Annotated in this window: 133 protein-coding genes and 2 pseudogenes; 56 read left to right on the top strand and 79 right to left on the bottom strand. The window is 71.9% G+C overall.

What is annotated here, in order from left to right:
* Nucleotides 1-115 (top strand): annotated as a pseudogene (locus SRB5_RS37840) (M15 family metallopeptidase); the annotation flags it as partial.
* Nucleotides 116-1,262: 1,147 nt separating this feature from the next.
* On the opposite strand, the gene SRB5_RS18660 reads toward SRB5_RS37840, so the two are convergent.
* The 15 genes from SRB5_RS18660 to SRB5_RS18590 form a co-directional block, all read right to left on the bottom strand.
* Nucleotides 1,263-2,270, bottom strand: a complete 1,008-nt coding sequence (locus SRB5_RS18660) for an HTTM domain-containing protein (RefSeq protein ID WP_153453410.1) — start codon at nt 2,268-2,270, stop codon at nt 1,263-1,265.
* Entirely contained in the window at nt 2,267-2,854 is a 588-nt protein-coding gene (locus SRB5_RS18655) for a DUF5819 family protein (RefSeq protein ID WP_153453408.1), read from the bottom strand. Before SRB5_RS18655 ends, SRB5_RS18660 begins: the two co-directional genes overlap by 4 nt.
* Before the next feature lie 128 nt (nt 2,855-2,982).
* Nucleotides 2,983-4,755 (bottom strand): hypothetical protein, encoded by a 1,773-nt coding sequence (locus SRB5_RS18650; protein ID WP_153453406.1) that lies wholly within the window; start codon nt 4,753-4,755, stop codon nt 2,983-2,985.
* Between the two features lie 178 nt (nt 4,756-4,933).
* Nucleotides 4,934-5,977, bottom strand: coding sequence for an ABC transporter ATP-binding protein (locus SRB5_RS18645; RefSeq protein WP_153453404.1), 1,044 nt, complete (start codon nt 5,975-5,977; stop codon nt 4,934-4,936).
* Complete coding sequence (locus SRB5_RS18640; RefSeq protein WP_153453402.1) at nt 5,961-6,974, bottom strand: ABC transporter ATP-binding protein; 1,014 nt, start codon at nt 6,972-6,974, stop codon at nt 5,961-5,963. Before SRB5_RS18640 ends, SRB5_RS18645 begins: the two co-directional genes overlap by 17 nt.
* A gap of 5 nt (nt 6,975-6,979) precedes the next feature.
* Nucleotides 6,980-7,966 carry an ABC transporter permease gene (locus SRB5_RS18635; RefSeq protein WP_153453457.1) on the bottom strand — a complete coding sequence of 329 codons (987 nt, stop codon included), beginning with the start codon at nt 7,964-7,966 and terminating at the stop codon, nt 6,980-6,982.
* A 34-nt stretch (nt 7,967-8,000) separates the two neighbouring features.
* Nucleotides 8,001-8,924: an ABC transporter permease gene (locus tag SRB5_RS18630; protein ID WP_153453401.1), complete on the bottom strand. Its 924-nt coding sequence runs from the start codon at nt 8,922-8,924 to the stop codon at nt 8,001-8,003.
* Nucleotides 8,925-8,938: 14 nt separating this feature from the next.
* The gene (locus SRB5_RS18625) at nt 8,939-10,573 is read right to left on the bottom strand and encodes a peptide ABC transporter substrate-binding protein (RefSeq protein WP_153453399.1); all 1,635 of its coding nucleotides are present in this window, start codon (nt 10,571-10,573) and stop codon (nt 8,939-8,941) included.
* A gap of 218 nt (nt 10,574-10,791) precedes the next feature.
* Nucleotides 10,792-11,823: an ABC transporter ATP-binding protein gene (locus SRB5_RS18620; RefSeq protein ID WP_153453397.1), complete on the bottom strand. Its 1,032-nt coding sequence runs from the start codon at nt 11,821-11,823 to the stop codon at nt 10,792-10,794.
* Nucleotides 11,816-12,811, bottom strand: coding sequence for an ABC transporter ATP-binding protein (locus SRB5_RS18615; RefSeq protein WP_153453395.1), 996 nt, complete (start codon nt 12,809-12,811; stop codon nt 11,816-11,818). The genes SRB5_RS18620 and SRB5_RS18615 overlap by 8 nt, the downstream gene beginning before the upstream one ends.
* A 9-nt stretch (nt 12,812-12,820) precedes the next feature.
* Nucleotides 12,821-13,732 (bottom strand): ABC transporter permease, encoded by a 912-nt coding sequence (locus SRB5_RS18610; protein ID WP_153453394.1) that lies wholly within the window; start codon nt 13,730-13,732, stop codon nt 12,821-12,823.
* Nucleotides 13,725-14,648, bottom strand: a complete 924-nt coding sequence (locus SRB5_RS18605) for an ABC transporter permease (protein ID WP_153453392.1) — start codon at nt 14,646-14,648, stop codon at nt 13,725-13,727. Before SRB5_RS18605 ends, SRB5_RS18610 begins: the two co-directional genes overlap by 8 nt.
* Nucleotides 14,649-14,750: 102 nt before the next feature.
* Complete coding sequence (locus SRB5_RS18600) at nt 14,751-16,391, bottom strand: peptide ABC transporter substrate-binding protein (protein WP_153453390.1); 1,641 nt, start codon at nt 16,389-16,391, stop codon at nt 14,751-14,753.
* Nucleotides 16,392-16,825: 434 nt separating this feature from the next.
* Complete coding sequence (typA, locus tag SRB5_RS18595) at nt 16,826-18,739, bottom strand: translational GTPase TypA (RefSeq protein ID WP_153453388.1); 1,914 nt, start codon at nt 18,737-18,739, stop codon at nt 16,826-16,828.
* 215 nt (nt 18,740-18,954) lie between these two features.
* The gene (locus SRB5_RS18590; protein WP_407703938.1) at nt 18,955-21,330 is read right to left on the bottom strand and encodes an ABC transporter family substrate-binding protein; all 2,376 of its coding nucleotides are present in this window, start codon (nt 21,328-21,330) and stop codon (nt 18,955-18,957) included.
* A gap of 319 nt (nt 21,331-21,649) precedes the next feature.
* Between SRB5_RS18590 and SRB5_RS18585 the strand changes: the two genes are divergently transcribed.
* The 11 genes from SRB5_RS18585 to SRB5_RS18535 all read left to right on the top strand — a co-directional run bounded on the left by SRB5_RS18585 (nt 21,650) and on the right by SRB5_RS18535 (nt 32,728).
* Nucleotides 21,650-21,937, top strand: a complete 288-nt coding sequence (locus SRB5_RS18585; protein ID WP_153453386.1) for a hypothetical protein — start codon at nt 21,650-21,652, stop codon at nt 21,935-21,937.
* A 165-nt stretch (nt 21,938-22,102) separates the two neighbouring features.
* Complete coding sequence (locus SRB5_RS18580; protein ID WP_323378128.1) at nt 22,103-22,885, top strand: hypothetical protein; 783 nt, start codon at nt 22,103-22,105, stop codon at nt 22,883-22,885.
* Between the two features lie 37 nt (nt 22,886-22,922).
* The gene (locus tag SRB5_RS18575) at nt 22,923-24,863 is read left to right on the top strand and encodes a fumarate reductase/succinate dehydrogenase flavoprotein subunit (RefSeq protein WP_153453382.1); all 1,941 of its coding nucleotides are present in this window, start codon (nt 22,923-22,925) and stop codon (nt 24,861-24,863) included.
* A complete protein-coding gene (locus SRB5_RS18570) occupies nt 24,860-25,648 on the top strand; it encodes a succinate dehydrogenase/fumarate reductase iron-sulfur subunit (protein WP_323378127.1) in 789 nt (262 codons plus the stop codon). Before SRB5_RS18575 ends, SRB5_RS18570 begins: the two co-directional genes overlap by 4 nt.
* Nucleotides 25,649-25,847: 199 nt before the next feature.
* Nucleotides 25,848-26,600 carry a sigma-70 family RNA polymerase sigma factor family protein gene (locus tag SRB5_RS18565; RefSeq protein WP_153453381.1) on the top strand — a complete coding sequence of 251 codons (753 nt, stop codon included), beginning with the start codon at nt 25,848-25,850 and terminating at the stop codon, nt 26,598-26,600.
* Nucleotides 26,601-26,688: 88 nt separating this feature from the next.
* Entirely contained in the window at nt 26,689-26,985 is a 297-nt protein-coding gene (locus SRB5_RS18560) for a WhiB family transcriptional regulator (RefSeq protein WP_153453379.1), read from the top strand.
* Nucleotides 26,986-27,041: 56 nt separating this feature from the next.
* Nucleotides 27,042-28,640, top strand: coding sequence for a cytochrome bc1 complex cytochrome b subunit (qcrB, locus tag SRB5_RS18555; protein WP_153453377.1), 1,599 nt, complete (start codon nt 27,042-27,044; stop codon nt 28,638-28,640).
* A gap of 130 nt (nt 28,641-28,770) precedes the next feature.
* Nucleotides 28,771-29,718, top strand: coding sequence for an alpha/beta hydrolase (locus SRB5_RS18550; RefSeq protein ID WP_153453375.1), 948 nt, complete (start codon nt 28,771-28,773; stop codon nt 29,716-29,718).
* A gap of 67 nt (nt 29,719-29,785) precedes the next feature.
* Nucleotides 29,786-30,628 (top strand): alpha/beta fold hydrolase, encoded by an 843-nt coding sequence (locus SRB5_RS18545; RefSeq protein ID WP_153453373.1) that lies wholly within the window; start codon nt 29,786-29,788, stop codon nt 30,626-30,628.
* Between the two features lie 125 nt (nt 30,629-30,753).
* On the top strand, nt 30,754-32,421 hold the full coding sequence (locus SRB5_RS18540; RefSeq protein ID WP_323378126.1) for a sodium:solute symporter family protein: 1,668 nt from the start codon (nt 30,754-30,756) through the stop codon (nt 32,419-32,421).
* 31 nt (nt 32,422-32,452) lie between these two features.
* Complete coding sequence (locus SRB5_RS18535) at nt 32,453-32,728, top strand: hypothetical protein (RefSeq protein WP_153453371.1); 276 nt, start codon at nt 32,453-32,455, stop codon at nt 32,726-32,728.
* Between the two features lie 57 nt (nt 32,729-32,785).
* On the opposite strand, the gene SRB5_RS18530 is transcribed toward SRB5_RS18535, so the two are convergent.
* From SRB5_RS18530 to SRB5_RS18520, 3 genes are all read right to left on the bottom strand, one after another.
* On the bottom strand, nt 32,786-33,292 hold the full coding sequence (locus tag SRB5_RS18530) for a YceI family protein (RefSeq protein ID WP_153453369.1): 507 nt from the start codon (nt 33,290-33,292) through the stop codon (nt 32,786-32,788).
* Nucleotides 33,293-33,369: 77 nt separating this feature from the next.
* Nucleotides 33,370-34,119 carry an SDR family oxidoreductase gene (locus SRB5_RS18525; protein ID WP_153453367.1) on the bottom strand — a complete coding sequence of 250 codons (750 nt, stop codon included), beginning with the start codon at nt 34,117-34,119 and terminating at the stop codon, nt 33,370-33,372.
* A 147-nt stretch (nt 34,120-34,266) separates the two neighbouring features.
* On the bottom strand, nt 34,267-35,970 hold the full coding sequence (locus SRB5_RS18520) for an FAD-dependent oxidoreductase (RefSeq protein ID WP_153453451.1): 1,704 nt from the start codon (nt 35,968-35,970) through the stop codon (nt 34,267-34,269).
* 177 nt (nt 35,971-36,147) lie between these two features.
* Here SRB5_RS18520 and fdxA point away from each other — a divergent pair.
* Nucleotides 36,148-36,444 (top strand): annotated as a pseudogene (gene fdxA, locus SRB5_RS18515) (ferredoxin); the annotation flags it as partial.
* 112 nt (nt 36,445-36,556) lie between these two features.
* Here fdxA and SRB5_RS18510 read toward each other — a convergent pair.
* The 3 genes from SRB5_RS18510 to SRB5_RS18500 all read right to left on the bottom strand — a co-directional run bounded on the left by SRB5_RS18510 (nt 36,557) and on the right by SRB5_RS18500 (nt 40,976).
* Nucleotides 36,557-37,462 (bottom strand): RNA polymerase sigma-70 factor, encoded by a 906-nt coding sequence (locus SRB5_RS18510; protein WP_153453363.1) that lies wholly within the window; start codon nt 37,460-37,462, stop codon nt 36,557-36,559.
* Between the two features lie 64 nt (nt 37,463-37,526).
* Nucleotides 37,527-40,211: a pyruvate dehydrogenase (acetyl-transferring), homodimeric type gene (gene aceE / locus SRB5_RS18505; protein ID WP_153453361.1), complete on the bottom strand. Its 2,685-nt coding sequence runs from the start codon at nt 40,209-40,211 to the stop codon at nt 37,527-37,529.
* Between the two features lie 24 nt (nt 40,212-40,235).
* Nucleotides 40,236-40,976, bottom strand: coding sequence for an SDR family oxidoreductase (locus SRB5_RS18500; RefSeq protein WP_153453359.1), 741 nt, complete (start codon nt 40,974-40,976; stop codon nt 40,236-40,238).
* A gap of 199 nt (nt 40,977-41,175) precedes the next feature.
* Here SRB5_RS18500 and SRB5_RS18495 point away from each other — a divergent pair, with 199 nt between their 5' ends.
* From SRB5_RS18495 to SRB5_RS18475, 5 genes are all read left to right on the top strand, one after another.
* The gene (locus SRB5_RS18495) at nt 41,176-41,727 is read left to right on the top strand and encodes a hypothetical protein (RefSeq protein ID WP_153453357.1); all 552 of its coding nucleotides are present in this window, start codon (nt 41,176-41,178) and stop codon (nt 41,725-41,727) included.
* A gap of 52 nt (nt 41,728-41,779) precedes the next feature.
* Nucleotides 41,780-43,375 (top strand): D-alanyl-D-alanine carboxypeptidase/D-alanyl-D-alanine endopeptidase, encoded by a 1,596-nt coding sequence (dacB, locus tag SRB5_RS18490; RefSeq protein ID WP_194292954.1) that lies wholly within the window; start codon nt 41,780-41,782, stop codon nt 43,373-43,375.
* Nucleotides 43,345-44,295: an NmrA family NAD(P)-binding protein gene (locus SRB5_RS18485; protein ID WP_153453355.1), complete on the top strand. Its 951-nt coding sequence runs from the start codon at nt 43,345-43,347 to the stop codon at nt 44,293-44,295. The genes dacB and SRB5_RS18485 overlap by 31 nt, the downstream gene beginning before the upstream one ends.
* A gap of 98 nt (nt 44,296-44,393) precedes the next feature.
* A complete protein-coding gene (locus SRB5_RS18480; RefSeq protein ID WP_153453352.1) occupies nt 44,394-46,454 on the top strand; it encodes a TPM domain-containing protein in 2,061 nt (686 codons plus the stop codon).
* Nucleotides 46,455-46,490: 36 nt separating this feature from the next.
* On the top strand, nt 46,491-47,243 hold the full coding sequence (locus tag SRB5_RS18475; RefSeq protein ID WP_153453350.1) for a PspA/IM30 family protein: 753 nt from the start codon (nt 46,491-46,493) through the stop codon (nt 47,241-47,243).
* Nucleotides 47,244-47,463: 220 nt separating this feature from the next.
* On the opposite strand, the gene SRB5_RS18470 is transcribed toward SRB5_RS18475, so the two are convergent.
* From SRB5_RS18470 to mgtE, 5 genes are all read right to left on the bottom strand, one after another.
* Nucleotides 47,464-49,884 carry a SpoIIE family protein phosphatase gene (locus tag SRB5_RS18470; RefSeq protein ID WP_323378125.1) on the bottom strand — a complete coding sequence of 807 codons (2,421 nt, stop codon included), beginning with the start codon at nt 49,882-49,884 and terminating at the stop codon, nt 47,464-47,466.
* A 135-nt stretch (nt 49,885-50,019) separates the two neighbouring features.
* Nucleotides 50,020-50,433, bottom strand: a complete 414-nt coding sequence (locus SRB5_RS18465; RefSeq protein WP_323378129.1) for an ATP-binding protein — start codon at nt 50,431-50,433, stop codon at nt 50,020-50,022.
* Between the two features lie 182 nt (nt 50,434-50,615).
* Complete coding sequence (locus SRB5_RS18460) at nt 50,616-50,795, bottom strand: SPOR domain-containing protein (protein WP_153453348.1); 180 nt, start codon at nt 50,793-50,795, stop codon at nt 50,616-50,618.
* Between the two features lie 209 nt (nt 50,796-51,004).
* On the bottom strand, nt 51,005-51,757 hold the full coding sequence (locus SRB5_RS18455) for a GntR family transcriptional regulator (protein ID WP_323378124.1): 753 nt from the start codon (nt 51,755-51,757) through the stop codon (nt 51,005-51,007).
* A 123-nt stretch (nt 51,758-51,880) separates the two neighbouring features.
* Complete coding sequence (gene mgtE, locus SRB5_RS18450) at nt 51,881-53,215, bottom strand: magnesium transporter (RefSeq protein ID WP_153453344.1); 1,335 nt, start codon at nt 53,213-53,215, stop codon at nt 51,881-51,883.
* 186 nt (nt 53,216-53,401) lie between these two features.
* Here mgtE and SRB5_RS18445 point away from each other — a divergent pair, with 186 nt between their 5' ends.
* The 4 genes from SRB5_RS18445 (at nt 53,402) to SRB5_RS18430 (ending at nt 58,404) form a co-directional block, all read left to right on the top strand.
* Nucleotides 53,402-54,727 (top strand): glycoside hydrolase family 18 protein, encoded by a 1,326-nt coding sequence (locus SRB5_RS18445; RefSeq protein WP_153453342.1) that lies wholly within the window; start codon nt 53,402-53,404, stop codon nt 54,725-54,727.
* A gap of 109 nt (nt 54,728-54,836) precedes the next feature.
* Entirely contained in the window at nt 54,837-55,604 is a 768-nt protein-coding gene (locus SRB5_RS18440; protein ID WP_153453340.1) for a PIG-L deacetylase family protein, read from the top strand.
* Nucleotides 55,605-55,681: 77 nt separating this feature from the next.
* Nucleotides 55,682-56,443: a MerR family transcriptional regulator gene (locus tag SRB5_RS18435; RefSeq protein WP_323378123.1), complete on the top strand. Its 762-nt coding sequence runs from the start codon at nt 55,682-55,684 to the stop codon at nt 56,441-56,443.
* A gap of 149 nt (nt 56,444-56,592) precedes the next feature.
* Nucleotides 56,593-58,404 carry an alkyl/aryl-sulfatase gene (locus tag SRB5_RS18430; RefSeq protein WP_323378122.1) on the top strand — a complete coding sequence of 604 codons (1,812 nt, stop codon included), beginning with the start codon at nt 56,593-56,595 and terminating at the stop codon, nt 58,402-58,404.
* 98 nt (nt 58,405-58,502) lie between these two features.
* Here SRB5_RS18430 and SRB5_RS18425 read toward each other — a convergent pair whose 3' ends face one another.
* Complete coding sequence (locus SRB5_RS18425) at nt 58,503-59,534, bottom strand: terpene synthase family protein (protein ID WP_153453334.1); 1,032 nt, start codon at nt 59,532-59,534, stop codon at nt 58,503-58,505.
* A 404-nt stretch (nt 59,535-59,938) separates the two neighbouring features.
* Nucleotides 59,939-61,039 (bottom strand): Lrp/AsnC family transcriptional regulator, encoded by a 1,101-nt coding sequence (locus tag SRB5_RS18420; protein WP_194292953.1) that lies wholly within the window; start codon nt 61,037-61,039, stop codon nt 59,939-59,941.
* A 164-nt stretch (nt 61,040-61,203) separates the two neighbouring features.
* Here SRB5_RS18420 and SRB5_RS18415 point away from each other — a divergent pair, with 164 nt between their 5' ends.
* Complete coding sequence (locus tag SRB5_RS18415) at nt 61,204-63,114, top strand: ATP-binding protein (protein ID WP_153453330.1); 1,911 nt, start codon at nt 61,204-61,206, stop codon at nt 63,112-63,114.
* 49 nt (nt 63,115-63,163) lie between these two features.
* Here the strand turns inward: SRB5_RS18415 and SRB5_RS18410 are convergent, their stop codons facing one another.
* From SRB5_RS18410 to SRB5_RS18370, 9 genes are all read right to left on the bottom strand, one after another.
* The gene (locus SRB5_RS18410; protein WP_153453328.1) at nt 63,164-64,246 is read right to left on the bottom strand and encodes a lytic polysaccharide monooxygenase auxiliary activity family 9 protein; all 1,083 of its coding nucleotides are present in this window, start codon (nt 64,244-64,246) and stop codon (nt 63,164-63,166) included.
* Nucleotides 64,247-64,367: 121 nt separating this feature from the next.
* A complete protein-coding gene (locus tag SRB5_RS18405) occupies nt 64,368-66,524 on the bottom strand; it encodes a cellulase family glycosylhydrolase (protein ID WP_153453326.1) in 2,157 nt (718 codons plus the stop codon).
* Between the two features lie 175 nt (nt 66,525-66,699).
* On the bottom strand, nt 66,700-67,701 hold the full coding sequence (locus tag SRB5_RS18400) for an alpha/beta hydrolase (protein ID WP_153453324.1): 1,002 nt from the start codon (nt 67,699-67,701) through the stop codon (nt 66,700-66,702).
* A 77-nt stretch (nt 67,702-67,778) separates the two neighbouring features.
* Nucleotides 67,779-69,383, bottom strand: a complete 1,605-nt coding sequence (locus SRB5_RS18395) for a phosphodiester glycosidase family protein (protein WP_323378121.1) — start codon at nt 69,381-69,383, stop codon at nt 67,779-67,781.
* 147 nt (nt 69,384-69,530) lie between these two features.
* The gene (locus SRB5_RS18390) at nt 69,531-70,103 is read right to left on the bottom strand and encodes a dihydrofolate reductase family protein (RefSeq protein ID WP_153453320.1); all 573 of its coding nucleotides are present in this window, start codon (nt 70,101-70,103) and stop codon (nt 69,531-69,533) included.
* Nucleotides 70,104-70,184: 81 nt separating this feature from the next.
* Nucleotides 70,185-72,215: a S9 family peptidase gene (locus tag SRB5_RS18385; protein ID WP_153453318.1), complete on the bottom strand. Its 2,031-nt coding sequence runs from the start codon at nt 72,213-72,215 to the stop codon at nt 70,185-70,187.
* 68 nt (nt 72,216-72,283) lie between these two features.
* Nucleotides 72,284-72,739: a tellurite resistance TerB family protein gene (locus SRB5_RS18380; protein ID WP_153453317.1), complete on the bottom strand. Its 456-nt coding sequence runs from the start codon at nt 72,737-72,739 to the stop codon at nt 72,284-72,286.
* A gap of 134 nt (nt 72,740-72,873) precedes the next feature.
* Nucleotides 72,874-75,378 carry an ABC transporter permease gene (locus SRB5_RS18375; protein ID WP_153453314.1) on the bottom strand — a complete coding sequence of 835 codons (2,505 nt, stop codon included), beginning with the start codon at nt 75,376-75,378 and terminating at the stop codon, nt 72,874-72,876.
* A complete protein-coding gene (locus SRB5_RS18370; protein WP_194292952.1) occupies nt 75,378-76,145 on the bottom strand; it encodes an ABC transporter ATP-binding protein in 768 nt (255 codons plus the stop codon). The genes SRB5_RS18375 and SRB5_RS18370 overlap by 1 nt, the downstream gene beginning before the upstream one ends.
* Before the next feature lie 154 nt (nt 76,146-76,299).
* On the opposite strand from SRB5_RS18370, the gene SRB5_RS18365 reads away from it, so the two are divergent.
* Nucleotides 76,300-76,875: a M23 family metallopeptidase gene (locus tag SRB5_RS18365; protein ID WP_153453312.1), complete on the top strand. Its 576-nt coding sequence runs from the start codon at nt 76,300-76,302 to the stop codon at nt 76,873-76,875.
* Here SRB5_RS18365 and SRB5_RS18360 read toward each other — a convergent pair.
* Genes SRB5_RS18360 through SRB5_RS18350 form a run of 3 tightly spaced genes read right to left on the bottom strand, consistent with a single transcriptional unit; the run spans nt 76,823 to nt 79,569 of the window.
* The gene (locus tag SRB5_RS18360) at nt 76,823-77,608 is read right to left on the bottom strand and encodes an AfsR/SARP family transcriptional regulator (RefSeq protein WP_153453310.1); all 786 of its coding nucleotides are present in this window, start codon (nt 77,606-77,608) and stop codon (nt 76,823-76,825) included. The genes SRB5_RS18365 and SRB5_RS18360 overlap by 53 nt on opposite strands.
* Before the next feature lie 60 nt (nt 77,609-77,668).
* Nucleotides 77,669-78,319: a response regulator transcription factor gene (locus SRB5_RS18355; protein ID WP_323378120.1), complete on the bottom strand. Its 651-nt coding sequence runs from the start codon at nt 78,317-78,319 to the stop codon at nt 77,669-77,671.
* Nucleotides 78,307-79,569: a sensor histidine kinase gene (locus SRB5_RS18350; protein WP_407703937.1), complete on the bottom strand. Its 1,263-nt coding sequence runs from the start codon at nt 79,567-79,569 to the stop codon at nt 78,307-78,309. Before SRB5_RS18350 ends, SRB5_RS18355 begins: the two co-directional genes overlap by 13 nt.
* A gap of 130 nt (nt 79,570-79,699) precedes the next feature.
* Between SRB5_RS18350 and SRB5_RS18345 the strand changes: the two genes are divergently transcribed.
* Together SRB5_RS18345 and SRB5_RS18340 are read left to right on the top strand one after the other, a co-directional pair.
* A complete protein-coding gene (locus SRB5_RS18345) occupies nt 79,700-80,440 on the top strand; it encodes an ABC transporter ATP-binding protein (protein ID WP_153453308.1) in 741 nt (246 codons plus the stop codon).
* A gap of 2 nt (nt 80,441-80,442) precedes the next feature.
* Nucleotides 80,443-82,995 (top strand): FtsX-like permease family protein, encoded by a 2,553-nt coding sequence (locus tag SRB5_RS18340; protein ID WP_323378119.1) that lies wholly within the window; start codon nt 80,443-80,445, stop codon nt 82,993-82,995.
* 38 nt (nt 82,996-83,033) lie between these two features.
* Here the strand turns inward: SRB5_RS18340 and SRB5_RS18335 are convergent, their stop codons facing one another.
* Nucleotides 83,034-85,088: a DUF7507 domain-containing protein gene (locus SRB5_RS18335; RefSeq protein WP_153453306.1), complete on the bottom strand. Its 2,055-nt coding sequence runs from the start codon at nt 85,086-85,088 to the stop codon at nt 83,034-83,036.
* Nucleotides 85,089-85,275: 187 nt separating this feature from the next.
* Entirely contained in the window at nt 85,276-85,638 is a 363-nt protein-coding gene (locus tag SRB5_RS18330) for a hypothetical protein (protein ID WP_153453304.1), read from the bottom strand.
* Nucleotides 85,639-85,648: 10 nt separating this feature from the next.
* On the opposite strand from SRB5_RS18330, the gene SRB5_RS18325 reads away from it, so the two are divergent.
* Nucleotides 85,649-87,034, top strand: coding sequence for a hypothetical protein (locus tag SRB5_RS18325; protein ID WP_153453302.1), 1,386 nt, complete (start codon nt 85,649-85,651; stop codon nt 87,032-87,034).
* Here SRB5_RS18325 and SRB5_RS18320 read toward each other — a convergent pair.
* Entirely contained in the window at nt 87,031-89,331 is a 2,301-nt protein-coding gene (locus SRB5_RS18320) for a hypothetical protein (protein ID WP_153453300.1), read from the bottom strand. The genes SRB5_RS18325 and SRB5_RS18320 overlap by 4 nt on opposite strands.
* A 138-nt stretch (nt 89,332-89,469) precedes the next feature.
* Here SRB5_RS18320 and SRB5_RS37145 point away from each other — a divergent pair, with 138 nt between their 5' ends.
* From SRB5_RS37145 to SRB5_RS18290, 6 genes are read left to right on the top strand one after another with little or no spacing between them, the layout of a single operon-like run.
* The gene (locus SRB5_RS37145) at nt 89,470-89,802 is read left to right on the top strand and encodes an SH3-like domain-containing protein (RefSeq protein ID WP_153453298.1); all 333 of its coding nucleotides are present in this window, start codon (nt 89,470-89,472) and stop codon (nt 89,800-89,802) included.
* Nucleotides 89,799-90,113 carry an SH3-like domain-containing protein gene (locus tag SRB5_RS18310; protein ID WP_323378118.1) on the top strand — a complete coding sequence of 105 codons (315 nt, stop codon included), beginning with the start codon at nt 89,799-89,801 and terminating at the stop codon, nt 90,111-90,113. The genes SRB5_RS37145 and SRB5_RS18310 overlap by 4 nt, the downstream gene beginning before the upstream one ends.
* A complete protein-coding gene (gene nthA / locus SRB5_RS18305; protein ID WP_323378117.1) occupies nt 90,110-90,724 on the top strand; it encodes a nitrile hydratase subunit alpha in 615 nt (204 codons plus the stop codon). The genes SRB5_RS18310 and nthA overlap by 4 nt, the downstream gene beginning before the upstream one ends.
* Nucleotides 90,721-91,545, top strand: a complete 825-nt coding sequence (locus SRB5_RS18300) for an MIP/aquaporin family protein (protein WP_323378116.1) — start codon at nt 90,721-90,723, stop codon at nt 91,543-91,545. The genes nthA and SRB5_RS18300 overlap by 4 nt, the downstream gene beginning before the upstream one ends.
* 4 nt (nt 91,546-91,549) lie before the next feature.
* Nucleotides 91,550-91,948, top strand: a complete 399-nt coding sequence (locus SRB5_RS18295; RefSeq protein WP_153453294.1) for a hypothetical protein — start codon at nt 91,550-91,552, stop codon at nt 91,946-91,948.
* Nucleotides 91,935-92,972: a HoxN/HupN/NixA family nickel/cobalt transporter gene (locus tag SRB5_RS18290; protein ID WP_153453292.1), complete on the top strand. Its 1,038-nt coding sequence runs from the start codon at nt 91,935-91,937 to the stop codon at nt 92,970-92,972. The genes SRB5_RS18295 and SRB5_RS18290 overlap by 14 nt, the downstream gene beginning before the upstream one ends.
* Here the strand turns inward: SRB5_RS18290 and SRB5_RS18285 are convergent.
* Nucleotides 92,903-93,841: a helix-turn-helix domain-containing protein gene (locus SRB5_RS18285; RefSeq protein ID WP_153453290.1), complete on the bottom strand. Its 939-nt coding sequence runs from the start codon at nt 93,839-93,841 to the stop codon at nt 92,903-92,905. The genes SRB5_RS18290 and SRB5_RS18285 overlap by 70 nt on opposite strands.
* Before the next feature lie 139 nt (nt 93,842-93,980).
* Between SRB5_RS18285 and SRB5_RS18280 the strand changes: the two genes are divergently transcribed.
* The gene (locus tag SRB5_RS18280; RefSeq protein ID WP_153453288.1) at nt 93,981-94,325 is read left to right on the top strand and encodes a hypothetical protein; all 345 of its coding nucleotides are present in this window, start codon (nt 93,981-93,983) and stop codon (nt 94,323-94,325) included.
* Nucleotides 94,326-94,417: 92 nt separating this feature from the next.
* On the opposite strand, the gene SRB5_RS18275 is transcribed toward SRB5_RS18280, so the two are convergent.
* From SRB5_RS18275 to SRB5_RS18260, 4 genes are read right to left on the bottom strand one after another with little or no spacing between them, the layout of a single operon-like run.
* The gene (locus SRB5_RS18275; protein ID WP_153453286.1) at nt 94,418-94,921 is read right to left on the bottom strand and encodes a hypothetical protein; all 504 of its coding nucleotides are present in this window, start codon (nt 94,919-94,921) and stop codon (nt 94,418-94,420) included.
* Nucleotides 94,911-95,708, bottom strand: coding sequence for an HAD family hydrolase (locus SRB5_RS18270; RefSeq protein WP_323378115.1), 798 nt, complete (start codon nt 95,706-95,708; stop codon nt 94,911-94,913). Before SRB5_RS18270 ends, SRB5_RS18275 begins: the two co-directional genes overlap by 11 nt.
* 37 nt (nt 95,709-95,745) lie before the next feature.
* The gene (locus tag SRB5_RS18265) at nt 95,746-96,012 is read right to left on the bottom strand and encodes a DUF397 domain-containing protein (RefSeq protein ID WP_153453281.1); all 267 of its coding nucleotides are present in this window, start codon (nt 96,010-96,012) and stop codon (nt 95,746-95,748) included.
* On the bottom strand, nt 95,904-96,851 hold the full coding sequence (locus tag SRB5_RS18260; protein ID WP_153453279.1) for a helix-turn-helix domain-containing protein: 948 nt from the start codon (nt 96,849-96,851) through the stop codon (nt 95,904-95,906). Before SRB5_RS18260 ends, SRB5_RS18265 begins: the two co-directional genes overlap by 109 nt.
* A 156-nt stretch (nt 96,852-97,007) precedes the next feature.
* On the opposite strand from SRB5_RS18260, the gene SRB5_RS18255 reads away from it, so the two are divergent.
* Nucleotides 97,008-97,430: an ATP-binding protein gene (locus tag SRB5_RS18255; protein ID WP_323378114.1), complete on the top strand. Its 423-nt coding sequence runs from the start codon at nt 97,008-97,010 to the stop codon at nt 97,428-97,430.
* On the opposite strand, the gene SRB5_RS18250 is transcribed toward SRB5_RS18255, so the two are convergent.
* The 7 genes from SRB5_RS18250 to SRB5_RS18220 all read right to left on the bottom strand — a co-directional run bounded on the left by SRB5_RS18250 (nt 97,431) and on the right by SRB5_RS18220 (nt 119,294).
* Nucleotides 97,431-98,225 (bottom strand): hypothetical protein, encoded by a 795-nt coding sequence (locus tag SRB5_RS18250; protein WP_153453277.1) that lies wholly within the window; start codon nt 98,223-98,225, stop codon nt 97,431-97,433.
* Nucleotides 98,226-98,336: 111 nt separating this feature from the next.
* Entirely contained in the window at nt 98,337-98,768 is a 432-nt protein-coding gene (locus SRB5_RS18245) for a hypothetical protein (RefSeq protein WP_153453275.1), read from the bottom strand.
* 182 nt (nt 98,769-98,950) lie between these two features.
* On the bottom strand, nt 98,951-101,374 hold the full coding sequence (locus tag SRB5_RS18240; RefSeq protein WP_323378113.1) for a M4 family metallopeptidase: 2,424 nt from the start codon (nt 101,372-101,374) through the stop codon (nt 98,951-98,953).
* A 329-nt stretch (nt 101,375-101,703) separates the two neighbouring features.
* The gene (locus SRB5_RS18235; protein WP_153453271.1) at nt 101,704-104,193 is read right to left on the bottom strand and encodes an ATP-binding protein; all 2,490 of its coding nucleotides are present in this window, start codon (nt 104,191-104,193) and stop codon (nt 101,704-101,706) included.
* Nucleotides 104,194-104,414: 221 nt separating this feature from the next.
* Entirely contained in the window at nt 104,415-106,268 is a 1,854-nt protein-coding gene (locus tag SRB5_RS18230) for an ATP-binding protein (protein ID WP_153453269.1), read from the bottom strand.
* 167 nt (nt 106,269-106,435) lie between these two features.
* Nucleotides 106,436-108,943, bottom strand: a complete 2,508-nt coding sequence (locus SRB5_RS18225) for an ATP-binding protein (protein ID WP_153453267.1) — start codon at nt 108,941-108,943, stop codon at nt 106,436-106,438.
* Nucleotides 108,944-109,058: 115 nt separating this feature from the next.
* A complete protein-coding gene (locus SRB5_RS18220) occupies nt 109,059-119,294 on the bottom strand; it encodes a DUF7507 domain-containing protein (protein WP_153453265.1) in 10,236 nt (3,411 codons plus the stop codon).
* Nucleotides 119,295-119,723: 429 nt separating this feature from the next.
* Between SRB5_RS18220 and SRB5_RS37525 the strand changes: the two genes are divergently transcribed.
* Complete coding sequence (locus tag SRB5_RS37525) at nt 119,724-121,307, top strand: serine/threonine-protein kinase (RefSeq protein WP_153453263.1); 1,584 nt, start codon at nt 119,724-119,726, stop codon at nt 121,305-121,307.
* Between the two features lie 91 nt (nt 121,308-121,398).
* Here SRB5_RS37525 and SRB5_RS18210 read toward each other — a convergent pair whose 3' ends face one another.
* From SRB5_RS18210 to SRB5_RS37515, 4 genes are all read right to left on the bottom strand, one after another.
* Nucleotides 121,399-122,376: an MBL fold metallo-hydrolase gene (locus tag SRB5_RS18210; RefSeq protein ID WP_323378112.1), complete on the bottom strand. Its 978-nt coding sequence runs from the start codon at nt 122,374-122,376 to the stop codon at nt 121,399-121,401.
* A 326-nt stretch (nt 122,377-122,702) separates the two neighbouring features.
* The gene (locus SRB5_RS18205; protein WP_153453260.1) at nt 122,703-123,038 is read right to left on the bottom strand and encodes an XRE family transcriptional regulator; all 336 of its coding nucleotides are present in this window, start codon (nt 123,036-123,038) and stop codon (nt 122,703-122,705) included.
* Between the two features lie 44 nt (nt 123,039-123,082).
* On the bottom strand, nt 123,083-123,187 hold the full coding sequence (locus SRB5_RS37520; RefSeq protein WP_323378111.1) for a hypothetical protein: 105 nt from the start codon (nt 123,185-123,187) through the stop codon (nt 123,083-123,085).
* A gap of 38 nt (nt 123,188-123,225) precedes the next feature.
* Nucleotides 123,226-123,447 (bottom strand): type II toxin-antitoxin system RelE/ParE family toxin, encoded by a 222-nt coding sequence (locus tag SRB5_RS37515; protein ID WP_323378110.1) that lies wholly within the window; start codon nt 123,445-123,447, stop codon nt 123,226-123,228.
* Between the two features lie 478 nt (nt 123,448-123,925).
* Between SRB5_RS37515 and SRB5_RS18195 the strand changes: the two genes are divergently transcribed.
* Nucleotides 123,926-125,068 (top strand): Fic family protein, encoded by a 1,143-nt coding sequence (locus tag SRB5_RS18195; RefSeq protein ID WP_228390153.1) that lies wholly within the window; start codon nt 123,926-123,928, stop codon nt 125,066-125,068.
* Nucleotides 125,069-125,328: 260 nt separating this feature from the next.
* Here the strand turns inward: SRB5_RS18195 and SRB5_RS18190 are convergent, their stop codons facing one another.
* From SRB5_RS18190 to ychF, 5 genes are all read right to left on the bottom strand, one after another.
* Nucleotides 125,329-125,733, bottom strand: a complete 405-nt coding sequence (locus tag SRB5_RS18190) for a type II toxin-antitoxin system VapC family toxin (RefSeq protein WP_323378109.1) — start codon at nt 125,731-125,733, stop codon at nt 125,329-125,331.
* Nucleotides 125,730-126,005, bottom strand: a complete 276-nt coding sequence (locus tag SRB5_RS18185) for a type II toxin-antitoxin system Phd/YefM family antitoxin (protein WP_153453258.1) — start codon at nt 126,003-126,005, stop codon at nt 125,730-125,732. The genes SRB5_RS18190 and SRB5_RS18185 overlap by 4 nt, the downstream gene beginning before the upstream one ends.
* A 124-nt stretch (nt 126,006-126,129) precedes the next feature.
* Entirely contained in the window at nt 126,130-126,465 is a 336-nt protein-coding gene (locus tag SRB5_RS18180) for a helix-turn-helix domain-containing protein (protein ID WP_323378108.1), read from the bottom strand.
* Nucleotides 126,462-126,833, bottom strand: coding sequence for a type II toxin-antitoxin system RelE/ParE family toxin (locus SRB5_RS18175; RefSeq protein WP_407703936.1), 372 nt, complete (start codon nt 126,831-126,833; stop codon nt 126,462-126,464). The genes SRB5_RS18180 and SRB5_RS18175 overlap by 4 nt, the downstream gene beginning before the upstream one ends.
* Before the next feature lie 285 nt (nt 126,834-127,118).
* Entirely contained in the window at nt 127,119-128,207 is a 1,089-nt protein-coding gene (ychF, locus tag SRB5_RS18170; RefSeq protein WP_323378107.1) for a redox-regulated ATPase YchF, read from the bottom strand.
* A gap of 172 nt (nt 128,208-128,379) precedes the next feature.
* On the opposite strand from ychF, the gene SRB5_RS18165 reads away from it, so the two are divergent.
* On the top strand, nt 128,380-129,015 hold the full coding sequence (locus SRB5_RS18165; RefSeq protein ID WP_153453254.1) for a DUF6542 domain-containing protein: 636 nt from the start codon (nt 128,380-128,382) through the stop codon (nt 129,013-129,015).
* A gap of 3 nt (nt 129,016-129,018) precedes the next feature.
* Here the strand turns inward: SRB5_RS18165 and SRB5_RS18160 are convergent, their stop codons facing one another.
* Nucleotides 129,019-130,014, bottom strand: coding sequence for a 4-hydroxy-3-methylbut-2-enyl diphosphate reductase (locus SRB5_RS18160; protein ID WP_228390151.1), 996 nt, complete (start codon nt 130,012-130,014; stop codon nt 129,019-129,021).
* A gap of 129 nt (nt 130,015-130,143) precedes the next feature.
* Here SRB5_RS18160 and xseA point away from each other — a divergent pair, with 129 nt between their 5' ends.
* On the top strand, nt 130,144-131,355 hold the full coding sequence (gene xseA, locus SRB5_RS18155) for an exodeoxyribonuclease VII large subunit (protein WP_153453250.1): 1,212 nt from the start codon (nt 130,144-130,146) through the stop codon (nt 131,353-131,355).
* 4 nt (nt 131,356-131,359) lie between these two features.
* On the opposite strand, the gene SRB5_RS18150 is transcribed toward xseA, so the two are convergent.
* Nucleotides 131,360-131,581: an exodeoxyribonuclease VII small subunit gene (locus tag SRB5_RS18150; RefSeq protein ID WP_153453248.1), complete on the bottom strand. Its 222-nt coding sequence runs from the start codon at nt 131,579-131,581 to the stop codon at nt 131,360-131,362.
* A gap of 149 nt (nt 131,582-131,730) precedes the next feature.
* On the opposite strand from SRB5_RS18150, the gene SRB5_RS18145 reads away from it, so the two are divergent.
* Entirely contained in the window at nt 131,731-132,321 is a 591-nt protein-coding gene (locus SRB5_RS18145; RefSeq protein ID WP_153453246.1) for a malonic semialdehyde reductase, read from the top strand.
* 93 nt (nt 132,322-132,414) lie between these two features.
* Here the strand turns inward: SRB5_RS18145 and SRB5_RS18140 are convergent, their stop codons facing one another.
* Entirely contained in the window at nt 132,415-132,966 is a 552-nt protein-coding gene (locus tag SRB5_RS18140) for a DUF4245 domain-containing protein (RefSeq protein WP_323378105.1), read from the bottom strand.
* Nucleotides 132,967-133,147: 181 nt separating this feature from the next.
* Here SRB5_RS18140 and glpX point away from each other — a divergent pair, with 181 nt between their 5' ends.
* Complete coding sequence (gene glpX / locus SRB5_RS18135; protein WP_153453242.1) at nt 133,148-134,185, top strand: class II fructose-bisphosphatase; 1,038 nt, start codon at nt 133,148-133,150, stop codon at nt 134,183-134,185.
* A gap of 382 nt (nt 134,186-134,567) precedes the next feature.
* Here the strand turns inward: glpX and SRB5_RS18130 are convergent, their stop codons facing one another.
* From SRB5_RS18130 to SRB5_RS18115, 4 genes are all read right to left on the bottom strand, one after another.
* Complete coding sequence (locus SRB5_RS18130; RefSeq protein WP_153453427.1) at nt 134,568-134,924, bottom strand: WhiB family transcriptional regulator; 357 nt, start codon at nt 134,922-134,924, stop codon at nt 134,568-134,570.
* 191 nt (nt 134,925-135,115) lie between these two features.
* Entirely contained in the window at nt 135,116-136,102 is a 987-nt protein-coding gene (locus SRB5_RS18125; protein ID WP_153453240.1) for a CU044_5270 family protein, read from the bottom strand.
* Nucleotides 136,099-136,671, bottom strand: a complete 573-nt coding sequence (locus SRB5_RS18120) for an RNA polymerase sigma factor (RefSeq protein ID WP_153453238.1) — start codon at nt 136,669-136,671, stop codon at nt 136,099-136,101. The genes SRB5_RS18125 and SRB5_RS18120 overlap by 4 nt, the downstream gene beginning before the upstream one ends.
* Before the next feature lie 78 nt (nt 136,672-136,749).
* Nucleotides 136,750-137,412, bottom strand: a complete 663-nt coding sequence (locus SRB5_RS18115) for a DUF1707 SHOCT-like domain-containing protein (protein ID WP_153453425.1) — start codon at nt 137,410-137,412, stop codon at nt 136,750-136,752.
* Nucleotides 137,413-137,627: 215 nt separating this feature from the next.
* Here SRB5_RS18115 and SRB5_RS18110 point away from each other — a divergent pair, with 215 nt between their 5' ends.
* Entirely contained in the window at nt 137,628-139,292 is a 1,665-nt protein-coding gene (locus SRB5_RS18110) for a fumarate hydratase (RefSeq protein ID WP_153453236.1), read from the top strand.
* Between the two features lie 3 nt (nt 139,293-139,295).
* Here the strand turns inward: SRB5_RS18110 and SRB5_RS18105 are convergent, their stop codons facing one another.
* Nucleotides 139,296-140,231, bottom strand: coding sequence for a LysR substrate-binding domain-containing protein (locus SRB5_RS18105; RefSeq protein WP_194292955.1), 936 nt, complete (start codon nt 140,229-140,231; stop codon nt 139,296-139,298).
* A gap of 37 nt (nt 140,232-140,268) precedes the next feature.
* Between SRB5_RS18105 and SRB5_RS18100 the strand changes: the two genes are divergently transcribed.
* The 5 genes from SRB5_RS18100 to SRB5_RS18080 all read left to right on the top strand — a co-directional run bounded on the left by SRB5_RS18100 (nt 140,269) and on the right by SRB5_RS18080 (nt 146,466).
* Nucleotides 140,269-141,156, top strand: coding sequence for a serine hydrolase (locus tag SRB5_RS18100; RefSeq protein ID WP_153453232.1), 888 nt, complete (start codon nt 140,269-140,271; stop codon nt 141,154-141,156).
* An 83-nt stretch (nt 141,157-141,239) separates the two neighbouring features.
* Entirely contained in the window at nt 141,240-142,217 is a 978-nt protein-coding gene (locus SRB5_RS18095; protein ID WP_153453230.1) for an MBL fold metallo-hydrolase, read from the top strand.
* A gap of 91 nt (nt 142,218-142,308) precedes the next feature.
* The gene (locus SRB5_RS18090) at nt 142,309-143,712 is read left to right on the top strand and encodes a class II fumarate hydratase (RefSeq protein WP_323378100.1); all 1,404 of its coding nucleotides are present in this window, start codon (nt 142,309-142,311) and stop codon (nt 143,710-143,712) included.
* A 77-nt stretch (nt 143,713-143,789) separates the two neighbouring features.
* The gene (fomD, locus tag SRB5_RS18085) at nt 143,790-144,488 is read left to right on the top strand and encodes a cytidylyl-2-hydroxypropylphosphonate hydrolase (RefSeq protein ID WP_153453228.1); all 699 of its coding nucleotides are present in this window, start codon (nt 143,790-143,792) and stop codon (nt 144,486-144,488) included.
* 163 nt (nt 144,489-144,651) lie between these two features.
* Nucleotides 144,652-146,466 (top strand): SpoIIE family protein phosphatase, encoded by a 1,815-nt coding sequence (locus tag SRB5_RS18080; protein WP_153453421.1) that lies wholly within the window; start codon nt 144,652-144,654, stop codon nt 146,464-146,466.
* 61 nt (nt 146,467-146,527) lie between these two features.
* Here SRB5_RS18080 and SRB5_RS18075 read toward each other — a convergent pair whose 3' ends face one another.
* Both SRB5_RS18075 and SRB5_RS18070 read right to left on the bottom strand, forming a co-directional pair.
* Nucleotides 146,528-147,061 carry an alkyl hydroperoxide reductase gene (locus tag SRB5_RS18075; RefSeq protein WP_323378097.1) on the bottom strand — a complete coding sequence of 178 codons (534 nt, stop codon included), beginning with the start codon at nt 147,059-147,061 and terminating at the stop codon, nt 146,528-146,530.
* A gap of 5 nt (nt 147,062-147,066) precedes the next feature.
* Nucleotides 147,067-147,621, bottom strand: coding sequence for a peroxiredoxin (locus SRB5_RS18070; protein WP_153453226.1), 555 nt, complete (start codon nt 147,619-147,621; stop codon nt 147,067-147,069).
* Nucleotides 147,622-147,754: 133 nt separating this feature from the next.
* Here SRB5_RS18070 and SRB5_RS18065 point away from each other — a divergent pair, with 133 nt between their 5' ends.
* The 4 genes from SRB5_RS18065 to SRB5_RS18050 all read left to right on the top strand — a co-directional run bounded on the left by SRB5_RS18065 (nt 147,755) and on the right by SRB5_RS18050 (nt 152,177).
* Nucleotides 147,755-148,684, top strand: a complete 930-nt coding sequence (locus tag SRB5_RS18065) for a hydrogen peroxide-inducible genes activator (RefSeq protein WP_323378096.1) — start codon at nt 147,755-147,757, stop codon at nt 148,682-148,684.
* 78 nt (nt 148,685-148,762) lie between these two features.
* Nucleotides 148,763-149,287, top strand: coding sequence for a PadR family transcriptional regulator (locus SRB5_RS18060; protein WP_153453224.1), 525 nt, complete (start codon nt 148,763-148,765; stop codon nt 149,285-149,287).
* Nucleotides 149,284-149,958: an ABC transporter ATP-binding protein gene (locus tag SRB5_RS18055; protein WP_153453222.1), complete on the top strand. Its 675-nt coding sequence runs from the start codon at nt 149,284-149,286 to the stop codon at nt 149,956-149,958. Before SRB5_RS18060 ends, SRB5_RS18055 begins: the two co-directional genes overlap by 4 nt.
* Nucleotides 149,955-152,177 carry an FtsX-like permease family protein gene (locus SRB5_RS18050; RefSeq protein WP_153453220.1) on the top strand — a complete coding sequence of 741 codons (2,223 nt, stop codon included), beginning with the start codon at nt 149,955-149,957 and terminating at the stop codon, nt 152,175-152,177. Before SRB5_RS18055 ends, SRB5_RS18050 begins: the two co-directional genes overlap by 4 nt.
* A gap of 67 nt (nt 152,178-152,244) precedes the next feature.
* On the opposite strand, the gene SRB5_RS18045 is transcribed toward SRB5_RS18050, so the two are convergent.
* The 4 genes from SRB5_RS18045 to SRB5_RS18030 form a co-directional block, all read right to left on the bottom strand.
* Nucleotides 152,245-153,558 (bottom strand): AI-2E family transporter, encoded by a 1,314-nt coding sequence (locus tag SRB5_RS18045; protein ID WP_153453218.1) that lies wholly within the window; start codon nt 153,556-153,558, stop codon nt 152,245-152,247.
* A gap of 125 nt (nt 153,559-153,683) precedes the next feature.
* On the bottom strand, nt 153,684-154,379 hold the full coding sequence (locus SRB5_RS18040) for an aggregation-promoting factor C-terminal-like domain-containing protein (protein WP_323378094.1): 696 nt from the start codon (nt 154,377-154,379) through the stop codon (nt 153,684-153,686).
* 385 nt (nt 154,380-154,764) lie between these two features.
* Nucleotides 154,765-156,084 carry a PhoH family protein gene (locus SRB5_RS18035; protein WP_323378093.1) on the bottom strand — a complete coding sequence of 440 codons (1,320 nt, stop codon included), beginning with the start codon at nt 156,082-156,084 and terminating at the stop codon, nt 154,765-154,767.
* Nucleotides 156,085-156,425: 341 nt separating this feature from the next.
* Nucleotides 156,426-157,193, bottom strand: coding sequence for an isoprenyl transferase (locus SRB5_RS18030; protein WP_323378092.1), 768 nt, complete (start codon nt 157,191-157,193; stop codon nt 156,426-156,428).
* Nucleotides 157,194-157,313: 120 nt separating this feature from the next.
* Between SRB5_RS18030 and mgrA the strand changes: the two genes are divergently transcribed.
* Nucleotides 157,314-158,351, top strand: a complete 1,038-nt coding sequence (gene mgrA, locus SRB5_RS18025; protein ID WP_323378090.1) for an L-glyceraldehyde 3-phosphate reductase — start codon at nt 157,314-157,316, stop codon at nt 158,349-158,351.
* A 161-nt stretch (nt 158,352-158,512) separates the two neighbouring features.
* Here the strand turns inward: mgrA and SRB5_RS18020 are convergent, their stop codons facing one another.
* Nucleotides 158,513-159,184 carry an A24 family peptidase gene (locus SRB5_RS18020; RefSeq protein WP_323378089.1) on the bottom strand — a complete coding sequence of 224 codons (672 nt, stop codon included), beginning with the start codon at nt 159,182-159,184 and terminating at the stop codon, nt 158,513-158,515.
* Between the two features lie 27 nt (nt 159,185-159,211).
* Here SRB5_RS18020 and SRB5_RS18015 point away from each other — a divergent pair, with 27 nt between their 5' ends.
* The 4 genes from SRB5_RS18015 to SRB5_RS18000 all read left to right on the top strand — a co-directional run bounded on the left by SRB5_RS18015 (nt 159,212) and on the right by SRB5_RS18000 (nt 161,425).
* Nucleotides 159,212-159,565, top strand: coding sequence for a DUF192 domain-containing protein (locus SRB5_RS18015; protein WP_153453213.1), 354 nt, complete (start codon nt 159,212-159,214; stop codon nt 159,563-159,565).
* A 69-nt stretch (nt 159,566-159,634) separates the two neighbouring features.
* Nucleotides 159,635-160,222 (top strand): hypothetical protein, encoded by a 588-nt coding sequence (locus SRB5_RS18010; RefSeq protein ID WP_153453211.1) that lies wholly within the window; start codon nt 159,635-159,637, stop codon nt 160,220-160,222.
* 26 nt (nt 160,223-160,248) lie between these two features.
* Nucleotides 160,249-161,016: a bestrophin-like domain gene (locus SRB5_RS18005; protein WP_153453209.1), complete on the top strand. Its 768-nt coding sequence runs from the start codon at nt 160,249-160,251 to the stop codon at nt 161,014-161,016.
* A 154-nt stretch (nt 161,017-161,170) separates the two neighbouring features.
* Nucleotides 161,171-161,425 carry a hypothetical protein gene (locus SRB5_RS18000; RefSeq protein WP_323378088.1) on the top strand — a complete coding sequence of 85 codons (255 nt, stop codon included), beginning with the start codon at nt 161,171-161,173 and terminating at the stop codon, nt 161,423-161,425.
* Nucleotides 161,426-161,565 lie beyond the last annotated feature (140 nt).

Genomic DNA, 161,565 nt, shown 5'->3' with positions numbered 1-161,565 from the left:
GCTTGGTGCGGCGCTGGTGGGGGCGGGGCTGGTGAACTATCCGACGGAGTGGTGGCACTGGTCGTACGGCGACCGCTACTTCCCCGTCGGCGGCCCCCCGCCGATGACCGCGCCCCCCGGCGGCCCCGTCCCCTCCCTGTACGCGCGCGAGGCCGCCGCCACCCCCGGCTTCATGCCGCCGCCGGAGCCCGGAGCGCCGGGCGCGGCCGTCCCGCCGGACACGTTCCGCCCGGCGCCCCCCGCGCCCCCGGCCGGCCCGGACGCCGGTGACCAGGGCGGCGGTCGCCGCGGCCCCGACCGCAAGAAGCTCGCCGTCCTGGGCGGCGGCGCCGTCTTCGGGGTGCTGGCCGTCGCGTACGGCATCGGCCTGGTCCTCAACCACGCCGACGTCCCCAACGGCACCACGGTGCTGGGCGTCGACATCGGCGGCAGCTCCCGCGACGAGGCCGTGAGCACCCTGGACGACACCCTCCAGAAGCGGCTCACCGCCCCGCTGAAGATCCGCGTCGGCGACGAGCAGCTGGAGCTCAAGCCCGAGACGGCCGGCCTGGAGATGAACACCGCCGAGACCGTCCGCGCGGCCACCGGCAGCGACTACAACCCGGTCACCGTGATCGGCTCGCTCTTCGGCGGCTCCCGGGTGATCGACCCGGTGATGTCCGACGACAAGGACAAGCTCCGGGCCGCCCTGGAGGGCCTGCCGTCCGCGGGCGGCACCGCCTCCGACGGCATGATCAAGTTCGAGAACGGCAAGGCCGTCAAGGTCCCCGGCAAGGCCTCGCAGGCCGTCGACGTGGACAAGGCGATGACCCTGGTCCAGGACGCCTTCGACGAGCGCGCGGCGGGCGGCCCGAACAAGGTGATCGTGCTGCCGGTCACGAAGCACGAACCGAAGGTCAGCGAGGCGCAGTTCGACGCGGCGCTGAACGGCTACGCCAAGACGGCGATGTCCGGCTGGGTCTGGCTGCAGGCCGGCGGGCGCGAACTGCCCTTCAGCGAGAAGACGATCAGCACCTTCCTGACGATGCGGCCCGCCGAGGACGGCACGCTGCAGCCCGTGATCGACCCGAAGGCGCTGGCCGCGGCGTACGGCACCTTCTTCGACGGCGTGCTGATCGACGGCGGTTCGGGCAAGGTACCGATGACCGGGCAGCATGCCGCGGCGGCCATGTCGCAGGCGCTGAAGAAGCCCGTCGAGGGCTCGGCCAAGCGGATCGCCCAGGTGGAGGGCTCGCTGCCGGGCTGATCCACGGACGTCCATGTCAGCGGGGCCGGCCGGCCTCCGGCACGGACCGCGGCTCCGGTTCCCGGGGCCGCGGCGGTGCGGAGACGGCCGGCTTCGCCGTGTCCGGCCGCAATCGGCGCGCGAGGGCCCGCCACACCCGGTCCGGTACGAACACGGCGTCGCCGATGACCATCGCGGCGGAGAACAGCGGCAGCCCCATGAGCACCGCGATGCCCGCGTGGCTGGCCACCAGGGCGGCCAGGAACGGGTACTTGAGGTGCCTGCTGAAGACCGCGAACGGCAGCCCCAGCTGCGCGAAGACGGTCAGATACGCCAGCGCCAGCAGCAGGAACGGGTGGCTGATCACCCAGCCGGACAGCTCCGGCCACGGGCGGAAGGCGTTCAGCTGGAGCGCGTAGTGCAGCGCGGTGCCGTGCTGCCAGGCCGGGCCCTGCACCTTGAACATCCCCGCGCAGCCGTACGCGATCATCACCTGGCCGGCGACGACCAGCAGCGCGGTGTTGTGCAGCAGGGTGACCAGCCGGGTCCGCAGCCCGTCCGCCGGCTCCCGTGCGGCGACCCGCCGGGCGTCCAGGGACCAGACGCGCCCGCAGGCGGTGAACGCCAGATAGATCGCCAGCAGCCGGACCACGTGGTCGCCGGAGTCGTTGACGAACGTGTTGCGGAACTGGACCGCGCACAGCAGCACCACGAAGACGACCGACGTCGCCCGGGTGCGCCAGCCGAGGGTGAACGCGGCGCTCGCGGCGACGGCCCCGCCGTAGATCAGCCAGAAGGCCACGGCGCTGTCGGTGGCGGAGACGGTGTAGAAGGGCGTCCAGTCGTTGAGTTCGTTGAGCCGGTGCGCCATGTCCGGCGTCCAGTACGCGTCCGGCCCCCACATGCGCGGTGCGGCGGTGATGTCCCGCAGCAGGTAGGCCAGCGCGAGCAGGCCGGTGCCGATGCGCAGTACGGCGGCGCTGTAGAGGGAGTACGGGCGGTTCGTGGCGCGGTCGAGGGCGGCGGTCAGCCGGTCGGTGGTCATCGGACGGGCACCTTCCACCAGGGCAGCAGCAGCGCGGAGGCGGGGCGGGCGGGGCCCCGGCCCGCGGGCGGGGCGATCGGGAGGGTGGTGACGCGCAGTTGGAGGGCGTCGTACCCGGCGGGGCGGCCCAGTTCGGCGAGCCGGGCGACGGCGATGGTGCGCAGGTAGACGCGGAAGAGCTCGGCCCGTTCGGTGCGGGCGGGGGCGTTCAGGTCGCCCCGGTTGCGGTAGATCTTCCAGGCCCGGCGCAGCATGTTCTGGTTGACGCGGGCGGGGTACGGGTTGTGGCGCATCGCCTCGTTGTCGAAGGCCGACAGGTCGCTCCAGCCGGAGACACGGCCGGCCGAGCTCGTACGGGCGTCGATGCGGTAGTTCTCCTGGAACGGGTTCGGGGAGAAGAGCGCCCAGTGCTGTTCGAACCAGGGGTAGATGTAGCCGTCGATCTCCGTGCGGTACTCGTCGCTGACGGCGTTGGCGGGGGCGACGGCGAAGAACACGGCCGTCAGATGGAGGACGGCGGCGAGCGCCGCGCCGACGGCCGCGCAGGCCAGTGCGTAGCGCCGACCACGGCTGAGGGACTGCATGCGGCCAAGCTGGCACACGGGGCAACGACCCTGTGCGCACGGGAGCGTGCGCCCGCGCAGAACCATCCGTACGAGGGACAGGACGGGCCCCGCGGCCGGTGTGCCGCGGGGCCCGTCGTGGCGCCCCGTCAGTCGCCGCTGATGTCCGCGTTCCGGCGGATGCGTCGGGTGACCAGGACTCCGCCGCCGATCAGGGCGGCGAGGCTGGCCAGGGCGGCGGCGATGGCCGCGGGACCGGTGTCACCGGCACCGGTGTCGGGCATGTGACCGGGCTTGCCGGTGTGCTGCTCGGTCGTCATGTCGGTCGTGTGTTCCGTGGTGTGACCGGTCGTGTGTTCCGTGGTCTGGTCCGTCGTGTGCTCGGTGGTCTGGTCCGTCGTGTGTTCCGTCGTCGGCGAGGTCGTCGTCTCGATCGTCTGGCGGATCGTCGTGGCCTCCGTGACCGGGTTGGTCGAGGTCTCCGTGGTGCAGTCGGTGCTCGACATGGTCGACGACAGCACCGACGCCGCGGTGGTCGCCGTCGTCGACATCTCCGTACCGCACTCGGACGTCGACTCCGTCGTGGACAGCGTCGACGACTCCGTCGTCACCTGGGTGCTCGACTGGGTGGCGGACTGCGTGGTGCAGCCGGTGCTCGACATGGTCGACGACAGCACCGACGCCGCGGTGGTCGCCGTCGTCGACATCTCCGTACCGCACTCGATCGTCGACTCCGTCGTGGACAGCGTCGACGACTCCGTCGTCACGTCGGTGGCCGACTGGGTGGTGTCCTCGGTCGTACGGACCGTGGTGGCCTCGGTGACCGGGTTGGTCGTCGTCTCCGTCGTCATCTCCGTCGTGCCCTCGACCTCGCACTCGGCACCGGGGCCGTCGTCCGACTCCGAGGACACCGTGCCGGCGTCGGCGCCCGGGCCGTCGTCCGACTCGGCGTTGCCCGTGGGGCATCCCGTACCGGCGTCGGCGCCGGGGCCGTCGTCCGACTCGGAGAAGTCGGAGTCCCAGCTCACGCCGTCGTCGGACTCGGACTCGTCGGGGGCGTCGGGGAGGTCCTCGGGGTCCGGGTCCGGCTGGGCGGCGCCGACCCGCGGTACGGGCAGGAGCTCGGCCCGCGGCGGGCGCAGGGGGAACTCCTCGTAACGGGACTCGAGCAGTACGCCGGCGGGCAGCGCGGCGCTCGGGGCCCCGGCGGCGTAGGTCTCGGGCATGGCCTCCGGGGCGGCCTCGCGGACGGCTCCCGGAGCCCGGGGGGTGAGGGCCTCGCGGGCGGTGGACCCGGGTGCGGCGGCCGGGGTGTCGGGTGCCTGGGCAGCCGCCGGACGCTCGGGGGCGGCCTCAACGGGAGCCTGTGCGGGCCGCTCCGCGGGAGCCTGGGCCGGCGCCTGCTCCTGCGCGTCCGGCGTCTGGGGGGCGGCCTCGGGGGCCTGGGCCGCCACGGACGGGACCTCGGCCGCTGAGGCGTCGGCGGCGTCGGCGGCGGGCCGCTCGGGGACGGCGGCCCCGGCCTGCTCGCCGACGACCCCGGGCCGTGCCTCCTGCGCCTCCGGCAGCAGCGGCGGCCTCGGCTCGATGCGCGGCGCCTCGGGCTCGGCGGCGGGCGCCGGCGCGGCCTCGGCGGGGGCGGGTGCGGACGGGAGCCCCTCGACCCGGGGGGTCTCGACGCGCGGGGTCTCGATCACCGGGCGCTCCGGCACCGCGACCTCGGTGTCGGAATCGCTCCGGGAGCCGCTTCCGGCACCCTCACCGGGCAGACGGCCGTCGGACCCGTCGTCGTCCGCCTGGTCCTGTGCCTTGGTCATCGTGACGATCGCCGCGGCGGGGGCCGCGGTCGGTGTGTGGGCGGCGGCGATGCTGCCCACGACCGGCGTGGCGCCCAGCGCGGCCACGGCCAGTGCGCCGCACACACTGCGTGCGTGACGTCGTGAAATGCGCTTCATTCGCTGTTGACTTCCCTCTGTTCCACGGCGCACGGGGGCGCACGGACGGACGGGCTACGTGTTCATGACGTCAACAGCTACCACTCATACGACATAAAATACGCATAACACACCATGCGCTGGTTACGACATTCCCCCACGCGGCCTACGGCGCGGAGTGACCCGCCGCCGCCATGTCCTCCGCGAAGAAGCACGCCGACGGATGCTCCACCGGCCCGCCCGCCCCGACGAGGTGCTCCGGTACGGCCAGTTGGGGCACCTCCGCCGCACACCGCGCCTGCGCCTTCCAGCACCGGGTGCGGAAGCGGCACCCCGACGGCGGGTCCGCGGGCGAGGGCACGTCGCCGGAGAGGATGATCCGCGCCCGCCCCTCCCGCGCCTCGGGGTCGGGCACGGGGACGGCGGAGAGCAGCGCCTGGGTGTACGGATGGGTCGGGTGGTCGTAGATCTCGGTGTCCGTGCCGAGTTCGGCGAGCCGGCCGAGGTACATCACGGCGACACGGTCGGAGATATGGCGTACGACGGAGAGGTCGTGCGCGATGAAGGCGTACGACAGCCCGAACTCGTCCTGCAGCCGCTCCAGCAGGTTCACCACCTGCGCCTGCACGGACACGTCGAGCGCCGACACGGGCTCGTCGGCCACGATGATCTCGGGCCGCAGCGCCAGCCCCCGCGCGATGCCGATGCGCTGGCGCTGGCCGCCGGAGAACTGGTGCGGATAGCGGTTGATGTACTCCGGGTTGAGCCCCACGACGTCGAGCAGTTCCTGCACCTTCGCCCGCCGCGACCCTTTCGGCGCGACCTCGGGGTGGATGTCGTACGGCTCCCCGATGATGTCGCCGACGGTCATCCGCGGGTTGAGCGAGGTGTACGGGTCCTGGAACACCATCTGGATGTTCCGCCGTACGGCCCGCAGCGCGCGCCCTGACAGCTTCGAGATGTCGTCGCCCTTGTACAGGATCTGCCCGGAGGTGGGCTGTTCCAGGTTGACGAGCATCTTCGCGACGGTGGACTTCCCGCAGCCCGACTCCCCCACGATGCCGAGCGTCTCGCCTCTGTTCAGGTCGAACGACACCCCGTCGACGGCCTGGACGGCGCCGACGTGCTTGCGGAAGATGATCCCCTGGGTCAGCGGATAGTGCTTGACGAGGTCGCGTACCTGGAGGATGGCCTCAGACGGGTCGGTCATGGAGCTGTTCCTTCCAGAAGTGGCACGCGCTCCCCCGGGGCGGCTCGAGGGGCCTGCCCGCGTCGTCCGTCACGTCGTACACGGGCGGCCGGTCCGTGCGGCACACGCTCCGGGCGCGCGGGCAGCGCGGGTTGAAGGCGCAGCCGGGCGGGATAGCGAGGAGGTTGGGCGGCAGGCCCTTGATCGCGTAGAGCTCCTGGCCCTTGAGGTCCAGCCGCGGGATCGAGTCGAGCAGTCCGCGGGTGTACGGGTGGGCCGGCGCCCGGTAGATGTCGTGCACGGACGCCGCCTCGACGATGCGGCCCGCGTACATCACGGCGATCTTGTCGGCCACGTCCGCGACCACCCCGAGGTCGTGGGTGATGAGGATCAGCCCCATGTTCGTCTCGCGCTGCAGCTCGGCCAAGAGGTCCATCACCTGCGCCTGGACCGTGACGTCGAGCGCGGTCGTGGGCTCGTCCGCGATGATCAGGTCGGGGTCGAGCGCGAGCGCCATGGCGATCATGATGCGCTGGCGCATTCCGCCGGAGAACTGGTGCGGGTAGTCGTCGACCCGGGCCTTCGCCGCCGGGATGCGCACCCGCTCCATCAGCTCGACGGCCTTGGCCCTGGCGTCCTTCTTCGACGCGCCCCGGTGCACCCGGAACATCTCGCCCAGCTGATAGCCCACGCTCAGCACCGGGTTGAGCGAGGACAGCGCGTCCTGGAAGATCATCGCCATCTTGTCGCCGCGCGTCTTCCGCCGCTCCTCCGCGCCCATCTTCAGCAGGTCCTTGCCCTGGAAGACGATCTCCCCGCCGGTGACGAACCCGGGCGGCGAGTCGAGGATGCCCATCACGGCCTGGGCGGTCACGGACTTTCCCGAGCCGGACTCGCCGAGCACGGCGAGGGTCTCGCCCGCGTCGACGGAGTACGTGACCCCGTTGACGGCCTTCGCGATCCCGTCGCGGGTGCGGAACTCGACCTGGAGGTCGCGGACTTCCAGCAGTGCAGCCATCTCCGTCACCGCAGCTTCGGGTCGAGGGCGTCGCGGACCGCGTCGCCGAGCATGATGAACGCGAGCACCGTGACGCTCAGCCAGGCGGCCGGCCACAGCAGCATGTGCGGGGCGTTGCGGTACTGCGGCGCCGCCGTGGAGATGTCCTGGCCCCAGGAGATCGTGGGCGGCTTCAGGCCCACGCCCAGATACGACAGGGTCGCCTCCAGGGCGATGTACGTACCGAGGGCGATGGTCGCGACGACGATGATCGGCGCGACGGCGTTGGGCAGGACGTGCCGCAGCATGATCCGCGAGTTGGAGGCGCCGAGCGAACGGGCCGCCTGGACGTAGTCGTTCTGCTTGGCGGTGATCACCGAGCCACGGGCGATCCGCGCGATCTGCGGCCAGCCCAGCAGCACGATGAAGCCGATCACCGGCCAGATGGACCCGCTGGGGACGACCGACAGGAACACCAGCCCGCCGAGCAGGATCGGGATACCGAAGAAGATCTCCGTGATCCGCGACAGCACCCCGTCCCACCAGCCGCCGAAGTACCCGGCCAGCCCGCCCAGCACGGTCCCGAGCAGCGCGGCGCCGAGGGTGGCGAAGACCCCGACGGAGACGGAGGCCCGGGCCCCGTAGACGGTGCGGTTGTAGACGTCGCAGCCCTGGAGGTCGAACCCGAAGGGATGGCTGCCGGACGCCCCCTCCCGGGAGTGCGCCAGGTCGCAGTCGTACGGGCTGCCGCCGGCGACCACGCTCGGCCACAGGGAGACGAAGACCAGGAAGACGATGAGCAGCGCGGACACCAGGAAGATCGGGTTGCGCCGCAGATCGCGCCAGGCGTGCCCCCACAGGCTGCGCGCCTCGGTGGCGGAGGTGGCCGTGCCCGGGTCGCCGGGGTGGGTGTAGTCGGCGTTCTCCAGGGATTCCGCCTCCTCGGTGGCGACGTCGATGCCGACCTCGGTGGAGTTGGGCAGCTCGGGGCCGCCCGTGCCCGCGTTGGCCAGGGGGTCGACGTCGTCCGGACGCTCGGAGTGGGGGTCACGCAAGGCGGATCCTCGGGTCCAGGACCGCGTAGAGCAGGTCGACGAGCAGGTTGGCCAGCAGGAAGATGATCACGAGGATGGTCACGAAGCCGACGACGGTGGGGGCGTTCTGGCGCAGGATGCCCTGGTAGAGCTGGTAGCCGACGCCCTGGATGTTGAAGATCCGCTCGGTGACGATGGCGCCGCCCATCAGATTGCCGATGTCGATGCCGAGGAAGGTGACGACGGGGATCAGGCTGTTGCGCAGCAGATGGCGCACGGTGATCCGGCGCCCGGGCAGGCCCTTGGCGACGGCGGTGCGGATGTAGTCGGCGCGGGCGTTCTCGCTCACCGAGGTGCGGGTGAGGCGGGTGGTGTACGCGAGGGAGACCAGGGCGAGAACGATCGCGGGGAGGATCAGCTCGTCCAGCGGCGCGGCGGCGGAGACGGAGACGGGGGCGATGTTCCAGTTGACGCCGAAGAGGTACTGGAGCAGATAGCCCATGACGAACGTCGGGATGGAGATCACCACGAGGGTGGCCAGCAGCACGGAGGTGTCCAGCGCCCTTCCGCGGCGCAGTCCGGACAGCACGCCGAGGGTGATGCCGACGATCGCCTGGAAGAACACCGCGAGCAGGGCGAGCCGGATGGTGATGGGCCAGGCGCGGGCCATCAGGTCGACGACCGGTTCGCCGTTGAAGGCCGTGCCGAAGTCGCCGGTGAAGATCTTGCCCATGTAGATGAGGTATTGCTGCCACAGGGGCTTGTCGAGGTTGTACTCGTGCCGGATCGCGGCGGCGGTCGCCGGGTCGGGCCGCCGGTCGCCGAAGAACGCGGTGACGGGGTCGCCGAGGGCGTACACCATGAGGAAGATCAGGAACGTGGACCCGATGAAGACGGGGATCATCTGCAGGAGACGGCGGATTACGTAGCGACCCATGCGGGTGGACCTCCCTACCGCGTGACCGTGATCGCCTGATAGACGGGGACGCTGAACGGGTCGAGGGCGACGTCACGGACGCGTTCGGAGAAGCCCGCGGAGCCGTTCTGGTACCAGAGCGGGATCGCCGGGACGTCGCGGGCGAGGATCCGCTCGGCGTCCTTGAAGCCGGCGACCGCCGCCGCGGCGGACGGTGCCGCGTTGGCCTGGTCGATGAGCCGGTCGAACTCGGGGTTGCTGTGGCCGCCGTCGTTGGACGAGGCGTCCGTGTAGTACAGCTTCGACAGGAAGTTCTCGATGTTCGGGTAGTCCATCTGCCATCCCGCCCGGAACGGCCCGGTCATCTTCCGGTCGGTGACCTGTGTCCGGTAGTCGGCGAACGTCCCCACCGGGTTGACGACGCAGCTGTGCTCCCTGCCGAGCGCCTTGTCGACGCTGTGGCACACGGCGTCCATCCAGTCCCGGTGCGACCCGGTGTCGACGTTCGAGGTGAGGACGAGCTTCCCGCCGGGGAGCCCGCCGCCTTCCTCGATCAGCCGCCGCGCCTTCTTCGGGTCGTACGAACAGACCTCACCGCACACGGAGGCGTCGTAGCCGCCCTTGGCGCCCAGCACGGGCGAGGTCCAGTCCTTGGCGGGGATCCGCGTCCCGTTGAAGATCCGCTTCGTGATCGCGTCCCGGTCGATGGCCATGGAGATCCCCCGCCGCACCTTGGCGGCGCGGGCGCCGCGCCAGGCCCTGTCGTAGAACGGGAAGGACACCGTCTGGATGATCCCGGCCGGCCGGACCACGAACCGGTCCCCGAGGTCGGCGGCGGCGTTGGGCAGCTGGGCGGCCGGGATGTCGTCGGCGACGTCCAGATTCCCGGCGAGGAGATCGGCGTACGCGGTGTTGGGGTCGGTGTAGACGACCAGCTCCACACCGCCGTTACGGGCCTTGTCGGGCCCCCGGTACGCGGGGTCGGCGACCAGCTTCATCGCCTTGCCCCGCCGATACGACTCCACCTTGTACGGACCGTTCCCGACCGGCCGCCGCAGCCACGCGGCGTGGTCCTCGAAGAACAGCCGCGGCAGCGGGGCGAACGCCTGGTAGCCGAGGCCCTCCGCCCAGGTGGCGTACCGCTGGGTGAGCCGGACCTCGAAGGTGCGCGGGCCGGTGACCTTCAGCCCCGACATGGTCTTCGCCCTCGGGCGGGCGGTCTCGTCGGCGGGGTGGACGTCGGCGTAGCCCTCGACGTACTGGAAGAAGGGGGCGTTGACCTGCTTGTTCGTGATGTTCGCGGTGTAGTTCCAGGCGTCGGTGAAGGACCGCGCGGTGACCGGCGTGCCGTCGCTGAAGCGCAGGCCCTCGCGCAGCCTGATTCGCCAGACCCGGCTGTCCTCGGTCTCGATCGACTCGGCGAGGTCGTTGACGGACTCCGCGGTCTTCGGGTCGTAGCGGGTCAGCCCGCGGGTGATGAGGCCGAGGACCTTGCCGCCCTGCACCTCGTTGGTGTTCCCGGGCTCGATCGGCCGCTGCGGATCGCTCCACGAGGCTCGTACGACACCGTTCGGATCGGTGCCCCCGCGGGACTCCCCGCCGGCCACCCCGCAGCCGGCCAGCAGCGAACCGGCTCCCACGACACACACGACGCGCGTGACTCCCCGCATCGGGCTCCTCCACAGGTCGGTGACCGCATTCAGAGCCCCATATGACAGGAAATATGATCAACGCGCATCCGTACGGGCCCGCGGTGCGCCCACTCGTGGCGGCACAAACGCCCGGATGCAGGAGGAAGACCCCCGGACATGCCGAAGCCCCGGCTCCCGCAGAGGGGGGAGCCGGGGCGGGCCGCGGAGGCGGGCACGAAGGGACGACGGCGACAGCCTCAGGCTGCCGTGTGCACGACGTCCTTCTCCTCCGCGAAGTGGCAGGCCGACAGGTGCGCCGCGCCCTCGCCGGTGCCGGCGAAGCGCTTGGGGACGGCGAGCACCGGGGTCTCGGTGGCGCACCGCTCCACCGCCTTCCAGCACCGGGTCCGGAAGCGGCAGCCCGACGGCGGGTCGGCCGGGGACGGCACGTCGCCCTGGAGCAGGATCCGCTCGCGCCCCTCGCGTGCCTCGGGGTCGGGCACGGGAACGGCGGAGAGCAGCGCCTGGGTGTACGGGTGGGTCGGGTGGTCGTAGATCTCGGTGTCGGTGCCGAGCTCCGCCATCCGGCCGAGGTACATGACGCCGACGCGGTCGGAGATGTGCCGGACCACGGACAGGTCGTGCGCGATGAAGACGTACGACAGGCCGAACTCGCCCTGCAGCCGCTCCATCAGATTGACGACCTGCGCCTGGACGGACACGTCCAGCGCGGAGACCGGCTCGTCGCAGATGATGATCTCGGGCCGCAGCGCCAGCCCGCGCGCGATGCCGATGCGCTGGCGCTGGCCGCCGGAGAACTGGTGCGGGTAGCGGTTGATGTACTCCGGGTTGAGCCCCACGACGTCCAGGAGCTCCTGGACCTTCGCCCGCCGCGAGCCCTTCGGCGCCACCTCGGGATGGATGTCGAACGGCTCCCCGATGATGTCGCCGACCGTCATCCGCGGGTTGAGCGACGTGTACGGGTCCTGGAACACCATCTGGATGTTCCGCCGCACCGCCTTCAGCGCCCGCCCGGACAGCTTCGAGATGTCCTCGCCCTTGTACAGGATCTGGCCCGACGTCGGCGTCTCCAGCCGCATCAGCAGCTTGGCGACGGTCGACTTGCCGCAGCCGGACTCCCCGACGATGCCCAGGGTCTCGCCCGGGTACAGGTCGAAGGACACCCCGTCCACCGCCCGGACCGCGCCGACCTGCTTCTGGAACAGGATCCCCTGGGTGAGCGGGAAGTGCTTGACCAGATCGCGGACCTGCAGAATCGGCTCAGGCATCGAGCTGCTCCTTCCAGTGGTGGCACGCGCTGCGCCGCCCGGCCCCGGCGTCCGCGAGCACGGGTACGTCCGTACGGCAGAGGTCGGTGGCCATCGGGCAGCGCGGGTTGAAGGCGCAGCCGGCGGGGATGTGCAGCAGGTTGGGCGGCAGGCCCTTGATCGCGTAGAGCTCCTGGCCCTTCTGGTCCAGCCGCGGGATCGAGTCGAGCAGTCCGCGGGTGTACGGGTGGGCCGGCCGCTTGTAGATGTCGTGGACGGGGGCCTGCTCGACGATCCGGCCCGCGTACATCACGGCGATCTTGTCGGCCACGTCCGCGACGACGCCCAGGTCGTGGGTGATGAGGATGAGCCCCATGTGGGACTCGCGCTGGAGCTCGGCCAGGAGGTCCATCACCTGCGCCTGGACCGTGACGTCCAGGGCGGTCGTCGGCTCGTCGGCGATGATCAGGTCCGGCTCGAGGGCCAGCGCCATGGCGATCATGATGCGCTGGCGCATACCGCCGGAGAACTGGTGCGGGTAGTCGTCGACGCGCGCCTTCGCCGCCGGGATGCGGACCCGGTCCATCAGCTCGACGGACTTGGCCTTCGCGTCCTTCTTCGACATGCCCCGGTGCACCCGGAACATCTCGCCGAGCTGGTAGCCGACGGTCAGCACGGGGTTCAGGGACGACAGCGCGTCCTGGAAGATCATCGCGATCTTCGCGCCGCGCAGCTTGCGCCGCTCCTCGGCGGACATGGTGAGCATGTCCTTGCCGCGGTAGAGGATCTCGCCCTGCGGGATCTTCCCGGGCGGCATGTCGAGGATGCCCATGACCGCCTGGGCGGTGACGGACTTGCCGGAGCCGGACTCGCCGAGGACGGCGAGGGTCTCGCCGGAGTCCACGGAGTAGTTCACGCCGTTGACGGCCTTGACCACGCCGTCGCGGGTGTGGAACTCGACGTGCAGGTCGCGGACTTCGAGCAGGGGGGTCTTGTCGGTGTCGGTCATGTCAGCTCCTCACCGCTGCTTGGGGTCGAGGGCGCCGCGGACCGCTTCGCCGAGCATGATGAACGACAGCACGGTCAGGCTCAGGGCCCCGGCCGGCCACAGCAGCATGTGCGGTGCGTTGCGGTACTGGGCGGCGGCGGTGGAGATGTCCTGGCCCCACGAGACGGTCGGCGGCTGCAGGCCGACGCCGAGGAAGGACAGGGTGGCCTCCAGCGAGATGTACGTGCCGAGCGCGATCGTCGACACGACGATCACCGGCGCGACGGCGTTGGGCACGATGTGCCGCAGCATGATCCGCCCGTTGCCGGCGCCCAGCGCCTTGGCGGCCTGGACGAAGTCCTGCTGCTTGACCGTGATCACCGAGCCCCGGGCGACGCGGGCGATGGGCGGCCAGCCGAAGGCGATCATGAAGCCGATCACCGGCCAGACGGTGTTGGCCTTGATCACGGAGAGGATGACCAGACCGCCGAGCACGATCGGGATACCGAAGAAGATGTCGGTGATCCGCGACAGCAGCGAGTCCCACCAGCCGCCGAAGAAGCCGGCCAGCATGCCCAGCAGTCCGCCGAGCAGGAACACGCCGGCGGTGACGAACACGCCGACCTCCACGGAGGCCTTGGCCCCGTACAGCGTCCGGGCGTACACATCGCAGCCCTGGACGTCGAAGCCGAAGGGGTGGCCGGGCGCGGAGCCCTGCCGGGAGTGCGCCAGGTCGCAGTCGTACGGGCTCATCGAGGTGAACAGGCCCGGCCAGAACGCGACGGTGAGGAGCAGCAGGATCAGCAGGCCGGATATGAGGAACACCGGGCTGCGCAGCAGGGTGGCCACGGCGTCGCCCCACAGGCTGCGGGCCTTCTCCGGGGCGGCGGCGGCCGGGGCGGCGGCGGTGTTCTCCGGGTTCTTCTGCAGCACGTCAGGCATAGCGGATCCTCGGGTCGAGCACGGCGTAGAGCAGGTCCACGAGCAGGTTGGCCAGCAGGAAGACGAGCACCAGCACGGTGACGAAGCCGACCACGGTCTGCACGTTCTGGCGCAGTACGCCGTTGTAGAGCTGGAAGCCCACGCCGTGGATGTTGAAGATCCGCTCGGTGATGATCGCGCCCGCCATCAGCGAGCCGATGTCGGCGCCGACGAAGGTGACCACGGGTATCAGCGAGTTGCGCATCAGATGCACGCCCACCACCCGGCGGCGCGGCAGGCCCTTGGCCACGGCGGTGCGCAGATAGTCCGTCCGCATGTTCTCGGCGACGGAGGTGCGGGTGAGGCGGGTGACGTACGCGAGGGAGACGCCGGCCACGACCAGGCCGGGTATCAGCAGCTCGCCGATGCCGGTCTCGCTGGAGACCGAGACGTTGATGACGCCCCACTTCACACCGAGCAGGTACTGCAGGAGATAGCCCGTCACGAAGGTGGGGACGGAGATGATCAGCAGGGTGAAGGCGAGGGCGCCGTTGTCGGCGAAGCCGCCGGGGCGCAGACCGCTGATCATGCCGAGGGCGACGCCGATGACGGCCTCGAAGACGATCGCGACGAGGGTGAGCTTGAGGGTGACGGGGAAGGCCGTGCCCATCAGCTCGGTGACCGGCTGGCCGTTGAACGCCTTGCCGAAGTCACCCTGGACGATGTCGCCCAGGTAGTTCAGGTACTGCTGCCAGAGCGGGAGGTCGAGCCCGAGGTCGTGGCGTATCGCCGCGGCGGTGGCCGGATCCGGGGTGCGGTCGCCGAACATGGCCGCCACCGGGTCGCCGAGCACGTGCACCATGGCGAATATCAGGAAGGTGGTGCCGAGGAAGACCGGCACCATCTGGAGCAGGCGTCGTATGACGTAGCGCCCCATGGGGGAACTCCTTGCGGACAGGCACGCGGGCAGCCGGGGTGGAGGGGGGTTCGCCCCCTGTACCCCGGCTGCCGGCCGCTTACTGCGTGCGGGCGGTGGCCCTTACTTGACGGTGATGTCGGTGAACACCGGGACGCTGAACGGGTTCAGCTGCACGTTCTCGACACGGTCCGAGTAGCCGGCGGTGCCGTTCTGGTACCAGAGCGGGATGATCGGCATGTCGGCGATGACCTGGCGCTCGGCGTCCTGGAAGAGCGAGATCGCCTTCTTGGTGTCGGGCTCCGCGTTGGCCTGGGCGACCAGCTGGTCGACCTTGGGGTTGGAGTACTTCGCGTCGTTGCTCGAACCGTTGGTGGTGTAGAGCGGCGTGATGAAGTTCTCGATCAGCGGGTAGTCCATCTGCCAGCCGGTGCGGAACAGACCGTCGATCTTCTCGTTGACGACCTGGTTACGGAAGTCACCGAAGGTGCCGACCATGTTGGCCGTGCAGACGTTGTCGCCCATGGTCTTGTTGATGCTGTTGCAGACCGCGTCGATCCAGTCCTTGTGGGAACCGGTGTCGGCGTTGGAGCTGATGGTGAACTTGCCGCCGGGGATGCCGCCGCCCTCGGTGATCAGGGCCTTGGCCTTCGCCGGGTCGTACTTCACGGTGTCGCCGGCCAGGCCCTCCTTGAAGCCGCCGTCGACGCCGATGGCCGGCGAGGTCAGGTCGGAGGCCGGGGTGCGGGAGCCCTGGAAGATCTGCTTGGTGATGGCCTCGCGGTCGATGGCCATCGACAGACCCTGGCGGACCTTCTCCATGCCCGGCTTGTTCCACTCGCCCTTGTAGAGCGGGAACGACACGGTCTGGATGATGCCGGCCGGCTGGTTGATGAAGCGGCCCTGCAGGTCCGACTCGGCGTTGCCCAGCTGGGCGGCCGGGATGTCGTCGACGAGGTCGATGTTGCCGGCCTGGAGGTCGTTGTACGCGGTGTTGTTGTCCGTGTACACCTTGAGCTCGACGCCGTCGTTGGCGGGCTTGGACTCGCCGCCGTAGTTCTCGTTGACCGAGAGCTTCAGGCCGGTGCCCTTGGTGTAGGAGTCGACCTTGTACGGGCCGTTGCCGACCGGCTTGGCCAGGTAGGCGGCGTGGTCGGTGAAGAACATCTCGGGCAGCGGCGCGAACGCCTTGTAGCCCAGGCGCTCCGGCCAGGTGGAGGCCTTCGTCTTGAGGGCGACGGTGAAGGTGCTGTCGTCCACCAGCTTCAGACCGGACATGGTCTTCGCGGACGGCTTCGACGTCTCGTCGGCCGGGTGGACCTCGTCGTAGCCCTTGATGTCGGAGAAGAAGTACGACGAGTTCTGCTTGTTCGTGACGAGGGCGCCGTAGTTCCAGGCGTCGACGTACGACTTGGCGGTGACGGCGGTGCCGTCGGAGAACTTGTAGCCGTCCTTCACCTTGATCGTGAAGTTCTGCTGGTCCTTGGAGTCGATGGACTCGGCCATCGCGTCCTCGGCCGCGCCGGTCTTCGGGTTGTAGACCTTGAGGCCCTCGAAGATCATGTCGAGGACCTTGCCGCCCTGCACCTCGTTGGTGTTGGCCGGCTCGAGCGGGTTCTGCGGGTCGGCCCAGGAGGCCCGGACGACATTGCCGCCGCCCCCACCACCGGAGCCGCTGGAATCGTCACTGCTGCCGCAGGCTGTCGCCGCCGTCGCGACGACGATGGCGGCAGCGACCCACTTGGCGCTCTTGGCACCGCGCATGAGGGGTTCCTCCTCAGGAAGCCACTGTTCTTACGAGAGCGGGGCTGTTCCGCACCGGCGCTGACACCCCTGACAGCGGCCGTCGGGCCGGACCCCTTTGCTCGCGGACGGTTCTACGCCCGTTGACCCGAGCTGAATCGGCCCCATCCTTGTGCACAGAAGTCCCAAAAGTCACGGCAGTGCCTCTGACGGGGACGTCACAATGCCCCAAATCGACTATCCAAACTCGGACAATATGGGTCATACGCCAAGGTCATGAGTAATAAATCACACTCGTGTAGTCCGCTATCCGGACGCGATGGTCCGTTATTCGGGACGCAAACCGCTCTCGAAGCGGTGAAATACGACAGTAACCCCCCGCTTCCCGGGGAAACGCAGCAGGGGCCGGTCCGGGAGATCCCGGTCCGGCCCCTGCGGGCGGCGGTCGCGCGGCGTCAGCCGTGCTTGGCGCGCGAGGCCGCGCGGGCGCGCTCGCGGGCGTCCAGGTTGACCTTGCGGATACGGACCGCCTCCGGCGTCACCTCGACGCACTCGTCGTCGCGGCAGAACTCCAGGGACTGCTCCAGGGAGAGCTTGCGCGGCGGCACGATCGCCTCGAAGGTGTCGGCCGAGGCGGAGCGCATGTTGGTGAGCTTCTTCTCCTTGGTGATGTTCACGTCCATGTCGTCGGCGCGCGAGTTCTCACCGACGATCATGCCCTCGTACACCTCGGTGCCCGGCTCGGTGAAGAGCACGCCGCGCTCCTGCAGGTTCGTCATGGCGAACGCGGTGACCGCGCCGGCCCGGTCCGCGACCAGCGAGCCGTTGTTACGGGTCTGCAGGGGGCCGAACCAGGGCTCGTGGCCCTCGTGGATCGAGTGGGCGATGCCCGTGCCGCGGGTGTTGGTGAGGAACTCCGTACGGAAGCCGATCAGGCCGCGGGACGGGACGACGAACTCCATCCGGACCCAGCCCGAGCCGTGGTTGGACATGTTGTCCATCCGGCCCTTGCGGGTGCCCATGAGCTGCGTGACCGCGCCCATGTGCTCCTCGGGCACGTCGACGGTCATCCGCTCGACGGGCTCGTGGACCTTGCCGTCGACCTCCTTGGTGACGACCTGGGGCTTGCCGACGGTCAGCTCGTAGCCCTCCCGGCGCATCTGCTCCACCAGGATGGCGAGGGCCAGCTCGCCGCGGCCCTGCACCTCCCAGGCGTCGGGGCGCTCGGTGTCCAGCACCCGCAGCGACACGTTGCCGACGAGCTCGCGGTCGAGGCGGTCCTTGACCTGGCGCGCGGTGACCTTGCGGTCCTTGACGGCCGCCTTGTTCCCGGCGCCCTTGCCGGTGCCGCCGCGGCCGACCAGCGGGGAGGTGTTCGTACCGATGGTCATGGAGATCGCCGGCTCGTCGACCGTGATCAGCGGCAGCGCGACCGGGTTCTCCGGGTCCGCCAGGGTCTCGCCGATCATGATGTCGGGGATACCGGCGACGGCGCAGATGTCACCGGGGCCGGCCTTCTCGGCGGGCTTGCGGGTGAGCGCCTCGGTCATCATCAGCTCGCTGATGCGCACGTTCTGCACCGAGCCGTCGCGCTTGATCCACGCGACGGTCTGGCCCTTGCGCAGCTCGCCCTGCTCCACGCGGAGCAGCGCGATACGGCCGAGGAAGTTGTCGGCGTCGAGGTTGGTGACGTGCGCCTGGAGCGGGCCGTCCTCCTCGTACGACGGGGCCGGGACCGTGTCCAGGATGGTGGAGAAGAACGGCTCCAGGTTCTGCGAGTCCTGCGGGACCGTGCCGTCGGCCGGCTTGGTCAGCGAGGCGACGCCGTCGCGGGCGCAGGCGTAGACGATGGGGAACTCGATCTGCTCCTCGTCCGCGTCCAGGTCGAGGAAGAGGTCGTACGTCTCGTTGACGACCTCGTCGATGCGGCTGTCGGGGCGGTCCGTCTTGTTGATGCACAGGATGACGGGCATCCGGGCCTGCAGGGCCTTGCGCAGCACGAAGCGGGTCTGCGGCAGCGGGCCCTCGGAGGCGTCCACCAGCAGCACGACCGCGTCGACCATCGACAGGCCGCGCTCGACCTCACCGCCGAAGTCGGCGTGGCCGGGGGTGTCGATGATGTTGATGGTGATCGGGTCGCCACCCTCCTTGGGGTGGTACTTGACCGCGGTGTTCTTGGCGAGAATGGTGATGCCCTTCTCGCGCTCGAGGTCGTTGGAGTCCATCACCCGGTCGTCGACCGACTCCAGCTGGTGGGCGGCGAACGCGCCCGCCTGCTTGAGCATCGCGTCGACCAGGGTCGTCTTGCCGTGGTCGACATGGGCGACGATGGCGACATTGCGGATATCGTGGCGCTGAGTGACAGCCATACGTGCGGCGCTTCTCCCGGAATCGTGAAGTCGGCGGGCACCCGCTGGGGACAGCGTCTGCACCTCACCGTTGCCGGGCAGGACAAGCCGCGGCCTCACCCCATTTTACGGGCCCCGGAGGATACCGCCCGCCCAGGGCCGAACGGCCGTGTGCGACGCCACACGGCCGGACCCGGGGGTCCGGCCGCGCGCTGTGACGGATGATGCCAGATGCGTTACCGCCGGTAGCCGATGTCCTGGTAGCGGGGGGTCGCGAAGCCGAAGGCGCCGGCGTTGCGCAGGTCCTTCTTCACCGCGACCAGCTCTGGGCGCTGGTAGAGCGGTACGGAGCCGGCCGCCGCCCAGATCCGGGCGTCCGCGCGGGACAGCAGGTCCCGGGCGACCCGGTCGTCCAGCTCCCCGGCGGCCTTGTCCATCAGGCGGTCGATCTCGTCCGTACCGACGCGGGTGTAGTTCTGCGCGACCATCAGCGAGCCGTCGGCCGAGGGGACGGGCTTGGCGTAGATGGGGCGGGCGTCGGTCGCCGGGTAGGCGGTGCCGGGCCAGGAGTACAGGGCCAGGTCGTAGTCGCCGGAGGCGATGAAGTCACGGAAGTAGCCGGCGCTGCCGGTCTGCACGACCTCGGTGCGCACGCCCACGTTGTCCAGCATCCGCACGATCCGCGCGGCGACCTGGCGCAGCTGCCCGGACGCGGCGTCCTCGGGCACCACGAACCGCAGCGTCAGCGGCTTGCCGTCCTTGACGAACGGCCGCTGCACGGGGTTCGCCGCGGCCTGCAGCAGCGGGGAGCTCTCGCGCATCAGCCGGTCGATCCGGCCCCGCGCCTTCTTGCGGGCCCGGGTGTACTCCTCGCTGTCCTCGCCGTACTCGTACGCGAGCTTCGCCAGCTTCGCCTGCTCGGCGAGCGTCCCGTGCTGTACGCCGAGGCCGGGGCTCACGGAGATCGGGGGGCCCGTGGTCAGCGGGGTGCGGACGAAGGGGGCCTTGGCGTCGTCGGCCCGCCGGTCCGCCTCGTCCTTTGCCCCCGGGCCGCCGACCGGGCCCTGCTTCCAGCCCGAGTCGGCGATCAGCGCCTGCGCCGCCTCGATGTCCTGGCGGCCGAGGGCCGCGCTGTGGTCGCTGTAGCCCTCCTGGGCGCCCATCAGCAGATGGCTGCCCAGGGGCGCCTCCGGCAGCCCGAGGGGGGCCAGCACGCTGCGGGCGATGACGGCGCGGTCGATGGCGCGGGCCACCCCGCGGCGGACCTGCTCGTCGGCCAGGGGGCCGTCGCTGCCGTTGAGCGCGAGCTGGGTGTACGCGGGCTCCAGGGCCCGGTGGATGGTGTAGGCGCGGGCGAGGCGGGCGGCGGGGGACTCGGCGTCGTCGCCGGGCTTGGCGTCGGCCCGCCTGCCGCCGCCGGGCTTCGCGGCCCCGGGCTCGGTGTCGGCTGGTTTGTCGTCGCCGGCCGCCGCCTCGCGCTCGGCGGCCCGCATGTGGCCCACGCCGACCTGGACCTCGTCGACCCGCTGGTTCGGCGCCCCGGCCCGGCCCTGGCCGGACTGGGGGTGGTCGTCGTTGTTCTTGCCGTCGGCGGCGCCGCGCTCCGCGTTCTTGGCCGCCGCCGCGCGCTTCTGCTCCTTCAGCGCGTGCCTGACCTCCAGGGCGAGGTCCCGGTCCACCTCGGCGATGTCGACCTTCCCGGCGCGCAGCGCCGCCGCACGCTCCTCGCGCGGCACGGCGGTGAAGACGATGCTGTCCAGCAGCGCCGGCCGGCCCCACCAGGCGGCGTTGCGCACCAGGGTCACCGGCCCGGCTGGCGCCTGCGGCCGGGCGGCCTGCCCGTCCCCGTCCTTCTTGCGCGTCTTGCCGTCGCCCGTGTCCGGCACCATCGTGAACGGCCCGGCGACCACGTCGAGCCGGGTGCGCGAGCCGGTGTTGAACGCCTCGGGGCTGCCCGTCACGCTCTGCGGGTACAGCGGCGTGAACAGCGCCTCCCAGTCGGCGTAGTGCTGCTTGAAGACGACCCGCACCTCGCCGGGCTCCTTGCCCGCGGAGACCGACTCGATCTTGTCGTACCCGGCGTTGCGGGCCGTCCAGTACGCGGCGTCCTTCCCGTTCAGCGCCTGCCACTGGGCCCGGAAGTCCTCCACGGCGATCGGCTGGCCGTCGCTCCACTTCGCCTTCGGGTTGAGCCGGTAGACCACCACCTGCTTCGGCGTGCGCTCGGTGATCTCCGCGCCCCGCAGATAGTCGGGATTCGCCCGGGGCCGGCCCCGCTCGTCGAGGACGAAGAGCGCCGGCAGTACGGCGCCGGCGATCCGTTCGGTGGCCTCCGAGGAGTCCGACTGGAAGACGTTGTACGTCTGCGGCGCGGCGTCGACCGCCCAGCGGGCCGTCCCGCCGGACCGCAGCTCCTGCCGCGCGGCGACCGCGATGTCCTGGGCCGCGGCTGGCGCGGCGCCGTCGCCGGTGCTGCAGCCGCCGAGGGGCAGCAGCATGCCCGCCGCGAGCAGGGCCGCCGAGCGGCGTACGGTCCGGTGCGCCGTTCGGTGCGCGGGGCGGCGGGGCGTCCGGAGCGGGTGGGCGGCCGGGGACCGGTGGGGACGGGACATGACCTTTACCTCCGCGATGCCCTCGTTCGGGCTCTTTTCCTGCTCATCACATCGGTCTGTGTCCCACCACTGAACGTGCGCGCGACCCCGGCACCCCGGCGACACGCGCACCACCGCCGTGATTCAACCCGTCCGGCGCAGTCGTGCCCCTATATGCCCGTACGTTTTACGACCCGCCGCCGCCCTGACACCCCGTCAGGACGACACGACTCCTCACTCTGCGGAGCGGAAATCCGCAGATCCCTTCCCAAGCGCGACTGTGACGCGCAACACTCACGAAGGTCAGCGCCGCAACGTTGCGGAGAGGTGAGGGCAAAGCATGTCCCTGCACGAAGAACTGACGGCAGCGCAACGCTGCCTGGACGACCTCGCGCGCACCATCGGCCGGCTCGAGGCAGCCGTCGGCCCCGGCACGCTCGAGATCCGCCGGGTCCGTACGGACTCGGAGCACCTGCGCGAGAGCCTGGCCCTGTTACGGGAGTGCACCCCCGCGGCGAAGCCGGCCGAGCGGGAGTGGATCACCGTCCCCGACCAGCCCTACGACCGCTCGCTGTGGACGGACGCGGACGACGAGGGGCTGGGCGTACAGGGCCGACACGCCCCCTGACCCACCGTCCCGCGGCCCCGCCCGGCCGCGTCCGCCCGTTCACACGCACCCAACCCCCGGGGCGGAGCCCCGGAACCGTCGTCGGAGAATCCCTTGGCCACGCAAGCCACCGAAACACCGGAAACGCCCGATCCGCCCGCATCGCCGCCCTCGCCCACCGGCGGCGTGACGTCCCCCGGACGCGCGGCGATCACCGCCAAGCACCTGCGTACCGACCGGTGGTGGCTGCAGCCCGCAGTCACGTTCACCGGACTGTTCCTCTTCGTCGTGTACTCGACCTGGCGGGCCTTCGCGGACACGGACTACTACGCCGCGCCCTACGTCTCGCCGTTCTACTCGCCGTGTCTGGCGGACAACTGCCGGGACATGCGCAACGGGCCGAACTTCGATCTCCTCGGCAGCTGGTGGGGCCTGTCCCCCGCGCTGCTGATCCTGATCTTCCCGCTGGGCTTCCGGCTCACCTGCTACTACTACCGCAAGGCCTACTACCGCGCCTTCTGGGCGTCGCCGCCGGCCTGCGCGGTGAGCGAGCCGCACGCGAAGTACTCCGGGGAGACCCGCTTCCCGCTGATCATGCAGAACATGCACCGCTACTTCTTCTACGCGGCCGTCCCGGTCGCGGGAATCCTCACGTACGACACGGTGCTGGCCTTCCGCGACGACTCCTACGAGTTCGGCCACATGGGCCTGGGCACGCTGGTCTTCCTGGTCAACATCGTGCTGATCTGGGCGTACACCCTCTCCTGCCACTCCTGCAGACATCTGATCGGCGGCAAGCTGCGGCACTTCTCCAAGCACCCCGTGCGCTACCGCATGTGGACCTGGGTGGGGAAGCTCAACGAGCGGCACATGCAGCTGGCGTGGGCCTCGCTGATCAGCGTGGCGGCGGCCGACTTCTATGTGTATCTGCTGGCCAGCGGCGCCTTCAGCGATCCGGTGCTGTTCTGATCCCGCGCGGGATCCGTAGAGAGGGAAGCGACAAGCAATGACGCACGTCGAACGACAGCAGTGGGACGTCGTGGTCGTCGGGGCCGGCGGTGCCGGTCTGCGGGCGGCCATCGAGGCCCGCGAACAGGGTCTGCGCACCGCGATCATCTGCAAGTCCCTGTTCGGCAAGGCCCACACGGTGATGGCCGAGGGCGGTATCGCCGCCTCGATGGGCAACGTGAACGACAGCGACAACTGGCAGGTCCACTTCCGCGACACGATGCGCGGCGGGAAGTTCCTGAACCACTGGCGGATGGCGGAGCTGCACGCCAAGGAGGCCCCGGACCGGGTCTGGGAGCTGGAGACGTGGGGCGCGCTCTTCGACCGTACGAAGGACGGCAAGATCTCGCAGCGCAACTTCGGCGGCCACGAGTACCCGCGGCTGGCGCACGTCGGTGACCGCACGGGGCTGGAGCTGATCCGGACGCTCCAGCAGAAGGTGGTGTCGCTGCAGCAGGAGGACTTCAAGGAGACCGGCGACTACGAGTCGCGGATCAAGGTCTTCCAGGAGTGCACGGTGACCCGCATCCTCAAGGACGGCGACCGGGTCTCCGGGGTCTTCTGCTACGAGCGGGAGTCCGGCCGGTTCTTCGTCATCGAGACGCCGGCCGTGGTGCTGGCTACCGGCGGCATCGGGAAGTCGTTCAAGACGACGTCCAACTCCTGGGAGTACACCGGCGACGGGCACGCGCTGGCGCTGCTGGCCGGCGGGTCGCTGCTGAACATGGAGTTCGTCCAGTTCCACCCCACGGGGATGGTCTGGCCGCCGTCGGTGAAGGGCATCCTCGTCACCGAGTCCGTCCGCGGCGACGGCGGTGTCCTGCGCAACAGCGAGGGCAAGCGGTTCATGTTCGACTACATCCCGGACATCTTCAAGGAGAAGTACGCCCAGTCCGAGGAGGAGGGCGACCGCTGGTACGAGGACCAGCTGAACAACCGCCGCCCGCCCGAGCTGCTCCCCCGCGACGAGGTGGCCCGCGCCATCAACTCCGAGGTCAAGGCCGGCCGGGGCTCCCCGCACGGCGGTGTCTTCCTGGACGTCTCGACCCGGCTCAGCCCCGAGGTCATCCGGCGCAAGCTGCCCTCGATGCACCACCAGTTCAAGGAGCTGGCGGGCGTCGACATCACCACCGAGCCCATGGAGGTCGGCCCGACCTGCCACTACGTGATGGGCGGGGTCGACGTCGACCCCGACACCACGGCGGCGCTCGGCGTGCCGGGGCTCTTCGCGGCCGGTGAGGTGGCCGGCGGGATGCACGGCTCCAACCGGCTCGGCGGCAACTCGCTGTCCGACCTGCTGGTCTTCGGGCGCCGCGCCGGCAAGTACGCCGCCGAGTACTCGGTCGCCCTGGGCGAGGACCGGCCGGCGGTCGACGACGGGCAGATCGCCTCGGCGTCCGCGGAGGCCCTGCGGCCGTTCAGCGCGGCCGACGGCGAGGGTGACGAGGCGGCCGCCGCGGCGGAGAACCCGTACACCATCCACCAGGAGCTCCAGCAGACGATGAACGACCTCGTCGGCATCATCCGCAGCGAGGCGGAGATGAGCGAGGCGCTGCGCAAGCTCGCCGGCTTCCGGGTCCGCGCCCGGCGGGCCGGGGTCGAGGGGCACCGGCAGTTCAACCCCGGCTGGCATCTGGCGATCGACCTGCGCAACATGCTGCTGGTCAGCGAGTGCGTGGCGCGCGCGGCGCGGGAGCGCACCGAGTCCCGCGGCGGCCACACCCGGGACGACTATCCGGGGATGGACCGCGAGTGGCGCAAGTCCAATCTCGTGTGCCGGCTCACGGACCCGACCGGCGGGCTGTCCGCCACGGACCCGGAGCGCGGCCAGATCCGGCTGGAGAAGCGGGACATGCCGCCGATCCGTACGGATCTGCTCGATCTGTTCGACAAGGACGAGCTGGTGAAGTACCTGACCGACGAGGAGCTGACGCAGTGACCACCGCACCCCCCAGCAAGACCTACAAGGCCCACTTCAAGGTCTGGCGCGGTGACACCGGCGGCGGCGCCCTCGAGGACTTCCGGGTCGAGGTGAACGAGGGCGAGGTCGTCCTCGACATCATCCACCGGCTGCAGGCCACCCAGGCCCCCGACCTCGCCGTGCGCTGGAACTGCAAGGCCGGGAAATGCGGCTCGTGCAGCGCGGAGGTCAACGGCCGGCCGCGGCTGATGTGCATGACGCGGATGTCGGTGTTCTCCCCCGAGGAGACCATCACGGTGACGCCGTTGCGGGCGTTCCCGGTGGTGCGGGACCTGGTGACGGACGTCGGGTTCAACTACCAGAAGGCCCGTGAGGTCCCGGCGTTCGTACCGCCGCCGGACCTCGGGCCCGGCGAGTACCGGATGCAGCAGGAGGACGTGAACCGGTCGCAGGAGTTCCGCAAGTGCATCGAGTGCTTCCTGTGCCAGGACACCTGCCACGCGGTGCGTGACCACGAGGAGAACAAGGAGGCCTTCGCCGGGCCACGGTTCCTGATGCGGGTCGCTGAGCTCGACATGCATCCGCTGGACGCGGCGGAGGAGTCCGGGCTGGACCGCAAGCGGTCGGCCCAGGAGGACCACGGGCTGGGCTACTGCAACATCACCAAGTGCTGCACGGAGGTCTGCCCGGAGCACATCAAGATCACGGACAACGCGCTGATCCCGCTGAAGGAGCGCGCGGCGGACCGTAAGTACGACCCGCTGGTGTGGCTCGGCAACAAGATCCGGCGGCGGGGGCAGTAGCACCCGGCACAGCCTCTCGAACGCCCTCGCGGAGTCGGTCTCCGCGGGGGCGTTCGCCGTACGGCGGCAGGGGGCACCACCCCACTGACCGGATACCCCGCACGGCTGTGACCACCGGTAAAGACCTGGTCAGCGACGCTGTTTTCGGGGCACGCAGATGGCAGACTACGGCGCCCGTGGTGCCGACAGGGAGGGTCCGATGCGTGAGGGTGAGGGGGTGTCGCTGGCGGAGCTGGTCGACGAGCGGCGGGGGCTCGAGGAGCTCGCGGACCGCCTGACCGCCGGTGACCCCGGATCGCGGGACGTGGTGGACGCGGCGTACCGCCGGTGGTTCGGGCTGACGTGCGCCGAGCGGCGGGCGGTCGGGGACCCCGGTGCGTGGCTGGCGGACGCCGTACGGGCGCTGGCCCCGCGTCCGGCCCCGTCCGGCCCGGTGGACGCGCCCGGCGCCGCCGACACCTCCGCCTGCCGGGTGCTGCGCGAGGCGCTGGTCACGCTGTCCCCGGCGGAGCGGGCGCAGTTCGTGCTGAACGACGTCTTCGGCGCCCTCCCCCGCGGCCCGCGCTCGCGGCCGGTGCCGCACGGGGAGCACGACACCGTGGTGCACGCCGTACGCGACGCCTGCGAGCGGGCGGACGCCGCGGGGCTGGAGGCGGTGCTGGCGGAGAACGTCACGGCGCTGTACGACAGCGGGGGCAAGGTCCGGGCCCGCACCCGGCCCGCGGACGGCCCCCGGGAGGCCGCCCGCAGCCTGCTGACGCTGCTGCCCCCGCGGGCGGACGTCACCATGGCCCCCCGTTCCGTGAACGGGCGCACCGCGCTGCTGGTCCACTACCGGGGCCGGGTCGCCGCGATCATCAGCCTCACGGTCGCCGACGGCCGCGCCACCCAGCTCTGGGTCACCGTCAACCCCGACAAGCTCCGCCCCTGGAACAGGAACGCCCGCCCCTGACGCGGTCCCCGCGACCCGGATGTCACACACGCGCCTTTTGAACGGTCTCATCTACGACCCCGGATTCGAGACCAGGAGGTGCAGTGCCATGGACGCTGCGGCGCAGCGGGACTTCTTCGCGTTCTGGCGCGAGGAGGCCGTGTGTCAGCGGGAGGACCCCGAGCTGTTCTTCCCGATCGGCGACACCGGTCCGATGCTCCTCCAGATCGACGAGGCCAAGGCCGTCTGCGGCCGCTGCCCCGTCCGGGCGTCGTGCCTGGCCTGGGCCATGCGGGTCCAGGTCGGCGGCATCTGGGGCGGTACCACCGAGGCCGAGCGGCGGCTGATGCGCCGCCCCGCCGTCCGTCTCCGGCACGGTGAGGAACCCGGGGCCGAGGCGGCGTGAGCCCGCGCCGCCCCGCCCCGTAGCACCCCTTCGAACGAATCTGGATGGGGACAGGAATGTCTGTTCAGGAGAAAACAACGCCACCCGGGCCGGGGTCGGGAGAGCGCATCGCCGGCTGGGCCCGGGCCCGTCTCGGCCCCGGCGGCACCGCGGCGAGCCGGATACTGCGCGGCGCCGTCCCCCAGCACTGGTCCTTCCTGCTGGGGCAGATAGCCCTCTACAGCTTCGTCGTCGTCCTGCTGACCGGCGTGTATCTGTCCCTGTACTTCGACCCCTCGATGGTTCCGGTCCAGTACGACGGCAGCTACGCCCCGCTGCGCGGCCAGTGGGTCTCCGCCGCGTTCGACTCCACGCTGCACATCTCCTTCGAGGTGCGCGGCGGCCTCCTCATCCGCCAGGCCCATCACTGGGCGGCGCTCGTCATGGAGGCGGCGCTCCTCGCCCATCTGATGCGGCTCTTCTTCACCGGCGCGTTCCGCAAGCCGCGCGAGCTGACCTGGCTGATCTGGTTCTCGCTGCTGGTCGTCGGGATGTTCGCGGGGCTGACGGGCTACGACCTGCCGGACGACCTGCTGTCCGGTACGGGGCTGTCGGTTGTCTACGGGACGCTGCTGTCGGTGCCGTTCGTGGGGACGTACATCGCGCTGTTCCTCTTCGGCGGGGAGTTCCCCGGGGACGACATCGTGGCGCGGTTCAACGTGGTCCACGTGCTGGTCATCCCGGCCGTGATGGTCGCGCTGTTCGGCGCCCACCTGTTCCTGGTGCTGCGCCACCGGCACACCCAGTTCCCCGGGTCGGGACGGACCGGGCGCAATGTCGTGGGGCTGCCGCTGCGGGTCCACCTGGTGAAGTCCGCCGGGTACTTCTTCGTGGTGGCCGGCGTGATCCTGCTGATCGCCGGGACCACGCAGATCAACCCCGTGTGGCTGTACGGGCCGTACCGGCCGGACCAGGTCTCCGCCGGGTCGCAGCCCGACTGGTACATGGGGGTGGCCGACGGGCTGCTGCGGGTCATGCCGGGCTGGGAGGTCACGGCCTGGGGGCACACGCTGGCGCTGGACAACCTGATCCCGCTGACCGCGGGCATGCTGTTCTTCGTCGTGCTGGGCCTGTACCCGTATCTGGAGGCGTGGCTCACCGACGACGACCACGAGCAGCACCTCCTGGACCGGCCGCGCAACCGCCCGGTGCGCACCGCGCTGGGCGTGGCCTGGCTGAGCTTCTACGCGGTCGCCCTGACCGGCGGGGCCAACGACATCCTGGCCACCCGCTTCCACGTCTCCGTCAACGCCATCACCTGGGGTGTACGGATCGCGCTGTTCGCCGTACCGGTCCTGGCGTTCGTGATCACCAAGCGCTGGGCGCTGGGGCTGCAGTACCGCGACCGGGACGAGGTGCTGCACGGCCGGGAGACGGGCGTGATCAAGCGGCTGCCGGACGGCGGCTTCGTCGAGGTCCACGAGCCGCTCGGCCCGGACCGGCTGCACGTCCTGACCGCGCACGAGCAGTACGCGCCGGTGCCCGACCCGGAGCCGGAGCGGCACGGCCCGCTGCGGCGGCTGCGCACGGGGCTCAGCCGGCGGCTGTACGGCACGGACGCCCAGGTGGCCAAGCCCACCGAGCGGCAGTACCTGGAGAGTTCCGGCAGGCACTGACGGACGAGGGGAGACGAAGGGGGCACACGACAGCGTGTGCCCCCTTCGTCATGTGTTGTCACACATTCTCCCGTATGCCGGTCAACTCAGTGAGAGCAGGCACCACCTGCGTAGCCAAGGAGCACAGACCATGAGCAAGCCCGTTCTGGAACCCGCCGCACAGGCCTTCGCCGAGGCCGCCGCGCAGCCGCCGCTGCTGCACGAGCTCGGCGTCGAGGGCGCCCGCAAGGCCCTGGACGACGTGCAGGCCGGCCCGGTCGCGAAGCCGGACGTGACGGAGAAGTGGATCACGGTGCCGGCCGAGGTGGGCGACGTACCGGTACGGATCGTCAAGCCCGCCGGTGCCACCGGCCCGCTGCCCGCCGTCCTCTACATGCACGGCGGCGGCTGGGTGCTCGGCAACGCCGGCACGCACGACCGTCTGGTGCGGGAGCTGGCCGTCGGGGCGGACGTCGCCGTGGTGTTCGTCGAGTACGACCGGTCCCCGGAGGCCCGCTACCCGGTGGCGATCGAGCAGGGCTACGCGACCGCCCGGTGGATCACGGCCAAGGGTGCCGAGGAGGGGCTGGACGCGTCCCGCCTCGCGGTGGCAGGCGATTCCGTCGGCGGCAACATGACGGCGGCCCTGGCCATCATGGCGAAGCGGCGGGGGGACGTCTCGTTCGTCCAGCAGTCGATGTACTACCCGGTCACGGACGCCGCGCAGGACACCGACAGCTACCGGGAGTTCGCGAACGGGGTGCATCTGACGGCGGCGGGCATGGCCTGGTTCTGGGACTCGTACGCCCCGGACGCCGCCCAGCGCGCGGAGATCACCGCCTCCCCGCTGCGGGCGAGCCTGGAGGAGCTCGCGGGGCTGCCGCCGGCGCTCGTTCTCGTCGACGCGTACGACGTGCTGCGTGACGAGGGCGAGGCGTACGCCCGCAAGCTGCTGCAGGCCGGGGTCACCACCACGAGCATCCGGTTCAACGGCACCATCCACGACTTCATGATGCTGAACCCCCTGGCCTCCACCCGGGCCACGACCGCGGCGGTGGGGCAGGCGGTCCGCTCCCTGCGCGAGGCCCTGCACGGCTGACGCCGCGCCCCCTTCTCCTGCTCAGCACCTCCCCGAACGGATTCCTCGAACGAAGGGCAGACCTGTCATGACCCGTCATTCCCTCGCCCAGCGCATCCGCATTCCCCTCACCCTGATGGCCACCGCCACGGTCGCCACCGCCCTGCTCGCCGCGTCGATCGCGCCGGCGAGCGCCGGAAAGAAGGGCGCCGGCACCGACCGCAAGCCGACCGTCGTGCTGGTGCACGGCGCGTTCGCCGACTCCAGCAGCTGGAACGGCGTCGTCAAGAAGCTGCGGGGCGACGGCTATCCGGTGGTCGCCGTCGCGAACCCGCTGCGGGGGCTCAGCAGTGACTCCGCGTATCTGAAGGAGCTCCTGGCCACGATCGACGGCCCGGTGGTCCTCGTCGGGCACTCCTACGGCGGATCGGTGATCAGCACCGCGGCCCAGGGGTCGGACAAGGTGGAGGCGCTGGTCTTCGTCGCCGCGTTCCTGCCGGAGAAGGGGGAGAGCGCGGCCGTGCTGGCGGCCAAGTTTCCCGGCAGCACCCTGGGCGAGGCGCTGGTCCCCGTTCCGGTGACGCTGCCGGACGGCTCGGCGGGCGCCGACCTGTACATCGACCGGGCCAAGTTCCACCGGCAGTTCGCCGCGGACGTGTCCGAGAACACCACCGACCTGATGGCCGCGACCCAGCGGCCCGTCATCGGGGCGGCCCTGGAGGAGGGTGCCGGTGAACCCGCCTGGAAGACCATTCCGTCCTGGGTGCTGGTGGCCTCCGAGGACCAGAACATCCCCGCACAGACGCAGCGCTTCATGGCGGAGCGCGCGAAGGCGCACACCGTGGAGGTGCGTGCTTCGCACGCGGTGAGCGTGTCCCGTCCGGACGCCGTCGCCGACCTCATCCGCTCGGCGGCGCGCACCGTCCGCTGACCCGCGGCCTCCGCAGGGAGGCCACCTGACTCCGTGGGTCCTGCCGCCCTGCCACCAGCAGGGCCCACGGCTCGGTCTTCCCCCCGTACACGCCGGGCGCGCCCGGCCGGAAAGGATGAACACCTGTGGACGATCCCCTGAGGATCGGCGCCGAATTCGTCGACTACTCCCTGATCCTGGTCTATTTCGCGGTCGTCCTGCTGGTCGGGGTGGCCGCGCGCCGGCGTGTGTCGAGCAGTCTGGACTTCCTGCTGTCGGGCCGCTCGCTGCCCGCCTGGATCACCGGGCTGGCCTTCATATCCGCCAACCTCGGCGCCGTCGAGGTCATCGGCATGTCGGCCAACGGCGCCGAGTACGGCATGCCGACCATGCACTACTACTGGATCGGCGCGATCCCCGCGATGCTGTTCCTCGGCGTCGTGATGATGCCGTTCTACTACGGCTCCAAGGTGCGCAGCGTCCCGGAGTTCATGCGCAAGCGCTTCGGTCCCGGCGCCCATCTGGTCAACGCGATCACCTTCGCCCTGGCCCAGGTGCTCATCGCGGGCATCAACCTGTTCCTGCTGGCCACCGTGGTCAACGGGCTGCTCGGCTGGCCCCTGTGGGTGGCGCTGCTGCTGGCCGCCGCGATCGTGCTGAGCTACATCACGCTGGGCGGGCTGTCCGCGGCCATCTACAACGAGGTCCTGCAGTTCTTCGTCATCGTCGCCGCGCTGCTGCCGCTGACGCTGATCGGCCTGCACCGCGTCGGCGGCGTCGACGGGCTGGTCGACAAGATGCGGGCGGGGGGCGACGGCGAGCATCTGTCGTCCTGGCCGGGCACCGAGCTGGCCGGGTTCAGCAACTCGGCGGTGTCCGTGCTGGGCATCGTGTTCGGGCTGGGCTTCGTGCTCTCCTTTGGCTACTGGACGACCAACTTCGTCGAGGTCCAGCGGGCGATGGCCACCGACTCGCTGCGGGCGGCGCGCAGCGCGCCGATCATCGCCACCTTCCCGAAGATGTTCATCCCGTTCCTCGTGGTCGTCCCCGGGATGATCGCGGGCGTGCTGGTGCCCGAGGTGGTACGGCTCAAGAGCGGCAAGGACGGCTCCGGGGTCACGTACAACGACTCGATCCTGCTGCTCATCCGCGACGTGCTGCCCACCGGTCTGCTGGGGCTGGCGCTGACCGGGCTGCTCGCCGCGTTCATGGCGGGGATGGCGGCCAACATCTCCGCGTTCAACACCGTCTTCAGCTACGACCTGTGGCAGCAGTACGTACGCAAGGACCGCCCCGACGCGTACTACCTGAAGGTCGGCCGCTGGGCCACCGTCGGCGCGACGGTGCTGGCGATCGGGACGGCGTTCATCGCGTCGAACTACGGCAACCTGATGACGTATCTGCAGACCCTGTTCGGGTTCTTCAACGCGCCGCTGTTCGCCACCTTCATCCTCGGCATCTTCTGGAAGCGGATGACGGCGACCGCCGGCTGGACGGGTCTGGTGTCCGGGACGCTGGGCGCGGTCACCGTGTGGCTGCTGAACGAGACGGACGTCATCTCGCTGCCCGGACAGGGCGCGGCGTTCGTGTCCGCGGGCGTGGCGTTCGTGACGGACATCGTGGTGAGCGTCGCGGTCAGCCTGGCCACCAGGCCCAAGCCCGCGGCCGAGCTGGCCGGGTTCGTGTACACCCGCACGCCCGGGAAGCGGGCCGCCGATCCGGCGGCCGGGCGGCTGCCCTGGTACCGGGCGCCGGTGAAGCTCGCCGGGGTGTCCCTGGTGCTCGTGATCGCCCTCAACGCGGTCTTCCACTGACCGCCGCCCGTCCTTCGAAAGGAACCCGTACATGAACGACGAGCAGTCCGCCGCCCCCGCCCGGCACCACGCCGGCGCCCTGGACATCCGCAGCGTCATCGCCGGGCTGATCGGGTGCTACGGCATCGTGCTGACCGTCATGGGCCTGGTCTCCGACTCGGCCGCGGACCGCGTCAAGACCGGTGACGTGAACGCCAATCTGTGGGCCGGCCTCGGCATGATCGCCGCCGCGGCGCTGTTCGCCCTGTGGGCGTATCTGCGCCCGCTCGGGCGGGCCCCGGCGCCCGGGGACGCCGACCGGGACTGACCGGCCGCGGGAGACGCGAAGGAGCCCGGCCGCATCGCGGCCGGGCTCCTCGCTGCGCTACGCGTCCAGCCGCACGGCGGCGATGTCGAGGTCCACGCTGCCGCGACCCAGCGCCACGCCGCCCTCGAACCGGACGCCCGCCGGGCCGGCGCCGCAGTACTCCAGGCCCAGCTCCAGGGGCAGTTCCCGGTCCTTGATCCGCAGCAGGCCCGCCAGCAGGAACTGGTCGCCGTCGGCGTCGCTGGTCCCGGTGGAGCGGAAGCTCATCAGCGGGTAGCGGACGGCGTCGAGCCGCTCGGGGCCCGCGAGAAGCGCGTCGCCCGCCTGCTGCCCCGTCTCGACGCTGCCGGTCTGGACGCTCAGATGCGCCTCGAAGCCCGCCGGTCCGGCCGGGCCGAGCCGCAGCAGCCCCTCGAACGCGGTGAATCTCCCGCGGACGCGCGCGACCATTCCGTACCGGAAGGTGAACGCGATGGTGGTACGGGACGGGTCGACGGCGTACAGCCCGGCCGGCCAATGCGAGGGCGGGTCCTTCGGGAATTCGACGAGCTGGTCATCGAACATTCGGCCCGTTCCTTCCGTTCACCGGAAATGGATACGCCAATGGCCCCCGCACGCAGGCGGGGGCCATTGAATTAGCCTCACTTGGTCTGCTGGGCCAGCCAGTCCGCGAAATGGATGTCGGAGATGTTCGCGTCCGGACCCGGCAGCAGCGTCGTCTTCTGCAGTTCCGTGCCGAAGTACGGGGCGTGCTCGTCGGTGACGACGGTGCGGGGGTCGTTCTTGGCCTTGAGGCCCTTGCGGATCAGCTCGTCGAGCTGGAACTCGTCGGGCCCGGCGACCTCGACGACACCGTTCACCGGGGTGCCGACCGCGGTGCGGCCGACGGTGGCGGCTACGTCGTCCGACGCGACGGGACGGAACTGCACGGGCGCCAGCTTCACCGTGTCGCCGTCGGTGGCGGCAGCGGCGATGCTCTTCATGAACTCGAAGAACTGGGTGGCGTGGACGATGGAGTAGGGGATACCGGAGTCCTTGATCAGATCCTCCTGGACCTGCTTGGCCCGGAAGTACCCGCTGCCCTGCAGCCGCTCGGTGCCGACGACCGACAGCGCGACATGGTGCTTGACGCCGGCCTTCGCCTCCGCCTCCAGCAGGTTCGTCGTCGAGGTGCGGAAGAAGTTCATCACGGCCTCGTCCTCAAACGAGGGCGAGTTGCACACGTCGACGACGACGTCCGCGCCCTCCAGGGTCTCGGCGACCCCCTGGCCCGTCAGCGTGTCGACACCCGTGTCGGGAGAGGCCGCGACCGCCTCGTGCCCGTGCTCACCGAGCCTGGCGACGACCTTCGAGCCGATGAGCCCGGTGCCACCGATCACTACGACCTTCATGGGGGTTCCTCTCGGAAATTCAATTCCGGACCGGTGGACGGCCCCTCAATTGCCGTCCACCGGCGTCCGGTGGTTTTCGTTCTGTACCAGTACTGACCGAACAGCTGTGCTGGTTGTGACAGCGGTGCGGGGAAATCCCCGGACGGGTTATTCGACGAGCTTTCCGTCGGTCGAGACGTCCTCCATGAGGGAGGCGATCTCCCGGGGAATCTCCGGAATGCTCTCCCGGGTGACACCGGTGGACGGCGACCAGACGAGGTTCACCGTCAGCTCCGGGTCCTGCTCGGGGAAGTCGCTGCGGTTGTGGGCGCCGCGGCTCTCCCGGCGCTCCAGCGCGGCCTCCAGCGTGGCGCGCGCCGACAGGGCGGCGGACTTCAGGTCGAAGGCGTGGGCGAGGTCCTGGTAGCCGGCGATGTCCGGGTGGACGCCGACGTCCTCCATCCGCTTCTCGATCGCCGTGAGTTCCGCCAGCCCGGCCCGCAGGCCCGTCTCGTCGCGGACGACGCCGGCGTGCTCGGTCATGGTGTTGCGGATGGCGCGCTGCAGGGCCCGTACGTTCTCCGGACCGTCGGCCTTCAGCAGGTCGTCGATCTCGGCGCGGGCGGACGCCTCGGCCGCCGCCGAGCGGGTGTGCGAGGTCAGCGAGCGGGAGTACGCGGCTGCCGCCTGTCCGGTGAGCCGGCCGAACACCAGCAGCTCGATGAGGCTGTTGCCGCCGAGCCGGTTGGCGCCGTGCAGTCCGCTGGACGCCTCGCCGATGGCGTACAGGCCCTTGACGTCGGTGCTGTGGTCCTCGGGGCTGGTCCGGACGCCGCCCATCGAGTAGTGCGCGGTCGGGGCGATCTCGATCGGCTCCCGGGTGATGTCGAGCATCTGCAGCTCCAGCAGCGTCTGGTAGACGCGCGGCAGCCGCGACATGATCGTCTGCCGGGGCAGATGGGAGACGTCCAGCCACACACCGCCGTTGGGGGTGCCGCGGCCCTCCTTGATCTCCGTGTACGAGGCCAGCGCGACGCGGTCGCGGGTGGACAGCTCCATCCGCTCGGGGTCGTAGCGGGACATGTACCGCTCCCCCAGCGCGTTGCGCAGGATGCCGCCCTCGCCCCGGGCCGCCTCGCTGACCAGGGTGCCGGCCGCGCTCTCCGGCTCGATGATCCCGGACGGGTGGAACTGGACCAGCTCGGGGTCGCGCAGCCGCGCCCCGGCGTCCACCGCGAGGCGGAAGGAGTCGCCGGTGTTCTCGTCGCGCCGCGAGGACGTGCGCCGCCAGATCCGGGTGTGCCCGCCGGCCGCCAGGATGACGGCGTCGGCGTGGATCAGATAGCGCCGGCCGTCGGTGAGCCCGAAGCCGTAGGCGCCGAACACCGCTCCGTCGTCGTTGACCAGCAGCCGGGTGATGTACACGCCGTCCAGCACGGGGATGTCCAGCTGCTCCGCCCGGCGGACCAGCGTGCGCTGGATCTCCAGCCCGGTGTAGTCGCCGGCGAAGGCGGTGCGGCGGAACTTGTGGGCGCCGAAGAAGCGCTGCGAGATCCGGCCGTCCTGCTCGCGCGCGAAGGCCATGCCGTAGCGCTCCAGGTCGTCGATGCCGCGGGCGGCGCCCCGGGTCACGACCTCGACGGTGCGCGGGTCGGCGAGCAGATAGCTCTCCTTCAGGGTGTCCGCCGCGTGCTGCTGCCAGGAGTCCTCCGGGTCCATGGTGGCCAGGGCCGCGTTGATGCCGCCGGCGGCAAGCGCGGTGTGCGCGTCGTCCTTGGGACGCTTCCCGACCGCGAGGACGTCGATCCCGGCCTCGGCCAGCTCGATCGCGGCGCGCAGACCCGCTCCGCCCGTACCGATCACCAGCACCATGGTGGAAAGTCGTTGTTCGGTGACAGTCACGGTCCACTCCGATCACAAAGGATTTCACCGATAGGACCGGGCAGGTCCGGGCCCTGTGACACGGGCCGGACTGTCGCGGGTGTCACATCCCGGGCCGCCGTCCGGTCATCCCTCGTACCGGCCGCTCATGACCCGGAAGAGGAGAAGATGACGTACGTCATTGCCCAGCCCTGCGTCGACGTGATGGACCTGGCCTGTGTGGCCGAGTGCCCCGTGGACTGCATCGTGGCCGGCGGCCGGACGCTCTACATCGACCCGGTGGCGTGCGTGGACTGTCACGCGTGCGAGCCGGTGTGCCCGGTGGAGGCGATCTTCTACGAGGCGGACGTGCCCGCGGAGTACGCGCACTGGACGGCGGTGAACGCCGAGTTCTTCCCCGGCGGGGGCGGGCCGGCGCTCACCGGCGGCGATCATCCGGTGGTCGCGGCGCTGCCCCCGCAGAGCGCGCACAAGAAGGAGATCTCCCTCTTCGGGATCGGCAAGGAGGACCCGGCGATCGTGGACGTCTGGTTCCCCGCCCCCTGACCGGCCTCCCTGGGGACTCCGCCGGCCCCGTTCAGTTCCCCAGGGAGGCCACGTACGGGTCGAGCTTTTCCGGGTTCATGACCCACATGATCCGCTCGACGCCGCGCTCCGACACGTCCGTGAGCAGCAGCGCCACGGCCTCGCCGGCGTGCGAGACCAGCACGCCGGGGCTGCCGTTGGCCTCGACCCAGCGCACCTCGGCCTCCGGCCAGAAGCGCGGGGCGAACGCGGCGAGGTAGCGGGCGACGCGGGTCCGTCCGGCGACCGGGATCCGCGACGCGTTGCGGATGCCGCCGCCGTCGGAGTAGCTGACGACGTCGTCCGTCAGAACCTCCTCCAGGCCCTTCAGGTCGCCGGTCTGCGCGGCCTTCAGGAAGACCTCCATCAGCCGCTTGTGCGCCTTTGCGCCGACGCTCTCGCGGCGTTCGCCCGCCAGATGCCGGCGGGCGCGGCTGACGTACTGCCGTACGGTCGCCTCCTTCGACTCGAGCATCGCGGCGATCTGCGCGTACGGGTAGTCGAAGGCCTCGCGCAGTACGTACGCGGCCCGCTCCAGCGGATTCAGCTTCTCCAGCAGGAGCAGCACCGCGAGGTCCAGCGCGCCGCCCCGCTCGGCGCCCAGCTGCGGGTCGGCGGTGGTGTCGACGGGCTCGGGCAGCCAGGGGCCGGGATACGTCTCGCGCCGGACGCGGGCGGACTTCGCGACGTTGACGGCCAGCCGCGCGGTCACCGTGATGAGGAACGCCGTCGGGTCCTTGACCACCGTGCGGTCGGTGGCCTGCCAGCGCAGCCAGGCGTCCTGGACGACGTCCTCGGCCTCCGCGGCGCTGCCCAGGATGCGGTACGCGACGCCGAAGAGGCGCCGGCGGACGGCCATGAAGTCCCGTACCGCGTCGTCGAGGGTGTCGGGTGCGTCGTTGTCGTGCGGGCCGTGCATCAGTCTCCTTACCTGGGAGACCGATGCTACGCGCGCCCTTTGCCCCGGCTCGCCCGGCCCGCCGTCACCCCATCCGGTAACGCTCCCGGGCCTCGGCGACGGTGTCCGCGTCGACGACGCCCGCCCGGGCCAGCTGGTCCAGGGCGGCCAGGGTGATCGACTCGGGGTCGACCCGGAAGTAGCGCCGGACGGCCTCGCGGGTGTCCGACAGGCCGAAGCCGTCGGTGCCCAGGGACGAGTAGTCGTGTCCGACCCACTGGCTGATCTGGTCGGGCACCTGCCGCATCCAGTCGCTCACGGCGAGCACCGGCCCCGTCGCGTCCGCCAGCGCGGCCGTCACGTACGGCGTCCGTTCCTCGCCGCGCAGCCGCGCCCGGTCGGCCTCGAGCGCGTCGCGCCGCAGCTCGGTCCAGCTCGTCACCGACCAGACGTCGGCGAGCACCCCCCACTGGCCGGCGAGCAGCTCCTGGGCCTCGAGCGCCCAGTGGATGGCGGTCCCGGAGGCCAGCAGCTGGATGCGCGGGCCGACGCCGCGGGGCTCGGCCTGGCGGAAGCGGTAGATGCCGCGGACGATGCCTTCCTCCACCGAGGGGCCGGCCGGCATCGCCGGCTGGCGCTTGGGCTCGTTGTAGACGGTGAGGTAGTAGAAGACGTCCTCCGGCCGGTCGCCGTACATCCGGCGCAGCCCCTCGCGGACGATCACCGCGATCTCGTACGCGAAAGCCGGGTCGTAGCTGACGGCGGCCGGGTTGGTGGACGCCAGCAGCAGGGAGTGGCCGTCGGCGTGCTGCAGGCCCTCGCCGGTCATGGTGGTGCGGCCGGCCGTCGCGCCGACGACGAAGCCGCGGCCCATCTGGTCGCCCAGCGCCCAGAACTGGTCGCCGGTGCGCTGGAAGCCGAACATGGCGTAGAAGATGTAGAAGGGGATCATCGGCTCGCCGTGGGTGGCGTACGCGGTGGCCGCCGCCGTGAACTCGGCCAGCGAACCGGCCTCGGTGATGCCCTCGTCGATCAGCTGGCCGTCGGTGGCCTCCCGGTAGTGCAGCAGCTGGTCGGCGTCCACGGGGTCGTAGTTCTGCCCCAGCGGCGAGTAGATCCCGGCCTTGGGGAACAGCGACTCCATCCCGAACGTCCGCGCCTCGTCGGGCACGATCGGTACCCAGCGCGCGCCCGTCTCCGGGTCCTGCATCAGGTCCTTGACCAGGCGCACGAGCGCCATGGTGGTGGCGACCTCCTGCTTGCCGAAGCCCTTCTCCGGCGCCGCGAACGCCTTCGCCGGCGGCTGCTTCAGCGGCCGGTCCACCACCCGGCGCACGGGCACGAAGCCCTCCAGGGCGGCGCGCCGCTCGCGCAGATAGCGGACCTCGGGCGAGTCCTCGCCGGGATGCCAGTACGGCACCAGGTCGCCGGCCAGCGCGCTGTCGGGGATCGGCAGCTCCAGCAGGTCGCGCATGGTGCGGAACTGGTCCATGGTGAGCTTCTTCATCTGGTGGTTGGCGTTACGGGATTCGAACGCCGACCCGAGCGTGTAGCCCTTCACCGTCTGCGCCAGGACGACGGACGGCCCCTCCCCCGTGTCGAGGGCCGCCCGGTAGGCGGCGTGGACCTTCAGCGGCTCGTGCCCGCCGCGCGAGGTCGCGAACAGCTCGGTGATCCGCCGGTCGTCCAGCCCGGCGCCCAGCGCCGCCAGGGTGTCGCCGGTGAAGAAGTGCTCCCGTACGTACGCGGCGTCGCGCGCCCCGTACGTCTGGAACTGGGCGTCGGGGATCTCCGCGAGCCGCCGGACGAGGGACCGGTCGGTGTCCCGCGCCAGCAGCGGGTCCCAGGCCTCGCCCCAGAGGGTCTTGACGACGCGCCAGCCGGCGCCGCGGAAGCGGGCCTCCAGCTCCTGCACGATCGCGGTGTTGGCGCGGACCGGGCCGTCGAGCCGCTGGAGGTTGCAGTTGACGACGAAGGTGAGGTTGTCCAGGCCGTCGCGGGCGGCGAGTTCGAGGGCGGCCGTCGACTCGGGCTCGTCGATCTCGCCGTCGCCGAGGAACGCCCAGACGTGGGAGCGGGAGGTGTCCTTGATGCCCCGGTTCAGCAGATAGCGGTTGAAGCGCGCCTGGTAGACGGCGGCCAGCGGGCCCAGGCCCATGGAGACGGTGGGGAACTCCCAGAGCCAGGGCAGCCGCCGCGGGTGTGGGTACGAGGGCAGTCCGTGGCCGCCGGTCTCGCGGCGGAAGCTGTCGAGCTGCTCCTGGGTCAGCCGGCCCTCGAGGAACGCGCGGGCGTAGATGCCGGGCGAGGCGTGGCCCTGGACGTAGAGCTGGTCGCCGGAGCCGTCGCGGTCCTTGCCGCGGAAGAAGTGCTCGAAGCCCACCTCGTACAGCCAGGCCGCCGAGGCGTACGTGGCGATGTGCCCGCCGAGTCCCAGCCGGGAGCCGCGGGTGACCATGGCGGCGGCGTTCCACCGGTTGAGGGCGGTGATCCGCTTCTCCATGGCGAGGTCACCGGGGTACGGGGGCTGCGCGGAGGCGGCGACGGTGTTGAGGGGGTCGGTGGTCAGCAGGCCGGGGGCGGTGGCGCCGCTGCGGGCCGCGTACTCGTGCAGCCGCCGCAGCAGGTACACGGCGCGGTCGGGGCCGGCGTTGCGGATGACGGCGTCGAGGGAGGCCTGCCATTCGCGGGTCTCCTCGGCGTCGCGGTCGGGGACCTGGTCGAGTTCGCTGGCCGCGAGGGGGATGGCCGGCCGGTTCGGTGCGTTCATTGCTGCCTCTCTGCCCGGGGTGTCTCAGACCCGCGCGAGCCACTGGTCGAACGTCGTACGGCCCAGCCGGGCCCGGGCGTCGGGGAGCAGCGCGTACTCCTCCAGCACGGTGTCGTACATCCCGGTCCGCTCGTCGGCGACGACCTCGCGCGCGTCCCCCCGGGCGGCGAGGAGCTTGCCCACGAAGTCGTCGAGCCGGTACCCCTCGGGCCCGGCCACGTCCAGCGCCCCGAACAGCGGCAGCCCGACGGCGACATGGGCCAGCGCCGTCGCCACGTCGTCCGTGGCCAGCGGGCGGGTGAGCGCGGGCGGGACGCACAGGATGTCCCAGTCCGTGTCCGCCAGCACCATCGCCTCGATGGCCTCGAAGGACGGCGCCGCGCGCACGATCGAGTGCGGGATCACCGACCGCCGCACCTGCTCCTCCTGCAGCCCCTTCGCCCCGAAGTACCCGGGGCACTTGGGCCCGGCGCCGACCATCGACGCGACGACGTGGTGGGCGACGCCCGCCGCGGCGCCGGACGCCAGCAGATTGGCGGTGGCGCGGCGGAAGAAGTACGACGCCGCCTCCCCCGTGCGCAGGGCGGAGTCCGTGGCGTCGACGACGACGTGCACGCCGCGCAGCGCCTCGTCCAGGCCCTCGCCGGTGAGCAGATCGGTGCCGGTGCGGCGGGAGAGGGGGACGACCTCGACGTCGTGTTCGCGCAGGCGGGTGACGGTGGCGGAGCCGACGAGTCCGGTGGCTCCCGCGACGGCAACTCTCATCAGGGTCCCTTTCCTCCAGGAAGCGGCGTCCACGTCCGGTTGGCGTTTGACGCCCGCATTCCCTAGGACCGGCGACGGGTCACCGCTGTGACATGGGGGCGACCCCAGGCTGTCAATAGGTCTGGACCATTGAACATTTGTGTGACGAGTCGGTTACGCACGGTGCGCCGTTCATCTCGCTGCGCATACCTTCGACCACATGAGCGACTTCCATACCCATAGGCGCAAGGTCGAGAACGAGACGATCCCCCCACGGGTCAGGCACACGAACCTGCGGTGCTGCCTGGCCGTCTTCGCCCCGTACGGCTTCCGGGCGACCTACCACCACCTGGGACTCAGCGCCCGGATCCCCAAGGACCCGGCCCGCGACCCGGCGTCGCTCGGAGCCGCGGTCAAGGAACTGAGCGACGCCCGGGAGTTGTGGCTCGCGGGTGTACGGGACTTCGCGGGCCGCCGCCGCAGCGCGAAGGCGCAGGGGCGGCGCCAGGTCGGCCAGGGCGAGCTGTGGCGCGAATGGCAGCGGGGCTGGGGGAACATCGCGTACTGCCCGGACCCCGTGTTCCATCCCACCGACCCCCTCCCGGTGGTGATCGAACGCATCCTGCACGCCCCGGAGCCGCCCGCCGGGGTCACGTCGTGCCGGGTGTGCGGCGGGCGGGAGGGCACGGACGGGGCACCGCCGCTGTGCGTGCGGTGCGGGGTCGTCCTGCCGGAGCCGGGCCCGGCCCTCTGCCAGCGGTTCGACCAATGACGCGCGGCGACAGAGCCTGTCGTCACGGGAGTTGATCCGGAATGCTCGGGTCATGAGCAGATCCCCGCGACGTTTCGTCCCGCAGGTCCGGGCCTGGATCTGGCCCCTGACCGCCGCCCTCGCCCTCGGTCTCACGGTGAGCACCCCCGCGTCGTCCGCCCCGGACGACGACGCGCTGCGCCAGCAGCTCACCAACATCCTCGCCGACCCCCGGCTCGACGGCGCCGTCGCCGACGTGATCGTCGCCGACGCGAACACCGGAGAGCGGATCTTCGAGCACAGCCCGAACACCCGGCTGATGCCCGCCTCGAACACCAAACTGCCCACCTCCACCGCCGCCGTGGAGCTCCTCGGCGCGGACTACCGCTGGTCCACGGACGTCCTGGCCGCGGGCGACCGCAACGGCACCGCCCTGCGGGGCGATCTGTATCTGCGCGGCACCGGCGATCCGACGATGCTCGCCGCGGACTACGACGCCCTCGCCGCCCAGGTCGCGGCCGCGGGCATCACCCAGGTCACCGGAGGCGTGGTCGCCGACGACACGCGTTTCGACAGCAACCGCCTGGGCAACTCGTGGGCCGCCGACGACGAGTACTCGTACTACTCGGCGCAGATCTCCGCCCTCACCCTGGCCCCGGACACGGACTACGACTCGGGCACGGTCATCGTCGAGGCGTTCCCCGGGGCGAAGGCCGGCGACAAGCCGGTCGTCAAGGTCACCCCGCCCAACTCGTACGTGAAGATCGACGTCCGCGGGACGACGGTGGCCGCCGGGCAGCGCGACACGCTCGGCATCTCGCGCGAGCACGGGAACAACACCGTGGTGATCGACGGCGACATCCCGGTCGGCGCCTCGGCCACCAAGGAGTGGATCGCCGTCTGGGAGCCCACGGGCTATGCCGCCGCCGTCTTCCGCGACGCGCTGGAGGCGCACGGCGTACGGGTCCTGGGCGGCACCCGGCTCGGCGTCGCCGCCCCGGCGGACGCCGAGCCGGTGGCCACGCACGACTCGATGACGCTCGGACAGCTCCTCATCCCGTTCCTGAAGCTCTCGAACAACATGCACGCCGAGATGCTGGTCAAGACCATCGGGTACGAGAAGTCGGGCGCCGGCACCTGGAGCGCGGGCCTGTCCCGGATCTCGGCGTACCTCTCCTCGCTGGGCGTGAACACCGCCCAGCTGCGCCAGGTGGACGGCTCGGGCCTGTCGCGGATGAACAACATCTCCGGCGAGGCCTTCGTGAAGCTGCTGACAAAGGTCCGCGCCGAGCCCTGGTTCCAGGAGTGGTACGACGCGCTGCCGATCGCCTGTGTGCCGGACCGGTTCACGGGAGGCACGCTGCGCTCGCGGATGTGCGGCACCAAGGCGGCGGGCAACGTCCGCGGCAAGACCGGCTCGCTGACCGGCGCTTCGTCGCTGTCCGGGTACGTGACGGACGCGGACGGCCGGGAACTGGTCTTCACCGTCCAGCTGAACAACTACATGGCCTCGTCGGTGAAGGACATCGAGGACAAGGTGGGCGTGGCCCTGGCCTCGTACTCCGCGGAATCGGCCCCTGCGACACTGACCACGGGCCCGTCCGCGACGCGGAGCACCGCGCCGGCGGCGGACCTCGAGTGCTCGTGGCAGAAGCCGCGTATGTGCTGACCGACGAGCGGTGCGGGGACCGGCGTGCCGGCCCCCGCACCGCCCCGGACTCCCTGGGGGGACCCATGCGTATCGCCGTCACCGGCGCCACCGGACGGCTGGGCTCGGCCGTCGTCCACGAGACGGCCGCCCGCGCCGGGGTGGAGACCGTCGCCCTCACCCGCCGCACCCCGCCCGGCGGGCTGCTCCCCGCCGGCGTCGGTGTCCGGCGGGCGGACTACGGCGACGCCGGCGCCCTGCGCGCGGCGCTGACCGGCGTGGACACCCTGGTCCTGGTCTCCAGCGACGGCGAGACCTCCCACGTCATGACGCACCACGCGAACCTCGTCGGCGCCGCGGCGGCCGCCGGCGTCACCCACATCGCGGCCCTGAGCAGCATCGACGCCGACAGCGCCTCGCCGTTCTGCTACGCCCAGGCCAACGGCCACACCGAGGAGCTGATCCGCCGCTCCGGCCTCGCGCACTCCTTCGCCCGGGCGTCGATCTACACGGAGTTCTTCGCCCACTGGCTCACCAGGGCCCGTACGACGGGCACCCTGCGCCTGCCCGCGGGCGACGGACGCATCGCCCTCGTCTCCCGTACGGACGTGGGCCACGCGCTCGCCGCCCTCGCGCTGGGCGCGCCGACCGGGCGCCACCACGACATCACCGGCCCCGCCGCCCTCGGGGTCGCGGAGATCGCCGCGGTGACGGGGGAGGTCTGGGGGACCAAGGTCCGGTACGAGGACATCGACCCGGTGGAGTACACCGTGGAGACGGCCCGGGCGGGCGAGGAGCACTGGTGGCTGTACGCCTTCTCCTCGATGTTCGCCTCCGTACGGGAACGCAGGTGGGAGGCCGTGTCGGCGGACTACACCGACCTCACCGGCCGGATGCCGGCGCCCCTGCGCGACGTCCTGTCGGCGATGCCCGGAAGCTGATCGCCCCGGGTGCGTCCGGCCTCTCCCGCCCATAAGCTCGCAAACGTGACGAAGCCGCCCCGAAGCGGCTCCGGGCGGAGAGAGGCGGGCGCGCACCCATGCACATACGCCGACTGGCCGCGGGTCTGGGCGCGGCGGCGCTGCTGCTGCTCACCGCGCCCGCCGCGGGTGGGGCTCCCGCCGTCGACCCCGTCACGCTGGACGGCCCCGGTCAGATCACCGACCAGGTCGGCGCGCTCGGCAGCCGTAAGCCCGACGTCGAGGACGCCCTGCGCCGGCTCGACACGGAGCACGGCGTCCAGCTGTTCGTCGCGTACGTCCGTAACTTCGCCGGCCGCGGCGCCCAGGACTGGGCGGACGCCACCGCCACGAAGAACGGCCTGGGCCAGAACGACGTGCTGCTCGCCGTCGCCACCCGCGACCGCCAGTACGCGGTGTCCGCCGCCACCGACTCCGGCTTCACCGAGGACCAGATCCGCGAGGTGAACGCCACCGCCATCGAGCCGGCCCTGCGGCAGAACGACTGGGCGGGCGCCGCGATCGGCGGGGCGGACGGCCTCGGCGCGGTCCTGGCCGGCGATCCGGTCCCCGCCCCGGCGATCACCCCGGGCCCGGCGAACCCGGGCGGCGACGGGGGCGCCGAGCAGTTCACCGCCTCCGACGTGATCATCCCCGTGGTGGCGGTGGGCGGCGCGGGGGCCGCGGCGCTCTACCTCTTCTCGTCGCGGCGCAGGAAGCGCAAGGACACCGGCGGCGGCGAGCCGGCAGGCTGGGGCGGGGACGGCGGCGCCCCGCCGGTCACCCCGCTGCCCGAGCTCGACGACCGGGCGAAACAGCTGCTCGTCGAGACCGACGACGCCATCCGCACCAGCCAGGAGGAACTCGGCTTCGCCGCCGCCCAGTTCGGCGAGGCGACCGCCGCCCCCTTCGACCAGGCCGTCACCTCGGCGAAGGAGGAGCTCACCCGGGCGTTCCGGCTGCGCCAGCAGCTCGACGACGCCTACCCCGAGGACGACGCGACCCGCCGCGCGATGCTCGAGGAGATCGTCCACCGCTGTACGGAGGCCAACAAGCGCCTGGACGCGGAGTCCGCCTCGTTCGACCAGCTGCGCCAGATGGTCACCAAGGCCCCGGAGGTCCTGGCGAACGCGGAGGCCGCGGCGGCGCGACTGCCCGAGCGGATCACCGCGGCCGAGACCGCCCTCACCGCGATGACCGGGGAGTACGCCGAGTCCGCGGTCACCGCGATCGCCGGCCACCCGGCCGAGGCCCGGGACCGTCTCCAGTTCGCGACGCAGCACCTGGGCGAGGCCCGTACCGCCCTGGACGCGGGCGACGGCAACACCGCCGCCGTCCATGTCCGCGCCGCCGAGGGCGCCGTCGACCAGGCGGAGACCCTGGCCGGCGCAGTGCTGCGGCGGGAGGGCGAACTGCGGGAGGCCGCGGCGAAGACGGCCGCCGCCATCCGCGACACCCAGGCCGATCTGGCCGACGCCCGCGGCATGGTCACCGGTACGCGCCAGGACGAGTCCACCGCCGACCTGCGGGGCCGGATCGGCCGGGCGGAGTCGGTGCTGGCGGAGGTCGGCCGCGAGGTGGCCGCCGGCCGCTACGACCCACTGTCGGTGCTGCGCCGCGTCGAGGAGGCGGACGCCGGCCTGGAGGAGGCGCTCACAGGCGCCCGGGAGCGGGAGGACGGCGAACGCCGGGCGTCCGCGCTGCTGGACCAGGCGCTGCTCACCGCCCGCAGCGAGGTCGACGCGGCGCGGGACTTCATCACCACCCACCGCGGCGGCATCGGCACCCGGGCCCGTACCCGCCTGCACGAGGCCGAACGCCATCTGGACCAGGCCGAATCCCTCGGCGCCACGGACCCGGCCACCGCGCTGCAGCACGCCCAGCGCGCCGACCAGCTGGGCGAGGAGGCCCGCCGCCTCGCGGAGGACGACGTCTCCGGCTACGGCGGCTTCGGCGGCCCCGTGCCCATGGGCGGCGGGCTCAACACCGGCATGCTCGGCGGCCTGATCCTCGGCGGCATGCTCGGCGGCGGCGGCCGCCGGGGCGGGGGATTCGGCGGCGGCTTCGGCGGCGGCTTCAACCCCGGCTCGTTCGGCGGCGCCGGTACGACGGGCCGGATGGGCGGCGGCGGCCGCTTCTAGACACCCACCTCACCGACACCAAGGAGTCCTTCGACCATGACCGGCAAGCAGACCATCCTCGGCCGCACCCTCCAGCTGGCCCGCGCCAACATCAACGCGCTCATCGACCAGGCCGAGGACCCGCAGAAGATGCTCGACCAGCTGATCCGCGACTACTCGAACAACATCCGCGAGGCGGAACAGGCGGTGGCCACCACGATCGGCAACCTGCGCCTGATGGAGCAGGACTACCGCGAGGACGTCTCGACGGCCGAGGAGTGGGGCGGCAAGGCCCTGGCGGCGAGCCGGAAGGCCGACGAACTCCGCGCCGGGGGCGACGCCACCCAGGCGGACCACTTCGACCAGCTGGCCAGGGTCGCCCTGGACCGCCAGCTCCGCCACGAGGGCGAGGCGAAGGCGGCCCAGCCGATGATCACTTCCCAGACGGAGGTGGTCGACAAGCTCAAGACGAACCTGTCGGCGATGAAGGTGAAACTGCAGGACCTGAACGCCAAACGCGACTCCCTGGTGGCCCGCGCCCGCACGGCCGACGCCCAGAACCAGATGCTGGACGCGGTGAAGTCGATGGACGTCATGGACCCCACCTCGGAACTGGGCCGCTTCGAGGACAAGATCCGCCGCGAGGAGGCCCGCGCGCTGGGCAAGTCGGAACTGGCGGCATCGTCGCTGGACGCGCAGTTCGAGTCGCTGGACGAGATGGCGGAGAAGACGGAGATCGAATCGCGGCTGGCGGCGCTGAAGAACGGCGGGGGGACGGTGTCGTCGATCACGTCGGGGAAGGCGGCGTAACCACAGGCGATTCGACTCCCGTACGCCCGACCGGCAAGCGGAGACACAGCGCGACAAACCACTATCAGCCCGGCCGGCGCTTGAGGCCAAGGCGCGAAGCGCCGATATCCCTACCGCCACCCGGAGACGCAACGCAACAAGCACCACTATCAGCCCGGCCGGCGCTTGAGGCCAAGGCGCGAAGCGCCGAAACGGGGTCTGGGGCGGAGCCCCAGAACCGTCAGAACACCGACAGCAGAGCCTCGACCGCGTCCCCCGGAGGAGCCACCCCCTCCCCCGGGAGGGCGAGCTCGAACCACACCGTCTTCCCCTGAGGCGTACGCCGCGACCCCCAGCTGCTGCTGAGCAGGGACACCAGCTGAAGCCCCCGCCCCCCCTCATCCGTATCCCGCGCCCGCCGCCGCCGAGGCTGGCGGAGCGCCGCGTCCCAGACCTCACACACCAGCGTCCGGTCGAGAAGGAGCCGAAGCCGGATCTCCCCCTCCCCGTGCCGGAGCGCATTGGTCACGAGCTCCGACACCAGCAGCTCCGACGTGTCGACGAGCCCGTCCAGCCCCCACGCGAGAAGCTGCGCCCGCGCCAGCTCCCGCGCCCGGGCCACCGACTTCGGCTCCGCGTCCAGCTTCCAGTCCCCCACACTGTCCGCCGGCAGCGCCCGCACCCGGGCGAGCAGCATCGCCACGTCGTCCTCACCGTGCCGCGTGTGCAACGTGTCGAGCACGTGATCGCACACGTCCTCCAACGCCCGCGGCGCCCCGGTGAGCGCCTTGCGGAAGGCCTCGAGCCCCTCGTCCAGCGGATGATCGCGCGACTCCACCAGCCCATCGGTGTACAGCGCCAGCATCGCCCCGTCCGGCAGCTCGACCTCGACCTCCTCGAACGGCTCCCCGCCCACGCCCAGCGGCATCCCCGACGGCACCTCGAGGAGCAGCGGCGGCTCCCCCGGCTCGACGACCATCGGCGGCAGATGCCCCGCGTTGGCGATCATGCACCGCCGCGTCACGGCGTCGTACACGGCGTACACGCACGTCGCCATATAGACCTCGGACATGTCCCCGAGCCCACTGGCGATCTCGTCGAGCGCCGTCAGCACATCGGCCGGCTCCAGATCGAGCAGCGCCAGCGTCCGCACGGCCGTCCGCAGCTCCCCCATCGCCACCGCGGCCCGCAGCCCGCGCCCCATCACGTCCCCGACGACCAGCGCCGTCCGGTGCCCGGGCAGCTCGATCACGTCGAACCAGTCGCCGCCCACCTCGGTGGCCGTGTTCCCGGGCAGATACCGGCACGCGATGTCCAGCCCCGCGGCCTCCGGATCCCCCGGCGGCAGCAGGCTCCGCTGCAGTATCAGCGCCCGCGAGTGCTCGCGCCGGTAGAGCCGCGCGTTGTCGATGCACACCGCCGCCCGCGCGGCGATCTGGACGGCGAGGGCGGTGTCCCGCTCCCCGAAGTCCTCGCTGCCCTTGGTACGGGAGAACTGCACGAGCCCCACCACGGTGTCCCCCGCGACCAGCGGCACGGCGAGGGTCGTCCGCACGTGCGCGTCCTCCTCGCCGGCGGCGACGACCTGCACCTGACCGGTGCGCAGCGCGCTCGCGTACGGGGAGTGGAAGGTGAAGCGGTGACTGGACCCGACGGCCGTCACCGGGGTGTCGGAGACGGCGGAGGCGAACGCGACCCGCCGCAGCTCGGCGCTGCCGTCACCCGTCCCCGGCCGGCCCTCGTCACCGTCGAGGAGGCTCTGGTACAGGTCCACGCAGGCCATGTCGCAGAACTGCGGGACGGTCACGTCGAGCAGCTCGCGGGCGGTGGTCTCCAGGTCCAGGGTGGAGCCGATCCGCGCGCCGGCCTCGTTGAGCAGGGCCAGCCCGCGCCGCGCGGAGGCGGCCTCGCTCTCGGCGCGGCGCCGGCCGGTGACGTCGGTGGCGATGGCGGCGACGCCCATGGGGTGGCCGGAGCCGTTGTGCACGCGGTAGATCGACACCGCCCAGCGCAGCCGCTGCGGCTCCTCGGGGGAGGGGCCGAGGATCTGCATGTCGGTGACGGGGTCGCCGGACTCCAGGACCTGGCGGCAGGCGGCGGTGAAGCGTTCCGCCTCGGCGCGCGGGAGGTAGTCCTGGGCGGTGCGGCCGACATGGGTGTCGGGGGGCAGGCCGAAGGCGCTGGCGAAGCGTTCGTTGACGCGGATGAGCCTGAGGTCCGTACCGAAGAGGAGGAAGCCCATCGGGGACTGGCCGAACACGGCCTGGGAGGCGGCGAGGTCGGTCTCGATCCGGCGCAGCGCGTAGACGTCGACGGCGACACACACCGCGCCGCGTCTGCCGCCGCCGGCGCGGGTGGGCATCACGTAGATCTCGGCGATGCCCTCGGTCCGGCCGCTCCGGCCGAAGGGGACCAGCCCGGTCCACTCGTGTCCGTCGAGGATGCCGGCGATGGTGTCCGCCGCTCCGTCGCGGATCTGGCGCGGGATGAGCACCTGGAGGGGGTCGTCGCCCACCGCCTGGTCGGCCGTGATGCCGAAGAGCTCGGCGGCCCGGTCGCTCCACTGTTCGATACGACCGTCGGGGCCCAGGGAGAACGACGCCACCTGGACGTGGTCGTAGATCGAGCCCGGCAGACTGCTCTGCCACAGCTGTTCCGTCACGCGACCTCCCCCTTTGCTCTTCCTGCTCCGGGTACGCGTAGGCCCGAGTATGCGACAGGAACGGCCATTCAGAACATGCCCCCGTACTGCGCTTGGTTCCCGGAGCCGGCCAGGGTCAGCCGCTCCCCCCTTCTTCTAACCAGCCAGGGGGAGCTCGAACCACACCGTTTTGCCTACGACACCCGAACGTGATCCCCAGCTGCGGGCGGTACCGGCGACGAGCTGGAGTCCGCGGCCGCCCTCGTCGCCCGGTCCGGCGACGCGCAGACACGGCAGGTCGGGCAGGGGGTCGGAGACCTCGACCCGCAGGGCGGCGGGAAGGGGGCCCGCGGCGAGGCAGGTGAGGCGGACGCCGATGGGGCCGTCGGCGTAGCGCAGGGAGTTGGTGACCAGCTCGCTGACGAGGAGGACCGTCAGATCGGTGAGGAGGTCGAGCTGCCAGCTGCGCAGGGTCTCGCGGACCACCGCGCGGGCCGTGCGCACCGCTCCCGGGTCCGCGGGGAAGGACCACTCGACGGGTCCGTCCGGGGGCACCAGGGCGGCGCGGATTGCGTATGAGGATTCCGCTGCATCAGCGGCTTGTGTCACGCCGACCACATCCCTGTCCACAATCGGGGGATTAGTTATGAGATACCCGATTTGAGACGTTTCTCACGGGACGTCGGTAACAATTCCGGGACAGACCGGACGCCGAGTGTGACGAGGGGGTAAACAGGGGCGTTCGGGCGGTATCAGCCGCCCGAACCGTCGGGAACGCGCTCCACCAGATAGAGCTGCTTGTGCCCGCCGCTCTCGAACCGGGCCGCTATCCGCTCGGCCTCCGCCTTGGTGGCGTAGCGGCCGACGCGATACCGGTTGCCGTTGTCGTCCTGGCGGACCACCGCCCACGGCAGGGCCGATCCGTCGCTCATCGCCCGTCCCCCGGCAACTCTCCCGCACGCGCGGCTAAGCGGCGTGATCCCCTGATGCGCATATGCCAGAGCTTACGCCCGGCCTTCACGCGACGGATACGAGTTTATACAAAGCGGCGCCTTAATCGTCACCGTGTTCGAACAGTTTGAGACACGGGTTTGCCAACGTGGGAACAGGGACACGAGCGGCCCCCGGGAGCGGCGGAGCGTTACTTCACGGGCAGGTGGTAGGCGACGCGGTAGCGCTCGGCGAGGGTCACGACGTCGGCCGTCTCCACCGGCCTGCCGGACGCGTAGAACGTCCGGGACACCACCAGCACCAGCTGTCCGGGAATACCCCCCAGCGCCAGGGTCTCCTCCGCGAGGCCGGGGCGGGCCCAGACCTCCTCCAGCACGTTGTCGACCACCACGTCGATCGCGGCCATCCGGTCGACGACCCCGCGCCCCGCCAGCGGACCCTCCTCGGGCAGCATCACGGGCGTGCGGCCGGTGACGGCGAGGGGTTCGTGGGAGGTCGAGCACATCACCGGCTCGCCCCCGGCACGGAACACGTACTCGGTGCGCATCACCCGCTCGCCCGGCTCGACGCACAGCCGGTTCGCCGTCTCGCGGTCCGCGGCGACCTGCCGGCTGGTCGACTCCCAGCTGCCGGCCAGCCGCTCGTCCGCCTGCTCCTGGCGGAACGGCGAGGAGTCGCCGATGGTCCGGTAGCCGTTACGGGCGATCCGCCGGGGCACCGGATGCTCGCGTACGTACGTCCCCGAGCCCGAGCGCCCCTCCACCAGCCCCTCGGCCATCAGCACCTTGCGCGCCTCGAGGGCCACGGTGTCGGAGACCCCGTACTCCGCGCGGATCCGCGCCTGGGACGGCAGCCGGGAATGGGGCGGCAGCTCACCCTCCACGATCTTCCTGCGCAGGTCACCGGCCACCCGTAGATAGGCGGGCTGCTCACCGAACGGCACATCTGCTCCCAAAGCTTGACAGTCCGCAAGAGCTTGGCAACCGGTGATGGACGCCGCAAGCTCGGGGGTGAGATTTACGGACCGTATGGCCGCGCAGGCCACGACCCCTGTCCCGTAAGGCCGTCAGAGTCCCAGCACCACGCGGGCGATCAGGAAGTAGATCACCAGACCCGTCGCGTCGACCAGCGTGGTGACCAGCGGGGCCGAGATCACCGCCGGGTCGATGCCCACCTGTTTGGCCAGCAGGGGCATCGCGGAGCCGACCACGGCCGCCCAGGCGCAGATCGCGATGATCGACAGGGCCACCGTCAGCGCGATCTCCCGGTCGGTCATGACCGTCGCCAGCACCGAGCCGACGATCGCCAGCCCCAGCCCCAGCAGAAAGCCCACCCGGGCCTCGCGCCAGCCCAGCCGCAGCACGTCCCCGGGCCGCAGCTCGCCCACCGCCAGCGCGCGCACGGCGCCGGTCGCCGCCTGCGCGCCGACGTTGCCGCCCGTGCCGACGAGCAGCGGGATGAACACGGCGAGCTGGGTGGCCTGCTCCAGCTCGCCCTCAAAGACCTGCAGCACCTTCGCGGTCATGGTGGCCGCGACGATCAGCAGGAAGAGCCAGACGATCCGGGAGCGGGCGAGGGTCACCACGCGGACGGACATGTAGTGCCCCTCGACGGGGCTCTGGCCGTACTGCCGGGCGATGTCCTCGGTGTCGGCCTCCTCGATCACCTCGAGGGCGTCGTCGATGGTGAGCAGGCCGACGACCCGGTCCTCGCTGTCGACCACGGGCAGGTCCAGGAGGTTCGTGTCCTGCATCAGCCGGGCGGCGGCCTCCACCTCGTCGGTGGCGTGGGCCCGTACGACCTCGGTGTCCACCAGTCCCGCCAGGGGTTCGCCGGGCTCGGCGAGAACCAGGTCGCGCAGGGAGACGATGCCCGTGAGGCGGCGGGAGGAGTCGGCGACGGGCAGGGTGTAGATGGTCTCCGCGTGCGCGCCCGCCTCCCGGACCCGGGCCAGCGCCTCCCCCACCGTGGAGTGCTCCTTCAGCAGGACCATCTCCGGCGTCATGTAGCGGCCGACGGAGTCCTGCTCGTAGCCGAGCAGCTGCGCCGTCAGGAAGCGCTCGTGCGGGCTGAGGCCGGCGAGCACCCGGGCGGTGAAGTTCGCGGGGGCCTCGCCGAGGAGGCGGGCCCGGTCGTCCGGGTCCATCTCCTCGACGATGTCGCGGAAGGTCTGGTCGCGCAGGGCGTCCAGGATCTTGTGCTGGTCGACGCGGTCGAGCTCCTCGAAGACCTCGTGCGCGCTCTCCTTGTCCAGCAGCCGGAAGAGCAGCACGGAGCGTACGTCGTCGGCGCGGGCCACCTCGTCGGCGATCACGTGCGGGGGGTTATCCGCCAGCCAGGCCTGGATACCGGGGACGTCGTTGCCGTCCAGCAGCTCGTGCAGTTCGAGCGCTGCGGGCATGCACACCTCCTCGGCCTGGTCACAGCGGTTTCAGGGTATGACGTCCGGTTTGGCCGTGCCTCGCCGGAAGCGGCCGTGCGCGGGAACCCTTGACCACTTTGGTCTAGGCCAATACGGTGCGCTGCAGTACGACCCTGACGTCACCGACTTCCCATGTCCCCGTCTCACCAACGGAAGCGAGCGCCCATGCGCCGAAGACTCCTCAGCCGGCTGGCCGTCGCCGGCTGCGCCCTGTCAGTTGTGCTCACCCCGACCATCGCCGACGCCCGCGGCGGGGGCCACGACGGCCACGGCGGGCGGGACTCCGCCTCGTACAAGCGCGTCGGATACTTCACCCAATGGGGTGTGTACGGCCGCGACTTCCAGGTCAACGACCTGGTGACCAGCGGTACGGCGGCGAAGCTGACGCACCTCAACTACGCGTTCGGCAACATCAACGCCGACGGCAAGTGCTTCCTCGAGCCCGTCCCGGGCGAGGGCGACCCGTGGGCCGACTACCAGCGGCCGATGGACGCCGAGAACTCGGTCGACGGTGTCGCGGACACCGCCGAGCAGAAGTTGGCCGGCAACTTCAACCAGCTGCGTGAGCTGAAGCGCAAGTACCCGAAGCTCAAGGTGCTCATCTCGCTGGGCGGCTGGTCCTGGTCGACGAACTTCTCGAACGCCGTGGCCACCCCGGAGAAGCGCAAGGCGCTCGTCGCGTCCTGCGTCGACCTGTACATCAAGGGCAACCTGCCGCTGCTCGACGGCAAGGGCGGCAAGGGCTCCGCGAAGGGCCTCTTCGACGGCATCGACATCGACTGGGAGTGGCCGAACTGGCCCGGCGACGCCGACACCGTCTACCGCCCCGAGGACAAGCAGAACTTCACGGCGATGCTCGCGGAGTTCCGCAAGCAGCTGAACGTCGAGGGCGCCAGGCAGCACAAGCACTACCAGCTCTCGGCCTTCCTGCCCGCGAACGCCGCCGCGATCGACGCCGGCATCGAGGCCCGCAAGGTCTTCGAGCTGCTCGACTTCGGCAATCTGCAGGGCTACGACCTGCACGGTCCGTGGGAGAAGACCACCAACCAGCAGTCGGCGATCCACTCGCCCGACGACAGCCTGGAGCAGGTGGTGAACGACTGGCGGCGCCGGGGCGCCCCGGCGAGCAAGATCGTGGTGGGCGTGCCGTTCTACGGTCACGGCTGGACCGGTGTCACCGGTGGCGGCGACGGCTACCAGCAGCCCGCGGCGGCCGCGGCTCCCGCGACGTGGGAGGCGGGCTCCGAGGACTACAAGGTGCTCAAGCAGCGCCTGGCGGCCGGGGAGTTCACCCTCTACCGGGACGACGCGAACGGTCACGCGTGGCTGTTCGACGGGAACACCTTCTGGACGTACGACGACCCGAAGGTGGTCACGGCCAAGACGAAGTTCATCAAGGACCTGAAGCTCGGCGGCGCGATGATCTGGTCGCTCGACGGGGACACGGCCGACGGTGAGCTGATCAACGCGCTGGACTCCGGTCTGAAGTAGGCGGCGGGCCGGTCCGGCCTCACCCGTCCGGGTAGCGGCGTTGTCCACAGCGCCGCCGCCGTCCACAGCCCCCATCCGACCGGGTGGGGGCTGTGCCACGCTTGCGGGCATGACGACTTCGACGGCTGGACCACTGGAGACGATGCCCGAGGACTGGGAGCGGGCGCTGGCGATCGTCGCGCACCCGGACGACATGGAGTACGGAGCGGCGGCGGCGGTCTCGCACTGGGCGGATCAGGGCAAGGAGATCGCGTATCTGCTCGTGACGCGCGGCGAGGCGGGCATCGACGGGATGGCCCCGGCGGAGGCGACGCGGGTCCGTGAGGAGGAGCAGCGGGCGAGCTGCGCGGTGGTCGGGGTGCGCGCCGTGGAGTTCCTGGACCACCGGGACGGGGTGATCGAGGAGGGCGTGGCGCTGCGCCGCGATCTGGTCGGGGCGATCCGGCGGCACCGGCCGGAGCTGCTGATCACGCTGAACCACCACGACACCTGGGGCCCCGGGCCGGGCTCCCCGTGGAACACGCCGGACCACCGGGCGGTGGGCCGTACGACGCTGGACGCGGCGGGGTGCGCGGGGAACCGGTGGATCTTCCCGGAGCAGCTGACCGAGGAGGGGCTGGAGCCCTGGGGCGGGGTGCGCTGGGTGGCGGTGGCGGGCTCGCCGCGGGCGACGCACGCGGTGGGGGTGTCGGACGATCCGTATGCCAAGGCGGTGGCGTCGCTGGCGGAGCACCGGGCGTACATCGAGGGGCTGGGGGTGGAGAAGGAGCCCCGGGAGTACGCGCGGGAGTTCATCGAGCAGATGCTGCGGGGCGCCGGCGAGCAGCTGGGCACGGAGCTGGCGGTGGGCTTCGAGCTGTATCCGCAGGGGTGGTGAGGCGGGGCTTGACCTTTACGTAACGTCAACTTCTAGCGTGGTTGTCGTACCGAGTCGTACCGGGAAAGGGGCGCGCGGTGGCGGAGTGGTCGATCCAGGAGCTGGCCCGGGCGGCCGGGACGACCAGCCGCACCCTGCGCCACTACGGCGAGAAGGGGCTGCTGCCCCCGAGCCGGACCGGCGCCAACGGATACCGCTACTACGACGAGGACTCCCTCGTCCGGCTGCAGCGGATCCTGCTCCTGCGGGAGCTGGGGCTGGGCCTGCCGGCGATCGCGGAGGTGCTGCGCGGCGAGCAGGACACGCCGTCGGCCCTGCGCACCCATCTGGCCCTGCTCGAGCAGGAGCGGGAGCGGCTGGAGCGCCGGATCGCCTCGGTACGGACCACGCTGGACCGGACGGGACGAGGTGAACCGCTCATGGCGGAGGAGATGTTCGACGGGTTCGACCACTCGCGGTACGAACAGGAGGTGACGGAGCGCTGGGGGCAGGACGCCTGGCGCAGCGGGGACCGCTGGTGGCGTTCGCTCACGGAGGCGGACAAGGAGGCGCTGCGGCAGAGGCATCTGGACATCGCCCGTGACTACGGGACGGCCCGCGCCGAGGGGCGGGCGGCGGACTCTCCGGAGGTCCAGGCGATCGTGCGGCGGCACTACGACTGGGTCGCCGTCGGCTGGCAGGGGCGGCGCCCGACGGCGGAGGCGTTCACGGGGCTGGGTCAGATGTACGCGGACGACCCGCGCTTCGCCCGCAACTACGACCGGCACGGGGAGGGCACGGCGCGGTTCGTGCGGGACGCGATCGCGGTGTTCGCGGGACGGGAGCTGAGCGGGGACTGAGGGGCGGGCCCGCCGTCGGGGGGCGGCGGGCCACCGGCCGTCCCCGCCCGGCCGCTCCCCCGTCCGGCCCAGTTCCGGCGGGCGCGGGAGCCGGGGGCGGTCGAGGATGGCGGGGCCGGGATGTCCCCGGCCGATCTGGAGGTCCGTCCGTGAGCAGTGCCGACGCCGACCCCGACTCCGCCGACCGTGCCGACGACGAGGACGCCGACCGGGGGCTGGTGGCGCGGCCGGCGCGGGAGCGGGTCACGGCGGCGGACGGGCGGGTCGTGTGGGACTTCGGCGCGACGGCGTTCCTGCGGGAGCCGTGTCCGGACACCGCGCATCCGGGGCTGTGGCAGCAGAGCCGGCTGTGCGCCCGTGCCGGGCTGTACGAGGTGACCGGCGGGGTGTACCAGATCCGGGGCTTCGACCTGTCGAACATGACCCTGGTCGAGGGCGAGCGCGGCGTGGTCGTCGTCGACCCGCTGATCTCCGCCGAGTGCGCCGCCGAGGGGCTCGCCCTCTACCGCGCGCACCGGGGGCCGAGGCCGGTCACCGCGGTGGTGTTCACGCACTCCCACATCGACCACTTCGGCGGCACCGAAGGGGTCGTCGGCCCGGACGACGACGTGGAGATCGTCGCCCCGCGGGGCTTCATGGAGCAGGCCGTCGCCGAGAACGTCTACGCCGGCACCGCGATGCTGCGCCGCGGCGTCTACCACACCGGTGCCGGGCTGGAGCCGGGCCCGCGCGGGCTGATCGGCGTCGGGCTGGGCTTCACCGCCTCCTCCGGCACGCCCTCCCTGCCCCCGCCCACCCTGGAGATCACCCGCACAGGCCAGGAGGAGGGCCTGGACGGCGTGCTGTTCCGCTTCCAGCTCACGCCGGGCACGGAGGCGCCGGCCGAGATGAACTTCCATCTCCCCGAGCGCCGCGCCCTGTGCATGGCGGAGAACGCCACCCACACGCTGCACAACATCCTCACCCTGCGCGGCGCCCTGGTCCGCGACGCCCGGATCTGGTCGTACTACCTCACCGAGGCGATCGGCCTGTACGCCGCCGGCTCCGACGTCGTGTTCGCCTCCCACCACTGGCCCACCTGGGGCACCGGGCGCCTCACCCGGTTCCTGTCGGAGCAGCGCGACCTCTACGGCTACCTCCACGACCAGACCCTCCGCCTGCTCAACCGCGGCCTCACCGGCACCGAGATCGCCGAGGAGCTCGAGCTCCCGCCGCCACTCGCCCGCGCCTGGCACGCGCGCGGCTACTACGGCTCCGTCAGCCACAACGTCAAGGCGATCTACCAGCGCTACATGGGCTGGTACGACGGCCACCCCGCCTCCCTCTGGGAGCACCCGCCCACCGAGTCCGCCCTCCGCTACGCCGACTGCATGGGCGGCGTCGACGCGGTCGTCGGCAAGGCCCGCGCCTACGCGGCCGACGGCGACCTCCGCTTCGCGGCCCAGCTGCTCAAGCACGCCACCTTCGCCGACCCCGCCCACCCCGGCGCCACCGCACTCCTCGCCGACGTCTTCGAACGCCTCGGCCACGGCGCCGAATGCGGCACCTGGCGCAACAGCTATCTCACGGCCGCCCGGGAACTCCGCACCGGCGTCACCCCGATGCCCGTGTCCCCCGCCGCCATGGCCACGGCCCTGACCGTGGAGCAGCTCTTCGACGCCCTCGCGATCCGGATCGACGGCCCCCGCGCCTGGCCCCACGCCCTGAGCGTCCTGTGGACCTTCACCGCCCCCGACGAGACGTACCGCACGACCCTGTCCAACGGCGTCCTGGTCCACCACCCCGCGGAGCCCGGCGGCGACGCGGACCTCACGCTCACCCTCACCCGGGAGCGACTGCCCGGCGTCCTCGCCGGCGGCGGCCTCGACGGCCTCGCCCACACCGGGGACCCGGGTGTGCTGGCCACCCTGCTGTCGTTGCTGGAGACACCCGACCCGGCGTTCCCCGTGGTCACGCCGTAGTTGTCACACCGCGGTCGGCACGCCTCGGTCGTCACCCCGTGGTGGAGCTGGCCGACCCGCGGGCCGGCCCGGCGTGTTCCACGGGATGCGCGGCCAACTCAGGCCACGTGCCATTCGATGTAGCTGGGGGTGCGCCCGTCGGGGGTCGTCTCCACCACCGAGTAGCGCGGCGACCACCGGTGCCAGTGCAGGCTGCCGGCGATCCACAGTCCGAGGTCGTTCATCGAGTCCTCGACCCGGGACCAGGCCTCGTCGGGCATCCCGAACAGCGGGCGCAGCGCCCGTAGATCGCGGCAGGCGGCGAGATAGTCCCGGGTGGCCGTCTCGATCATGGCGGACGCCGAGGCCAGCGCCCCGGGCCAGTCGGTGGACTGCTGGTCCAGCAGGAACGGCACCAGATGGTCGTACGATCCGCGGGCCGTCTCCTTGCGGATGGAGTACACGTCGTTCGTCCAGCAGATCGCGTCGGAGGCGGACGCGCGGACCGCCTCGTAGGCGTCGACCGAGGTGATCTCCTCGGGGACCTCGCTGAGGTTGCCGGTCTCGATCAGGTCGAAGCTGAGTTCGCAGCCGGAGTGGATCCGGCGGCGCCGCAGATGGGTGTAGAGGCTGGCCGCGTCCCGCGGTTCGTCCGGCACGTGCTGGAGCATCGACTGGCCGACCCAGTCCGCGTAGTGGGCGACGTAACGCTTGCGCCAGGCCACGGACATGGGGCGGGCCGAGCGCTCCCACAGGTCGGCGGCCGCCGCGGTGAGCGGGCTGGTGGGGCGGGGGGCGTTCATGTCCGGCGGCATCTGGGCGAGGACTTCCCGGCAGATGCGTATCCGGTCCTCGTGGGTGGTGTCGGCGTGGCCCTCGTCGAGGAGGTCGTCGAGGATCCAGTTGTAGGCGTTCCACTCCGACATCAGGTCGAGTCTGCGGGCGCGGGGGTAGGTCGCGGCGCAGAAGTAGCCGTAGCCGGCGTTGTAGAAGCGGTCCGCGGCGGCGTCGCTGCGGATCAGGTCGAACTTCCTGGCCCAGAGGAACAGACGGTCGTCCGCGCCCTCGGCCTCGGGATGCAGCCGGTGTTCGACGGGGCACCAGAGCGCCGGTATCTCCATCGTCACGGGCAGTTCGTGCGCGATGCTCACGGGTGGTCTCCTCGGTTCCGGACGTTTTCACTTGCGAGCGTGTGCACGCGGCTTCAGCCCGTAAGTGACGCGAGTCGCCCGAAGCCTCCCCCTGCCGAATGGCGCATAACCGTTCATGACTTGCCATAGGCTTACCTGGCTCGAATATGCCCCTACCCCAGGTAGGCGTCCGACTTCAGCACGCTACTCCCTCCGAACTGACGTCCGGGTCATTTTCGAACGACCGGACCGGACCGGCATATGCAACGGAATGAATGACTCCACGACCTGCGACGACGCTTTCAGTGATCCACAGCGACGTTCATGACCGTTTTCGATCTCCCAGGTTTCAATCGCCGAACTCACGGGTAGGGAGAAGTCTTCCGGTCGAGCACCCCACGAATTCCGGCCAATTCACCGGGATTTCAGGCCCGGTGATCCCCGTTTTCGCCGCCGTCGCGCCCGTTTCCCGCCACGGACGGGGACATCCGCCGCCCGAACGTTTCTGCGTCCATCCAGACATCCGGTGGCACAAATCGTTCGTTCAGGCCCTCGGCCGAGAGCACATGGGCGCCGAGTTTGCGATGGCGCAGAGCGATCGTGGTGTCGTCGACGCGCATCCGCGGCACCAGCCGGGTCGCGGCCTGCGTGAAGTCCGTGAGCCCGCCCGGCGACGTCAGCCAGGCGCACACGGCGAGGTTGTACGGGCCGGTCACCGTCGTCACCGTCCGGGTGCCGCGCAGCCGGGTCAGCGCGGACGACGCCGTCGGGATCTCGGCGGGCGGCACCCGCGCCCCGATCAGCGCCCACACGGGGCGCCCCGAGTAGCGCGGGGCCACCTTGCACACGTACTGGAAGGCGGGCCCGCGCTCCATCGTCTCCAGCCGCCGGCGCACCGTCGATTCGCTCAGCCCGCACTGCTCCGCCAGCGCCGCCGCGCTCCGCCGCGCGTCCTCGGCCAGCGCCAGCAGCAGCCGCCGCCCGGCCCGGTCGGGCGCCTCCACCCGGAACGCGCCGCGCGCCGGCTGCGGCCCCAGCTCGACGAGGCGCCCCCGCTGCGCCGGCGTCAGCCTGCCGTGCGGCCCCGGCGGCACCCGCCCGTACACGGAGGTGATCAGCCGCAGCCGGGTGGCCCGCACCCCCGGCAGCCGGTGCACCCGCTCGGTCACATAGCGGTCGATGTCCGCGGGGTCGGGCCGGATCACCTGGGCCAGCAGATCGGCGCGGCCCGTGACATGCGCGACGAACAGATTGCCGGGGTCGTCGACGAGCGCCGTCGCGGTGACGTCCGCCTGCCCGGGCACGCAGTCGACCTCCAGCCAGGCGGCGCACAGCCCCGTCTCGCCCGCCCCCAGCGGCAGTGCGCCCGCCCAGGCACATCCCTGTTCGGTCAGCCGTGCCCAGCGCCGGGCCAGGGTGTCCGGCGAGACCCGCAGTACGGCGGAGAGCTGCGCCCAGCTGGCCCTGGGGGCCAGGCGCAGCGCGTCGATCAGTGTGAGATCCACCTCCGTGACGACGGATTTCACGTGCCCGCGTCCTCTCCTCGGTGGATCTCCTCCAAAAGCCGGTAGTGCGCCCGCGCGCGCCGCCACCATGGGTTCCGGAGCCTATCCGGTCGACCCGGTATATGGCGCTGTCATACAACGGGGACTGGTTTTCGGCTGCGTCGGACTGCGGAGGTTCGGGGGCGATGAGCGAAGTCCCGCCCGGTGGCGGGCGCTTGAGGGGGCGGGACCGCGAGGTGGACGCGGTGCTGATGCGCCTGCACGCCACCCGGCTGGTCACGCTGACGGGGGTGCCGGGGGTGGGCACGACCGGGCTGGGGCGGGAGGTCGCCGAGCAGGCCCGGCTGCGCGACGGACGCGACGTGGTGTGGGTGTCGGGAGCGGGCGACACCGGCGGGCTGGCCGAGCGGCTGCGGCGCCGGTTCGCGGGCGGGCGCGAGGCGCTGCTCGTGCTGGACGGCTGGGACCATCCGGCCCTGGTCGCCGAACTCCTTGACGTATCCCCGCGGCTGCGGCTGCTGGTGGTGGCGGACCGGCCGCTGGGGCTGCCGGGCGAGGACGTGCTGGTGCTGCCCCCGCTGGCGGTGCCGGCGCCGGACGCTCCCACGCCGGACCTGCGGCGGCTGCCCGCCGTGGCCCTGCTGGCCGACCACCCGGGCGCGGACGCGGTCGTCGAGGCGCATCCGGCGCTCGCGGCCGAGGCGTGCCGGCGCGCGCAGGGGATCCCGGCGGCGCTGGTGGAGGCGTCGGCGTGGCTGGCGGGGCCGGACACCGCGCCGGGCGACCTCGACGCGATGGAGCACGCGTTCACCCACGACGGGCGCTGGGCCGAGTCCGCCGCCCGGTCCTACGGGCGCTGCTCGGAGGCCGAACGCCTGCTGTGGCGGCGGCTGTCGGTGTTCCACGGGGCGTTCGACAACGATGCCGTGCTCGCGGTGTGCGTCTGGGGCGCACTGGCGGCCGACGAGGTGCGCGCGACGCTGGCCCGGATCGCGCCGTTCACCCTGCTCCCGGTCCCGGACGCCGCGGGCTCCCGCCGGCTGCTGCCCGCCGCGCTGCGCGCGCTGGGGGCGCGGGAGCTGGGGCGCGGGGGTGAGTACGAGACCCTGCTGCTGCATCACCGGCGGTGGTTCGTGGGCCGGGCGTGGCAGGCCGCCGCGTGGTGGCGGGCGGGGCGGCAGTCGCAGGCCCGGGAGCTGGCCCTGGCCGAACTGGCCGATCTGCGGGCGGCGATGGACCCCCGTACCGCGCCGGGCTCGGCGACCGCGGAGGCCGGGACGGCGCTGGACGTCGCGGTGGGGCTGTGGTTCCTGTGGGTGGTGTGCGGACGTGCGGCGGAGGGGCGCGAGCGGTTGCGTACGGCGCTCGACGCGCTGCCCGCCCCGGCGCCCGCCCGCGCGCTGTGGCTGTCGGCGTGGCTGGAGCTGGACTGCGGCGCCCCGGCGACGGCCGCCCGGCTGATCGCCGAAGCGACGCGGTCCGCCGCCCGGGACGACGACGCCCACTGCCTGGGCCTGCTGGCGCATCTGCGCGGCGCGATCGCCCTGTGGAGCGGCGACCCCGCCGGGGCCATCCCCGAGCTGCGCGCGAGTCTGGGGCTCCTCGACGACACCACGCCCTTCGGCCCCGGCCGGGAGCTGATCCGCGTCTCCCTCGCCCTCGCCCTGGCCCGCACCGACCCGGCGCAGGCTCGGGAGGTGGCGCGTCCGGACGTGGCGGACGACCCGTTCGCCGAGGCCTGGCTGCTGCGGGCGCGGTCCGAGCTGCTGCAGGGCGCCGGGGATCTGACGGCCGCCCACGACGCGGCGGAGGGGGCGGTACGCACGCATCTGGCGTACGGCACCGGCTTCGGCGCCGTGTGCGCCGCCGAGCAGCTGGCCGTGCTGGAGGCCGAGACGGGGCGGCTGATCCGCGCGGCCCGGCTGCTGGGCGCCGTCGACGGCCTGGGCCTGGCCGGCCCCCCGGCCCCGTACCGCGAACCTGCCCGCCGCCGCTGCGAGGCGCTGCTGACGGCGGGCCTGCCGCAGCCCCGGCGCGAACAGGCGTACGCGAGCGGGGCGCGCGTGGGGCTGCGCGGGCTCGTACGGACGGTGTGAACGCGCGCGTGCCCGGGTCCCGCGAGGGGGACCCGGGCACGGCGTCGGTTCACATACTGGTCATGCAGGTGAGCGCCGGCGCGGACGCCGGAGCGTCGGCCCCCTGGACCACGAAGCCGTACGTCGTGGTCGCGCCCGGTGCCACGGTGGCGTTCCAGGCGGCGTTGTGCACCGTCAGGTTCGTCCCCGAGAGGGTGTACGTGCCGTTCCACAGGGAGTCGATCCGCGCGCCGCTCGGCAGCGTCGCGTGCACCATCCAGCTCGGCAGCGGCGCGGTGCCGGTGTTCTTGATCGTGACCTCGCCCTGGTAGCCGCCGGTCCAGCTGCCGGTGGTGCGCTGGGTGGCCGTGCAGGTCTGGGTGCCGGTCGGCGGGTCGCCGTCGCCCGGGTCGCCGTCGCCGGGGTCGCCGCTGCCGGGCTGGCCGACGCCGGTGACCTCACCGTTGCCGCCGTCGAAGGTGACGTCGGAGCAGCCGTAGAACGTCTCCTGGCTGTCGGAGCGGGTCCATACGCTGTAGATGAGGTGGCGGCCCGACTTGTTCGGCAGGTTGCCGTTCCAGTAGTAGTGCCCGTCGTTGCTGCCGGGCGAGCCGACCATCGCCGGGTTGGTGACCGACAGGAACGGCGTGTCCTCCAGGTCACTCCAGGCCAGCGGCTTGCTCGGGTCGTACGTCGACTTGGTGACGTACATGTGGAAGGTGCCGGGGTGCGCGGCCCAGTTGCTGTACTTGAACTGCCAGTTCGCGCCCGCCGTCAGATGGGTGACCGGCCAGTTCACGTTAGTGTTGTTGTAGCCGGTGAAGTTCGGGTTGCCGCCGCTGCACAGCTGGCCGTCGGGGATGAAGCCGCGGGTGCGGCCGGCGCCGTCCGAGCGCAGCACCGAGAACCAGTTGTAGAGCGAGTTCGCGCCGGACGTCGCGACGGCGGTCTGACACGCCGGGTTGACGGGCACGATGTTGCCCTGCGGGGTCAGTCCGTCCTGCCAGCACAGATACGTGCGGCTGCCGGGCGTCATCATCGCGCCGTGCGCCGCGGCGGGGCTCGCCGAGAACGCGACGAGCGCCGTCGCCAGGGTCGCCAGCACTGCGAGCAGTGAGACGAGCGGTTTGGGTCGCCGTAGGCGGGTGAGCATGGGGGGTTTCCTCCCGGGGGGTGTCGGGTGTGAGGGTGTCCCGCCGGCCGGTGGGAGCTTCCGGCCGGCGGGACGTCGGTGCGGCTCTTGCGGGTGGTACGGGTGGTGCGTTCGTACGCTCTTACGCCGGCGGGGTGCCCCAGGCGAGGCTGGTGCCGGTGTACGCCGGGATCTTCGGGGCGTCGGTCCAGGACGTGGCCGTACCGCGGCTGTAGTCGCCCGTCTCGTCGAAGTTCGACCAGTCGGACTTGGCCAGCCGCAGCTGGATGTCCCCGGTGTTCGCCCCGGCCGCGAGCGAGCCGGAGGCGAAGCCGACCTCAAGGTACGAGTCGGCGCCCGCGACCGGCGCCGGCAGCGTGACGACGCTCAGCTTCAGCCCGGCGCAGCCGACGGCGGCGTAGTCGCAGTAGGCGTTGACCGAGGCGGAGCCGTCGCGCGTGAAGTAGTAGCGGACGGTCGTCGTGGCCAGGTCCAGGCCGCCCTGGCCGGTGTTCGCGACCTGGAGGCTGGGCCGGATCTGGTTGTCGGTGGCCGAGGAGTCCCCGTTGCGGTAGCGCACCGCCACCGACCCGGTGGGCTCCGGCTCGCCCGGTGGTGTCGTCACCGAGAACGGAGACGTGAACGGGGAGCGGTTGCCGGCCCGGTCCCGGGCGCGGATGGTGTAGCGGTACGTCGTCTCGGGGCTGAGGCCGGTGTCGGTGTACGAGGTGCCGGTCACCGTGGCGATCAGCACGCCGTCGCGGTAGATCTCGTACGCGGTGACGCCCGTGTCGTCGGTCGACGCGTTCCACCGCAGCGTGACGGACGACGGCGTCGACGCGCCCGCCGCGACCGCGCCCGGGGTGCTCGGCGCGGTGGTGTCGTCGGGGTTCCCGCCGCCGTACACGTCGGAGACGCTGATGCCGGTGGTCGAGCCCTCGCCGCCCAGGGGGACCTCGTGGTCGAGGCTGACGAACTTGCCGCCGCTCTGCCACAGCGCGGGCTTGAGCAGCGCGTACTTCGCCTCGTCCCAGGTGGTCCAGTCGTTGTTCAGCAGACCGCCGGTGTCACCGGAGTTGGGGTTGATGCACCAGAACGTCTGGTGGATGCGGTTGTCGACGATCAGGTCGCGCAGCGCCTTCATCCACTTCTCGTTCGGCCCGCCGTCCATGAAGCCGCCCCATTCGCCGATGAGCAGCGGGGACTTGTTCTCCTTGTGGAGGTACAGCCAGTTGGGGTCCCAGACGTCCCGCTCCAGCGTCGTACGGCTCCACTCGCCGGAGAACCACGGCTGCTGGAAGACCAGCGGCCCGTAGTCGTGCGGGGAGTAGACGAGCTGGTCGTTGTTGCCCGCGCCGAGGTCGACGGGGTGGTCGCGGGCGCCGCGCAGATTGCCGCCCCACCACATGCCGTAGTAGTCGGTGGGGGTGGTGGAGGTCCAGCTCACGCCCGCCTTGGGGTAGATCTCGATGCCCTCGCAGAGGATCAGCACGTTGGGGTTGATCGCCAGCATCCGGCGGCCCGCGGTCTGGCAGGCGTACTTGAAGTTGTCCTGGTCCGTCGAGCTGTCCCACTTGGCGCGCGGCGAGGTGTTCGCGGTGCCGTGCGGCTCGTTCTTCACGTCCATCGCGACGAGCGTGTCGTCGTTGCGGTAGCGGGTCGTGACCCATTCCCAGGCCGTGTAGAAGTTCTCGGTGGTGATGGTGCCCTTCCACCACACCGGCTGGACGTGCCCGGAGTTGTCCGCCTCGGCGCTGTGCACGTCGAGCATCACCTTGATGCCGAACTGCTTGCACAGGGAGAGGAAGTAGTCGAAGACCTCGAGCGTCGTCTTGCCGGTCAGCTCGGGGTTCGCATAGGTGTTCACCTGGCTGGGCACGGTGGCCTGGCCGGCGCGCCACTCCAGCAGCAGCTGGGTGGAGATGGGGACGCGGACGAGGTTGATGCCGCGCTGGGCCATGGAACGGGTGAGCGTGGTGATGTTCGCGGACCACAGGCCGTGGAAGACGCGCTCGGAGGCGTTGAAGCCGAACCAGTTGGCGCCGGTGAGCCAGACCTCGTGGCCGGCGGAGTCCACGATCTTGTTGCCGCTGGTGTGCAGCCAGTCGTCACCGGGAGCCGCGGCGGCCGCGGATACGGCCTGCTCGGGCGGTTCGGCCGCCGACGCGACCAGTCCGGTGCCGGTGCCGGCCCCCGTCACACAGAGCAGCGCGGCGGCGGCCGCTCCGGCGATACGGGCCCGCAGCCCGCGTCTTCTTCTTCCCGGGACGCGCGGGCGTCGGGCAAGGATGTGCCCCATAACGTGTGCTGCCTTCCGTCGATCAAGAGACGTCGATTCGCAGCAACCGAGATGGGAGCGCTCCCAGCCGCTCCACCATGAAGCCACCGTGCGCTGCGCATGTCAACAGTGCGCGGGCGGAAGAGCGGTGGAATCCCCCGGGCGCGCGGGCCGAGCCCCGCGCGCCCGGCGGGCGTCAGACGTGCAGCGCGCGCAGCAGCATCGGCAGCGAGGCGTGCAGTTCCCGCTGCCAGTACGCCCAGGCGTGGGTGCCGGGGCCGTAGAAGTGGGTCACGAGCTGTGTGGCGCCGGCCCGCCGGAGCTGGTCGGCAAGCGCGTGGTTCTGCCGGTTGAAGTCCGTCTCCAGTTCGCTGGTGCGGCCGGGCGGGTCGAGCGGTCCCGTACTGCCGTCGCCGCACGAGAGGTAGACGGGGATCGACTTCAGCGCGTGCGCCAGGTAGTACGGGTCGTGCGCCTGCCAGATCGCGCGCTGGGCGACCGGGTCGCCCCAGACCCGCAGGGGGTCGCCGCCCTGGCCGGCGAAGTAGCCGAGGATCCGGTTCACGGACTCCTCGTTGAGCAGGGGGTGCGCGGAGCCGGAGTACGCCGCGGTGGCCCGGAACATCCCCGGGTGGCGGGCCGCGTACAGCAGCGCGCCCTGGCCGCCCATCGACAGGCCGGCCACGACCCGGTTGGTGCTCGCGCCCCAGCCGTGCTCGAGCAGCTGCGGCAGCTCCTTGGTGTGGAAGGTCTCCCACGCGGGGTCGCCGCCGGCGCCGTAGTTCCACCAGTCGCTGTACCAGCCGTTCCAGCCGGCCTCGGGCATGACGACCAGCACCTTGCGCAGGGCGGGCGTGTCGGCCACGTCGGTGAGGGCGGTCCAGGAGGTGTAGTCGCCGCAGCAGCCGTGCAGCAGCCAGAAGGTGGGCCAGTGCTGCCGCTTGTCGGCCGGGTTCCAGCCGTCGGGGGTGAGCAGCCGGACCTTGACCGTGCGGCCGCCGAGGGCGGTGGAGCGTACCGTCAGATCGACCTGGCGCTCGGCGACCTGTTCGACGGCGACGACCTGGGCGCCGGCGGCACCGGCGGCTTCGGCGGCGGACGGGGGTGCGTCGTCCGCGAGGACGGCGGGGGCCGGGACGAGGACGAGCAGCAGGGTGAGGAGCAGGAGACGGACTCGACGGGAGATGGGAACTCTCATGGGGCCTCCGGCGATCGGCGATGACAGGACAGGCCCCCGCCGGGTGCGATTCCCGGCGGGGGCGTTCTTCGGGCAGGTCAGTCGCGGCCCGGCAGGATCAGCAGCGCGTCGCCCACGGGCCGTTCACCCGTCGCGTCGGACGGATGATTGATCATCTCTTGGCCGACGACCATCGTCGTGGAACCGCCGCCGTCGAGATTCACGGCGTCGCGCAGCCCCAGCGACTTCGCGACCGCCGCGGCCTCGGGGATGCTGAGGCCCAGCGAGTCGGTGGCGCGTCCGTCGGCGGTGACGAGCACGATGCGGCCCTGCGCGTCGGTGCCCGCGATGGTGCGCGGGTTCCGCTTGTGCATCCAGCCGTAGTAGAAGTTCACGTTCCCGGGCTGCACCATGCCGTCGGCGGCCGGCGTGACGTGCAGCCGGCCGTCGCGTACGAGCTCGGGGCCGCCGTTGACGATGCTGGTGCCGGGCGACGGGTCGACATGGGCGCCGCGGCCGTCGAGCAGCGTGCCCGTGACGCGCAGCCTCTCGCCGGGGCGGGCCAGGTCCGTCAGCGCGGCGGCCGAGGTGCCGGTGGCCTGGACCGAACTGCCGCCGGCCGGGAGGCCGCCGCCGCGCGGGGAGCGGAGCTGGACGACCTCGCCGCGCCGGTCGAGGACGGCCTCGACGCCCTCGCCCTGCGGGGTGCTGCCCGCGTACTCGGGGGTGAAGGCGATGAGTTCGTCGGTGTCGGTGCAGGTCAGGTCGTGCATCGGGTGGGCGGTCGGGAGGTCGTCCGCGGTGCCGCCGCAGTTGCGGATGAGGTTCGGTACGCGGTTGATCCCGTCCAGCGCCAGGCTCCCGTGCGGGCCGGTGACCTTCCCGTCCCAGTCGAGCCGGGTGACGCTCGCCCGCCGGCCGCCCTCCTGGACGACCAGCGCCGGCCTGCCGCTCACCGGCTCGCTCAGCAGCCGCCCGTCGTACACGCCGACCCCGGCTGGGTCGCCGGGGGCGCCGGCCTTGGGGTCGAGGACGAAGAACCCGGCGTTGACCGCCGCGAGGGCGCCGGCGGCCCGCGACAGCGCGGTGGTGGTCTCGCGGGCCTCGATGTCGGGCCCGTACGACCCGGTGAGCCGCCCGTGGAAGCGGCTCGGGTCGATGGTCAGCACGTCCACCCGCCACGGCCCGGGGTCGGCGGACTCCCCGTCCCACCCGGTGTACCAGGCGGTCCCCGTGTAACCGGCGTTCCGCAGCCGCGTCCGCTCGGCGGTCGCGTCGGCATTGGACCCGAACGAACCCACCCGGACCCGCCAGCCGAGCGAACCCCCGGCGAAGTCGGCGGTCGCCGGCGTGGTCACCTCCTCGGCCCGCGCGCCGAACCCGTCCGCGTCCAGCGCGGCGGCCAGCTGCTCGGCGCTCGCCCGGTCCCGCAGCGCGGTGGCCGGCGCGTCGGGGTCCGGCGATCCCGCGCCGCCGGGGACGACCATCTCGACCGTCCAGGGCAGCGGCGCCGCCTCGGCCCCGCGCACGATGCGGGTGAGGGTGACGCCGGGCTCGAGGGTCGTCGTCGCCCGGGTCTCGCTCAGCCCCGCGGGTCCGAGGGGGAGCCCGGGCGCGGGCTGGGCCTGGGCGGCGGGGACGGACGCGCCCGTAAGGACGAGGAGGCCGAGCGCGACGCCCGTACCGAGGAATCTGTGCTTCACGGCACCACTCTCATCACGATGGGGCGCCCTACGGGTGGCTGGAACCCACAGCGCCCGATGATTGGAACTGCGCCAAAGATGCGCGTTACAACCATCAAGAGTCAAGACTCGCGGGCCAGTTGGGGAGGGAGTTAAGCCGGCAGCCATTCAGTGTTCGACGTCAAAGACGTTCTTCTGGATGCCGTTCGCGTACGCCTCGTGCTCGACGAGCTTCAGCTTCTGCGTGTCCTTGTCCGCGCTGCTGAACAGCCGCCCGCCCGCGCCCAGCAGCAGCGGGAACACCAGCAGGTGGTACCGGTCGATCAGCCCGGCGTCGGCCAGTCCGTGGTTGAGCGCCATGCTGCCGTGGACGATGATCGGCCCGCCCTCGGTCTCCTTCAGCGCCGCGACGTCGTCCAGCGAGCGCAGGATCGTCTGCTCGCCCCAGCCCTCGACGAGGTCCTTCTCGCCGAGGGTGGTCGACACGACGTACTTGGGCATGGGCCGGTACGCCGCGAACTCCTCCATGGCCGGCCAGACCGGGCTGAACGCCTGGTAGCTGACCCGGCCCAGCAGCATGGCGGACGCCTCCTGCATCTCCCGGCCCTTGAGCTCGTACGCCTCGGGCACGAACTCCATGTCCTTGAACGTCCAGCCGGAGTTGCGATAGCCCTCCTCGCCTCCCGGGGCCTCCATGACGCCGTCGAGCGAGACGAAGGCCGAGCTGATCAGGGTGCGCATTGCGGTCTCCTTGCATCGGGTCGCTGTTTTTCCTGCTGCCCGTACTGACCGCGGGAGGCGCGAGAACTCATCGGCGTCTGCTCACAGCAGTTCGGGGCGGTGCCAGGCCGTTCCCAGGACATGGTGGTCCAGGAACGCCATGAAAGCCTCATACCAGACACGGGTGTGGTTCGGGGCGAGGATCCAGTGGTTCTCGTCGGGAAAGTACAGGTACGACGCCGGAACCCCGTGCCGCTGCAGCTCCTGGAAGAGCGCCGCCCCCTGGCCGACCGGTACGCGGTAGTCCTTCGCCCCGTGGATCACCAGCATCGGGGTGCGGATCGCCGCGACGTCCGGATGCGGGGAGTCGGTGCCGTAGCGCTCGGGGCGGGTCAGCGGGTCGCCGAAGATGCGCTGGAAGTACCAGGGGCTGTCGGTGTCGTTCTGGAACGCCCGCATGTCCCACAGTCCGGCGTGCGTGACGATCGCCTTGAAGCGGTCGGTGCGGGTGGCGATCCGGTTGGCCATATAGCCCCCGTACGAGCCGCCGCCCAGCGCCGTGCGTCCGGCGTCGATGTCGGGGCGGGCCACGGTGGCGTCGGCCAGCGCGAGGACGTCGGCCTGCGGCCGGCCGCCCCAGTCGCCCCAGGACCGCTCGTGGTTGGCCTGGCCGTAGCCGGTGGAGTGGGCGGGGTCCGGGAGGAGGACGGCGTAGCCGCGGGCGGCGAAGGGCCACGGGTTCCAGCGCCAGGTCCAGGCGTTCCAGCTGCTCTGCGGTCCGCCGTGGACGGCGACGAACAGCGGGGCCGGGTGCGCGGCGGAGGCTCCCTCGGGCAGCACGAGCCAGCCGCGCAGGGGGAAGCCGTCGTCGCCCGTGGCGGTGACCTCGGTGAGGGTGCCGGGGAGTTCGCCGGTGTCGCCGGGGGCGGGGATCGCGGCGGGGGTCTGGTCGACGGCGGCGGAATCGAGGCGGACGGGACGGGGCGGGCTGTCGATGGCGTTGCGCAGGGCGTAGAGGGTGCGGCCGTCGGGGGTGACGCGCAGGGAGGTGTACGCGCCGGAGGCGGTGAGCCGGGTGACGGTGCCGTCGGGGGCGCGGCGGAAGACGGGGGCGTGGCCGCGTTCGTCGGCGGTGAACCAGAGGGTGCCGTCCGCCGGGGAGACGGTCGCGGCGGAGGGCCAGTTCGGGAAGCCGGGGAGGAGGTCGTGCTCCTCGCCGGTGGTCAGGTCGAGGTGGACGAGGGTGGAGTCCCAGGGGGTGTCGTACGTGGCGTAGGTGTTCCGGACGCAGATCAGGCCCGCCCCGTCGCCGGTGAACACCGGGGATTCGTACATGAATTCGGCCCCGCCGAGTACGTTCAGCTCCTCCCCGCTCGCCGCGTCGGCCACGACCACCGCACTGCGGTGTCCGTCCGGCACCTGCCCCGGCTCGAAGCGGGTGTACGCCACGCGCGTGCCGTCGGGCGACAGCGCCACGTCGGACGGGTCCTCCAGCCCGATCCCGAGCCCGCCGGCGTCGGTCACCGCGCCGCCCTCGCCGCGGACGAACGCGTGCGGCTCCTCGGGGCCGAGGTCGTGGTCCCAGGCCCGGGTGGGCCCGGACTCGTAGAGGATCGCGGTGACCTTGGCCTCGTCGCGGGCCCTGCGGAGCTTGCCGTGCGCCTCGGCGTCGGCGGCCCCCGGCAGCAGACCGGCGATCCAGCCGAGGGTCCCGGCGTCACGGGCGACGGCGTAGCCCTCGATGCCGCCGGGGTGGCGGGCGACGACGACCGCCTCGCCGCGTTCGGGCAGCGCCCACAGCGCGGCGCCCGCGTCGTCACCGGAACCGGAACCGGAGGCGGCGGCCGGGTCGGTGTCGGCGCGGGCGGAGAGGAAGTACAGCGTCCCGTCGGGCCCGAACGCCGGGGCGGACTCGCCCTTCACGGACCGGGTCAGCCGCCGCGCCTCCCGCTCCCCGCCCGGGTCCAGCTCCCACAGGCCCGACACGAACCGGGTGCCGTCGCCGCCGAGCTGTTGCACGGCGGCGATCAGCCGGGTTCCGTCGGGCGAGAGCGCGAGGGACGAGACGCGGGGGGTGGCGACGAAGGCGCTCAGATCGTGAAACGCGGTCGTGCCACGGGTGTTCTTGGGCATGCGGGCGATTCTGCCGCGCGGACGCCACCGGGAACAGGGGGAATACCCCCGTCCTGCAAGCCCTTTCCCTACAGGTCGAACTCGTAGGGGAGCAGGCCGACCGCGTAGCAGGACTCGCGGATCACGTTCTTCTCCTCCTCGCCGAACGTGCCGTCCGCGCCGCCGATGACGATGCCGATCTGGATCGTCGCCCGCGCCTCGACGGGCTTCTCCTTGGTCTTGGCGATCTCCTGCAGCACGGCCACCTTGCCGAAGTCGAAGTCGGCGGCGAGGCGCTCGAGGTTGGCCTCGTACAGCTGGCGCAGATCCTCGGCGGGGAAGTGCTGGAGGACCTCGTTCGTGGTGATCAGCTTGGCGACCCGCTGGCGCTCCGCGGGGTCGATCTTCCCGTCGGCGGCGGTGACCAGCGCGCAGATCGCCATGCTGGCGTCACGGAAGGCGGCGCCCTTCAGGTCGTGCTTCTTCGCGAGCAGGGCCGCCTGTATCTTCGCGATCGATTCCTTGAGGACATCCCACAGCGCCATGAACTCTCCAGACAGTCGGGTCGGGGCCCGACTCACCCCCGACGGCTTCCGATACGCCGCGGCTCTCCGCGGCAGGTAAGAAACTAGCCGATTAGGCCGCACAGCGGCCAAGCGGTCGGTGGGTAACCGCACGGTCAAGGCGCGACGGCGGCCTCCCCGGGCCGGGCCCGCAGGGCGAGGGACGCGGGGAGCAGGATCGCGGCGAACGTCAGGGTCACGGCGCCGGTGACGATCGCCGCGTAGATCCACCGCGGTCCGCCGGGCAGCACCGACCCGTCCAGCGCCTGCCCGAACGGGATCAGCGCACCGGCTGCCACGGCGGTCCCGAGGACGATTCCGGCCAGCGCGGTGACCAGGGCCTCGACGGCCGTCATCGCCAGCACCTGGGCGCGGGTGGCGCCGATCAGCCGCTGCAGGGCGAATTCGGCGCGGCGTTCGGCGGTGGCCACGATCAGCGCGTTGACCAGCGCGATCACCGCGTAGCCGACGACCACGGAGGCCAGCAGCCACGTCGCCGCCCGGCCGGTGGGGTCGCCCTGCCCGTACGCAGCCTTCGCCTCGGCGCGGTCCGCGACGATCTGGCCGGGGGCGGCTTTTCGCAGCGCGCCGGTCAGTTCCTCCGGCAGCACACCGGGCTTCGCCTTCACCAGGATCTGCGGGAGTTCACCGCCGGTGGTGTGCGGGAGCAGCGCCTCCGCCGGCACCATCGCGTACCCGAACCCGCGCGGCGGCTCGAACGTGCCGACGACCGTCAGCACGCTCACCTCCCCGTCGCCCCAGCGCAGCCGTACCCGGTCGCCGACCCGTGCGTCCCGGTCGGCGGGGAGCACGATGCTGTCCCCCGTCAGGTCCGCGAAGTCGCCCCGGACGGCCGGTCGTCCGACGGTCTGCGGGGCGCCGGAGGCGGTGACGCCCTGGAGGTCGATACGGGACGGCCGGACCGTACGGTCGCCGGCCACCGTCTCCAGCCGACCCTCCCCCGGCACCGACGCGGACGCCCCGGCGACCTGCGGCAGCCGGGCGAGCGCGGGCACGAGGGAGGGCGGGAGCGCGCCGTACGGCGAGGTGACCACGGCGTCCGCCTTCAGGCCGTCGGCGAACATCCGTCCGCTCGCCTCGTCCTGACTGGTCTGCAGATAGATCAGCGCGGTGGCCAGCCCGGTGACCAGCATGATCGGTACGACGGCCGCCGCCAGCCGGACCCTTCGCACGGACGCGTTCTCCGTCGCCAGCCGTCCCGGCAGCCCGGTGAGCCACCCCACCGGCCGCAGCAGCACCGCCAGCCACCGGCACAACCCCGGGGACACCAGCGCGATCCCGACCGCCCACAGCATCGCGGCGGGCGCGGCGGTACTGGCCGCGACCGGCCCCGTCATCACCGTCGCCGTGACAACGGCGAGCGCGGTGGCACCGCCCAGCGTCAGCACGGCCAGCACCGCCCGCACCGGACTCACCCACCGCGTCTGCAGCGTCGCCTCCGCCATCGCCTCCGTCGGCCGTACCCGCGACACCCGCCGGGACGCGATGAACGCGGCGGCCAGCGCGGTGAGCAGCGTCGTCCCGAGGCCCGCGAGCCGGGGGATGTACCCCTGCCGGAAGACCATCTCGCCGGGGATCAGCTCCCGTTCGACCAGCACGTCGTACAGGACGTGCCCGAACGCCGACCCCGGCACCAGCGACAGCCCCGCCGCGAACAGCGCGACCACGGCCGTCTCCGCCATGACCATCCGCCGCACCTGCCCCGGCGTGACGCCGATCGTCCGCATCAGGGCCATCTCGCGGCGCCGTTGCTGGACCAGCATGCCGACGGTGCTGCCCACCACGAACACGGCGACCATGGCGGCCAGTCCCCCGAACGCGCCCGCGAGGGGGATGAGATTCTGCCGCCCGCTGATCGCCTCCGGGAACTCGGCCACCCCCCGGTCGGCGCCGCGCAGCACCCGTACACCGGGCACGGCGTCCCCGATGGCGTCGGCGAGGGCCGCCGGGTCGGTGTGCGGGGCGGCGAGTACGCCGACGTCGTCGATCTTCCCCGGGCGGTCGTACAGGCGCCGCGCCCGCGCGTCGGTGAAGAACAGCACCGGCCGGCCGGTGGCCGGGCTCGCGGCGACCCCGCTGACGCGGAAGGTGTGCGGGACGCCGCGTACCGCCGCCTCGAGCCGCGCGCCGGGGCGGACGCCGAGGGCGGACGCGGTGGTCCGGTCGAGGACCACGTCGCCGTCCGCACGCGGCCGGACGCCCGCGACGAGGCGGTACGGGGCGAGCGCCGCGCCCGACCAGCCGTGGCCGGTGGCGCCGACCGAGCGGGCGCCGAGCACGGTCACCGGGACGGAGACGTCCGGCACGGCCGCCCGTACCCCCGGCACCTTCGCCACGGCGTCCGCCACATCCGCGTCCAGCAGCACCCGTTCCGTCATGGGATCGGTCGCCGTGCCGACGGCGTGCCCCGGGTAGTCCTGGCTGCCGGTGACCACCACCGGCGCGGCGGCGAGCCGTTCGGCCCGTACGTCCCCCCGGATCCCGGTCTCCAGCAGCCCCCCGCAGCCCTGGACGACGACCCCGCCGGCGAACAGCGCGACGAGCGCCGCCAGGAAGGCGCCCGTACGGAACCGCAGCGTCTTCAGCGCGAGCCCCACCATCAGCCGGCCAGCTCCCCCCACGCCCCCAGCCGGGTCATCCGCCCGGCCACCTCCTCGACGGTGGGCCGGGTCAGCTCGGCGCTCACCCGGCCGTCCACCAGGAACACCACCCGGTCCGCGTGCCCGGCGACCACCGGATCGTGCGTGACGACCACCGCCGTCTGCTCCCCGGTGTCCACCGCCTCGCGCAGCAGCCCCAGGATCTCCAGCGCCGTCCGGGTGTCCAGCGCCCCGGTCGGCTCGTCCCCGAAGAGCAGCACCGGCCGGGTGACCAGCGCCCGCGCGATCGCCACCCGCTGCTGCTGTCCGCCGGACAGCTCACCGGGCCGGTGTCTGCGGCGGGACGCGAGCCCGGTGCGTTCGATGACGTCGTCCACCAGCCGGCGGTCGGGCCGCCGGCCGGCCAGGCGCAGGGGGAGGGTCACGTTGTCGACGACAGTCAGGGCGGGCAGCAGGTTGAAGCTCTGGAAGACGAACCCGATCCGCTGCCGCCGCATCCGGGTCAGCGCCCGCTCGCTCGCCGCCGTCAGGTCCCGTCCCTCCAGCAGCACCCGCCCGGACGTGGGCCTGTCCAGCAGCGCGGCGCAGTGCAGGAACGTGCTCTTCCCCGACCCGGAGGGCCCCATCACGGCGGTGAACGACCCCCGCCGGAAGCCCAGGGACACCCCGGCCAGCGCGGTGACTTCCCCGCGCCCCCGTCCGTACACCTTCCGCACGTCCTCGAGCCGCAACAGTTCCTCGGACATCGTCGTACCCCGGCTGCTCATTCCTCCGAGGCTAGGAAGCCGGCCGCCCCGGGAACATGGTGCTGCCCCCACTCCTGACCGGGGGGACAACCCTCGGGCGGGGCTCCTTGTATGTGCTTTGTATGCCGGTCTCCTTCAATCGCCGGATCGTTCCCACCACCCCACGGGAGGATCCATGGCAAGGCGAGGAGTCAGCACCGCCGCGGTCGCCGCACTGGCGCTCGGCGCCGCGATGCTGCAGGGAGCCCCGGTGTTCGCGGCCGAGAACAGCGCCGCCGCGACCGCCGCCGCCACCCGGCCCGCGTTCCGGATGCCGTTCGTCTGCGGCCAGTCCTGGCGCGGATCGAACTGGAACGGGCACAGCCCGGCGCACTCCATCGACTGGAACCACTACGACGCCGCCGGCAACCCCGACGACCGCGGCCGCCGCGTCCTGGCGAGCGCCCAGGGCACGGTGCTCTCGTCGTACTACGACACCACCACCGGCTACGGGAACACCATCGTCGTCGGCCACGGCAACGGCTGGCGCACCCGCTACGCCCATCTGAAGACCCGCGACGTGGCGAAGGGCGCCACCGTCTCCCGCGGGCAGCGCATAGGCACCGTCGGCGCGACGTCCGCCATCTACACGCTCTCGCCGCATCTGCACTACGAGCAGATACACGACGGTTCGGTCGTCGTCGCCGTCGTCCAGGGCGTCACCTGGAACGACTTCCTCGCGCGCTACCAGACAAGCACGAACGGCTGCTGAACAGCGCCTCCCCCGCCGCCCGCAGCGCGGACCCGGGCGCGACGCCGAGCTCGGCGGCGAGCAGCCGCCGGGCCCCGGCGTACGCGACCCGGGCCTCTGCGATACGGCCGGCGCCCTGCAGGGCCCGGACGAGCAGCAGCCACAGATCCTCGCGCAGCGGCTCGGCGGCGATCCGGCCGCGCAATTCCGCGACAAGCGGACCGTAATCGCCGATGCGCAGCCGCAGGCGCAGGGACTCGTCCTGGGCGACGGCCCGCAGCTGCTCGATACGGGTGAGCGCGGGGTCCCACAGCACGCTCCCCGGCAGGTCCTGGAGCACGCGCCCGCGCCAGAGGGAGAGCGCGTCCAGGCAGGCCCGTAACGCGGCGGAGGGCTGTCCCGTCTTCCGGGCCCGCTCCAGCCGGCGTTCGAAGAGCAGCAGGTCGTGGTCGTACGGGTGGACGTCGAGGACGTAGCCGCCGTGGCAGGTGCGGAGTCTGCCCGACTCCACCCCGGCCGCCTCCAGCGCGGCCCGTAACGCGCGTATGTACGTCCGTATGTTGGCCACCGCCGACTGCGGCGTGCTCCGCGGCCACAGGACCTCCGTCAGCGTGTCCAGCGACACGAACGCCCCCGGCCGCAGCAGCAGTGTCGCCAGTACGGCGCGCGGCTTGGGCCCGCCGACGGCGACGGCCGTCCCGTCCCGCCCGCGGATCGCCAGCGGCCCGAGTATCCCGAACGTGGGTTCCCTCATCCGTCCGCACCTTCCCCCGAGGGGGTCAGCGTAGCGACGCGAGCACACGCGCAACAGGAGTCACCCGCGGTCCTCCAGATAGCGCAAGACGGCCGCAACCCGGCGGTCCGTGCGGTCCGCCGGCGACAGGTCGAGCTTGGCGAAGATGCTCCGGATGTGCTTGTGCACGGCGCCCTCGGTGACGACGAGCCGTTCGGCGATGGCGCCGTTGCCGAGGCCCTCGGCCATCAGCGCGAGGACGTCCCGTTCGCGGGGGCTGAGGCGTTCGAGGCGGGTGTCGCGGTGGCTGCGGGTGAAGAGCTGGGCGACCACCTCGGGGTCGATGGCGGTGCCGCCGCCGGCGACCCGGTGCAGGGCGTCCAGGAACTCCTCGACGCGGCCGACCCGTTCCTTCAGCAGATAGCCGAGCCCGCCCACGCCGCCGCCCAGCAGGTCGCGGGCGAAGCTCTGCTCGACGTACGCGGACAGCACGAGGACGGGCAGCCCCGGCACCCGGCGGCGGGCCTCGACGGCCGCCCTGATGCCCTCGTCGGTGTGCGTCGGCGGCATCCGTACGTCGAGGACGGCGACGTCGGGGTGGTGTTCGCCGATGGCGGCGAGGGCGTCGTCGGGGGTGCCGGCGGTGGCGACGACGTCCAGGCCCTCCGCGCGCAGCAGCAGGGCCAGGCCCTCGCGCAGCAGGGGGTCGTCCTCGGCGATCACGATCCGCACGGCAGTTCCACCTCGAGTGTCGTCGGGCCGCCCGGCGGGCTGGTCAGGGTGAGGGTGCCGTCGAGCGCGGCGACGCGGCGGCGGATGCCGGTCAGTCCGGTGCCGCCCTCCTCGTCGGCGCCGCCCCGGCCGTCGTCGGTGACGGTCAGCCGCAGCCGGCCGGCGCCGCCGCGGACGGTGACGGCGGCGTGGCGGGCGCCGCTGTGCCGGGCGACGTTGGTGAGGGCCTCGGCGGCGACGAAGTAGGCGGTGGCCTCGACGGTGGCGGCGCAGCGGGCGGGCGCGTCGGCGTCGAGCCGGCAGGGGACCGCGCAGGACGCGGCGAGGCCGCTGAGTGCGCCTTCGAGGCCGCGGTCGGCGAGGACGGGCGGGAGGATGCCGCGGGCGACGGAGCGCAGTTCCGCGAGGGCCTGTTCGGCGGCGCCCTGGGCGCGTTCGAGGAGGGCGTCGGCGCCGGCGGGGTCGCGGGCGGCCATGCGGCGGGCGGCGCCGAGCAGGACGGTGACGGTGACGAGGCGGTTCTGGGTGCCGTCGTGCAGCGAGCGTTCGATGCGGCGGAGTTCGGCGGCGTGGGCGTCCAGGGCGGCGGCACGGGTGGCGGTGAGTTCGGCGATACGCAGGGACAGGTCGGTCTCGGGTCCGGCGGACAGCAGCCGCCTGCCGGGCGCCGCCTGGAGGCGGGCCAGGCCGGGGGCGGCGACGGCGATCAGCGCGACCCAGAACAGGCCCAGCACCGACACGGCGAACGCCTCGGGCCAGTTGGTCGCGAGCCCGAGGCCCAGGGACGTGGCGTTGGCGTCCTGGGGGGCCAGCCGCCAGTACGCCGGGAACAGGAAGTCCCGTACGGCCAGCAGCGGCAACAGCACCCCGAGCGTGCCCAGCAGGAACCCGGCGGTCGCGTGGCGTGCCAGCCAGCGCAGCTCGCGGCGGGTGGTGGGATCGGCGAGGGCGGCCCGCGGCCGGACCGGCGCCGGGTCGGGGGCGACGACCTCCGGCCCCCACCGGCTCAGCCGGTCGCGTTCCCGGCCGGCGAGGGCGTGCAGCGCGCGCAACGCCCCCGGCGCCAGCAGCAGTCCGGCGCCGAGCGGCACGGTGACCGCGGCGACCGTGAGCGCCGCGAGGACGGCCAGCGCGACGACCGCGGTGCCGAACCCGCCCACCAGCTGCTCGAGCCCGGCGCCGGCCCCGCCGGCCGCGCGGACGACGACGGCGCGCAGGCCGCGGGGTACGGGAGGGGGGTCGGCGTGCACGCGACGAATCTACGGGAGAGGTACAGCCTGCTGTACCCGGAACCGGGCTGCCTGCGGGATCGGATCCGGGCCGCGGGATCTCCACAATCGTGATCAACGACCATTCTCCGTCCGCCGAAGGAGCATACGAATGAGCACGGCAGCCCCCGGCAGGACCCCGGCCATCGCGCTGACGCGCGTCGGCAAGACGTACCCGGGAGGCGTACGGGCCCTGGACGACGTCTCGTTGACGGTGGAGCACGGGACGTTCCTGGCCGTGATGGGCCCGTCCGGGTCCGGGAAGAGCACGCTCATGCACTGCGCCGCCGGGCTCGACTCCCCCACCGAGGGCGGCATCGCGATAGACGGCCACGAGATCGCCGGGCTGAGCGAGACGCGGCGTACGGAGCTGCGCCGCGAGCGCGTGGGCTTCGTCTTCCAGTCGTACAACCTGGTGCCGTCGCTCACCGTCGAGGACAACATCACCCTCCCCCTGCGCCTGGCGGGCCGCTCCCCCGACCGGGAGTGGCTGCGGACGCTGGTGGCGCGCGTGGGTCTCGCGGACCGGCTCGGTCATCGGCCGGGCGAGCTCTCCGGCGGGCAGCAGCAGCGGGCGGCGATCGTACGGGCGCTGGTGACCCGTCCGGCGGTGGTCTTCGCGGACGAGCCGACCGGGGCGCTGGATCTGCGCGGTGCCCACGAGGTGCTGCGGCTGCTGCGCGAGCTGGTCGACGAGCTCGGCCAGACGGTGGTGATGGTCACGCACGATCCGGCCGCCGCCGCCCGGGCCCATACGGCGCTGGTGATGGCCGACGGCCGGGTGGTCGAGACCCTGCGGGAGCCGACGGCGCCGGAGCTGGCCGACCGTCTCGTCGCGTTGGGGGAGAAGTAGTCGTGTGGCAGCTCGCGGTACGGATGGCGGGGCATCGGGTGACGGCCCTGATCGCGGTGGCCTGCGCGGTCCTCGGCGGCGCGGTGCTCGTCACCGCGACGGGGGTGCTCGCGGAGTCGGGGCTGCGCTCGCAGCTCCCGCCTGGCCGTCTCGCCGGGGCGGACGTGGTGGTCTCCGCCGACCAGGAGTATCACCCGGCCGGTGATCTGCCGATCGCCCTCCCGGAGCGGCGCCGGGTCCCGGCGCGGCTGGCCGGTGAGCTGGCCGCGCTGCCGGGCGTCACGGCCGCCGTCGCCGACGTCGGCTTCCCGGCCGCCGTCCTCGACGCGGACGGGGGGGTCGTACCGGCGGGGTCCTCCGGCGGCCCCTCCGCCGGCCTTTCCCCCGGGCCCGAGGCTGCCGGGCACGGCTGGTCCTCCGTTCAGCTGGCGGTCGGCGCGCGGGTCGAGGGCACGGCGCCCGGCCCCGGCGAGGTCGCCGTGGACGGCGCGACCGCCCGGGCGGCGGGTGCGCGGATCGGTGACCGGATCCGGATCGTCGCGGCCGGCCGCCCCGCCGCCGGCTACCGGCTGACCGCGGTGGTCGACGGCGCCGGGATCCTCTTCGCCGACCCGGTGGCCCGCCGGCTCTCCGGCGCCGGGAGCACCGCCGACCTGATCGCCCTGCGCACCGGGCCGGGCGCCTCGGACGAGGTCGCCGCCGCGGCCCGCGAGCGGCTGCGGGGCAGCGGGCTCGTCGTGACCACCGGGGACGACCGCGGCGACGTCGAGTCCCCCGGCGCGGGAGCGTCCCGGTCCCTGCTGATCCTGCTCTCGGGTTCGCTGGCGGGCGTCGTCCTGCTGATCACCGGCTTCGTGACGGCGAGCGCCCTGGCGGTGGCGGTCGCCGGGCAGCGCCGCGATCTGGCGCTGATGCGGGCCGTGGGGGCGACGCCCCGGCAGATCCGGCGGCTCGCGGCCACGCAGGGCACGGTCGTCGCCGCGGTGGCCCTCGTACCGGGGGTGGCGTTGGGCTATCTCGTGGCCGGGCGGTTCCGTGATCTGCTGGTCGGCCGCGAGGTGTTGCCGGACGCCCTGCCGCTCACCGTGAGTCCGCTCCCGGCGGTCGCGGCGGTCGTGCTGCTCGCCGGGGCCGTCCAGGTGTCGGCGCGGGGTGCCGCGTGGCGTGCCTCGCGGATGCCGGCGACGGAGGCGGTGGCCGAGTCCCGTGCCGAGCCCCGCACCGCGTCGAAGGTGCGGACCCGCTGCGGTCTCGCGCTGATCGCGGGCGCGACCGCGATCTCCGCCGGCCCGCTGCTGAACCGGACGCCGTTGGGCGCCACGGCCACGTCCCTCGCCGGGATCCTCGGCGCGATCGGCCTGGCCCTGGCGGGCCCGGCGCTGGTCCGCGTCCTGGGTGACGCGGCGGCGCGGCGGCTGCGTCCCTCGGCCTCCGCGCCGACCTGGCTGGCGGTGTCCAACGTCCGCGGCTACGCCATGCGTCTGTCGGGTGTGGTCAGTGCCCTGGCGATGGCGGTGGTGTTCGTCCTGACGTACACGTACGCGCAGACCACCGTGCTGACGGCGACGGCGGACGACGTCCGGGCGGGCACGCTCGCCCAGCAGCGGCTGACCGCGCCGGACCTGGGCGGGCTGCCCGTCGGCGCGCTGGAGGCCGTGCGCGGCACGCGGGGCGTACGGGCCGCCGCGCCCGTCGGCACCACGACCGTCGTGTGGCCGTACCGGCAGTTCGGCGAGCCCGAGGTGGAGTCGGCGACGGCGATGATCCTCACCCCGGACGCCGGCGGGGTCCTCGACCTCGACGTGACACAGGGCGCCCTGGACAAGCTCACCGGCGCGACGATCGCCGTCAGCGCCGACGCCGCCGGTACGCGCGGGGCGGGCCTCGGCCGGAGGGTGCGGCTGGTGCTCGGCGACGGGGCGGAGGTCACGGCCCGGGTGGTCGCCGTCTACGAACGGGGCCTCGGCTTCGGTCCGGTGGTTCTGTCCCACGACCTCGCCGCGGGCCATACGACCACCGCGCTCGACCAGAGCCTCCTCGCCCGCACCGACGGCGGCGACGCGGCCCGCCGCGCCCTCGCCGCGACGGTGGCCGCGTACCCCGGCCTCCTGCTCGAACCGACCGGGAGCGCCGACGCCGCCGATCTGAACGAGGCGCCGCCGGAGGTCTGGATCAATCTGGCCGTGATCGTCGTCCTGCTCGGCTATCTGCTGCTGAGCATCGCCAACAAGCTGGTCGCCACCACGGCCCAGCGCCGCGGCGAGATAGCCGTCCTGCGGCTGGGCGGCACCACGCCCCGCCAGATCCTGGCGATGATGCGCCGCGAGGCGGCGATCATCGGCACGGCGGCGATCGCCACGGGCGTGCTCCTCTCGGCGATCCCCCTGGCCCTCCTGGGCATCGGCTTCCTGGACCGTCCCTGGCCGGCGGGCCCCGGCTGGCTCCTCCCCGCCCTCGCCGCCCTGGTCGCGGGCACGGCCTTCCTCACCGTCGAGCTGCCCGCCCGCCGGGCGCTGCGGACACCGCCGGCGGAAGCGCTGTCGATACGGGAGTGACCGGCGTGGGGCCGCGGCCGGCGGCCCCACGCGGGCGGCTACTTCTGCGGGGGCCCGGCCACGACGACGACCACGTCGGCGTCGTCGCTCCCGCTGTGGACCTCGTTGCCCCGGGGATCCGTGGCGTCGGCGCGGGCGATGTTGGTGACGACGCACTCGTCGCTGCCGGCGCACGCCTCGACGTCGGCGGGGGTGATCTCGTACGAGCCGTGGCAGACGACGGACGCGCCGGGCTCGAGGGAGGCCGGGGGACAGTTGACGTCGGAGATGTGGTCGTCGGTGACCCGCACGTCGTCCAGGGTCGTGGTGCCGGTGTCGGTGACGGTGTACTCGTACTCCACCGTCGAGCCGACCATGAACGGCCCGCCGGAGACGACCTCCTTGTCCACGGTGAGGCCGGTCCGTCCGACGGTGAGCGTCAGGTCGGTGTCCGGGGACGTGATCGTGTCGCCGTCCGCCGTCCTTCCCGTCGCCGAGGCGGTGTTGGTGACCGACCCGCGCTCCGCGTCCGCCGCGGTGACGGTGTAGGTGCCGGTGCAGGTGGCGGTCTGCGCCGGTGCCAGGGTGGTGGGGACGCAGGTGATGCCGTCGACGCGGTTGTCCCGGACCTGGACGCCGGTCAGCTCCGATCCGCCGGTGTTGGTGACGGTGTAGGAGTACGTGATCGGCTGCCCCTCGGTATAGGGGCCGGGCGTCGTCGCGCTCTTCGCCACCTCGAGGGCGGGCGGCGGGGGCTGGACCGGGATCGGCACGGTCGAGGTGGACGGCGGCGATCCCACCGGCGTGCCGCCGGCGGTGCCGCTCGCGACGGCCGTGTTGTCGAGGGAGCCCCGGGCCGCGTCCTCCTCCGTGACGGTGTACGTGGCGGTGCACGTGATCGTCTGACCGCTCGCGAGCTCCGTGGTCGGGCACTCCACCGTGTCGGCCCGCGGGTCGTCGACGACGAGCCCGGTGATGTCCTGGGCGCCGGAGTTGGTCACGACGAACTCGAACGGCACCCGCGCCCCGACCCCGAGGTCCTCGGGCAGCGGCTTCTGCGCCTGCTTGACCAGGTTCAGCTGGGACAGCGGCGCGACGCTGGAGACGACCACGTTGCGGATGAGATGGACGTCGGTGCTGCCGCCGGTCGAGGAGGCGAAGCCGAACTTGTAGGTGGCCGGGACCGGTTGGGGCGCCGGCGTGGTCAGCACCAACTGCTCCCCGTTGCCGTCCATGAAGTCGATCGACACGGTGAGCACCGGGTCGGGCGCCGGGGTGATCCGAACGTGCACCCGGCGCCGGGACGGTTCGAGGAGCGTCTCGGCCTCCTGGGGCGTGGCGTCCGGCGGCAGCGTGGTCGTCGGCCCCTGCAGGTCGCCCGGGAGGGTCGAGGGCCAGGGGCCGGTGGAGGTGAAGTTGCTGGTCGTCGCGGTCAGGAAGCAGTAGCCCTCCGTCCCGTCGCCGGGACCGCGTACGGTGACCATGTCGGGCCCGGGCGGCGGGTAGAGGACCGTGGAGGGCGAGCGCTGCCCCTCGGGGCAGCCGGTGCCGCGCCCCTCCGTGTCCCCGAAGAAGTTGCCGTACACGTCCAGCCCGACCCCGACGTAGCCGTGGCTGACGCCGGGGGCCGACCCCAGCTGCGCGTAGCCCAGGCTGCCGCCGTAGCCGCCCGGGCCGGTCAGCGAGGCGGCTCCGTCCACCAGGAAGAAGGAGATCCCGTCGGCCGGCGCGTCCGGGGTCGTACTCCCGTACTGCCACTGGTCGAACGAGACGTCCAGCCCCGCCCGCGCCGGGATGGCCTGGTCGTAGAGCACGGCGCCGCTGCGGCCGTTGCCGGCGTCGGTGAGCCGCAGATAGCCGTGCGGCGCCGCGTCGTTCGGGGGCACCGGCCCCACCGCGCCGGCCGGGCACCCGCCCGGCCCGCCGTCCGGCCCCGGCGCGGCACCGGTCGGCGCCCCGGTGAGGCAGGCGTCGCCGACCGCGGTGAAGTCCGGGGCGGTCGCCTGCGTGAAGGTCTCCTGGACCAGGGGGGTGCCCGTACCCTGCGCCCGCGCGGCCGAGGCGCCGCCGGCTCCGACCAGGAGGGCGAGGAGGGCGGCTGTACATCGGGACATCGTCTTCATGGCCACATCACTAGCAACCGCACCACGGGTGTTATCGGATGAAAACCACCACATCCCTCATATGGCCGTCACGACTACCCCCGACTGCCGCACCCCCTCCGACCTGCACGAACACCTGACGTAGGTTCATTTGTTCGAAACTTATGGCAGGTCATTCGGGTCGGCGGCGCCCGGAGGGCTATGGTGAGCCGGTTGCGCGAGGGACGAATGGGGGTGACGCATGCGCGATCACAGCCGGCTGCCCCTGCCCCTCAGAGCCGACGCCCGGCGCTGGACGACCGTGTTGCCGCAGCGCAAGGTGCTCGGCGTCGTACACAACATCACCTCCGCCACCCGGCTGCTGGATCTGCTGGCCGTCTTCGACGGCGACGAACGCGTTCAGATCGTCTGCTCCTGCACCGGTTCCTCCGCCCTGGACGGCGGCGTCCCCGAATTCCTGTCCCGGCGGGGAATTCTCACCGTTCCCTGGCACATCGCCGTCACGGAGGATTTCGACCTCGCCATTGCCACGAGCCGGGGCGGAGATCTGCACGAAATCCAATTCCCGCTCATTGGCGCGCCCCACGGCGCGGGATACAATAAAATCCTGCCGCCGGGAGCCGGGAGCCGGGAGCCGGGAGCCGGGAGCCTTCGGCCTCGACGACGACTCCCTCCTGCACGCCGGCGAGATCGTCCCCTCCGCGATCGCCCTCTCCCACCAAGAGCAGTACGACCGCCTCGCGACCAGCTGCCCCCCGGCCCTGCCCCGCGCGGTCGTGGTCGGCGACCCCTGCATCGACCAGCTGCGCGCCGGCCTCCCCTTCCGCGAGACCTACCGGCGGGCGTTCGGACTGCTGCCGGGCCAGCGGCTCGTGGTCGTCTCCTCGACCTGGGGCGGCGGCTCGATCCTCGGCTCCCCGCACGCGGACGCCCTCCACCGGACCCTCGCCGAGCTGCCGGCCGACGAATTCCGGGTATTCGCCGCCGTCCACCCGAATTCCTTCTACGGACACGGCCCCTGGCAGATACACAGCTGGCTCGCCCCCCTCCTGGACCACGGGCTCCTGCTGCCACCCCCCGACAGCGGCGCCTGGAAAGCGGCGCTCTGCGCGGCGGATTTCCTCGTCGGCGACCACGGCTCCCTGACCATGTACGGCGCGGCCCTCGGAATTCCGGGCCTGCTCGGCGCATTCGACGAATCGACGGTGGCACCCGGCTCCCCCATGGCCGCCCTCGGACGCCTCCTCCCCCGCCTGTCCCCCACCCGCCCCGTCCCGCACCAGCTCGCCGCCCTGGCCGGTCAGCGCGACGACCCGGAACTCCGCGCGATCGGCGAGACCGTCACCTCGGAGCCCGGCCGCTGCGCCGAGTTGCTGCGCCGGCTGTTCTACGACTGGCTGAAGCTGGACGAACCCCGCCACCCCGCCTCCGTACCCGCCGTCCCCGTACCCGAGGACGCCCCGTACACCCGCCGCCTCCCCCACACGCCCCCCATGTTCGTCGACGTCCGCCCGGCCGACGACGGCGAGGTGACCGTCCGCCGCTACCCCGCGCCCCTCCAGCGGGGTCACGAACCGCACCTCGCCGCGGCTCATCTGGCGGCCGACCGCGACGACCCGGACCGCCGCTGGCCGCACAGCGCCGACGTACTGCTGGTGCCGCGCGGACGGACGCCGACGCACCCCGAGGACGACCCCTGGTCCGCGTTCACCGCGGCGTCCACCGGCTGCGGGCTCCTCGCCGCGGAGACGGAGGACGCCGGCTGCCTGGCCCTCCTCCCGGACGGCACCCGGCTGCGCGTCACCTGGCGCGAGCGCCCCGCCTGGGCGTCGTTCCCCGTAGCGGCGTCGGCGGTGTACGCCTGGACGCTACGGAACGGAACCCCCCGCACCGCCCGCATCCCGGTCCGCGCCGGCGACCTCCCCGACCGCGGAGTCCTGGACCTCGCCCGAAGCTAACCCCCCGCCAGCCTCCGCACCGCCTCACCCTCCCGCTCGCTGTGCGCCCCCTTGTAGCGCACCCGAGCCGCCTCCCAGTCCTCCCGCGCCCCCTCCCGCTCCCCGAGCCGCAGCCGCACGTCCCCGCGCACCAGCAGAGCGTGCGCCGCCCAGTAGTCCGCCGCCAGCCCGTCCACCGCCTTGTCCAGCACCTCGACCGCCGCACGCAGCCGCCCCGCCGCACACCGGTTCTCCCCGAGCCGCAGCTGGGCCTTGGCCTTGTTGAACGCGTCCGACAACTCCCCGAACGCCCGTACCGCATCGAGCAGTTCCCCCTCCGCGTCGTCGTACCGCCCGAGCGCCGTGTACGTGACCCCCAGATGCAGCGTCAGCAGAGCGTGACCGCGCGGGTGATCGATCCCCGCCAGCGCGCCCCGGGCCCGGTCGAACAGCGGCAGCGCCGCACCGGGCCGCCGCAGCTTGCGCTCGAGCAGCCCCAACCCCTCCAGCACGCTGGACTCCGTCCGCCGCGCGGCCTCGTCCCGCCCCGGCACCCCGGGGTTCACCAGGCTCAGCGCCTGCCCGAACAGCTCCCGAGCCCGCGCCGGATCGCCCTCCGCCACGTTCCAGCGCTCCAGCCGCGCGAAGCCCGCCTCGTACGACGCCCGGGCCACCGCCGTCGTGTCGCCGCCCTCCAGCGCCGACGCCAGCCCGGCCCCGGTGGCCTCGACCCACTCGGTGAAGCGCCCGGTACGCAGGCAGAACGTCCGCACGGACTGGCTCAACCGCCGCACCTCACCGTGCAGTCCGGCCTCCGCGGCCCAGGGAATCACTGCGAACACCCCCGCCGCCCGCCGCCCCAGCTCCCGCAGCGCCTCCGCCTCCCCCGGCAGCCCGTCGGCCGGGGCGGCCTGCGCGGGGTCGTACAGCCAGCGCGACGACAGGGCCCGCTCCCCGCGTTCGACGAGCCGCAGGAAGTGCGCCGTCACCCACCGCCGCACCTCGAGGTGATCGCCGTCGGCCACGCCGGCCGCGTGATCGTGGACGAGGACGTGCATCCGGTACGAATCGAGCCCGCGCCGCTCGACCAGCCCGCCCGACAGCAGGACGCCGAGCGCCGCCCGTACCACCGCGGGCTCCCGGTCCGGCGTCAGCGCGAACACCGTGTCCAGCTGGAACTCCCCCGGGAAGAGCATGCCGAGCCGGCGGTAGAGCAGGGCGGCCGGGGCGTCCAGCTGTGCGTACGCCAGGTCGAGGGCCTGGGGCAGCGGGTCGGGGTCGTCCACGGCGAGCAGCTCCTGTCGTACGGCGCGGTCGGCGAGCCGGGCGCCGAGGTCCTCGGCCAGCCCCGGGACGGGTGTCCGCAGATGTCCGGCGATCAGCCGCAGCGCCAGCGGCAGTCCGCCCAGGCGGCGGACGATCGGCTCGAGCTTCGCGGGGTCCTCGGTCGTACGGCTGACCTTGACCAGCAGCTCCAGGGCGTGCTCGTCCTCGAGGACGGGAACGGTGAGCGGCAGGTGGTCGAGAGCGCCCGCCAGATCGTGCGGCGCCCGGTGTCCCGTCATGAGGACGACGCCGTACGCCCGGTCGGTCAGCAGCTCCCGTACCTGACGCGTCGTGGTGACGTTCTCCAGCAGGAACACCACCGGCCGGCCGCCCAGTTCGTCCCGGACCCGCCGGGCCATGGCCGGCGGGTCGGCGGGCCGCTCCTCGCGCGGTACGCCGAGCTCGTCCAGCCACCGCTCCAGCGCCGTCGCCGGCTCGGCGATCCGCCCGTCCCGTATCCCCAGATCGGCCCGGAGAAACACCCCGGCGAGGGCGTCCTGATGCCGGTGGACCCACTGCCGCGCCACACTGCGCCGGCCCACTCCCCGTACGCCCCCGAGGAACACGGCGGTCACGGCCCCGGCATCGCGGCACGCCCGCCAGTGCCGGTCCATCTCCGCGAAGACGGCGGTCCGGTCGACGAAGTGGAGCAGGGCCGACACCCGCTCACCGGCCGTCGCCCGCGTCAGCGCCTCCCCGACGAGCTCCCGCGCCTCCCGCACCGCGCCGGGACGCGCGGCGAACACGTCGAGCACCCGCCCCCACACGGCGTCGGTGACCTCGGCCACGGTCTCGTCGTCACCGCGCTCCCCGGCGGCCACGGCCCGCCGCCGGGCCTCCTCGAGCTCACCGTCGACGACCGCCTCGTCCTCGGCCCCGCCCCCGGCGAACAGGGCGACCAGCCGCCGCCGCCCCCAGGCCCACATGTCCTGCACGGCATGCCCCACCAGCCCGCTGATCACGCCCCCGAGCGCGATGACCTCCGGATCCACTGCCCCTCCCCCGTACGAACCAGCCGTCCGCCCCACGGTAGGGACCGTCTCCCCACATCCGCAGGCGTTCACGTGTAACACCACACCACCCCATCCGGTCTGGACAACAGGAAACCGCGAACCACCACAAGGGGACCAATGACCACCAAACGCGACCTGGTCGTGCAGCCCGCGCACGACCTCGGCGGGCTCCCGGCGGGACCGCTCGTCCGGTCCGACCACGAGCTGACCCCGTTCGAGAAGAACTGCCACGCGCTGCTCAACGTGCTCAGCCGGCACAAGCTCGTCAACACCGAGGAGAAGCGCCGCGGCGTCGAGGACCTCGGCGCGCAGATCATCGGCGAGCTCACCTACTACGAGCGCTGGGCGGTCTCCGCGTCCAAGGTGCTGAACGAGAAGGGCGTCATCACCTCGGCGGAACTCGGCGCGAAGATGAACGAGATCCGCACCCGGCTGCGGGAGGCGGCGTGAGCGACCGCTTCGTAAAGCACCAGCGGGTACGCATCGCGGACCGCGACGCCCCCGGACACGTACGGACACCCGTGTACGCCCGCGGCCGGGAGGGCCGTATCGAACGGGTCCTGCCCCGGTTCCTGAACCCCGAGCGGGAGGCGTACGGCGTCAACGAGGGCACCGACGTGACCCTGTACCGGGTCCGTATCGACCAGAGCGCCCTGTGGCCCGACTACGACGGCCCCGCCGACGACGTCCTGGAACTCGAGATCTACGAGCACTGGCTCGAACCCGCCGACCGGCCCCACCCCGAGGAAGTGACCCCGTGACCGCCGATCCCCACGCCCCGATCGAGACCGCCGCGGCGGAGCCGGACTACTTCGACGTCCTCCAGCAGGCGATCCGCGAACTCCTCGTGGAGAAGGGCCTGATCGAGGCCGACGAGGTCCGGGCCATGATCGAGACCCTCGACGCGCACCAGCCCGCTCTCGGCTCGGCGCTGGTCGCCCGCGCCTGGACGGACGAGGCGTTCAAGGAGCGCCTGCTCGCGGACGGCACCGCCGCCATCGAGGAGTTCGGCATCGAGAACTACGACGGCACGAAGCTGATCGTGCTGGAGCAGACGCCCGAGGAGCACAACCTGGTCGTCTGCACGCTCTGCTCCTGCTACCCGCGCCCCGTTCTCGGCCTGCCGCCGGACTGGTACAAGAGCCGCCCCTACCGGGCCCGCGCCGTGCGCGAGCCCCGGGTCCTGCTCAAGGAGTTCGGCACCGACGTCCCCGAGGACGTGACGATCCGCGTCCACGACAGCAACGCCAACATGCGCTACCTGGTCCTGCCGATGCGCCCCGCCGGCACCGACGGCATGACCGAGCGGGAGCTCGCCGGCCTGGTCACCCGGGACACGATGATCGGCGTCACCACCCCCCGGCTGCCGTGACCGGCACGGGGCCGCCCCCGAACGCCCCCGGCCCCGCGGTGCCTCCCGCCGTCCGCCCGCGGCGGGAGGCCGGCGGACGGCCGCTGTCCGCGTATCTCGCGGAGGTGGTGGGGTCGGCGTGGCTCGTTCTCGTCGCCCTCACCGCGATCGCCTTCACGATGCGTGACGGCAGCGCCCTGTCCTCCTGGCCGCTCACGGCCCGGCTGGCCGTCATCGGCACGGCGGTCGGCGGCAGCGTCGCCGTGTTCGCCGTCACCCCCGCGGGCAAGGAGTCGGGGGGCCATCTCAACCCGGCGGTCAGCCTGTTCATGACCGTACGAGGGGCACTGCCGGTACGGGCCTTCGTCACGTACACCGTCGGCCAGCTCTGCGGATCCCTCCTCGGGGTGGCCGCGGCCCGGGCCCTGTGGGGCGGGCGGGTCACCGCCGTCCACCAGGGGCTGATCCAGCCCGGCCCCGGCTGGGGCACCGCCGAGGTGTTCGCCGGCGAGGCACTGAGCACCGCCGTGCTGCTGTGGGTGCTCGCGGGCATGACGGCCAGGCCCCGGCCGCGCGCCACGCCCTGGGTGATCGGCGCCGTGATCGCGGCGCTGATCGTCACGACGGGGGCGCGGACCGGCGCAAGTTTCAATCCGGCGCGCAACTTCGGGCCCCATGTGGCCGCCGGCGACTACCACCTGTTCTGGACGTACATGCTCGCCCCCATGGCCGGGGCCCTCCTCGCGGCGGCCGTCCTGGCCCCGTTCGAGGCCGCCCGCCGGCCCTGGACCGCCAAGGTCTGCTGCGCGCGCGACGTCCACCGCTACCAACCCTCCCGGTGATCCCATGCCCTACGCCATCGCCCACCCCGAACCCCTCTCCGACGCCCGCCTGCACCGCCAGGCCCGGGAGACCGTCGCCGCGCTCGGACTCGCCGACGCCGAGCTGCTCCCCGACCTCGTCCACGCCCTGATCCGCGCCGGGTTCGCCGTCCAGACCGGCCCCGCGACCGGGGGCGTGGAGATCCGCCACTGCCCCGAGCACTACGGCCCGCACTCCCTGCTGGTCAGCTGGGCGCCGCACGAGGCCGCGTACACCCCCCTCGACCCGCGCGTCACCCGGGTCGAGGACGTCATGGCCGACGCCCTGCTGCACTCCCTCCGGGCCCTCGGCTTCCGGGCCGGCCGGCTGGGCCCCTCGTTCTCCGTGCAGGTGCGGCCCTGGGGCTCCGATGGCGGTCGCTGAGCTCACGCCGCGGACGTACCGGAGCAGCGTCGTCCTGGTCCTGGGGATCCTCGCCACCACCGTCTGCGCGCTGCTGCTCCTCGTCGACGTGACGCACACGCACCACTTCGCGGCCGGCACCTTCGGTACGGGCCTGGGCATCACGGCGTACACGCTGGGCGCCCGGCACGCCTTCGACGCCGATCACATCGCGGCGATCGACAACACGACCCGCACCTTCATGGCGGAGGGACGGCCGTCCGAGCACCTCGGCTTCTGGTTCGCCCTCGGGCACTCGTCGGTGGTCGTGGTCCTCAGCCTGCTCACCGCGCTCGGCGCCCGGCTGGCGACCCGGCTCACCGACGACTCCTCGTCGGTCCACCGGCTCCTCTCCCTGCTCGGCACGTCCGTCTCCGGGCTGTTCCTGATCCTGGTGGGCGTGCTCAACCTGGTGGCGGCACGCCGCCTCCTGGCCCTGTACCGGGCCGCGCGGCGGGGCGAGCACGACGCGGGGCGGCTGCGGACGGTGCTGGACGAACGCGGGCTGCTGTCCCGGGTACTGCGCCGGGTCACCGCGGCGACGACCCGGCCGTGGCACATGTTCCCCCTCGGTCTGCTCTTCGGCCTCGGCTTCGACACCGCGACGGAGGTCACGCTGCTGGTGCTCTCGGGGGCCGGCGCGGCGTCCGGGGTCCCCTGGTACGCGCTGATGCTGCTCCCGCTGCTGTTCGCCTGCGGGATGAGCCTGTTCGACACCCTCGACGGCGTCCTCATGACCGCCGCGTACCGCCGGGCGTTCGCCGATCCGGTGCGCCAGATCTTCTACGGGCTCACCACCACGGGCCTGTCGGCGGCCGCGGCGCTGGTGGTCGGCGCGATCACGCTGGTGGGGCTCGGCGTCCCCCGGATCGGCCTGGACAACGCCGGCTATCTGGTCGCCGGGCTGTTCCTCGCGGCGTGGACGTGTTCGGTCGTCTACCGGAAGACGGCCGGCTCGCGGCGGGCAGGCGCCGGGCTCGTACGGCTGGATCCGGCCGGCGACTGACGGCGGATCTGGGCCGGGGTGCGCCCGTAGCGGGCCTTGAACGCGCGGCTGAGGTGCCCGGGGTCGTACAGCCCCCAGCGGGCGGCGATCGCCGCGACGGTGCGCCCGGAGAGGGCCGGGTCGCGGAGGTCGCGGTGGACGCGGCGGAGGCGTTCCGCGCGAAGCCAGGCGGCGAAGGTGTCGTGGCGGCCACGGAAGAGGCGGTGCAGCCGGCTGGGCGAGATGCCGAACCGGCGGGCGACGGAGTCCACGCGCAGGTCGGGGTCGGAGATATGGGCGAGCGCGTACGCGGTGATCCGCCGGACGGTGTCGTCGTCGGGGTCGGGCGCGGCCTCGCACAGCCCGGCGACGAGCAGGGACGTCAGCGCCTCACCGAGCCGGGCGCCGGAGGGCCCGGGCAACTGGTCGACCTGCTCCCCGAGCGCGGCGACGACCCCGGCGACGACCGCCCCCGCCCCGGAACCGCCGTCGATCCGCTCCGCGACCCGGCGCCGCAGCGTGTCCGCGTGCGGGCCGAACGAGGCGCGGGGCACCGTCAGCACGACGGCGTCGCACGGGTCGCCGTACCGGATCCGGTGCCGCCGCCCGGTGTCCACCACCCCCACCTCACCGGACCGGATCCGCCCCCGGTCATCGTCCTGCTCCACGACCACCGACCCCCCGCGGACCAGCACGATCATGAACGTCCCCGGATCGCTCGAGGCGAACCACTCCCGGGGTCCGGCGACCTCGCCCCGGACCCGGGTGACCACCACACTCCCGACGACGGCCGCCGCGAAGCGGCTCCGTAAGACCGACTCCCTGTCCTCACAGCACATGCCCGTTTCCCCCGTTGCATGACTCTGTCCCCGATGTGTTCCTCTGCTCATTCAGACACATAACGGCGAGTCACGAGCCACTTTTCGGCGACCATCGAATTCCCCCGGCACCTACGGTCGTCGGACGGGGGGCAGCCACGACCACGCTCCCCCGCACCACCAGCATCCGAACCGAACGGGGAAGCAACACATGCGCAAGATCGCACTGACCCTCACGGCCCTGTCGATCGTCGCGGGCACGGGCATGGCCATGGCACCCGCCGCCTCGGCGGCCACGGCGTGCCCCAGCGGGGCCGTCTGCATCCGCGAGACGAACGGCTCGATCCTGAGCAAGAACATCTTCTACAGCTACGGGGCCCACAACCTGGACAACGTCACCGGCAAGCGCGTGACGGTCAACAACCAGACCGGCGGCGCGGGCTTCAAGGTCTGCCTCGGCTACAACGGCGTGAACTGCGGGTCCGTGACCCGGTTCCGGGGCGAGTTTCTGCCGTACGACTACACGCCGATCAACTCCATCGTCCTGGTGAAGTAACCGCGCCCACCCCTCCGCACACAGCCCCCAGGGGTCCCGCCGACTGCCCGGCGGGACCCCTCGGGTCACCGGCAGCCGGAGTCGGCGGGGGCTCAACGGGGGCGCGACTCACGCGCGGCGGCGACCGCCGCGTGGATCGCCGCCACGAAGTGCTCGGGGTCTTCGACGAGGCCCGTCGCGCTGAACGACGTGCCGTCCGCGCGCCGCAGACTGAGACTCACGGCCCCACCGACCCAGGAAGTCCGGCTGTAGTCGGCCACTTCGCTCACCTCTTCCCACCGCACGGCCTTCCGCTTGTCTCCCCTCAGCCGGACCAGGCCGTGCTCGTACACCTCGAACGCCGCATCCGGGTACGCCAGCCACGACCGGATCCCCAAGCCCCCCACGATCACGGCTCCCGCGCCGAGGCCGGCCACCACGAACGGCAGCGGGTTGTTACTGGCGGCAGGATCCGCGAACTGCCCCGACCGCAGGGCGAGCATGACGCCGATCACGACACCGACGGGGCCCAGCACGGCCATCACGACGGACAGGTCACGCGCACGGCGCCGGTCGACCTCGTAGCGCCGCACCAGGGCGCCCATCTCATCTCCCATACCGGGAAATTACCGGCCGATGCCCCGGATCCATCCCCTGTGCATGACTCTGCCCCCGACTGCTCATTTGCTGACACGATGCATTCGACAGGGGGCTCGGGAGCTCCGCGAGCGTACGGATACGGATCACGGCAGGCGGTATCCGACCGGAGCCGCCCGTACGGTCGATCCAGACGCCTGTCAGCCCCGCAGCCGCGGCGGCCCCGGCGTCGGTGTCCGGCCGATCACCGACGTACGCGGCCTCGACCGGACTGACACCGAGGGCGCTGCACGCGGCGTGGAAGGCCTCGGGTGCGGGCTTGGGGCGGGGCAGCTGGTCGGCGCAGAGGACGGCGTCGAAGCGGGCTTCGAGGGAGAAGGCCCGGAGCTTGCCGAGCTGCCCCTCGAAGCCCGCGTTCGACAGAATGCCGTGGCGGTACGCGGCCAGCGCGTCCAGGGCGGGAAGCACGTCGGGGAACAGCCGCCAGGCGTCCCGGAAGTGGACGTCGTACCGGGCGAACCAGGCGTCCGCCGCCGCGTCGTCGAGCGCTGGGAGGTCCGGGTGGGTGACGGCGAGTACCGCCCGGGCACGGGCACGGCGTTGTTCCGTGAAGGTGATCTCACGGGCCAGGAAGCGGCCGAAGTGCTCCTCCATCACCGTGCGCCAGTGGCCATGGGCGGCAGCCGGTGAGGCGTACCCGTCCAGACATCCTTCGGCCTCGAGGTGCGCGAGAGCCGCGTCGCGGTCGGAGGTGTCGTAGTCGAACAGGGTGTCGTCGATGTCCCAGATCACGGCACGGATTGCCACCGGCGCTTCCTGCCCTTCGTGTCGTCGGGGCAGAGGTTCAGAGTTCCGCGGCGAACGCGACGAAGGCCGTCCATGCCTCGGGGGTCACGCGGAGGGCCGGGCCAGTGGGGTTCTTCGAGTCGCGAACGTGGACGGCTCGAGTATCGATGGCGACCTCGACGCAGTTGCCGCCGTCCGGTCCGCTGTAGCTGCTCTTCACCCACTCGAAGGCAACTTCGACGCAGTTGCCTCCGGAGGGGCCGCTGTAGCTGCTCTTGAACCACTTGAACGGGCCGAGATCATTTCCGGCCTGCTGGGCAACCATGTCTCTCCCATGACGTGCTCGATGAGTCGTGCCGATTCCTCGACGTTCAGAGCCTCTGACCGCAGCTTGCCATAACGCAGGCCAAGCACGCCCACCTGTTTCGAGTCGCTGATCACCATGCTTGCCTGGTGCGACTCGAAGTAGGCGAACCGGCGGTTCTCTGTCGTCTCCAAAAGAACCATCGGCCCGTCCAGCCCCACATGAGCACCGTGCGACATAGGCATGATCTGGATCGCCACATTGGGCAGGTGCGCGATCTCCAACAGGTGGCGGAGCTGCGCTCGCATGGAATCTCTTCCACCGACGGGGCAATACAGCACGCCTTCACCGATGATGAACGAGAGGTCCACCATCGGTTTCCGACCCAAGAGCTGCGCCTGCCGGGACAACCGAGCCTCCAGACGCTGCTCGACCGTCTCCTCGTCCATATGCGGGCATGCCGTGACAAAGAGCGCCCGCGCGTACTCCTCGGTCTGCAGCAGCCCCGGCAGTACCACCGGATCGAAGTCGAACCGGCTCACCGCCTCCAACTCGATCGAAGCGAAGTTCTGGAAGAAGAGCGGGAGTTTGGCCTGGTCGACGGCTGGCTGCAGGGCGTCAAGGACGCCGTTCGCGTCCATGACCCTCTCGGCCGCCGCAGTGAACGCGGCCTTAGCCGGCCTGCGCCCCTGCTCCACGGCGGCGACCTGCTCGTACGAGTAGCCGATGGCCTCCGCGAGCTGCGGCTGGGTTACCCCCGCCCGTTCGCGCAGGAGTTTCAGGAGCTGTCCGTAGCCGACCCAGATGGCCGGCCGATCATCGCCCTTGGCGCTGCGCTTCTTCGCTCGGTCACTGCTCATGTGTCCCACGTCCCCACGTGCAGACGTCTGTTCTCCGGTCACCGAACGGCCGGGGGCGGTCAAAGGCCCGTACAACTCCCGTCGCAGGCCCTCACATCACGCCGGGTCCGGCAGTCCGACCTGGTCAGACTATCCGAGTGACGACACGGTTACCGTGTGAAACCAACATTCAACGTAACCCCCGAAGCCCCCCGCCTAACCCTCCGCCTCTCCTCCACCCCCCGAGGCGCCCGCCTCGCCAGACGCCTCGCCGTCGACCAGCTCACCCGCTGGCGCCTCCCCACCGACGGCCCCCTGGCCTGGGCGGTGGCGACGGTGACCGCCGAGCTCGCCCTCAACGCCGTCACGCACGGCCGCACCCCCGGCCGCGACTTCGGCCTCTGCGTACGCCTGCTCACGGACACGATCCGCATCGAGGTCTCCGACACCCGCCCGGACCGCTACCCCGTCCTCGTCCCCCCGGACGACACCGCGGAACAGGGCAGGGGCCTGCTGCTCGTGGACGCCCTAACGAGCAACTGGGGCTGCGTCCCCCGCGGCACCTGCGCCAAGACGGTGTGGGCCGACATCCCCCGCTGATCAGTCGCGCGGAAGCGACGGCAGCGACGCGCACAGACCCTCCGGGAACTCCGGCACGACCTTCCGCACACCCCCGCACCCCGCGTCCCCGCTCGTGGCGACGGGCCGCCACCCCGACTCCCCGGCCCGGTAGAACCAACGCTGCGAGACGGACGACGATGAGCACCCGTCACCGGGTTCGCCGCACGCCGGGCCCATCCGGGTCGACAGGTCCAGCACGAGCCACTTGCCGTCGCAGCCGCGCTCCTCCGAGTGCGTGTGATCGGCGATGTCGGTGCTGTTGACGGCCTGCCGGTAGGAATCGGGCGTACACCGCGGCGGCGTGGGATCGCACCCGTTCTCACCGCACTTGCGCAGGGCGGGCGGCGTGGCGCCGACGGGGGTGAAGAGGTTCCCGGGGTAGCCCACCCCGACCTTCCGGGTCCCGAGGGGCTCGTCCAGCTGCACCGGCACCTCGACCCGCCGCGTCCCGGTGCAGCCGGATTCCCGGTCCCCGGCCGGGGACTCGTACGTGACACGCACGGACACGACACCGTCCCCGACGTGGTCGACCTCACCGCGCAGCGACCGCACACACGGCCGCGGCCCGTCAGGCACCTCGGCCCCGACCACCAGGGACCGCCCGCCGTCCGCGGTACGGACACCGTCGATCCGTATCGGACTGGCGAGCGTCCACCGCGCACCCTCGGACGCCTCCGACGGCGGCACCCCACCGGCCCCGGCCACCTTGTCCCCGCACCCGGCGAGAAGCATCAGCCCCAGACCGAGCACGACGAACCGAATACCCCGCGACATGCCACGGCCCCCTGCCCAGCGCCGCATACGCGGCATGACACCACCATCGATGTTACTAACATCCATGTTAGTAACATCGATGGTGGTAACCCGGCGCTTCCGGCGTCAGGCTCAGGGGTTGTCGACCCCGATCCAGTTGACGTACCACCGCCGGTCCGCCGCCACGGCCGGGGTGATGGGGGCGCCGCTGCTCCACCGGAGGTAGATGCGGAAGCCCGTGGCCGTCGGGGAGTAGATCGCGCTGGTGCCCGTCAGCTCCCACTGGTTGCCCTCGCCGCCGATGCTCGACGTGTAGACGGGGCGACCACTGAAGTGCGCGGACGAGGTGTCGACGTCGAGGTAGATGCCGCAGCAGTAGTACTGCTGCCAGCCCTCACCCGGTCTCGTCCGCCCGGCCGCGATCCGCTGGCTGGTGTCGGCCGACGATGCCGTCGTCCTGCCGTCCGGGGGCGCGTCCGCCGCCTGCGCCGTCGCTCCCGTCAGCAGCGTGGCGACGAAGGCGGCGGTGGACAGAGCGGCTGTCATGGACCTCTTCAGGGACATGTGATGCTCCTTTGATCGGTTCCGAAACGATCAATAGATGTCCCGAAGATCACCAAAGCTAAACAAGCCGGGCGAAACGTCAACCGGGTGGAGCAACGACAGCGGGGCCTCCGCGGTGATATTCACCCGCGAAGGCCCCGCCGTCACACTTCACCGGTCCCGGGGGACCGGCCTGCCGAGCGTCAGCTGACGTTCAGCGCGGTGTCGTCGACCACGAAGCTGGTCTGCAGCGTGACGTCCTCCGCCGCGTTGAACTTCAGGGTGACGGTCTGTCCGGCGAACGAGTTCAGGCTGAAGGACTTCTGGCTGTAGCCCGACGCCTTGTTGAGGTTGCTGTACGTGGCCAGCGTCGTCGAACCGGCGGTCACCGTCAGCTTGTCGTACTGCGAGCTCGTCGTCGTCTCGTCGCTGTCGATGTGCAGCCAGAACGTGAACGTCGCCTTGCAGCCGGCCGGAATGGTCACCGACTGCTGCAGGGTGTCGGTGTGGGTGGTGCCGTAGCCGTCCATCCACGCCTTGTACGAGCCGCCGTGCGCCGCCTGACCCGGGTCGGTGGTGATGACACCGGAGGTGGCGGACCAGCCGGTGGCGCCCGACTCGAAGCCCGGGTTGGTCAGCTTCTGGCCCGCGGTGCAGGTGCTGCTGCCGGGGGGCGAGACGGTCCACGAGAAGGTGGCCGTGCCGGTCTGCGAGGCGCTGTCCCGGACGGTGACCGTGGTGCTGTACGTGGCCGCCGTGGTCGGGGTGCCGGAGATCAGGCCGGTGGAGGAGTTGATGCTCAGGCCGGCCGGGAGGCCCGTCGCGCTGTACGTGAGGGCGCCCGCGTTGCTGCTGCTGGCCTGGATCTGCAGGCTGGTCGCGGTGCCGACGACGGCGGTGCGGGAGCCCGGGTTGGTGACCGTGACGCCGTTGGCCGGCGGGGTGGCGTGCGCGCCGACGCCGATGCCGGCGAAGGCATTGGCGACACCGGCGTACTGCGCCGAGCTGGCGCCGTACAGCGCGGTCGCGGCGTTGAGGGACGCGGTGCGGGCAGCGGCGTAGTTGGTGCTGGACGTCATGTACGTCGTCAGCGCCTTGTACCAGATCTGCAGGGCGGCCGCGCGTCCGATGCCCGCGACGGCGACGCCGTCGGCGGTGGGGCTGTTGTACGAGACGCCGTTGATCGTCTTGGCGCCGGAGCCCTCGGACAGCAGGTAGAACATGTGGTTCGCCGGACCCGACGAGTAGTGGACGTCGATGCTGCCGATGCCCGAGTACCAGGAGTCCTTGGAGCCGCCGTCCTTGCTCGGCTTGTCCATGTAGCGCAGCGGGGTGCCGTCGCCGTTGATGTTGATCTTCTCGCCGACCAGGTAGTCACCGGGGTCGGCGGTGCTGCTCGCGCCGAACTCGGCGCCGGCGGCGAAGATGTCGGAGGTGGCCTCGTTCAGACCACCGGACTCACCGCTGTAGGTGAGGTTCGCGGTGGCCGCGGTGACGCCGTGGCTCATCTCGTGGGCGGCCACGTCGAGCGAGGTCAGCGGGTGGGTGTTGCCCGAGCCGTCGCCGTAGGTCATGCAGAAGCAGCTGTCGTCCCAGAAGGCGTTGACGTAGCCGCTGCTGTAGTGGACACGCGAGTACGCGCCGACGCCGTTGTTCTCGATGCCGGTGCGGTTGAAGGTGTTCTTGTAGAAGTCCCAGGTGACCTGGGCGCCGTAAGCGGCGTCGACCGCGGCGGTCTGGTCGGTCGACGAGCTCGACGCGGTGCCGGTGCCCCAGACGTTGTCGGCGTCGGTGAAGAGCGTGCCGGTGCCGGAGGTGCCGCGGGCCAGGTTGTACGTCTTGTGGTTGCCGCGGGCGGAGTCCGTCAGCTGGTACGTGGACCCGGACAGCACGGTGTTGAGGTTGACCGTCCCGCTGTACATGCTGTTGCCGGTCGCGGTCTTGACGTCCTCGGACTGGTTCAGCACCGCGCCGGTCTTCGCGTCGGTCACGACGTGCAGCCGGCTGGGGGTCCCGTCGTGCTGGAAGCCCTCGACGACCGTCTCGCGGGCGAGGACGGGCGTACCCGAGCCGGCCCAGACGACCTTGCGGGAGCCGTCGGCCTTCGGGGTGCCCGTCTTGCCGTCGTGCGCCTTCGCGGTCGTGAGGGCCTTCGACTCGGCGTCGGCCTTCGCGATCGTCTCGGTGGTGGAGGCCACCTCGATGGCGTGCTTGTTGTTGAACGTGACGGTCAGGTCGGCGTGGCCGGCGCTCGGCCCGGTGTGGACGACCAGGTCGCCGCCGAGGACGGGCAGGCCGTCGTAGGTCCGCTCGTAACGCGTGTGCAGGGTGCCGTCGGCGTCCTTGACGACGTCCCTGACGACGAGCTTCTCCTTGGCACCGAGCTTCAGCTTCTTGGCGTGCCCGTCGGCCTTGGTCTCGGCGCTCTTGATCAGCTCGGCGCGCTGGGCGGTCGAGAGATCCACGGCGAGGCTGCCGCTGCGCGGTGCCGCGCTGGGCGCGGTCGGCAGGGCGGCGGTCGGCTGCGCGGCGACGGCCGGCAGGGCGGGTATGCCTACGGCGATCAGCGCGGCCGCGGCGAGCAGACCGGTGCCGGCGGCCCGTCTGCGGGGGGTTGGGTAATTCACTCGGTGTCCTTGTCCGTCAGTGGCCATGGTGGTGGCCGAAGGATGTGCCGGACGGGCGGTGAACCCGCTGTGACCGGCAGGGATAACGGTCAGGGGGAAGAATGGCACGCTTGACTCGTCCATGTCATCAGCGCGCATACCCTTGAGTAGGTAAAGTCATGGCGACCCTTCCGGACAACAGGGACATGACATGCGGTCTCCCCGTATCCGACACGCCACGGACCCCAAACCTTTACACCGGCGACACAGCTACGCCGACGGGCGCTGCCGGACGAACCCGCCGCAAGTCCCTCCGGGTGCGGGGGCGCCGTAGCACCCCGCCGTCGCGCTCACCCGAGCCGCCCCGGCTCGCTGAGCGCCGTCAGATCGCGCGTGACCTCCTCCGCCTCCGCGGCGCCGATCCGCCGGTAGATCGCCAGCGCCTCCCCCAGCAGCTCCGCGCCCCGCGGGGCGTCGCCGGTGGCCAGGGCGCAGCGGCCCAGGCCGGCCAGGGCGTCCGCCTGGACGTACGCGCCGGCGAGGGACCGGGCCAGGTCCAGGGCCTGGCGGTGGCACTCCTCGGCCCGGGCGAGGTCGCCGGTCGCCCGGTGCAGGCTCCCGGTCGCGTTGAGCACGTTGGCCTGGCCGAAGCGGTTGCCGAGCTCACGGTGGATGGCCAGCGCCTGCTCCAGGGCATGAGCGGCGTCCGGAAACTCACCCCGCAGCCGCCGTACGATCCCCAGGAAGAGCAGGGAGTTGGCCTCGCCGAGCCGGTCCCCGAGCTCACGGAAGATACCCAGCGCCTGCTCCAGCGCATGGGCCGCCGCCGGATGGTCGCCCGTCAGCCGCCGTACGATCCCCAGGGCCCAGAGGGCGTTGGCCTGGCCGACCCGGTCGCCGAGGTCACGGTAGATGCCCAGCGCCAGCTCCTGGTCCCGGGCCGCGGCCGGATAGTCGCCCGTCAACCGCCGCACGTCCCCCAGGCGGTGCAGCGCGCTGGCCTGGCCGAGCCGGTCCCCGAGCTCGCGGAAGATACCCAGCGCCTGCTCCAGGGCGTGGCCCGCCGCCGGATAGTCGTCCGTCAGCCGCCGCACCCCCGCGAGTTCGGTGAACGCGTTGGCCTGGCCCAGCCGCTCGCCGAGGTCGCGGTAGATGCCCAGCGCCTCCTCCTGGGCCCGGGCCGCGGCCTCGTACTGATCCGTCAGCCGCCACACGGTCCCCAGGTCGTGGAGGGCGTTGGCCTGGCCGAGCCGGTCGCCCAGGAGGCGCGCGGCGTCGATCGCGGCCTGATGGCGGCCGACGGCCTCGACCCACGGACCGTCGCGCCGCAGCAGCTCCGCCAGCCCCGCGGTCAGGGCGACGACCCGGGCGTGCAGGCCCGCCCCGGCGGCCTGGTCCAGGGACGCCAGCAGGCCGGCGCTTTCGCTGCGGACCCAGGCCAGCGCCTGCCGGCTGTCGGCCAGGGCGGGCGCCTCGGCGGCCACCGGCGAAGCGGCCTGGCCGGGGCGGGACTCGCGGGCGATGAGGGCCTCGGCGTGGGCGGCGGTGTGCTGGTAGTAGTCCAGCAGCCCGTCGACGGCCCGCTCCCGGTCGCCGGGCGGATCGTCCCGGCCGGCCAGGGCGCGGGCGTGCTCGCGGATCAGGTCGTGCATCCGGTACCGCCCCGGGGCGATCTCGGTGAGCAGATTCTGGTCGTACAGCATCTCCAGGCCCCGGCGCGCCTCGGCCGCCGTCGTACCGTCCAGAGCGGCGGCGGTGTACGCGTCGGCCTCGGGGCCCGGGTGCAGGCCCAGCCGCCGGAACAGCCGCCGCTGGTCCGCGTCCAGATCCTCGTACGACAGGTCGAACGCCGCCGCGACCGACAGGTTCTCGGTCGCCATCAGCTCCAGCCGGTCCACCGCCGCCGCCAGGTCCGCGGCCCGCCCGGCCGTGGTCCACGCGCGATGATGACGCAGCTGCCGGGCCACCATCCCGATCGCCAGCGGCAGATACCCGCACAGCCGGATGATCTCCGCCACCCCGGGATCGTCCGCGCTCAGATCCCGGCGGCCCGCCAGCCGGATCAGCAGCGCGGCGGCCTCACCGGCCGGCAGCGTATCCAGACTGACCGGGGTCGCGTCCTCCAGCGCGGACAGATGCCGACGGCTCGTTACGAGCACCAGGCTGGCCCCGACACCGGGCAGCAGCGGAAGCACCTGCTCGCTGCCCCTCGCGTCGTCCAGGATCAGCAGCATCCGCTTGTCGGCCAGCCGGTCCCGCCACAGCGCCGCCCGCGCCTCCACTCCCGCCGGCACCTGCCCCGCAGCGACCCCCGCCGTCAGCAGCAGGCTGGCCAGCGCGTCCTCCGGATCCACCGGCTCCTGCCCCGGCGTATGCCCGTGCAACGGCAGGAAGATCTGACCGTCCGGGAACTGATCGGCCAGCCGGTGCGCCACATGCACCGCGAACGTCGTCTTGCCCACCCCGGCCATCCCGTCGATGGCGTGGATGTCGACGACCCCGCCCTCCCCGGCGACGGCCTCCACCAGATGCTCGAGCTCCCCCTGCCGCCCGGTGAACGACGCGATGTCCCGCGGCAGCGTCCGCGTCGCCACCGCCACCCCGCGCCCCCGCGCGGTCTCCTCGAATCCGTCCCGTGCCGGACCCACCAGCCCCAGCGCGTCCGCCAGCCGCCGCACGGTCTCCTTCTGCGGCGTGGCCACCGCCCCGCGCTCCACGTCCCGTACGGCGCGCACGCTCAGCCCCGCCGCCTCGGCCAGCTCCTCCTGCGTCAGCCCGGCCTCCCGCCGCAGCCCCCGCAGCAGCTCCCCCACCCCGGCCGGCGCCTCAGCCGCACCCACCCGACATCCACCTCATCCGCTCGGTACTCTCCCGGCCGTCCGCGCTCCGGAGACAGAACCCGTGCGACTCCGGAGACAATTCAAGCGGACGGTTTGTGACAACCCGCGAGCGGTACGCCCCGCGAGGCGGCCGCTCACACCGGGATCAACGCGCAGCCAGGGCAATCAGTTCGCGGCAGATCCCCAGCGCCTCCTCCAGCGCCCTGGCCGCGGCCGGATACTCACCGGCCTCCTGCCGCGGGTCGGGGGATCCGCCTGCCGAGGTCGTGATAGATACCCAGAGCCTCGTCCAGAGCCTGGACCGCGGTCACGTACTCGCCCGTCTGCTGCCGCAGGTTCCCCAGCTCCTGGAGGGCGTTGGCCTCACCGAGCCGGTTGCCGAGTTCGCGGTACAGGTCCAGTGCCTCCTCCAGCGCCCGGGCCGCGGCCGGATACTCCCCCATGAGTTTCCGCACGGCCCCCAGGCCGCAGAGGGCGTTGGCCTGACCGAGCCGGTCACCGAGCCGGCGTGCGGCGTCGATCGCGGCCTGGTGCCGGACGACGGCCTCGGCCCACGGCCCGTCCAGGCGCAGCAGTTCGGCAACGCCCGCGGTGAGCCCGACGACCCGGGCGTCCAGTCCTGTCCCGGCGGCGTGGTCCAGGCAGGCGAGCAGGCCGGCCCGTTCGGTACGGACCCAGGCCAGCGCCTGCTCGTCGTCGGCCGGTACGAGAGCCTCCCCCGGGCCGGAGCGGGTCCGGCGGGCGATCAGGGCCTCGGCGCGGGAGGCGGCGTGCTGGTAGTAGTCCAGCAGCCCCGCGAGGGCCCGCTCCCGGTCGGCGGCCGGATCGTCCCGGCCGGCCAGGGCACGAGCGTACTCGCGGATGAGGTCGTGCATCCGGTACCGCCCCGGGGCGATCTCGGAGAGCAGATTCTGGTCGTACAGCGCTTCCAGTCCCCGGCGCGCGGCCGCCGGCGACGTGCCGTCGAGGGCGGCGGCGGCGTGCACGTCGAGCTCGGGCCCCGGGTGCAGGCCGAGCCGCCGGAACAGCCGCCGCTGGTCCGCGTCCAGATCCTCGTACGACAGGTCGAACGCCGCGGCCACCGACAGGTTCTCGAGCGCCATCAAGGCCAGCCGGTCCACGGAGGCAGCCAGCTCCGCGGCCCGCCCGGCCACCGTCCAGGCCGGATGATGACGCAGCTGCCGCGCCACCATCCCGATCGCCAGCGGCAGATACCCGCACAGCCGGATGATCTCCGCCACCCCCGGATCGTCCGGGCTCAGATCCCGGCGGCCCGCCAGCCGGATCAGCAGCGCGGCCGCCTCACCGGCCGGCAGCGTATCCAGGCTGACGACCGTGGCGTCCTCCAGCGCGGACAGGTGCCGTCGACTGGTTACGAGCACCAGGCCGGCCCCGACACCGGGCAGCAACGGAAGCACCTGCTCGCTGCCGACCGCGTCGTCCAGGATCAGCAGCATCCGCTTACCGGCCAGCCGGTCCCGCCACAACGCCGTCCGCGCCTCCACCCCCGACGGCACCTGCCCGGCCGCGACCCCCACCGCCAGCAGCAGGCTGGCCAGCGCGTCCTCCGGATCCACCGGCTCCTGCCCCGGCGTATGCCCGTGCAGCGGCAGGAAGATCTGACCGTCCGGGAACCGGTCCGCCACCCGATGCGCCACATGCACCGCCAACGCCGTCTTCCCCACCCCCGCCATCCCGTCGATGGCATGGATGTCGACCACCCCGGCCACCCCGGCGGCCGCATCCACCAGCCACCGAAGCTCGTCCTCCCGCCCGGTGAACGACGCGATGTCCCGCGGCAGCGTCCGCGTGGCCGACGCCACCCCACCCGCCACCGCCCGCCCCCGGGCCGCCGACTCGAACCCGTCCCGAACCGGACCCACCAGCCCCAGCCCGTCGGCCAGCCGCCGCACCGTCTCCTTCTGCGGCGTGGCCACCACCCCCCGCTCCACATCCCGCAGAGCCCGCACACTCAGCCCCGCCGCCTCGGCCAGATCCTCCTGCGTCAGCCCGGCCTCCCGCCGCAGCCCCCGCAGCAGCTCCCCGACCCCCGCCGGTGCCTCAGCCGTAACCACCGCACATCCACCTCATCCACAAACCACCGAACGCGGGCGCTCCAGAGACAATCCCCATGCACTTCTGGAGACAAATCAAACGCGCGGTTTGTTACGACCGGCGAGCGGCACGCCCCGAAAGGCGGCCGCTGCCGCAGGGCCGTGCCCGCGTCCGGGGCGGTGGCGGGTCACGCGGGTGGTACCGGCTCACCGAGAGCGGCCAGATCGCGGGCGACCTCATCGGCCTCGGCAGAGCCGATCCGCCGGAAGATCTCCAGGGCCTGCCGCAGGAGGGCCGCGGCCCGCGGGATGTCGCCGGCGGCCTGGGCGCAGCGGCCCAGGCCGGCCAGGGAGTCCGCCTCGACATACGGGCTGGCGACGGCCCGGGCCAGATCCAGGGCCTGCCGGTGGCATGCCTCGGCCTGCGTGAGGTCACCGGTGGCCCGATGCAGGTTCCCGGTCTCGTTGAGCGCGTTGGCCTGGCCGAACTTGGCGCCTATGTCGCGGTAGATGCCCAGCGCCTGCTCCAGGGCCAGGGCAGCGGCCGGGTACTCACCCGTCAGCGTCCGAACGATCCCCAGAAAAAGGAGGGCGTTGGCCTGGCCCAGCCCGTCGCCGATCTCGCGGAAGATGCCGAGCGCCTGCTCCTGGGCATGGATCGCGGCCGGATAATCACCGGTCAGCCGCCACACCACCCCCAGACTCCAGAAGGCGTTGGCCTGGCCCAGCCGGTCGCCGAGATCACGGTAGATACCCAGCGACTGCTCCAGCGCACGGGCCGCAGTCGGACGATCACCCGTCAGCCGCCACACAGTCCCCAGGCCCCAGAGGGCGTTGGCCTGCCCCAGCCGGTCACCGAGGTCACGATAGATACCCAGGGCCTGCTCGAGACCCCGGACAGCGGCCGGATAATCACCCGACAGCCGCCACACGTCCCCCAGTCGGTAAAGCGCGTTGGCCTGGCCCAGCCCGTCACCGAGGTCACGGTAGATACCCAGCGACTGCTCGAGACCCCGGACAGCGGCCGGATAATCACCCGACAGCCGCCACATGATCCCCACGTCATGGAGGGCACTGGCCTCGCCGAACCGGTCGTCGAGCCTTCGTGCGGCTTCGATCGCGGCCTGATGACGGCCGATGGCCTCGCCCCACGGACAATCGCGCCGCAGCAGCTCGGCCAGCCCGGCGGTCAGGGCGACGACCCGGGCGTGCAGGCCCGCCCCGACGGCGTGATCGAGGCAGGCGAGCAGGCCGGCCTTCTCGGTACGGAGCCAGGCCCACGCCTCCTCACCGTCGGCCGGGGCGGGACCCGCGACGGTGATCGCACCCGGCGCGGCGGCCGGGCCGGGGCGGGTCTGACGGGCGATGAGGGCCTCGGCACGGGCAGCGGTGTGCTGGTAGTAGTCCAGCAGCTGGTCAACCGCCCGTTCCCGGTCGGCGGGCGGATCGTCGCGTACGGCCAGGGCGCGGGCGTGTTCGCGGATCAGGTCGTGCATCCGGTACCGCCCCGGTTCGGACTCGGTCAGCAGGTTCTGGTCGTACAGCGCTTCCAGCCCCCGGCGCGCCTCGTCCGGCGTGGTGCCGTCCAGGGCGGCGGCGGTGCAGGCGTCGGCCTCGGGGCCCGGATGCAGGGCGAGCCGCCGGAACAGCCGCTGCTGATCCGCGTCGAGGTTCTCGTACGACAGGTCGAACGCCGCGGCGACCGACAGGTTCTCGGTCACCATCAGCTCCAGCCGGTCCACCGCCGCCGCCAGCTCGGCGGCCCGCCCGGCCACCGTCCAGGCCCGATGATGACGCAGCTGCCGGGCCACCATCCCGATCGCCAGCGGCAGATACCCGCACAGCCGGATGATCTCCGCCACCCCAGGATCATCCGCGCTCAGATCCCGACGGCCCGCCAGCCGAACGAACAGCGACGCCGCCTCCTCGACCGGCAACGTATCCAGACTGACCGGAGTCGCCTCGTCCAGCGCGGACAGAATCCGCCGGCTCGTCACGAGCACCAGACTGCCCCCGACACCGGGCAGCAACGGGAGCACCTGATCGCTGCCCACCGCGTCGTCCAGGATCAGCAGCATCCGCTTGCCCGCCAGCCGGTCCCGCCACAGCGCCGTCCGCGCCTCCACCCCCACGGGCACGCGGCCAGCCGGAACCCCCGCCGTCAGCAGCAGGCTGGCCAGCGCGTCCTCCGGATCCACCGGCTCCTGCCCCGGCGTATGCCCGTGCAGCGGCAGGAAGATCTGACCGTCGGGGAACCGGTCCGCCACCCGATGCGCCACATGCACCGCCAACGCCGTCTTCCCCACCCCCGCCATCCCGTCGATGGCATGGATGTCGATCACCCCACCGGCCCCCGCCGCGGCCTCCACCAACTGCTCGAGCTCCCCCTGCCGCCCGGTGAACGACGCGATGTCCCGCGGCAGCGTCCGCGTGGCCGACGCCACCCCACCCGCCACCGCCCGCCCCCGGGCCGCCGCCTCGAACCCGTCCCGAACCGGACCGACCAGCCCCAGCGCGTCCGCCAGTCGCCGCACGGTCTCCTTCTGCGGGGTGGCCACCACCCCCCGCTCCACATCACGCAGGGCACGCACGCTCAGCCCCGCCGCCTCAGCCAGCTCCTCCTGCGTCAGCCCGGCCTCCCGGCGCAGCCCTCGCAGCAGCTCCCCGACCCCGGACGGAGCCTCAGCCGTACCCACAAACCCACCTCATCCGTCCGGCGCCTCCGGGCCGTATGCACTCCGGAGACAGAATTCGTGCACTCCGGAGACAATTCAAGCGCGCGGTTTGTGACAGCCGACGAGCGGCTCCCGCTCACACCCCGGCCGGCACCCGCTTCCGCCGGATCCGGGTCGCCGCACCCGACCGCTGCTCCTTGCAGGGATGCTCCTTGTCGCACGGCTTCACCGGGATCTCGACCGCCGTGGTGGCATCCGGCGAGACGACCTCCTCCCCGCCGGGGTTACGGCCGGTGGCGACGGCGGTGTTCTTCACGTGGCCCAGCTTGATGTCCGCGTCGGTCACCGTGTACGGGCCCGCCTCGCAGGTCATGGACTCCCCCGGCCCGAGGGATGTCCGGGGGCAGCGGACCTCGCCGGCGGTGGGGTCGTCGACGCGGATGTCGCTGATGACGGTGTCGCCGGTGTTGGCAACCGTGAACTTCCAGCGGATCACGCCGTTCCGGTGAGCCGCCTTCGGCTTCTGGTACGTGCCCGTCTTCGCCAGCTCGAGCCCGTCGTTCCCCGGCCGTTGCGTGGTGAGGGCGGCGGTGGCCTCGGGGGAGGTGACGGCGGTCCCCGAGGCGTTGCGCGCGGTGGCGACGGCGGTATTCGTCACCTCGCCCGCCTGTGCGTCGGCCGCGGTGACGGTGTACGTGGCGGTGCACGTCACGACCTCACCCGCGTCGAGCGAGTCCACGGGGCAGGTCACGTCCGGCGGGGTGCCCGTACCGCTGAAGGCGGTGTCGGCGACCTGGAGGGCCGACAGCGCCGTCTCGCCGGAGTTCGTCACCTTGTACGTGTAGGTGACGGTCGCGCCGGATCCGGCCGTGTCGGGATCGACGGTCTTCTCCAGTTCCAGTGCGGACCGCAGGACCCTGACGGACGCTCCCGCGTCGTCCGAGGTCACCGAAGCCCCGGTGTCCGGGCGGGCGGCGGTGGCGCGGGCCGTGTTGGTGATCGTGCCGGCGTCGATGTCGGCCTGCGTCACCTCGTAGGTGGCCGAACAGTCCGCCGAGGCGCCGGGTGGCAGGGGCCCGTCGGGGCAGGTCGCGGTCGGGGCGGTGCCGGTGCCGGAGAACTCGGTGTCGGCTACGGCGATGTCGTGCAGCGTGGTACGGCCCGTGTTGTGCACGGTGAAGTGGTACGTGACGGTGTCGCCCGCGCCGATCACCGTGTCCGGGTCCGCGCTCTTCGCCAGGGTCAGCGAGGCCGGGGCCGTGGTGTCGACGTCGACGGTGCTGCTGCCGGACAGTGTCGTGTCGCCGGAGGGTGTGGTGGCCCGGGCGGTGGCGGTGTTGGTGATGCTGCCCGCGTCGAGGTCCGCCTGCGTCACCTCGTACGTGGCCGAACAGTCCGTCGATCCCCCGGGCGCCAGCGTGGTCGCGTCGCAGGAGACGGCGAGGGGGCCGCCGGTGCCGGTGAAACTGTTCTCGATGATGCCCAGCCCGGTAAGCGTGGTCTCCCCGGCGTTCCGGGCCGTGAACGTATACGTCACCGTGCCTCCGACCGTATCGACCGCCGTGGGCTCCGCTGACTTCTCCAGCTCCAGCAGCGACCCCGGCTCCCCGGTCAGCGTCACGGACGCCTCGTTGGACTCCACCCCGGCACCGGTCGCCTGCGCGGTGTTCGCCACGCTCCCCTGATCGATGTCCGCCTGGACAAGCGTGTACACAGCAGTGCACGTCAAGGTCTCACCGGGCGGCAGCGGATCCGGCGACTCCGGACAGCTGATGTCCGGCGGGGTGCCGTGCCCGGTGAACTCGGTCTCGGCGACGGCGATGCCGCTCACGCTCGTATTGCCGTCGTTGCGCACGGTGTACGTGTACGTGATCTCCCGCCCGAGCGTGAAGCTCGCGGAATCGTCCGGAGCCGCCTGCTTGACCAGGCTCAACCGCGGCTCCTGGACCGCGGTCACCCGCGCCCGGTCGTCCGCGCTCCGTACCTGTTCGCCGCCCGGCAGGCTCCCGGTGGCATGCGCGGTGTTGTCGATGCCGCCCCGATCGATGTCCGACTGCACCACCGTGTAGGCGACCGTGCAGACCAGAGCCTCGCCCGGCGCGAGCGTACGGTCCTCCCCGGCCGGGCACTCCAGGGCACCCAGCTCACCACCGCCCGTGAAGGCCGTGCCGTCGACATCCACGTTGTACACCGAGGTGTTGCCGCGGTTCGTGATGGTGAACGTGTACACGACCGGCTCACCGGCATCGTGCACGGTCTCCGGCTCCACCGACTTCACGAAGTCCAGCCCCGCGCTCCGCCCGGCGTCGACATGCGCCGACGCCGGCCCGGACATCACCGTCTGACCGGCGGTGTCGGTGGCCCGGGCGGTGGCCGTGTTGTCGATGCCGCCCGCGTCGATGTCCGCCTGCGTCACCTCGTACGTCGCCGTACAGTCGGTCGACGCCCCGGGCGCCACCGTGGTCGCGGCGCAGGAGACGTCCAGCGGGTCACCGGTGCCGGTGAAGCTGTCCTCGACGATCGTGAGCCCGTGCACCGTCGTGCCGCCGTCGTTGGTGACCCGGAAGGTGTACGTCACCTCCTGCCCCGCGGCGTCCACGGACTCCGGGGTCACCGACTTCGCCAGCCGCAGCTCGGCCGGGGCGTGAACGGCGAGCACGGCATCCGACTGGTTCGAGCTCACCTGCGTGCCGGACGTGTTGTGCGCGGACGCGACCGCGGTGTTCGTCACCTGCCCCGTCTGCGCGTCGGCGGCGGTCACGGTGTACGTGGCCTGGCACGGCACCGAGGCACCCACGTCGAGCGAGTCCACGGGACACAGCACGACCGGCCGCGTACCCGAGCCGCTGAAGGCGGTGTCGACCACCTGCAGACCCGACAGGGCCGTCTCCCCCGTGTTCGTCACCAGGTACGTGTAGGTCACGCTCTCACCGGCGGGCGCCGATTCCGGGGCGACGGTCTTCTCCAGCCGCAGCGAGGACTGCAGGACCCCGACGCTCGCGCTCGCGTCGTTCGAGGTCACCGCGGCGCCGGTGTCCGGCCGGTTCGCGGTGGCGTGCGCGAGGTTGGTGATCGTCCCGGCGTCGATGTCGGCCTGCGTCACCACGTACGTGGCCGTGCAGTCCGTCGAGGCACCGGGCGGGAGCGGACCGTTGAGGCAGGTCGCGGTCGGCGGGACACCGGTGCCGGAGAACGCGGAGTCGGTCACGGTGACGTTGTCCAGCGTCGTGCGGCCCGTGTTCCGTACGGTGAAGTGGTAGGTGATCACGTCGCCCGTACCGACCACGGACTCCGGGACGGCGCTCTTCTCGAGGCTGAGCGAGGCCGGGGCGGTGGTGTCGACGGTGACGGTGCTGCTGCCGGAGAGCGTCGGGTCGCCGGAGGGCGTGGTGGCCCGGGCGGTGGCGGTGTTGGTGATGCTGCCCGCGTCCAGATCCGCCTGCGTCACCTCGTACGTGGCGGTGCAGTCCGTCGAGGCACCGGGCGCCAGCGTGGTCTCCGTACAGGAGACAGCCAGGGGGCCGCCGGTGCCGGTGAAGCTGTTCTCGATGACGCTCAGCCCGGTGAGGGTGGTCTCCCCGGCGTTCCTGGCCGTGAACGTATAGGTCACCGTGTCGCCGACCGTATCGACCGACACCGGATCGGCGGTCTTCTCCAGCTCCAGCAACGAACCGGGCTCCCCGGTCAGCGTCACGGACGACTCGTTGGACTCCACCCCACCGGCACCGGTCGCGTGCGCGGTGTTCGCCACGCTCCCCTGGTCGATGTCCGCCTGGACGAGGGTGTACACGGCAGTGCACGTCAAGGTCTGACCGGGCGGCAGCGGATTCGGCGAGCCCGGACACATGATGTCCGGCGGGGTGCCGTGCCCGGTGAACTCGGTCTCGGCGACGGCGATGCCGCTCACGCTCGTATTGCCGTCGTTGTGAACGGCGTAGGTGTACGTGATCTCCTGGCCGAGCGTGAAGCTCGCGGAATCGTCGGGAGACGCCGCCTTGACGAGGCTGATCCGCGCGTCCTGCTCGGCGGTGACGCGAGCGGAACCGTCCTCGGTACGCACCTGATCGCCGTCCGGATCGATCCCGGAGCCGTGCGCGGTGTTGTCCACACCGCCCTGATCGATGTCCGCCTGCACCACGGTGTACGAGGCCGTGCAGGTCAGATCCTCGCCCGGCGCCAGCGTGCGGTCCTGCCCGGCCGGACACTCCAGCGGACCGAGCGTGCCGTGCCCGGTGAAGCCCGTGTCGTTGACGTTCACGTTCCGCATCGTCGTATTGCCGGTGTTCGAAGCGGTGAACGTGTACACGACCTGCTCACCGGCCTGCTGCACCGTCTCCGGCTCCACCGACTTCGCGAACGTCAGCCCCGGCTCCCGCCCGGCATCGACCCGCGCCGACGCCGGCTCCGAGATCGCCGTCTCACCCACGGGATCGGTCGCCCGCGCGGTGGCCGTGTTGTCGACACCGCCCGCGTCGATGTCCGCCTGCGTCACCTCGTATGTCGCCGAACACTCCGTCGACGCACCGGGCGCCAGCGTGGTCTCCGTACAGGAGACGTCCGGCGGATCACCGCTGCCGGAGAAGCTGTCCTCGATGATCTCGAGCCCCTGCACCGCCGTACCACCGTCGTTGGTGACCCGGAAGGTGTACGTCACGCTCTGCCCGGCCGCGTCCACGGTGTCCGGGGCCACCGACTTCGTCAGCCGCAGCTCGGCCGGGGCATGCGTGGTGAGCACGGCGTTCGACTCGTTCGAGGTCACCTGTGTGCCGGACGTGTTGTACGCGGTCGCGACCGCCGTATTGGTCACCTGCCCCGCCTGCGAATCGGCGGTGGTGACCGTGTAGGTCGCCGAGCACGTCACGGACTGGTTCACGTCGAGCGAGCCCACGGAACAGCTCACGACCGGCGGCGTGCCCGACCCGCTGAACGCGGTGTCGACCACCTGCAGGGCCGACAGAGCCGTCTCCCCCGTGTTCGTCACCTCGTACGTGTAGGTGACGCTGTCACCGACGGGGGCCGATTCCGGGGCGACGGACTTCTCCAGCCGCAGCGAGGACCGCAGGACCCGGACGGACGCGTCCGTATCGTTCGAGGTCACCTGGGCCCCGGTGTCCGGGCGGCTCGCGGTGGCGTACGCGATGTTGGTGATCGTCCCGGCGTCGACGTCGGCCTGCGTCACCGCGTAGGTGGCCGTGCACTCGCGCTCGCCCCCGGGCGGCAGGGGGCCGTTGGGGCAGCTCGCGGCCGGTGGGGTGCCGGTGCCGGAGAACACGGAGTCGGTGACGGTGACGTTGTTCAGCGTCGCGCCGCCCGTGTTGCGCACCGTGAAGTGATAGGTGACGGTGTCGCCCGCGCCCACCACCGTGTCCGGGACGACGCTCTTCGTGAGGGACAGCGACGCTTCGGCGGTCGTGTCGACGGTGACGGTGCTGCTGTCGGACAGCGTCGGGTCGCCGGAGGGCGTGGTGGCCCGGGCGGTGGCGGTGTTGGTGATGCTGCCCGCGTCGAGGTCCGCCTGGGTCACGTCGTACGTGGCGGTGCAGTCCGTCGAGGCGCCGGGCGCCAGCGTGGTCTCCGTACAGGAGACAGCCAGGGGGCCGCCGGTGCCGGTGAAGCTGTTCTCGATGATGCCCAGCCCGGTGAGGGTGGTCTCCCCGCTGTTGGTCGCGGTGAACGTGTACGTCACCGTACCCCCGACCGTATCCACCGCCATGGGCTCCGCGGACTTCTCCAGCTCCAGCAGCGACCCCGGCGCCCCGGTCAGCGTGACCGCCGACTCGTTGGACTCCACCCCGGCGCCGGTGGCATGCGCGGTGTTCCCGACGCTTCCCTGATCGATGTCCGCCTGGACGAGCGTGTAGCCGGCCGTGCAGGTCAGGACCGCACCGGGCGGCAGCGGGTCCGGCGACGTGGGGCAGCTGACCTCCGGCGGGGTGCCGTGGCCCGTGAACTCGGTCTCGACGATGCCGATGCCGCTCACGCTCGTATTGCCGTCGTTGCGAACGGTGTACGTGTACGTGATCTCCCGCCCCAGCGTGAAGCTCGCGGAATCGTCCGGGGAGGCTTCCTTGACCAGGCTGATCCGCGCGTCCTGCGCAGCGGTGACCCGAGCGCCGGCCTCCTCGGTGCGCACCTGGGTGCCGTCGGGGTCGTTCCCCGTGGCGTCCGCCGTGTTGTCGACACCGCCCGCGTCGATGTCCGCCTGCGTCACCGTATAGACAGCAGTGCAGGTCAGATCCTCACCGGGCGCGAGCGTGCGGTCCTGTCCGGCCGGACACTCCAGCGGGCCGAGCGTGCCGTGCCCGGTGAAGCCCGTGTCGTTGACGTTCACGTTCCGCATCGTCGTATTGCCGGTGTTCGAAGCGGTGAACGTGTACACGACCTGCTCACCGGCCTGCTGCACCGTCTCCGGCTCCACCGACTTCGCGAACGTCAGCCCCGGCGTCCGCCCGGCATCGACCCGCGCCGACGCGGGCCCGGAGATCGCCGTCTCACCCACGGGATCGGTCGCCCGCGCGGTGGCCGTGTTGTCGACGCCGCCCGCGTCGATGTCCGCCTGCGTCACCTCGTACGTGGCCGTGCATTCGGTCGAGACCCCGGGCTCCAGCGTGGTCGAGTCACAGGAGACATTCAGCGGCCCACCGCTCCCGGTGAAACTGTCCTCGATGATCTCGAGATCGTGGACAGCCGTCCCGCCCGCGTTGGTGACCGCGAAGGTGTACGTCACGCTCTGCCCGGCGGCGTCGACCGACCCCGGGGTCACCGACTTCTCGAGCCGCAGCTCGGCCGGCGCGTGCGTGGTGAGCACGGCGTCCGACTGGTTCGAGCTCACCTGCGTGCCGGACGTGTTGTGCGCGGTGGCGACCGCGGCGTTGGTGACCTGCCCGGCCTGCGCGTCGGCCGTGGTGACGGTGTACGTCGCGGAACACGTCACGGACGCGTCCACGTCGAGCGAGTCCGCGGGACAGCTGACGACCGGCGGCGTACCCGTACCGCTGAAGTCGGTGTCGGCGACCTGCAGACCCGACAGGGCCGTCTCCCCCGTATTCGTCACCAGGTAGGAGTAGGTGACGCTCGTACCGGCGGCGGCCGCGTCCGGATCGACGGACTTCTCCAGCCGCAGCGAGGACCGCAGCACCCGGACGGACGCCCCCGAGTCGTTCGAGGCCACCGAGGCCCCGGTGTCCGGACGACGGGCGGTGGCGTACGCGATGTTGGTGATCGTCCCGGCGTCGACGTCGGCCTGCGTCACCGCGTACGAGGCCGAGCACTGCACCGCTTCCCCGGGTGGGACGGGCCCGGCCTCGCATGTCGCGGCCGGCGGGGTGCCGGTGCCGGAGAACACCGAGTCGGCGACGGTGACGTCGTGCAGCGTGACGCCGCCCGTGTTGCGCACGGTGAAGTGGTAGTCGACCGTGTCGCCCGCGCCGGCCACCGTGTCGGGGACCACGCTCTTGTCCAGGCTCAGCGACGCTTCGGCGGTCGTGTCGACGGTGACGGTGCTGCTGTCGGACAGCGTCGGGTCGCCGGAGGGTGTGGTGGCCCGGGCGGTGGCGGTGTTGGTGATGCTGCCCGCGTCGAGGTCCGCCTGGGTCACGTCGTACGTGGCGGTGCAGTCCGTCGAGGCGCCGGGCGCCAGCGTGGTCGTGGGGCAGGTGATGTCCAGGGGGCCGCCGGTGCCGGTGAAGCTGTTCTCGATGATGCCCAGCCCGGTGAGGGTGGTCTCCCCGCTGTTGGTCGCGGTGAACGTGTACGTCACCGTACCCCCGACCGTATCCACCGCCATGGGCTCCGCGGACTTCTCCAGCTCCAGCAGCGACCCGGGCTCCCCGGCCAGGGTCACCGACGACTCGTTGGACTCCACCCCGCTGCCGGTCGCGTGCGCGGTGTTCGCCACGCTCCCCTGATCGATGTCGGCCTGGACGAGCGTGTACAGGGCATCGCACACCAGGGTCTCACCGGGCGGCAGCGGATTCGGCGACCCCGGACAGGTGATCTCCGGTGGGGCGCCGTGCCCGGTGAACTCGGTCTCGCTGATGCCGATGTCACGCACGCTCGTATTGCCGTCGTTGCTGACGGCGAAGGTGTACGTGACGTCCTGGCCCACCCGGAAGTTCCCGGGATCGTTCGGATGCGCCTGCTTGACCATGCTCAGCCGCGTGTCCTGCGCCGCGGTCACCCGCGCCTGCCCGTCGCCGCTGAGCACCTGACCGCCGTCCGGGGCGATCCCGGTGGCGTGCGCGGTGTTGTCGACACCACCCGCGTCGATGTCCGCCTGGGTGACCGTGTAGGCGGCCGTGCAGGTCAGCGTCTCACCCGGCGCGAGGCTCCGGTCCTCCCCCGCCGGGCACTCGAGCGCCCCGAGCGCGCCGTGGCCGCTGAAGTCCGTGTCGTCGACGTCGACGTAATGCACGCTCGTATTACCGCTGTTGGTGACGGTGAACGTGTACTCGACCGGCTCCCCGGCGTTCTGCACCGTCTCCGGAGCCACCGACTTCGCGAACTCCAGCCCCGGATTCCGCTGAACACCGACCCGAGCCGACGACGGCCCCGTATCGGCGTTCTGCCCGACGGCGTCGACGGCCCGCGCGACGGCCGTGTTGTCGATGACACCGGCGTCGATGTCGGCCTGCGTCACCTCGTACGTGGCCGTACAGTCCGTGAACGCCCCGGGCTCCAGCGTGGTCTCACCGCACGTGATCTCCAGTGGACCGCCGCTGCCGCCGAATCCGAGCTCGTCGATGGCCACGTCATGCAGCTCGGTGGGCCCCGTGTTGGTGACCCGGTAGGTGTACGTCACGCTCTGCCCAGCGGCGTCGACGGTGTCCGGGGCCACCGACTTGACCATCTCGATCTCCGGCGACGGCTGCACCGTGAACACGCGCGCCGAGTCGGTCGCGTCGACCGCCTGCCCACGGTTGTCGGTGCCGTTGACGGCGGCGGTGTCGTCGATGTAGCCGCGTTCGAGGTCGGCCTGCGTCACCTCGTAGGGGAGGACGACGCAGGTATGGCTCTGCCCCGGCTGCAGTCCGCCGGGGGGCAGGTCGCAGGGGTGGGGGCCGCCGCCCTGCGAGTCGGTCAGGGTGAGGGTCTGAATGGAGGTGTCCCCGGTGTTGCGGACGACCATCGTGTACTGCACGGTCTGCCCGAGCTGGGTCGCCACCAGCGGATCCGGCTCCTTGGCCAGCTGGATACTGCCCGTTCCCCGGGCCGTGTTGGTCAGCGTGCAGGTCCAGTCCCCGGCCGTCCGGGGCAGCCGGAAGGACCAGTTCCCGCTGCCCCCGGTCAGGGGCATCTCGGCCCCGGTGACGTTGTTGGTGCAGCTGGCGGCCGTGCCGTACAGGTCGGGCGGCGGTGGCAGATCGCCGTCGGCCCCGCTGTCCCTCAGGTGATACGTCTGGCCGCCCATGACCTCCAGCGGCCCGGTCTCGGCGGTGGCCTCCGCGCCGGTGGTGGTGACGCTGCCCAGCTCGTTGCCCCGGTTGTCGTCCAGGCCGACGCGGAACTGGTCGAGGGTGGCGTTGCGGCCGTCGATCTGCTTGACGACGTTGACGGTCCCGGCCGGTGCGGCCGTGCACTGGGAGCCGTCGCCGAACGTGGTCGCGCCGGGGATCTGCGGGAGCACGGTGGAGGTGCGGGCGGTGATGTCCACGCGGAAGACCTGGCCGGAGGTGTACGTGTACACGTACAGGTAGGTGCCGTCCGTATAGCTGCCGCGGGTGTCCACACCGCCGATGCCGACGGGCAGCCCGGGCACCTCGCCGAGGGAGGAGAAGGTGTGGGTGGTGGTGTTGAAGAACATCAGGTTCGGGAGGCGCTGGCCCACCATGTCGACGATGCCGTACAGGCCGGGGCCCGACGGACCGGTCATGTAGGTCCAGTCGCCGAGGGCGCGATACTGGTTTCCGGGGTAGTTGATCGTGCCGGTACGGACCGTCTGGCCGTAGGTCGGCGATCCCGGCAGCAGATCGACCTCCACCCAGTTGCCGGGGACGCTGCTGTCCAGCAGCCAGAGATGGCCGGCGTTGTCGAAGTCCCCGCTGGTGAAAGCGGTCCCGACGACGCTTCCGATCAGGGCGGTGTCCCCGGAGCTGTCGATCCGCATGATCTGGTTGCCGGAGGCGACGCCGTAGAAGTAGCCGTCGTACGTGTTGTAGCCGACGGCCTCCACGGGCATCGGCAGCACCCCCACATCGCTCGCGGCCCCGCTCGAATCAACCTGCACGATCCGAAAGGCGGTCGCCCCCGTCGCCCCCGCCTCGAACAGATACCCGAGCCGTGGCCCGGGCCCGTCCAGACAGTCCCACTCCCCCTGCGCCTCGGACGGCCCCGCCGTCCCGACCAGCACGGCGGCGACGACGGCCAGCAGCACCGGCCACAGAGTCAGTCGACGGGATGTCCGGCGATGAAGTGAGTTGGGGGCCACCGCCCGAGCAAAACAGAGCTTTAAACCGCAATAACTGAATGAACCATTGAAACGCTAAACGGTTCCCTCGAAAAGAGCACCAGAACTCGCACTTCTCCCCGCGTACCGCTTCAATACGCGGACCTTCGTCCACAGGTCCCCGGGATCGCCCCCTCGGACACCCCCGGCCCGGCGGCATGGCCGACCACGTTCCCCTCGACGTCTCACCCGCAGGACACGACCCGCGTGCCTGCGCCGGCGAACTGCGTCCGTGCGTCGTCTCCTGAACCCGGATCAGCCGGCGACACGTCCGCGCCACAGACCGAGACCGCCCCGGCCGGCGGTCGCCGCCCCTCCGCTCCCGGTAGGCTCCCGATCATCGTGGAAGGGGGACGGGTGTTACGAGGCAGTGGGGCGACGCCGCCCGAGGACGGGGACCCGCGCCGGATCGGGCCCGTGCACGTGCTCGGCCGGCTGGGCGCGGGCGGCATGGGGCGGGTCTATCTCGGGGTGCACGAGGGGCGCTATGTCGCCGTCAAGCAGATCCTGCCCCGGCACGCCGACGACCCGGGGTTCCACCGGCGCTTCGGCCGGGAGCTGGACCACCTGGCGCGGCTGCCCGACGGGGCGACCTGCGCCCTCGTCGCCGGCGACCGGGCGGCGGACGCGCCGTGGTTCGCCACCGCGTACGTGCCCGGGATCACCCTGGCGGACGCCCGCACCCTGTGCGGCGGGACCCTGCCGGTGCCCTGCCTGTGGAGGCTGCTGCGGGAGATCGCGCGGGCCCTCACCGAGGTGCACGCCCTGGATCTGGTGCACCGGGACATCAAACCCTCGAACATCATGCTGACGTCCCGGGGCGTCACCCTGATCGACTTCGGGGTGTCGCGGGCGGCGGACCAGACACGAATGACCATGCAGCCGATCGGCACCCCCGCCTACATGGCACCGGAGCAGTCCGACGGCGGCGCGGGCACCCCCGCGACGGACGTGTACGCCCTCGGCGCGACGCTGGCATCGGCCGCGCTCGGCAGCCCGTTGCCCCGGCCCGAGCCCGGGGCCACGATGCCGGACCGGCTGGCGGCCGTGGACCCCGAACTCAGCGAGCTGATCTGGTCCTGCCTCTCCAGGATCCCCGCGGACCGCCCACCCCTGGCGGCGCTGGTGGAGGCGGCGGGCACGTCGGCGGCCCCGGACTGGCCGGAGCCGGTCCGCGAGGCGGTGGCGGAACGCGAGCTGTTCGCCTCGCGGCCGGTGCTGGTGGTCGACGTACCGGAGAAGGAGCCCGCGGACGCACCGCCGGACCCCCCGCAGAACCCCCCGAAGCCGCGGTCCCGGCGCCGGAAGCTGATGCCCGTGATCATCCCGGTGCTGATCGGCACGGGCGCGACCCTGGCGGTAAGCCTGCTGCCGTACGTGATGCCGGCGGACGACGCCGACCCGAAGATCGCGGACCCGGTGACATCGACCACCGCCCCGGCGCCCACCGCAACGCCCACGAAGAAGAAGAGCCCGAAGCCGTCACCGTCGAGGACGCCGGCCCGCGACGACGCCGCGAAGCCCTCACCGTCGAAGACACCGGCGCCGTCACCGACGCGGACCAACTCCGCCCCGCAGCCACCGGACGTGAGCGCGGGAACGCTGCGTAACGCCGCGAGCGGCGAGTGCATGACGGTCACGTACGGCGGCATGATCGCCATCGGCGCCTGCTCCGCGAACAGCACCCAGTGGTCGTTCCACAAGGTGACCGGCGGCCACCAGATCGTGGCAAGGCCGTCCGGCGACTGCATCTCCTACTACGGCCCCGTCCAGATGAGCACGTGCCGGGAGGACGGCGCGGACGGATTCGGATCGGACGTCTGGGTACGCGGCAACGACGGAACCCTGAAGTCCACGGTCAGCGGAGGCTGCCTGGACGGCTCCAGCGCCATGGCCTCGGTCGCCACCTGCAACGGCTCCCCCGACCAGCGCTGGCTCTGACCGTTCCCCCCGCCACAAGCCGGGACCCGCACCGGACCACCCGGCATTACCTGCTGCCGGACTCTCTCGGAGAGCCCGGCAGCAGGCGGCTTCACACGGTGCGGTAGACGAGCGTGGTGAAGAGGTCCGGGCCGATGAGACCCTGCCCGAACTCGGCGTCGAAGGGCTGGGTCGGCTTGGCCGCAATGGTCTGTTCGACCGTAAGGCCCTTGCCCTTGAGATCGGCGACGCGGTTGCGAATGCCGACGAGCATGTCACGGAACTCGACCAGATCGGCACGCGTGCCAACCGGCCCGTGCCCGGGAACGACGATCGTGTCGTCGTCCGCCATGGCGATGTTCTGGTTCGCCTCTTCGATCGCTCCGTCGATGTTTCCACCGACCTCCCAGTCGATGAACGGGTAGAGGCCGTTCCAGAAGGTATCGCCGGTGAACAGGACATTCGACGTGGCGAAATACGCGGAGAGGTCACCGTCGGTGTGGCCCGGGTCGTAACTACGCAGTCGCACCGACTGACCATCGACGGTGTACGTTTTTTCCGAGGAGATCGTCACGGTAGGGCGAGCGGCGGCAACGACCGGCGGGAAGGTGTGCGACCACTCATACACCCGGATGCCCCTGCTCAGGTTGCTCAGAGTACCCGGGTTGGCGATGATCTCCGCCCCGTGCTCGTGAACCCAGCTGTTTCCGCCCGTGTGGTCGAAATGCCAGTGAGTATTCACCAGTTCCCCGATACGGGAGACCCCGAGGCCCTGCAGGGCGCTCTCCATCTTCTCGCGGGAAACGTCCACACCGGCGTCCACCATGAAAGCGCCGTCCTCGCTCGGAAGCACGCCGATGTTACCGCCCGAGCCCTGGAGCAGGTAAACGCCCTCCCGAAGCGGCGTCACCGTGATGGGATCCCGCTCGGCCGCGGCGTTGATCGCGTCGTAAGGATTCACCTGAGTGCTCGGTGAAGTGTCCTTACGGGCACTCTGCGAGTGCGCGTTACCGGACGCGAACGCGGGTGTCGCGGCCAGCGTGGATATCGCCGCGACAGCGGCAATCGCTGCCTTAACCTTCAGCTTCACGAGAGAAGCCCCCTCCTCTTGTTCCCTGACTGTGCGCAGGGTTGGTGGTCTCGCCCGGTAAGGGCGGTATCCGGTACAGGCACGGAAGTTCGTGCTCAATATGGTGACCAGGAAAGTCGGGCCGTTTGTTACACGAGGGGGAGTGCACGCCCGGGCAAGGGATGAATACAGGTAACGGGGCATCAGCTCATCCAGCGGATATCCAGCAGCGGGGAACGACAGCGGGGCCGGCCCCGAATCGGGTCGACCCCATCTGACCTGCTTGTTTGATTAAGACGCGATCAATCGGCGATCCAGCAGGGATCCAGCAACCGTCGGTCTGGGCCCTACCCAAGCACGAGCGTCTCGTCACCGAAGTCCGCAACAATCTTCAGCTTGCCCCCCAGTGCGGAAACATAGGCCGCGAGCGTGTCCACCTCGCTGCGCCCGAGTCGACCGCGTTCGATGTCGGAGACCCGAGACTGCGACACCCCCATCCGCGCGGCAAGTTCCACCTGCGTAGCGTGCTGGCGCTTGCGGACCTCGGCCAGTCGGTGGGCCCGGACCTCGGCCCGCAGGGCGTCCGCGCGCACGGCGATGTCCGCCTGGTCCTCGGCATCGAACAACTCGTCCTTGAGGTCCTCCCAGCGCGCGGCGCCGGAAGTGCCCGAGGTGCGGTCCATGACTGCCTTCCTTTCACCACCTACAGAGGATGGGATATCACGCTTCACGACCGGCCCCCTTCCGCCAGATAGTCGGCGTAGGCGCGCTCAGCGTTCGCGATGGCTTGCGGGTACCAGGACTTCCAACTCCCCGCCTTATCCCCGCCCACCAACACCACCGCATTGCGGTCAGGGTCGAAGATGAAGATCAGGCGGATCTCGCTGCCCCCGCTCGAACCGGCCGCAACTCCTTGAGATGGGTCAGGTTCGAGCCCGCCAGCGTGTCGACCAGCGGGCGCCCCAACGCCGGCCCCTCCTCGGACAGGATCGTCAAGGCCGCACCGGCCTGGCGCGCGCTGTCCCGATCACTCTTGCGCAGCTCATGCAGCCAGGTCAGCGCCGGCTCCACCACGACGATCGGCCAGGACACGGCCACCCGCCCTTCCACTCACCACCGCTGAATACCACACAGCCACTATACAACACCTAGGTGATATTGGGCCGTACGCACACCGCGAACCCGTCCAAGACAGAGCATCCACCCTGACCGTCAAAACAGGCTCTGCCCCGCACGGATGAGAATTTCAACACGCACAGCGCCATCGCACCTGGACGTCCTTCCTGCACCTCCAGGCGCAAGGACCGCTGGCCTGCGACTTCATCGACACCGCGACGCTGACGCCCACGCCACCCCGGCCGCGAGGAACCTGGCGACGGACGCGGAAGCGGCCGACGCCCCGACCTTGCGCGACCCGGGAAAACAGCACGATCAACCGCCGATCCAGCAGAGATTCAGCAGCCGCCGGAAGGACCATGGAAGACCTGCGAATCCCGGCTCTCCCCATCAACAGCCCGCACGCCCACCAAGCACGCTTGACTTAATGACACAATTATCATGTCATAGTGGCATGCTGTACGCCACTCCTTCCCTCGAAGCCGACGACCAGCGCGCCCTCGACGAAATCGAGAGCATGCGCCACTCCCTGCGCCACATGCTCCGCGCCACCCCCCGCTGGACCCGCCAGCTGCGCCGCAACCTCACCGCTCGCGCGATCGCCGGATCGAACACCATCGAGGGATACGCCGCGACGGTCGACGACGTGGAAGCCCTGATCTCCGGTGAGGAACCGCTGGAGACCGGGGAGAAGACCCGCGCCGAACTGGAGGGCTACCAGCGCGGCATGACCTACATCCAGGCCCTCGCCGACGCCGGCGACGACTTCCGCTACGACGCCGGCCTGCTCAACGGTCTGCACTTCATGCTGCAGGGCCACCACCTCGACAAACGCCCCGGCCGCTGGCGCGACGGCCCCGCCTACGTCACCAGCCCGGACGACCCCCTGGTCCCCGCCTACACCGCACCGGACCAGACGGACGTCCCTCCTCTGATGTCGGAGTTCATCGACTGGCTCAACGACGGCGACCTCGACGCCCCCGTCCACGTCCGCGCCTCCATGGCGCACCTCAACCTCGTCAAAATCCACCCGTGGAAGGACGGCAACGGACGCATGTCCCGCGCCCTGTCCACCCTGGTGTTCTCCCGCGAGGCCCTGATGCCGCCCGAATTCTCCTCCATCGAGGAATGGCTCGGCAGAGGACGGAACACCTACGCCTACCACCAGATCCTGGAGAACGTCGGAGGCCCGCACTGGAGCCCGGACCGGGATACCCGCCCCTGGATCCGGTTCTGCCTGACCGCCCACCACCGCCAGGCCCAGCAGGCCCAGCGCCGCTTCGACGTGATGTCGCGAGCCTGGACCCGCCTGGCCGAAGACGCCGAGGCAACCGGCCTGGACGAACGAGTCGTCCAGGCCCTGCTCCCCGCGTTCTCGGACGCGAAGGTCCGCCGCACCGTCTACCAACAGGACGCAGACCTCAGCGACCAGCAAGCCATCCGCGACATCCGCGAACTCGTCACCCGCGGCTGGCTCATCCCCCACGGCAAGGCCCGCGCCCGCTACTACGCCCCGGGACCGCTCATGGACCCGGTCCGCGAAGAGGTCCGCCAGTCGATGGAGCCGTACACAGACCCGTACCGGCGAGAGCACTGACCCACCCACGGCGACGAAGCATCACCCCGCTATACCCCCACGGGTACACCGCAGATCCAGCAGAAATCCAGCAAGCGGGAAACCCCGACCGGATTCAACCATCCGAGCACACCACCCTGACCTGCGCCAACTGCTGCTCCAGCTCCGGGTCAGACTCGGCGGCAATGGCGGAACGGTTTTCAAGAGCGGGCTCACAATGGTGGGCCGCACGAAGGCCCGGCACGACACCGACCCTGGAGGCTCCGCACCCAGGCGACCGATCACACCGCAATGACTTCGACGCCGTGTTCGAGGCCTTTGAATTCGTCCGGGTTGCGGGTGTAGAGCGGAAGCTCCTGCGCTGCGGCTGTGGCGGCGATCATGAGGTCCGTGCGGCGCGGGCGGGGGTCCCGGCCGGCACGGATCAGGAGTGCGGCCAGAGTGCCGTACCGGCGTGCCGCCTCGCGGTCGAAAGGGATCGAGGCGAAGTCGGCTTCCGCGTCCGCCAGGCGCTGGGCGCGTGCCAGCATCACGACGGGGTCCTTGGCCATCGCCACGCCTTGGGAGAGTTCGGCGAGGACGAGAGAGGAAACCGCGATTTCGCGGGGGAGCCTCGCCGGATCGATGCTCTCGAGGTCGATGACGACACAGGTGTCCACGAGGCCACGCTCGTACTGGGCTGTCACCGCTGCTCCCACGGGTCGTCGTCGCCGACCCTGTCCTCGGAGCCGAAGAACTCGTCGGCCTCGCGACGCATCTCGGCGGAATCGACCTTGGGTGCCGTCCGCCACTTACGCTGAAGCTCGGCGACCGGAACGAACCTGCGACGTGCGCTTATCGGACGCACCTCCGCGATCTCCGTGCCGTTTCGCGTGATGCGGTACACCTCGCCCGCCTCGACCTCGTCGAGTACAGCCTTGGAGCGAGCGGCGAGCTCGCGCTGCGTGATGGTCTTCATAGAGCGATTGTAATGCGGTGCAATACAGTGCGCAACGCTGTATTACGCGTTCGGTCCGGGTGCCAGGCGGTCTCCGATGTTCCTTTATGGGCCGACAACGATCCGCAGCCGTCAGTCGACCGCCCTACGCGGCGTGGGTGTCCGCGCTTCGCAGGATGTACTGGTCGTCGCCGAAGACCGCCGTGATCTGAAGCTGCCCACCCAATGCCTGGACGTAGCGGGCGATGACCTCCACCGTGGAGACTTCACCGCGCTCGATCTGCGAGACCCTGCTCTTGGTCACGTCCATGCGATCGGCCAACTCCGCCTGCGTAAGTCCCTGCGCCTCACGTCGCTCCGCCAGACGATGGCCGTCGATGTACGCCTGGTTACGCCGACGAGCCTCGGCAACGCCCTCCTCGCCACCGGCGCCGGCCACGACACCCGCGCGCACCTCACTCCACTTCCGCGTACCGGTCACTGGGCCGCCTCCTCCGCTTCGCGCTCCTTCAGATACTCCGCGTACAGTTCCTCAGCCAGCGGGATGGTCCGCTTGTACCAGCCCGACCAGTCACCCGACTTGTCCCCGCCGATCAAGAGGATCGCCGATCGCCACGGATCGAACGCGAACACGATCCTGACCTCCGAACGCCCCGCGGAGCCCGGACGCAGCTCCTTTAGGTTGTGCACCTGCGAGCCCTCCAGCCGGTCTACCAACGGCCGCCCCAGCCCGGGACCGGACTCAGCCAGCCGGTCGATCGCATCGACCACCTGCGCCTTCGACCGCTCGTCCAGCCCTTCGACCCAGGCCAGGCAGTCATCCGTGATGCGGATTTCCCATTCTTCCACCCTCGCAAGTGTAGCGAATCCTCTACCTCACGGCACCCGCCTGTCGGCGCCAAGGATCACCCCGATATACCCCCACGGGTACGCCGCAGATCCAGCAGAAATCCAGCAGCGGGAACCCCCGACCGGAAACAACCGTCCGAGCACACCGCCCTGACCTGCGCATACAGAGAGTCGAGGGAGCCCGGACCGCCACTCACACATTCCAGCGAAATTCCACCACAATCGAACAAAAGGAACCCCCTGACCTGCAACGAATGCAAGCCAGGGGGTTCTCGTTCGAGAGATTCAAACGTTGAACCGGAACTCCACAACATCCCCGTCCTGCATCACATACTCCTTGCCCTCCATCCGCGCCTTCCCCGCCGCGCGGGCCTCGGCCACCGAGCCCGTGGCGACCAGGTCGGTGAAGGAGATGACCTCCGCCTTGATGAAGCCCTTCTGGAAGTCCGTGTGGATCACGCCCGCCGCCTCGGGGGCCGTGGCGCCCTTCTTGATGGTCCAGGCGCGGGCCTCCTTCGGGCCTGCCGTCAGGTACGTCTGGAGGCCCAGGGTGTCGAAGCCGACGCGGGCCAGGGTGGTCAGGCCCGGCTCCTCGACGCCTACCGACTCGAGGAGCTCCGTGGCGTCCGCCTCGTCGAGTTCCGCGAGGTCCGCCTCGAGCTTGGCGTTCAGGAAGATCGCCTCGGCGGGGGCGACCAGGGCGCGCTGCTCCTCCTTGAAGGCGTCGTCCGTCAGCTCGTCCTCGTCCACGTTGAAGACGTAGAGGAACGGCTTGGTCGTCAGGAGGTGCAGGTCGTGCAGGAGCTCGGCGCGCTCCGAGCCCTGGACGACGCCGGCGGAGAAGAGGGTGTCGCCGCGCTCCAGGATCTGCTGGGCCTCCTCGACGGCGGTCACCTTCGGGCCGACGTCCTTCTTGATCCGGGACTCCTTCTGGAGGCGCGGGAGGACCTTCTCGATCGTCTGGAGGTCGGCGAGGATCAGCTCGGTGTTGATCGTCTCGATGTCGTCCTTCGGCGAGACCTTGCCGTCGACGTGGACCACGTTCTCGTCCTTGAACGCCCGGATGACCTGGCAGATCGCGTCGGACTCGCGGATGTTCGCCAGGAACTTGTTGCCCAGGCCCTCACCCTCCGAGGCGCCGCGCACGATGCCCGCGATGTCGACGAAGTCCACCGTCGCCGGGAGGAGCCGCTGCGAGCCGAAGACCTCCGCCAGCTTCGCCAGCCGGGGGTCGGGGACGCCGACGACGCCGACGTTCGGCTCGATGGTGGCGAACGGGTAGTTGGCCGCCAGGACGTCGTTCTTGGTCAGGGCGTTGAAGAGGGTCGACTTGCCGACATTCGGCAGGCCGACGATTCCGATCGTGAGCGACACGTGACGACTTCCCGGGACGAGGAGGGGACGAAAGCTACCGGTCAATTCTACGTGCGGCCGCCGCACCCGGCGGACGGGCGCCCGCCGGCACCGGGGGGCGCACGGACCGACACAGCCAACCAATCGGCGCACCACGGATGTTTCGTGCCACTTCGGGCCCTACGGTGGAGAAGTGCAGCATCACAGTACGGGTACACCTCATTACGCCGAACACCACCGACGCTCCCCCGGCAGCCGGCTCCCCCGCCCCGCCCGCGGCGCCGCCTTCCCCCGCCGGGCGCCGGAGGCGAGCCGCAGGGAGGCCCGTCGCGGCCAGGCGCAGACGGCAGCCGGCCGTACCGCCCTCCGCCGACCCGTACCGCCGGTGCTCGAAACCCTCCTGGCGCCCCCCGGCCCCCGGCTCACCGCGCTGGGCGCGGGCCTGGGCGCCGCCGGGGTGATGCTGCTCACCGGGTTGCTGCTGGCGCTGTTCGACGCCCACGCCCCGCGTTTCCACGGCGTCGTCTTCGTCCTGGTGTGCGTCCTGGCCGGCTCCTGGGTCCGGCCCACCGACGCCGTCACCGCGCCCGTCGCCGCCCCGCTGGCCTTCGCCGCGGGCGTCCTGGCCGCCGGGCTCGGGGGCAGCGGCGGGCTCACGGGGCAGTTGATGACGGCCGGCACGGAGCTGGCGCTGCAGGCCCCCTGGCTGTACGCGGGCACGCTGGTCGCCGCGGTGATCGCGGTGCTGCGCCGGGGCGCGCTGATGCAGGTCAGGCGGGCCCGGCGGCCGGCGGTACGCCGACAGCCGCCGGCGCAGCGCCGGCCGTAGACCTCAGTCGGACAGCGCCGCCGCGGCCTCCGCGCGCAGGTCGCGGCGCAGCTCCTTCGGCAGCGAGAACGTGATCGACTCCTGTACGGGCTGGACCACGTCCACGTCCCCGTACCCCCGCTCGGCCAGCCACTCCAGCACGCCGTCGACCAGCACCTCCGGCACCGAAGCGCCCGAGGTCACGCCGACCGTGGTGACGCCCGCCAGCCAGGCCTCGTCGATCTCCTCGGGGCCGTCGACCAGATACGAGGCGTCCGCACCGGCGCCGACGGCGACCTCGACCAGGCGCTTGGAGTTCGAGGAGTTCTGCGAGCCGACGACGATCACCAGCTCGGAGTCCGCACCGATCATCTTCACCGCGGTCTGCCGGTTCTGCGTGGCGTAGCAGATGTCGTCGCTGGGCGGGCTGATCAGCTTCGGGAACTTCTCCTGGAGCCGCTCGACGGTCTCCATGGTCTCGTCGACGGAGAGGGTGGTCTGGGACAGCCAGACGATCTTGTCCGGGTCCCGCACCTCCACCTTGTCCACGTCGTCGGGGCCGTCGACCAGGGTGATGTGCTCGGGCGCCTCGCCGGTGGTGCCGATGACCTCCTCGTGGCCCTCGTGGCCGATGAGGAGGATGTCGTAGTCCTCCTTGGCGAACCGCACGGCCTCCTTGTGCACCTTCGTGACCAGCGGACACGTGGCGTCGATGGTCGCGAGCCGGCCGCGCGCGGCCTCCTCGTGCACCTCGGGCGAGACGCCGTGCGCGGAGAACATCACGATGTTGCCCGCCGGCACCTCCTCCGTCCGCTCGACGAAGATCGCGCCCTTGCGTTCGAGCATCTTGACGACGTACTTGTTGTGCACGATCTCGTGGCGGACGTAGACCGGCGCCCCGTACTTCTTCAGCGCCTCCTCCACGGCGATGACCGCGCGGTCGACGCCCGCACAGTAGCCGCGGGGAGCGGCGAGGAGGACCCGGCGGGCAAAAGCAGCGGCTGCAGTCATGTGTCCCATCGTACGGAACGGCCCGCGGCGCCCGGCAACGGTGCACGGCGGCTTGCGGCGGGGTTGTGACAACGGCCGCGCACGCCCCCCGGCGGCGGACCGGCCGCGCTGTCCGACCCGGCCGCTAGCCTGGGCCGCATGACCGTCAACTCAGCCGAAACGCCCCTCCCCGTCGGCGAGGTCTCCCAGAAGATCGGCGGCTGGATCGACAAGCTCGGCTCGGTCTGGGTCGAGGGCCAGATCACCCAGCTCTCCCGGCGCCCCGGCGCGGGCGTGGTGTTCCTGACGCTGCGCGACCCGTCGTACGAGGTGTCGCTGACCGTCACGTGCTATCGCCAGGCGTTCGACGCGGTCGCCGACGTGGTGCGCGAGGGCTCGCGGATCGTGGTCCTCGCCAAGCCGGTCTGGTACGCGAAGAACGGCAGCCTCTCGCTGCGTGCCACGGAGATCCGCCTGGTGGGGATGGGTGAGCTGCTGGCGCGGCTGGAGCTGCTGAAGAAGACGCTGACGGCGGAGGGCCTGTTCGACCCGGCGCGCAAGAAGCCGCTGCCGTTCCTGCCCAACCGGATCGGGCTGGTGACGGGGCGGGCGTCGGCGGCCGAGCGGGACGTGCTGGAGACGGCGCGGCACCGGTGGCCGGCGGTGCGCTTCGAGGTGCGGCCGGTGGCCGTGCAGGGGGCGTACGCGGTGGCGCAGGTGATCGAGGCGCTGCGGGAGCTGGACGGGCATCCGGACGTGGACGTGATCATCGTCGCGCGGGGCGGCGGCAGTGTGGAGGACCTGCTGCCGTTCTCCGACGAGCGGCTGATCCGGGCGGTCGCCGACTGCCGTACACCGGTGGTCTCGGCGATCGGGCACGAGCCGGACAACCCGCTGCTGGACTACGTTGCCGACCTGCGCTCCCGCACGCCCACGCACGCGGCGAAGGACACCGTGCCGGACGTCGGCGAGGAGCGGGTCCGGATCCAGCAGCTGCGCGACCGGGCGCTGCGGGTGGTGACCGGGCGGCTCGAGCGCGAGGAGCGGGGGCTGGACGACTGGATGAGCCGGCCGTCGATAGCGGACCCGTACTGGATCACGGACGACCGCGCGGAGGAGCTCGACGCCCTGCTCGAGCGCAGCCGGCGGACCCTGGGGCATCTGCTGGACCGCGCGGAGTCGGAGCTGACGCACACCCGTGCCCGGGTGGTGGCGCTGTCGCCGGCGGCGACCCTGAAGCGGGGGTACGCGGTGCTGCAGCGCGCGGACGGCTCGGCCGTCCGGGAGCCGGCGGAGGTCGCCGCCGGCGAGGAGCTGCGGGCTCGGGTCGCCGGGGGCGAGTTCGGCGTGGTCGTGGGGCCGGAGGACTGAGGCCTCAGCCCTCCTCCGGGAGCTCCTCGGCCAGCGCCGCGTCGAGGCGCTCGCGCGCGCCCTCCAGCCAGCGGCGGCAGATCTTCGCCAGCTCCTCCCCGCGCTCCCACAGCGCCAGGGACTCCTCGAGCGTCGCCCCGCCCGCCTCCAGCCGGCGCACGACCTGGATCAGCTCGTCACGGGCCTGCTCGTAGCCGAGCGAGCTCTGCTCTTCCGTCTGCGTCATACGCGCCAGCCTAGGCGGTACGACTGACAGCCCCGCGCGCCGCTGTGACGCCCCTCACGGACGCCCGGCCATTAGTTGAACTCTCACCTTCATCGGCGTACGGTTGCACATGCAAGTTGTTCAATTCTGAACCATTGAGGATTTTCACCATGCACCTCGCTCTCGACCCCGCCGCCCAGGACCTGCTCTTCCGCCAGGCCCGCACCGCGAACTCCTTCACCGGGGAGCCGGTCTCCGACGAGCAGGTCCAGGCGATCTACGACCTGGTGAAGTACGCCCCCACCGCCTTCAACCAGCAGCCGCTGCGCGTGATCCTGGTCCGCTCCCCCGAGGCCCGCGAGCGCCTGGTGAACCACCTCGGCGACGGCAACAAGGAGAAGACCCGCACCGCCCCGCTGACCGCGATCCTGGTGGCCGACAACGAGTTCCACGAGGAGCTGCCGACCCAGTTCCCCGCGTTCCCCGAGGCCAAGGACATGTTCTTCGGCGAGCGCCCGGTCCGCGAGGCCTCCGCCGCCTTCAACGCCGCCCTCCAGGTCGGCTACTTCATCGTGGGCGTCCGCGCCGCCGGCCTGGCCGCGGGCCCGATGACCGGCTTCGACGCCGAGGGCATCAACAAGGAGTTCCTGGACGGCGACCACCACGTCCTGGCCGTGGTGAACATGGGCCGCCCGGGCGAGGACGCCTTCTACCCGCGCGGTCCGCGGCTGGCGTACGACGAGGTCGTCACCACCGTCTGACGCACCCGTCACCCGATGACACGACGGCGGCCCCCCATCCGGTCGAAAAACCGGAAGGAGGGCCGCCGTTTGGCATCAGCGAATACGCGGGGCTCAGCGCGGGGCCGGCTCCAGCGCGGCCGCGACAGCCTTGATCTGGGCCGCCGAGCCCGTACCGATGACGACGGTGACGCCGTCGGCATCGTGCTTGACGAGGGCGTCGTACTTGCCGCCCTCGTAGCGCTGCCAGTCCGCGCCGCCGATCCGCTCGACCGCGTCCGTCTTCCGCGCCTCGTGCGTGACCTTCTCGACGAACCTGTCGGTGTCCTTCGCCGCCTGCTCCACCCCGACGTACTCCTCGTCGGAGGTGACGAACCCGAGATGCCAGTGCGGGCCGAACTGCGGGTCGGGTGTGTAGCGCACCGACGTCGCCCGGTTCCCGTCGGGCAGACCCTTCGGCGGGGCGAGCACCGTGTACGGCGCCACCCGGCCGGCCTGCTTGAACTCCTGGGCGTACGGGACCACCTGGACGGGATCGCCGTCACCGTCCCGGGGGATGAACAGCAGCCACACCGCCAGCGCGAAGGCGCAGGTCACCAGCATCGACAGGATGAGGTTGCGGACGGTCTGGCGGGAGGCACGGGAGCGGGCACTGTTCTGCGACACCCCTCCATCGTCCCCCATGGCGGCGGTCACACCCCCCTCGGGGCGCGGCAAGGCCCGTACGGCTGTGAGAGGCGTCGCATCAGGGCGCTCATCCGTGTGGCCCCCTGCTCATAATGACGATCAACCGATAAGGTCGAAGGACCCTCACCCTCCGGGCGCTCCGGACCAGAAAGGCTCAAAAATGACCGAATCGACTCATCACATGCCGGAACAGCTTGAGGTGAGCCCGGAAGCGCCCGACCGCAACCTCGCCCTCGAGCTCGTCCGCGTCACCGAGGCCGCCGCCATGTCCGCCGGCCGGTGGGTCGGGCGGGGCGACAAGAACGGCGCGGACGGGGCGGCCGTGAAGGCCATGCGGACGTTGATCTCGACCGTCTCGATGAACGGTGTCGTCGTCATCGGCGAGGGGGAGAAGGACGACGCTCCGATGCTGTTCAACGGTGAGCGGGTGGGTGACGGCACCGGTGCGGAGTGCGACGTCGCCGTCGACCCGGTCGACGGGACGACTCTGACGGCCAAGGGCATGGGCAACGCCGTTTCGGTGATGGCGGTCGCCGAGCGGGGGTCGATGTTCGATCCGTCGGCCGTCTTCTACATGGACAAGCTGGCTACCGGGCCGGAGGCGGCCGAGTTCGTCGATATCGACGCGCCCGTGGAGACCAATATCCGGCGGGTGGCCAAGGCCAAGGGGTCGTCCGTGCAGGACGTCACCGTGGTGGTGCTGGACCGGCCCCGGCACGACGGGATCGTGCGGGAGATCCGGGAGACCGGGGCGCGGATCAAGTTCATCGCCGACGGCGATGTCGCCGGGGCGATCATGGCTGTGCGGGAGGGGACGGGCGTCGATCTGATGCTCGGCATCGGGGGGACGCCCGAGGGGGTCATCGCCGCCTGCGCGATCAAGTGCCTCGGGGGGTCGTTCCAGGGGAAGCTGTGGCCGAAGGACGCCGCGGAGCGCCAGCGGGCGCTGGATGCGGGGCATTCTCTCGACCGGGTGCTGCATGTGGAGGATCTGGTGGCGGGGGAGAACGTGTTCTTCGTCGCCACCGGGATCACTGACGGGGATCTGCTGCGGGGGGTGCGGTATCGGGCTGAGACCGCGTATACGCAGTCGCTGGTCATGCGGTCGAAGAGCGGGACGATTCGGCAGATCGAGTCGTCGCACAAGTTGGCGAAGCTGCGGGCGTATTCTGCGGTCGACTTCGACAGGGCTCAGTAGCGCCGGCTGACGCGCATCGGCGCTTCGCGCCGAGTCCTCAAACGCCGGACGGGCTGGATGTGCGGTTGCGTCGGCTGACGCGCATCGGCACTTCGTGCCAATGTCCTCAAACGCCGGACGGGCTGAATGTGCCGTAGCGCCGGCTGACGCGCATCGGCACTTCGTGCCAATGTCCTCAAACGCCGGACGGGCTGAATGTGCCGTAGCGCCGGCTTTCGCGTATCGGTGCTTCGCGCCGATGTCCTCGGGCGCCGGGCGGGTTCGCATGCGGTTTGCGTCGGATGACGTGCACGCATTTCAGCCCGTCCGGCGTTTGAGGACTTCGGTGCGAAGCGCCGAAACGCGTCAGCCGGCGCAAACCGGCATTCCGCCCGTCGAACGGCTACGCCACGTCCGCCGACGACGACGGCGTCGGCCGCCTGCGGCGGCGGGAGAGGACCACCCGGCGTTCCGCTGCCGTCAGGCCGCCCCAGACGCCGTACGGCTCCGGCTGGAGCAGGGCGTGCTCGCGGCAGTCCAGCATCACCGGGCAGCGGGCGCACACGCGCTTCGCGGCAGCCTCGCGGGAGAGGCGGTCCGCGGTCGGTTCCTTGGAGGGGGCGAAGAACAGCCCCGCCTCGTCACGGCGGCAGGCGGCGTCCGCATGCCAGGGCCCGTCATCGTCCGCTGCGCGTGACCGCTGACGCGGCACCCTGGCGGTGGGGACATCGCGCAGTGGCTGATGATGCGGGAGTTGCAGCACGGTCTACTCCTGACGACATCGTTGGCGAACCAGGCGGGTCACGCTGCTACGGCTCACGGTGGGTGCGAGTGCCGTGTGGCGCAGGGTGCGATGCGTGGAGTCCTACCCGCTGTACGCACTCCTAAGCGCACAGCTGCGGCGGGCGGGGAACCCCTGTTCCCCGCCCGCCGCGCCGGTCGAGGAGGTGGTCAGGGCAGGGAGGCCACCGGCCCGTTGAAGAGATACGTGGTACGGGCAACCGGGTCGCCCGCCGCCAGGGGCAGCGGACATTCGCCGTCCACACCCTCGCTGGGCTCGCAACCCCGGCCGTCGTAGGCCGCCGCCGCGGTGCCGTACTGCTCCAGCATCGCCCCGGTGGAGGGGTCGACGATCCAGTGCGGGTTCGCCGTGATCCCCTGCTCGTCGGGCTGGTCGTACGTCCAGCTCACCTCCGTCCCCCTGCGGCCCTCCGTGTCGCGCGCACCAGGCCTGACCTCGGCTCCCGGCGTCCGCGCCATCACCCGGTACAGGGCGGCGCGGACGTCCGCCCTCGCGGGCGAGCGGCTCAGCAGTTCGCCGGCCTGCCGTACGACCTGCGCGTTCGCCTCACCGCCTGCGGCGCCCTCGGACAGGCGGCGTCGCAGGGCGGCCGGGTCCGCCGGCAGGTCCCGGACCTCGTCCCAGCCCACGAGCTCGTCGCCGACCAGCCAGTTGGGGCCCGCGAACAGCTGCTTCCTTTGCCCGCCCGGCCCCACCCCGACCGGTTTCCACTCGGTGCCGTCCCCGCCCAGCATGCGGTCCGGGGCGAGATAGGTGGTGTGGGTCATGGGTGCGCCGCCGAACAGCGACTCGCGCTCGGTGATCTTCCAGTACGGGCCGTCGTCGGGCGCCCGCTGGGCCCGGTCCGCCACCGTGTCGAAGAACGCCGCCGCGGCGACCTCGGCGCTCGGCCCGCCGCCCCCCGTATCCACCACCGGCACCACAACCCCCGCCGCCGTCGCCGCCGCCACCGCCACCGCCGCGGCGAGGAACCCCCGGCGGCGGTGCGGGCGGACGGTGACCGCCGAAGACGCCGTGCGGAGCGCCGCATGGGCTGCCACCAGGACCGCCGGGTCGGGCTCCGGAACGGCGCCGGCCGCGATCAGGGTGTCCGCGCCGGGGAAGTCGAGTACGTCGTGCTGTTCCTGCCTGCTCATGCGAGCTCCCCCTTCAGGGAACGGAGGTCGGACAGCCCGTCGCGCAGCCGGGTGCGGGCGCGGTGGAGGCGGGAGCGTGCCGTGCCGGGCGGGACGCCGACCACGGCGGCCGCCTCCGCGGGGCTCAGCTGCTCCCAGGCCACCAGGAGCAGCAGTTCCCGTTCCACCGCGGGCAGCGCCGCGATCCGCCGGCGCAGCTCCGGGCCGACGGCGGCGGCGTCCAGGCGCCGGTCCACCGCCTGCCACGGGTCCGCGTCGGCCGACGGCGTCATCCCCGAGGGCTCGCGGGCGGCGCGCTCCCAGTGCCGGGCCAGCACGTTACGCGCGACCCCGAAGAGCCAGGCCCTGGCGGGCCCGCGGCCGGCGTCGTACGTCCGCCGCCGGGCGTACGCCTGCAGCCACACCTCGCCGAGCAGATCGTCGGCGGCGAGCGGCGCGCGTCGTACGAGATAGCCGTGCAGCGCCACGGAGTGCCGCCGGACCAGCGGCTCGAACGCCTCCGGCGCGTGTCGTGCCCGCACGAGCAGCTGCTCGTCGGGAACGAAGTCCGGAACGGGATCGGAACGCATCGGCCCCCCTGTCCGTGACCGCCCGGGCGGCGGTCTCACCCGGTACTTGCGGGCGGGGGCCGAAAGCGTTCGCGGGCGTCAGTGTCCGAGGTGTTTGCGCAGCTTGTCGGAGAGGTCCTTGACGACCTTCCCCCGCTTCGGCTTGGCGTCCACGCCGCCCATGATGGCCAGCCCCTCGATGATCACCACGGGAGCGCCGGGCTCCACGGCCTCCATCGCCTTGACGTCGAAGCCGCCCATGATGCCCATCCCGGACTCGCGCAGCGTCACGTTCTCCGGGACCCGGATGCTCACGCCGCCGCACAGCGAGAAGGTGTTGATGACCACCGTCTGGTGCTCGAAGATCGCCTCCGTGAGGTCGATGTCGACCCCGCCGCAGATCGCCACCGCGTTGATCCGCGCCGGCACCCGCCAGCGGCCCTTGCGGACGGCGCCGCCGAGGATCGCCACCAGATTCTGCTTCGCGGCCGGCGGGGCGCCCCAGCTGTACGACGACGAGGTGGCCGGCGCGGGCTCCGCGGCGGCCTCGGGGCGGCCGGCGGGCAGGTCGGCGACGTAGACCTCCAGCTCCGCCACCGTCTTCGCCCCGTACACGCCCTCGATCCGCTCGGCGTGCTCCGCGGCGTCCAGCCGGCCCTCGGCCAGCGCCTCGCGGAGGATCTCCGCCACCCGGTCGCGGTCGGCGTCCGAGGCGCGCAGGGCGGCGGGCGTGCGCTCGCCGGCGGGGGCGGGCTTGACCATGTCGACGGCGTCGGGCTTGTCGAGGGGTGCGGGCGCTGAGTCAGTCACAGAACGAGCGTAGCCAGACGCGATACATCGTGACTAGTGGGGAAACCCCCTAGGGGGCGCGCTCCATCCGCGCGAGCGACCTCACAGCAAACCACGCGCCCGCCCGCTCTACCCTGGTAGCACCAGCCGAAGCCGCCTGCGACCCCGTAGATCAAGGAACCCACAGCATGCCGGAGTTTGCCTACACCGACCTCCTCCCTCTCGGCGAGGACAGCACCGAGTACCGCCTCGTCACCGCCGAGGGCGTCTCGACCGTCGAGGGGCCGGACGGCCGCACCTTCCTGAAGGTCGAGCCGGAGGCGCTGCGCAAGCTCGCGGAGGAGGCGATGCACGACATCTCCCACTTCCTGCGCCCGGCCCACCTGACCCAGCTCCGGAAGATCTGCGACGACCCCGAGGCCAGCCCGAACGACAAGTTCGTCGCCCTCGACCTGCTGAAGAACGCGAACATCGCCGCCGCCGGCGTGCTGCCCATGTGCCAGGACACCGGCACGGCGATCGTGATGGGCAAGCGCGGCCAGAACGTCCTCACCGAGGGCGGCGACGAGGAGGCCCTCAGCCGCGGCGTGTACGACGCGTACACCCGGCTGAACCTGCGGTACTCGCAGATGGCCCCGCTGACCATGTGGGACGAGAAGAACACCGGCTCCAACCTGCCGGCGCAGATCGAGCTGTACGCGACGGACGGCGGCGCGTACAAGTTCCTCTTCATGGCCAAGGGCGGCGGCTCGGCGAACAAGTCGTACCTCTTCCAGGAGACGAAGGCCGTCCTCAACGAGGCGTCCATGATGACGTTCCTCGAGGAGAAGATCCGCTCGCTGGGTACGGCCGCCTGCCCGCCGTATCACCTGGCGATCGTCGTCGGCGGCACGTCCGCGGAGTTCGCCCTGAAGACGGCGAAGTACGCCTCCGCCCACTACCTCGACGAGCTCCCCACCGAGGGCTCCCCGACCGGGCACGGCTTCCGGGACACGGAGCTGGAGCAGAAGGTGTTCGAGCTGACGCAGAAGCTCGGCATCGGCGCCCAGTTCGGCGGCAAGTACTTCTGCCACGACGTCCGCGTCGTCCGCCTCCCCCGGCACGGCGCCTCCTGCCCCGTCGCGATCGCCGTGTCCTGCTCGGCGGACCGCCAGGCGCTCGCCAAGATCACGGCGGAGGGCGTCTTCCTGGAGCAGCTGGAGAAGGACCCGGCGCGCTTCCTGCCCGACACCACCGACGCGCACCTCGACGAGGGCGACGTGGTGAAGGTCGACCTCAGCCGGCCGATGGACGAGATCCTCGCCGAGCTCACCAAGTACCCGGTCAAGACCCGGCTCTCCCTCACCGGCCCGCTGGTCGTCGCCCGCGACATCGCGCACGCGAAGATCAAGGAGCGGCTGGACGCGGGCGAGGAGATGCCGCAGTACCTGAAGGACCACCCGGTCTACTACGCCGGCCCCGCGAAGACCCCCGAGGGCTACGCCTCCGGCTCCTTCGGCCCGACGACGGCCGGGCGGATGGACGCGTACGTCGAGCAGTTCCAGGCGGCGGGCGGCTCCAAGGTGATGCTGGCCAAGGGCAACCGCTCCAAGCAGGTCACCGACGCCTGCGACGCGCACGGCGGCTTCTACCTGGGCTCGATCGGCGGGCCGGCGGCGCGGCTGGCGCAGGACTGCATCAAGAAGGTCGAGACGGTCGAGTACGCGGAGCTCGGTATGGAAGCGGTGTGGAGGATCGAGGTGGAGGACTTCCCGGCGTTCATCGTGGTCGACGACAAGGGAAATGACTTCTTCACGGATCCGGGCCCGGTCAAGCCGCTGGTGACGAGCATCCCGGTGCGCCCCGGCGCGTAACGGCTACTCGAACACCACCGCCCACGGCCGGTCCGTCCCCTCGGACCGGCCGCGGTCGTACGGATCGGGCGCGCCGCCCGCCAGGGCCCGCGCCGCCACACCGGTGAACGTCCGCGCCGCGGGGTGGGCGGATTCCGGCCAGACGCCCGCGAGGCGGCGGACCAGGGGCCGGCCGGTGAGCGGGCGCCAGGTGACCCGGGGTTCCTTGCGGGCCACGGGGCCGGCGTCGAATGCCACCCCCCGGCCGGCGGTCACCAGGGCCAGCTGGAACTCCGGGTCCGCCGCGTGCCGTATCCGCCCCGGGACGAAGCCCTCCGTGCGGCAGACGGCGAGGAGGTCGTCGTACCAGTCGGCGGCGTGGGAGCGGGGGAAGAGCACCAGGTCGTTTCCGGCCAGGTCGGCGAGGGAAAGCGACGCGAGCCGCGCCAGCGGCGACGTTCGCGGCAGCACCACCCCCAGCGGCGCCTCGGCGACCGGTCCCGTCCGCAGGCCGGCGGTGTCGGCCGGAAGCTGCAGCAGCCCGGCGTCGAGTCCGCCGGAGAGCAGCAGCCGGATCTGCTCGTCCGTCGTCAGCTCCAGCAGGTCCACCTCGAGCCCCGCCCGCGCGCACGCGTCCATCAGCTCCGCCAGCGCCCCCGCCCCGGCGGCCGGCGGCACTCCCGCCCGCAGCACGCCCAGCGCACCCTCTCCGGCCCGGCGGGCCAGCGCGCGCAGGCGGTCCTCGCGGGCGAGGAGCTGCCGTATCTCGTCGAGCACGACCGCCCCGCCGGGCGTGAGCCGGATCTGGCGCCGGGAGCGGTCGAAGAGCTCGACGCCGAGCTCCTTCTCCACCCGCCGTACGGCCTGACTCACCGGCGGCTGCGCCATGGTGAGCCTGCGGGCGGCCCGGCCGAAGTGCAGTTCGTCGGCGACGGCCACCACAATGCGCAGGTGTCGCAGAAGATCCACAACGACGACCCTAGTCGAGGGAGGCCCCATGCGGTCCGCCGCCGAGGAGATCCGCCGGGTGTTCGAGGCGGTCGGCGCCGATGGTCAGGTGCACGCGGTGCCGATCGGCGACAGCACAAGCGAAGTCGATCTCAGGGCAGGTGAACCAGCAGTCATCGCCTCCCTCTTCAAGGTCCCCCTGGTCCTGGAGTTCGCCCGCCAGTGCGCCGCCGGCCAGCTCGACCCCCGCGAGCGGGTGCGGGTGACCGCCGAACACCGGCTCGGCGGCTGGGGTACGGGCGGCTGCGCGGACGACGTGGAGCTGTCGCTGCGCGACCTGGCGTTCTTCGCGCTGTCCATCACCGACAACGCCGCCGCCGACCTGCTGCTGGACCGCGTCGGACTCGACACCGTACGGCTGCTGGCCCAGGAGCTGGGGCTGACCTCGATGCGGCTGACGGGCGGCTCGCGGGAGGTGCTGCGCCTGATGCTGGCGGACGTCGGCGCCGCGACACCGGCCGAGTTCGCGGAGCGCTACCGGGCGCTGGACGACGCCGCGAAGACCCGGCTCAGCGCCCTGGACCCGGCGCGCACCAACTCCGCCGCGCCCCGCGACATCACCCGGCTCCTCCGGCTCGTCTGGCGCGACGAGGCGGGCACGGCCCAAGCCTGCGCGGTCGTCCGGGACCTGATGGGTCACCAGGTCTTCCGGCACCGGCTGCCGACGGGGTTCCCGGCGGACGTACGGATCGCCGCCAAGACCGGGACCCTGCCGGGGCTGCACATCGAGGCGGGCGTGATCCAGCCACCCGGCCCGGACGCGTACGTGGTGGCCGTGTTCGCCCGTACCCGCCGCCCGAACGCCCGGCTGCCGGAGGTGGACGCCGCGATCGGGACGGCGGCGCGGCTGGCGGTGGAGGCGCTGCAGGCGGTGTGACCTGCACCGATATCCGTACGGATATGAACGGGCGCCCGGATTGGTCTTGGACGCGGGCAATCCGCCCCTGCTGTCATACCGGCATGTCGAAGATCAAGAACTCCCGCCGCTCCGTCCTGCGCGGACTCGCCCTCGGCGCCACCGCGCCCCTGCTCCCGGCGCTCGCGGACACCGCGTCGGCCGCCCCGCGCCCCCTGTCCGCCGGCGACGCCTCCTTCCGCTGGCTCGGCACCTCCGGCTGGCGGATCGACGCGGCCGGACAGACGCTGCTGGTCGACCCGTACGTGACGCGCTTCGCGACCGGAATCTTCGCGCCGCCGTTCAACAGCAAAACCGTGCTCCCGGCCACCAACGCCACCCGGGCCGACGAACTCTGCGGCACCCCCGACTGGATCCTGGTCACCCACTCCCACTGGGACCACATCGCCGACGTCCCGTACCTGGCCGAAAAGCACCTGAATGCCCGCGTGATCGGCACCGAGACCACCCGCCATCTCCTCGTCGCCTGGGGCGTGGACCCCGACCGGATCATCGTCGTACGCGGCGGCGAGACCCTCGACCTCGGCGGCGGCCTGATCGCCGAGATCGCCGCGAGCCTGCACAGCCGCAACAAGACCTGGTCCTACTTCGCCCCCGGCACCCTCACCGCTCCCCCGGCCGCCGCGCCGGAGAACATCTCCGACCTCCCCGAGGGCAACACCCTCGCCTTCCTCGTGAAGGCCGGGTCGGACGGCCCGTCGGTATTCCTCATGGGCGCCAGTGACATCGACGAGCGGGCCGTGGCCGGAATGCGCCCGCAGATCGCGATGGTCGCCACCGAGTCCACGTTCCACCGCGCCCACCGCTACGTGCCCCGGCTGCTGGAGGCGATCGGCCGCCCGGAGGTCGTCGTTCCCGTGCACTGGGACAACTTCGAGACGGACCTCGGCCCCGAGGTGGTCCCGGACACGACCATGGACCTGACGGGCCTGATCGACCAGGTGCGCCGTCTCTCCCCCGGCACCCGGATCGTCCTGCCCGACTACCGCACCGTCTACGGCGGCGACATGCGCCCGAGGTAACGCGGATCGGGGAGACGAAGAGGTCACAGTGGAGCCGGTCCCGGGAACACCGCCGGGGCCGGCGGTGCTGATCCAGCCGGAGGTGGACGACGTGACCAGCGACAGCACATGGCGTACCGAGCACGACTCCATGGGAGAGGTGCGGGTCCCCGCGCACGCCAAATGGCGCGCCCAGACCCAGCGCGCGGTGGAGAACTTCCCCGTGTCGGGGCAGCGCCTCGAGCGGGCGCACATCGCGGCGCTCGCGCGGATCAAGGCGGCGGCGGCGACCGTCAACGCGGAGCTCGGGGTGCTCGACAAGGACATCGCGGAGGCGATCCGGGACGCGGCGGAGGAGGTGGCCGCCGGTAAGTGGGACGAGCACTTTCCCGTCGACGTCTTCCAGACGGGCTCGGGCACCTCGTCGAACATGAACGCCAACGAGGTCATCGCCACCCTCGCCACGGAGCGCCTGGGCCGCCCCGTCCACCCCAACGACCACGTCAACGCCTCCCAGTCGTCCAACGACGTCTTCCCCTCCTCCGTCCACATCGCGGCGACCTCGGCCGTGGTCCACGACCTCGTCCCGGCGCTGACCCGGCTCGCGGAGTCGCTGGAGGCCAAGGCGGCGGAGTTCGCGGACGTGGTGAAGTCGGGGCGGACGCATCTGATGGACGCCACGCCCGTCACCCTCGGGCAGGAGTTCGGCGGTTACGCGGCGCAAATGCGCCACGGTGTCGAGCGGCTCGAGGCGTCGCTGCCCCGGCTGGCCGAGCTGCCGCTGGGGGGTACGGCCGTGGGCACCGGGATCAACACGCCGCCCGGCTTCTCCGCCGCGGTGATCGCCGAGGTGGCGCGGGCGACGGGGCTGGCGCTGACGGAGGCCCGCGACCACTTCGAGGCGCAGGGCGCGCGGGACGGCCTGGTGGAGACGTCGGGGCAGCTGCGGACGGTCGCCGTCGGGCTGACGAAGATCGCCAACGATCTGCGCTGGATGGCGTCCGGCCCCCGTACGGGCCTGGGCGAGATCGGCCTGCCCGATCTGCAGCCCGGCTCCTCGATCATGCCGGGCAAGGTGAACCCGGTGATCCCGGAGGCGGTGCTGATGGTGGCCGCGCAGGTCATCGGCAACGACGCGACCGTGGCGACGGCCGGCGCGTCGGGGAACTTCGAGCTGAACGTGATGCTCCCGGTGATGGGCAAGAACCTCCTGGAGTCGATCCGCCTGCTGGCGAACGCCTCCCGCCTCCTCGCCGACCGCACGGTCGACGGGATCACCGCGAACGTCGGGCGGGCCCGGGAGTACGCCGAGTCCTCGCCGTCCGTGGTGACCCCGCTGAACCGCTATATCGGGTACGAGGAGGCCGCGAAAGTGGCGAAGACCTCTCTCGCCGAACGCAAGACCATCCGCCAGGTGGTCCTCGAACGCGGCTACCTCGAACGCGGCCTGCTCACGGAGGCCCAGCTCGACGAGGCCCTCGACGTGCTGCGGATGACCCGCCCCGAGTCCCTATAGCACACCCGGGCGGGACGGCCCGCACCCGCCCCGGCGCGAGGACCGGACCGCGGTCCGGCGGGCCGTACCATCGTGGGATGGCCACGACGGACACGACCCCCGAGAACGGCCCGCACCGGCTCGGTGCGGGCCGTCGCTGGGCGCCCGGGGAGCACATCCTGTGGCGCTACCGCGGCAACGGCACGGACGCCGTGCACATCTGCCGCCCGGTCACGGTCGTACGGGACGACGCGGACCTCCTCGCCGTCTGGCTGGCCCCCGGCACCGCCTGCGTACGGCCGGAGATGGTGGACGGCACCCCGCTGCACGTGGAGCCGCTCGCCACCCGGTACACCAGGCCGCGGCGGCTCGTACGGACCCAGTGGTTCGGTACCGGGGTGCTCAAGCTGGCGCGGCCCGGGGAGCCTTGGTCGGTATGGCTGTTCTGGGAGCAGGGCTGGCGGTTCAAGAACTTCTACGTCAATCTCGAGGAGCCGCTGACCCGCTGGGCCGGCGGGGTCGACTCGCAGGACCACTTCCTCGACATCGCCGTGCTGCCCGACCGGAGCTGGTCCTGGCGCGACGAGGACGAGTTCGAGGAGGCCCAGCGAGCTGGGCTGATGCCGCCCGGACAGGCGCGCGAGGTGCGTGCGGCGGGGGCGGCGGCGGTGGCCGCGATCATGGCGTGGGGTGCGCCGTTCACGGACGGATGGGAGCATTGGCGGCCGGATCCGGCGTGGCGGACACCGGCGCTCCCGGCGGACTGGGACGAAACTCCGGCGCGTATGTCTGCATGAGCCTCTTGATGCGCCCCCGTCCCTCAAACGTAGGATCGTCATCCACACTGCAATGCCAGCAACTCGCTTGATGCGACGACAAATTGATGTGGCCTCAACCGGGGCCGTGGGGCCGACGGACGGGTAGCGAATCGTGACGGAGCGCGAGGAAGGAACGGCCGCCCTGCGGTCGGGCAGGCGTGACGGCGGATCCGCGGATCCCGGTGCCGGGCGTCTCCCCGAGCCGCCGGCGCCGCGCCGGGCACCGGACGACGTCCGGCCCAGGCCGCAGCACCGGGACACGGGTGAGTCGACGGGACCGCTGCCGGTCCCGGTGGCGCCGCCGGACACCAGCGGCTCGGCGCGGCTGCGCTTCGTCGGCGCGGCCACCCGCCGGATCGCCCGGGGCATCGACCTGGACGAGATCGTGCTGGGCCTGTGCCGCTCGGTGGTGCCGGCGTTCGCCGACGCGATCCTCGTCTATCTGCGCGATCCGCTGCCGGTGGGCGACGAGCAGCCGGCGGAGCCGTTCCTGCTGCGGCTGCGCCGCACCGACCAGGACACGGCGGCCGACGGCGTGCCGCCGCTGCCGGGGCCGACGGATCTGGTCGAGGTGGCGCACATGGGCGCCCTGTCGGAGGTGCTGCGCGGGGTGCGGCCGGTCTTCGGCGACTCCCTCGCCGCCCGCGGGGCGCTCACCGAGCTGGTCGGCAGGGCGACCTCCCTGCCGCCCGGCCGGCGCACGATCATCGCGCCGCTGCGCGGCCGGCGCCGGGTGACCGGCGTGGTCGTACTGCTGCGGGGCGGCGCGCGCGACCCGTACGAGCGCAACGACCTGCTGGTCGCCGCCCAGCTGGCCACGCACACGGCGCTGGGCATCGACAAGGCGGAGGTCTACCGCCGCGAGGCGTACATCGCCGACGAGCTGCAGCGCACCATGCTCCCGGAGTCCCTGCCGCAGCCCACCGGCGTCAAGCTGGCCTACCGCTATCTCCCGGCCGCCGAGACCGCCCAGGTCGGCGGCGACTGGTACGACGCGATCCCGCTGCCCGGCAGCCGGGTGGCGCTGGTCGTCGGCGACGTGATGGGCCACTCCGTGTCGTCCGCCGCGATCATGGGCCAGCTGCGCACGGCGACGCAGACGCTGGCCGGCCTCGACCTGCCGCCGCAGGAGGTGCTCCACCATCTGGACGAGCAGGCCCAGCGCCTCGGCGAGGAGCGCATGGCCACCTGTCTGTACGGAATCTACGACCCCATCGCCCAGACCCTGACCCTCGCCAACGCCGGCCATCCGCCGCCGGTGCTGCTGCACAGCGAGGGCCACAGCCAGGTGCTGGAGGTCCCGCCGGGCGCCCCGATCGGGGTGGGCGGCACGGTCTTCGAGTCCATGGAGTTCCCCGTACCGCCCGGCTCCACGCTCGTCCTCTACACGGACGGCCTGGTCGAGTCCCGCCTGTGCGACGTGTGGACCGGCATCGAGCGGCTGTGCGACCGCCTGGTGGCCACGGCGGCGCTCACCGGCCCCGGCCACCCGCCGCCGCTGGAGCCGCTGTGCGACGAGGTCCTGGACGTCCTGGACCCCGCCACGCGCGACGACGACATCGCGCTGCTCGCCGCCCGCCTCGACGGCATCGCGCCGAGCTCGGCCGCCCAGTGGCAGCTGGAGCCGCGGCCGCAGGCCGTGCGTGAGGCCCGCCGCTACGCCCGCGCGGCGCTGACGGGGTGGGGGCTGGAGGACCTCTCCGACTCGGTGGAGCTGCTGGTCAGCGAGGTCGTGACGAACGCCATCCGGTACGCCCGCCGCCCGGTCACGCTGCGCCTCGTGCACGCCGAGCGGCTGCGCTGCGAGGTCGTCGACGACGTCCCGCAGCTCCCCCGGCTGCGCCGCGCGGGCCCGGCGGACGAGGGGGGCCGGGGAATGTTCCTGGTCAACCGGGTCGCCGAGGCCTGGGGCGCGGAGCGGCTGAGCGCGGGGAAAGTGGTCTGGTTCGAGATCTGACGGCGTACGGAAACGGCCCGCCCCGGTTATCCGGGGCGGGCCGTTCTCGTACAGAGGGAGATCAGTCCTGCAGGACCTGCTCCGCGTCCAGCGTCGCGCCGACGGCCTGGATCACCGCGGCGATCTTGAACGCCTCCTGGACGGCCTCACGGTCGAGGCCGGCCTTGCGCACCACCTGCTCGTGCGAGTCCAGGCACTGGCCGCAGCCGTTGATCGCGGACACCGCGAACGACCACAGCTCGAAGTCGACCTTCTCCACGCCGGGGTTGCCGATGACGTTCATCCGCAGGCCCGCCCGCAGCGTCCCGTACTCCGGGTCGGAGAGCAGGTGCCGGGTGCGGTAGAAGACGTTGTTCATCTGCATGACGGCGGCGGCCGCCTTGGCGGCGGTGTACGCCTCCGGGGAGAGATTCTCCCTGGCCTGCGGCGCCAGCTCGCGCAGCACGATCGGCGAGCGCGACGCGAGCGCGCAGGCGAGCACCGTGCCCCACAGCTGCTGCTGCGGCAGCGGGCTGTTGCCGATGACCGACCCGAGGTTCAGCTTCAGGTCCTTGGCGTAGTCCGGCAGCGCGGACTTCAGCTCGTCGAGCGCCACGGGGATTACTCCCCGGCCAGCAGGGCGACGGGGTCGAGGGTGCCCTCGCCCTTGTTCCAGTTGCACGGGCACAGCTCGTCGGTCTGCAGCGCGTCCAGCACCCGCAGGACCTCCTTGGGGTTACGGCCCACGGAACCGGCGGTCACCATCGTGAACTGGATCTCGTTGTCGGGGTCAATGACGAACACGGCACGCTGGGCGTAGCCGTCCTCACCCTCGACGCCGCAGTCGCGCATCAGCTCGTGCTTGGGGTCGGCCAGCATCGGGAAGGGCAGGTCACGCAGGTCGGCGTGGTCCTTGCGCCAGGCGTGGTGGACGAACTCGGAGTCGCCGGAGACACCGAGGATCTGCGCGTCACGGTCGGCGAACTCGTCGTTCAGCTTCCCGAAGGCCGCGATCTCCGTCGGACAGACGAAGGTGAAGTCCTTCGGCCAGAAGAAGACGACCCGCCACTTGCCTTCGTAGGTCTTGTGGTCGATCTGGGCGAAGGCCTTGTCCGCGTCGAGGTCGACGCAGGCGGTCAGGTCGTACGAGGGGAACTTGTCACCGACAGTGAGCAACGCTACTCCTTGAGGGACGGATATGCCCGGGTTTGCAGGCAATCCGGAGGTTGGACTTTGTCCAGAGTGCCACAGAGTAGATTGATCAGAGAAATAGGCCGGACGAAGCGATCTTGATCGGAGTGGGTTATCAGTGGCAGTCGATACGGGACGCCGGCCGAGCCTGTCGCAGCTGCGGGCGTTCGCCGCGGTGGCCGAGCAACTGCACTTCCGCGACGCCGCCGCCTCGATCGGTATGAGCCAGCCGGCGCTGTCCGGCGCCGTGGCGGCGCTGGAGGAGACCCTCGGGGTGCGGCTGCTCGAGCGCAGCCGGCGCAAGGTGCTGCTGACCCCGGCCGGGGAGCGGCTGGCCGTGCGGACGCGGCGGGTGCTGGACGCCGTCGGGGACCTCGTCGCTGAGGCTGAGGCGGCACGGGCGCCGTTCACCGGGGTGGTGCGGCTGGGCGTGATCCCGACCGTGGCGCCGTATCTGCTGCCGACTGTACTGGACGTGGTACGCGGCCGGTACCCGTCGCTGGAGCTCCAGGTGCACGAGGAGCAGACGCCGTCGCTGCTGGACGGACTGCGTCAGGGACGGCTCGACCTGCTGCTGCTCGCGGTGCCGGTGGGCGGGCCGGGGCTGGTCGAGCTGCCGTTGTTCGACGAGGACTTCGTGGTCGTGATGCCGCGCGGGCACGAGCTGGCGGGGCGGGAGCGGATCGCCCGGGAGTCGCTGCGGGAGCAGGAGTTGCTGCTGCTGGACGAGGGTCACTGTCTGCGCGACCAGGCGCTGGAGCTGTGCCGCGGGGCGTCGGTGACGACGACGGCGGCGGGACTGTCGACGCTGGTGCAGCTGGTGGCGGGCGGGCTCGGCGTGACGCTGCTGCCGCGGACGGCGCTACGGGTGGAGACGGGGCGGTCGGAGGCGCTGACCACGGGCGCGTTCGCCGACCCGGCGCCGTCGCGGCGGATCGCGCTGGTGGCACGGGAAGGGGCGGCGCGGGCGGCGGAGTTCGAGGAGCTGGCCGAGGCGCTGCGGGCGGCGATGGGGCGGCTGCCGGTGCGGGTGGCGGAGGCCGCGTAGTCGCTCGACGGCCGTCGGCGGAGATTCTTTTCCGTCAGCTATACACACCGCGTATACATCGTGCGTATAGTCTCCGCCATGTCAATCGGCCACGTCCTCCTGGGACTTCTGGAATCCGGGCCCCGGCACGGATACGAACTCAAGCGCGCCTTCGACGAACGGTTCGGCCACGACCGCCCGCTCGCCTACGGCCAGGTGTACGCCACCATGGCCCGCCTGCTGAAGAACGGCTCCGTCGAGGTCGACGCCGTCGAATCCGGCGAGGGCCCCGAACGCAAGCGGTACGCGGTCACCGACGCCGGGGTCACCGACGTCGAACAGTGGCTCGGCCGGCCGGAGAAGCCCGAGCCGTATCTGCAGTCCACCCTCTACACGAAGGTCGTCCTCGCCCTGCTCACCCGGCGCGACGCCGCCGAACTCCTCGACGTCCAGCGCACGGCCCATCTCGGTCTGATGCGCGAACTCACCCGCCGCAAGACCTCCGGCGACCTCGCCGACCAGCTCATCTGCGACCACGCCCTGTTCCATCTGGAGGCGGACCTGCGCTGGCTGGAACTCACCGCGGCCCGGCTGGACCAACTGGGCAAGGAGGTACGGGCATGACGCTGCTCAGCGCCCACGGGCTGCGCAAGTCGTACGGGATGACCCCGGCGCTCGACGGGGCCGGGCTGACGGTCTCCGCGGGGGAGGTCGTCGCCGTCATGGGGCCCTCGGGGTCCGGGAAGTCGACGCTGCTGCACTGTCTGGCGGGGATCGTCCGCCCCGACGCCGGCTCGGTCGACTACGACGGCCGGGAGCTGACCGCGCTCTCCGACCGGGAGCGGTCCGCCCTGCGCCGGGGGGCGTTCGGGTTCGTGTTCCAGTTCGGCCGGCTGGTGCCGGAGCTGACCTGCCGGGAGAACGTGGCGCTGCCGCTGCGCCTGGACGGCATGGGCCGCCGGGCGGCGGAGGCGCGGGCGGCGCGGTGGCTGGAGCGGCTGGAGGTCGAGGAGGTCGCGGGGAAACGGCCCGGGGAGGTGTCCGGCGGCCAGAGCCAGCGCGTGGCGGTGGCGCGGGCGCTGGTCGGCGGGCCGCGGGTGGTGTTCGCCGACGAGCCGACGGGCGCGCTGGACTCGCTGACCGGCGAGCGGGTGATGCGCCTGCTCACCGGCGCCGCCCGCGAGTCGGGCGCCGCGGTCGTGCTGGTCACGCACGAGGCGCGGGTCGCCGCGTACTCCGACCGCGAGGTCGTCGTACGGGACGGCCGCACCCGCAGCATGGAGCACGCCGCATGACCGGGCCGCGGGCGTGGACCCGCGATCTCGGCATGGGCGTACGGCTCGCGGCCGGGGGCCGCACGGGTGCCGTGCGGACAGTGCTGAACGCCGCCGGGCTCGCCCTCGGCGTGCTGGTGCTGCTGGTCGCCGCGTCGGTGCCGGCGATGGTCGACCGGCACGCGGACCGCGTCGCCGCGCGGTCCGAGCCGGCGGCGTCGGACGCCGGGCCGGGGACCCTCTCCGTGGTCGGCGCGGACCGGGAGTACCGGGGGCAGACCGTCCGCGGCCGGCTGCTGGCCCCGGACGGGGACCGGCCGCCGCTCCCGCCGGGAGTGGCCGCGATACCCGGGCCCGGGGAGGTGGTCGTGTCGCCGGAGCTGAGGCGGGTGCTGCACTCCTCGGGCCTGCTGGAGCTGCGGTTCGCCGGGCGGGAGATCGTCGGCACCATCGGCGACGCGGGGCTGAGCGGGCCCAGGGAACTCGCGTTCTACGAGGGCGCGGACAGCCTCGAGCGGTACGGCTCGGACGTACGGCACGTCGACCACTTCGGGGGCATCGGATACTCCGGCTTCGGCGGCATGGACCCGGGGCTGATGCTGCTGGTGCTGGTGGCCCTGGTCGTACTGCTGCTGCCGGTCGCCGTGTTCGCCGCGACGGCCGCCCGCTTCGGCGGTGACCGGCGTGACCAGCGGCTCGCGGCGGTGCGCCTCGCGGGCGCGGACGCCGCCGCCGTGCGGCGGATCGCCGCCGGGGAGGCGCTGCCGGCCGCGCTGGGGGGACTGGCCGCCGGGGCCGGGGTGTTCGCGCTGCTGCGGCAGGCGGCGGGGCTGGTGTCCGTGCAGGGCACGAGCGTCTTCCCCGCGGACGTGGTGCCGCATCCGCTGTTCGCCGCGCTGGTGGCGGTCGCGGTGCCGGTCACCTCCCTCGCGGTCACGCTGGTCGCGATGCGGCGGGTCACCGTCGAGCCGCTGGGGGTGGTCCGCGAGGCCGCCGGGACGCGGCGGCGGCTGTGGCCGCGGCTGCCGATGCCTGTCGTGGGGCTGCTGCTGCTGGCGCCGGTGGGCGCGGTCGAGGGCGTGCGGTTCGTGGCGGGGCTGGCGTTCGTGCTGGTGGGCGTGGTCCTGCTGCTGCCGTGGCTCGTGGAGGCGGGGGTGGCCCGGCTGCACGGGGGGCCGCTCGGCTGGCAGTTGGCGGCGCGCCGGCTCCAGCTGACGAGCGGTGCCGCCGCGCGGGCCGTGAGCGCGGTGACGGTGGCGGTCGCGGGGGCGATCGTCCTGCAGATGATGCTGGCGGGCGGCGAGGAGGAGTACGCCGTACGCGCGGACCCCGCCGCCGCGGATCTCACGGTCACCGCCCGCCCGGCGGACTACGCCGGAGCCGAGGCCCTGGGTACGGCGCTGCGCGGCACGTCGGGGGTGCGGCGGGCGGACGTCGAAACCTCGGTCACCCTGCGGGGCGTCGAGGGGCTGCCGGAGGCCCGGGTCGCCGTTGCCGACTGCGCCACGCTCAGGGGCACCTGCCACGACGGCGACGTGTTCATCTCCACGCCGTACCGGGAGCACGTCGAGCCCGGACAGCGGATCCTGCTCCAGGGGACCGCGGGCCGCGTCCCGTTCCGGGTCCCGGCAGACGCCCGCCTCACCGACGCGGCGGGCTTCGGTGACCCGGTGCTGTTCGTCACCCCGGGCGCCCTGGACCTGCGTCCGCTGGCCCTGCGTACGACCGCCGGACTGCGGCTGGACCCGGACGCCCGGGACGCGGGGCGGGACGCGACGGAGGCCGCGCTGCGGATCGACCCGACGGCGAACGTCTCCTCGGAGCGTCTGCCGGAGTTCCGCGAGGACTTCGCGGACGTCCGCACCGCGGTGCTCACGGCCGCGATCGCGCTGCTCCTCGTCGTGGGCGGCGGCGTGCTGATCACCGTGGCGGACCAGCTGCGGGAGGCTCGGCGTTCCCTCGCGGTACTCGACGCGTTCGGCGCCCGCCGCCCGGTGCTGGCGGTGTCGGTGCTGCTCCAGACGGCGTTCCCGCTGGCGATCGGCCTGCTGCTGGCGGCTGCCACGGGCGTGGGCCTGGGCACCCTACTCGTACACCTGTCCGACCTCCCGGTACGCCTGGACCCGACCCCGCTGCTGACCCTGGCCGGAACCGGAGCGGCGATCCCCCTGCTGGTCACGGCCCTTACGCTGCCGGCGCTGGGCCGCCTGATGCGCCCGGAGGGCCTGCGCACGGAGTAACCCGCGAAGCGGCGGCGGGACACGGGGCCCGCCGCCGCCCCCGGCCGGAGAACCGCGAGGCGCCGTACTAGACGTCCTCCGGCCCCGCGCCCGGCGACACCTCCGCGATCGTCGCCCCGTGCGGTCCCGGCGGCGCTCCCTCGCGCCGCGCGATCTGCTCCATGTGGTACGCCCGCAGATAGCCGACGGCGGTGTTGACGACGGCGATCAGCGGTACGGCGACGACCGCCCCCGCGATCCCCGCGATGAGCGTCCCGGCGGCCACGGCGAGCACCACGGCCAGCGGGTGCACCCGCACCATCCGCCCCAGGATGAACGGCTGCAGCACATGCCCCTCGATCTGCTGGACGAGCAGCACCACCCCGAGGGCGAGCAGCGCGGTGAACAGACCGTTGGTGACGAAGGCGATGACGACGGCGACCGACCCGGACACCAGCGCGCCCAGGATCGGGACGAACGCGAACAGGAACACCAGCACGCCCAGCGGCACCGCGAGCGGCACGTCCAGCAGGAACAGCCCGAGCCCGATGAACACCGCGTCGACGAAGGCCACCAGCACCGTGCCGCGCACATAGCCGGTGAGCGTCGCCCACACCCGCGGCCCGGCGCCGGCGACGGCCTCGCGCGCGGGGGCGGGGACGAAGTTCAGCGTCCACAGCCAGATCCGCTTGCCGTCGTACAGCAGGAAGATCGTGGTGAACGCGGCGATCGCGGCGCCGGACAGGAACTCGATGAAGTAGCTGACGCCCTCCAGGCCCTTGGACGTGACCTCGGCGCTGTTCTCGCCGAGCCAGTCGCTGAGGTTCCCGGCGATGTCGTCGATCTGGGTCTTGCTGACCTTGAACGGGCCCTCGGCGAGCCATTTGCGCCCGTCCTCGATGGCGTGCTGCACCTTGTCGGTGAGCTGGTCGGCGTTCTCCATCACCTGCCAGGTGACGAACCAGCCGATGAGCCCGATCGCGACGAACCCGGCGAGCACGGTCAGCGCGGTCGCCAGCCCGCGGGCCAGGCCCAGGCGCTGCAGCCGTTCCACGGTGGGCTGGAGCAGCGCGGTGACGAGGAGTCCGGCGGAGAAGGCGATGATGACGAGGCTGACCGTGCTGACGACGCGCATCAGTACGTACAGCACCCCGGCGAAGACCAGCAGCCGCCAGGCGGCCTCGGCGGCCACCCGCATGCCCCAGGGGATGGCGAGCGCCGGCTCGGGGCGCGGCGCGTGCGGCTGGTGGGGGCGTGGCGGGGGCGCGGGTTCGGCGGGTGGCGCGTCGGCCGGCGCGAGGCCTCGCTCGGCCTCCCGGCGTTCGGTCAGCTCGCGCCGGCGGGCCGCGAACCGGGACGCACGCTCCCCCATCCCGTCCAGCCAGTCGGACATCTTCGACATAAAGCCCCTACCACCCCGTCAGCCCGGGGCGACCGCCCCGGCAAGCCCTGCTCCGTCAGGCCCCGACGGTACACCGCGACGAGCCCCCGACCGTCGAGATCGGGGGCTCGTGCACGCGATGCGCGTCAGTACCAGTTGTTGGCCTGCCAGAAGTTCCACGCGCCGCAGGGGCTGTCGTAGCGGCTGTTCATGTAGTTCAGGCCCCACTCGATCTGCGTCGCGGGGTTGGTCTGCCAGTCCGCGCCGGCCGACACCATCTTGGAGCCGGGCAGGGCCTGCATCAGGCCGTACGCGCCGGAGCTGGGGTTGGTCGCCTGATAGTTCCAGCCGGACTCGTGGTCCACGATGTTGCTGAAGCACTGGAACTGGTCCGCGGGAATCATCTGCCGCGCGATCGCCTGGACCTCGGCGACGGTGTAGCTGGACTGCACCGCGATGGAGCTGCTGTCGGTGACGGCGCTGCGGCTGGCGGCCTGCTCGGCGGCCTCGCGCTCCTTGGCGGCCTGCTCCGCGGCTTCCTTCTTCGCCTGGGCGTCGGCGGCGGCCTGCTTACGGGCCGACTCCTGAAGCGCCGTACGAGCCTCCGCGCTCGCGGTGTCGGCCGCCACGTCCGCCTGCTCCGTGAGCATGGCGTACTGCGACCGCACGTCCGACTGCGCGGGTATGTCGGCGAGCAGGGTCTGGTCTGCGGCGGTGGCCTCGACACGGTCGCCCGTGTCGGCGGTCGAATCCGCGCCCGCAGCAACTCCGACGACAGCGCCGACGGAGGTCACGGCGGTGGCGGACGCCACAGCGAAACCCCGGACCGAAATCCGGCTCACACACATTCCTTCCAGCGTCGCCCGCTTAGGTGACCTCGCGGACGCAATCGTGCCCCTGGCGCTGGCCACCCCGTTCGGTCCCTTACGGGGCCGGCTGGTCACGGGTGGCGCGGGCCCGGTGGGCCTTCCGCCGAACGGAAGGTCCGCGTGGTGCTCGGGCGGCGTACGGCTCACTCTGTTCTGTTGTCTCGTGTGGCGACATGCTCGTGCCGTGCCGTACGCGGGGCCTGACAGTCCCAAGACTCTGCCCGAACCGGACGCCCGACGGCAATTCCCCGATGCGTGGGAAACCTCACACGGTGTTTACACCATACGATTCGTCCGACCCCCTGCGCACCACAGGGCGCAACAGCTAGGCTGCTGCGCCCTGTTCGGGAAGCACCGGTCAGACCCGCCCATCCTCCAGCATTTCGGTCACCAGTGCGGCGATCGGCGAACGCTCCGAACGCGTGAGCGTGACATGGGCGAAGAGAGGATGTCCCTTCAACTTCTCGACGACGGCGACCACTCCGTCGTACCGCCCGACGCGAAGATTGTCCCGCTGTGCCACGTCATGCGTGAGAACGACCCGGGAATTCGTGCCGATCCGGGACAGAACGGTCAGCAGGACGTTCCGTTCCAGCGACTGTGCCTCGTCCACGATGACGAACGCGTCGTGCAGCGAACGGCCGCGGATGTGCGTGAGCGGCAGCACCTCGAGCATGCCCCGCGCGACGACCTCCTCGATCACGTCGCGGCTGGTCACCGCGCCGAGGGTGTCGAAGACGGCCTGCGCCCACGGACTCATCTTCTCGGCCTCGGTGCCCGGCAGATAACCGAGCTCCTGCCCGCCGACCGCGTACAGCGGACGGAACACCATCACCTTCTGGTGCTGCCTGCGCTCCAGCACGGCCTCCAGCCCCGCGCACAGCGCCAGCGCCGACTTGCCCGTACCGGCCCGGCCGCCCATCGAGACGATGCCGACCTCCTGGTCCAGCAGCAGGTCCAGCGCGATGCGCTGCTCGGCGCTGCGGCCATGGATGCCGAACGCCTCGCGGTCGCCGCGCACCAGCTTGACCCTGCCGTCGGGCATCACCCTGCCGAGGGCCTTCCCGCGCTCGGAGAGCAGGACGAGTCCGGTGTGTACGGGCATGCCGTCGGCCTCGGGCAGGTCCACGGACTCGTTCGCGAAGAGCTCGTCGACCGCCTCACCGCCGATCGTCAGCTCCGCCATGCCGGTCCAGCCGGCGTCGGTGACGGCCAGCTCCGCCCGGTACTCCTCGGCGGCCAGGCCCACGCTGGAGGCCTTGATCCGCAGCGGGAGGTCCTTGCTGACGACCGTGACGTCGTATCCCTCGGCCTGCAGATTGCGGGCCACCGCCAGGATCCGGCTGTCGTTGTCGCCGAGCCGGAAGCCGGCCGGGAGCACCCCGGGGTCGGTGTGGTTGAGCTCCACGCGCAGCGTGCCGCCGACACTCCCTATCGGGATGGGGGCGTCGAGCCGCCCGAACTGGACCCGGTACTCGTCCAGCAGACGCAGCGCCTGCCGGGCGAAATACCCCAGCTCCGGGTGGTTCCGCTTGGCCTCCAGCTCCGTCACCACGACGACGGGCAGCACCACTTCGTGCTCGTCGAAGCGGGACATCGCCCTGGGGTCAGCCAGGAGGACGCTGGTGTCGAGGACATAGGTGCGCCGGTCATGCGGGCGCTTCTTGCTGTTCACCACGGATGGACGAACCCCCTCGGGACGAGGATGCGCGGTCGCTGCCGCTCTGGGCTGGCGGGACCGAGAGCCCGTCAGGGGCTCTGGCGGCCGGGGCCGGGCCCGATACGCGCACCGCGCGGGCCGGGCTCCGGCCCTCTCGCGTCGCCCGGACGGCTCTCGCCGTACGGCCGTCGTCCTGGTGCAAGGGGCCTCCCGGGCGGTACTGCCCGGCCGGTGCGGCCGAGGGTCCCGCTAGCAGGGATATTCCCCCGAACATTCCTGCCCATGCAATGCCCTTTACGGGGCGATCCGGGATCCATGTGGTGACAGTTGTGTATCCCCCGGGTGTGCCGGGGCGCGGGTCAGCTGCCGAAACGGCGGTTGCGGGCCCCGTAGTCGCGCAGCGCGCGCAGGAAGTCGACCTTGCGGAACGCGGGCCAGAAGACATCGCAGAAGTGGTATTCGGAGTGTGCCGTCTGCCACAGCATGAACCCCGACAGCCGCTGCTCGCCGCTGGTGCGGATCACCAGGTCCGGGTCGGGCTGGCCGCGGGTGTAGACGTGCCGCGCGATGTCCTCGACCTGGACGGTCTCCGCCAGCTCCGCCAGCTCCGTGCCGCGCCCGGCGTGCTCCGCCAGCAGCGAGCGCACCGCGTCGGCGATCTCCTGCCGCCCGCCGTAGCCCACGGCCACGTTCACCAGCAGCCCGGTCACGTCCGCCGTGTCCTCGGCGGCCTCCTTCAGCACGGCCTGGGTGCGCGCCGGCAGCATGTCGAGGGTGCCCACGTGGTGCACGCGGAAGTGGCCGGAGGCGGCGATGCCCCGTACACAGTCCTCGATGATGCCCAGCAGCGGGACCAGCTCGGCCTCGGGGCGGTCCAGGTTGTCCGTCGACAGCAGCCACAGGGTGACCACCTCGACGTCCGTCTCCTCGCACCAGCCGAGCAGCTCGAAGATCTTGTCCGCGCCCGCCTGGTGCCCCTGCTCCGGGGAGCCGCCGGAGGCCCGCGCCCAGCGCCGGTTGCCGTCGACGATGACGCCGATGTGCTTGGGCACCCGGGTCAGATCGAGGTGCCGCTCCACCCGACGCGCGTAGAGGCGCACCACAAGGTCGCGAATTTTCTCCCTCACGTGCCCAGCCCTCCGCTCCGCGAACGCATCGCGTCACCTTACTGCCCGGAGGGGTGCCTTCCGTCCCCCGGGGGGCGGGCTTCGGACGGCTTCGCGGGGGCCTCGTGATAAGGAAGCAACGTGAATGACACTGTTTACGTCGCATCCGCCGACCGCTACGACTCCGGCATGGACTACCGCCGCACGGGCCGCAGTGGCCTGAAGCTGCCGGCCGTCTCGCTGGGCCTGTGGCACAACTTCGGCGACGACCGCACCCTGGACTCCCAGCGCGCCCTGCTGCGGCGGGCGTTCGACCTCGGGGTCACCCATTTCGATCTGGCCAACAACTACGGCCCGCCCTACGGCTCCGCCGAGAAGAACTTCGGCACCCTCTTCGCCCAGGACTTCCGCCCGTACCGCGACGAGCTGGTCCTGTCGACCAAGGCCGGTTACGACATGTGGCCCGGCCCGTACGGCGAATGGGGCTCGCGCAAGTACCTCCTCGCCTCCCTCGACCAGTCCCTGGCCCGGATGGGCGTCGACTACGTCGACATCTTCTACTCGCACCGCTTTGACCCCGACACCCCGCTCGAGGAGACGATGGGCGCGCTGGCGACCGCCGTCCAGCAGGGCAAGGCGCTGTACGTCGGGGTGTCCTCGTACACCGCGGAGAAGACGCGCGAGGCAGCGGCGATCCTGCGGGAGATGGGGATCCGGCCGCTGATCCACCAGCCCTCGTACTCGATGATCAACCGCTGGACGGAGGACGACGGGCTGCTCGACACCCTGGAGGCCCAGGGCATGGGCTGCATCGCCTTCGCGCCGCTGTCGCAGGGAATGCTGACGGACAAGTACCTGAAGGGCATCCCCGAGGGCTCGCGGGCCACGCAGGGCAAGTCGCTGGACCCGAAGCTCTTCACCGACGAGGCCGTACGGCGGCTGAACGGGCTGAACGGGATCGCCGCCGGCCGCGGGCAGTCCCTGGCCCAGCTGGCGCTCACCTGGGTGCTGCGCGATCCGCGGATGACGTCCGCGCTGATCGGCGCGTCGAGCGTCGCCCAGCTCGAGGCGAACGTGGCGGCCGTCGGGGCGCCGGCGCTGACGGCGGACGAGCTGGCGCGGATCGACGAGTACGCGGTCTCGCAGGACGGGGTGAACATCTGGGCGGGGCGCGGCTGAGCGCGGGCCCTTCAGGGAAAGAGAACGGGCCGGTCCGTGGGGGGGATACGGACCGGCCCGAGGGGGGGACCTCCACCATAACCCAGGGTGAGGGTTCCTTCGTACTCAACGTGCCGGATACCTCGAAAAGTACGCGCTCCGTAGCTCTCCGTATACGGAAATCAGCTCGCGGAAACCGCACCCGTCACTAGTCCCGCCAGCGCTCCCAGCGCCATGAACGGGCCGAACGGCAGTGCCGTACGCCGACTACCCCGGCGTACGGCCATCAAACCCACCCCGTACAGCGCACCCAGCACGAACGCGGCGAACGCCCCGGCGAACAGCACCCCCCAGCCGTACCAGCCCAGGGCCATACCCAGGGACGATGCCAGCTTCACATCGCCCAGCCCCATCCCCGCCGGATGGATGAGCCAGAGCAGAAAATAAGCACCCCCCAGCGCCAGCCCCCCGAGCAGGGCGCGTGTCCAGCTCCCCGCGCCCCCCAGCAGCGCCGCACCCCCCAGCAGCGCCGCGAGCGCCCCGGCCAGCGGCAGCGTGAGCACGTCGGGCAGCCGCCGTACGCGCACATCCACCGTGACAAGCACCACGGCGACCGGCGTGGCGAGCAGCCACACCCCCACCTCCGGCACCGCCCCCGAGGCCGCCGCCAGCACCCCGCACACCCCCGCCGTCCCCACGCCGCCCCACACCGCCTCCCGCCCCGCGGGCACGGCGGGCTCCCGCCACGGCTCCCCCACCCCGACGGCGAGCCGGTGCACGGCCCGCGGCACGGCGTAGGCGCCGACAGCCGCGCCCCAGAGCACCGCACCGCAGATCAGCATCACGCTCGTCACGCCCGCGAGCCTAATACCCTCCCGTTCATGCCCACTTGGCCCGAAGGTCCCGCCGTCCTGCGCACCGAACACGGCGACCGTCTGGAGCTGCGGATCGCCACCGCGTTCCGTACCCGCAGCCGGGGTCTGCTCGGCCTGGACGCCCCGCCGCCCGGCGCCCTGCTGCTCACGCCCGCCTCCGGCATCCACACCTTCGGCATGCGCTTCCCCCTGGACGTCGCCTACCTCAGCCGTGACCTGCGGGTCCTGGCGGTGCACACGGTCGCCCCGAACCGGCTGGGCCGGCCCCGGCTGCGGGCGCGGCACGTGCTGGAGGCGGGCGCGGGGACGTTCGCGCCGCTGGGGCTCGTGCGGGGCGTGCGGGTGGCCGTCGAGCTCTGACTTCCCGCGTACGGGGGGATTGGGGTCCGCGCCGACATGGGGCGGGGGCGGGCGGCCGACGCTTCCGGTGTGAAGGCCCTCGTGATGCGACGTCTGCGCCGGCCCGCGGCCGTGGCCCTGGCCGCCGTGGCGCTCGCCCTGCCCGCCGCCGGACTGCTGCCGGGGGCGGCGGCTCCGGCGGCGGCCCGGGCTCCGGCCCAGGCCCCGGCCGCCCTCCCCGCGGAGGCGTGTGTCCGGTCCGGGACGGATCTCCCGCTGGAGGAGCTCGGGCGGCTCGCCCGGGAGCGGGGGGTGGGGGAGGCGGTGCGGCGGGCGTGCGGGAAGAAGCCCGCGCCCCCGCCGCCGCCACCGCGCCGTCCGCCCGTAAAGCCCCCGGCTCCCCCGCCCGCACGCGCACCGGAGCCGCGCCCCTCCCTCGCGCCGCCACCCCCGCCCCCACCGCCCGAGCCGTCCCCGAGCCCGAAGCCCAAGCCCAGACCCAAGCCCGAGCCCACCCCCCTCCTCCCCGTCCTCCACACCCCGCCCCGGGAGCGCCGGGCCCAGGAGGACTCCTCCGTCACCCGGGTGCTGCTGTTCGTCGCGCCGTCGATCCTGGCCGCCGCCGCGCTGTCGGCCGGCGGGGTGGGCGGATCGGGCGGACGCGGCGGCCGCGAGTAGTCCCGTACCGAATATCTGGAGCACCCATGCCGAGCTGGCTGATGCTGGTCCTCGCCGTCGCCGCGGCCATCGCGGTCGTCGTCCTGGTCGTCGTCCTGCGCGACCGCCGCACCCACGCCGAGGAGATCGACCCCGACGAGACACCCGACGTCATCGAGTACATGACGATGATGATCGGCGTCGTGTACGCCATCGTCCTGGGCCTGGCCATCGCCGGCGTCTGGGAGGCCCGCAGCGGGGCCGACGAGACGGTCCGCCGCGAGGTGCACGCCCTGCACGCGGTCAGCGAGCGCGCGGGCGTCTGGCCGGAGCCCGTACGCACCGAACTGCGCTCGGCGGTCGACGAGTACGTCCGCTACGCGACCGGCGACGAATGGGACACGATGGTCGATTCCGAGACCCTCACCCCGCACGGCGACCGGCTGATGGCCCGTATCAACGGAATCGTCTCCGGCTACAACCCGAGGACGGACGCCGAGAACCGCGCCGCGTACACCCTCGCCGACCAGGCCGCCGCCGCGGAGGAGGCCCGCAGCGACCGCTCGCTGGACCTCGGCCCGACGATGCCGACGCTGGTGTGGTTCGGCCTGATCGCGGGCGCGATGGTGGCCATCGGCATGCTGTTCGCCCTGCAGATCCGCCGCTCGCCGCGCGAGCTGATCCTGGCCGGCATCCACAGCGCGCTGCTGGCGTTCCTCCTCTACCTGGTCTGGGACTTCGACACCCCCTATGTCCACGCCGCCGAAGACCTCAGGGAACCGTTCACGTCCCTGTTCCCGGGATCCGTTACCTGACCGGAACCGGCCGATCCCGTCCCAGCAGCTAGCCGTATCGGGGCACTTGTGGCGTACGGTATGGGTCGAGCGACCCCGGGCCCTGGGGTGCACGTCGCGCACGAGAGGTGGCGGGCGGGTGGACGGTGCGGTGGAAGAGGCCACGTTAAAGACCGTGCTGGGTGGTGAACTGGTCGAACTGCCCGGCACCATCGCCGGTATCCGGGCCGCGCTCGGCCCGGCGGAGCTGGAACGGTTCGAGGGCGAGATCGAGCACACGCCGGTCGCCGACCTGCCGGCCGTCCTCGCCCGCTGGGCGCTGTCGACGACCACCGCGGTCGAGGAGGACGAGGAGGTCTTCTCCCGGCTCGAACGCGGCGAGGACATCGGCGCCGTCCCCGCGGACCCCGGCCCGACGGGGGTGGCGTGACCCCCTCGTCCCCGGTTCTACATGGACCGCCAGGGCAACGCCGGCGACAAGATCCTCCCCGAGTCGGTGCGCCAGTGCTTCGGCCCCGAGACCGGCCCCGCCCGCTGGCACTCCCAGCACGCCCACCGGATGCTCACCGA

Source organism: Streptomyces smaragdinus (assembly GCF_009604385.1).
GTDB lineage: Bacteria > Actinomycetota > Actinomycetes > Streptomycetales > Streptomycetaceae > Streptomyces > Streptomyces smaragdinus.
Note: the sequence above shows the minus strand (reverse complement) of the source record. Positions and strands in the feature narration are given on the sequence as shown.

Coding starts and splice junctions, on each gene's coding strand:
- mgtE (WP_153453344.1), bottom strand. CDS start 53,215: ATGCCCGCAGCGCTCGAACTGCACGAGCTGCTGGACGGCAACGACGTC.
- typA (WP_153453388.1), bottom strand. CDS start 18,739: ATGGCTGTCACTCAGCGCCACGATATCCGCAATGTCGCCATCGTCGCC.
- SRB5_RS18660 (WP_153453410.1), bottom strand. CDS start 2,270: ATGACCACCGACCGGCTGACCGCCGCCCTCGACCGCGCCACGAACCGC.
- SRB5_RS18545 (WP_153453373.1), top strand. CDS start 29,786: ATGACCCGTCATTCCCTCGCCCAGCGCATCCGCATTCCCCTCACCCTG.
- SRB5_RS18600 (WP_153453390.1), bottom strand. CDS start 16,391: ATGCGCGGTGCCAAGAGCGCCAAGTGGGTCGCTGCCGCCATCGTCGTC.
- SRB5_RS18195 (WP_228390153.1), top strand. CDS start 123,926: ATGCTGTACGCCACTCCTTCCCTCGAAGCCGACGACCAGCGCGCCCTC.
- SRB5_RS18125 (WP_153453240.1), bottom strand. CDS start 136,102: ATGAGCAGGCAGGAACAGCACGACGTACTCGACTTCCCCGGCGCGGAC.
- SRB5_RS18520 (WP_153453451.1), bottom strand. CDS start 35,970: ATGGTGCTGGTGATCGGTACGGGCGGAGCGGGTCTGCGCGCCGCGATC.
- SRB5_RS18370 (WP_194292952.1), bottom strand. CDS start 76,145: ATGAGCAGCCGGGGTACGACGATGTCCGAGGAACTGTTGCGGCTCGAG.
- SRB5_RS18345 (WP_153453308.1), top strand. CDS start 79,700: ATGAGCACGGCAGCCCCCGGCAGGACCCCGGCCATCGCGCTGACGCGC.
- SRB5_RS18390 (WP_153453320.1), bottom strand. CDS start 70,103: ATGCGCACCCTGATCAGCTCGGCCTTCGTCTCGCTCGACGGCGTCATG.
- SRB5_RS18475 (WP_153453350.1), top strand. CDS start 46,491: ATGACCGGCAAGCAGACCATCCTCGGCCGCACCCTCCAGCTGGCCCGC.
- SRB5_RS18275 (WP_153453286.1), bottom strand. CDS start 94,921: ATGGGAGATGAGATGGGCGCCCTGGTGCGGCGCTACGAGGTCGACCGG.
- xseA (WP_153453250.1), top strand. CDS start 130,144: ATGACCGTCAACTCAGCCGAAACGCCCCTCCCCGTCGGCGAGGTCTCC.
- SRB5_RS18460 (WP_153453348.1), bottom strand. CDS start 50,795: ATGAGCGACGGATCGGCCCTGCCGTGGGCGGTGGTCCGCCAGGACGAC.
- SRB5_RS18385 (WP_153453318.1), bottom strand. CDS start 72,215: ATGCCCAAGAACACCCGTGGCACGACCGCGTTTCACGATCTGAGCGCC.
- SRB5_RS18530 (WP_153453369.1), bottom strand. CDS start 33,292: ATGTTCGATGACCAGCTCGTCGAATTCCCGAAGGACCCGCCCTCGCAT.
- glpX (WP_153453242.1), top strand. CDS start 133,148: ATGACCGAATCGACTCATCACATGCCGGAACAGCTTGAGGTGAGCCCG.
- SRB5_RS18115 (WP_153453425.1), bottom strand. CDS start 137,412: ATGGTCAAGCCCGCCCCCGCCGGCGAGCGCACGCCCGCCGCCCTGCGC.
- SRB5_RS18625 (WP_153453399.1), bottom strand. CDS start 10,573: ATGCGGGGAGTCACGCGCGTCGTGTGTGTCGTGGGAGCCGGTTCGCTG.
- SRB5_RS37145 (WP_153453298.1), top strand. CDS start 89,470: ATGACCACCAAACGCGACCTGGTCGTGCAGCCCGCGCACGACCTCGGC.
- SRB5_RS18640 (WP_153453402.1), bottom strand. CDS start 6,974: ATGGCTGCACTGCTGGAAGTCCGCGACCTCCAGGTCGAGTTCCGCACC.
- SRB5_RS18005 (WP_153453209.1), top strand. CDS start 160,249: ATGCCGAGCTGGCTGATGCTGGTCCTCGCCGTCGCCGCGGCCATCGCG.
- SRB5_RS18440 (WP_153453340.1), top strand. CDS start 54,837: ATGACGACTTCGACGGCTGGACCACTGGAGACGATGCCCGAGGACTGG.
- SRB5_RS18645 (WP_153453404.1), bottom strand. CDS start 5,977: ATGACCGACCCGTCTGAGGCCATCCTCCAGGTACGCGACCTCGTCAAG.
- SRB5_RS18410 (WP_153453328.1), bottom strand. CDS start 64,246: ATGCTCACCCGCCTACGGCGACCCAAACCGCTCGTCTCACTGCTCGCA.
- SRB5_RS18615 (WP_153453395.1), bottom strand. CDS start 12,811: ATGACCGACACCGACAAGACCCCCCTGCTCGAAGTCCGCGACCTGCAC.
- SRB5_RS18285 (WP_153453290.1), bottom strand. CDS start 93,841: ATGAGCAGAGGAACACATCGGGGACAGAGTCATGCAACGGGGGAAACG.
- SRB5_RS18405 (WP_153453326.1), bottom strand. CDS start 66,524: ATGGGGCACATCCTTGCCCGACGCCCGCGCGTCCCGGGAAGAAGAAGA.
- SRB5_RS18055 (WP_153453222.1), top strand. CDS start 149,284: ATGACGCTGCTCAGCGCCCACGGGCTGCGCAAGTCGTACGGGATGACC.
- qcrB (WP_153453377.1), top strand. CDS start 27,042: ATGTCTGTTCAGGAGAAAACAACGCCACCCGGGCCGGGGTCGGGAGAG.
- SRB5_RS18590 (WP_407703938.1), bottom strand. CDS start 21,330: ATGTCCCGTCCCCACCGGTCCCCGGCCGCCCACCCGCTCCGGACGCCC.
- SRB5_RS18525 (WP_153453367.1), bottom strand. CDS start 34,119: ATGAAGGTCGTAGTGATCGGTGGCACCGGGCTCATCGGCTCGAAGGTC.
- SRB5_RS18095 (WP_153453230.1), top strand. CDS start 141,240: ATGTCGAAGATCAAGAACTCCCGCCGCTCCGTCCTGCGCGGACTCGCC.
- SRB5_RS18280 (WP_153453288.1), top strand. CDS start 93,981: ATGCGCAAGATCGCACTGACCCTCACGGCCCTGTCGATCGTCGCGGGC.
- SRB5_RS18360 (WP_153453310.1), bottom strand. CDS start 77,608: ATGAGGGAACCCACGTTCGGGATACTCGGGCCGCTGGCGATCCGCGGG.
- SRB5_RS18500 (WP_153453359.1), bottom strand. CDS start 40,976: ATGAGAGTTGCCGTCGCGGGAGCCACCGGACTCGTCGGCTCCGCCACC.
- SRB5_RS18060 (WP_153453224.1), top strand. CDS start 148,763: ATGTCAATCGGCCACGTCCTCCTGGGACTTCTGGAATCCGGGCCCCGG.
- SRB5_RS18265 (WP_153453281.1), bottom strand. CDS start 96,012: ATGGTTGCCCAGCAGGCCGGAAATGATCTCGGCCCGTTCAAGTGGTTC.
- SRB5_RS18630 (WP_153453401.1), bottom strand. CDS start 8,924: ATGGGTCGCTACGTAATCCGCCGTCTCCTGCAGATGATCCCCGTCTTC.
- SRB5_RS18145 (WP_153453246.1), top strand. CDS start 131,731: ATGCACCTCGCTCTCGACCCCGCCGCCCAGGACCTGCTCTTCCGCCAG.
- SRB5_RS18335 (WP_153453306.1), bottom strand. CDS start 85,088: ATGTCCCGATGTACAGCCGCCCTCCTCGCCCTCCTGGTCGGAGCCGGC.
- SRB5_RS18380 (WP_153453317.1), bottom strand. CDS start 72,739: ATGGCGCTGTGGGATGTCCTCAAGGAATCGATCGCGAAGATACAGGCG.
- SRB5_RS18610 (WP_153453394.1), bottom strand. CDS start 13,732: ATGCCTGACGTGCTGCAGAAGAACCCGGAGAACACCGCCGCCGCCCCG.
- SRB5_RS18150 (WP_153453248.1), bottom strand. CDS start 131,581: ATGACGCAGACGGAAGAGCAGAGCTCGCTCGGCTACGAGCAGGCCCGT.
- SRB5_RS18185 (WP_153453258.1), bottom strand. CDS start 126,005: ATGAAGACCATCACGCAGCGCGAGCTCGCCGCTCGCTCCAAGGCTGTA.
- SRB5_RS18550 (WP_153453375.1), top strand. CDS start 28,771: ATGAGCAAGCCCGTTCTGGAACCCGCCGCACAGGCCTTCGCCGAGGCC.
- SRB5_RS18655 (WP_153453408.1), bottom strand. CDS start 2,854: ATGCAGTCCCTCAGCCGTGGTCGGCGCTACGCACTGGCCTGCGCGGCC.
- SRB5_RS18110 (WP_153453236.1), top strand. CDS start 137,628: ATGCCGGAGTTTGCCTACACCGACCTCCTCCCTCTCGGCGAGGACAGC.
- SRB5_RS18445 (WP_153453342.1), top strand. CDS start 53,402: ATGCGCCGAAGACTCCTCAGCCGGCTGGCCGTCGCCGGCTGCGCCCTG.
- SRB5_RS18015 (WP_153453213.1), top strand. CDS start 159,212: ATGCCCACTTGGCCCGAAGGTCCCGCCGTCCTGCGCACCGAACACGGC.
- SRB5_RS18565 (WP_153453381.1), top strand. CDS start 25,848: ATGCGTGAGGGTGAGGGGGTGTCGCTGGCGGAGCTGGTCGACGAGCGG.
- SRB5_RS18120 (WP_153453238.1), bottom strand. CDS start 136,671: ATGCGTTCCGATCCCGTTCCGGACTTCGTTCCCGACGAGCAGCTGCTC.
- SRB5_RS18205 (WP_153453260.1), bottom strand. CDS start 123,038: ATGGACCGCACCTCGGGCACTTCCGGCGCCGCGCGCTGGGAGGACCTC.
- SRB5_RS18245 (WP_153453275.1), bottom strand. CDS start 98,768: ATGTCCCTGAAGAGGTCCATGACAGCCGCTCTGTCCACCGCCGCCTTC.
- SRB5_RS18375 (WP_153453314.1), bottom strand. CDS start 75,378: ATGGTGGGGCTCGCGCTGAAGACGCTGCGGTTCCGTACGGGCGCCTTC.
- aceE (WP_153453361.1), bottom strand. CDS start 40,211: ATGAACGCACCGAACCGGCCGGCCATCCCCCTCGCGGCCAGCGAACTC.
- SRB5_RS18495 (WP_153453357.1), top strand. CDS start 41,176: ATGAGCGACTTCCATACCCATAGGCGCAAGGTCGAGAACGAGACGATC.
- SRB5_RS18480 (WP_153453352.1), top strand. CDS start 44,394: ATGCACATACGCCGACTGGCCGCGGGTCTGGGCGCGGCGGCGCTGCTG.
- SRB5_RS18050 (WP_153453220.1), top strand. CDS start 149,955: ATGACCGGGCCGCGGGCGTGGACCCGCGATCTCGGCATGGGCGTACGG.
- SRB5_RS18585 (WP_153453386.1), top strand. CDS start 21,650: ATGTCCCTGCACGAAGAACTGACGGCAGCGCAACGCTGCCTGGACGAC.
- SRB5_RS18260 (WP_153453279.1), bottom strand. CDS start 96,851: ATGAGCAGTGACCGAGCGAAGAAGCGCAGCGCCAAGGGCGATGATCGG.
- SRB5_RS18620 (WP_153453397.1), bottom strand. CDS start 11,823: ATGCCTGAGCCGATTCTGCAGGTCCGCGATCTGGTCAAGCACTTCCCG.
- SRB5_RS18605 (WP_153453392.1), bottom strand. CDS start 14,648: ATGGGGCGCTACGTCATACGACGCCTGCTCCAGATGGTGCCGGTCTTC.
- SRB5_RS18510 (WP_153453363.1), bottom strand. CDS start 37,462: ATGCACGGCCCGCACGACAACGACGCACCCGACACCCTCGACGACGCG.
- SRB5_RS18560 (WP_153453379.1), top strand. CDS start 26,689: ATGGACGCTGCGGCGCAGCGGGACTTCTTCGCGTTCTGGCGCGAGGAG.
- SRB5_RS18400 (WP_153453324.1), bottom strand. CDS start 67,701: ATGAGAGTTCCCATCTCCCGTCGAGTCCGTCTCCTGCTCCTCACCCTG.
- SRB5_RS18045 (WP_153453218.1), bottom strand. CDS start 153,558: ATGTCGAAGATGTCCGACTGGCTGGACGGGATGGGGGAGCGTGCGTCC.
- SRB5_RS18535 (WP_153453371.1), top strand. CDS start 32,453: ATGAACGACGAGCAGTCCGCCGCCCCCGCCCGGCACCACGCCGGCGCC.
- SRB5_RS18250 (WP_153453277.1), bottom strand. CDS start 98,225: ATGTCGCGGGGTATTCGGTTCGTCGTGCTCGGTCTGGGGCTGATGCTT.
- SRB5_RS18575 (WP_153453382.1), top strand. CDS start 22,923: ATGACGCACGTCGAACGACAGCAGTGGGACGTCGTGGTCGTCGGGGCC.
- SRB5_RS18290 (WP_153453292.1), top strand. CDS start 91,935: ATGGCGGTCGCTGAGCTCACGCCGCGGACGTACCGGAGCAGCGTCGTC.
- fomD (WP_153453228.1), top strand. CDS start 143,790: ATGGCCACGACGGACACGACCCCCGAGAACGGCCCGCACCGGCTCGGT.
- SRB5_RS18415 (WP_153453330.1), top strand. CDS start 61,204: ATGAGCGAAGTCCCGCCCGGTGGCGGGCGCTTGAGGGGGCGGGACCGC.
- SRB5_RS18365 (WP_153453312.1), top strand. CDS start 76,300: ATGGCAAGGCGAGGAGTCAGCACCGCCGCGGTCGCCGCACTGGCGCTC.
- SRB5_RS18100 (WP_153453232.1), top strand. CDS start 140,269: ATGCGGTCCGCCGCCGAGGAGATCCGCCGGGTGTTCGAGGCGGTCGGC.
- SRB5_RS18295 (WP_153453294.1), top strand. CDS start 91,550: ATGCCCTACGCCATCGCCCACCCCGAACCCCTCTCCGACGCCCGCCTG.
- dacB (WP_194292954.1), top strand. CDS start 41,780: ATGAGCAGATCCCCGCGACGTTTCGTCCCGCAGGTCCGGGCCTGGATC.
- SRB5_RS18160 (WP_228390151.1), bottom strand. CDS start 130,014: ATGGGACACATGACTGCAGCCGCTGCTTTTGCCCGCCGGGTCCTCCTC.